General features: G+C 43.2%; 232 protein-coding genes, 9 pseudogenes and 2 riboswitches (2 of these 243 cut by a window edge). Of the genes and pseudogenes, 156 read left to right on the top strand and 85 right to left on the bottom strand.

Annotated features, from left to right (window positions below; translation table 11 throughout):
- Positions 1-29, bottom strand: the start of a protein-coding gene (locus tag ACH33_RS20290; protein WP_250636707.1) for a site-specific integrase. 184 nt of this gene lie to the left of the window's left edge; only the first 29 of its 213 coding nucleotides appear in the window; its start codon is at positions 27-29; its stop codon lies beyond the left edge, outside the window.
- A gap of 108 nt (positions 30-137) precedes the next feature.
- Positions 138-533: a tyrosine-type recombinase/integrase gene (locus ACH33_RS20130; RefSeq protein WP_236781874.1), complete on the bottom strand. Its 396-nt coding sequence runs from the start codon at positions 531-533 to the stop codon at positions 138-140.
- Positions 534-990: 457 nt separating this feature from the next.
- Here ACH33_RS20130 and ACH33_RS11660 point away from each other — a divergent pair, with 457 nt between their 5' ends.
- The 4 genes from ACH33_RS11660 to ACH33_RS11645 all read left to right on the top strand — a co-directional run bounded on the left by ACH33_RS11660 (position 991) and on the right by ACH33_RS11645 (position 3,197).
- On the top strand, positions 991-1,506 hold the full coding sequence (locus ACH33_RS11660; RefSeq protein ID WP_057899177.1) for a helix-turn-helix domain-containing protein: 516 nt from the start codon (positions 991-993) through the stop codon (positions 1,504-1,506).
- A gap of 73 nt (positions 1,507-1,579) precedes the next feature.
- Complete coding sequence (locus ACH33_RS11655) at positions 1,580-1,816, top strand: hypothetical protein (protein WP_057899176.1); 237 nt, start codon at positions 1,580-1,582, stop codon at positions 1,814-1,816.
- Entirely contained in the window at positions 1,785-2,369 is a 585-nt protein-coding gene (locus ACH33_RS11650; RefSeq protein WP_236781873.1) for a hypothetical protein, read from the top strand. The genes ACH33_RS11655 and ACH33_RS11650 overlap by 32 nt, the downstream gene beginning before the upstream one ends.
- Before the next feature lie 342 nt (positions 2,370-2,711).
- Complete coding sequence (locus ACH33_RS11645; RefSeq protein ID WP_057899174.1) at positions 2,712-3,197, top strand: DinB family protein; 486 nt, start codon at positions 2,712-2,714, stop codon at positions 3,195-3,197.
- A gap of 244 nt (positions 3,198-3,441) precedes the next feature.
- On the opposite strand, the gene ACH33_RS20125 is transcribed toward ACH33_RS11645, so the two are convergent.
- Complete coding sequence (locus tag ACH33_RS20125; RefSeq protein ID WP_082706032.1) at positions 3,442-3,633, bottom strand: transposase; 192 nt, start codon at positions 3,631-3,633, stop codon at positions 3,442-3,444.
- 335 nt (positions 3,634-3,968) lie between these two features.
- Between ACH33_RS20125 and ACH33_RS11640 the strand changes: the two genes are divergently transcribed.
- From ACH33_RS11640 to ACH33_RS20375, 11 genes and pseudogenes are all read left to right on the top strand, one after another.
- Positions 3,969-4,418, top strand: a complete 450-nt coding sequence (locus ACH33_RS11640) for an ArpU family phage packaging/lysis transcriptional regulator (protein ID WP_057899173.1) — start codon at positions 3,969-3,971, stop codon at positions 4,416-4,418.
- 16 nt (positions 4,419-4,434) lie between these two features.
- Complete coding sequence (locus ACH33_RS19405; protein WP_156424072.1) at positions 4,435-4,593, top strand: hypothetical protein; 159 nt, start codon at positions 4,435-4,437, stop codon at positions 4,591-4,593.
- A 90-nt stretch (positions 4,594-4,683) separates the two neighbouring features.
- Positions 4,684-6,501, top strand: a pseudogene (locus ACH33_RS11635) (APC family permease).
- Between the two features lie 661 nt (positions 6,502-7,162).
- On the top strand, positions 7,163-7,972 hold the full coding sequence (locus ACH33_RS11630) for a DUF2935 domain-containing protein (protein ID WP_057899172.1): 810 nt from the start codon (positions 7,163-7,165) through the stop codon (positions 7,970-7,972).
- Between the two features lie 485 nt (positions 7,973-8,457).
- Positions 8,458-8,682, top strand: a complete 225-nt coding sequence (locus ACH33_RS11625; protein ID WP_057899171.1) for a type II toxin-antitoxin system HicA family toxin — start codon at positions 8,458-8,460, stop codon at positions 8,680-8,682.
- 45 nt (positions 8,683-8,727) lie between these two features.
- The gene (locus ACH33_RS11620; protein WP_057899170.1) at positions 8,728-9,081 is read left to right on the top strand and encodes a type II toxin-antitoxin system HicB family antitoxin; all 354 of its coding nucleotides are present in this window, start codon (positions 8,728-8,730) and stop codon (positions 9,079-9,081) included.
- A gap of 54 nt (positions 9,082-9,135) precedes the next feature.
- Positions 9,136-9,369 (top strand): ParB N-terminal domain-containing protein, encoded by a 234-nt coding sequence (locus ACH33_RS20495; protein WP_322787676.1) that lies wholly within the window; start codon positions 9,136-9,138, stop codon positions 9,367-9,369.
- Positions 9,257-10,015: a DNA methyltransferase gene (locus tag ACH33_RS20490; RefSeq protein ID WP_327851088.1), complete on the top strand. Its 759-nt coding sequence runs from the start codon at positions 9,257-9,259 to the stop codon at positions 10,013-10,015. Before ACH33_RS20495 ends, ACH33_RS20490 begins: the two co-directional genes overlap by 113 nt.
- A gap of 27 nt (positions 10,016-10,042) precedes the next feature.
- Positions 10,043-10,432 (top strand): DNA methyltransferase, encoded by a 390-nt coding sequence (locus ACH33_RS20485; RefSeq protein ID WP_335338940.1) that lies wholly within the window; start codon positions 10,043-10,045, stop codon positions 10,430-10,432.
- 147 nt (positions 10,433-10,579) lie between these two features.
- Positions 10,580-10,816, top strand: coding sequence for a hypothetical protein (locus tag ACH33_RS11610; RefSeq protein ID WP_057899169.1), 237 nt, complete (start codon positions 10,580-10,582; stop codon positions 10,814-10,816).
- A gap of 45 nt (positions 10,817-10,861) precedes the next feature.
- Positions 10,862-10,945 (top strand): annotated as a pseudogene (locus ACH33_RS20375) (phage terminase small subunit-related protein); the annotation flags it as partial.
- 9 nt (positions 10,946-10,954) lie between these two features.
- Here the strand turns inward: ACH33_RS20375 and ACH33_RS20120 are convergent.
- Positions 10,955-11,104, bottom strand: coding sequence for a hypothetical protein (locus ACH33_RS20120; protein ID WP_236781872.1), 150 nt, complete (start codon positions 11,102-11,104; stop codon positions 10,955-10,957).
- Between the two features lie 241 nt (positions 11,105-11,345).
- Here ACH33_RS20120 and ACH33_RS11605 point away from each other — a divergent pair, with 241 nt between their 5' ends.
- The 14 genes and pseudogenes from ACH33_RS11605 (at position 11,346) to ACH33_RS19400 (ending at position 26,238) form a co-directional block, all read left to right on the top strand.
- Positions 11,346-12,536 (top strand): IS701 family transposase, encoded by a 1,191-nt coding sequence (locus ACH33_RS11605; protein WP_057899168.1) that lies wholly within the window; start codon positions 11,346-11,348, stop codon positions 12,534-12,536.
- Positions 12,537-12,722: 186 nt separating this feature from the next.
- Entirely contained in the window at positions 12,723-14,042 is a 1,320-nt protein-coding gene (locus ACH33_RS11600; protein WP_057899167.1) for a circularly permuted type 2 ATP-grasp protein, read from the top strand.
- A 48-nt stretch (positions 14,043-14,090) separates the two neighbouring features.
- On the top strand, positions 14,091-14,972 hold the full coding sequence (locus ACH33_RS11595) for an ATP-grasp domain-containing protein (RefSeq protein ID WP_057899166.1): 882 nt from the start codon (positions 14,091-14,093) through the stop codon (positions 14,970-14,972).
- Between the two features lie 211 nt (positions 14,973-15,183).
- On the top strand, positions 15,184-15,927 hold the full coding sequence (locus ACH33_RS11590; protein ID WP_057899165.1) for an iron-containing redox enzyme family protein: 744 nt from the start codon (positions 15,184-15,186) through the stop codon (positions 15,925-15,927).
- Positions 15,928-16,065: 138 nt separating this feature from the next.
- Positions 16,066-17,097, top strand: a complete 1,032-nt coding sequence (locus ACH33_RS11585) for a beta/alpha barrel domain-containing protein (RefSeq protein ID WP_057899164.1) — start codon at positions 16,066-16,068, stop codon at positions 17,095-17,097.
- Positions 17,094-18,140: a C45 family autoproteolytic acyltransferase/hydrolase gene (locus ACH33_RS11580; protein WP_057899163.1), complete on the top strand. Its 1,047-nt coding sequence runs from the start codon at positions 17,094-17,096 to the stop codon at positions 18,138-18,140. The genes ACH33_RS11585 and ACH33_RS11580 overlap by 4 nt, the downstream gene beginning before the upstream one ends.
- A 42-nt stretch (positions 18,141-18,182) precedes the next feature.
- Positions 18,183-19,100 carry a branched-chain amino acid transaminase gene (locus ACH33_RS11575; RefSeq protein ID WP_057899162.1) on the top strand — a complete coding sequence of 306 codons (918 nt, stop codon included), beginning with the start codon at positions 18,183-18,185 and terminating at the stop codon, positions 19,098-19,100.
- Positions 19,101-19,105: 5 nt separating this feature from the next.
- Positions 19,106-20,494, top strand: coding sequence for a circularly permuted type 2 ATP-grasp protein (locus ACH33_RS11570; protein ID WP_057899161.1), 1,389 nt, complete (start codon positions 19,106-19,108; stop codon positions 20,492-20,494).
- On the top strand, positions 20,475-21,299 hold the full coding sequence (locus ACH33_RS11565; protein ID WP_057899160.1) for a PhzF family phenazine biosynthesis protein: 825 nt from the start codon (positions 20,475-20,477) through the stop codon (positions 21,297-21,299). The genes ACH33_RS11570 and ACH33_RS11565 overlap by 20 nt, the downstream gene beginning before the upstream one ends.
- Positions 21,300-21,330: 31 nt before the next feature.
- Positions 21,331-21,993: an RraA family protein gene (locus ACH33_RS11560; RefSeq protein ID WP_057899159.1), complete on the top strand. Its 663-nt coding sequence runs from the start codon at positions 21,331-21,333 to the stop codon at positions 21,991-21,993.
- Between the two features lie 22 nt (positions 21,994-22,015).
- Positions 22,016-23,221: an ATP-grasp domain-containing protein gene (locus ACH33_RS11555; protein ID WP_057899158.1), complete on the top strand. Its 1,206-nt coding sequence runs from the start codon at positions 22,016-22,018 to the stop codon at positions 23,219-23,221.
- Positions 23,214-24,485: an MFS transporter gene (locus tag ACH33_RS11550; RefSeq protein WP_057899157.1), complete on the top strand. Its 1,272-nt coding sequence runs from the start codon at positions 23,214-23,216 to the stop codon at positions 24,483-24,485. The genes ACH33_RS11555 and ACH33_RS11550 overlap by 8 nt, the downstream gene beginning before the upstream one ends.
- A 139-nt stretch (positions 24,486-24,624) precedes the next feature.
- Positions 24,625-25,988 (top strand): annotated as a pseudogene (locus ACH33_RS11545) (transposase).
- Positions 25,989-26,064: 76 nt separating this feature from the next.
- Positions 26,065-26,238: a hypothetical protein gene (locus tag ACH33_RS19400; protein WP_156424071.1), complete on the top strand. Its 174-nt coding sequence runs from the start codon at positions 26,065-26,067 to the stop codon at positions 26,236-26,238.
- A 646-nt stretch (positions 26,239-26,884) separates the two neighbouring features.
- Here ACH33_RS19400 and ACH33_RS19395 read toward each other — a convergent pair.
- Both ACH33_RS19395 and ACH33_RS11540 read right to left on the bottom strand, forming a co-directional pair.
- Positions 26,885-27,046, bottom strand: a complete 162-nt coding sequence (locus ACH33_RS19395) for a hypothetical protein (RefSeq protein ID WP_156424070.1) — start codon at positions 27,044-27,046, stop codon at positions 26,885-26,887.
- Positions 27,047-27,475: 429 nt separating this feature from the next.
- The gene (locus ACH33_RS11540; RefSeq protein ID WP_057899156.1) at positions 27,476-28,285 is read right to left on the bottom strand and encodes an alpha/beta fold hydrolase; all 810 of its coding nucleotides are present in this window, start codon (positions 28,283-28,285) and stop codon (positions 27,476-27,478) included.
- Positions 28,286-28,922: 637 nt separating this feature from the next.
- Between ACH33_RS11540 and ACH33_RS11535 the strand changes: the two genes are divergently transcribed.
- Positions 28,923-29,153: a hypothetical protein gene (locus tag ACH33_RS11535; RefSeq protein ID WP_057899155.1), complete on the top strand. Its 231-nt coding sequence runs from the start codon at positions 28,923-28,925 to the stop codon at positions 29,151-29,153.
- 72 nt (positions 29,154-29,225) lie between these two features.
- On the opposite strand, the gene ACH33_RS11530 is transcribed toward ACH33_RS11535, so the two are convergent.
- On the bottom strand, positions 29,226-29,546 hold the full coding sequence (locus tag ACH33_RS11530; RefSeq protein ID WP_162265033.1) for a Uma2 family endonuclease: 321 nt from the start codon (positions 29,544-29,546) through the stop codon (positions 29,226-29,228).
- Between the two features lie 237 nt (positions 29,547-29,783).
- On the opposite strand from ACH33_RS11530, the gene ACH33_RS11525 reads away from it, so the two are divergent.
- Together ACH33_RS11525 and ACH33_RS11520 are read left to right on the top strand one after the other, a co-directional pair.
- Positions 29,784-30,821 carry a copper amine oxidase N-terminal domain-containing protein gene (locus tag ACH33_RS11525; RefSeq protein WP_057899153.1) on the top strand — a complete coding sequence of 346 codons (1,038 nt, stop codon included), beginning with the start codon at positions 29,784-29,786 and terminating at the stop codon, positions 30,819-30,821.
- Between the two features lie 542 nt (positions 30,822-31,363).
- Complete coding sequence (locus ACH33_RS11520) at positions 31,364-33,082, top strand: DUF4855 domain-containing protein (RefSeq protein ID WP_082706028.1); 1,719 nt, start codon at positions 31,364-31,366, stop codon at positions 33,080-33,082.
- 24 nt (positions 33,083-33,106) lie between these two features.
- On the opposite strand, the gene ACH33_RS11515 is transcribed toward ACH33_RS11520, so the two are convergent.
- Positions 33,107-34,171, bottom strand: coding sequence for an S-layer homology domain-containing protein (locus tag ACH33_RS11515; RefSeq protein ID WP_057899151.1), 1,065 nt, complete (start codon positions 34,169-34,171; stop codon positions 33,107-33,109).
- A 352-nt stretch (positions 34,172-34,523) separates the two neighbouring features.
- Positions 34,524-34,616, top strand: a riboswitch (cyclic di-GMP riboswitch).
- Positions 34,617-34,723: 107 nt separating this feature from the next.
- On the opposite strand from ACH33_RS11515, the gene ACH33_RS18765 reads away from it, so the two are divergent.
- Together ACH33_RS18765 and ACH33_RS11510 are read left to right on the top strand one after the other, a co-directional pair.
- Positions 34,724-34,891: a transposase gene (locus ACH33_RS18765; protein WP_082706026.1), complete on the top strand. Its 168-nt coding sequence runs from the start codon at positions 34,724-34,726 to the stop codon at positions 34,889-34,891.
- A gap of 226 nt (positions 34,892-35,117) precedes the next feature.
- Positions 35,118-35,330 (top strand): hypothetical protein, encoded by a 213-nt coding sequence (locus tag ACH33_RS11510; protein WP_057899150.1) that lies wholly within the window; start codon positions 35,118-35,120, stop codon positions 35,328-35,330.
- A gap of 91 nt (positions 35,331-35,421) precedes the next feature.
- Here ACH33_RS11510 and ACH33_RS11505 read toward each other — a convergent pair whose 3' ends face one another.
- Positions 35,422-36,477 carry an acyltransferase family protein gene (locus tag ACH33_RS11505; RefSeq protein ID WP_057899149.1) on the bottom strand — a complete coding sequence of 352 codons (1,056 nt, stop codon included), beginning with the start codon at positions 36,475-36,477 and terminating at the stop codon, positions 35,422-35,424.
- Between the two features lie 165 nt (positions 36,478-36,642).
- Here ACH33_RS11505 and ACH33_RS19390 point away from each other — a divergent pair, with 165 nt between their 5' ends.
- Positions 36,643-36,819, top strand: coding sequence for a hypothetical protein (locus ACH33_RS19390; RefSeq protein WP_156424069.1), 177 nt, complete (start codon positions 36,643-36,645; stop codon positions 36,817-36,819).
- Positions 36,820-37,409: 590 nt separating this feature from the next.
- Positions 37,410-39,245: a glutamine--fructose-6-phosphate transaminase (isomerizing) gene (glmS, locus tag ACH33_RS11500; protein WP_057899148.1), complete on the top strand. Its 1,836-nt coding sequence runs from the start codon at positions 37,410-37,412 to the stop codon at positions 39,243-39,245.
- Positions 39,246-39,640: 395 nt separating this feature from the next.
- Here glmS and hcp read toward each other — a convergent pair whose 3' ends face one another.
- The 3 genes from hcp to ACH33_RS18760 all read right to left on the bottom strand — a co-directional run bounded on the left by hcp (position 39,641) and on the right by ACH33_RS18760 (position 41,990).
- Positions 39,641-40,927: a hydroxylamine reductase gene (gene hcp, locus ACH33_RS11495; RefSeq protein WP_057899147.1), complete on the bottom strand. Its 1,287-nt coding sequence runs from the start codon at positions 40,925-40,927 to the stop codon at positions 39,641-39,643.
- A 718-nt stretch (positions 40,928-41,645) separates the two neighbouring features.
- Positions 41,646-41,804, bottom strand: coding sequence for a hypothetical protein (locus ACH33_RS11490; protein ID WP_156424068.1), 159 nt, complete (start codon positions 41,802-41,804; stop codon positions 41,646-41,648).
- Positions 41,805-41,897: 93 nt separating this feature from the next.
- Complete coding sequence (locus tag ACH33_RS18760; RefSeq protein ID WP_082706025.1) at positions 41,898-41,990, bottom strand: transposase; 93 nt, start codon at positions 41,988-41,990, stop codon at positions 41,898-41,900.
- Positions 41,991-42,290: 300 nt separating this feature from the next.
- On the opposite strand from ACH33_RS18760, the gene ACH33_RS11485 reads away from it, so the two are divergent.
- A complete protein-coding gene (locus tag ACH33_RS11485) occupies positions 42,291-43,394 on the top strand; it encodes an RNA-guided endonuclease InsQ/TnpB family protein (protein WP_236781871.1) in 1,104 nt (367 codons plus the stop codon).
- Between the two features lie 251 nt (positions 43,395-43,645).
- On the opposite strand, the gene hmpA is transcribed toward ACH33_RS11485, so the two are convergent.
- Complete coding sequence (gene hmpA / locus ACH33_RS11480; RefSeq protein ID WP_057899145.1) at positions 43,646-44,881, bottom strand: NO-inducible flavohemoprotein; 1,236 nt, start codon at positions 44,879-44,881, stop codon at positions 43,646-43,648.
- A 605-nt stretch (positions 44,882-45,486) separates the two neighbouring features.
- Between hmpA and ACH33_RS11475 the strand changes: the two genes are divergently transcribed.
- The 3 genes from ACH33_RS11475 (at position 45,487) to ACH33_RS19385 (ending at position 47,478) form a co-directional block, all read left to right on the top strand.
- Positions 45,487-45,720: a hypothetical protein gene (locus ACH33_RS11475; protein WP_057899144.1), complete on the top strand. Its 234-nt coding sequence runs from the start codon at positions 45,487-45,489 to the stop codon at positions 45,718-45,720.
- A 117-nt stretch (positions 45,721-45,837) separates the two neighbouring features.
- Positions 45,838-46,878 (top strand): zinc-dependent alcohol dehydrogenase family protein, encoded by a 1,041-nt coding sequence (locus tag ACH33_RS11470; RefSeq protein WP_057899143.1) that lies wholly within the window; start codon positions 45,838-45,840, stop codon positions 46,876-46,878.
- A 444-nt stretch (positions 46,879-47,322) separates the two neighbouring features.
- Positions 47,323-47,478, top strand: a complete 156-nt coding sequence (locus tag ACH33_RS19385; protein ID WP_156424067.1) for a hypothetical protein — start codon at positions 47,323-47,325, stop codon at positions 47,476-47,478.
- A gap of 416 nt (positions 47,479-47,894) precedes the next feature.
- Here the strand turns inward: ACH33_RS19385 and cyoE are convergent, their stop codons facing one another.
- A complete protein-coding gene (gene cyoE / locus ACH33_RS11465; protein ID WP_057899142.1) occupies positions 47,895-48,812 on the bottom strand; it encodes a heme o synthase in 918 nt (305 codons plus the stop codon).
- A 198-nt stretch (positions 48,813-49,010) separates the two neighbouring features.
- Between cyoE and ACH33_RS11460 the strand changes: the two genes are divergently transcribed.
- The gene (locus ACH33_RS11460) at positions 49,011-49,625 is read left to right on the top strand and encodes a TetR/AcrR family transcriptional regulator (protein ID WP_057899141.1); all 615 of its coding nucleotides are present in this window, start codon (positions 49,011-49,013) and stop codon (positions 49,623-49,625) included.
- Positions 49,626-49,739: 114 nt separating this feature from the next.
- On the opposite strand, the gene ACH33_RS11455 is transcribed toward ACH33_RS11460, so the two are convergent.
- Both ACH33_RS11455 and ACH33_RS11450 read right to left on the bottom strand, forming a co-directional pair.
- Positions 49,740-50,444, bottom strand: a complete 705-nt coding sequence (locus ACH33_RS11455; RefSeq protein WP_257721608.1) for a thioesterase II family protein — start codon at positions 50,442-50,444, stop codon at positions 49,740-49,742.
- Position 50,445: 1 nt separating this feature from the next.
- Positions 50,446-51,135, bottom strand: a complete 690-nt coding sequence (locus ACH33_RS11450) for a 4'-phosphopantetheinyl transferase family protein (protein ID WP_057899139.1) — start codon at positions 51,133-51,135, stop codon at positions 50,446-50,448.
- Positions 51,136-51,632: 497 nt separating this feature from the next.
- Between ACH33_RS11450 and ACH33_RS11445 the strand changes: the two genes are divergently transcribed.
- From ACH33_RS11445 to ACH33_RS11385, 14 genes and pseudogenes are all read left to right on the top strand, one after another.
- Complete coding sequence (locus ACH33_RS11445) at positions 51,633-52,283, top strand: class I adenylate-forming enzyme family protein (RefSeq protein WP_057899138.1); 651 nt, start codon at positions 51,633-51,635, stop codon at positions 52,281-52,283.
- Positions 52,258-52,671 (top strand): annotated as a pseudogene (locus tag ACH33_RS11440) (AMP-binding protein); the annotation flags it as partial. The gene ACH33_RS11445 and the pseudogene ACH33_RS11440, both read left to right, overlap by 26 nt.
- Positions 52,613-53,215, top strand: coding sequence for a thioesterase domain-containing protein (locus ACH33_RS11435; protein ID WP_082706023.1), 603 nt, complete (start codon positions 52,613-52,615; stop codon positions 53,213-53,215). The pseudogene ACH33_RS11440 and the gene ACH33_RS11435, both read left to right, overlap by 59 nt.
- Before the next feature lie 946 nt (positions 53,216-54,161).
- On the top strand, positions 54,162-54,938 hold the full coding sequence (locus ACH33_RS11430) for a HipA family kinase (RefSeq protein WP_057899135.1): 777 nt from the start codon (positions 54,162-54,164) through the stop codon (positions 54,936-54,938).
- 309 nt (positions 54,939-55,247) lie between these two features.
- Entirely contained in the window at positions 55,248-55,529 is a 282-nt protein-coding gene (locus ACH33_RS11425) for a heterocycloanthracin/sonorensin family bacteriocin (RefSeq protein WP_082706022.1), read from the top strand.
- A 181-nt stretch (positions 55,530-55,710) separates the two neighbouring features.
- The gene (locus tag ACH33_RS11420) at positions 55,711-57,675 is read left to right on the top strand and encodes a putative thiazole-containing bacteriocin maturation protein (RefSeq protein ID WP_057899133.1); all 1,965 of its coding nucleotides are present in this window, start codon (positions 55,711-55,713) and stop codon (positions 57,673-57,675) included.
- The gene (locus ACH33_RS11415; RefSeq protein ID WP_057899132.1) at positions 57,672-59,615 is read left to right on the top strand and encodes a TOMM precursor leader peptide-binding protein; all 1,944 of its coding nucleotides are present in this window, start codon (positions 57,672-57,674) and stop codon (positions 59,613-59,615) included. The genes ACH33_RS11420 and ACH33_RS11415 overlap by 4 nt, the downstream gene beginning before the upstream one ends.
- A 33-nt stretch (positions 59,616-59,648) precedes the next feature.
- A complete protein-coding gene (locus tag ACH33_RS11410) occupies positions 59,649-61,229 on the top strand; it encodes a SagB family peptide dehydrogenase (RefSeq protein ID WP_057899131.1) in 1,581 nt (526 codons plus the stop codon).
- Between the two features lie 96 nt (positions 61,230-61,325).
- A complete protein-coding gene (locus ACH33_RS11405) occupies positions 61,326-61,904 on the top strand; it encodes a nucleotidyltransferase family protein (protein WP_057899130.1) in 579 nt (192 codons plus the stop codon).
- A gap of 206 nt (positions 61,905-62,110) precedes the next feature.
- On the top strand, positions 62,111-62,911 hold the full coding sequence (locus ACH33_RS11400; protein WP_236781869.1) for an EcsC family protein: 801 nt from the start codon (positions 62,111-62,113) through the stop codon (positions 62,909-62,911).
- 224 nt (positions 62,912-63,135) lie between these two features.
- The gene (locus ACH33_RS11395) at positions 63,136-64,758 is read left to right on the top strand and encodes a multicopper oxidase family protein (protein ID WP_082706021.1); all 1,623 of its coding nucleotides are present in this window, start codon (positions 63,136-63,138) and stop codon (positions 64,756-64,758) included.
- Positions 64,759-64,838: 80 nt separating this feature from the next.
- Entirely contained in the window at positions 64,839-64,973 is a 135-nt protein-coding gene (locus ACH33_RS19380) for an SHOCT domain-containing protein (RefSeq protein WP_139184963.1), read from the top strand.
- A gap of 1 nt (position 64,974) precedes the next feature.
- On the top strand, positions 64,975-65,679 hold the full coding sequence (locus ACH33_RS11390) for a response regulator transcription factor (protein WP_057899128.1): 705 nt from the start codon (positions 64,975-64,977) through the stop codon (positions 65,677-65,679).
- A gap of 2 nt (positions 65,680-65,681) precedes the next feature.
- Positions 65,682-67,076, top strand: coding sequence for a sensor histidine kinase (locus ACH33_RS11385; protein WP_162265031.1), 1,395 nt, complete (start codon positions 65,682-65,684; stop codon positions 67,074-67,076).
- A 298-nt stretch (positions 67,077-67,374) separates the two neighbouring features.
- Here ACH33_RS11385 and pdaA read toward each other — a convergent pair whose 3' ends face one another.
- From pdaA to ACH33_RS11365, 5 genes are all read right to left on the bottom strand, one after another.
- Positions 67,375-68,154: a delta-lactam-biosynthetic de-N-acetylase gene (pdaA, locus tag ACH33_RS11380; protein WP_057899126.1), complete on the bottom strand. Its 780-nt coding sequence runs from the start codon at positions 68,152-68,154 to the stop codon at positions 67,375-67,377.
- A gap of 168 nt (positions 68,155-68,322) precedes the next feature.
- Positions 68,323-68,448 carry a S8 family serine peptidase gene (locus ACH33_RS19375; protein WP_139184962.1) on the bottom strand — a complete coding sequence of 42 codons (126 nt, stop codon included), beginning with the start codon at positions 68,446-68,448 and terminating at the stop codon, positions 68,323-68,325.
- A gap of 31 nt (positions 68,449-68,479) precedes the next feature.
- Positions 68,480-70,084 (bottom strand): APC family permease, encoded by a 1,605-nt coding sequence (locus ACH33_RS11375; protein WP_057899125.1) that lies wholly within the window; start codon positions 70,082-70,084, stop codon positions 68,480-68,482.
- 127 nt (positions 70,085-70,211) lie between these two features.
- Positions 70,212-71,237, bottom strand: a complete 1,026-nt coding sequence (locus tag ACH33_RS11370; RefSeq protein WP_057899124.1) for a 4-hydroxyproline epimerase — start codon at positions 71,235-71,237, stop codon at positions 70,212-70,214.
- On the bottom strand, positions 71,234-72,418 hold the full coding sequence (locus ACH33_RS11365; protein WP_057899123.1) for an NAD(P)/FAD-dependent oxidoreductase: 1,185 nt from the start codon (positions 72,416-72,418) through the stop codon (positions 71,234-71,236). The genes ACH33_RS11370 and ACH33_RS11365 overlap by 4 nt, the downstream gene beginning before the upstream one ends.
- A gap of 175 nt (positions 72,419-72,593) precedes the next feature.
- Between ACH33_RS11365 and ACH33_RS11360 the strand changes: the two genes are divergently transcribed.
- From ACH33_RS11360 to ACH33_RS11345, 4 genes are all read left to right on the top strand, one after another.
- A complete protein-coding gene (locus ACH33_RS11360; RefSeq protein WP_057899122.1) occupies positions 72,594-74,297 on the top strand; it encodes a sigma-54 interaction domain-containing protein in 1,704 nt (567 codons plus the stop codon).
- Between the two features lie 78 nt (positions 74,298-74,375).
- Positions 74,376-74,648: a (2Fe-2S)-binding protein gene (locus tag ACH33_RS11355; RefSeq protein WP_057899121.1), complete on the top strand. Its 273-nt coding sequence runs from the start codon at positions 74,376-74,378 to the stop codon at positions 74,646-74,648.
- Entirely contained in the window at positions 74,645-74,989 is a 345-nt protein-coding gene (locus ACH33_RS11350; RefSeq protein ID WP_057899120.1) for a (2Fe-2S)-binding protein, read from the top strand. Before ACH33_RS11355 ends, ACH33_RS11350 begins: the two co-directional genes overlap by 4 nt.
- Entirely contained in the window at positions 74,986-76,188 is a 1,203-nt protein-coding gene (locus ACH33_RS11345) for an FAD-dependent oxidoreductase (RefSeq protein WP_057899119.1), read from the top strand. Before ACH33_RS11350 ends, ACH33_RS11345 begins: the two co-directional genes overlap by 4 nt.
- Before the next feature lie 109 nt (positions 76,189-76,297).
- On the opposite strand, the gene ACH33_RS11340 is transcribed toward ACH33_RS11345, so the two are convergent.
- Entirely contained in the window at positions 76,298-77,734 is a 1,437-nt protein-coding gene (locus ACH33_RS11340) for an aldehyde dehydrogenase family protein (protein WP_057900353.1), read from the bottom strand.
- Positions 77,735-77,863: 129 nt separating this feature from the next.
- Positions 77,864-78,745 (bottom strand): dihydrodipicolinate synthase family protein, encoded by an 882-nt coding sequence (locus tag ACH33_RS11335; RefSeq protein WP_057899118.1) that lies wholly within the window; start codon positions 78,743-78,745, stop codon positions 77,864-77,866.
- A gap of 376 nt (positions 78,746-79,121) precedes the next feature.
- On the opposite strand from ACH33_RS11335, the gene ACH33_RS20370 reads away from it, so the two are divergent.
- Complete coding sequence (locus tag ACH33_RS20370) at positions 79,122-79,256, top strand: hypothetical protein (protein WP_257721570.1); 135 nt, start codon at positions 79,122-79,124, stop codon at positions 79,254-79,256.
- A gap of 194 nt (positions 79,257-79,450) precedes the next feature.
- Here ACH33_RS20370 and ACH33_RS19370 read toward each other — a convergent pair whose 3' ends face one another.
- Positions 79,451-79,768: a hypothetical protein gene (locus ACH33_RS19370; protein WP_156424066.1), complete on the bottom strand. Its 318-nt coding sequence runs from the start codon at positions 79,766-79,768 to the stop codon at positions 79,451-79,453.
- A 474-nt stretch (positions 79,769-80,242) separates the two neighbouring features.
- Here ACH33_RS19370 and ACH33_RS11325 point away from each other — a divergent pair, with 474 nt between their 5' ends.
- The 17 genes from ACH33_RS11325 (at position 80,243) to ACH33_RS11240 (ending at position 98,388) form a co-directional block, all read left to right on the top strand.
- Complete coding sequence (locus tag ACH33_RS11325; RefSeq protein WP_408863342.1) at positions 80,243-81,013, top strand: transposase; 771 nt, start codon at positions 80,243-80,245, stop codon at positions 81,011-81,013.
- A gap of 363 nt (positions 81,014-81,376) precedes the next feature.
- Positions 81,377-81,649: a hypothetical protein gene (locus ACH33_RS11320; RefSeq protein ID WP_057899116.1), complete on the top strand. Its 273-nt coding sequence runs from the start codon at positions 81,377-81,379 to the stop codon at positions 81,647-81,649.
- Positions 81,650-82,874: 1,225 nt separating this feature from the next.
- Positions 82,875-83,591 carry a 7-carboxy-7-deazaguanine synthase QueE gene (locus ACH33_RS11315; protein ID WP_057899115.1) on the top strand — a complete coding sequence of 239 codons (717 nt, stop codon included), beginning with the start codon at positions 82,875-82,877 and terminating at the stop codon, positions 83,589-83,591.
- An 11-nt stretch (positions 83,592-83,602) separates the two neighbouring features.
- A complete protein-coding gene (gene queC, locus ACH33_RS11310) occupies positions 83,603-84,289 on the top strand; it encodes a 7-cyano-7-deazaguanine synthase QueC (RefSeq protein WP_057899114.1) in 687 nt (228 codons plus the stop codon).
- Positions 84,290-84,301: 12 nt separating this feature from the next.
- Positions 84,302-84,697, top strand: a complete 396-nt coding sequence (locus tag ACH33_RS11305) for a 6-pyruvoyl trahydropterin synthase family protein (RefSeq protein WP_057899113.1) — start codon at positions 84,302-84,304, stop codon at positions 84,695-84,697.
- A 1-nt stretch (position 84,698) separates the two neighbouring features.
- Entirely contained in the window at positions 84,699-85,268 is a 570-nt protein-coding gene (gene folE, locus ACH33_RS11300; RefSeq protein WP_057899112.1) for a GTP cyclohydrolase I FolE, read from the top strand.
- A gap of 19 nt (positions 85,269-85,287) precedes the next feature.
- Positions 85,288-85,785, top strand: a complete 498-nt coding sequence (gene queF / locus ACH33_RS11295) for a preQ(1) synthase (protein ID WP_175493610.1) — start codon at positions 85,288-85,290, stop codon at positions 85,783-85,785.
- 20 nt (positions 85,786-85,805) lie between these two features.
- Entirely contained in the window at positions 85,806-86,513 is a 708-nt protein-coding gene (locus tag ACH33_RS11290; protein ID WP_057899110.1) for an iron-containing redox enzyme family protein, read from the top strand.
- 71 nt (positions 86,514-86,584) lie between these two features.
- Complete coding sequence (locus ACH33_RS11285) at positions 86,585-87,790, top strand: ATP-grasp domain-containing protein (RefSeq protein WP_057899109.1); 1,206 nt, start codon at positions 86,585-86,587, stop codon at positions 87,788-87,790.
- Positions 87,780-89,174 carry an aspartate aminotransferase family protein gene (locus ACH33_RS11280; protein WP_057899108.1) on the top strand — a complete coding sequence of 465 codons (1,395 nt, stop codon included), beginning with the start codon at positions 87,780-87,782 and terminating at the stop codon, positions 89,172-89,174. The genes ACH33_RS11285 and ACH33_RS11280 overlap by 11 nt, the downstream gene beginning before the upstream one ends.
- 10 nt (positions 89,175-89,184) lie before the next feature.
- On the top strand, positions 89,185-90,123 hold the full coding sequence (locus ACH33_RS11275; protein WP_057899107.1) for an ATP-grasp domain-containing protein: 939 nt from the start codon (positions 89,185-89,187) through the stop codon (positions 90,121-90,123).
- Positions 90,120-91,322: an ATP-grasp domain-containing protein gene (locus ACH33_RS11270; protein ID WP_057899106.1), complete on the top strand. Its 1,203-nt coding sequence runs from the start codon at positions 90,120-90,122 to the stop codon at positions 91,320-91,322. The genes ACH33_RS11275 and ACH33_RS11270 overlap by 4 nt, the downstream gene beginning before the upstream one ends.
- 398 nt (positions 91,323-91,720) lie before the next feature.
- A complete protein-coding gene (locus tag ACH33_RS11265; protein ID WP_057899105.1) occupies positions 91,721-92,962 on the top strand; it encodes an MFS transporter in 1,242 nt (413 codons plus the stop codon).
- Between the two features lie 262 nt (positions 92,963-93,224).
- The gene (locus ACH33_RS11260; RefSeq protein ID WP_057899104.1) at positions 93,225-94,274 is read left to right on the top strand and encodes a class I SAM-dependent methyltransferase; all 1,050 of its coding nucleotides are present in this window, start codon (positions 93,225-93,227) and stop codon (positions 94,272-94,274) included.
- A 305-nt stretch (positions 94,275-94,579) separates the two neighbouring features.
- Positions 94,580-95,902 carry a PLP-dependent aminotransferase family protein gene (locus ACH33_RS11255; protein WP_057899103.1) on the top strand — a complete coding sequence of 441 codons (1,323 nt, stop codon included), beginning with the start codon at positions 94,580-94,582 and terminating at the stop codon, positions 95,900-95,902.
- 650 nt (positions 95,903-96,552) lie between these two features.
- On the top strand, positions 96,553-96,714 hold the full coding sequence (locus ACH33_RS19365) for a hypothetical protein (RefSeq protein WP_162265030.1): 162 nt from the start codon (positions 96,553-96,555) through the stop codon (positions 96,712-96,714).
- A 1,173-nt stretch (positions 96,715-97,887) separates the two neighbouring features.
- Positions 97,888-98,388 (top strand): hypothetical protein, encoded by a 501-nt coding sequence (locus ACH33_RS11240; protein WP_057899100.1) that lies wholly within the window; start codon positions 97,888-97,890, stop codon positions 98,386-98,388.
- Between the two features lie 27 nt (positions 98,389-98,415).
- On the opposite strand, the gene ACH33_RS11235 is transcribed toward ACH33_RS11240, so the two are convergent.
- From ACH33_RS11235 to ACH33_RS19355, 3 genes and pseudogenes are all read right to left on the bottom strand, one after another.
- Entirely contained in the window at positions 98,416-98,937 is a 522-nt protein-coding gene (locus ACH33_RS11235) for a hypothetical protein (RefSeq protein WP_057899099.1), read from the bottom strand.
- A gap of 765 nt (positions 98,938-99,702) precedes the next feature.
- Entirely contained in the window at positions 99,703-99,954 is a 252-nt protein-coding gene (locus tag ACH33_RS19360; protein WP_257721607.1) for a peptidoglycan-binding domain-containing protein, read from the bottom strand.
- Positions 99,955-99,957: 3 nt separating this feature from the next.
- Positions 99,958-100,392, bottom strand: a pseudogene (locus ACH33_RS19355) (L,D-transpeptidase); the annotation flags it as partial.
- A 402-nt stretch (positions 100,393-100,794) separates the two neighbouring features.
- Between ACH33_RS19355 and ACH33_RS11225 the strand changes: the two are divergent.
- The 4 genes from ACH33_RS11225 to ACH33_RS11205 all read left to right on the top strand — a co-directional run bounded on the left by ACH33_RS11225 (position 100,795) and on the right by ACH33_RS11205 (position 104,073).
- Entirely contained in the window at positions 100,795-101,751 is a 957-nt protein-coding gene (locus ACH33_RS11225; protein ID WP_257721569.1) for an IS91 family transposase, read from the top strand.
- Between the two features lie 462 nt (positions 101,752-102,213).
- Positions 102,214-102,576 carry a GyrI-like domain-containing protein gene (locus tag ACH33_RS11215; RefSeq protein WP_057899097.1) on the top strand — a complete coding sequence of 121 codons (363 nt, stop codon included), beginning with the start codon at positions 102,214-102,216 and terminating at the stop codon, positions 102,574-102,576.
- Positions 102,577-102,800: 224 nt separating this feature from the next.
- On the top strand, positions 102,801-103,529 hold the full coding sequence (locus ACH33_RS11210) for an MOSC domain-containing protein (protein ID WP_057899096.1): 729 nt from the start codon (positions 102,801-102,803) through the stop codon (positions 103,527-103,529).
- Positions 103,530-103,656: 127 nt separating this feature from the next.
- Entirely contained in the window at positions 103,657-104,073 is a 417-nt protein-coding gene (locus ACH33_RS11205; RefSeq protein ID WP_057899095.1) for a FixH family protein, read from the top strand.
- Between the two features lie 323 nt (positions 104,074-104,396).
- On the opposite strand, the gene ACH33_RS20580 is transcribed toward ACH33_RS11205, so the two are convergent.
- Positions 104,397-104,966, bottom strand: a complete 570-nt coding sequence (locus ACH33_RS20580; RefSeq protein WP_057899094.1) for a YkoP family protein — start codon at positions 104,964-104,966, stop codon at positions 104,397-104,399.
- Positions 104,967-105,095: 129 nt separating this feature from the next.
- Here ACH33_RS20580 and ACH33_RS11195 point away from each other — a divergent pair, with 129 nt between their 5' ends.
- Positions 105,096-106,196: an MGDG synthase family glycosyltransferase gene (locus tag ACH33_RS11195; protein WP_057899093.1), complete on the top strand. Its 1,101-nt coding sequence runs from the start codon at positions 105,096-105,098 to the stop codon at positions 106,194-106,196.
- 37 nt (positions 106,197-106,233) lie between these two features.
- Here ACH33_RS11195 and ACH33_RS11190 read toward each other — a convergent pair whose 3' ends face one another.
- A complete protein-coding gene (locus tag ACH33_RS11190) occupies positions 106,234-107,076 on the bottom strand; it encodes a metallophosphoesterase (RefSeq protein ID WP_057900352.1) in 843 nt (280 codons plus the stop codon).
- Between the two features lie 257 nt (positions 107,077-107,333).
- On the opposite strand from ACH33_RS11190, the gene ACH33_RS11185 reads away from it, so the two are divergent.
- Positions 107,334-108,506: a pyridoxal-phosphate-dependent aminotransferase family protein gene (locus ACH33_RS11185; RefSeq protein WP_057899092.1), complete on the top strand. Its 1,173-nt coding sequence runs from the start codon at positions 107,334-107,336 to the stop codon at positions 108,504-108,506.
- Positions 108,507-108,546: 40 nt separating this feature from the next.
- On the opposite strand, the gene ACH33_RS11180 is transcribed toward ACH33_RS11185, so the two are convergent.
- From ACH33_RS11180 to ACH33_RS11170, 3 genes are read right to left on the bottom strand one after another with little or no spacing between them, the layout of a single operon-like run.
- On the bottom strand, positions 108,547-109,350 hold the full coding sequence (locus ACH33_RS11180) for an ABC transporter ATP-binding protein (RefSeq protein ID WP_057899091.1): 804 nt from the start codon (positions 109,348-109,350) through the stop codon (positions 108,547-108,549).
- Between the two features lie 19 nt (positions 109,351-109,369).
- Complete coding sequence (locus ACH33_RS11175) at positions 109,370-110,407, bottom strand: FecCD family ABC transporter permease (RefSeq protein ID WP_057899090.1); 1,038 nt, start codon at positions 110,405-110,407, stop codon at positions 109,370-109,372.
- Positions 110,404-111,411 carry a FecCD family ABC transporter permease gene (locus ACH33_RS11170; RefSeq protein WP_057899089.1) on the bottom strand — a complete coding sequence of 336 codons (1,008 nt, stop codon included), beginning with the start codon at positions 111,409-111,411 and terminating at the stop codon, positions 110,404-110,406. Before ACH33_RS11170 ends, ACH33_RS11175 begins: the two co-directional genes overlap by 4 nt.
- Positions 111,412-111,723: 312 nt before the next feature.
- Between ACH33_RS11170 and ACH33_RS11160 the strand changes: the two genes are divergently transcribed.
- Positions 111,724-112,689 carry an ABC transporter substrate-binding protein gene (locus ACH33_RS11160; RefSeq protein ID WP_057900351.1) on the top strand — a complete coding sequence of 322 codons (966 nt, stop codon included), beginning with the start codon at positions 111,724-111,726 and terminating at the stop codon, positions 112,687-112,689.
- Positions 112,690-112,756: 67 nt separating this feature from the next.
- Here ACH33_RS11160 and ACH33_RS19350 read toward each other — a convergent pair whose 3' ends face one another.
- A complete protein-coding gene (locus ACH33_RS19350) occupies positions 112,757-112,921 on the bottom strand; it encodes a hypothetical protein (protein ID WP_156424063.1) in 165 nt (54 codons plus the stop codon).
- Between the two features lie 148 nt (positions 112,922-113,069).
- Between ACH33_RS19350 and ACH33_RS11155 the strand changes: the two genes are divergently transcribed.
- Both ACH33_RS11155 and ACH33_RS11150 read left to right on the top strand, forming a co-directional pair.
- Entirely contained in the window at positions 113,070-114,206 is a 1,137-nt protein-coding gene (locus ACH33_RS11155; RefSeq protein ID WP_057899087.1) for a UDP-N-acetylmuramoyl-tripeptide--D-alanyl-D-alanine ligase, read from the top strand.
- Positions 114,191-114,967 (top strand): D-alanyl-D-alanine carboxypeptidase family protein, encoded by a 777-nt coding sequence (locus ACH33_RS11150; protein ID WP_057899086.1) that lies wholly within the window; start codon positions 114,191-114,193, stop codon positions 114,965-114,967. Before ACH33_RS11155 ends, ACH33_RS11150 begins: the two co-directional genes overlap by 16 nt.
- Before the next feature lie 123 nt (positions 114,968-115,090).
- On the opposite strand, the gene ACH33_RS11145 is transcribed toward ACH33_RS11150, so the two are convergent.
- The 5 genes from ACH33_RS11145 to ACH33_RS11125 all read right to left on the bottom strand — a co-directional run bounded on the left by ACH33_RS11145 (position 115,091) and on the right by ACH33_RS11125 (position 120,852).
- Positions 115,091-116,563, bottom strand: coding sequence for a sigma-54 interaction domain-containing protein (locus ACH33_RS11145; RefSeq protein WP_057899085.1), 1,473 nt, complete (start codon positions 116,561-116,563; stop codon positions 115,091-115,093).
- A gap of 95 nt (positions 116,564-116,658) precedes the next feature.
- A complete protein-coding gene (gene yidD, locus ACH33_RS11140) occupies positions 116,659-116,931 on the bottom strand; it encodes a membrane protein insertion efficiency factor YidD (RefSeq protein WP_057899084.1) in 273 nt (90 codons plus the stop codon).
- A gap of 17 nt (positions 116,932-116,948) precedes the next feature.
- Complete coding sequence (locus ACH33_RS11135; RefSeq protein WP_057899083.1) at positions 116,949-118,037, bottom strand: CobW family GTP-binding protein; 1,089 nt, start codon at positions 118,035-118,037, stop codon at positions 116,949-116,951.
- Between the two features lie 272 nt (positions 118,038-118,309).
- A complete protein-coding gene (locus tag ACH33_RS11130; protein WP_057899082.1) occupies positions 118,310-119,749 on the bottom strand; it encodes an alanine/glycine:cation symporter family protein in 1,440 nt (479 codons plus the stop codon).
- A gap of 92 nt (positions 119,750-119,841) precedes the next feature.
- Positions 119,842-120,852: an asparaginase gene (locus ACH33_RS11125; RefSeq protein WP_057899081.1), complete on the bottom strand. Its 1,011-nt coding sequence runs from the start codon at positions 120,850-120,852 to the stop codon at positions 119,842-119,844.
- 256 nt (positions 120,853-121,108) lie between these two features.
- Here ACH33_RS11125 and ACH33_RS11120 point away from each other — a divergent pair, with 256 nt between their 5' ends.
- The 4 genes from ACH33_RS11120 to ACH33_RS11105 all read left to right on the top strand — a co-directional run bounded on the left by ACH33_RS11120 (position 121,109) and on the right by ACH33_RS11105 (position 123,825).
- A complete protein-coding gene (locus ACH33_RS11120; RefSeq protein WP_057899080.1) occupies positions 121,109-121,486 on the top strand; it encodes a helix-turn-helix domain-containing protein in 378 nt (125 codons plus the stop codon).
- Positions 121,487-121,608: 122 nt separating this feature from the next.
- Entirely contained in the window at positions 121,609-122,550 is a 942-nt protein-coding gene (locus ACH33_RS11115; protein WP_057900350.1) for a YqaJ viral recombinase family nuclease, read from the top strand.
- A 24-nt stretch (positions 122,551-122,574) separates the two neighbouring features.
- Positions 122,575-123,432 (top strand): recombination protein RecT, encoded by an 858-nt coding sequence (recT, locus tag ACH33_RS11110; RefSeq protein ID WP_057899079.1) that lies wholly within the window; start codon positions 122,575-122,577, stop codon positions 123,430-123,432.
- 51 nt (positions 123,433-123,483) lie between these two features.
- Entirely contained in the window at positions 123,484-123,825 is a 342-nt protein-coding gene (locus ACH33_RS11105) for a phage holin family protein (protein WP_057899078.1), read from the top strand.
- A 43-nt stretch (positions 123,826-123,868) separates the two neighbouring features.
- Here ACH33_RS11105 and ACH33_RS11100 read toward each other — a convergent pair whose 3' ends face one another.
- A complete protein-coding gene (locus ACH33_RS11100; RefSeq protein ID WP_057899077.1) occupies positions 123,869-124,066 on the bottom strand; it encodes a hypothetical protein in 198 nt (65 codons plus the stop codon).
- An 80-nt stretch (positions 124,067-124,146) separates the two neighbouring features.
- Positions 124,147-124,374 carry a small acid-soluble spore protein Tlp gene (gene tlp, locus ACH33_RS11095; protein WP_057899076.1) on the bottom strand — a complete coding sequence of 76 codons (228 nt, stop codon included), beginning with the start codon at positions 124,372-124,374 and terminating at the stop codon, positions 124,147-124,149.
- A 216-nt stretch (positions 124,375-124,590) separates the two neighbouring features.
- Here tlp and ACH33_RS11090 point away from each other — a divergent pair, with 216 nt between their 5' ends.
- Positions 124,591-125,133: a hypothetical protein gene (locus ACH33_RS11090; RefSeq protein WP_057899075.1), complete on the top strand. Its 543-nt coding sequence runs from the start codon at positions 124,591-124,593 to the stop codon at positions 125,131-125,133.
- Positions 125,134-125,147: 14 nt separating this feature from the next.
- On the opposite strand, the gene ACH33_RS11085 is transcribed toward ACH33_RS11090, so the two are convergent.
- On the bottom strand, positions 125,148-125,732 hold the full coding sequence (locus ACH33_RS11085) for a hypothetical protein (RefSeq protein WP_057899074.1): 585 nt from the start codon (positions 125,730-125,732) through the stop codon (positions 125,148-125,150).
- 15 nt (positions 125,733-125,747) lie between these two features.
- A complete protein-coding gene (locus ACH33_RS11080; protein ID WP_057899073.1) occupies positions 125,748-126,356 on the bottom strand; it encodes an undecaprenyl phosphate transporter UptA in 609 nt (202 codons plus the stop codon).
- A gap of 214 nt (positions 126,357-126,570) precedes the next feature.
- On the opposite strand from ACH33_RS11080, the gene ACH33_RS11075 reads away from it, so the two are divergent.
- Positions 126,571-127,335, top strand: coding sequence for a ClpP family protease (locus ACH33_RS11075; protein ID WP_057900349.1), 765 nt, complete (start codon positions 126,571-126,573; stop codon positions 127,333-127,335).
- Positions 127,332-127,565, top strand: coding sequence for a YlzJ-like family protein (locus ACH33_RS11070; RefSeq protein WP_057899072.1), 234 nt, complete (start codon positions 127,332-127,334; stop codon positions 127,563-127,565). The genes ACH33_RS11075 and ACH33_RS11070 overlap by 4 nt, the downstream gene beginning before the upstream one ends.
- An 81-nt stretch (positions 127,566-127,646) precedes the next feature.
- On the opposite strand, the gene ACH33_RS11065 is transcribed toward ACH33_RS11070, so the two are convergent.
- From ACH33_RS11065 to ACH33_RS11055, 3 genes are all read right to left on the bottom strand, one after another.
- A complete protein-coding gene (locus ACH33_RS11065) occupies positions 127,647-128,798 on the bottom strand; it encodes a site-specific integrase (protein WP_057899071.1) in 1,152 nt (383 codons plus the stop codon).
- A gap of 166 nt (positions 128,799-128,964) precedes the next feature.
- Positions 128,965-129,771: a BRO family protein gene (locus ACH33_RS11060; RefSeq protein ID WP_057899070.1), complete on the bottom strand. Its 807-nt coding sequence runs from the start codon at positions 129,769-129,771 to the stop codon at positions 128,965-128,967.
- A gap of 92 nt (positions 129,772-129,863) precedes the next feature.
- Positions 129,864-130,079, bottom strand: coding sequence for a helix-turn-helix domain-containing protein (locus ACH33_RS11055; RefSeq protein ID WP_057899069.1), 216 nt, complete (start codon positions 130,077-130,079; stop codon positions 129,864-129,866).
- Positions 130,080-130,239: 160 nt separating this feature from the next.
- Between ACH33_RS11055 and ACH33_RS11050 the strand changes: the two genes are divergently transcribed.
- The 3 genes from ACH33_RS11050 to ACH33_RS11040 all read left to right on the top strand — a co-directional run bounded on the left by ACH33_RS11050 (position 130,240) and on the right by ACH33_RS11040 (position 131,618).
- On the top strand, positions 130,240-130,755 hold the full coding sequence (locus tag ACH33_RS11050; protein WP_162265029.1) for a helix-turn-helix domain-containing protein: 516 nt from the start codon (positions 130,240-130,242) through the stop codon (positions 130,753-130,755).
- Positions 130,756-130,828: 73 nt separating this feature from the next.
- Positions 130,829-131,065: a hypothetical protein gene (locus ACH33_RS11045; RefSeq protein WP_057899067.1), complete on the top strand. Its 237-nt coding sequence runs from the start codon at positions 130,829-130,831 to the stop codon at positions 131,063-131,065.
- Positions 131,034-131,618, top strand: coding sequence for a hypothetical protein (locus tag ACH33_RS11040; protein WP_236781867.1), 585 nt, complete (start codon positions 131,034-131,036; stop codon positions 131,616-131,618). Before ACH33_RS11045 ends, ACH33_RS11040 begins: the two co-directional genes overlap by 32 nt.
- A 298-nt stretch (positions 131,619-131,916) precedes the next feature.
- Here the strand turns inward: ACH33_RS11040 and ACH33_RS11035 are convergent, their stop codons facing one another.
- The 4 genes and pseudogenes from ACH33_RS11035 to ACH33_RS11020 form a co-directional block, all read right to left on the bottom strand.
- Positions 131,917-132,135, bottom strand: coding sequence for a helix-turn-helix domain-containing protein (locus ACH33_RS11035; protein ID WP_002168434.1), 219 nt, complete (start codon positions 132,133-132,135; stop codon positions 131,917-131,919).
- A 10-nt stretch (positions 132,136-132,145) separates the two neighbouring features.
- On the bottom strand, positions 132,146-132,625 hold the full coding sequence (locus ACH33_RS11030) for a DUF2975 domain-containing protein (RefSeq protein ID WP_057899065.1): 480 nt from the start codon (positions 132,623-132,625) through the stop codon (positions 132,146-132,148).
- A gap of 29 nt (positions 132,626-132,654) precedes the next feature.
- Positions 132,655-133,138 (bottom strand): annotated as a pseudogene (locus ACH33_RS11025) (DUF2975 domain-containing protein).
- 247 nt (positions 133,139-133,385) lie between these two features.
- Positions 133,386-133,934 (bottom strand): hypothetical protein, encoded by a 549-nt coding sequence (locus tag ACH33_RS11020; RefSeq protein WP_057899064.1) that lies wholly within the window; start codon positions 133,932-133,934, stop codon positions 133,386-133,388.
- A 132-nt stretch (positions 133,935-134,066) separates the two neighbouring features.
- Between ACH33_RS11020 and ACH33_RS11015 the strand changes: the two genes are divergently transcribed.
- The 3 genes and pseudogenes from ACH33_RS11015 to ACH33_RS20570 all read left to right on the top strand — a co-directional run bounded on the left by ACH33_RS11015 (position 134,067) and on the right by ACH33_RS20570 (position 135,251).
- Positions 134,067-134,378, top strand: a complete 312-nt coding sequence (locus ACH33_RS11015; protein WP_057899063.1) for a transposase — start codon at positions 134,067-134,069, stop codon at positions 134,376-134,378.
- Between the two features lie 200 nt (positions 134,379-134,578).
- A pseudogene (locus ACH33_RS20575) lies at positions 134,579-134,716 on the top strand (transposase); the annotation flags it as partial.
- A gap of 145 nt (positions 134,717-134,861) precedes the next feature.
- Positions 134,862-135,251, top strand: a complete 390-nt coding sequence (locus tag ACH33_RS20570) for a CPBP family intramembrane glutamic endopeptidase (protein WP_442854482.1) — start codon at positions 134,862-134,864, stop codon at positions 135,249-135,251.
- Between the two features lie 296 nt (positions 135,252-135,547).
- Here ACH33_RS20570 and ACH33_RS11005 read toward each other — a convergent pair whose 3' ends face one another.
- The 7 genes from ACH33_RS11005 to ACH33_RS10975 form a co-directional block, all read right to left on the bottom strand.
- Complete coding sequence (locus ACH33_RS11005) at positions 135,548-137,698, bottom strand: YhgE/Pip domain-containing protein (protein WP_057899062.1); 2,151 nt, start codon at positions 137,696-137,698, stop codon at positions 135,548-135,550.
- An 85-nt stretch (positions 137,699-137,783) separates the two neighbouring features.
- Entirely contained in the window at positions 137,784-138,230 is a 447-nt protein-coding gene (locus ACH33_RS11000) for an aminoacyl-tRNA deacylase (protein ID WP_057899061.1), read from the bottom strand.
- A 292-nt stretch (positions 138,231-138,522) separates the two neighbouring features.
- Complete coding sequence (locus tag ACH33_RS10995) at positions 138,523-139,335, bottom strand: ABC transporter permease (protein ID WP_057899060.1); 813 nt, start codon at positions 139,333-139,335, stop codon at positions 138,523-138,525.
- A gap of 1 nt (position 139,336) precedes the next feature.
- On the bottom strand, positions 139,337-140,467 hold the full coding sequence (locus ACH33_RS10990) for an ABC transporter permease (RefSeq protein ID WP_057899059.1): 1,131 nt from the start codon (positions 140,465-140,467) through the stop codon (positions 139,337-139,339).
- A 3-nt stretch (positions 140,468-140,470) separates the two neighbouring features.
- Complete coding sequence (locus tag ACH33_RS10985; RefSeq protein ID WP_057899058.1) at positions 140,471-141,352, bottom strand: ABC transporter ATP-binding protein; 882 nt, start codon at positions 141,350-141,352, stop codon at positions 140,471-140,473.
- Positions 141,336-142,169 (bottom strand): hypothetical protein, encoded by an 834-nt coding sequence (locus tag ACH33_RS10980; protein ID WP_057899057.1) that lies wholly within the window; start codon positions 142,167-142,169, stop codon positions 141,336-141,338. The genes ACH33_RS10985 and ACH33_RS10980 overlap by 17 nt, the downstream gene beginning before the upstream one ends.
- A complete protein-coding gene (locus tag ACH33_RS10975) occupies positions 142,144-142,689 on the bottom strand; it encodes an RNA polymerase sigma factor (RefSeq protein WP_236781865.1) in 546 nt (181 codons plus the stop codon). The genes ACH33_RS10980 and ACH33_RS10975 overlap by 26 nt, the downstream gene beginning before the upstream one ends.
- Positions 142,690-142,925: 236 nt before the next feature.
- Between ACH33_RS10975 and ACH33_RS10970 the strand changes: the two genes are divergently transcribed.
- On the top strand, positions 142,926-145,562 hold the full coding sequence (locus ACH33_RS10970) for an FtsK/SpoIIIE family DNA translocase (RefSeq protein ID WP_082706015.1): 2,637 nt from the start codon (positions 142,926-142,928) through the stop codon (positions 145,560-145,562).
- Between the two features lie 184 nt (positions 145,563-145,746).
- The gene (cbpB, locus tag ACH33_RS10965; RefSeq protein WP_057899054.1) at positions 145,747-146,190 is read left to right on the top strand and encodes a cyclic-di-AMP-binding protein CbpB; all 444 of its coding nucleotides are present in this window, start codon (positions 145,747-145,749) and stop codon (positions 146,188-146,190) included.
- Between the two features lie 137 nt (positions 146,191-146,327).
- On the opposite strand, the gene ACH33_RS19345 is transcribed toward cbpB, so the two are convergent.
- Both ACH33_RS19345 and ACH33_RS10960 read right to left on the bottom strand, forming a co-directional pair.
- Positions 146,328-146,486 (bottom strand): hypothetical protein, encoded by a 159-nt coding sequence (locus ACH33_RS19345; protein WP_156424059.1) that lies wholly within the window; start codon positions 146,484-146,486, stop codon positions 146,328-146,330.
- A gap of 160 nt (positions 146,487-146,646) precedes the next feature.
- Positions 146,647-147,243, bottom strand: a complete 597-nt coding sequence (locus ACH33_RS10960) for an ECF transporter S component (RefSeq protein ID WP_057899053.1) — start codon at positions 147,241-147,243, stop codon at positions 146,647-146,649.
- A gap of 7 nt (positions 147,244-147,250) precedes the next feature.
- A riboswitch (FMN riboswitch) is annotated at positions 147,251-147,399 on the bottom strand.
- Between the two features lie 259 nt (positions 147,400-147,658).
- Here ACH33_RS10960 and ACH33_RS19680 point away from each other — a divergent pair.
- The 3 genes from ACH33_RS19680 (at position 147,659) to ACH33_RS10945 (ending at position 149,992) form a co-directional block, all read left to right on the top strand.
- A complete protein-coding gene (locus ACH33_RS19680; RefSeq protein WP_057899052.1) occupies positions 147,659-148,117 on the top strand; it encodes a hypothetical protein in 459 nt (152 codons plus the stop codon).
- Positions 148,110-148,739 carry a DNA-3-methyladenine glycosylase family protein gene (locus tag ACH33_RS10950; RefSeq protein WP_057899051.1) on the top strand — a complete coding sequence of 210 codons (630 nt, stop codon included), beginning with the start codon at positions 148,110-148,112 and terminating at the stop codon, positions 148,737-148,739. Before ACH33_RS19680 ends, ACH33_RS10950 begins: the two co-directional genes overlap by 8 nt.
- Before the next feature lie 155 nt (positions 148,740-148,894).
- Positions 148,895-149,992, top strand: coding sequence for a YheC/YheD family endospore coat-associated protein (locus ACH33_RS10945; RefSeq protein ID WP_082706013.1), 1,098 nt, complete (start codon positions 148,895-148,897; stop codon positions 149,990-149,992).
- Positions 149,993-150,049: 57 nt separating this feature from the next.
- On the opposite strand, the gene ACH33_RS10940 is transcribed toward ACH33_RS10945, so the two are convergent.
- The gene (locus tag ACH33_RS10940) at positions 150,050-150,499 is read right to left on the bottom strand and encodes a GerMN domain-containing protein (RefSeq protein WP_162265027.1); all 450 of its coding nucleotides are present in this window, start codon (positions 150,497-150,499) and stop codon (positions 150,050-150,052) included.
- A gap of 486 nt (positions 150,500-150,985) precedes the next feature.
- Here ACH33_RS10940 and ACH33_RS10935 point away from each other — a divergent pair, with 486 nt between their 5' ends.
- From ACH33_RS10935 to ACH33_RS19340, 5 genes are all read left to right on the top strand, one after another.
- Complete coding sequence (locus ACH33_RS10935; RefSeq protein WP_057899048.1) at positions 150,986-151,657, top strand: LytTR family DNA-binding domain-containing protein; 672 nt, start codon at positions 150,986-150,988, stop codon at positions 151,655-151,657.
- Between the two features lie 211 nt (positions 151,658-151,868).
- Positions 151,869-153,404: a succinyl-CoA:acetate CoA-transferase ScpC gene (locus tag ACH33_RS10930; RefSeq protein WP_204244836.1), complete on the top strand. Its 1,536-nt coding sequence runs from the start codon at positions 151,869-151,871 to the stop codon at positions 153,402-153,404.
- A 497-nt stretch (positions 153,405-153,901) separates the two neighbouring features.
- On the top strand, positions 153,902-156,031 hold the full coding sequence (locus tag ACH33_RS10925) for an ATP-dependent helicase (protein ID WP_057899047.1): 2,130 nt from the start codon (positions 153,902-153,904) through the stop codon (positions 156,029-156,031).
- The gene (locus ACH33_RS10920) at positions 156,028-156,885 is read left to right on the top strand and encodes a CvfB family protein (protein ID WP_057899046.1); all 858 of its coding nucleotides are present in this window, start codon (positions 156,028-156,030) and stop codon (positions 156,883-156,885) included. The genes ACH33_RS10925 and ACH33_RS10920 overlap by 4 nt, the downstream gene beginning before the upstream one ends.
- Positions 156,886-157,038: 153 nt before the next feature.
- On the top strand, positions 157,039-157,215 hold the full coding sequence (locus tag ACH33_RS19340) for a hypothetical protein (RefSeq protein ID WP_156424058.1): 177 nt from the start codon (positions 157,039-157,041) through the stop codon (positions 157,213-157,215).
- On the opposite strand, the gene ACH33_RS19335 is transcribed toward ACH33_RS19340, so the two are convergent.
- The gene (locus tag ACH33_RS19335; RefSeq protein WP_156424057.1) at positions 157,212-157,553 is read right to left on the bottom strand and encodes a hypothetical protein; all 342 of its coding nucleotides are present in this window, start codon (positions 157,551-157,553) and stop codon (positions 157,212-157,214) included. The two genes, ACH33_RS19340 and ACH33_RS19335, sit on opposite strands and share 4 nt — an antisense overlap.
- 7 nt (positions 157,554-157,560) lie before the next feature.
- On the opposite strand from ACH33_RS19335, the gene ACH33_RS20115 reads away from it, so the two are divergent.
- Positions 157,561-158,067: an SEC-C metal-binding domain-containing protein gene (locus tag ACH33_RS20115; RefSeq protein WP_236781864.1), complete on the top strand. Its 507-nt coding sequence runs from the start codon at positions 157,561-157,563 to the stop codon at positions 158,065-158,067.
- A gap of 107 nt (positions 158,068-158,174) precedes the next feature.
- On the opposite strand, the gene ACH33_RS10910 is transcribed toward ACH33_RS20115, so the two are convergent.
- Both ACH33_RS10910 and ACH33_RS10905 read right to left on the bottom strand, forming a co-directional pair.
- On the bottom strand, positions 158,175-158,345 hold the full coding sequence (locus ACH33_RS10910; protein ID WP_236781863.1) for a hypothetical protein: 171 nt from the start codon (positions 158,343-158,345) through the stop codon (positions 158,175-158,177).
- Between the two features lie 247 nt (positions 158,346-158,592).
- Positions 158,593-158,784 carry a hypothetical protein gene (locus tag ACH33_RS10905; protein ID WP_057899044.1) on the bottom strand — a complete coding sequence of 64 codons (192 nt, stop codon included), beginning with the start codon at positions 158,782-158,784 and terminating at the stop codon, positions 158,593-158,595.
- A gap of 239 nt (positions 158,785-159,023) precedes the next feature.
- Between ACH33_RS10905 and ACH33_RS10900 the strand changes: the two genes are divergently transcribed.
- From ACH33_RS10900 to ACH33_RS10885, 4 genes are all read left to right on the top strand, one after another.
- Positions 159,024-161,429, top strand: coding sequence for a 3-hydroxyacyl-CoA dehydrogenase/enoyl-CoA hydratase family protein (locus tag ACH33_RS10900; protein ID WP_057899043.1), 2,406 nt, complete (start codon positions 159,024-159,026; stop codon positions 161,427-161,429).
- A 17-nt stretch (positions 161,430-161,446) separates the two neighbouring features.
- Positions 161,447-162,631, top strand: coding sequence for an acetyl-CoA C-acetyltransferase (locus tag ACH33_RS10895; RefSeq protein ID WP_057899042.1), 1,185 nt, complete (start codon positions 161,447-161,449; stop codon positions 162,629-162,631).
- Between the two features lie 54 nt (positions 162,632-162,685).
- Positions 162,686-164,482, top strand: coding sequence for an acyl-CoA dehydrogenase FadE (locus ACH33_RS10890; RefSeq protein WP_057899041.1), 1,797 nt, complete (start codon positions 162,686-162,688; stop codon positions 164,480-164,482).
- A gap of 200 nt (positions 164,483-164,682) precedes the next feature.
- Positions 164,683-166,200, top strand: coding sequence for a long-chain-fatty-acid--CoA ligase (locus tag ACH33_RS10885; RefSeq protein ID WP_057899040.1), 1,518 nt, complete (start codon positions 164,683-164,685; stop codon positions 166,198-166,200).
- Positions 166,201-166,541: 341 nt separating this feature from the next.
- Here ACH33_RS10885 and ACH33_RS10880 read toward each other — a convergent pair whose 3' ends face one another.
- Complete coding sequence (locus tag ACH33_RS10880) at positions 166,542-166,763, bottom strand: hypothetical protein (protein WP_057899039.1); 222 nt, start codon at positions 166,761-166,763, stop codon at positions 166,542-166,544.
- A gap of 116 nt (positions 166,764-166,879) precedes the next feature.
- Here ACH33_RS10880 and nth point away from each other — a divergent pair, with 116 nt between their 5' ends.
- From nth to ACH33_RS10860, 4 genes are all read left to right on the top strand, one after another.
- Positions 166,880-167,530 carry an endonuclease III gene (nth, locus tag ACH33_RS10875; RefSeq protein WP_057899038.1) on the top strand — a complete coding sequence of 217 codons (651 nt, stop codon included), beginning with the start codon at positions 166,880-166,882 and terminating at the stop codon, positions 167,528-167,530.
- Between the two features lie 657 nt (positions 167,531-168,187).
- On the top strand, positions 168,188-170,002 hold the full coding sequence (gene pepF, locus ACH33_RS10870) for an oligoendopeptidase F (RefSeq protein WP_057900346.1): 1,815 nt from the start codon (positions 168,188-168,190) through the stop codon (positions 170,000-170,002).
- Between the two features lie 236 nt (positions 170,003-170,238).
- Positions 170,239-171,864, top strand: coding sequence for an N-acetylmuramoyl-L-alanine amidase (locus ACH33_RS10865; protein WP_057899037.1), 1,626 nt, complete (start codon positions 170,239-170,241; stop codon positions 171,862-171,864).
- 108 nt (positions 171,865-171,972) lie between these two features.
- Entirely contained in the window at positions 171,973-172,848 is an 876-nt protein-coding gene (locus ACH33_RS10860; RefSeq protein ID WP_057899036.1) for a YitT family protein, read from the top strand.
- A gap of 63 nt (positions 172,849-172,911) precedes the next feature.
- On the opposite strand, the gene ACH33_RS10855 is transcribed toward ACH33_RS10860, so the two are convergent.
- A complete protein-coding gene (locus tag ACH33_RS10855) occupies positions 172,912-173,565 on the bottom strand; it encodes a phosphatase PAP2 family protein (RefSeq protein ID WP_057899035.1) in 654 nt (217 codons plus the stop codon).
- Positions 173,566-173,861: 296 nt separating this feature from the next.
- Between ACH33_RS10855 and ACH33_RS10850 the strand changes: the two genes are divergently transcribed.
- Positions 173,862-174,986 carry a phosphodiester glycosidase family protein gene (locus ACH33_RS10850; protein WP_057899034.1) on the top strand — a complete coding sequence of 375 codons (1,125 nt, stop codon included), beginning with the start codon at positions 173,862-173,864 and terminating at the stop codon, positions 174,984-174,986.
- 83 nt (positions 174,987-175,069) lie between these two features.
- On the opposite strand, the pseudogene ACH33_RS10845 reads toward ACH33_RS10850, so the two are convergent.
- The 4 genes and pseudogenes from ACH33_RS10845 to ACH33_RS19320 all read right to left on the bottom strand — a co-directional run.
- Positions 175,070-175,501, bottom strand: a pseudogene (locus tag ACH33_RS10845) (glycosyl hydrolase family 18 protein); the annotation flags it as partial.
- Between the two features lie 80 nt (positions 175,502-175,581).
- Positions 175,582-177,051, bottom strand: coding sequence for a recombinase family protein (locus ACH33_RS10840; RefSeq protein WP_057899032.1), 1,470 nt, complete (start codon positions 177,049-177,051; stop codon positions 175,582-175,584).
- Between the two features lie 895 nt (positions 177,052-177,946).
- Entirely contained in the window at positions 177,947-178,204 is a 258-nt protein-coding gene (locus tag ACH33_RS19325) for a hypothetical protein (protein ID WP_057899031.1), read from the bottom strand.
- Positions 178,205-178,210: 6 nt separating this feature from the next.
- Positions 178,211-178,510 (bottom strand): helix-turn-helix domain-containing protein, encoded by a 300-nt coding sequence (locus ACH33_RS19320; protein WP_091259901.1) that lies wholly within the window; start codon positions 178,508-178,510, stop codon positions 178,211-178,213.
- Positions 178,511-178,651: 141 nt separating this feature from the next.
- On the opposite strand from ACH33_RS19320, the gene ACH33_RS10825 reads away from it, so the two are divergent.
- The 9 genes and pseudogenes from ACH33_RS10825 (at position 178,652) to ACH33_RS10805 (ending at position 182,092) form a co-directional block, all read left to right on the top strand.
- Positions 178,652-178,858, top strand: a complete 207-nt coding sequence (locus ACH33_RS10825; RefSeq protein ID WP_057899030.1) for a helix-turn-helix domain-containing protein — start codon at positions 178,652-178,654, stop codon at positions 178,856-178,858.
- A 4-nt stretch (positions 178,859-178,862) separates the two neighbouring features.
- Entirely contained in the window at positions 178,863-179,009 is a 147-nt protein-coding gene (locus ACH33_RS19315; protein ID WP_156424054.1) for a hypothetical protein, read from the top strand.
- A gap of 69 nt (positions 179,010-179,078) precedes the next feature.
- Positions 179,079-179,252: a hypothetical protein gene (locus ACH33_RS19310; protein WP_156424053.1), complete on the top strand. Its 174-nt coding sequence runs from the start codon at positions 179,079-179,081 to the stop codon at positions 179,250-179,252.
- A 55-nt stretch (positions 179,253-179,307) separates the two neighbouring features.
- Positions 179,308-179,484, top strand: coding sequence for a hypothetical protein (locus ACH33_RS19305; RefSeq protein ID WP_156424052.1), 177 nt, complete (start codon positions 179,308-179,310; stop codon positions 179,482-179,484).
- Between the two features lie 43 nt (positions 179,485-179,527).
- Complete coding sequence (locus tag ACH33_RS20365) at positions 179,528-179,653, top strand: hypothetical protein (protein ID WP_257721568.1); 126 nt, start codon at positions 179,528-179,530, stop codon at positions 179,651-179,653.
- Between the two features lie 12 nt (positions 179,654-179,665).
- Positions 179,666-179,977 carry a hypothetical protein gene (locus ACH33_RS10820; RefSeq protein ID WP_057899029.1) on the top strand — a complete coding sequence of 104 codons (312 nt, stop codon included), beginning with the start codon at positions 179,666-179,668 and terminating at the stop codon, positions 179,975-179,977.
- A gap of 343 nt (positions 179,978-180,320) precedes the next feature.
- Positions 180,321-180,518, top strand: a complete 198-nt coding sequence (locus tag ACH33_RS10815; protein WP_057899028.1) for a hypothetical protein — start codon at positions 180,321-180,323, stop codon at positions 180,516-180,518.
- Positions 180,519-180,664: 146 nt separating this feature from the next.
- A pseudogene (locus ACH33_RS10810) lies at positions 180,665-181,284 on the top strand (recombinase RecT); the annotation flags it as partial.
- A 229-nt stretch (positions 181,285-181,513) separates the two neighbouring features.
- A complete protein-coding gene (locus ACH33_RS10805; RefSeq protein WP_057899027.1) occupies positions 181,514-182,092 on the top strand; it encodes an OmpA family protein in 579 nt (192 codons plus the stop codon).
- Positions 182,093-182,446: 354 nt separating this feature from the next.
- Here the strand turns inward: ACH33_RS10805 and ACH33_RS10800 are convergent, their stop codons facing one another.
- Complete coding sequence (locus ACH33_RS10800) at positions 182,447-182,641, bottom strand: hypothetical protein (protein ID WP_057899026.1); 195 nt, start codon at positions 182,639-182,641, stop codon at positions 182,447-182,449.
- 107 nt (positions 182,642-182,748) lie between these two features.
- On the opposite strand from ACH33_RS10800, the gene ACH33_RS10795 reads away from it, so the two are divergent.
- A complete protein-coding gene (locus ACH33_RS10795) occupies positions 182,749-182,994 on the top strand; it encodes a hypothetical protein (RefSeq protein ID WP_057899025.1) in 246 nt (81 codons plus the stop codon).
- Between the two features lie 91 nt (positions 182,995-183,085).
- Here ACH33_RS10795 and ACH33_RS10790 read toward each other — a convergent pair whose 3' ends face one another.
- Positions 183,086-183,442, bottom strand: coding sequence for a group I truncated hemoglobin (locus tag ACH33_RS10790; RefSeq protein ID WP_057899024.1), 357 nt, complete (start codon positions 183,440-183,442; stop codon positions 183,086-183,088).
- Positions 183,443-183,782: 340 nt separating this feature from the next.
- On the opposite strand from ACH33_RS10790, the gene rarD reads away from it, so the two are divergent.
- Positions 183,783-184,739 (top strand): EamA family transporter RarD, encoded by a 957-nt coding sequence (rarD, locus tag ACH33_RS10785; protein WP_057899023.1) that lies wholly within the window; start codon positions 183,783-183,785, stop codon positions 184,737-184,739.
- Positions 184,740-185,074: 335 nt separating this feature from the next.
- Here rarD and ACH33_RS10780 read toward each other — a convergent pair whose 3' ends face one another.
- Positions 185,075-185,995, bottom strand: a complete 921-nt coding sequence (locus ACH33_RS10780; protein ID WP_057899022.1) for a LysM peptidoglycan-binding domain-containing protein — start codon at positions 185,993-185,995, stop codon at positions 185,075-185,077.
- Between the two features lie 59 nt (positions 185,996-186,054).
- Here ACH33_RS10780 and ACH33_RS10775 point away from each other — a divergent pair, with 59 nt between their 5' ends.
- Together ACH33_RS10775 and ACH33_RS10770 are read left to right on the top strand one after the other, a co-directional pair.
- On the top strand, positions 186,055-186,834 hold the full coding sequence (locus ACH33_RS10775) for an alpha/beta hydrolase family protein (RefSeq protein WP_057899021.1): 780 nt from the start codon (positions 186,055-186,057) through the stop codon (positions 186,832-186,834).
- Positions 186,835-186,979: 145 nt separating this feature from the next.
- Positions 186,980-187,237: a GlsB/YeaQ/YmgE family stress response membrane protein gene (locus tag ACH33_RS10770; protein ID WP_057899020.1), complete on the top strand. Its 258-nt coding sequence runs from the start codon at positions 186,980-186,982 to the stop codon at positions 187,235-187,237.
- Between the two features lie 69 nt (positions 187,238-187,306).
- Here ACH33_RS10770 and ACH33_RS10765 read toward each other — a convergent pair whose 3' ends face one another.
- Both ACH33_RS10765 and ACH33_RS10760 read right to left on the bottom strand, forming a co-directional pair.
- On the bottom strand, positions 187,307-188,266 hold the full coding sequence (locus ACH33_RS10765) for an MBL fold metallo-hydrolase (RefSeq protein ID WP_062731156.1): 960 nt from the start codon (positions 188,264-188,266) through the stop codon (positions 187,307-187,309).
- A 167-nt stretch (positions 188,267-188,433) separates the two neighbouring features.
- Positions 188,434-189,420: a type I phosphomannose isomerase catalytic subunit gene (locus tag ACH33_RS10760; protein WP_057899018.1), complete on the bottom strand. Its 987-nt coding sequence runs from the start codon at positions 189,418-189,420 to the stop codon at positions 188,434-188,436.
- A gap of 640 nt (positions 189,421-190,060) precedes the next feature.
- Between ACH33_RS10760 and ACH33_RS10755 the strand changes: the two genes are divergently transcribed.
- From ACH33_RS10755 to ACH33_RS10735, 5 genes are all read left to right on the top strand, one after another.
- A complete protein-coding gene (locus tag ACH33_RS10755) occupies positions 190,061-191,104 on the top strand; it encodes a nucleotidyltransferase family protein (RefSeq protein WP_057899017.1) in 1,044 nt (347 codons plus the stop codon).
- Complete coding sequence (locus ACH33_RS10750) at positions 191,101-192,315, top strand: glycosyltransferase family 4 protein (RefSeq protein WP_057899016.1); 1,215 nt, start codon at positions 191,101-191,103, stop codon at positions 192,313-192,315. Before ACH33_RS10755 ends, ACH33_RS10750 begins: the two co-directional genes overlap by 4 nt.
- Positions 192,296-193,414 (top strand): hypothetical protein, encoded by a 1,119-nt coding sequence (locus ACH33_RS10745; protein ID WP_057899015.1) that lies wholly within the window; start codon positions 192,296-192,298, stop codon positions 193,412-193,414. Before ACH33_RS10750 ends, ACH33_RS10745 begins: the two co-directional genes overlap by 20 nt.
- Positions 193,398-194,816 carry a phosphomannomutase/phosphoglucomutase gene (locus tag ACH33_RS10740; RefSeq protein WP_057899014.1) on the top strand — a complete coding sequence of 473 codons (1,419 nt, stop codon included), beginning with the start codon at positions 193,398-193,400 and terminating at the stop codon, positions 194,814-194,816. Before ACH33_RS10745 ends, ACH33_RS10740 begins: the two co-directional genes overlap by 17 nt.
- Before the next feature lie 307 nt (positions 194,817-195,123).
- Positions 195,124-196,044, top strand: coding sequence for an ROK family protein (locus ACH33_RS10735; RefSeq protein WP_236781862.1), 921 nt, complete (start codon positions 195,124-195,126; stop codon positions 196,042-196,044).
- A gap of 98 nt (positions 196,045-196,142) precedes the next feature.
- Here ACH33_RS10735 and ACH33_RS10730 read toward each other — a convergent pair whose 3' ends face one another.
- Genes ACH33_RS10730 through ACH33_RS10720 form a run of 3 tightly spaced genes read right to left on the bottom strand, consistent with a single transcriptional unit; the run spans position 196,143 to position 200,450 of the window.
- Positions 196,143-197,594, bottom strand: coding sequence for a sigma-54-dependent transcriptional regulator (locus tag ACH33_RS10730; RefSeq protein ID WP_057899013.1), 1,452 nt, complete (start codon positions 197,592-197,594; stop codon positions 196,143-196,145).
- 14 nt (positions 197,595-197,608) lie between these two features.
- On the bottom strand, positions 197,609-199,288 hold the full coding sequence (locus ACH33_RS10725) for a GAF domain-containing sensor histidine kinase (protein ID WP_335338939.1): 1,680 nt from the start codon (positions 199,286-199,288) through the stop codon (positions 197,609-197,611).
- A gap of 13 nt (positions 199,289-199,301) precedes the next feature.
- Complete coding sequence (locus ACH33_RS10720; RefSeq protein ID WP_057899012.1) at positions 199,302-200,450, bottom strand: iron-containing alcohol dehydrogenase; 1,149 nt, start codon at positions 200,448-200,450, stop codon at positions 199,302-199,304.
- Between the two features lie 321 nt (positions 200,451-200,771).
- Here ACH33_RS10720 and ACH33_RS10710 point away from each other — a divergent pair, with 321 nt between their 5' ends.
- Positions 200,772-201,929 carry an iron-containing alcohol dehydrogenase gene (locus ACH33_RS10710; RefSeq protein ID WP_057899010.1) on the top strand — a complete coding sequence of 386 codons (1,158 nt, stop codon included), beginning with the start codon at positions 200,772-200,774 and terminating at the stop codon, positions 201,927-201,929.
- A 110-nt stretch (positions 201,930-202,039) separates the two neighbouring features.
- On the opposite strand, the gene ACH33_RS10705 is transcribed toward ACH33_RS10710, so the two are convergent.
- Entirely contained in the window at positions 202,040-203,629 is a 1,590-nt protein-coding gene (locus tag ACH33_RS10705; protein WP_175493545.1) for a sigma-54 interaction domain-containing protein, read from the bottom strand.
- A gap of 208 nt (positions 203,630-203,837) precedes the next feature.
- Between ACH33_RS10705 and ACH33_RS10700 the strand changes: the two genes are divergently transcribed.
- From ACH33_RS10700 to ACH33_RS10655, 10 genes are all read left to right on the top strand, one after another.
- Positions 203,838-204,749, top strand: a complete 912-nt coding sequence (locus ACH33_RS10700) for a proline dehydrogenase family protein (RefSeq protein WP_057900342.1) — start codon at positions 203,838-203,840, stop codon at positions 204,747-204,749.
- Positions 204,750-204,950: 201 nt separating this feature from the next.
- Positions 204,951-205,442, top strand: coding sequence for a hypothetical protein (locus tag ACH33_RS10695; RefSeq protein WP_057899009.1), 492 nt, complete (start codon positions 204,951-204,953; stop codon positions 205,440-205,442).
- A gap of 392 nt (positions 205,443-205,834) precedes the next feature.
- Complete coding sequence (gene thiM / locus ACH33_RS10690) at positions 205,835-206,635, top strand: hydroxyethylthiazole kinase (protein WP_057899008.1); 801 nt, start codon at positions 205,835-205,837, stop codon at positions 206,633-206,635.
- Between the two features lie 27 nt (positions 206,636-206,662).
- Positions 206,663-207,313 (top strand): thiamine phosphate synthase, encoded by a 651-nt coding sequence (thiE, locus tag ACH33_RS10685; protein WP_057899007.1) that lies wholly within the window; start codon positions 206,663-206,665, stop codon positions 207,311-207,313.
- 194 nt (positions 207,314-207,507) lie between these two features.
- Positions 207,508-209,490: a DNA gyrase/topoisomerase IV subunit B gene (locus ACH33_RS10680; protein WP_175493543.1), complete on the top strand. Its 1,983-nt coding sequence runs from the start codon at positions 207,508-207,510 to the stop codon at positions 209,488-209,490.
- Between the two features lie 7 nt (positions 209,491-209,497).
- Entirely contained in the window at positions 209,498-211,993 is a 2,496-nt protein-coding gene (gene parC, locus ACH33_RS10675) for a DNA topoisomerase IV subunit A (protein WP_082706007.1), read from the top strand.
- A gap of 150 nt (positions 211,994-212,143) precedes the next feature.
- On the top strand, positions 212,144-212,542 hold the full coding sequence (locus tag ACH33_RS10670; RefSeq protein WP_057899006.1) for a S1 RNA-binding domain-containing protein: 399 nt from the start codon (positions 212,144-212,146) through the stop codon (positions 212,540-212,542).
- Positions 212,543-212,644: 102 nt separating this feature from the next.
- Entirely contained in the window at positions 212,645-213,559 is a 915-nt protein-coding gene (gene pyrB, locus ACH33_RS10665; RefSeq protein ID WP_408863343.1) for an aspartate carbamoyltransferase, read from the top strand.
- Positions 213,560-213,637: 78 nt separating this feature from the next.
- Entirely contained in the window at positions 213,638-215,533 is a 1,896-nt protein-coding gene (gene pepF / locus ACH33_RS10660; protein WP_162265026.1) for an oligoendopeptidase F, read from the top strand.
- 128 nt (positions 215,534-215,661) lie between these two features.
- Positions 215,662-215,922, top strand: a complete 261-nt coding sequence (locus tag ACH33_RS10655) for a hypothetical protein (RefSeq protein ID WP_057899004.1) — start codon at positions 215,662-215,664, stop codon at positions 215,920-215,922.
- Positions 215,923-216,006: 84 nt separating this feature from the next.
- On the opposite strand, the gene leuD is transcribed toward ACH33_RS10655, so the two are convergent.
- Both leuD and leuC read right to left on the bottom strand, forming a co-directional pair.
- Complete coding sequence (gene leuD / locus ACH33_RS10650) at positions 216,007-216,615, bottom strand: 3-isopropylmalate dehydratase small subunit (RefSeq protein WP_057899003.1); 609 nt, start codon at positions 216,613-216,615, stop codon at positions 216,007-216,009.
- Positions 216,602-218,041: a 3-isopropylmalate dehydratase large subunit gene (leuC, locus tag ACH33_RS10645; protein ID WP_057899002.1), complete on the bottom strand. Its 1,440-nt coding sequence runs from the start codon at positions 218,039-218,041 to the stop codon at positions 216,602-216,604. Before leuC ends, leuD begins: the two co-directional genes overlap by 14 nt.
- A gap of 143 nt (positions 218,042-218,184) precedes the next feature.
- Between leuC and ACH33_RS10640 the strand changes: the two genes are divergently transcribed.
- Positions 218,185-219,093: a LysR family transcriptional regulator gene (locus ACH33_RS10640; protein ID WP_057899001.1), complete on the top strand. Its 909-nt coding sequence runs from the start codon at positions 218,185-218,187 to the stop codon at positions 219,091-219,093.
- Here ACH33_RS10640 and ACH33_RS10635 read toward each other — a convergent pair.
- Positions 219,059-220,132 carry a CapA family protein gene (locus ACH33_RS10635; RefSeq protein ID WP_162265025.1) on the bottom strand — a complete coding sequence of 358 codons (1,074 nt, stop codon included), beginning with the start codon at positions 220,130-220,132 and terminating at the stop codon, positions 219,059-219,061. The genes ACH33_RS10640 and ACH33_RS10635 overlap by 35 nt on opposite strands.
- A 163-nt stretch (positions 220,133-220,295) precedes the next feature.
- Here ACH33_RS10635 and ACH33_RS10630 point away from each other — a divergent pair, with 163 nt between their 5' ends.
- Positions 220,296-220,712 (top strand): hypothetical protein, encoded by a 417-nt coding sequence (locus ACH33_RS10630; RefSeq protein WP_057898999.1) that lies wholly within the window; start codon positions 220,296-220,298, stop codon positions 220,710-220,712.
- A 63-nt stretch (positions 220,713-220,775) separates the two neighbouring features.
- Here the strand turns inward: ACH33_RS10630 and ACH33_RS10625 are convergent, their stop codons facing one another.
- Positions 220,776-220,994, bottom strand: coding sequence for a hypothetical protein (locus ACH33_RS10625; protein WP_057898998.1), 219 nt, complete (start codon positions 220,992-220,994; stop codon positions 220,776-220,778).
- A 334-nt stretch (positions 220,995-221,328) separates the two neighbouring features.
- Between ACH33_RS10625 and ACH33_RS10620 the strand changes: the two genes are divergently transcribed.
- Positions 221,329-221,574, top strand: a complete 246-nt coding sequence (locus tag ACH33_RS10620) for an AbrB/MazE/SpoVT family DNA-binding domain-containing protein (RefSeq protein ID WP_057900339.1) — start codon at positions 221,329-221,331, stop codon at positions 221,572-221,574.
- A 50-nt stretch (positions 221,575-221,624) separates the two neighbouring features.
- Here ACH33_RS10620 and ACH33_RS10615 read toward each other — a convergent pair whose 3' ends face one another.
- The gene (locus ACH33_RS10615) at positions 221,625-222,230 is read right to left on the bottom strand and encodes a hypothetical protein (protein ID WP_057898997.1); all 606 of its coding nucleotides are present in this window, start codon (positions 222,228-222,230) and stop codon (positions 221,625-221,627) included.
- Between the two features lie 76 nt (positions 222,231-222,306).
- Complete coding sequence (locus ACH33_RS10610; protein WP_057898996.1) at positions 222,307-223,044, bottom strand: BMQ_0737 family morphogenetic spore coat protein; 738 nt, start codon at positions 223,042-223,044, stop codon at positions 222,307-222,309.
- Between the two features lie 213 nt (positions 223,045-223,257).
- Between ACH33_RS10610 and ACH33_RS10605 the strand changes: the two genes are divergently transcribed.
- The 4 genes from ACH33_RS10605 (at position 223,258) to ACH33_RS10585 (ending at position 229,103) form a co-directional block, all read left to right on the top strand.
- On the top strand, positions 223,258-227,175 hold the full coding sequence (locus ACH33_RS10605; RefSeq protein ID WP_057898995.1) for a hypothetical protein: 3,918 nt from the start codon (positions 223,258-223,260) through the stop codon (positions 227,173-227,175).
- Positions 227,175-227,597 carry a M67 family metallopeptidase gene (locus ACH33_RS10600; protein ID WP_057898994.1) on the top strand — a complete coding sequence of 141 codons (423 nt, stop codon included), beginning with the start codon at positions 227,175-227,177 and terminating at the stop codon, positions 227,595-227,597. The genes ACH33_RS10605 and ACH33_RS10600 overlap by 1 nt, the downstream gene beginning before the upstream one ends.
- Before the next feature lie 127 nt (positions 227,598-227,724).
- Complete coding sequence (locus tag ACH33_RS10595; RefSeq protein ID WP_057898993.1) at positions 227,725-227,907, top strand: hypothetical protein; 183 nt, start codon at positions 227,725-227,727, stop codon at positions 227,905-227,907.
- A gap of 704 nt (positions 227,908-228,611) precedes the next feature.
- Positions 228,612-229,103 carry a hypothetical protein gene (locus tag ACH33_RS10585; RefSeq protein WP_139184894.1) on the top strand — a complete coding sequence of 164 codons (492 nt, stop codon included), beginning with the start codon at positions 228,612-228,614 and terminating at the stop codon, positions 229,101-229,103.
- A gap of 154 nt (positions 229,104-229,257) precedes the next feature.
- Here ACH33_RS10585 and ACH33_RS10580 read toward each other — a convergent pair whose 3' ends face one another.
- Entirely contained in the window at positions 229,258-229,611 is a 354-nt protein-coding gene (locus ACH33_RS10580) for a hypothetical protein (RefSeq protein WP_057898990.1), read from the bottom strand.
- Positions 229,612-229,808: 197 nt separating this feature from the next.
- Positions 229,809-230,147 (bottom strand): DUF1360 domain-containing protein, encoded by a 339-nt coding sequence (locus ACH33_RS10575; protein WP_057898989.1) that lies wholly within the window; start codon positions 230,145-230,147, stop codon positions 229,809-229,811.
- A gap of 218 nt (positions 230,148-230,365) precedes the next feature.
- On the opposite strand from ACH33_RS10575, the gene ACH33_RS10570 reads away from it, so the two are divergent.
- Positions 230,366-230,686, top strand: the 5' portion of a protein-coding gene (locus ACH33_RS10570; RefSeq protein WP_057898988.1) for a tetratricopeptide repeat-containing glycosyltransferase family 2 protein. Its footprint extends 1,284 nt past the window's final position; 321 of the gene's 1,605 nt are visible here — the first part of the coding sequence; it begins with the start codon at positions 230,366-230,368; its stop codon lies beyond the right edge, outside the window.

Raw genomic sequence — 230,686 nt, 5'->3', positions numbered from 1 at the left:
ATAGCCTCTTCAAGTGTCCATACTTGCATTTCTTTTCTCTTGCGGCGCGGGCGATCTACATTGGTCATAATATTATTTTTAAGCAGCCCCCATTTTACCGCAGTATTAAAAGAATTTGTGAGAATGCTGTGGATATATTAAACAAATTCTTCTGAAATTCCCTCATCTAATAAAGAACTATAAAACTTCATAACTTGCACTGGCTTAATATCTATTAACTTTTTGTTTCCAAACGCAGGGATAAGGCGACTTTGAATTGCGCTTTTATATCCAGTATAAGTGGTTGCTCGTAAAGTGGGTTTAGCAACTGTTTTTAACCATTCCTGAATAAAGTCTTTAAAAGCAATTTTGCTTTCTTTGAAGTATTTTCCATTCTCAATTTGCGCAATCATTTCAGCACAGGCTTTTTCTGCTTCTTTTTTTGTCTTGTAGCCTGAAAACCACTTTTGTTTTCTTTTTCCTGTTTTCTCATCTCGTCCGATGTCAAGAATAAAAGTCCATTTGCTTCCACGTTTAACAAAATGCCCTTTCATTGTGCTTCACCTTCTTTTTCCGTTATCATACAAGATCCGTAAGATGAATAATGAGGAAAAAGAGCTTTGTCTCTTTCTGCATGTGAGATGTGGCAGACTGGCACAATTACATGGAGCCGCTTTTTAATCTGTCACAATCGTAATAGGGTAGGGAATGATTATAACGGCCCTACCTTTGAAATTCTTCTATGTAGTCATCAGATAACAAGGTCAGAGTAGACTCGTTCCATTTAATTTGATACCCACTGTGGCCATTTCGCACAAACGGAAATTCTTCACCGTACTCTTTTGAATCATTTGAATCACCTCGATAAACAAAATATCATGTTAATAAACAATAGTCTGTTTACTTTTGTTTCATATTGTACATAATGATAAAAATTTGGTCAATGACAAAATGAACAACATATTGTTTATTATGAAGTGTATATGGTATTTTAAATACGAGGTGTTATTCATGATAAAGTGTAATTTAGCTGTTTTAATGGCAGAGAGAGGACTAAAAATCGCCGATATTGCCAGTGGAACGGGGATGTCCCGAACGACAATCAGCTCCCTGATGAACCACAATGCGAAAGGAATTCAGTACGACACGTTTAATACACTGTGCGAATTCCTCAAAGTGTCACCGGGGGAACTGTTCATCTACGAGCCATTTAAATTTAGCTTCGAGGTAAAAGAAGTAGAGGAGAGGGAGAACGACTTCCTGTTTAAACTGGATGCGGACATTACATACAAAAAGCAGGTGTTACAGGAAGTGATACCGGCCCGTGTGATCCTCGACATGGATGAAAAAGACGAGCTCTGTTATGTTGGGATTGAAGTCAACTATTCCGAGGAAATGACGCAGCTGATCGCCCCGATTCCTCGCATGTTCCATAAGGATATGGAGGAGGAAATCAAAGAGACGATTACGGAGAAGCTGGCTCAGACGTACTCTTTTGCAGAGGATATCGTCGTTACATTGAAGTAGCAGGAGGGTAAATGTTTGGAGAGAAAGGTATAATGAAACCAAGGGGGTATAGGAACAGAGTAGGAGGAAGAGTATGCGTGAATTTAACATAGACGAGTTCTTTAAAGAAATCGATGAAAAGCAACAAGAGGTAAATGAACGGGCCTATAAATTATTTCGCGGGAATGGGCGTAAGACACGGGTCCGACCACGAGACAAAGATGAACAGCGTTGTTTGGATATAATTTGCCGGGAAAAATGGATGCGAGCTGTTGAAGAAGGAAAGGTTCGCTATATCAATGACAGGGAGATGGATTATTTTGTCGATTGAATCGTATCGGGCAGAAGTATATGGATTGAAGGGAAAGCCTAAAACAGAAAAAATGCTCCTGTTCTCGGCAATTTTGACAGAGATACTAGAGTCTTTGAATGTAGAGCCCATCATCGTAGGTGGATTCTCTGTTGAGCTCTACACCCGGAATAGTTATTTAACAGAGGACATTGATTTTGTATTGAACGGTCGAGATAAAGCGAACCAGGTACTATTAGATCTTGGATTTGAAAAACAGGGAAAGGACTGGTATCACAAGGAAGTTGGGTTGATTGTAGAGATACCGGATAACTGGTTAGACGGTGATTACAGCCGGGTTACAAAGCTCAATATCGGGAATGGACGCTATGTTAAAGTAATCGGGATTGAAGATATTATTTGTGATCGGTTGCGTGCTTGTAAGTTTTGGCGTTCCCAAAGTGATTGCGAGTGGGCATTCCGTTTGTATTATGCCCATAGAGAGCGGATCGACATGAAGTATCTGAAGCAGAAAGCAACAAAGGACGGAACGTATGAAATTGTGGAAGAGTGGATAGAAAAAAATAATGAGTAAATCGTAAACCAGAGTAGGAATAGAAAGATTTCTGCGGAGCAAAAACAATGCTTGCGAAGCCTGTTGTAGTGTTTTGGCAATAAAAAGGGGTGGATTTCAAGGAGTCCCCCCTTTTTATATTCTAAAAATTAGCAGTATCTCAATCGCGAAAGATAACGTCCAGGTTGAATTTTTTGTAATGATTTCATGAGAAAAGGGAGTAGGCTTTGGGAAGTTTATTCCCTTTTGTTGAACTAACGTGCAGTTATCTTTAACAAAACCGTTTAAAAAAAGGATTTCACAACATGAATCACGAAATATGGATGTACTTGTAATCAAAAATTTTAAAAAAGGGTGGTATTTATGATTCGTGATGTGGAGGAATTTGTAAAGTTTTTAGATGGATTACGAAAGCGTACCATGCAGTATGTTAAGGTTGTACCGAATTCTATCTTAGAATGGAAACCAGCTGAAGATAAATTTTCAACGGGAGATTTGCTTCGACATCTAGGTTCCTCTCAACTCATGTTCTTAAATGTATTTGAGCATGGAAAATGGATCTATCCAGGCCATGAAAGTAGTAAAGGGGAAAAGATAGAGGAAATTGTTCATTACCTAGAAGTGTGTCATGCAAGGTTAACGGAGGGTTTATTAACTTTAGGAAATGATCTATTGGCAAAAAAGGTTCCAACCCTACATGGACATGAGGTAAGCTCCTGGAGGATCATGATGGCATTGGCGGAACATGAGATGCATCATCGTGGTCAATTATCAACATATCTTCAGATGAATGGAATAGAACCACCTCAAATTTTCGGTCTAAAAATCGAACAAGTTGAAAAAGGTTAATATAAATTATTTATATTGGTTTAGTTTCTCCAAACATGGGTTAAAGAAAAATAAATTTGATACAAATGATTTGTCAAAATTGCCAGGAAGAGATGCAAAATCTGAAGTAGGTATATGAAAAGCTACCAAGTAAGTAACCAGGTAGCTTTTTTTAATTTGGTTTGCTGGAGTTGCCTCAAGATATATTTTTTATATTGTATCTTATTTCCTATTTTTGTATTCTATATACATTCCAATTGACAGTTTAACAGCCAATACGACCAATACGACGTAGTACTCGTTCTGGACAAGATTGTGTAAAGTCTAAAAATCGCTGAACCGCCTGTTCAATCTCCGATTGATTTTTGTGAAACACGTTTGAAATGACACTATCTTTAAGCCAGCGCCAAAGCTTTTCAATTGGATTTAGATTGGGTGAATACGGCGGCAAAAACAATAAGTAGAGTCTCTATAAAAAGAAGGAAGCAAGAGGATATATGGTGGAGTCTTGCTTCCTTGGTTAGAAGGTGATAGGTGAAGAGAGCACCTGTCAGCACTTTTTCATGTACGCAAATAGTATGCCAATGTAACAAAAAAGACGAATTCCTTTGAATCTGTGTATTCTCATGAAATGTTGCATAAATAAGGAAATTTTTCAATGTATAATTGCATAGAAAAATTCCTTTTTGCATTGAAGATAAACAAACACCCCTCCCGGTCGCCACAACCGGAGAGGGGTCCCTGCTTCTGATAACTGTAAGAATATTTTACCACAGAGCAGGGGGAGTAGCTATGCAAATGTCATTTTTGCCTAAAATCGACTGGAAGGCTACACAGAAGCGTGTAGAGGAAGCTTTGGAGACGGCACGTATTTATCGCCAAATTGGTTTTGTTCGCCGTGAAATCGGGATGACGCCTGCTTATGAAGCTTGGTATCACGGTGCGACAAACAAGACAAGTGACCAGGTGGCTGAGTGCGCGACGTGGAATGCGGACGAGGAAGAAAGGATTCGGCAATTGACGGAGCGCGTAGAATGGGCGGTAAGTCGGTTGTCCAAGAAGGAAGAAGAGATTATTCGGAAGCGATATCTGGAAGATGAGAGCTTTGATTATATTGTGGCTGGAGAGGTAGGACTGAGCGAACGGACGTATACCAGGGTGAAGGCTCGGGCGTTTTATAAGTTGGCATTTATGCTGAAGCTGGAAGTGCTGGCTGAAGATCCGGGCCCTGTTCCGGCATGAGTGAGGAAATTAAACAATGGAAAACCAACGAGAGAGGCGGTTCCGAAAAGGAATTGCCTTTTGTATTTTTAGAAGATATCCGATAGCTTGGTTTATGGAAACAGGAATATTTAAAGTTAAAAATAATTATTCAGATAATCATGCTTTTTCTTTATTTTATAAAGGTGTAGTATAAAAGGATTATATTTCTTGAAAAATGTAATTTTTGTGTTTTTCCTATGCTGAGCGGGAAAGAATATAAAAAAGTATTAGAAGGAGAAAAAGCATGGTAACCAAATTAAAACGATTTTTAATTGGACGACCGATGAAGACAGATGAACTTACAGAAGAAAAATTAAGTAAATTAAAAGCGCTGGCTGTTCTTTCTTCCGATGCTTTATCTTCTGTTGCATACGGAACAGAACAAATTCTTTTAGTGTTAATTACCGTTGGTGCAGCAGCGTTATGGTATTCCATCCCGATTTCATTTGCTGTTCTTGGTCTGTTAACAGTACTAATTTTGTCTTATCGCCAAACCATTTATGCTTATCCAACAGGCGGTGGTGCGTATATTGTAGCTAAAGACAACTTGGGCACTTCCGTTGGCCTAGTTGCTGGTGGATCTTTGCTGGTAGATTACATCTTAACCGTAGCAGTGAGCTCCTCAGCTGGTACAGATGCTATTACATCAGCTTTTCCAACATTTCATGAGCATCGTGTTATGATTGCGCTATTAATGATTTTAACGTTAACGATTTTAAATTTACGCGGGATTACAGAATCTGCAACCATACTAATGTATCCCGTTTATTTGTTTGTTTTCGCTGTTTTTCTTCTAATTATCGGTGGTGGGTATCAATGGATGACAGGGAATGTGCATGCTCAGGCTCCCGCTTATGGAGTAGCCGTTCCAGGGATTACCTTATTCCTGCTGTTAAAAGCGTTTAGTTCAGGCTGTTCTGCTTTAACAGGGGTAGAAGCGGTATCAAATGCGATTCCTAATTTTAGAGACCCAGCCCCTAGAAATGCGGCAAGAACTCTGATCATGATGGGAGTTATCCTTGGCATTATGTTCATTGGTATTAGCCTTCTGGCTTATGTATACGGCATTGCTTCTAAAGCAGATGAAACAGTCGTATCCCAGATCGCATCAGCCGTATTTGGACGAGGAATTATTTATTAGTTTATTCAGGCTGTAACATCACTGATTTTATTCCTCGCTGCAAACACTGCATTCGCAGCATTTCCATTACTTTCCTTTATGCTATCAAAAGACAGATTTTTACCGAATATGTTTATGGTTCGAGGAGATCGTCTTGGTTTTTCAAATGGAATCATTTTCTTAGGTATCTTTTCAGCACTCTTGATTATTGTTTCTGAAGGAGATACAGAAAATCTAATCCCTCTTTACGCGATAGGGGTGTTCGTTCCCTTTACCTTATCTCAAACAGGGATGATGAAACGATGGATTATGAAAAAGCCAGCGGGATGGCTTCTCCCTTTTGTTATTAATACGGTTGGGATGCTGACTACGCTTACAATTACCCTTATTTTCTTGATTACAAAATTCTCGCAAGTATGGATGATTTTCTTGTTCCTTCCTGCTGTTATCTTTGCTTTTAAGAAAGTAAACCAGCATTATCGCGACCTTGCGGAACAATTACGCATTGATCTTTCTACAGATAAGCCGGAGAAAAAGGGAAGCGTGATTGTGATTCCTGTAGCGGGTATTACGCAGGTTGTTCGAAATACCATCAGCTACGCTCAATCACTGTCAGATGATATCGTAGCCGTTTATGTTGGATTTGATGAAGAAGAAATTAAAAAAATGGAGGAGAAGTGGGAAGAGTGGAATCCGGGTGTACGTCTTATTACCTTGCGTTCCCGCTATCGCAGTATTGTGCGCCCCTTATCTAAATTTATTGATACGGTGGAATGGAAAACTTCAGCCACCGATCATGTAACGGTTATGATTCCACAATTTATTACGAAGCGTTGGTGGCATAATTTGCTGCATAACCAGACGAGTTTATTGCTACGTGCTTATTTATTTGCACGACAAGACGTTAAGATAACGACTGTTCCTTATCGATTAAAAAAATAAGGTTGAATGCCTAACGATTAAAGTAGTCGTTCTCTGAAGAGGAACGGCTTTATGTTCGTCTGCATGCTGCTTTAATGTAGTGCTAAGGCTTGAGGATCGTTTTTTTATTATCGCGTCAAACTGTATCACCAAGTATTGGTGGAACAGTATTAATAATTGTTGCAGTTCTTATTTGGAAATGGGCTGTATGGATGGATAATCAATACGCAAAGAGAAATAAGTCATAAAGTGTTATTAATGCTTTTTAATTGTAAAAAAGTTTGGCGTGAAGATGGCGTAATTTTGGCCAGATATTGGCGCGCCGTTTTGAGATAGGGGTAGTATGATGATAGTATCAGAAGATAAGCGAAGGGGCCGTTCCGAGGGGAGCGGTCCTTTTTTGGTTGCATAAAAAAAGAGAGACACACGAAGTAACACGAACGTAAGGTGAAGAGGGTGTACCGTACACAAGAGCGCGGAAATTAAAGCATGAGGTCATAAAAAATCTAGCTTGGATTATCTATGATGAGCAAAAGAAAGGAATAGGTGCTCTCTTCATGAGAACGCCTTTTTTAAGTTCGATAACTTGGTTTATGTCTATTTAACAAATAAATGTAGGTTGTTACCCATTGGAACATTTATGCATATGTTATTCTGAAAGTTTATTTTAGGAGGCTTGTTCATGTCCAATGGATTTGTTGCTCGCTCGTTAGATGAGGTTCGTTTCTGGTCCCGTATTATGAAAGAACACTCGTTGTTTATTACATTGGGCCTTCGATGTGAAGATACTCAGCTTATAAATGAAGCACAACAATTTTTTCGTATCTTCGAACAAATTGAGAGCCAATCACACGCTTTTACTTTGAATACAGATCCTCGACAGATTGCGCAATTTAATGCAGAGGTTTATAATGCTGTCTCCCATATTTGGGCTTATAAAAGAAAACTTCTTGGTCTTATTTTACATTGCAAGTTGCCTGGAGCTAATTTATTTCCTTTACTTATTGATCATATAAGTAGAGAAGCAAATTACTTTAGAAATAGGTTGTCAGAGTTAAATCAAGGTCAATTGGAGCCAATACCCGATGCCATTATCGATGAAAACGTATTTTTCTTGCGTATTATGGCCGATCATGCGAAATTTATTGGTCATCTTCTGGACCCGTCAGAACGAAAACTCGTAGAGCAGGCTCAGGAATTCAGTCATGATTTTGATCAATTATTATTTCAAGCAATTGATTTGGATTCTATGCGTCCACAATCACAAACGTCCCCTCTTCTTAGTCAGTTTCTTGACCAAAACAGAGTATCTGTAAAATCACTTCGTGATTTTAAAAAGACGGCTCGTGATTTAATTGAGGCATGCCGTATTAAAAGTATTATTCACCCGTTACTGGCTGATCACGTATTCCGTGAAGCGGAGAGATTTCTGGAGATTATCGATATGTTTGAAAGGGCACTAACAGGAAAAAAATCTGTTAGTAAATGCTAAAAACGTCCGACAATGCCCACTTTGTAAACTAGGATAGCCGCTCCAATTGAGAAGTGGCTTTTTCTTTTGCGTAACGTTACAACCGAGCCAGTGAAACGCAAGCGCACATGTAACGCTTCATTGGTTGGCTTGTAACGTTAAAACTTTGCGTTACAATTGCAGGAAAATAGTCCTTCTTTTACAATAATATTTTGGGTGTTTAAAATCTATTATGCAAGAAAAACACAACTTGCTTTCTTAAAAGGAATATTGGAGCACTGTATTCAGGAAAAAGAGCAGTTCTCTCAGAAATTAAAAGAAAAGCCGGAGTTAAGAAATTTCTAACTAGAAAGAAGTTCGGTGAGAAATATCCGTTTGGCGATTTATCCTTTTATTATGTAGTGAAGACCAAAAGTAACTTTTTATTTTGCTGAATATGGAAAACTTAACAAAATCCTCTTGATATATGATACTAAATATGATACTATAATATCAGGAGGTGAAACATGGCAAGGATAGATAAAATCCTCGAAAAAATGAAAAACCGCCCTAACGGAATATGGTTCGAGGAAATTGCCATCGTGCTTGAATATTACGGATACATACAAGTGAGAAGCAAAGGGTCTCACCATCACTTCCGAAATCAAGCAGGCGATGTAATCACAATCCCAAAGCAAAATCCCGTTAAGGCGGTGTACGTAAAAAACGTACTAAAAAGGATGGGGGAGTGACGGCTCCCCTTCCTTCAAAATATATTCTATCCTTGTAAAGAATAAATGGCAAATAAAGACGTTTCTTATTACATGAGCTTACCCTATACCATTCAGATTCAACATATAAATGATGAAAGCGGTCAGTATTATTATGCGACTGTGCTTGAATTGGATGGTTGTCAAAGTGATGGGCAAACGGTAGAAGAAGCACATAAAAACATTCGGGAAGCAATGGAAGGTTGGTTTGAGACTAAATTAGAGTTTGGCGACCCAATTCCAGAACCGATAACCGATGATGATTACAGTGGAAAATTCGTCGTGCGTGTTCCTAAAAGTTTACATCGGCAGTTAGCACAAATGGCAGCAAAAGAAGGAATATCGTTAAATCAATACGTACTTTACAAATTAAGCCGTTAAGTCACTCTCCGGAGTGGCTTTTTCTTTACCCTAAAACGGAGGTGGGTGATAGAAATGGAAATACGAAAGGTACCTGTCAGCAACATCAATTCAGCGCCGTACAACCCGCGTGTGGATTTACGGCCCGGAGATCCGGAATACGAGAAGCTAAAGCGTTCCATTGCGGAGTTTGGATATGTCGAGCCGCTTGTTTGGAACGGAACGTACCGGGAATCTTGTAGACGGCCACCAGCGATTAAAAATTTTACTGGAACAAGGCCATACGGAAATCGAAGTATCCGTGGTTAACCTGGACGAAGTACGCGAGAAGGCGCTGAACATCGCACTGAATAAAATTAGTGGACGATGGGATGAAGAGAAGCTGGCTATCTTGCTCCAGGAGTTGGCTGAGAGTGAAAGTAGTATCGAGCTGACCGGCTTTGATGGTGAGGAACTGGAAGACCTTATCTCTGCTTTACCTGCTGACACAGAGCCGGGTGAGCCCGTCGTCGATGATGAATATGACGTGCAGGTTGCGCTCGATGCTATCAAAGAGCCGGAAACAAGGCATGGGGATATATGGCGCTTGGGCAGGCATTTGCTTGTCTGTGGTGATGCTGCACGCTTAGAAGATGTACAGCGTCTTATGCAGGGTAAAAAAGCAAATCTGGTAGTTACAGACCCGCCGTATAACGTAGCTGTGGAAAGTGATTCAGAACGTCTGGCTGCAGACAGTCGTGATTCTATTTTAAATGACAACATGTCCGATGAGGATTTTGTTGTGTTCTTAAATCAGATATTTGCAAACTACGCCGCGATCATGAAACCGAACGCGGCGATTTACATTTTTCACCCATCTTCTTATCAGCGAGAGTTTGAGAATGCGATGAATGCCGCTGGAATCGTGACCCGTTCACAGTGCATTTGGGTGAAGAACGCGCCGACGTTTGGCTGAGCGCAGTACCGGTATAAGCATGAGCCAGTGTTTTATGCACACATCAAAGGGAAAGCTCCGGCATGGTATGGCGATCGAAAGCAGACGACAGTGTGGAAAGCAGGATTGCCTGTCGAAATTCCACAACCAGAAACCGTATGGGAAGTATCGCGTGGCGATGTGACGAAATATGTCCATCCGACACAGAAACCATTGGATTTGCTGGCGATTCCGATTGGCAACAGCAGCAAGAAAGAGGATATTGTTGTTGATTTCTTTGGTGGCAGCGGTTCAACGCTGATGACGTGTGAACAGATGGGACGTGAATGTCGGACGCTTGAATTGGACCCGGTATTTTGTGATGTGATTAAGCAGCGATTCTATGAAGCAACTGGTATTGAGCCTGTTCTTGTTTCTCGTATTGATGAAGTGGCATAACCGTAGAAAAAGCAAAGGAGGACGCTGCGAACGCCCTCCTGATAAGATGCCGGGTATACCCCCGACAAGGATAGCAGAACACCGTGGCCACGGAAGGGAAAGCTGCTATCCTGTTTCCATTTTACATGGAACTCGGGGGTATGTTCAATGAAAAATACGAACGAATATTCTTATTTTGGTAATAAGGAAAATGTACTGCTGCAGCACGAAATAGAGACGATGGAAAACATTATGGAGTCGAAGTCAAAGTATCGAAAAATCATTCATGCTGGCATTGCACGCTGGGTGAAAGTCTTTCAGGAAGGCCGGATTAAAATTAAAACGGTGGATGATTTGAAGAAGCTGATTGAAATCGACTTAGATCTTCAGCGAGATGACGTATAAAAACAAACTCAACTCAAACCAGATTATGGAGGTGGGTGGAATGTAGTGGGACGAGAAAGAAATCCGAATCGCAGAAAAGCATTTGAAATGTGGAAAGAGAGCAGTGGAACTTTAAGTTTAAAGGACATTGCTGCTGCTTTAGTTTTCGGGAATATATACCGTAATGACAAATATATCGCGGAGATAAAACACCATATTAAGAAATTCAGCGCCTTCTGGTATTGAAATTTTCTTTAGCACCTTTTTCTCTTTGTCATCTAGCAGATATTTAAAACTTAAATTAAGCATATATTATCCTCCTAATAAAATATATGGCTACCTTCTTTTGCGCTCCATTTTATACAATTCTTATTGACTTTGCTGGCAAATCCCAAATGTTATATCTTTTTATGTTGTGCATAATAAAATAACTGTAGTTGCCCAAAAACACTTACACAAATTTACAATTGAATAGAAAAGAGACATATCTCTTCACCCTGTGTAAAAATAGAAGTACCACCAACCACTTTTACGCAAAGGAGAAGACTATATGCCTCTTACGTATAGGGTAGCACATCAACAGGAAATCAACAATATTTTACGTACCTGGCGTTTCCCACTTTATTTTTCTAAGCCGGTAATGAACCATATGGTTCATTTTCTCGATGGTGTGATGACCAGAGGTTTTTCTGGAACGTTAACCGATATCCATCGTGAAAGCTGCCATTCACAAGACCGACGGACACTGAGCCATTTTCTTACTCATGGGAAGTGGAATGAGCAGCATTTGATGCGTATAATTCAGCAACAATCATGGGAGAGCATCAAGAGGGAAGCGAAACATACACAAGAGCCGATTTTCGTTATTATCGATGATACGGTCTGTAGAAAGACAAAGCCCTCGTCACAGGCATTGTCCCCTATGCAAGGAACAGATTTTCACTATTCCCATACCGAAGGTAAGTCAGTATGGGGGCATGCAGTAGTTCAGGAATTCATTCGATGTGGTGAAAAAGCATTCCCTTATGCGTTTAGCCGATACGAATCAGAGCAAAACAGCAAAATTGATATTGCATGTGAACTGCTTTCTATGGTGCCAAAAAGTTCTTTTTCTACTTATGTTCTTATGGATACATGGTATCCTGCTCAATCTGTACTCGAAACCTGCGCTTTATCTGGATTTCACGTCATTAGCGGTATAAAAACCAATCGTATTATTTATCCATATGGTATTCGGCAGTCAATAAAGGAATTTGCCTCGCACATCCATAAAGAAGATACCGACCTTGTGACCGTCGGTCACGCTTCTTATCACGTCTATCGTTATGAAGGCAAGCTAAATTTCATTGAAAATGCTGTGGTACTACTGTGTTGGGATGCGACCCAGCCAATGACTCTCCAAACTATGCGGGCATTCTTAAGTACAGACGTTTCCTTATCTAATGAGCAAATTCTAACGTACTACAGTAAACGTTGGGCGATTGAGACTTATTTTCGTACCATGAAAAGCAACTTTTCCTTTAACGGTTATCAAATACGTAGTACCGTTGCAATTAAGCGGTTTTGGACATTGCTTTCTTTTACAGCCATGTTCTGCAGTGTAACAGGACACGGTGATATCTTAACAGGACTACGAAGTTGGCAAAACAAAAAGACAGAGAGTTGGATCGAATTTGTTTACTATGAAGCAAAGGCAGGAACGCAGCTGGATTTGATAAAAAATCAGTTACAAGCTGCCTAGGAGAACCTTCGGTTCTTTCTACATGGTAAATTTTGTATCAAATTTTGGGCAAGTCTAGTCATTTATTAACAAATTATTTATTTCATTTTTTACCTTGGAATATTATACTAATTTTGAAATTTATATATTTTTCTATTTTTAATAGAATTTTCTATCTAGAATTCTCTGAGAAAGATTGGTGAAACAATGCCAGAGACCAATTTATTCACTAATGAATTTCAAAAAAATAAAGAACAAAGTATTTCTGATATACGTTCGTTTCTAAGAAAAGCTAAAGATATGCAAGTTGTTAAATCGACTACTCGGATAATTACTACTCCTCCAGTTCTTAAAGAAGAGAATCGAATTGAATTGGAATATGTATTAAAAAAATTATTAGAGATTATCTTAACAATTCCAGATCGTATCTTTGGTGGGGATCTGGAGCAGATGGGGAGATTTTTAGGTTATCAGCCTAAAGAAATTCGAAAAATTCTGGATGGTACTATTCGCTTTGAAGATAAAGTGTTGTCACGTGGAGATTTATATCAAACGCCAGATGGTTGGAAGCTACTTGAATTGAATTTAGGTAGTAATGTTGGTGGCATGACGATGGCTTGGTTAAATCGTTTGATGCAGGAAACACCGTTTTATAATGAGTTGATAAAATCAAATGATTTGAAATATTTTGATCCATTGATATTTTGGGTTAATACGATTCGTGGCATGTTGCAGATAAATAGTAATTCACTTACTCTTGCTATGGTTGAAAGTGAAAAGGTTTTAAGTAGTTATTCTCATACATTGCAGTTAATGGCAAAAGAACTACAGGACCATACCGGTATTCAGTCGTTTGTTTGTTCGCAACGTGATTTAGAGGAAGGAACTGATGGTCTATATTTTAATGGTCGGAAGATAGATGTAGTATACCGATTATTTGACTTGGGCGATGTGGAAGCAGCGCCCGAGGAATATTGGCACATTTTCGAGGCATTAAGGGCAAAGCGGGTTCAAATGCCAATGGGGCTAGAATACAAAATACTAGGGAATAAAATTCTCTTTGCTATGATGTCAGACCCTCAGTATGAACCCTATTTTTCAAATGAAGAGCTATACATAATACATCGATACATTCCTTGGACGCGGTTGTTTGAAGAAAAGCTAATATCTTTTGCATTGCACAATCAAAGATCTCTAGTTATTAAGCCAGCAGATGGATATGGTGGAATAGGGGTTCTTTGTGGATGGGAACATCGAGAAGAGGATTGGAGGAACACTCTATATTCACTACTTAAAAGAAAAGAGAAATATATCATTCAGGAAAAAGTGACACCCTCAACTAGTGAAGTGTACTGTTCAACACCTGAGGGAGAAATAATCTCTCAAGAAGTACAACTTCTTTGGGGAGCCTATTTATTTGACAAAAGATTTGCTGGTGGTATCCTGCGGGCGAAGCCAATAGGGGGAGGTTCTGTAATTAATTTACACAATGGTGCCGCTATTGGGCCGATATTTATACACGGATGAATTGGAAAAGATACTTTTTCGTTTTTGCCTTGAAAGGAGGATTGAGCTATGGCAGTTCTAATTCTTTGCCGAGAAGAAACTAGTGATGTAATAGAACTGAATCGGGAACTGAAAAAACGTGGATACGAAGTTATCGTATCTACTCCTCAGGATATTTTAGTTCGTTCCTGTGGCGGAGAGAATCAGTTTCTTTACCGAAATGAACCTTTACGAATCTCCTGTGTTTTGGGCTGGGTATCTCTTCAGCAACGGGAATATGGTATGTGGTTACTAAAAGCGTTTGAAATAGCCGGTATTCCTGTGATTAACGACACCGATGTATTGACTATAGGCCAAAACAAGTTTCTCAATTCAATACTGCTAAACCATCACAACATTCCACATATCCCAACTTTTCTAGTGGGGAATATGGATCAACTGGATGAAGTAATCAATCAGCTACATTTCCCTTTAGTATTGAAGCCGATTATTGGTGCTAAAGGACAAATGGTAATACGTGTTGATGATGAGAACGCCTTGCGTAATATTGCTCCTTTTTATATGCAGGGAAATAAACCTTTATATGTACAAGCTCATATAAATAAACCAGGTCGCGATATCCGAGTTCGTGTTATTGACTACAAAGCAGAGTATGCATTTTATCGATACTCGGATAAGGGGACATTCTTAACAAACTTGTCGGTGGGAGGCAATTGGGAAGAATGCCCATTAGAATCTGACTTATCTGAACTTGCTGAAAAGTGCAGTAGAGTATTTAATGCTTCAGTAGCAGGCGTTGATATTGTGGAAGATGAACAAGGAAACTATCTGGTTATCGAAGTAAATACCACGCCTGCGATTACATATCCACGTGATGAAACTGTTTTACTAGTCGCAGATTTGATAGAGAGAGTTCTACAAAAAAATGTTACTTCTTCTGATAGTACTTAATACTATTGAAGAGTTACATGAATCAATTTCATAACTCGGAGCCTTAGAGCCCCAAGGGTTTCAGGAGCTTAAAAAAGTAGCACCTCCCCAAGTTTTACTTACAAACATGTGTTAAAAGCTCGATAATCCCTGTAAAAACGCAGTTTTTAATGCGTAATTATGAAATTGATTCACATAAAAAATTTTTTTCATAAAAAGGAGATTGATAAGAATGTTGTTGTCACCAGAAGCATTAATTCAAAAGTTGAAAGACATTGTGTATGAAAACCGTAAGATCACTCATCCGTTATACCAAACAATTATGAAAGGTGAAGCGACACCTCTTTTGCTCAAAAATTTTGTTTTACACCGTTATCATATTAAGAGTTTTTGGACTCGTAATATTTCCGCGATCCATTCCAAATGCCCAGATGTTGAAGCTCGTATTCATCTTGCAGAAAACATTTATGAAGAAGAAACAGGTAAGATTTCTGGAACCGAGCGCCATCTTGACTTGTTCGTGAAATTTGGTGAACAGTTTGGATTGACCTGGGATGAGATTAATAATTTAGAAATCCTTCCAGAGAGTCAAGCCGTAATTGATTGGAACAACACTGTGTGTGGACCTAATCATCATTTCTTGGAAGCTGTTTCGGCCTTAATCATTTATATGGAGGGTCAACCACCAGTGGAATGGGAAGGTCGTACAATGAACCATGCGATGAACTATTTCTATAACGTTAACGAAGCGGGTAGATCTTACTTTAATATCCATAGCAGCGATCAAATGGAGATAGAGGAAGATCATGCTGAAATTGGATACGAACTAATACGTAAATATGCGACAACAGAGGAATTACAACAAAAGGTAATTGATGCATTGTATAAATCGATTGACGTACGTATGAAACACTTTAGCGCTATTCTTCGGGTAACGAACGAACAAGCTGTTCAAAAGGGAATAGCAACTATCTAGAAAACAAAAAAGAAAAAATTCACTCAATGCGGATTCTTTCATTAATTGTGGTTGTTTACTCGGCTTCCACGGAAATGGAATCCGCATTTTTCAAAGTGTTGATGCTAGGGCCTATAAATAATGTGGAGGACATTATTAATGGTTAAGTTATTAGATGTGACATTGAGAGATGGTGGGTATACAAATTCGTTTCAATTCGAACAGCAAGTAGCAATTGACATAGTTGATTCTTTACATCAAGCGGGTATCGACTATATAGAGATCGGATATAGAAATGGCCCGGAAGAAGGACCAACAAAATTGGGGTTATCAGCAAGAGTAAACCGTGATTATATACACGCGATACGCACCCATGTGCCTGGTGCAAAGATTGTGGTTATGCTCCACCCACACAATATTTCAGAACAAGACCTTTTAGAACTTAAGGAATTCAATATTAATGTGGTTCGGATTTGTATTCGCTCGGATAACTTGCAAAACGGACTTTCGGTTATTAGATCGGCTAAACAGCAAGGTTTATTTGTCAGTGCAAATTTTGTCAGGGTGACCTATTTATCCCCATTACAGATTCGAGAATGGATGCTGCAAGCTGAAGCTGCAGGAGCTGATTGGGTGTATTTTGCTGATTCGAATGGCCATATGGTTCCAGATCAAGTTAAAGAGTATGCTGAAATCTTTAAAAAAGTTCTCCAGATCCCAGTAGGATTCCATGCCCATCATAACTTGTCATTAGGATTAACAAACACATTGGCGGCGATCGAAAGTGGTATCGATATTATTGATGCCTCTTTGCGCGGACTGGGAAAAGGGGCCGGTAACTTACCCACAGAGGTTTATGTCTCTTACTTAGAACGGATGAACATTAAACATAATTACGATTTGGTAAGTATCCTAAAAACAGCAGAATATTTGGAAAATAATGTGATGCATCGTCCTATGTATCTAACTACTCGTGATCTGATGTTTGGTATGGCGAACTTCTCAAATGATTTTATCAATCCGGTAATGCATGAAGCTGCTACTCAAGATGTATCTTGGCAACAGCTTACACTGAATCTAAGTAAAAGAAAGCCCATAAAGCCGGTTTTTGAGGAAATTAAAGCTGTTGTTGCTGACATAAAGTCTCTAGATAAAATTTTGGCTCCAACTTTAGAGGAGCGATCCTTATGAGTAAGTATTTTCAGGTAGTGACAGTTTCAGGTTCTCCTTATGAAAGAGGATACCAACATGGACAAGTTTTTGGGGAACAAATCCGTTCTTTTCTAGCAGACAATGTGGCAAGGATTAACATTGTCCGGAAGGATAAAATTTCATTAGAACAGGCCCTATCAATGGTTGATGGTTATATTTCGTTTATTGAACGTGACGTCCCAGATATAGCAGAGGAAATCCGTGGGTTAGCTGAGGGAGCCCAGATTACATATCGAGAGGCAATGTTACTGCAGGTAAGGCGTGAATTAATCTCTCGGGGCTTAGAATGTAGCGCTCTGGGATATGTAGATCAAGAGGAGGGTGCTATTATCGCTCAGAATGTTGATTTACCAGGAAACCTGACTGAACTTGGTATTATCCTAAAAATCAAAAGCTCGGTACCAGGTGAACCTAGTATCATGATGTATACCCATATCGGACTATTGGGTTATCTTGGAGTGAATAGTTATGGGATAGGAATTGGCTTAAATATGGTGTTAGCACCAGGTTGGCGAGAAGGTGTCCCTCCTTATCTATTAATTCGTCATCTCTTACATCAACGTAATTTAAAAGATTGTTTAAGAGAGATTCGCAGGATTCGTCGTACCTCATCACGTAATTTGTTACTCTCAGATGGTCATCGTGTTCTAGATATCGAAATGACAGTAGAAGATGAGCGGTTCATTGAACAACAACTAATTGTTCATACAAATCATTATCTCAATAATGAATTTCGTCAAATTGATCAGATTTCACCAAGCACATCGACTTTCCTACGGCTTGAACGCATGCATAGTTTAGCAGCACATTATGATAATAAGCCTTCCCTTCAACAAATACAAGAATTGCTAAAAGACCATACTAATTATCCCAGAAGTATCTGTGCTCATGGTCAAGGGGATTATAGCCGAGGGGAAACGGTTGCCTCTGTTATTCTTTACCCTAAAAAAGGGGTTATGTATGCAGCGAAAGGTTATCCTTGTGAAAACCAGTTTTATCGTTATTTGCTATTTGAAGAATGAGTTCTATTTTTCACAGTTTCCACCGTTGGGAGATGAAATAATATGAAAGAAACGTATATATCGTTGAATGGACGAATTACCCCCTACGAAGAAGCGAAAATCCATGTATCTTCTGTAGCGATGAAATATGGGGCTTCAGTATTTGAAGGAATTCGTGGCTATTGGAATGAAGAACAAAAGGAATTGTACTTATTTGCTTTAGAGCAACATTTAAAACGTTTGCTTGATTCTATGAATTTAATGGGAATGGAGCATGATTATTCAGTAGATAAACTTATTTTTCAAGTTGAAGAGATTGTAAAAGCGAATCAATTAAAACAAGATTGTTACATTCGGGTCGCTGCTTCAATTGAGGCAGATGGTCCTCTTGACACCCGAGGTCCTGTCCTACTAAATATCGCGGCTTTCCCACAGGGGCGTAAACCAATCCAAACAGGAATTAAGGTTTCAATTAGCTCTTGGACTCGCCTTTCGGATAACATGATGCCTCCACGTATCAAGTGTGTGGCTAATTATCAAAACGGAAGAATCGCTTTACTCCTGGCTAAAACCGACGGATATGACAACACTATATTATTAAACCAAAATGGCAAAGTAGCAGAAGCTCCAACAGCTGCAGTCTTTCTCGTAAAGAACGGAGTACTTACTACACCTGTTGTTACAGATGGTATTCTTGAAAGTATTACTCGTCGTTTCTTGATTGAGGTGGCCCGTGAATTGAATATTCCAATTATAGAACGCCAAATTGATCGTTCTGAATGTTACTTAGCGGATGAGGCTTTTCTTTGCGGGACAGGTGCCGAAATATTGCCGATTCGCTCAATTGACCATTATTTGATTGGAGACGGTAAAGATGGAATTATTACTCAACGATTAAAGAACTTTTACTTTGATGTAGTGTATGGAAAAAAGCCAAAATACAGTCATTTATTATTCCCAATTTATAACTCAAAAGGATGATTTCTATGATAGATTTACTTTTTGAAGAACAATATAAACAAACTATTGAAAATAATCGTCATAACTTGCCTCAAGAAATTGCATCCGTTGTAGATAGATGTGATTCTGAGGGGTTTGTGTTTCGGAATAAGCCATTTCCTTTGTACCCTCGAATTAGTATTCTTCCTGTCGAGGTCCGTAATGAAATTCAAAAAGAAGCAGAAAAAATGATTGATATTCTTGAAAAGGTGATCGAACTATACGCTAATGATCAACGCACTCGTGAATTTTTTATGCTAGGTGAGCAGGCTCAAGAGCTTGTTAAAATTGATCCGGGTTACAAACGAAAAATTCAAATCTCGCGCTTTGATACTTATTTAGTTCCAGGTAAAGATGTGTTTAAAATTTTAGAAAATAACACGGATTGCCCAGCCGGAGTAATTTTTACAGGTCGAATATTAGAAGTAATGAAGCGGATTTCTGTCTTAGATGCTTATTTGCGGAAACTTCCACCGTTAAGAAAAGAAGGAATTGATACCACGGATGCATTTATTCGGCAATTACTCGATACCTACCAAGAGTTTAGACCCGGATCAGAAATGCCATCCGTTGCAATCTTGCAAGTAAGAGGGAAGGAAAGTAAAGAAGTTGGAGAAATGGTAAAACAGTTTGCTTTATTAGGCATAGAGGCAATAATTGCAGACCCGCGGGATCTACAGTATAGAAGGGGTAAGCTATACTCGGGTGATTTAGCGGTAGATCTTGTCTGGAATAAGATTAATACAGCCGACTTTATTCCACTGCTCGATGAAGCAGAAAGAATAAAGAATTATTTAAATGCATGTAAGGATCAAGCAATTTGTCAGGTGAATTCATTTCAAGCACGTTTTATTACTGAAAGTAAACTATGTATGGCTTATCTTTCAACTCCTTCCTTTAGTCATTACTTCACGGAAGAAGAACGGAACGTAATCTCGAAACATATCCCTTGGGCCCGAAAATTGGAGGATGGATCTGTAGAGTACAGGGGTAAACAAATTGAATTGAAACAGTTAGCCTTGGAAGAGCAAGAAAGATTTGTTATCAAAACAGCTTATGATATTCGGGGTGAAGGTGTATTAATTGGTTGCTCTACACCCTCAGACCGTTGGAAAGAAATTTTAGAGGAATGTTGGAACAAGCCATTCATTTTGCAGGAATTTATACCGGCACCGGAAATCGAGGTGCCAGTTGACGATTGTCGGTCATTTAGTAAGAAAAAATTTAGTACGGATCTTTTTATGTTTGGTGGAAAGTTCCAAGGATTTGGCTCCAAAATTAGTGATGAATTTAAAGTGAATATTTTTCAAAATGGAAGCAAACAGGTAATTCTATCGTTGGCCGAAGGGGATCGAAATGGAAAGTCAACTATTTAAGGTATTTACTCAAGACCCTAAACATGGGAATTCAGCAGCCGTAATTTTGGCAGAAGAATTATCTGAAAAAGAAATGCAATCATTGGCGACTCAAATAAACACAGTAATAACAGTGTTTGTGTTACCCTCTCACTTGGCTGATGCTAGGTTCCGTTTTTTTTCTATTTCTTCTGAATTACCCTTTTGTGGGCATGGGATTTTAGCAGCAGCTGATTACTACATGAAGGTCACAGGCCACCAACAGATAAAAGTGGAAACTCAAGCCTCGGTGGTTACTATTTCGCGAAATTCAAAGGGGACCATCCACTTTGAAACTACAGGGGTATCAATTATCGATTGCTCATTTGATCAAAAAGAGGTATTAAGTTTTTTAGGAATTAATGAAGATTTGATACACAAGGACTTACCTTTTTGTATTGCTTCGATTGGGAGCCCTAAATTGTTTGTCCCTATAAAAAAACTGGTGACCGTCCAGTCTATCACCCCTGATTTCGAAGCGATAAGTGAGTGGAGTTCAAAGATGAAAGTGAACGGGGTTTATGTTTATACCTTTGAAACACAACATAGTGATTCATCGCTTCACGCTCGAAGCTTTAATCCTTTGTTTGGAGTCAAGGAAGACGCAGCTACCGGGGTAGCAGCGGGTGCTTTGGCTGGTGTACTAGTCCAGGCGGGATATTTTCATTCAACTCTTATTGTAGAGCAGGGGTATAACTTGGGACAGGAAAGTAAAATTTTTGTGGAAGTAGGGGATGTTATTAAGCTAGGTGGATTTGTGACGCAAATTGGGAAAGTAGAGGTATAACAAAAAAGGAAGAACAAAGGGGAGATTTGACATGGAAAATAAAGTTGATTTTTTTGAACAATTAAGAAAATTACCTACATCCTGTATTTCAGATGCCCTAGATATGCTTGGGATCAATGGTGGGTGTGAATTAATTCGCCCGCTCACCCAAGGTATGGCGCTAGTCGGACCAGCGTTTACATTACAATATGAACAGGTAAAGGAAGGTGAAAAGGCTCCGGCAGGTGAATTTATCGATGAAGTACCAGCCGGTAGTGTAGTTGTTATTGCCAATGGCGGTCGTTATTGTACGGTCTGGGGTGATCTTCTTACTATTGCTGCAAAACAAAAGGGAATAAAGGGAACGGTGATTGATGGCTGCTGTAGAGATGCTACAAGTATTATTCAAATGAACTACCCGATATTTACAAAGGGCACCTATATGAAGTCCGGAAAGAATCGAGTAAAACTAGTCGGAAAACAAATTCCGGTTCGTATTGGTAATACGATTGTTCATCCAGGGGATGTAATATGCGCAGATGATTCAGGAGTAATTGTTATTCCACAAGAGGTACTACCGGAAGTTGTTGAAAAGGCTCTAGCAGTCGAAATAATGGAGCAACAAATCATCCGTGACTTAAGAGAGGGGATTTCTATGAAGGACGCTAGGGAAAGGCACAATTACAATAATTTTGCTTTGCTACTTAATAAGTAATACATCTTGGGGGAGAAATGGAATGGCTATCTTGATTTTTAATCGTAGTAAATCTTTTCATTTTAAGGAGTGGTTGAGTGATCTTAATGAGGAACTTGTATTGTTTACTCAAGTAAGTCGGTCGGATTTGGATAACTATAATCATGTAGAAATGATTGAATCCTTTGATCAAAACGGATGGACAGAAATCCGTGCTATTGAACTCCATAAAAACTTTAATTTTCATACTATCATCGGTCATTCCGAATATGATTTGATTCGTGCAGCACGGTTACGGGAAAAATTTTGTATCAGAGGACAAAGGGTTGAAAGTGCACTTGCCTTTCGAAACAAAGTACTAATGAAACAGTTGGCAGCTAAAGGAGGAGTAGAAGTACCTACTTTTCGATCAGTTAACTCCTCGATTGACCTTTTTGAATTCATCGAAGAGAACGGATTCCCTATTGTTATCAAACCAATTGATGGTGGAGGTTCTCGTCATACTCAAGTTTTATATAATTTCGATGAGATGAAATTAATTCTTCAACAAGGACTACCGACAAATTTAATGGTAGAGAAGTTTGTATCTGGCGAAATGTACCATGTCGACGGTATAATGCGGAACGGGGAAATTTTATTTTCATGCGCTTCCCGTTATATAAATGGATGTTTAGCCTTTACTAAAGGAGCAAGTTTAGGCAGTGTTATACTTGACAAAAAAAGCAGAATAAGCAATCGATTGCATCAAGCCTTGAGTACTGTTCTTGCTTCATTACCGGGAGCTCCAATTTTGGCATTTCATGCAGAGTTTTTCCATACTGATGATGATCGATTACTCTTGTGTGAGATTGCCAGTAGAACGGGCGGAGGACGGATAATCGATACAATTAGGGAGGTATTTGGTATTGATTTAAATCGTTTATGGATTCGTCTCCAATGTGGACTTGATGAAACTCCACAATTAACTCAGAAAGCAGATCAATTAGCAGGTTTTCTAATTGTCCCACCAAAAAACGGAAAATTGTTACACTTGCCAAAAGTGGTACCATTCGAATGGGTAGTCGACTATACTTCGTCTGTTCAACCGGGCCAAACTCTTCAGAACGCAGCTTCAAGTGTTGATAGTATTGCGACCTTAATTGTAAAGGGAACGACCGAAAAGATGGTTGAGTCCAGATTGAATCAATTGAACGAATGGTATATGAACGAACTAGTATGGGAAGAGGAATGGGGGGGTAGGATTGGTTAAAGAACACAATGAGAAATTGTTTACCAGAACATTCTCCCTCTATCTAGCTTCGACCATTATCAATTTTTTGGGGACAGGTATGCATGGTATTGCATTACCATGGCTATTGTTGGAGATGACAAAGAGCCCCTTATCAATCGGGATACTCCTCTGTATCCGAGCATTACCAGGCATATTCTTAGCCCCATATGCAGGCTATGTCGCAGATTGTATGGATCGACGTATCAATTGTTTTCTGATGAATCTTTTACAAGGCATTGTAGTTTTTGTTACAGTGGGTCTTGGCTATTATGGCCTTCTCAATCAGTTTTATATTTATAGCATGGCGCTACTTATTTCTATTGGCAACACTTTCTTCTTTCCAGGGATTCGTGCCTATATTCAGGAAGTCGTGGGAAAAGCTAATCTACTACGTGCCAATTCTTTGACTGAATCATTAACACAGGCTGGAATGCTCATAGGAACTGGTACAGCCGGTCTCGTTATTAGTTCTTTTGGTACGATGACTGCTCTTTTTATTGATGGATGTACCTTTCTAGTGTCTGCTATTTGTATTATTTTGATGAATAAAACTAAGGCTTCTTTTTCAGTAAAGCCCCAGAAGTTTGCCATTTTAAAAACACAGTTCGAGGTTCTAAAGTATGTTAAAACTAAGTTCATACTATTTGTTACAATCTTGTTATTATTAGTGCCAACCTTCTGTGTACAAGTTAACAATGTTCTAGTTGGGGCTTTTACAATGGATTTACTGAAGTTAGATGCATCCGCTTATGGACTTATTAACCTATGCTACGCAATTGGTGCAATGCTCTCAGGGTTTATACTAGCTTCTTTAACTAAAAAAAGAGTAAACGACAAATATTTTATTTTCGTTTCTATACTTGCTCTTGGATTATTCGAAGGTTTATTCGGTTCTAGTCAGAATCTATCAACTGCTATGCTTATAACGTTTATAATCGGATCTTGTGTTGTAATTACACGAACCTGGTTAAATACAAAAGTTATGAGCATAACTGATAATGAGTACGCGGGCAGGATTCAAAGCACGATTGGTTTCCTAACTTCAGTAATGCTTCTTGTCTCCGGATTAGTGGTTGGAGGGATAGCGAAAAACGTTGGTTATAATTTAGTTTTCTATTTACTAGGTACTTTCGTAGTTCTAATTGCTTTTATCTCTTTGTTTTATTACTCGAGACAGGAGAACGCAACTACTACGAGTAATACCAGTGAAGCTACCGTTAAGGCAAAAGTAAACGAAATGTAATTTCAACATAATTGAATCAATTTCATAACTCAAAGCCCTTGAACCGTAAGGTTCAATAGACATGAAAAAAAGGAGTACCTCCCAAAATCTCGAATAGAGTAGTTGCTCAGACAACTCAATGAGAAAGGTTAGTCTCCTCATGTACTCTATTCGCCAAGGACATTTATTTTCCCTGCAAGACTTATTAGATTTAGAACCTACTGAGCGCTACACAGCAATTTTTGAAGGCATCAATATTATGCCTCTGCTTAAAATTGTGTCTAAAAAAGTATGTGAAGGTGCGCCTCAATCGCTTAATATTATCCAGCGATGATTTATTCCCTGTTTGCTCGTATTCTAGAAGGTATTCCAACCATTAAACTTCTTGTTCGTCGCTTGAAAACCGATGTTCTTTTTCGTTTGGATTGCGGATTTTCTTTTTCTGATCGAGTACCATCTGAAGCTTCTTTTTCCCGTTTGATTCGAAGAATTAAATCCTCCAATGTGCTCGATGAAATAAATCATGCCCTTGTTTTACAAGCTGTTGAAGAAGGCTTCATTGATGGCAACCACATTGCAATTGACGCTACCCATGTAGAAGCGCGAGACCAAGCTCCACAAAAAGAAGAAGTTGAACAACAACCCGTCAAAGAGCCGAAAAAACGGGGGCGTAAGAAAAAAGAAGCCTATGAAGCATGGAAAAAAGAACAAGAAGAAATCGAAAATCATCTTCCTCTTTTTGAACAGAAAATCGAAAAACAATTGGACTACACCTTCGGTGAACTCCAAAAAGAAATGCCAAACGCTCCTCGGTGGGGAATTAAGAAGAACTCCGAAAATAAAAATGTTTTCTGGTATGGCTACAAACTCCATCTAGCTGTAGAAACCAAAAGCCAGTATCTTTTAGCTCACTTGCTTTCGTCAGGAAACATGAATGATGCTAAAGCTGCTATTCCCCTGTTAAAAGGAGTGGCTGAGCGTTTTCCTTTTCTCAACATCACGAAAGTGATGGCGGATGCTGGATATGACTACAATCCGATTTATGAGCAGATTTATCGCATGAAAGCGGACGGTATCATTGCTTATAATAAGCGGAATGAAGCGCCACCTATCGGTGTCGACAAGTATTTTGCACCGACATGTGTTCGTGAACACTCCTATCGATATGACAGTTATGATGCAAAATATGAAACACTCAAGTATACAAGACCAAAGGAATGCAAAGGTTGTCCGTTAGCTGACGACACGCTGTGCCAAAAGGTCATTAAAATCAAAAAGACAATAGACTTACGCCGTTATCCTGCCCCTGCACGCGGAAGTAGAGCATGGAAAAAGCTTTATAAGGAACGTACTTCTGTGGAGCGAGTCAATGCCTACTTAAAAGAATATTTTCAGCTTAATAATGTCCGATACCGTTCTGGAGAGTTGGCAAAAGTTCATGTCGATTTGCTGTGTCTATTGTTTAATGCTTCTAAATTAGCTGTAGATCGTATTAATACCAAATTAAACGATAAAGCTGCTTAGTAGGACACGACCTCCGGTCGTTAAAAAAAATTAAATACGGAAATTCTGCAGGTATTGAAGTTTTTAGAAAGCAATTATGAAATTGATTCACATATCTAAAGTCGATGAAAAAGGCGGAATACTCCTTCCAGACGAACTAGCGAAAAGCATCCATAGCGGACTGTTGAACGTTCGGGTGGAAGAGGGAAAGCTCTTGGCGAAGGAGCCAGCACCAGACTATACCCTTACCTGGATACCGGAGAAAAAATAATCCGGTCATGAGCCGGACATTTTCATTATTATCCATATGTAGAAAGGGGTTATGCAATGTAATTTTATCAAGAGCTATGTTTGTATGATAATTTTTAGATCATTAGCGAAATATAGCAAGAGGTAAACGTTTTTTGATGCTAACAAAAATGCTAACATTTTTGCTAACGAACTTATTTTACTTGGTTCTTCTCAACGTATAAAAACTGCATATTGTGCAGAAATAATATAGTTATTTACCTATATTTTCTCTGTTTTTCTATGTTATTTATCAAAATTGAAAAGAGTCATGTAAACATATCTGTAGTGAATAAATAAAGAGGGGATGCAGAAAATCCAGTATTATCAAGGATTTTCTGCTTTTTTTCTTTTGGGGATTTGCTCTTAAAATCTTTGATTGCCCACATTTTAACCACCTTTAGTTTGTTAAAGTGTTTTTTTAGCTAATTTCATAGCGTTATCAAAACGTTGGGAAGCCTTTTTCTGCTTGTCCAGAACAAGTACTACGTCGTATTGGCTGTTAAACTGTCAATTGGAATGTATATAAATCAACCTTATAAGCTCCTATTGGTTTACCATCTTCGTAAATAATAGTGGTACGATTATATTTTATTTTTTTTATATTATACCCTTGATTTTTCGCATCCTTAATCAATCGCTAGATTTGCGTATGTTTGCAGTGTTTGCTGATCGTTCTTCATTGCATCACGAACTGATTTTTCGGGCAGTTCTCCCTTCTGTGTACAAGAAACCGCTAATAGTGCTAGAATCGTTAGTACAATTATTTTTGTTACATGGAAACTTTTCATCTGCTATACCTTCTTTCTTTTATTTTCAAGTTATAAGATAAAAATGAACAACTAGGTGATGCCGCAAGGACTCTCATTATGTATGTTTTCATGTAAAATAGGTTTGTAGCTTATCTATGAGGGGGAGAAACAACCTTATAACTGGCTTGACAAATCATCGCTGCAGCCATCTTATTAAACAAGCTGAAATTTCACAATCAAAATTCAAGAAAATGATAAAAGAAACCCCGCTGTCCGGTAGCTCGGATGACGGGGCAAAGCATAACCTAGAGATTTAGGCTAGTGGTTCTTTTTATTTGCATTTGCCAACAAACACTTTTGGGAAGTAGTATTTATTGGAGCAGGTATTTCAAAGCGCTTTTTGGTAAACTTTCCAGATTGGACAAGTCTATTGGAGGAATTTTGGGAGAGGTTAGGTTTTCAAAACTTTTATCCGATAAATTGTGTCAATTGTTTATTAAATTTATCACGCTCTTCCCACATCAATCCGTGACCACTGTTTTCAAACGGCACAAGCTTAGAGTTTTTAATTCCCTTATTCTGTGCTACAGCAAGTGGAAATAAGCACACTTTGTCATGCACACCATGAAGGATTAAAGTAGGAACGTTTATTTTTCCTAGATCAAAAAACAAGCTTTCGTCTCTAAGAGAGGCGAGAACTGCTGCCGTAGACCAACCTGCTGCCTGTAGTCCCAATTGGAAGAACCAATTTGAGAAAGGCCTGGTTATATGCTGGAAGAAAAACATACTTCCAAATTCTTCTAACATTTTTGGTCGATCATTATACGTTTCCTGAATGAGTTTATTTACATCTTGCTTGGGTAATCCATATGGAAAATCAGGACGTTGAGTTAGGCTAGGAGCTGCCGCGCCGAATAAAGCAAGTTTGGATACCCCCCACCCTTTATGACGAGCCATATATCGAACGGCGATCGCTCCTCCCACGGAGTGTCCCGCGAGTGTGAAATTTTGTAATTTAAGTATGTCTACCACAGTTCGCACATCGTCTGCCAATCGATCATACGAGTAGTCTCCCCAAGGTTTATCTGATTTACCGAACCCTCTGATGTCCACTCCGATACACCGATATCCCATTGCGGGAAATATATTAAACTGATATTCAAACAGTTTATGATTTGCTGGCCAACCATGTATAAATAAGATTGGCTTCCCACCTCTTGGGTTAACATCTTCTACATAAATTTTTACGTCTGGTTCTACTCTAACATAGTATCCCACGCCGATTCCCCCAATTAGTAAATCTCGTCAGAAACACGTTATTCATTTGGACTTAAAAGGGTGAATGACCGATCCGTTTTTTAAACTGATGCTGCCCGATCAGTTGAATAAGGAAGAATGCTAAGATTAACATCGTGTTTAACAGGGCTTTTTTACACTGTCAACCACAAGGGGATAATATCACAAGGTCGGGGTTTTTGTCTGACCACGTACTTATTTTATTTTCTGCAACTAACTAAAACTGATTTCCGTTTAGATAAAATAAGATTTACTGAACTTTATTTTTCTTATTTTTTGCGTTGTTCATTAAAATTGAAAAGAGTCGTGTAAATGCATCTGTAAGGAACACGAAAGAAGGAAAATTGTAGTTACATTGAAATAGCAGGGGAGAAAAGACTTTAGTAGAATTCAGTGTTAATATCTAATAGTAGCAAAAGCGTGAGCTTCTTTTGCTTTGCTATGTCCTATAATCGTCAGAATGTAAACAAGCTGTTCCTAAATGAGAACAGCTTTATTTTTGTTTTTTCCTTATTTTAACATGATAAATAATAAGAGAGAAAAATAATTTTTAAAAAGTGGCTCAAAATACCTTTCTCAAACGTTTCTATTATTAGAGAAATGTGAAAGGGTGGTAAGGATGATTCCAGAATTTCGTAAGCCATATCAAAACGGAGAGTTGCGGATTGGAAAAGCGACCTGGAATGAAGAGGATCGCTCGGTTAAGTGGGCGTATCGAAGCAGAAATGGGGGGATTTCTCCACGCAGCCCAGAGGTGCCGATAGATGTGCTTTGTGAAATGATGGTGTTTGCTCTAGAAAATGGAGAGATTTCTAAGGAGCAAAAACAACGTTTGCGAAGCTTGTTGTAGTGTTTCAACAATAAAAAGGGGTGGACTCCTTGAAGTCCCCCCTCTTTTTATATCCCAAAAATTAGAGGTATCTCAATCGCGGAAGATAACGTCCAGATGGATGGTGAATTCCTCAAAAATGCCGACTTTGACTTCATCCTCTTTTCCGAATGAGCCAGCCAGTTCGTATTTTCCGTTATCGTTCAGTATGAATACATCAAGTGTTTCATTCGCGGGGGCAACAATCCAGTATTCCCGTACGCCTGCATGCTCATATAACTTGTACTTCAGCCATTTGTCATATTTAGCTGTAGCTTGTGAAAGAATCTCAACAATCAAATCGGGTGTTTCTTTGCATCCTCTCTCGTCCAGCTTTTCCGGATTGCATACAATGGTCATGTCAGGTTGCACCACATTTCAATTTTCAATGAGCCATCTGTATAAGGTAAGTATAGCAAATGTCGGACGAGAATCCTGTCCTTGTTCGAAGCCGATTCATCCCCCACTTTTCCTACGTTTACAAGAGGGGGTCTTCTTGGCTGATAGGATAAAAGTGTTATTACGATATGAAATTGCATACTTAAATGGGGAGGCTACCGTTTATATAATTGAAACAATCTACATCTATAGAGAAAACAGGAGGATAAGATAATGAAACGAACACTCGGACTATGCCTGACCGGTTGTTTATTGTTAGGAGGAGCAGGGGCTGCATTTGCACAAGCGGAAAATCCACATGCAATATCGAATATGAACATCGCTCAAGATTATTCTGGAAATGGACTAAAATACATGATGATTGTAAATGGTCAACCATTACAGGATCGCTCTATTTATACTTCTGGGGACGAACTTATGATACCGTTGCGTCCTGTCGCGGAAGCATTGGGATATAAAGTGACGTGGAATAATGAAAGTCAAAAAATTGAATTATCTAAAGCACATGGTTGGTTCTTCTTAAAAATTGGAGAAGATCAATACAACTTTGCAAAGATGCTGATAAAGCTTGGAAAAGCACCTGAATTAAAAAATGGAAAAACATACGTACCGTTACGTTTTGTAGAAGAAGTTTTAAAACTAAATGTAGTGATAGATGAAACAGGCAATATTACCATTTCAGAATCCGGAGAAATAGCAAATCATATACAAGAAACAGCCGGAATTGTAACAGAAGTAAACGATGGTAACCATGGTAATACCTTGCTTTATGTTATGGGAAAAGCAAATACGAAAAATGGGTATAACTCGATTGCATTACATGTCGATGAAAAAACCGAAATTATTGACGGTTTAACTTCGAAGATATTGAAACCAGAGGATATAAAAGCAAATGCGAAAGTCCAGGCATTTTATGACTCAAGATTAACCAAGAGTCTTCCACCTCAAGGGCATGCCAAGCGTATTGTTGTATTAAATCAGACAGGAAAGGTTTCTGGTACAATTAAGGAAGTACGGCCAAGTAAAGATAGCATTCAGGTACATATAGACGGAGAGTCAGATCAAAACATTGCAAATGATGTTGTATTGAATATCACTTCTGAAACGAATGTGGTATCTAAAGACGGAAAAGTACTATCTCCTGATCAATTGAAAACGGGAAATGAAGTGATCGCTTATTATGGTCCTGTCATGACTCTTAGTCTCCCACCAATGGGTAAGGCTGATACTATCATCATGAACATGAACTAGAATTCTCTCTTTAAAATTAAGGAAGCATATGAAGAATTCTTGTCTGTTATGATAAGAACATACTCGACAGCTTGAGATGGTCAAGAACAGTTTTCAAAGAAAAAATGAGGGTGTCCTAAAAGTGATGGGGCCCCCTTTTGTGTTGCTATATATATGCATATACGAAACAATAAGTAATCTATCTATAATATTGTATTATTTTTGTACTCAAATAACCTTTTGAGAAAGTTGCGTTAATAGGAATATATGTTATTCAATTTCAAAGGCGGTATTTCGAGCGTTAAGTGTTAAATTATGCGGGTCTACTTTGCTAGCATGAATAATAGAAGGACCAATCGGGCAATATCCGTCTTGTCTTTATAGATCCGTCCTCTGACAACAAAAGCGGAAAAGCGATCGTAGGCTTCTGAATCCCCAGATGTTTTGCGAGCGCTGTTTTTACCGGCGCGGTGCGGGAAAAATCATTTCTTTACATATGAAGCGGATACAAGTACAAGAAGAAATATTGTGGAAAAGTGTGGATAAAATGGAGAAGCAGAGGTATGATAAAAAGGGCAAAAGATTATACAGACAAGGGGAGAAAAAGAAAAATGGTTGTCCGAATACGAAGTACAATTCTGGCAGGAGTGACCTGTATGTTGCTCGCTTGGCTCGCTTTCGCGACGCAAATTCAGGCTGCTGACGCATCCGGGCCGTCCGGTGAACTGTACTTTCTGGAACCGACTCCGTATTATAACGCGCCGCAGGATGTGCAGGCAGCTGGACAAATCCCGCAGCATGAAATGCCGGAGCCGGTTCTTGAACAACAGGGGCAATGGTTCAAAATTCACTATGAGAAACGAGATGTATGGGTAAAGCAATCCGACAAGCTGTATGTCCGAGTTCTTCCGGTAAAAACAGGAGAGGATCAGACCCCTAACCGCAAATATATGTTCCTTCATCATCCGCTATCCGTTTATCAGCAGCCGGATGCCCGTTCCAAGCGGCTTATGTATATTCATCCACAGCGGATTCAGGTGCTTAAGCAAAACGGAGGCTGGTACCAAATCCGCACGGATGCGGGGCCAGGCTGGCTATATGCATCGGCAGATTATGTGACCGAAGTCATCGGTGTACGCAAGATCAACGTCACCTCTCCCGTACAATTGTACCCGTATCCAGATACATTCTGGAAGCCGATAGGCACATTGGACAACGTGCCTTATGAAACAATTGCGTATGCGAACGCGGGTCGCTGGTACAAAATTGAACAAAACGGCCGTTTTGTGTGGTTGCATGCCAAGGATGGGCAGGTTCAGCCTGCCAAAGCCTCATATCCTGCCCGCAAAACGGAGGCGAACGGATATGTTGGCAACACGATTTTTATGACCGAAGCCAAACATACAAAAGTCGGTGATTTATTTAAGCGCATGGTGGTCGAATGGCACGGAAAACCGCACTGGCTCTTTGACACGTTTATTATTCGTCCAGTCGGCAAGGAACAGCGTGGCTATAGCTTTGAAACGTTCGATACGACGAAAGGGAATCCATCTGAGACGCTTACTAAGTATGTAGAAGAAATTTTCGCGCCTGGCAAAGAGGTAGATTTGCTGGAGAAGGCAACGTTGAAAGCGCGTGCTTATATGGAAGATTCTACATACCGTACAAATGTTATCATCGGTTTGCCGAACCCGATAGGAACGGTGCATCCGGTGCAGCGCACCGCGCTGGTGGAAGGGTATATGGATCGGATCATTGCTCAGTGGAACGCAAAAAATCCACAAGCGCTGCGGCTTGTGGGCTTTTATTGGACGAATGAAATCGTTCCTGATTCAGACCGTGAGTTTGTGAAAGAAATCGGCACAATCGTGCGCAAGAAGGGATATAAATTTTATTGGGCGCCATATTTCCAGGCAGCAGGTGCCGAACAATGGAGAACGCTCGGATTTGACTTCGCCTGGATGCAGCCGAACCATTACTTCAGCAAAGACAATTTCACAGGCATGGATATGCTAGGAGAGACAAATACGATTGCTCGGCAAACAGGAGCCGGTACGATGCTGGAGTGGAACTGGAAGCTGCTTGAGGATCCGAAATACGTGCGAGCATTAAACGAGTATCTTGACCTAGGTCGCCTTGTGGGTGCGGAACACCCAAGCGTGTTTGTATACGATGGGGAAGGAGCGATCGATGCCTTTTTCCATGATGGGAATTCACAAAAACTTGGCTATGTGAAAGAAAAGCTACTTGCCTACCTTTTATCACCGTCACAAGAAGAATAAAAAGAAAGAGGGCGATGGGCCCTCTTATTTTTTTACGTGTTTTTGGATCACAATGTTGTTGATTTCAATTGTTTGTGAAGCTGTGTCATAGTACATATCCCCGACAATCGTACCTTGATCTTTGGCCATAAGCATAACGCTCCAATCGGCGCTTGCTGGAAATTCCAGATAAGCAGGTACGTTTGACCGGGCATTTCCGGCAATTTCTCCGCTGTACCATTTGTCTGAAGCAACATGATAAATAAGCGTTTGATGTTCCGAAAGGGAAGGCAGGTAGATGCGCAATGTCCCGTCATGCGTCACTTCTATTTTTTGAAACGTTTCATATAAACGTTTTGCCCAGAAATTGATCGCATTGTAATCTCGAATTTGGCCCCGCTTGGGAAGGATAGCATTTTGTGCTTTGTGCAAGTTTGCGACTACTGTTTCAGGGCTGCTGCTAATGAAACGGGTGACAGCAGGATTGTAAGACGGTTGTTCCGGCATTTTTTGCATGGTGGATGCGATGCCAGTGTCGTGGGCCATTTTTAGAAATTGAACCGCTTCCACTCGGCTGACTTTTTGGGAACTTCCGTATCCTGCGATGGTTGATTCACCATCCATGCCTTTCGTAATGCCGTGCTCATACATGTAAGCGATAGCGCCTTCGTCATCGTAATGGTGGCCGCCGGCAGCGGAGAAAAGGCGCGCAACTTGGATACGTGTCAGCGCGTCAGCGCGTTTGGCCGGATCGTTTATGCCTGCTGCCGGAAGATTATATTCACGCGCGAGCGCGTATACTTCCTCTGTTGTTCCTGTTCCCAGCTTGTCCCGCGTGTCAGGGAATAGGCGCATCATCATCGTAAGAAACTCAGCTTCTGTAATCACTTCGCCGGGATTAAAGGTTTCGGTCTGCTTTTCATTCAGTATTCCGGCCTGTGCCGCCCAGGGAAGGGTTCCATTTTTCCAGGCCCAATGGTCGCGCGGCACGTCGGTAAATATACCAGATGCGTCCAGCGCGTAGGCCGGAGGCGCGGAAGCAGCCATGATACCAGCTGCGAGAATAAGTGCGGTGGTTTTTAGCTTTATCTTGTTTGTTTGCGTTGTCATCTTCTCTTCTCCCTTTCTATGTACTAAATATGTTGCATTCATATATTAGGCTCTTCATATATTCCAATGTTTGTTTCAACCTTATTTTCCTCCACTTTCTATATATTTTACCTTATATTTGGCCCTACACCAAAACATGTTTTGCAAAGAGCAATTATGTCATATGTGTGGATGAAAAAAAATATGAGAGAAAATATTCATTTCCTCTCCTTGCAATTCTATCTTTTTTATGCATACTTTGGACTATAAGGCCTATAATATTAATTTTTTTTAACATTATAGCTATGATAATCGACAAATACTGATAAATTTGTTATAGTAATAAATGACTGTAAAGTTATATAAATGCATGCTTCGATAATGGCAAACCCACTGAAAAGTGGGGACGCAAAGCCACGGGCCTACCGTTTATGCTGGCATAAACCATGGCAGCCGGGTTGCCGAAAAGCTGGGGTTATAAATAAATGAATAGGCATATAACCACGGCTGTTTCGCGCACGAAAGAGCCCTTTTTTATTTTCTTTTCAAAAAAACACAAAAAGGAGACGAAAGATGAAACGACAATATTCTATCCAATTCAAACATCAAGTAGTGAAAGAGGCTTTAGAGGTAGAAAGTTTAAGTATAGTCGCGCGTAGACATCGCTTAAACTCCCGCATCATTTATCGCTGGGTTCGCGAATTTAAGGAAGGAAAATATTCACTGGCGCAAAATAAATAGCGGATAAACACGCACGTTGTCTTTTGGCTTTTTGAAAAAATGGACTCCAATGGTATTATCTGAATTTTTAGTTCTATTCATTATTTTTTGCTTATATGATAAAAAGTTCTCTCAAGGGGGAGAACTTTTTATTTTCTGTTGTTTAAAGTATTAAAATACTACGTATTAATAAAAACACGGATGGTTCTTATGTGATTCGGGTACAGTAAAAACGGAGGTGATAGCCGTGGCCATTGGACTTACGAACAAGCAAATCGCGGAACGGCTTTCCGCCGCTTTTACGATCGAAGAAATGAAAGAAGCTGTGCAGGCATTAATGGTGGAGAACAATCGTCTCATTGAACGGCAGTTGCACACAATGTTTCAGGAATATTTAACAGAAAACCATTACGAAATAGACGATGGGATAGAAGACGGGATGCAAATTAGATTTCATTAAAAACGGCGAATGCCCTGCTTTGGGTGTAGAATGTACGACAAAACAAATCCTCCTGCAATTTTCCAGGAGGATTTGTTTTGTGGCGCATCGTCTATCCATCAAGTTTCCTCGCACCAATTGCATTTGTGGCTTTTTTTTGTTTTTGGCTTGTCAGCCAGCTGAAACCGCGGTTTACCAATTGGGCACAAATCGCCGACACAGCGAATGTAACTGCATAGATGCTCAGCATATACAGCGCGGATATAGCTTTGTGATGAAAAATCCATTCAATGGTAAAGTTCGTTTCCATAAACTTGTTAGCGTATATAATAAATGCTGGATGTAGTAAATAGATATAGAATGTTAAACCTTTCTGAAAGCGCAGGTGCAACGCATCCACAATATAATGCAATATCGCCGCGCTGGAGACGAGCAGCGCAAATGTTGCTAAGACAAATATTAGATGGTTAGCTGTATATAGTTTAGATGACATAACGAAAAAGTACATAGTAAATCCGGATAGAACCAATAATCCAATAAGAACAATTTTATGCTTTTCCATAAACATAAACATCGGTTTACGATACCAGTACAGTAAGTGTCCTAAATACAATGTAAAAATCCAAGTCGGTAAAAAATGACGTATACCTAGACCAAACCAGCCATGTGCAATTATATGAATATACATATATTGTATGACAAAGAAAAGGGTGATAACCAACAGAATGTTTTTCTTCATAATTAAGCGGCGGAAAAGATAAGCGAATACATAATACTGGCAAAGCATAAAAATAAAGTACAGGTGCCCTGCGGTTTGACCGGTCAAAACATCCTGCCAGTCTTTTTCGTTTGTCGGTATGCCCTTTTTCATAATAATAAAGTACAGCACACTGGCAAACAGAAAAGGAAAATAGATGTATTTTAGCTTTCCTTTAAAAAAGCGTGTGCCTGAAAATTTTTTTCCATCCAGACTGTGTGCAGTAAAAAAACCAGTAATAATTGCTAAAATCACTGTCCCGTAACGGCTAATCTGGTTCAAAGTTGTCTCCCAGAATGTCCACTCAATGTAATCGTCGACATCCGCAGTGTAATGACCGGCAAGTACAAGAAATGAAGAAAGCAGTTGCATCAAAAACAGTGAAGAGAAAAGTCTTTTATCTGAATACATAAAAATTCCTCCGGATTTTAAGTGCTCTACGCTTATCTATGCTCAGATTATACAAACATTTTATGTTAAGTCAATAAAAAATTCATAAAAGATGGAAAATTATACAATTATACAATGAGAATAATGGCAGGAGGAAAGGACAAGCTATAGAAGGAGGTGGCTATTATGTCCAAAAGAGTGAAATACAATATAACGTTGGATCATAAGCGACAACAAAGCAATCAAGCGACGCCTGGAAAACAGGATAGCGAATTTGCTAGCTATACCGATACTCAGGCGGTACGTCTCGATAAACGGCAGCCAGGCGGTGAGTCGCAAAGCAAATATCCGCGCCATGAATAAAAATGTAAGCTTCAGCTTTATCGGAGCTTTTTGCTGAAAAAGTCATTTTTTGTCGTTAAAAAGGTGGCAAGATCATAGTTTGATCATAATTTTGTAACTCATCTTTAATATGTAGTTTTTACAATATAGATGCATACTTCTTTTGAGAAAGCTATATATTTTGGTTGATATATTGACATTTGTATTGTGGGTTATCCCCTTGGCTTTTCCTTCGAACCGTAAAAGAATACGTATGTATCAATTCTAATGTATATGGCCATATACGGTAGCTGCTTAAGTCATAAATCAAAGGAGGTCGCTGCTGTATGGATTACAATGTTATCGTCATGAGCGGAATGGTGTTTTTGATCGTATGTTTATTGCTTGGAGCGGTTCCCGCCCTATTTTTCTATTTACGAAAAAAGAATGTGAATATATAGGCTTTGACTCCAAAAAATGCGCCTGTTCTTTTCACTTCGGGCGCTTTTTTCGTTCACACATCCTTAGTTTTTATGTGAGAATTCTTGACATAAGTAGTTTCATTCGCTAGATTCAGTGTTTTGAATCCGGTATAATGGAAAGACGAGGCACAAAGGAAAGGATGGAAACGTATGAGTGGCATTGTGGGTTTTTTGGGAAACCGGAGTGCTGTGCCGATTTTGCTGGATTGCTTGGATACGCTCGATTATCGAGGATATGATTCAGCAGGTATTGCGATTTCCAACCAGCAGCATGTCGAGATTCGGAAAACGGTGGGCCGGGTTAAAGATTTGCGCGCGCATTTGCTGCGTGAGCCCGTTATGCACGGTACGATTGGCATCGGCCATACGCGCTGGGCGACGCATGGCAAACCTTCGGAAGCGAACTCCCATCCTTTGACCGGCTGCGATCGCCGTTTCGTGGTCGTACATAACGGTATTATCGAGAACTATCCGCAAGTAAGGCGCTCTCTTATGGCACAGGGGCATACATTTAAAACAGAAACGGACACAGAAGTAATTCCACATTTGCTGGAAGAATACGATACAGGTGACCTAGAGGAGACGGTACGGAAAGTGTTACCTATGCTGAAGGGTTCGTTTGCGCTTGCCATTATGTCCGAAGCGCAGCCGGATACCATTATCGCTGTCTCTCAGGATAATCCGCTCGTGCTCGGAGTGGGCAGGAAGGAAGCGTTTTTGGCTTCGGATATTCCCGCCCTATTGCCGTACACAAGGGAGATTTATCCAATTAAAAACGGAGAAATTGCGATTTTGACACCGGGCAAAGCGACGGTAAAGCGGCTGGACGGAACAGAAGTGACGCCGCACTATTCGCTGGCGGACGAAACGGTTTATGATGTGCTGTTGCACGATTACAAACATTATATGATGAAGGAGATTTTCGATCAGCCGAAAGCATTGGAGGATATGCTGACGGGACGGTTGACGCCGGAAGGGGTGGATCTCCCGGAGCTTGCACAAATATGGACAGTGGAAAAGCTGAAAAATTTGCGTAAAGTTGATATTGTAGCGAGCGGGACATCCAATCATGCGGGAGTTATCGGCAAAAAAGCGCTGGAGCAGTTGCTTGATTTGCCGGTGGAAGTGTCTTATTCATCCGAATTTATCCATGAGCACGGGACGCTTGACGAGCGGAATCTGGTGATTTTGTTGAGTCAGTCAGGTGAGACTGCGGACACGTTATCAGCATTGCGCGAAGCGAAGAAGCATGGTTGCTCGACGCTGGCGATTACAAATACTGCTGGTAGTACGCTCTCTCGGAAGGCAGATTGTACGTTGCTGACGAAAGCGGGGCCGGAGTTTGCGGTCGCATCTACGAAAGCATATACATCACAAATCACGGCGCTTATTCTTTTGGCGATTTGGATGGCGCAAAGGATGGGAAGCGCTAGAAAAGAAGAGGTTTCGGAACTGCTTCAGGCGCTGGAACGCTTGCCGGGTGACGTTGATTCGACGCTCATTATGACGCATGATGCGATTGATCAGTTTGCCCAGCTGACGTATGATCAGGAGCATCTATTTTTAATCGGACGCGGATTGGATTATGTGTTGGCACTGGAAGGAGCGTTGAAATTGCAGGAAGTGGCTTACATTCACGCGGACGCATACGCGGCGGGCGAGATGAAGCATGGAACGATGGCGCTGATTACGCCGGGCGTGCCTGTGATCGCGTTAGCGACACAGGCGCGTGTGTTTGATAAGACGGTGAGCAATATTAAGGAAGTAAAGGCACGGGACGCGTTTGTGGTCGGGATTACAACAGTAGGTGACGATGTGCTCGCAGATGAGGTAGATGAGGTGATGTACATTCCGTCCACGCATTCGTTGTTGTTGCCGATTCTGGCGGCGATTCCGCTGCAACTTCTCGCATACTACGCCGGCACGGTACGTGGTCATGATGTCGACCGCCCTCGGAACCTGGCCAAGAGTTTGACGGTGGAATAGAAGGCAATTAGGGTTATTTGAACTTATGGTTTTGATGTTGTTTGACATTAAAGTCGGTAACCTAACATTAAAGATGGTAACCAATAAAACTCTTTAGTAAGCCAATCACTTAACTTTTTGTATAGGTTGTGCTTAGATAGGGATTTGCAACTAAAAGTTCACCAACAAACGTCGTGTGTGGTTTCGCATACGGCGTTTGTGAAGTGTTGCTCGTAGGAAAAATAATTGAGATGTAGCGGCATAGCATAACTTCGTCTTGATAACTGGGTTCATATGACCATTTACAAATAAGTTTCAACTATTCCGAGTTAACAGAAAGAAAAGAGTGCACCATGGTATTGTAGAAAGACCGATCTCTTAATCGTCGGATATGGTGCACAGTCATTACGTTCAATTCATTCTAGCATTTCAGCCAAATCTTCTTGAGGGTCCCCAATTAACTTTAGATTAAATGTTTTTTGCAAGAAGTTTAATACACCTGGTGTTAAAAATTCCGGAGCCTTCGGACCAATTCGTATATCTGTTATTCCTAAGCTAAATAATCCAAGTAATATGGCAATTGCTTTCTGCTCAAACCAAGACAATACAATACTGACTGGCAACTCGTTGATTTCACATTGGAAAGCGTCAGCCAACGCGCGCGCAATTTTTACAGTGGAAATGGAGTTATTGCATTGCCCCAGATCAATATATCTTGGGATACCTGTATTTCCTACTGTTCCAAAATCAATATCGTTAAAACGAAATTTCCCGCAGGAAGTAGTTAAAATGACAGAATCATTAGGAAGCAACGTAGCTAATTCCCGATAATAATTACCACCCCGTCCGGGAGCATCACAACCGGCGATCACAAAAAATCTCTGAATCTTGCCTTCTTTTACTGCCGAAATAATTTCCGGTGCCAAACCGATCACCGTTTCGTGGTGATAGCCGGTGACCAGTTTCTGATCCGAGTCGATATTTGCCGATGGCAAATGCAAAGCTTTTTCGATGATAGGAGTGAAATCGTTATTTTCAATTTTCGTAACGCCTTCCAGCCCTGCTACTTCATAGGAGAAGAATCGGTCAGAGTAGGTTCCTTTAATCGGCATAACGCAATTGGTTGTTGCCAATATGGCACCAGGGAATTCTTCAAACAATTTTCGTTGATCATACCATGCCTTTCCGATGTTTCCCTTTAAATGAGGATATTTTTTCAATTCAGGATACCCGTGGGCAGGCAACATCTCCGAGTGAGTATAAATATTGATTCCTTTGCCTTCCGTTTGTTTCAGCAATTCTTCTAAGGCAAGTAAATTATGACCGGTTACGACAATACATTTTCCTTCGATTTTATTTTGCGTTACAGTAATCGGTTGAGGTATACCAAATCGTTCTGTATGTGCACGATCCAACAATTCCATCACTTTGATCGCTGCCGAACCAACTTTCATGGCCATATCAATATGTTCTTGCAAATTAAAATTCACATTTGTTAAGGTAAAGTACAGAGCTTCATGGGTAATAGCATCAACTTCGGGATCTGTATAACCCAATTCCCTTGCATGTGTTGCATAAGCAGCAATTCCTTTGAGGGCAAATATAATCGTATCTTGTATGCTTGCTAGATCTTCATTTTTCCCACATACGCCGACTACTTTACAACCGCCAATCGCTGTTTGCTCACATTGATAACAAAACACGGATATTGCCTCCTTACTATTTTAATTCTTTTGGATTTAATTTCTTTTGTGTAATCTTTGTGTCTGTTTCCATTATACTTAAGAAATCATTTGTTCAGATGTGATAAGCATCACACTTTGTGATCTATTTCACAAACTAGACAAAATTTCAGGATCTCGTTATTTACTTTATGAAAGTACAGGTAAATCCTCTCAAAATCTAACATGAAAGAACAACAGGTGTAGTTAGGTGATACCTTTCTCCTTCAATTTTCCGGGATTGGTTACAAGTATAAATTCACGAAAAGGTAAATTGTTACCACTAGGAGCAAGATATGCAGCTTTAATTAGTTCCCCCTGAAAAAGTCAGTCTTCGAAACATTAGGAATTTCTTTAAAAGTGATTAGTTACTCATTTTGAGGATATTTATGGAGAGATGTGGAGGTTCTTGATGCTTTTTGATGGGTTAACTTGTCTTTTTCGTTCGATCTCATTAGCGATCTGTGAGAGACGATGAAGATTGTAGGCGAAAATGGCATAGTCTACTCAAGCTCGGGTCCTCTCTTTTTTTGAGAGGAGGGGCTGTCTTAAAAGTCATAAATGATGATTGAGGCTCACCTCTTTTTTGTCTGCATATCCTATTTATTGGAAAGTGAGTTGTGATGTTCGTATGGATTAGTCTGCTTTTGCATTCTGCAGCTTACAGAGGGCTACTTTTTTCAAGAGATTGTAGGCGACGCTAATCAGCGCTTCCGTATCCGGAGTCGACGATGATGTTGGCTGGAAGCGTGTCAAGTCGTTGTTTCGTTTTCTCCAAATGTTCGATCATGCACCACGTATCGGTTCGATCTTGGTGGACGCTGTAACCGACAATAAATTGATCCTCTAGCATCATCAAGATTGCTTGAAATATTTCTTCAATCAAGCCTTTCATTCGTTCGGAGCGAAAACGGTTAATCGTACGGAAATCTGGCGTTTGACGTGCGCTGATTCACATGAATGGAATCTGTTCACGAACGGCTTTGGCGATTTGACGGGACGAGTAGATTTTTTGCGTGTAGGCGTAGATGATAATTTTCGTCATCGTTTTGGGGTGGTAGCTGTGGCGACCGCCGCCTAGATAATATTTTGTGAAGAGGGCATTATCGAGTTGATCGATCGCATCATTGGCTTACACGAACGACGTGACGAGGAGAAATGAGTTCTTCAATATCCATTGGTAAAAAGAATTGATTCATGATATATATAATTTTTAACATAACACGCGAGAAGTCCCCTTCCTCCACGCCTCCGGCGTAGGTGGGGGATGAATCGTGCTTCTTTTTCCCTTCTATTCGTTGTATACTAGGAATGTACGTTCGTATTGAGAAAGAAGGTAATTCGAATGATTCGAACCGCAAAAGTCGCTTTTACCGCATCCCGCTCTACCATAGATGCCCTGTTTGCCTTACATCGCTTCTCGGCAGAGGTGTGGAATACGTGCTTGGCTGAAGCGAAAGTCTACTACCAGCAAACCGGGCAGTGGATCGGTAAAACCGAACTACAAAAACGCTTGAAGCGTCGTTTTCCAATGCACAGCCAGAGCATACAAGCTGTGTGCCACAAATATCTTTGGGCACGAGATAGCGCACATCAGGCCCGAAAGGAAGGGCACACGAACGTCCGCTATCCATATAAGCAAAAGAAGTATTTCAACACAAAGTGGGCGGCGGACGGTTTTACCATTCATCCCAACGGACGCATTTCGTTGCGTCGCGGCATCTGGGAAGGCAAGCGTCAAGCACCGAACCCGCCGGGTTCGCATACATGCGCCATTGACCCGGGTGAAATTCATACGCTTGCGGCCGTCGCAACAACTGGAGACAGTCTCATTGTGACCGGACGAAAAATCCGAAGCATTCACCGCCTGCGTAACAAGAAGCTTGCAGAGCTTCAGCGAAAAATGAGCAAGTGCCAGAAATACAGCCGTCAGTGGAAGCGGTACAATCGAGCCAAACAATATCTTCTTTCTAAAAGTAAACGCCAGTTACAGGATGCCTTGCACAAAACGACGAAACAGTTTGTCGAATGGGTGGTCGCCCAGCAAGTGAACGAAGTCTACCTTGGAGACGTCGAAGGCGTCCAGCGAAAGAAGAAAAAGAAACGTTCTCGCTGCCACAATCAGCGAATGAGCCAGTGGCAGGTTGGGAAAGTAAAGAAGTACCCAACGTACAAACTGAAGGCGAAAGGCATCATGCTCCACAAGCGCGAGGAACGCTATACATCGCAAACCTGTCCGGTTTGCGGGGCGAAAAAGAACGTGCGTGGTGCGGCTATACCCAACATCGGGACATTCACGGTGCGGCGAATCTACTGTCCAAAGTGTTGTATGAAAACCGGATTCAGTCCTTGCCGTTTGAAATTCAGAAACCCACGTATCTACGGATCGCCTAAGCGAGAAGTAGTAGATGGTTTGTTCCGCCCCACGCCCGTAAGGGTGTGTTGCTGAATGATTCCCCTCGCAGACGGCACGTGTCTGTGAGATCAGCGACAACCCGCTGATCGCCTGTTCTATCGAGGTGGACAGTTCAGAAACCCCCACTTCAACCTATGGTAAGTGGGGGAGGTTCATACATAAGAGACATTCCTTTCTTGGTAATTGTTGGGTGGTACTTGCATTTTACTAAAAAGGCGTCTTTTTTTTACGAAAAAAAAACGGGGCATCCCGATTACTTTTGGGACAGCCCCTCTGAAGTATTATTACTTCAGAACAGATCGATCCGACAATTCCCCTTTCGGACCGAAGAATTCGAAGTGGATCGCTTCCTCAGCTACTCCCCATTGTTTTAAAGCACCATAAATCGTCTTCATAAAAGGTATGGGACCACAGAAATAAAAGTCTGCGCGAGGGCTCGGCACGATGGTTTGAAGCCATTCCAAATCAATATAGCCTTCTTTATCGTAATTGCGGGCCGCCCTGTCTTCTTCCGTTGGTTTTTCATAACATACAAAAGAGCGTACATTTCCCCGTTCAGTCGCCAAGCGAGTAACATGCTCTCTCATCGCGTGAACTGTACTGTTGATCGCAGCGTGAATGAACGTGACTTCACGTTCAGGCTGTACTTCGGCAAGCGTATTCAACATACTGATCATAGGTGTTAAACCAACACCGCCGCTGATTAGCACAATAGGCAGCTCTTTTTCCATATCCAGTACAAAATCACCAGCAGGTACACTGATTTGCAAAACGTCCCCTTCTTGCACATGTTTGTGCAGGTAAGTGGAGACAATCCCTGCCGGCTTGTCTGCACTTTCATCCTCACGTTTAACACTTATTCGGTAATAATCTTTACCCGGTGAATCCGATAAACTATATTGACGGATATGCGTGTATTTTTCTCCTGGGATACCTATTTTCACGCTGATATACTGCCCGGGTAGAAAGGAAGCGATCGCCTGGCCATCTTCCGGTTTTAAATAGAAAGATGTGATCACATCGCTCTCCTTTACTTTTTTAACCACAATGAATTTTCTGAAGCCTGCCCAACCCCCTTCTTGTCGTTCTGCCTGCTGGTACATTTCCGCTTCCACGCTGATGAATACATCGGCAATGGCTTGATAAGCTTCCTTCCATGCTTGGATAATTTCATCAGTTGCGGCATTTCCAAGCACATCTTTAATGGCTATCAGTAAGTACTTACCCACAATTGGATAATGCTCAGGCTTAACGCCTAAGCTTATGTGTTTGTGAGCAATTTGTATAACGGCTGGCAAGATCGCCTCAAGATTGTCGATATTCGCCGCAGCCGCATAAACCGCATTTGCAAGCGCTGTTTGCTGTCTTCCTTGTTTTTGGTTTGCATGGTTAAAAATATTCAGCAACTCTGGGTGATTTGTGAGCATCGACTCGTAAAAACGGGTTGTGATCGCTTTACCGTGATCTTCTAAAACAGGTACGGTAGATTTGATAATCTCGATCGTTTTTGGACTCAACATTTTGGCTCCTCCTCTTAGTCACTTAGTTGACTTGTTTTCCAATAGAATCCTTGCAAATTCATTATAGAGCAGGGGAATCATCCGGACAGTGATATAAATCACAACCAGATATACGTGGCAGCGTTGCCAAACTCATTGTGTGCCCAGAGCGGGTCCATGTTGGACTCGTGCAAGCTGATGAGGACTAGCCGGTGAAAGTCCGGTCCGGATAATCGCCAGGGAGCCTGGTAGCAGACGGCCGGTACTCAGGGGAAACGACGGGTATCGAAGCGCCGTGTCAAAAGCCCCTTTGGGGGAGCAACCGGTCGGTCTGTAGCATCAAGCGAATCCTGCCGCCGCGTGATGGCAGCCCCAAATAGGGAACAAGCGAGGGCCGAATCGAGAGTGTCACGGTGAAGGCCATCATCGGAACTGGGGAAGATACCTAACCTTGACCAACAGGAAACGGAGACCGTATAACTGGTGAGCCCCGGGAAGTCGGTTCTCCGCCAGGAGGGTGGAGGATGTATTGGAAGAACACGGTGTAACATCAAATGCTTATGGAAATGATGAGCATGAAGTATAGTGTGAAAAACATTGGGAAAGCTGATTATTGAACTCACATTATGAAGTATGAACAAGCTAGGGCACAAGAAGGCGGTTGGGAAGGTTTTCGGGAATTTGTAGTGGTTAAAAAGGTAAAAGAAATTGACGTGCTCACTTCATTCTTTAAATCCTGCGGACGGAAAAGCAATCGCTCAATTTCAACCTGGGCAATCCTTAACCTTAAAGGCAAAAATACTAGGCGAAAAATATACACATATTCGCCACTACAGTTGAGTACATTGGATGAGGATTAGGGAAAGAGGAAGGGGGCTTTTTCCTTCTTACTGGGGTACCACCACATCGCCTCGGCGTATCAAAATCCAGGACGACAATCTACTTCAATAGTGCATAAACTTAGGAGGTATATGTTTATGAAAGCGCTTATATTCCGTGAACCAGGAAAGTTCGAGTGGGTAGAGAAGGACAAGCCGACGATTCAGAAACCGACGGATGCAATCGTAAAAATCACCAAAACGACGATTTGCGGCACGGATTTGCATATATTAGGCGGTGATGTACCGGCGGTAACCGACGGTCGAACCCTGGGACACGAAGGTGTCGGAATCGTAGAAGAAGTAGGCACGGGTGTAAACAATTTCAGGCCCGGAGATAGAGTGCTGATTTCTTGTGTCACTTCCTGTGGAAGATGCGATTATTGCAAAAAAGCGATGTACGCTCACTGTGAAGACGGTGGTTGGATTTTAGGGCACCTGATCGATGGTACTCAGGCGGAATACGTTCGTATCCCTTATGCTGATACGAGTATGTATCATATTCCCCCGGGAAGCGATGAGGAAGCACTTGTCATGTTGAGCGATATTTTGCCGACGAGTTTAGAAATTGGGGTGATTTACGGCGGCGTTCAGCCGGGGGATGTGGTCGCTATCGTCGGGGCCGGGCCGGTCGGGATGTCAGCACTCATGACAGCGCAACTTTATTCGCCGGCGGAGATCATCATGGTCGACCTTGACGATAATCGCTTGGAGCAGTCCAAAAAGTTCGGGGCCACCAAGACAGTTAACAGCTCAGAGGGAAATGCGGTTGAGCAGGTGATGGAATTAACGGATGGAAAGGGCGTTGATGTAGCGATTGAGGCCGTCGGGTTCCCGGTGACCTTTGACATCTGTCAGCAAATCCTGAAGCCTGGCGGACGGCTGGCCAACGTTGGTGTACACGGCAAGCCTGTCGATCTACGCTTGGAACAATTGTGGCTTCGCAATGTCAAGATCACGACTGGGCTGGTTAGCACGAGCATGACACCGATGTTGTTAAAGACAGTGCAGTCTGGAAAGATCAAACCAAAACAATTGATCACTCACCGCTTTCCGCTGGACCAGATCATGCAGGCGTACGAGGTGTTTAGAAATGCTGCCAGAGAAAAAGCGATGAAAGTGATTTTATACAACGATTGAATCTCTTTGAAAGGAACGGCTCAAACCGTTCCTTTGCTCGTTGTGTGCCCGGCATGGGTGTCATCTATAGGGTTCAAGTCCCGAATGATGAAGGCAGTTGTAGTCATTAGCTTAAGACAGGGGTGTCGACCGCGAGGTCGAATCTGAAGGAAGTCGGCGGCAAACCTACGACCTGAGGAACACGAACCTCATATGAGGCCAGTGCTCGCTGGATGAGTCTGCAATACACAAGACAAAGTCCTAACTGCCGAAGACAAGTAAAGGTAAATGAGGCAAGTAGATGGAGAGAAAGATGGCACTGTTACCCGGGGAGGTCTGTCTGATACGCCGAGTGTTCTTGGTAACCTCATCCGCCTTACTGTTCCATCTCATTGATTCTGTTCGGGGTCTTATATTATGTTATTATGTGCTTGGGCTTAGCTTAATTCTCATACGTTACCTCCAGTGGAATCGGGGGCGCTTGGCGGACGATTGGGCCAATACAAGGCGTTTATCATGCTCGGCATGTTGCATATGAAGGTACATTATCGCCAGTTGAGCGATTTCATGCCTTTATATCAGCCTATCAAACACAACGACCTTTTGAAGCAAGCGAACTAGCTGTTTTTGATGATTTATTAGCGATTATAAGAGCGTTTCGCTTTGACCGTATTGAAGACGGAATTGCGTTAAAAAATGCATTCGACAGTAATCAATTTATGTCTGAAATGATTTGTTGTAATGCTTTTAGTAATGTGTTAGTTTGTGACACGGAGGACACCTCGTTTATGCAATGAATTGTATGGGGATACAGCCTATTGTATACGAACGTGTCCTCTTTGGCTGAAATTAGTGCCAAAATACATGAGGTTCCCCGTTATGGCCCAAGGCAGTTCACAGCCAAAACCATTGCCTTATGGGTATTGCTCTATCGTAGAGAAGGATTTCACGATCTAAAACCAAAAGGGCGATCAGATCGGGGACGCTCACGTACAATCATTCAACATCAGCAGTAGACACTTACATGATAGCATATATTACAATTTGAAAATAATGCCTATAAGAGAATAGATAATTACAGTTGAAAATAAGACTGTCATATGAAGTAGGGAATAAATAAACATTGATTTAGCCCATTTCTCTGAATCCATCTTTTTATAACCGAAAATACTTAAGATAAGCCATATAACACTTAAAAGGAGGGCTACTAACATAAGACCGAGACTTAAAGACCCAAAAAGAAAACTTATTGCAATTAAAATGATTAAATAAATATTGGTTTGTATATATGTTCTTTTAACACCTTTGACTACTGGAAGCATAGGAACCTTCGCAGCTTTATACTCATTGTGCTTGCGAATAGCTATGGCATAGAAATGAGGCATTTGCCAGATAATTGTAATCACAAAAAGACCAAGAATAGCAGGATGTGTGACGTCTGGATAAATAGCCGCCCATCCTATTAGAGGTGGCATTGCTCCAGAAATACTTCCAATCTCCGTATTATAAATTGTTCTTCTCTTACTCCACATCGTATAAGGGACAATATAAAAAAACAAACCTAGAAACCCTAGGAATGCTGCTAGAGGAGTTGCTAATGAAAGAGCTACGATTCCGAAGATAGACATAAAGATACCAAGCCATAATACTGTTTTAGGCTTTATTTCTCCTGTCACAGTTGGTCTGTTTTTCGTTCTCTCCATAATAGAATCTATATCTCGATCATATAAGTTGTTAAAAGCTCCAGCTGCACCCATTACTAAAATCGAACCAATCAAAGCAAATATCATTTCCGGCAATTTCTCAAACAGGCTAATCTGATATGTATATAATGCCAATGTTAATCCAGCAAACATCGGAATCAGGTTTGATTTAATAATCCCGATTTTAATAGTTTGCGCCAAAATTTTTGACAAAGTCTGTTTCTTCGTTGTAAGTTTTTTTTCCTTTCGCATTATTCGCTTCTTCCCTTCTTCCCCTCTTCCCCTTTTACTGATTATCTATAATTGTCATAATCCAATTTAGAGTGACATTATTGATGGTTACTTCCGAATTAGAAATACAAAATAAACTTTACATACTTATTAGAATTTATATACTATATGGTATGTTAATGCTATATGGTATGATTGTCAAGAGAGGGAGGAAGAAGAATGGTCAGACGAAGATTAACTCAAGAGGAGCGAAAAAAGGAAACACGGCAATTACTTTTAGAATCAGCTGTTGAGGTCTTTGCTCAATTAGGCTTTCATGGGGCTTCTGTTGATAAAATTGCAGAATATGCTGGATTTAGTAAAGGGGCAGTTTATGCACATTTTCATTCCAAAGAAGAGCTCTTCCTAGCCATATTGGAACAACAAATGAAGTTACATGTGGACAACATCCATCAAGTAATAGACCAACAGCATTCATTTTCACATTTTATTGAAACAATGGATGAATATTTCCTTTCAGTTAGGCAGGAAAATCGAACATGGAACATGCTTAACATGGAATTTCTTCTTTATGCGATGCGTGAAGAATCGGTGCGTCATAAATGGTCTAACATGATAATTGAATCAGTTGAAAAAATTTCAAAGGCCATTGAGAAATTGATGTCGAAAGAGAATTATGAGTCTACTCTAACTCCGAATGAAATGGCATGGACTATTCTTTCGTTAGAAAATGGCATTGCTGTATTATATTATATTAGTGAAGGTCGTATGCCTCATAATTTATATGGAAATGCACTGCAACATATGCTTTTGCCTACTCGTCAGGAAGATTAGAAAATATTCCAATCATAACAGGTGTAAGTATATTAGTTATATTAATCACAAAAAACCTAATCCTCAAATCGTTGCAGTGACTAGGCTGAGAATTTCGTAATGAATTTTGCGTGTTTATTTTTTGTTTTCATCTTCAAACATTAAGTTTTTATAAATAATATCTTTTAACAACTCCGTATGATTATGCAAAAAAAAGTGATTTCCTTTTAGTTCATAAAATTCAACCTCTTTTTCAGCCATTTCTCTCCAAATATTATTATAGTTTTGGGTAAGCTTATCATCAGAACCCAGGATAATTGTCAGTCCACAATCTATTTTTTTACTTTTATATTCATATTTGTATTCTTCAACAATTCTAAAGTCATTTCTTAATATAGGAAAAAAGAAATTTAGTACATCTTTATGTTTTAGCAAATCGCTTGGTATTCCCCCAAGTTCAACAACTTGCTCTAAAAACGTATCATTATCTAAGTGGGATATCTTAATACTTTTTCTTAACATTGGCGGATTAATTCCACTCAAGAAAAGGTGTTCAGGTGCTTCAGTTTGACTATTTTTAAGCTTGTAATATAATTCATAGGCTATATAAGCCCCCATACTGTGTCCAAATATAGCGTATTTTTCATTACCCTTGCTTAATTTAATTAATTCATACATATCATCAACCGCTTCAACGATATCAGTATAACTATTTTCATTAAATCTTGTACCACGTCCTTTATATTTTAACGGTATAAATTCAATTTTATGTGTATTTTTCAGCCAATCCCTAAAAACTGTTTTTGAAGATCCAGCATATTCTAAGCAAAAAAATTTAATTTCAATTACCTCCTAATAATAAAGTATCTAATTCTACTTGATTGTATTCATGAAATTCAAAATCTCCAATCTCCTTCGTTGAGCATATGGACATATGATAATTATCATGAATGATCTCACTGTGAAAGTAAAACATTGTATTATTACCTTCGTGGTATAAATGAATCTTATTGTTTTTAAATGAAAAATAAAATGAATTTAGAGGTGAGTGCAGTCCGCTACCTCTTGCTTTTAAGTAACTTTCCTTTAAAGTCCATATTCTAAAAAAATTTTCCTTGACATTAGAGGCACTACTTATGTAGTTATACTCTTGTTTTGTAAAAAATCTCATTGCCAGTTCTTCATAGTCTAAGTCAATATACTCCTGGATATCAATACCAACATTTTCATTTGATATAGCAATCGCAATAAATTCACCAGAATGAGATATATTAAACGACAGCCCCTTGCTTGAAAGTAGGTAGGGCTTTCCATATTTTTCGTATGCAAGTTCAATATCCGTTAAATCACGGCTAAGTTCGCGTGAGATAAGATATTTTAAGAATAAGTGACTCAGAAGTGAGCGAATTTTATCACTTTCATTTAAAAACCTAGAGATTTTCTTCTTTGTTTCTCTATTTAACAATGGGTATAAACTCTGGTAATCATTGAGATTACGAGAGCCATCTATACGAATTAGATGTACTTGCATTGATAAGCTCTCCCTAATATTAAGTTATCAATAATAAATGACCTGGCAAGTGAAATATGCAGTACTAATGAACTGTATATTTCTGAGCTTTTAGCGATTTTAAAAAGCACTATGGCAATTAGGGGATTAATTCTCTTAATAATAATTCTATTACGAATATAAATATTTATGTTGATATATTATTGGTAATTGTTACTATTATATTGTGATATTTTCCTTGGGTTTATTTGGTATTTTAACATCCTTTAAAGAGAAATACAAGAAATAGGAGTTTCAATAACTCTCAACTTACCGTGAGGATTAAGAGAGTCAGCGTCTATCGTCTTACCTTGGACTTTAACTATTTCTTTATCTCCCAATACCGTATCAATAAAAAGTAAAGCAAGCCCATTTTTATGGCAATTTGATCGTAACGAAGATTACTTTTGACTGTATATTTACGGTTATGCTACCTGCTAAGAAACAGAATATCAATTTGGAGGAAGTGGATTTCACTTATGTTATTTGAACGTATCAAAAAAATATCAGAGACAAATCCTGACTCTCCAGCGATATTAACTGAACAAGAGTTAATTTCTTATCAAGATTTTTTATTAGAAGTAGAAAAACTTGCAAACCATTTTAAAAAATGTGGTTTGACTCAAGAAACACCACTAGCTATTGTACTTGGAAAAAATGAAGTGATTTGGACAGCTGTAGTTGCCGCGAGTTACTTGAATGTGCCCGTCATGTTAGTAGATCCTAATTTAAAAGAAGCAGAAATGAACCAAATTATGAAAATGTATCAGACTTGTTTTGAGTTGCGGGAAACGAATGGTTCAGTAGCAGGGGAATATAAAGGAGATGTTATTCAGAAATTAAACTGTTTTGGTAATGAGTTTTTATTAATAAACAGTGGAATGACTGCAAATTGTTGGAATGAATACATAGGTTCAACAGAAGATCACAGTTACATCGTTCTGCTAACTTCCGGTTCTACTAAAGTGCCATCTGCAGTAGTTAAAACTGTGAAGAGTATCGTAGGAGATGGGGAACGAATCGGACACTCGCTTGGTATCGTTCCGTCAGATCGAGTACTTTGTGCAGCTCCCGTTTATCATGCATTTGGGTTGATATGCGGCTGTTTTGCAACTTTCTTATTATATTGACATAACTAAATGTGACACCGTGATGCAACTATCTAGTTATGCTTTTGATGGAGCAACATTTGATATTTTCGGAGCATTATTAAATGGGGCAAAAATAATAATTGTTCCTAAAGAAACGATGTTAAACGTCCGCCAGTTAGCTGATTTAATCGAAAAACAACGTATTTCAGTTATGTTTATTACAACAGCATTTTTTAATGTTCTCGTTGATATTGATATAAGTTGTTTAAAACATGTTCGGAAAATTTTATTTGGCGGAGAGCAAGTTTCAGTTAAACATGTTCGCAAAGCATTTCAATATCTTGGATCTAACAAAATAAAGCACGTATATGGTCCAACAGAGAGCACGGTATTTGCAACATGTTATGACGTTAATGAAATGCAAGAATGATCATGACGAGATGCTAAATGAGTACGTAGACCAAATCACGAATATACAGAGTGAGGGTCCATATGTACTTTTTGGATATTCTGGAGGGGGGAATTTAGCGTTTGAAGTGGCTAAAACAATGGAACAAAGAGGTATGCAGGTATCTGACATTATCATGTTAGATACTACACCTTGGAACAAAGAAGTTCAGGAAATAGCATCCACAATACTTGCAGAGGCTGCTAATTTGGCACATTTAGATGCTCTAGAATGGACGGCTACTCCATATGCGCAAAATAAACGTACTAAGTTTCTGATGTACATGGAGAATTTAACAAACTCAGGATTAGTAGAAGCTAATATTCATAATATAGTTGTTGACACCGTAACGAGGTTACTTAAGAAAAAGTGGATAAATACCACATCTAAAGCATATATTGAATATAATGGAATCGGAACACATGATGAGCTACTAAATCCTGAATATATTCAAGAAAACGTAGAGATTATCAAACAAATTTTGAACAAGATTAAAGATAAAGCTTTTGAGGAGATGGTATAATTTTTGTTTAAATGGGGCTGACTCCATAGTCATCAAGTTAAGGTTCAAAAACTTTTAGTTTTTGAACCTTTTATCTATTCTTTATCTATATAAATTTGCTTTGAGATTTTAACGTTTCAAAAACCGATACACAATACATGGAGGGGCCTATCTCCTTCATGTATTGTGTATTTTCTTTTACATCTTGATGAACTAAATCGGAAACTGTAACAAATTTGCACCCCTGTTTCGAAAGAATATCCAGTGTTTTTTCCAACGCTTTTACGGGTTGCGTTTGATTGACTTCAGAATCATGCAGTAATATGAATCCGTCCGATAATTCCGATTATGTAAAAGCCCACTTTTGGGTGTGTAAAAGTGGGGGGAGGAGCAATAAGATGGGTTTTGTGAGATAATCTGTAAGATTTACTTGTTATCACTTATCCTTAAAGGGTTTCCTATTCCTCCATAATGAGTGAGTCGATTCTTCATTCCTATCTCGTATTAGTTGTCACAAATTGAGCATGAAATAACCACCAGAATGATAAAGAGAACAAGAATCACTCCCAATTCTCGTCTTTCTGTTCCAAAGAATCCCATTTTCTCACCTCCTTTTCATGTGACATCTAATTCCATGCTATGTGAAAAGGTAAGGACAAGTGTTAGGTTATAGCCTTAATTAAAGATTTTAGGTTTTTTGCTTGCAAATTTTTAAGCTATGAATAAGCTGAAAAACAAGAGTTTGCTTACTGTTGGTGAAGCTGGCATTCTCTCAGATGGTCGTGTAGTAACTTCAAGAGTTTGGTTTATGAATCCTATTATTTTCTGTTATGCTAATAAAGAAAATGGTGTTGTGTTTTTACGTGTCTATCGATACTCGTATAAATTTGTTCCCTTTTAGAATCTACCTAAATATAAATAGTATAAAATAACCCTACAAAGAAGGAAGAGGAGCAACGAGACGATTGTGGAGAACTGGGAAATCGTAAAGAAATTATCCAGCCGAAAGAAATTAGGAACGGTTTGGTTGGTTCGCAGAAGCAAAAGTGGACAGACTGAAACAGGGTATTTTAAATTTTCAAACCCACAAAATGAAAGGTACATTGGTCCTCTCGCAGGAAATGAACTGCTTGCTTACCATCTGGCTTCAAGGCTGCACCTACCGATTGCCCGCGTAGAAGCAGCAAAGATTAAAGGGCAGCTCGGTGTAGTATCGCTAGCACGCCCTGAGCCTAAATTATATAAATGGGATCAATTAACTAGACATATCTACCATAATATTCCGAGGTTTATTCTTCGCCCTGAAAGACTGCTCAAAATGTTTGTTTTTGATATTTGGATTTGCAACATCGACCGACATGGGGGAAATTTGCTTGCTTACCCTGTAGGGGAAAAATATGATTTCTATCTTATTGACCATGGTCTGTCTCTGCTTGGTGCTGTGCAATGGCAGGGATTTTCCTGGGATCATCCACACTGGGACAGGGTAGTGGGTTACAATCGAAATTACGTAAGAGGCTTAAGCAAATATATTCGTAGTTATGAGCAGCTGAAGCCTTACGTAAAAGTGATACAGCATATACCTTACCAGGAGTTAGAAAAATCTGTTGATTCGATTCCACTGACTATGCTTTCCCATGAAAATAAAAGAACCGTAAAGCAGCTGCTGCTCTCACGTCAGAAGAAGCTGCATACCATTGTGCAGCAGTGGATAAAAGATTACAAAAGACCCCCGGAACCGTAATTTCCGGGGGTCTCTGTTTGGTGCGCCCGGCATGGGCGTCATCTATAGGGTTCAAGTCCCGAATGGCGAAGGCAGTTGTAGCCATTAGCTTATGATAAGGGTGTCGACCGTGACAAGGGCGAGGCTCTGTAAAAATAGGTATTTAAATCAGTAACAATAGCCCAGCATAGTTCATATTTTGTTGAGGGGAGTAATTCGAAGTATTTGGTGGATTCACCCGTTACGCAGTTGTTCTTTGTTTTGTCCTCTTTTCGAGTTGCTGGTTCGCTGCCGGCACAATTATCAATTTAATAAACGGAGGTTGTAAAAATGGATGATTTCAAAGATGAACTCCAGGAGCTGAATGTTGATCATTTCGAGGCAGGCCAACTGGTTTCTTATGATAATCAAAGCCAGTACTATGTTGATCAGTCTCGACAATGTTCTAATTGTTTTCATTGTACCCGTTGCTTTAATTGCTCTCGTTGTTCTAATTGCTTCAATTGTTTTCGTTGTTTTAATTGCTTTCATTGTACCCGTTGTTTTAATTGCTTTCATTGTACCCGTTGTTTTAATTGCTCAAACTGTTCCCGTTGTGGCGGTGGCCGTTGAGCCCATTGTTTCTAGTTTCTTAACGGAAACCGTGGTTGCATAAGGAGAAGAGCCCCTGCATAAGTTGCTGCAGGGGCTCTTTTCTACAAGAGTAGACATAAGGGACAAATAGCAGTACATAAGATTATGGTGAAGGTGATGGTGCAGAACTTGAGAACAGATCATGGTAAGGAGGAGTGTAATGACAAATTTGCCCCCTTCTACGCGCCTGAAAGTGAAAAGGGACACATTTTTTCTCCCTGATCCAAACGGTGGTGTGTATTTTCGGAACAACGTAAGCTCGTTCCGTATGAAAGGCAGTACGATCGACCAGTGGATTGAAAAACTGATGCCCATGTTCAACGGGGAGCACACGTTGGAGGATTTGACAGACGGATTGCCGGACCAATATCGAGGTCGGGTATATGAAATCGCAGAAATTCTGTACCAAAACGGCTTTGTTCGGGATGTGAGCCAAGACCGTCCGCATCAATTGACGGAGCAGGTTCTCAAAAAGTATGCTTCTCAAATTGAGTTTTTAGACAGTTTTGTCGATTCCGGTGCATACCGTTTTCAAACCTATCGTCAGGCCAAAGTGTTGGCGGTTGGCTCTGGTCCTTTTTTTGTCTCGTTGGTTTCTGCGTTGCTCGAATCCGGATTGCCCAAGTTCCACGTGCTGATCATGGACTCGGTGCCGACCAATCGGCTGCGGTTGGTGGAGCTGGTGGCACATGCCCGCAAAACGGACCCTGAGGTGGCGGTAGAGGAGGTCACCTTGCAGAAGGGGGGGATGAGTTCTTGGCGGGAGGCTGTGCAGCCGTTTGATTCGATTTTGTATGTGTCGCAGGAGAGTAATGTAGAGGAACTGCGGGTTCTTCATGCGATTTGTAGGAAGGAGAAGAAGGTGTTACTCCCCGCCATATGTCTGCAGCAGATGGGTATGGCGGGCCCACTGGTGCATCCAGACTCTGAGGGATGCTGGGAGTCGGCGTGGCGCCGCGTCCACCAATCCGCGCTTTGCAAGGACCAGGGGCTGCACGCCTTCTCCTCCACAGCGGGAGCGATGTTGGCGAATGTGCTCGTGTTTGAATTGTTCAAAAAGGTGACGGGAGTGACGAAATCGGAACAGACGAATCAATTCTTCCTGCTTGATCTGGAGACGTTAGAAGGAAACTGGCATTCGTTCCTGCCCCATCCGCTGGTGACCGGACGTGTGTCAGCTGAATGGGTTCAAGATTTTGATCTTCTTCTTGAACGGAGCTCGAGTAGAAGAGAGCCGAGCGGATTACTTCCTTACTTCAGCCAGTTGACATCGGCGGAATCAGGAATTTTCCATATTTGGGAGGAGGGAGATTTGAAGCAGATTCCGTTGGCCCAGTGCCGAGTTCAGGCAGTTGATCCGCTGTCGGAGGGGCCGGCTGAGCTATTGCCAGACATTGTCTGTGCAGATCTGACGCATGAGGAGGCGCGGCGGGAAGCGGGGCTGGCCGGGATTGAAGCGTATGTGTCGCGAATGGTCGGTCTGCTCGTTACGACGCTTTCCTTACATCAGGAAGTAGAGGATAGTATGGTAGAATCGCAGGAATTTGTCGGTGTCGGAGTGGGGGAAACGGTTGCGGAAGGTGTTTGCCGCGGTTTGCAAAGATGTTTGGCCGAAGAGTTGGGCAAGCAACAGGCCAATCTGAAACCTTCTGTCTTTCGAGTGCAGTTGGGTACGGTAGAAGATGAACGTTGCCGGTTTTATTTGCAGGCACTGACCACAATGCAGGGAGCACCGATGATCGGCTTGGGAGAGGAAGTGCGCGGCTTCCCTGTGGTATGGGTCGGTACGAGCGGTCGCTGGTATGGCAGTGTAGGTTTGAATATAACAATGGCGTTACGGAAGGCGCTGCAACAGGCGCTTATGAAGGCACAAAACCAAGCGACTTGTCCTACGACACACGCGTTAGAGGTTTCATCTGTGCTCCTGGAAGAAAAAGCATCGCTAAGTCTTGTGATTCCCGCATGTGAAGAGACGACACAATCGGAGGTTCTACAGTCCTCCTTGCAGGTCTTGAAACGAAACCGCACGCGGCTCTTGATCTTTGATCTGGCGCTGGAACCGTTTTTGAAAGAGGAATTGGCAGGGGTGTTTGGCGTGCTGCTGCGAGAGGAGGAATCCCGATGAGCGCTTTCGTGGCAGTTGTCGGAGAAGGGCTGTTGGCGGAGCACGTGTACGGAGAACTGTCCGCTCAATACCAGGTCGTTCGTCAGACAGATTTCGAGGCAGGAGTACCGGAAGCGACGGAGTTGGCTCTGGTGTTGCACGATGCCTGGCATCCTTCCGTTCATCAAAAGGCGGAAGAAGTGCTGCGACCAATCGGCATCCCCTGGCTGCGAGGCTTCGTTTCATTTGGCGAAGGCATAGTCGGACCGCTGGTTCGCCCGGGTACGCCAGGGTGTTCCAGGTGTGCCGACAGGCGACGACTCATGGCAGGACACGACCGTAAGGAGATGTGGGAGCTGCAACAGAGGCTGGCGGCGCACGGGGGAGTGCCATGTGACGCGTGGGCATCGCGCACAGGACTTTTGCAGGTAGCTCACCTGCTCGGGGCCGAGGCACAGAGGGTGCTGCAGGGCAGCCAGGCTTATTCGGAAGGACGGGTGTTTTTGATCAACCTGAAAACGCTGAAGAACTCATGCCACTTCTTTCTGCCTGACCCGTTGTGTCCGGTTTGTGGCCGATTACCCGACGATTCATTGATCGCGGCCCGAATTTCACTCCAACCAAGTCCTAAGATCAGCACCGACAGTTATCGCTGCCGTTCGATGGATGACCTGAATAAAGTTTTGGTCAAAGACTATCTGGATTACCGGATGGGCCTTTTGAATGGTAAAATGTATGACCTTATGTCGCCGTTTGCCGATGTAAGTGTAAATCTGCCGTTGTTCGCGGGAGACGAGGGAACAGCAGGTCGGACTCATTCCTATGCGGTAAGCGAGTTGACTGCCATTTTGGAGGGATTGGAGCGATACTGCGGCCTGTCACCTCATGGCAAACGAACGGTAATTCATGACAGTTACCGCAATCTGGAAGATCAAGCACTCAACCCCCTTAAGGTCGGGGTGCACGCGAAGGAACAGTATGCGCGGCCCGGTTTTCCATTTCAACCGTTTCATCCTGATCGCCCAATGGATTGGGTATGGGGCTATTCGTTTTTACAAGAACGTCCAATTTTGGTTCCGGAGCGGCTCGCCTATTACGGCTTGGGTTGTGGGCATGGCTTTGTCTATGAAACTTCCAATGGATGCGCGTTAGGCGGAAGTTTGGAGGAGGCCATTTTCTACGGCATTATGGAAGTGGTCGAGCGCGATTCGTTCCTGATGACTTGGTACGCGCAGCTGCCTCTCCCACGCATTGACCCTTATTCTGCTAATGACCAAGAATTGCAGTTGATGGTCGACCGTTTGCGGGCGGTGGCGGGATATGATGTGTATTTGTTTAACGCGACGATGGAGCACGGGATTCCAAGCGTTTGGGCGTTGGCGAAAAACAGAAAACAAAAGGGAGTGAATCTCATTTGTGCGGCCGGAGCTCATCTGGACCCGGTACGGGCGACGAAAGGTGCGATTCACGAGTTGGCCGGACTGATGCTAACGCTTGACGAGAAATTTGAGATGAACAAGGAGGAGTATGTGCGGATGCTCCACGATCCGTCCCTGGTGCAGCAGATGGAGGACCATTCCATGCTGTACAGTTTGCCGCAAGCGCAGGAGCGCCTGCAATTTTTGCTGGATGAAAATCGTCCATTGCGAACGTTTGACGAGGAATTCAAGTGGAAGGCGAGGCATGCAGACCTGACCGATGATCTGCAGGACATTCTTCAGGTGTTTCGCCAATTGAACCTCGATGTAATTGTGGTGGACCAGACGACACCGGAAATCATACGAAATGGACTGTATTGCGTGAAAGTGCTGATTCCGGGAATGTTACCGATGACATTCGGATATCACTTTACTCGTGTGATAGGGCTGGAGAGGGTGCTCCGGGTACCGGTAGAACTCGGGTATGCGAAGCAACCGCTGACGCTTGAACAGCTCAATCCACATCCGCATCCGTTTCCATAAGCCATGACGAGGATAACTAGGGGGGAGAGAAGGATGAGTCTGGAGGCATTTCTTCACAACCTACATTTTGACATTGACAAGGCAAGGCCACCGGACTTAGAGGTGGACTGGGAAGACGCACCGCTTGCGTATAAGCTCTACCGTGGCTTACCTGTGATTCCATTGTCTTCGGAAGTACCGCTCACGCTCGAAGGACGGGAAGCACCCGCGAAGCCTGATCTTCGCGGAATCGGTCATTTTCTTTGGTACGTATTCGGGCTTACTCAATTCTGCCAGTCAGTCTTTGCCTCGAATTCCACGGAACAAGCGGTAAGCCTAATGCAGTCGTACCGGCGGTTTGTTCCCTCCGGTGGAGCATTATATCCAAACGAATTATACGTGTATTTGAATCTGGAAGATTTGCCTGCCGGGGTGTACCATTATGATGTGGCACACCACCGCTTGGTGTTGTTGCGAGAAGGCGATTTTGATTCATATCTAGCCCGGGCTCTTGGCAATCGCTGTGACATGTCTGCTTGTTTTGGTACTGTTTTTGTGTCGACGATGTTTTGGAAAAATTTCTTTAAATACAATAACTTTGCCTATCGTCTGCAAGGACTGGATGCTGGCGTGCTGATCGGGCAGCTGCTGGAAGTGGCAAAACGGTTTGGCTTCGCATCGGGAGTATACTTCCAATTTCTTGATCGGGCCATCAACCATCTGCTTGGGCTATCTGAACAGGAGGAGAGTGTATATGCGGTTATTCCACTGTCGATGGAGCCGGCGATCACTTGGTTTTCTAATAGGAATAGCATAGACGGGATTGTCTCTGCCACCGAATTGTGCCGAGAGTTGACAGCGGTTCAGCATGATCACTATGTCAGGTCACGAAGGATCACGGAGTATCCGATGCTGATCAAGATGAACGAAGCGTCCCTGATGGAATCATCGCGAATGTTTCGGCAGATCGAGGGGAAGAAGAACGTTATTTGTGAGGGCCAGGCGGTGGCGCTGCCCCATGTGAAGCGGTTGTCGTATGATCTGGCGTCGGTCTGCCGAAAGCGATATTCACCGGATATAGATTTTGTTTTGGGCAAGGTAAGTCAACCGCAGTTAGCCGCTCTGCTGCAAGAGGCGGTGGCTTCCTTTTCGTATCGAAATGATTTGGATGGAGTACATGAGGGACTTAAGTCCCGTGTCTCACTGTATGGTTGTTTGTATAGCGTTGAAGGTATTTCGGATGGTGCATATTATTATGACAGTGCTGCCCATGCGCTACAGCGGGTACGTCTCGGAGATCATCGGTTCTGGCTACAGCACGGAATGGCTGCGGACAATGTAAATCTGTTTCAAGTACCGCTCTGCCTACACGTGGCAGGAGACAAGGATCACCTCAAAACGGTACTGGGATACAGAGGATATCGTATCCAACAAATGGAAGCGGGCATGCTCGTGCAGCGATTACTGTTGGCGGCGTCCGCCATTGGGATGGGAGGACACCCGCTCCTCGGATTTGATGCGAATTTGTGTGATGAGATCTACAAGATGGATTCACAAGGAAAAACCAGCCTGATTCAAATTCCGGTCGGTCCCTATCGTCATCGTCCCAGGTTGGCGGGAAGTTTGCATGGCTAAGGGAGGCAAGAGTGAGATGTTGGAATCAAAAAAATAACGATAAATATTATTTTCCTATCATTGTTTATATAATTAAGAAGGATAGAGGTTTATGTAATGAACAACATTCAAAGTGAACAGGATATAATTGAATTAATTAAAAACGACCAATTGATGATGGAGATTCTTACCCTTGTTAAGGATTTACGTTTGCCTGACTGTTGGGTTTGTGCAGGATTTATCCGTTCAAAAGTTTGGGACGTTCTGCATGGATTTAAAGTAGCGACTCCATTAGAAGATGTTGATGTCGTTTATTTCGATTCAAAGAACATAGATAGTAGTACAGAAAAGAAATTTGAAGAAAAACTTAGGCATATGAATCCGAATATTAATTGGTCAGTAAAGAACCAGGCAAGGATGAATATAAGAAATAACGACAGCCCTTATAAATCTTCAGAAGACGCTATTTCTAAATTTCCAGAAACAGCAACAGCGGTTGGTGTTCAATTAGACAGTGAAAATAATGTTATTTTGACTTGTCCATGTGGCATAGAAGACCTTATTAACTTGATTGTTAGACCTACTGAACATTTTATTCGAAACGCTGATACTAAAGCTGAGATTTATGAAGAACGATTACAAAAAAAGAACTGGCAAGAGAAATGGTATAAGTTAAATATCATTCACATGCTTTAGTTACATAATGAAAGATGGTGTTGAAAAACTCTATTTCAGCGATTATTAGTTTTGCAACACCATCTAAAGAATTTGCAACCTTATATCAAGTTTTGCGTATAAAGAAGACGAAGACAATGGTAACCATAACGTTTTACTGTATGGTTTAATTATATTTTCACTGGGGTGAAATGGTTCTGAATAAGGTAGAAACAAAAGAGTATTTGATGCAAGAGCTAAAACAAGTGGAGACGTGGGAAAATGAGCAGAAGGATTTGTGGTTCTGGGAAAAGTTAGGTCGACTTCCTTTTGTTCTTTTGGATAAGATTACCCCAAAGTTGATTCGGGACAAAATTGGACAGGCCATTGATGAAGTGGGAAGTTATATTCAAACAGGTGGGCAATATTTAATTAGCGAAAAGCAAACGCTGGAGCGATTGCAAACATTCGCTTCACAGGATTTCGATGCTCTTTTAACAATTTCGGGTGTAGCTCATTATCCGTTAGAGGTTATGGACAAGGCTGCCGAGGAGATTGGCAAATCGCGTACGAACATGGCGATAGTACAGGGAGCTACCACGGGAATTGGCGGTCTGTTTACCCTGGCAATTGATATCCCGGCTTTGCTTGGCCTTTCGCTGAAAGTGTTACAGGAGATCGCCATTTGCTATGGCTATGACCCGAAAGAGAAACAAGAACGCATTTTTATCATTAAGTGTATGCAGTTTGTTTCCTCAGATATTGTAGGAAAGAAGGCCATCATTGAAGAGTTAGGTGCGTTTGGTCAAGAAGGAAAGGACAGAGAAGTTATTGCTCAGCTTCAGGGATGGCAAGAAACGGCCATGAATTATATTGATAATTTTGGCTGGAAAAAACTTTTTCAATTGATTCCAATCGTTGGCGTAGTGTTTGGCGCTTATATCAACAAGAGTACGGTTGAAGAAGTCGCGGAAGCCGGAAGAATGCTGTATCGAAAGCGGCGAATTGTAGAGAAGCTTAAACAGGTTACAGAAAATTCTGTCTTATAAAACGCGATTTCATTTGAATAATTTTTTACGAAAAATAAGGAAAAAGGGAAGGCCCGAAGTTTTTGCTAGAAACGGCATACTCGGGTCTGTTTTTATGAGAGAGGATATCTGTCGTGGAAGGTATATGTGCCTAAATTTAAATAAAGGTTCTTCACAGTTTCTTCACACCTGTTCTTTATATTTATAAAAAAGTGAAGAGAAACAATAGAAAGGGAAGAGGCAAAATGAAAAAGACATTACTTTTTGCTGGTATTGCCACAGGTGCCTTTCTTCTGACCGCCTGCGGCCAGATGGAGAAAAACTCAGCAACCGAGCCACCAGTGAAAGCAGAGAATAAAGAAACGAAACAATCAGCAACCCAAATTGCAAATCAGGCGAATCGGGTGATTGTAGATTTAGTAGCAAAAGAGTCGCGACAAGAAATGAAGCCGGGGATTACATTGCCGGTTTGGACATACGGAGGGAAGGTTCCAGGTCAGGAAATTCGGGTAAAGCAGGGGCAAGAAGTAGTCGTTAACTTGAAAAATGAGTTGTCCGAAAATGTAACCATTCACTGGCATGGCTATCCGGTACCTTTTGAAATGGATGGTGTGCCGGGGATGTCGCAAAATTCCATTAAACCTGGAGAGTCCTTTACGTACAAGTTTACGGCAACTGTTCCGGGAACGTATTGGTATCATTCTCATAAAAATAGCGCAGAACAGGTGGATAGAGGATTGTATGGTGCGTTTATTGTAGAAAAGAAAGATGAACTGAAGACGGATAAAGATTATACGCTGATTCTTGATGAATGGGAAACAGCAGCGGCAAACCAAAAAAGTTCTAAACAAGGAATGGACCATTCTAACATGAATATAGACAGTATGTCCGGTCAAAATAATAACAATGGCAACAATCAATGGATGCATGGAATGGATCATTCGAAAATGGGTACTATGAATATGTCCGATAACATGAAAAACAGCAAGGGCCAATCCATGCATATGATGGATCACATGGCTTCTTATGACTTATTTACAGTTAATGGAAAGTCTAGTTCGTTTATTGAACCGTTGGTCGCAAAAACAGGAGAAGTGGTGCGGCTACGTTTTATTAATGCCGGATACCAGCTTCGTTTGATGGATTTCGGTAATGTTCCATATCGAATCGTAACAACCGATGGACAAGATATTCAACAGCCTCTAGAAGTGAAAGGTAAGTTGCTCCCAATTGGACCAGGTGAGAGATATGATGTGGTACTGACTATTCCATCTTCCAGCTTTGAAATTTTAGATTGTACCAAGCGTCCGGCAGCAAAAGATGTAAAAATCATGGTACAAAATCAAGATAACAAGAGCGTTGCGCAAACCGGCAAGGTAACAACGGAGCTGCTTGATATTACAACGTACGGTAAAGCGACAGCTAAAACAGAGCGAAGAAAATATGATAAAGAATTTAAAATGGTTTTTGAGGATGTTATGGATCATAGCTCTGATATGGGAATGAAATATACAATCAATGGCAAGTCTTTCCCGGATACGGAAAAATTAATTGTGAAAAAAGGCGAATATGTGAAAGTGACGTATGAAAATAAAGGGCAAGCGAACCATCCAATGCATTTGCATGGCCACTTCGTCAGAGTGCTGTCCAAGAACGGGAAACCGGTAAGCGGCTCGCCGCTGATAAAAGATACGTTAAACGTCAAACCTGGTGAGACGTATGAAGTAGAATTTGTGGCTGACAATCCGGGGAATTGGATGTTTCATTGCCACGACCTGCACCATGCAAGCACGGGCATGATGACAACGGTTGAGTATGAAGGATATAAGAATCCTGTAAAAGTAGATCGTAACGATCTGTCAGAATAAGCTGATGGTAGCGAAGGAGATGTCGGTGTCTCCTTCGTTCTTTGTTTATATTTTTTAGGTTAAGATAGCTAAAAGGCTGTATGGAGTCTTTGGCGGAAGGAAAAAGTTCAATTGAGCATGCCATTCATATTGCCGGAGAGCGGTTTGCTAAAGGTGAGATTTCGGAAAAAGAATATGAACGAATTCTGAACAGGCTCAGAGAGGATGAGAAGTAGGATGAAAGAAGAAAAAGTTATTTTAATTGTTGACGACGAACAACCGATGCGTCGGCTTCTCTCGCTGTATTTACGCCAATCAGGCTATGCGACTCACGAAGTATCCTCAGGAGAAGAGGCGCTAGCTGCCGTTCGGAGCAATAGATACGGGCTTATTCTGCTTGATATCATGATGCCCGGTATGTCAGGGTGGGAGGTGTGCGAAAGCGTGAGGGAAATCTCGAATGTTCCTGTTATTATGTTGACCGCGCGAGATGAAACGAGAGATAAAGTGAAAGGGTTGGGTTTAGGTGCAGATGACTATATTACAAAGCCTTTTGAAAAAGAAGAATTGTTAGCAAGAGTACAGGCTTTGTTACGGCGAAGTGAAAGATATCATCCTGAAGATGGGAATTATCGAAATAAAAACCTGCTGATTCATGGTGGTATTACGTTGGACAGTGAAAAGCGTGAAGTATGGTATAACCAACAAATGCTTTCATTAACCAGAAAAGAGTACGAATTACTCTACATATTGATGAAACACCCGGGTCAAGTATTTAGCAGGGAACATTTACTTGCTCTCATATGGACAAATCAAGATGTCGAGGATTATCGTACAGTAGATACTCATGTGAAAAATTTGCGGGAGAAGTTGCGGGCAGCGGGAGCGCCTGCCCATGATATTATCAAAACAGTATGGGGAATCGGGTACAAAGCGCAATGAACATGCAAGCACTAGTACAATTTATTCGTAATCGTGTATCAATTAAGCTTGGCCTTTTATTATTGTTTGTTTTTTTGCTTATTCTTTTTTCGTTGGGCAACATTTTATATTCTCTTTTCCTAACTTTCTATCTTTCGCATGTAAATGAGGAATTAGTACAACGTGCGAACAGTCATGCGAATGTATTAAGCGATCATTTCGAACCAACCACAATTCAGCATGTTGTTCGTATGGAGAAGGGTTCAAGAAACATGGTTGTCATTCTTGATCAAAAAAAACAGGTTATCGCCAGCTCAAGTCCAATTACTTCTTTGCATCGGGAGTATCTTAAGGCAAGTGAAAATAAGCAAGAAGGAGAAACATCGATAGAAAAAGATTGGAATACAAAACCTTTTCTTGTTTCTTATTCACCTGTTTTACAGAATAGGGAAGTGGCTGGAACTGTTGTTATGTTTAGTCCCACAGCGCCGATTCGTGAAGCAGTCAATATTTTGCAGCAAATGCTAGTGATTAGCGGCATCATTACCGTTTTTGTCGTTGCGGGAATTTTATTTATCATTTCTCGTATGCTCGTTCGTCCCCTCTTGGAAATGAAAAAAGCAACAGGTGAAATTGCGCAGGGGAACTATGCTACCAGATTGCCTGTTAGAGGTGGTGATGAAGTCGCACAATTGGCTGCATCCATTAATCATATGTCAGATCGCATTCGCTTTTATCAAAAGCAGCGTAATGAGTTTTTAGCGGATGTTAGCCATGAATTGCGCACTCCGCTTACATATCTTAAAGGGTATTCGGAAATCCTGGCTCATTCACAACGAGAGGGAGAGAATGCCGAATATGCAAAAATTATTTATGAACAAAGCAACCGATTGCAGCGGCTTGTCCAAGATTTATTCGATTTGGCACGGATGGAACAAGGTGATTTTTCCTTCCGCATGGAGCGTTTCTCGCTTGAAGATGCAGTTACAGACGCTTTGTCATTAGTCGAAGTTTCCGTAGAGGAGAAGGGGCTTCGACTTGAGTACCGACCTTTCAGCACTTCTTTGTATGTAGAAGGAGATAGGCAGCGAATCGGTCAAGTCTTGCTGAATGTATTAGAAAACGCACGAAGATATACACCTTCGGGAGGTATCATTTTTGTTAGAATGAAGCGTAATGAACATTACGGGATTGTAGAGATTGAAGATACTGGGCCTGGTATTCCAGAAGAAGATATACCGTATATAATGGAAAGATTATACAGGGTGGAAAAATCTCGTTCTCAAGTGACAGGTGGAGCCGGTTTGGGACTAGCTATCAGTAAAGAAATTATCGAAAAGCATAAAGGAACATTGCAGGTTAAAAGCGTCGAAGGAGAAGGCACGACCTTTGTTATTAAGCTACCATTGTATAATTGACACTCCACACGGTTTCTAAGCCATCACATGAAGGGATTACCGAGCAACACCGCCCTTCATCCCACGATGAAAACCGCAGGAAAAGAGAAGAGCGACAAAATAGGGGCCAAACCAAGCTCTTTTTTCCTTTTCCCGGCAACGTTTCAGACAAAACGGGATACGGTATCAACTGTCTCCCTCACTGAATGGCCCAGATGTTTTTCTGCCGCGTTCTGTCTGAAGCAGAGAGTGGCATTTTTTTGGTTGCCACGAGGAAAAGACGAGGTGCAAGGTTTGGCCCTTATTTTGGCTCGAACGATTATCTTCTTTTCGTGCGTATTTGTTCAAGACTTTTAAATTCATACCCTTTTTTTCGTACGTCATCGATAATTTTTTCCAGAGCTTCTGCATTATCCTTAGAAACCGAATGAAGCAAAATGACCGCACCCGGATGAAGTTGAACCATGAAATTATCGTATGCGTATTTCCAGCCCCTTTGCGCCTTGGTATCCCAATCTTTATAGGCAAGAGACCAAAAGACATTTGTGTACCCGAGCTGTTTGCTTACTGCCAGCGTCCGTTCGCTAAAAATCCCTCTCGGTGGACGCAAAAAGGAAACCTCTTTTTGTCCGGTCATTCGGATTACCTCTTCTTTTACTTTTTCCAGTTCTTCTTTCATCCTGCTGTTTGAAATTTTGGTCATATCCGGATGACTCCAGGAATGATTCCCGATGATATGCCCTTCCTTCACCATTCGTTGTAATAATTCGGGCTGGCTTTTGACATAATGTCCAGTAACAAAAAAAGTCGCCGGGACTTTTTTCTCCTTCAGCGTATCTAAAATTTGCGCTGTGTAGCCATTCTCATAACCATTGTCAAAGGTGAGGTAAAGCTCTTTTTTGGTCGTATCCCCCAAAAAGATAGCTTCATGCTTTGCCAAAAGTTCCTTAAACCCCTCTTCGTCAATGGAGGGAAGCTGACCGTTTTTACTTTTTTTAAAGCCGAAGTGATACGGAGTATCCTGATAACTTCCTGTTGCATAAAGCGGTAATAAGGAAACGAACAGGACGAAAACAGTAAGGATGGTTAAACGCTTCATTGATGCACTCACTCCTCGGTATGCGTAGCTTTTTATAAAGATATTTTCCCAACAAGACGGAAACATTATGTACATTTGTTTGGAAACCTTTTGCAATGCGTACCATTTCTTCATTTTTCTCTGTAGTCACTCATGATATTCTTTTCTACGCTTCAGCCGTGCGGAGTGTCAATTTCTTGTAGCTAGGTGTAAAGCAATAAGGCCGGAAATGTGGGGAGCAGCCATTGAAGTTCCATCTAGTGTCTTGAATTGCTTACCGAGCCAGGTAGAAAGAAGATTGGCGCCCCCCGCCATTACCGACCGATGCTACCATGATAATTCCTTTTTAACCGACGAGATGTTCATGAATTGGATTGGATTCGTTTGTTTCAACTTCATCATCATCAAATATTGCTTTTGGCAGGCTAGTATACGTTCCCCAATAGTAAGAGATTAAAGAAAGTATGGCAACGAAAATGATATCCCAAGGATGTTTAAGGACACCGATACCTCCGAATAATCCGAGATAGGAAGCAATCATCATCGTTGCGTAATAAAATACGAGCCACCATGAGGATTTTATTTGTTGTGTGAAACTTACTTTCTCAGTAGGAACCCATTTTTTAAAGAATAAATAAACGATAAACATAACGATTTGAGAACCGAGTAACCAGGAAATCGTTTTCCAACCAGACCAGTATACGATTAATGAAGCAATAATAAATGAAAGTGGACATAAAATAGCCATTCCTTTTAATCGAAATGGACGGGGCAGATCCGGTGCGTTGTGTCGGAAAGCTGCCGCAGAGATTGGAGCAAATGCATAGCTTAATACTAACGCCGCTGAAACAACACTGATTAAAGACTCCCATGACGGAAAGGGAAGAGTCCAGAAGACTGATAAAATAAATGATAACCAAACAGCAGGACGAGGAATTCCTGATTTTTGTTCGACTTTTGTAAATACTTTGAATAATGTTCCGCTACGGGCCCATCCATATACAACACGTGGAGTTGTAGACATATAGATATTACCCGTTCCACTCGGGGAGATGATCGCATCAGAAACGATAAAAAATACGAGCCAATTTAGTCCAAGAACCGCAGCAATATCTTTAAATGGGAGACTAAACTGTTTGTCAATTCCTGCCCATCCATTTTCCAGCATATTCGTTGGTATGCTTCCGAGAAATGCTACCTGTAAGAGAACATATACAATTGTGGACAGAACGACGGACAATATTAAGGCGATTGGAATCGTTCGCTGCGGATTTTTAGCTTCACTTGCAACCGAAACAATGGGTGTTAACCCTAGATATGCAAAAATAACCCCACCTACAGAAATAGCAGATTCTATTCCGAATATTCCGGATGGTGCAAATCCACCTACAGAAAAATTAGCTGGTTTTAAGTGAGATAATAAAACAATGATAGTTATCGTTGGTACGAAGAATTTAAAAATGGTTATAATTGTGTTCGACTGAGCAAAAGTACGTATACTCCAATAATTCAAGATGAAAAAAAGACAAAGTAAACAAAATTGAAATAACCATCCAGATAACGTTGGCAGCGTAGATTCTTCTTGAGTTAAGCTTGGCCACCATGCGGTAGCATATTGGCGAGCTGCTTCTACCTCAATGGCAATAAGACTTGAATAAGCAATTAATGTTATAGAGCCAAGGAGATATCCCATAAGTGGACCATGGGAATAAACAGGATAACGAACGACACCTCCTGCACGTGGGACGGAAGCGCCGAGTTCACAGTAAACGAATCCTAATAGCAGAACGGCTATACCTCCCATAACCCATGATAATATACCAGCTGGTCCTGCAATGGCAGAAACGTGGCTAGCAGCAAAGAGCCACCCTGAACCAAATATAGCTCCAAATCCTATCCAAGTAAGATCAGACAGTGAAAGTTCTCTCTTAAACTTCCCTTGATTTGACATGTAACCTCACCCCTCTGTTTAATAAACATAGTTACTATCGTTGTGATTGTTTTTCATCAGCTGGATGGAATGTTTAAATCCAGCTGATGTGGAAAAGTAGATAGATTGGCAGGAATGGTAAAAAGGATTAATGATTGATTGGCATAGGTGGTATGAGTAAAAATCCTTCCTTTAGCGGGTCATCTTCGTTGTAGATGAATGTATGCATCCCTGTTATCCAAGCTGAGCCAGTAATTTCAGGTATGACTGCTTCAAATTCTTTTACTTTTGTAATATCGACTATCTTCGCTTTGAAAAGGCTTCCAATAATGCTTTCATGAACAAAGAGCTCGTTCTTTTTGATTTCGTTTCGTGCATACAATGTAGCAAGTTTTGCCGAGGTACCTGTTCCGCAAGGAGAGCGATCAATTCCTCCCGGCGGTACAACGACTGTATTTTTGCAATGTGCTTCTTCCTTGGTAGGATCCGTATAGAACTCAATATGTGTTAATCCTTTAATAAACGAGTGCTCGGGGTGGACGACGTCAGTTATTTGATTGATTGTGTCGCGAATTTTAACGGCGGTATCGATAATTTTTGCAGCATTGCTTGCTACAAGTTCTAATCCAATTTTTCGTGCATCGACAATACCATAAAAATTTCCTCCATAGGCGATATCGCAGTAAACCTCTCCAATGTTTTCTACATTAACATGTATGCTTTTTAACAGAAAAGATGGAATATTATGGAATGTTACTTCTTTCGCTTGACCATGTTCTACTTTAATCTTGACTTTTACCAGACCAGCTGGCGTATCTAAACTTAGATCGGTATAAGGTTCCTTAACTGGTATCAGACCAGCTTCAACTAGTGCTGTACAAAAACCAATGGTATCATGCCCGCACATCGGCAAATAGCCGCCTGTTTCGATATAGATTACACCTACATCCGCTTTAGGATGGCAGGGTTCCATAAGCAAAGCACCTGACATTACGTCATGCCCCCTTGGTTCAAACATAAGGAACTTTCGAATCCAATCATATTCTTCTTTCATGTGCAGCATTTTCTCAGCCATTGTTTTTCCTTCTAATTTTGGAAGACCACTAATAACTGTTCTTGTAGGATTTCCTCCGGTATGAGTATCAATAGTATGGAAGATTTTTTGGAATTTCATGAATGTACAACTCCTTTGACTTTAAAGCGATCGTATCTTAATGGTTCGATAGGAATTGTTGTATGTGATTTCTCTTTGATTAGTTCATCAATTAGTTTTCCCGTAATAGCGGCTAAACTGATTCCATCGCCTTCATGGCCAGCAGCAATATAAAATCCAGGAACCTCGTCAACGTGAGAAATAATAGGTAGATGATCGTTTGTCCATGGGCGCAGACCAGCATACGTTCGAATGACTAACATGTCCGCCATTTTAGGATAGAACCGAATGGCACGGCGTGCTATGCATTTAATAACATCAATATTTACAGTTGTATTCATTCCCACAAATTCTCTACTACTTCCAATCAAAAAATTTTGGCTCTCTGTTGGTTCAAATACTAAAGCCACGCCATATTTTTCAGTTGGCGGATCTACTTTTCTTTGGCCTCCAAACTTAGATATAAGATAACCGAATTCCATAACTTTTCTAAGGCCAACAGGTTGTTGCCTTGATGCAACAATAATATGACCTTTTCTAGGTTTAATTGGAATAGGAATGTCGAGCATCTTTCCAATCATGGGAGCCCATATCCCAGCAGCATTCACGACTTTTTTTGCTGTAAATAATCCGCTGGATGTTTCGATTTTAAAATCCCCCGTAGTTGATTTTTTAATGGAATGAACCTCAGTATGGGTGTAAATGTTAGCTCCCTTTTTCTTTGCTCCCTCTGCTAATGCAAATGAAAACAGGTAAGGGTTAACGGTTGAATCTGTTTCGCATTCCAGCCCTCCTAATAAATCATCAGCAAAAAAAGGGGATTCCTGTCTAATATCACTGCGATCTAACATTTTAAAGGGAAGCCCCGCTTCTTTTTGGCGTGCTACCCATTTTTCTGCAGCAATCATTTCCTCTTCAGTTTCACATACTAAAATACTGCCCGGTGCCCTATATTCAAAGTGATGTTCCAATTCTTTGCTTAATTCATTCACTAATTTCTGACTAGCTAGAGACATTTGACTATCGAATCCCGGGTCTTTATCGATCGCTAGTATGTTTCCATCACATCTGGACGATGTTCCGCTTGCTAATTCGTTTTTTTCTAATACCGCCACACTCATTCCTGATTTCGATACATAATAAGCGATAGCACTTCCAATAATCCCTCCTCCTATAATGATTACGTCAAAGTTTTTTTTCAATATGTTCCCTCCTTTCCGATGTTTCTAGTAATATTTTAGTAAGCAAGAATCATGCCAATAACAAACGCTTTTAATTGATTCTGAATTGACAAAATATTTTTACATGAATAATATAATTATGTAAAATTTTTTAGAATGTGTAAAAAATATTATACGTTATGTAGGAGGGATACACATGAATTTTAAATTTCCTAGTTTAAAGGAAATCACGAATAAACACGTTATTGTTTTTAAATCTGAAACTGAAATTTCAAGGTCTTTTAATGCTGATGCAGCTTTTCTTATAGATAAGGATATCTTTTATATCACTGATTTTGAGCCTTTAAAGTTATCGAAGAGCAGGATGGTGGATTGTGATACACCCATTGAAGAGGTGATAAAGTATGTGAAAAAATACCGGTATTTATTAGTGAAAAATAAAGAGGGAGAACCGATTGGTTTTGTTGATTCTGTAATCATGTGTGAGTGTTTATTAAATTCGTATAAGTACTTGCATGCTTTTTTTGAAACGGTACTAGAAACGATGGATGCGTCGTGTACGGTGATCGATAAAAATGAAATAGTATGTGCCTGGACAGAAGAAGCGGAGAAAATTTTTTCTGTTTCGAGGAAAGATATCATCGGTAAGCCTATTACAGATTTCTTTGAACCTAATATGCTAGAAATATTAAAAACGTTAAAGCAAGGAAGAAAACTTCATCGTCATCGACATCAACCAAGGCCTGATTTGTTTGTGCTGATTAATTCCAATCCTGTTTATTTAGAGGGAAAGATAATAGGTGCAGTAGTATCTGAAACAGATATTACAAGTCAAGTACGTCTAAACCAGGAATTATTTAATATTTCCGCGGAGGTTCATCGGTTAGAGCAGGAGGTTGCGAGGTTAAGACCTTCAAAGGATTCATTTAGCCTTATAAAAGGGAGAAGTAGAACCATTCGAAAAACGATTGAAATGGCGAAAAAGATTAGTTCAGCTAAATCAACTGTTTTGATATTAGGGGAAAGCGGCGTTGGAAAGGAGTTATTCTCCAAAGCAATTCACGATGCTCGTGAAGCACCAGACGCCCCATTTATCCCTATAAATTGTGGAGCCATTCCAGCATCCTTGTTTGAAAGTGAGCTATTTGGTTATGAAAAGGGGGCTTTTTCAGGGGCAGATCAAAGAGGAAAAAAGGGGAAAATAGAATTAGCAAAAGGCGGAACCTTATTTTTAGATGAAATTGGTGAAATGCCTATCGAAATGCAAGTTAAGCTTTTACGCGTGTTGCAGGAAAAGAAATTCTATCGAATAGGTGGGACAAAGGAAATAGATGCAGATTTCAGAGTCATTGCTGCTACAAATAAAAACCTGGAGGAGATGATTAAAGAAGGAAAATTTAGAGAAGATTTGTTTTATCGTTTAAACGTTATAAGTATTCATATTCCGCCTTTGAGGGAAAGAAAAGAAGACATCATTGAACTGATTCATTATTTTTTGTATGAGTTCTCCATTAGATATAACAGGCCCATTCATGGTATCTCCCAAGATGTAATGAATGAATTATTCAACTATAGCTGGCCTGGGAATATACGTGAACTTAGAAATGTTATTGAACGTTTAGTAGTGCTTGCGACAGACGGAATTATAAAAAAAGACGATTTGCCTTTTGTACATCAAGTTGATACTCGCAGTACAAATATTGATAACTTGTTTGAAGTTCCCCATGCTGATACTGATAAAATTTTATCGCTGAAAGAAGAATTAGAGATTTGTGAGAAAAAAATTATTGAACGGGTGCTCCAAATGGAAAATGGAAATAAGCAAGCGTGCGCGAAGAGGCTGGGTGTTACGCGAGCGACATTATACAATCGAATGAAGAAACTTGGCATTACACTGTAATTCTCCTCGTTTGTTGGCATGTTTTTTGCTCGTTATGTAAATAGAAAAACCTATAACCATTGAATGAGGAGGAAAGACATGAAGACCTCAACAGATTTTATTGTATGTCGATGTGAGGAAGTAACTTATCAAAGTATAGTTGAAACAATAAAAAAATATAAATGCTCATCAAGAGAATTAAAATTGAGAACCCGTGCAGGTATGGGATTTTGCGGGGGAAGAACATGTCGCTATTTTATCGATAGGATTGTTGCTGATTATGGAGAAAATGCGGTCACTCACAATATGCCACTGAAATATCAGGCTCCGGTAAGACCTGTTACATTTGGACTGTTAGGTGATTTAAAATGAACAATCGTATTATTGATCACCCAGTTTTAGGTGAAATGAAGATCGGCAAGAAAGTGCCATTTCATTTCAATGGTCAGTATTATGAGGCATACGAAGGAGAAACGATTGCAGCTGCGCTTTTGGCCAACAATATTCGGACGTTGCGTGTGCATGAAGAAAGTGGTACAGCTAGAGGGATTTATTGTAATATTGGGCATTGCTTTGAGTGCCGAGTGACTGTAAATGGTTGTCATCATGTAAGGGCTTGCATAACTATAGTGGAAGAAAACATGGATATTCATAGCGGAAAAACACAACCAACTCCAATTAAAGATTTATTTAAAGGAGAAAATAACGTATGAGTGAATTAGTCATTATTGGAGCTGGGCCGGCAGGACTGGCTGCGTCAATTGCTGCAAGGGAATGTGGTCTTAAGGTAACATTAATTGATGAATTTATAAAACCCGGGGGAAGATTATTAGGGCAGCTATATCAGGAAAGGGATGGAACATGGTGGAACGGTATTAAAGAAACGGATAAATTAGTTGCTCAAGCAGAAAAGCTCGGAGTAGAAATTACATGTGGGATTTCTGTTTATCATTTGAATAAACATGAACACGGGTGGCTTGTTCACACCAATCATGGAAGTATGCAAGCCCCATATGTTTTGCTAGCAACAGGTGCAGCAGAATATCATGTCCCAATGCCAGGATGGACTTTGCCTGGAGTCATGTCAGTAGGAGCCGCACAAGTAATGACGAATGTTCATCGTGTAAAAGTCGGAAAGAAGGGAATGATTATTGGAGCGAATATTCTTTCCTTTGCGATTATGCATGAATTGCAACTTGCTGATCTTAATATTGCGTGTATGGTGTTACCACCAAAGAATGAGATATCAAAGAGCGCTGCAAAGCCAATGGAAGTCATGAAGAGTTTATTGAGAGCATCCCACTTAGCTCCATCACCTATATTAAGATTCGGAAGTCGCTTACTGATAAATGAATCATTGTGTAAGCTAGCCCTTCGTTTTCTTCCGAAAAAAGGAATGAGTGTATGGGGAATACCGATTCATTTACGGAAGGCAGCTATTGAAATAGTCGGCAATCAGCAAGTAGAAGGAGTAAAAGTAGTTGATATTACGATGGATGGAGAACCCATCAAGGGAACGGAAGAAATAGTACAGGTGGATTTTGTTTGCATATCTGGTGGATTATATCCATTAGCTGAATTGGCTGCAGTAGCGGGATGTCCATTTCACTATATTCCTGAACTTGGAGGACATATCCCACAACATAATGAACGAATGGAAACACCTCTAAAAGGCCTTTATGTTGCAGGGAATATTACAGGAATCGAGGGAGCCAAAGTTGCAATAGCACAGGGATTTGTAGCTGGTTATTCGATAGCAGAGCACACCGGGGCATCGAGAGAAACTGCAAAACGTAAATTGGAAGAAGCAATGAAAAACGTAAAAGACATTCGTGAAAAAGCAATCATCCAGTTCTATCCTAATGTCAAAGAAAATAGAGACAAATTGTACGGTGCATATCAATGTATTTAGTTGAAAAAATGGATGACATCACATGATGAGTTTTGTGAGTCATCCATTATTTTATCGTAATTAAAAATCACCCAATGATGTAATGTCACTGGGTGATTTATATATACGTTTAAAAATGATATTTAATGGCGCAAGTTTTGATTTGGGAGTAAAAATCAAGCGCTGATTGACCTTGCTCTCTTGAATGAGAACTGGATTGTTTCATTCCGCCGAATGGTGCTTGATATTCCACACCAGCTGTTTCTTGGTTTACTCTTACCATTCCAGCTTCCGCTTCTTCTAGGAAACGATGAGCTTTTGATAAATCAGTGGTAAAAATAGAAGCGCTTAATCCATACACAGTTTCGTTGCACAACTGAATCGCTTCATCGTAGTTTTTAGCTACTAGCACCGTTGTTACGGGACCGAATATTTCTTCTTGTACTAACTTATGTTGTGTATCTACTCCTGCCACTACCAATGGTTGAATAAAATAACCTTCATTATCACTTTCGATCGATCCTTGTGCGATAATTTCTGCTTCCTCCTCAGCCATTTTTACGTAAGAAGAGACCGTTTCATATTGATGTTTAGATGCAACAGGGCCGAGATATGAATCTGGAAGCAACGGATCTTTAGCTTTTAATAAAGATACTGCTTCATTGAATGATTTCATAAAGATCGGATAAACACTTTCCTCAACAATGATACGGCTGGTTGCTGTACATTTTTGTCCGGCTGAACGGAAGGCACCACTTAATATCATAGGAATCGTTTTTTCGATATTGGCATCATGAAGGATAACAGCAGCATTTTTACCGCCCATTTCTGTCTGATATTTAATGTTTCGTTTAGCACAAATGGAAGCGACTTGCTTTCCAATCGTGGATGAACCGGTAAAACTAACAGCGTGAATATCTGTAGTTTCGAGAAGGGTGTTTCCCACTTCTTTTCCTTTTCCAACGATAAGATTTAAAACTCCGCTTGGAAGGTTTGCCTGCTGGAATATCTCTGTTAACTTAATAGCAGATAGTGTAGCATTCTCCGCTGGTTTCCATATCACTGAATTTCCACAAATAAGTGCAGGGGCAATTTTCCAAATAGGAATAGCTACTGGAAAGTTCCATGGTGTAATAATTCCCACTACTCCTAACGGAACACGTTTTGAAAATTGTATAACATGTTTATCGCTTGAAGGGATTATATCGCCATTTGAGCGTGTACCTTCTGCGGCATAATAACGCAACAAGTGAATGCCACGTACGACCTCACCTCGCATTTCACCAATTGGTTTTCCCATTTCCCTACTTGCGAGTACTGCTAGTTCTTCAAGGCTATTTTCTAATGCCTCTGCCATCTTGTATAGATAATTCCCTCGCTCAATTCCTGTCATCTTAGACCATATTTTGAATCCTTCTTTTGCTGACTTTTCCGCTTCAAGTAAATGTTTGGCGGAAGAATAGCAAAGGATGCCAACTTCTTCTTGGAGGTTCGAAGGGCTATATACGATCGTTTCCTTTCCGTCAATAGATACCCATTCTCCACCTATAAAGTTTTTGGATTCAATTAATGATTTTGTTTTCATAACCGTACCTCCCGCTCAATGTTTGTATGCATTCCTATTGTTATTTACGACAATTTTAATTTTTTAGAAATCGGAAAGGATAAGGAAGACTCCTTACCCTTTCTCTTACAATTAATGTTTAATTTTTTCTACTGCTCTCTCAAAGTCTCTCCTTACATTTTCATATTCTTCTTGATGTAAAGGAAGTCTAGGTGGGCGTGCAGGACCAACGGGTTGTTCAGCTAACTCCATCATATACTTAATGTATTGAACCAATTGGGGACTAGCGTCATAATGAAATAGAGGAAGAAGACGACGATAAAGTTTCAATGCTTCGTCTATTTTTCCATTTTTGGCTAAATTGAATAATTGAACTCCCTCTTTAGGTAATGCGTTAGGAACACCGGCAATCCACCCTGTTGCTCCTATCATTGGACCTTCTAACGATAAATCATCGACGCCTACCATGACTTCCAAATCTGTTCTATCTAGAATATCATGCATGCGACGGATATCACCTGAAAACTCTTTTACAGCAACCACATTTTCAAATTTGGCAATCTCTTCGAGCAAATCAGGGGTTAAATCTGTTGGGTAATCTCTAGGATTGTTATAAGCAACAATAGGCATACCGACTTTATTAATAGCTTCATAATGGGCGATAATCTCGTTTCGTAAAGGTTTATAGTTAATAGGTGGAAGCACCATAACACCTTCAGCTCCAGAGTCTTTTGCATATTCAACCCATTTTATGACTTGTTGCGTAGATGGAGCAGCGGAACCAACAACAACCGGTACACGTCCCCGAGAAGCTTCAATGACAGTTTGTACTACTTTTGCTCTTTCTTCAGGAGTAAACGTAGCATATTCACCGAGTGATCCTGTAGGAACCAGTCCTTGTACGCCTTCTTGTATGAGCCAATCACATAGCTCATACAATCTTTTATAATCGACTTCAAAATCAGTAGTAAATGGAGTGACAAGAGCAACATAAACTCCTTCAAATCTTGCCATTTGAAATTCCCCTTTCCATTTAATTTTTTATTCATTATCTTGTTATCGCAAAATCCATACCAATGTTTTTTGATAATTATGTAAATTTTTTTATACATAATGCGTTTTTGTATGTATAAAAAAGTTTACAATGTATAAAATTTTATAAGTTGGCTGTTACCACATATTCTGAGGAAACACCCGAGCCAATCAAAACCATTCCCAAAGCGATTTTTCTCATTGCTCTAGTAGATGGAGTTATTTTCGGCTCTTACTTCACACAACCTGTCTTTCCTGATGTGTCTTTCTTTAAAAATCCCGATGCGACTGTGTCGGAAATTGCCTTGTTCGCTGGTAGAAAGGTATTTCAGCGCAAAATGAGCAAGTGCCAGAAAGTATGGGTAACAATGCGACCATTATCCGGATCGAGCCACCTGCAGTTATTTTGTACGAGCAAATTGATATCGTTCTTGACGCGATTGAGAAAAGTCTCGGTATGATAGCTCAAGAAAAAGTAACGTTTTGTCAATAAAGTGAAAATCCCCGAATTCGGGGATTTTCAGTTTGTAGACAAAGTCTAACTTCGTTGTCGATGAGTGTACTATCATGAATGCTATCGAAATTCCTTTATTCTAAAATTAAGAACAAAAGCGATAGTGTTCTCCGTATGGTTCATAGTAATGCTACTACCAAGGCAAATACTGATGACCTTTCTACTCAGGATATTTATTCTTGCTGCTCACGATGCCATTGCTGTCCATGATGCCACTGCTGTCCATGATGCCACTGCTGTCCAGGGTGCCATTGCTGTCCAGGATGCCATTGCTGTCCAGGATGCCATTGCTGTCCAGGATGCCATTGCTGTCCAGGATGCCATTGCTGTCCAGGGTGCCACTGCTGTCCAGGGTGCCATTGCTGTCCATGATGCCACTGCTGTCCAGGGTGCCATTGCTGTCCATGATGCCATTGCTGTCCAGGGTGCCATTGCTGTCCATGATGCCACTGCTGTCCATGATGCCATTGCTGCTGTCTATCTTCAGTCATATTCTTCCCTCCAAGGTATTAGTCTATTTCCTGTATTTAAGATATGTGGTCTGAAAGGAAGAGTGAGAAGAATAAAAGCCCAAAATGCAGTCTCGGAAATTTGGATATGACTTCATATTCGTGAAGAGTGAGAAGAATAAAAGCCCAAAATATCCCCCGTTTGTACCTGTTAAATGAATTGGAAAAATTTGTTTCTATAACCGAGATTATAGGACATAGCAAAGCGAAAGAAATTCACATTTTTGCTACTAACCGGATATCAATAATGAGTCTAGCAGAGCCAAAAGAAAAGAGAGAGAACTAAAATAAAACCATAAAAATATTATGTATACTAAAAGTGCGGATATCCATTTTTGGAGTTGAGTCCATATAATTGTGTAAAAACAGTCTCTTTAAAATTAAGAGAGCCATTTCAAATACCCTCGGTTAGAATGAAGTTGACCAGAAAACATTCCAGGAGAGGGGATTTTGAAAATGGCTCAATACCAGATTACTGTAGATTCGCAGCTTTTGCAGCAACTTTTTCTCGGAAATTCGCAGGATTCGGGGGTGGCCAAGCTGCTGGAATCGGTATTGAATCAGGTGTTGCAAGCCCAGGCTACGGAACAACTGTCTGCGGAACCGTACGAACGTACAGATGAACGCCAAGGTTATCGAAACGGTACATATCCTCATCAACTGACGACGCGGGTGGGAACGATCACCCTTCGGGTGCCACGGATTCGAAATGGAAAGTTCTCGACAGAAATGTTTGCCCGCTATCAGCGAAGTGAACAAGCCTTGGTTTTAGCCCTCATGGAGATGGTGGTGAATGGGGTATCAACTCGAAAAATTGCCCAAATCACGGAGGAACTGTGTGGAACCGAGTTCTCTAAGTCAACTGTTTCCGAACTGTGTATTCGAACCCATTTTCAAGGGGTGACGTGGCAACGGTGTCAGACTCATTTTATGCGAAATATCCTCGATGCCACGCCCAAGCAGCTGCAAGAGGAGTTGTATCCCCGTGTTCGTGCGATTTTGGATGCTCCTGATCTTGAGACCGCACGGTTGTTGTTGCAACAAACGGTGGAAACGTATGAGGCCAAAGCTTCAAAGGCGATTTCCGTTTTAGAGAATGGTTTTGATGATGCCACAGCCGTTCTTCTACTCCCTGAAAAGTACCGCAAACGACTTCGGACAACAAATGGCATGGAGCGACTCAACGAAGAAATTCGCCGACGGGAGTGTCATTCGCATTTTTCCTAACCGTGAATCTGTTATTCGCCTGATCGGGGCTTTGCTTATGGAGATAGACGAAAAATGGGCAAGCGGCAAAAAATATCTCGATATGGCAGAGTATTTGGAATGGCGAGAAACTCAGGCAACAAAAGCGATGTCTAAAGTGACTCGCATTGGCTAATTTATTTCTCTAACCGAGGGGAATTTACACACAAATCTGGACTTGATCAACATATGTCTGTGAATCATGCAACCGACAATTAGTAGGGACTACAACACATCTCTTAACAATGAACGTGGAGGATTAGAAATCCTGGATTTTGCATAAAACACAGTACCCTCGGACAGAGGGAAAAGAAACGCCTGTGAAGATCGTTGGTTGCGAGGTCGATGAAACAGGAATCCACGGGGCTTGCCCAGTGTGAGATTACCAACCAAGAAAATGAACCTAATAAAAGGATTGAATTTATTGCCTTTTGCTTTGAGGGGGAATACGGTTTGAGCCTTAGTGTAAGCCTGATAATGGTGAAGTGTGACATTCGCCCAATGATTCCGAACTGTTTGCCATTTTATTGGGTTACTCATAATGAACAAGAGGCAACATGGGATGAGTTTCAGTTTGTGAGAAGAATCTCACATTCAAAGCTGTCGCCCATTATATGAACTGGACAGTGATCTACGATCCGGAAATGGTTCTGTTTGCTTCCGATGAGGAAAGTGCGTACATTTCTGAGAGTTACGATGTATGTTCAATAATTATCCAGGGCACATCTGGTACGTATGACTTTCATAACTGCTCAGAATGGACAAAGACTCGTAACTTTTTATCAGTTGATGGTGCGATTGTAGAGGACATGGGAGAATGTCTAACTGTGGAAAATTACATCACCCCTGTGACCTTTCCGAGGAGGCACTATTATCTATATTGCAGGGACTGGGAGTTGATTTTGATAAGCTCATACGGGAGCAGAGATTCATCCTCAAGGAGATGGCCTAACTGCACATAGATGATCAAGCACCCGTAAACTCTAACCGTCACCTGTTCAAGAAAAATAAAGTATTAGCCCCCCTTTAAGGAAGGAGAAGGGGGGCTAAAGAAAAAGGTGTGGAACGCGGATTGTTTCTGCATTTTTTACAAAAATCCGATTATTTCTACAATTACAAAAGAAAAGTGTCGAAATAAAATTATTTTCAAACCATCTATATATTGGTATATTTTGTAGTAGATCGAAAAACAAGGAAATTAATTAGTATTTTGTGTCGTTGTCATGATTTTTGTGTTAGTGGTAGTAGAGTATTCTTCGGCTATTTTTATTGGGGAAGCGCTGACTCATTTATGCATGTTATTCGTTTTTGTATCAGGAAGAATTGTAACAAAAAGTACGACCCAAGACCCTTTCTATTGGAGGGATCTAACGTGGTCTAGGTGTAAACGAAGAAGATCATTGAGTAATTCTTAGTTTCTTCATTGGTGGTAAAGTCGTATATTCAGCGTACGTTGGCTCATACCATTTTGTTTCATTCAAACAAATAGCTTCTTATTACCACTCATGCAGCACGTTAGTAGTGTCGGAAGAGCTGAATTAAAAAGTCATCATTACGGTCGCACACAATTAATCGATTCTTGTCGTACCCGTATCTAAAAGGAGCGCTGATAACAATAATATTTATTGCTTTTAATGTTTTCTGTACAAGTTCATAAAAGTTCTGCAGATCTTCCTTCATGATGAGCAGGTAGGGCTACTGTCACACAAAAATCCATATTTAGTAAAATGTAAGGATATATTACATATTTGTATTTCTCCATATTGTATGTTTCGAACTAATTAACATAAGTCATTCAATATTTAGAGTCTTAATATCTAGTATTTTAAGGATTTGATCAAATATGTTAGGAACGAGCGGCATTCAATACGATATGAAAATACCCATGGTTGAAATTTTTCAAACAGTTGAAGGGGAGGGAACTAGAGCAGGATTCCCCACGACATTTGTAAGAGTATTTAATTGTAATCTTAGATGTACCTGGTGTGACACAAAGTATAGTTATGCACCTTACAAACCTGAATTTACAGCTACGATAGGAGAAATCGTAGAGCAAGTTAAAAGATTTCCGAATAAACATATTTGTTTAACGGGTGGAGAACCTCTGATACATGGGGAAAGATCGTTGATGCTTTTAAAAGCATTAGCGGAGATCGATTATATAGAGGATATTCACATTGAGACAAATGGCGCGATTAACATTAGTGAGGTTTGTAGATTTCGAGAAAGTCACCCAAATTTCAAGAAGAAGATACGCTTCATCTTAGATTACAAACTACCAAGTAGTGGTGAAATGAAAAAGATGATTTTAGAAAACTTTGATTATTCGCAAGATAATGACGAGGTTAAATTTGTAATTAGCGATTCTAATGATTTTGAGGTGGCTACAAGGATTTTAAAGAAGTTGTATAAAAAAGGAACAGTTCTATTTAGCCCTGTATGGGAAACTATGCCACCTGATAAATTGGTAAATCTCGTGTTATCAAATCAATTGGTAAATGTTAAGGTTAGTCTTCAACTACACAAAATTATTTGGGACCCTAATAAAAGAGGGGTATAGGAGGTATGAAAATGAAGAAAGCAGTTGTTATATTAAGCGGTGGGTTGGATAGTGCAACCTGTATGGGAATTGCAAAAGATGAAGGGTACGAATTGTATCCAATTACTTTCCATTACGGTCAAAGACATTCACGTGAGGTTGAAAGTGCTATTAAAATGTCTGAATATTATGATACAAGGAGTCATAAAGTAATTAATTTAGATTGGTTAAGGCAAATAGGGGGAAGTTCCTTGACAGATATAAGCTTGGATGTTCCAACTTCAGGGTTAACAGACGAAATTCCAAATACTTATGTCCCTGCACGTAATTTGATTTTCATAGCATTGGCAACAGCATATGCGGAAGTAATTTCAGCATCAGCTTTATTTCTCGGTGTCAATTCATTAGATTACAGCGGTTATCCGGATTGTCGTCCAGAATTTATTCAATCGATGTCAAAAACAATCAATCTAGCGACCAAAAATGGAGTAACTGGAATGAATATCAAAATAGAAACTCCATTAATTAATATGACAAAAGCTGAGATTATCAAAAAAGGACTTGAGTTGGGCGTTCCTTACCATCTAACAACATCTTGTTATCAAGGTAAAGAACTAGCTTGTGCGAGATGTGATAGCTGTCGTTTACGTATTAAAGGATTCCAAGAAAATAAGATCATAGATCCCATTGACTATGAAAAATCTATTGTTTGGAATTAAAGGAGAAATTTCATGAAACAAAAATACCATCTCGTTAAACATTTCTGGATTGCTTGTGCACATCGTGTACCAAATGCTGGTAAGTGTGATAGAATTCACGGACATAATTATAAAGTTACTTTTTGTATCGAAGGATCAAAGTTAGATGATAAAGGAATGTTAATAGATTTTCGTGATGTTAAGCACTCGATTGAGGATAAATACGATCATTATTTATTAAATGATTTCCCAGAATTCGATGTTGACCAAGGTGGATCTGCACCGTCTACTGAAAAAGTTGCAGAAGTATTTTATTCAATCATAAAAGATCTCTGTTTAATGAAAATAAATCAACCCAAAGTAAAGTGGGTTGAAGTACAGGAAACCAATGAAGTCTTTGTAAGATACAGCGAGGAGTTGGAAAATTAAAATGAACCACACAGTACTCAATGTAGATTTAGAAGAAAATATTAAATTAATTCTTCAATACATTGGAGAAATTCCAGAAAGAGAGGGCTTAATTGAAACTCCTAAAAGAGTCATAAAGATGTATGATGAAATTTTTAAAGGTTATAAAGAAGATCCTAGTTCGTATTTGCGAAAAACGTTTAAAGAGGATCACAGGGAGTTAGTATTGGTAAAAGATATTTCATTTTACTCTCATTGTGAGCATCACATGGTACCTTTTTTTGGGGTTGCTCATATTGCCTACATACCTAACGGTTTTGTGGTTGGATTAAGTAAAATTGCAAGGATGCTGGAAGCTTATGACAGGAGGCTTCAATTACAAGAAAGGTTAACATTTCAAGTTGCTAAAACCATGTTTGAGGTGCTTAATCCTTTAGGAGTTATGGTAGTGATAGAAGCAGAACATTTTTGTATGACTATAAGAGGAGTTCAGAAACCAGGTGCAAAAAACGTAACAACGGAGACTCTTGGTATTTTTACTGAAGATAATGAGTTAGTTCATAAGGTCTTAGACCTTATAAAAACTAAATAATGTTTTATGAAAAGGAGTGATTAAATTGCGAGATATTCACACTGAAACAGAAATCACGCTATTGGGAAATCAAAACGTCGAATATCCAAGTAATTATTGCCCTGATTTGTTGGAGAGTTTTGAAAATCTTCACCCAGATGTTGACTATTTCGTCAAATTTAACTGTCCAGAATTCACCAGTCTTTGCCCAATAACTAAGCAACCAGACTTTGCAACGATTCATATTAGTTATGTACCAGATAAAAGGCTAGTAGAAAGTAAGTCTTTAAAATTGTATTTATTTAGTTTTCGAAATCATGGGGACTTTCATGAAGATTGTGTTAATAAAATAATGAAAGATCTCATTAATCTGTTGGAACCAAAATATATTGAAGTCTGGGGTAAATTCCTTCCTCGTGGCGGGATAAGTATTGACCCTTATGTAAACTGGGGTAAAGAAGGTACTCGTTGGAAACAAGTAGCGGAACATAGACTGTTTAATCATGATTTAAATCCAGAAAAAATTACAAATCGATAAATTAACGGAGGTTGAGTTCGATGAATGTAAACACTGTATCTAATGCCTATCTTATACTTGAAAACGAAATTGCAAAAATGTTTGATGAACAAGTCATAAATGGACCTTTCTATTCTGCATTTAGTCAACGTAAACTGACCGATGAACAGATTGCAAAGTTTAGTATTCAATATGGTCATCACAGATGTTATTTCCATCAACTATTGGGTGCAACAATAGCATGTGCTCCTCCATGCGATAAATGGTGGGCACCAATTGTTGAAAATTTATATGATGAATGCGGCAGGGGTGTAGCAGGTATGGGTCATGGTGAACTCTATAATACTTATTTGAAGAGTGTGATCCCTGATGTTGAGTTAACCGCATTTGGTACACCTGCTATACCAGCTGAGGATTTTATTTTTGAATACAACCGTTTGGCTTTAGACTTTTATAAGAATGCAACTTACCTTGAAGCCTTCGGATATATGGGGCCAGGTAACGAATTATTAACCATTCCCATGTATAAAAGTATTTTAATAGGTCTTGAAGAAAGAGGATATGACTTAAATTTCTGGAAGATCCATATTGAGGAAGTCGAAGAAGAGCATTATGGTTCTATTAGAAATCTTTTAAGTTCTTATGAAGATGAAGAAAGTTTGAAACAAATTGAAAATGGCGCAAAAACTTCTATAGAACATATGAAATGGTTCTATAACGAATTCTATGACTATCTGTTTCTAAAATAGTTTCAACTGTTTTTTTAGGCTAAATTCAAGTAAAGTACATTAATTAAATTACCAGGTAGAAGGAGCTAATCATGACATATCTCGTTCTTAGTTATGCTCATCAAGCGGAGATGCCATACCATGAATGGCTTCCGGAGATAAAAGACCAACTCATTCTATTTGTGAATGGTGAAATTTCAAATTCGTTTAATCGACAACAATATTCATCAATTTTTTCTTTTAAAAATTATAGCAATAATGGGAATGTCGAAAGAGAAGCTATTCTTTTAAACGAGAGACACCATATCAAGCGAATACTGGCTCTTGACGAATTGGATTTGATTCGAGCGGCACAGCTTCGTGAACTCTTTGGTATTGAGGGACAGAGTGTAGAGAGCGCCGTTACTTATCGAGATAAATTAATTATGAAACAGTATATGAGAAAAAAAGGAATACCTGTTCCGGATTTTAGGTTAATAAATTCACCGCTCGACTTATTGTCATTTGTCAAGGAACATAACTATCCCGTTATCGTAAAACCTCGTGATCTTGTCGCTTCAATCGGAGTTTCAATAATCCGTGATTCTACTGAATTAGAGGAATGGCTTACACATCATTTTCGACCTAATATGTTGGCTGAGAAATATATTGAGGGAAAATTATATCACATTGATGGATTGGTAAACGATGGAGAAATAAAACTTTGTTGGCCATCCACTTACCACACACTTAATCGATATTGGTTAGATACCGACTTTCATTCGAGTCATATGTTGGAGCAAGAAAACCCAGTTTTTCAACGATTGGTAAATCTCACAAGTAAGGTTATTGGATTGATGCCTTCTCCAAAGACGTTTACTTTCCATTTAGAAGTATTTGAAAAGCCAAATGGCGAATTGCTCATCTGTGAAATAGCAAGTCGTACCGGATGGGCACGTGTTAATAAGACAATTGAATACACTTTAGGAGTAAATTTAAATTGCTCTGTTTTACGTCTACAATGTGACCTTCCTGCTAATACACAACCGTCTTTACGTAAGCTTGGAGGGTGGATCTTATGTAAACCTCAAGCTGGTGAATTGGTATATGTTCCATCTGAAGTACCTTTTGATTTTGTAGTTGAGTACCAAGTCACAGGAAAGCCTGGAATGGTTTACAACGGAGCTAAAAGCTGTGTTGATTCCATTGCCAACATGATTGTTATGGCGAATACAGAAGTAGAGTTACGTGACAATATAAGTAAAGCCCAGCAGTGGTTTGTTGAAAATACAAAATGGAGGTACCTAGATGAGATCTAACACAAATCATGGGCTGCCTGTTATTAAAACAACAATTCCTGGGCCCAAATCGCAACAACTCCTTAGCAAACTTCGGGAATTAGAAGCACCCAACTTGACAAATACAGATAATGAAATAACGATTGTTTGGGAAAGAACAACAGGCGCGAACATAATTGATGTAGATGGAAATCAATACATTGACATGGCTGCCGGTTTGAATGTTGCAAACATCGGACATACTCATCCCGCTGTTCAGGCTGCTGTTAGCAAGCAGATTGAGGAAATGTTGCAAGGAATGGGTGATTTCCATGCAAACATAAGAAAAATCGAGTTTATGGAATTTATTCAAAAAATTATACCTATTCCAAATGCTAAAATGATCGTGTCGGTTAATGGATCGGATGCAGTTGACAGTGCCCTAAAAACCGCAAATCTAGCAACAGGAAAGAGTGGTTATATTGCGTTTTATGGAGCGTATCACGGGATGGGGGCAAAAAGTATTGAAGTAACAGCACGTCATCATTTCCGAAGACCTTTTAAAAATGAAACAAAGAAATCGACTGCATTTGCACCCTATCCTTACTGTTATCGGTGTCCTTATGGTGAACAAGTTGATACCTGCAAGCTTACTTGTTTAAAAACAGTTCAGGATATGATTGAAAATACTGCCTCAGGAGTAGAAGATGTGGCGGCCGTTATTATTGAACCAATTCAGGGACGAGGAGGAGTGGTAGTTGCTTCACAGAAGTTTCTTCAAGGTTTGCGTGAAATCTGTGATCGTAACAATGTGTTATTAATTTTTGATGAGATACTAACAGGCTTCGGACGTACAGGTAAGATGTTCTCCTTCCTTCATAGCGGAGTGATACCAGACATTATGACCATCGGGAAAGGGCTTTCTTCTGGTTATCCAATATCCGTTTGTGCAGCTAAACAGGAAGTAATGGACAAAGCGTGGGGACAGTATAATGGAGAGCCCATTCATACTAGTACGTTCCAAGGAAACCCGTTGGGATCAGTAATTGCCATGGCATCCATAAAAGAGTTGCTAAATTCAAACTTAGTTGAAAAGAGTCACTATGATGGATTGTATCTACAAAAGGAGTTAAGAAATCGAATCGGTGCTCACCCTAATGTCGGTGATATACGTGGAAATGGCTTGATGGTAGGGATTGAGCTAGTCAAGGATCGAGATACCAAAGAAGCAGCACCAGAACTCTGCTGGGAAATTATACGCAGGGCTATGAAAAAGGGTGTACTTCTATTGAATGGTGGTCACCAAGTCAATGTATTGTGCTTAACTCCTCCACTTTGCATTACGAATGAGCAGTTAAATTTTGTTATTAATACACTTGAGACGATACTCAATGAATTGAAAGTCGAGCTTTATCAACAAAATTAGGAGGCTCTTTATGGATTTTGTTTTTTTTAGCAAGAGACCTTTTGCTTGGGCTGAAAACAAACTTGTTGAGGAAATATCAAAGCTAGGATACAAGGCAGAGGTCTGGGATTGGGATCAAGTTGAAGTAGTAGCAGCTCCTTTCGAATTTTTTTATCAAGGAATTAAGAGAGAACTTCCTAAGGTGGCTATGTTTGAATCAAGAATTCGTTCAAGATATACATTAGGAGATCGGTTATATCTGTTTGATGCACTTGAATTACTAGAACAGCAAGGAATGACAATTTTAAACTCACCACAGGCGGTACGAAAAGCGAGTAACAAGGTATATGCGGCAAACGTACTTCAACGGGCCGGCATCCGTGTTCCTTCAACACGGATGGTCAGTTCGGTAGACCAAGTCGGTAGTTGTTTAAAAGAGTGGAAAGATATTATCCTTAAACCCCTTTCCGGACATGCATCGATTGATATCAAGCGCTTAATTTTAAACGAATTTCGGTACGGGGATGAAATTGCTGATGTTTTAAGTATTTTTCAAGAGATTGAGGTATGGCATCTTATCCAAAACTATAAAGTTCTATGCGCACAGCAATATGTTTCTAATCCTGGATATGACCTACGCATTAATGTAGTTGGAGACAAAGTAGTTTCCATTTGGGCCCTCGATTGTTTTCCAAATACTTGGCGAACTAAGGATATAAATGAAGGTAAGAAATTACGGAAATATGAATTAACAAAAGAACTAGAAGATATTGCATTAAGTGCGGTTAGTGCGTTAGGTCTCGATTATGCTCCAATTGATTTGATTGAGGGACCTGATGGGCCTATAATCATTGAAGTTAATTCTGCTCTGTCAATCTGGCCAGGGCATGAAAAAAGTGGATTCACCATCGATCCAGAGGGTAGTGTGAAATATTATGTTCAAATGATTGAGGATCGGATTAAATCATGAACACGCTTGTTATCGTAGCACCTCCTGTTTACCAAAAATACGTTAACGCAGCTGCACTTTTATGTCCTGAAATAATCTGGATTGGACCTGACGTAATCGAATTAGATAATAAGCGAGAAAATGTTATTTGTTTTGAAGCTAATGCCCGTGTATATGAGGAATTACATCAGGTTTTCAGACAGGTAATTGAACAATATCCAGTTGAACAGATCGAAACGCCCTATGAGTTTTATATAGAAAATGTGGCTTACCTTCGTGAAGTATTCCAGATTCCTGGATCAACGGTTGCTCAAATTGTTCCCACTCGTTACAAAGACGTAATGAAAGACTGCTTTGTACAACATGATGTACCATGCGCCAAACACAAGAAAATTAGCAACCTTGTCGATCTTACGGAGTTTGTTCAATTACATGGGTATCCGATGATTTTCAAACCTTTAAATAATGCTGGCTCTCGAAATGTCTTTCGGATAACCTCAGAAGAAGAAGCGGTTGAAAAAGCAAAATATTTTCTCGATGTTTTAGAAGAGCCATTCCTTGCTGAAGAGTTTATTGATATCCAGCAAGAAGGAAGCTATGACGTAGTAATCGTTGGAGGAAAGGTTGTTTTTGGAACCATTTCTGTTTACGAACCACTTGTTTTGGAAACAGCTGCTCGCCCGGGAGGTCAACGGATCTATATTCGTCATGACTTGCCAAAGGAATTGGATCAGGCGATCAGAATATATGGTCAAAAAGCAATTGAGGCCCTGAACATTACCCACTCTTTCGCTCATATTGAGTACATGATTGATCGCAAAGGACGCTTATTAATTGGAGAAGTGGGAGCGCGTATACCCGGTGCTCAAATTCCCTTACTAATGGGATTATCACAGGGTATATCTATGGAACAAGTATGGGCTGAACATCTTATCTACCGAAGCTGTCAGCATGAATTGAACAGAACATGGCATACTGGAATTCTTTTTATAAATGCTGAAACAGATCAACCGATCCAAAAATTAGAAAACCTCGATCTGATATTACAACTTTACGGTGAGGCTATCGTATACCAGCAGTTACCTTCTATTGGTCAATTACCAAAATTGCACAGACTCAATATGGATGACACTGACGCGTTTATAATAGTAAAAGATAGAAGTTCTAAACGAGTAAAGGAAATCTTAGATGATATTTCTCAGTTATTAAAAATAACTTAAAAAAATTTTTGTTAAAATTCCAGCCGTAATATTTTCAAGTATCAAATAATGACAAGTTGAATGGGAGTTCGTAATAGAAAGATTTTGTGACAAACATCGCAAAGTAAGGGGACTACACAAGAGAAAATACCATGGAATTAATTTGAATGTATTCTTGTCAATACTTTAGAATCAAAAAGCCTATTGGGGAGCGAGTGTCCGTTCGCCCCCTATCATTTTCTATCCGGATCCATATGATTCCAAAAATGGTGGTTTTGACATTGTTAAGTTGTTTCATGAATATTTATGATTTTTATATTGATTTTACAAACAAAAACTGACTGCTAAGTTTAGGATTCCGCATCGCTTATTTTAGAGAAGCAGTTGCTAAATTAACTTGAGAAAGGAATGTAGCAAAGTTGAAACCTCGTTCACTCTTCACCAATCCAACCTTCTTAGCTCTTTGGATTGGCCAGGCAGTTTCTGAATTAGGAGGGGCTTTAGGGGCGTTTTGTAACTCCCTAATTCTATATAATCTCACGGGCTCGAAAATAGAGATGGGTACGCTCTGGCTTATTTACTTTATTCCTTCACTCCTGATACAACTTGTAATTGGACCTTTTATAGATATCTGGAGTAGGAAAAAAATTATGGTTTTCTCTCAGTTGTCTCGTGGCCTTGTGTTTTTGGTTCCGATTTTCATGTTGTTATTCGACGAGATCCATGTTTGGAATCTCTTTGTTGTTCAATTTGTTCTCGGAATTATTCAACCTCTTTATGTGCCAGCAAGTTTAGCAATCTCACCTACCCTATTTAAAAAAAATGAATTAACTAATGTAAATGCATATATAGATGGTACCGTACGACTAATGAGTATTCTTGCACCAACTCTAGGTGGTATCATCTCCGTTGTGATCGGTGTTACAAATACACTCTATATCGTTTGTTTATGCTTTTTATTGAGTGCTACTTCTTTACTTTGGGTGCATGAGAAAAGTTCGGAAAACATACAAGTGAGATTAGCCTGGTTTAAAGAGTTAAAAGGCGGTATTTCCTATTTTCTCAATCAAAAGCATCTAGTTTGGCTAGGATTTTTTGCAGCATTCATTCAATTTGCTGTAGGCGTTACGATGGTTTTGAATGTTCCTTTTGTTACGGATGATTTAGCCGGGAGCTCTTTCGAATTAGGATTATTTCTGTCCGGTTTTCCAGCAGGGTATCTAGTAGGTAGTTTCTTTGTTCCGCGTATAAAAATATCAGAAAATAGACGCCGCTTTATGTTGGGAGCTATTGCTATTGGTGGACTTTCTTTTGTTCTACTTAGTTTTGTTTATGAAATATGGCAAGCTGTTGTACTTGAGATTATTGCTGGAATGTCAACTCCATTTTTTAACGTACATAGTACAAGCATATATCAGCGCAGTGTTCCGAATGAGATGCTTGGGAAGGTTTTTTCAGTTCGATTATTAATAATCCGAAGTGTAATGCCATTAGGAGTATATTTTGGAGGGCATTTTTCTGAGGGATATAGTGTTCGATTAAGTTACTTATCAATTGGCTGCTTGGTGTTTATTGCTGCCGTTATCGGCATTCTTCTCCCATATTTCAAATTTCTTGAGGAAGATACAGTAAACACTACTCTAGATGAAAAATTCGGTTGAATCATGAATTATTCGAAGATGTTGTCCTTAAAATTAATCTCTAAGCTAAGAGGACAATTCGGGATTTAAAAATCCTGTTAATACCTAACATCTGTTCTATAACAATCGCTTTTTAGCGTTCTTCGAGATGGAAAGATGTATTTTCAATTACAAAGAAAGTTTTTTATAGAATAGACGTGTCACTTTAATTTTAAATTTATACTCATAAAAAAGTTTTAGTAGAAATTAATTCACTTATAAAATATTTAGGCAGGTGAATACCATGGATGTTAAAGTTCTTAATACTTCTGCTAATGAGCAAAAGCTTTGGAAACAACTTGCTCGTTTAAAAGAAATCTCTCCTTCTTTGGCTAATTGTGTAGATCTAGAACGAATCAAACGAGTTGCGACAGATATCCACTTTTATGCAGAGAACAATTCCGATTTTGAATCTCAAAAGGAAGGAGGACGTGGAGATGTGTATCGATTAGCGCAGCGTATCCCGGTTGTACGAGCGATTGGTATTCTTAATTTATTTCGTTTAGTTGCTTCAGAAGAAAACCTTGAGAATTTATTACCCAACGATCTTATACTGGATGCTCTTGGTGGGGATGGTGTTTTAGTAAGAGCTTTAAAGCAATTACTTCCTGAATCGTCTATCCCTAATATATTGACGAGCGATTTGTCTGAAGAAATGATAAGAGGTGCAGTAGAGTACGGGATTCCTGCATTATGGCAACCAGCTCAACAATTACTTTTAAAGGACAGAAGCATGGATGGTGTTATTTTAGCATATGGTACGCATCATATTCCTAGAGCCCAGCGATTGATAGTTTGCAAGGAAGGGTTCCGAGTATTAAAGTATGGTGGACGTTTTGTTCTTCATGATTTTGAAGAAGGTTCTCCAGTAGCAAGATGGTTTAAAGAGATAGTTGACCGATATTCTTACACTGGACACGATGTACCGCATTTTACTAGGGAAGAGATTGCAAGTTATCTTATTGAAGCTGAATTTAGATCAGTTAATGTCCACTATGTTTATGACCCATTCATAATAAGCGGTAAATCTGAACCCGAGTTACGAAAAAATCTATCGAGATATCTTATGGAAATGTATGGGCTTTATCGCCTAAAAGAGCAAATGAATGAGGAAAATGCCCTAAATTTTATCTACGAACGAGCTAAAGAAATTTTTCAATATGATTACGAAAAGGTAGGACTTGATAAAGATTTTGGGGTTTCTAAAATTGCAGTATACGAACAGTCTGGAAAATTGAAAATAGAAATGCCGCGTTTAGCGATTGTTGGGGTTGGAATAAAACTATCTACTTAGATTTACTTCTTTAATATTTATGCTTTCTGTTATTTGTAGACAATTTTTAAATAGTGAAGGTAAGAATAAACTTTTTAGTAACGAGAATTGTGATGACAAGACATCAAGGACAGCCTCACCTGTATTGGTTGACTATCTTACGAGCCTCTACTTGGTTGGAACTTGCATAAATTGTGTTATCAATAAATAGCAGAGGATTTAAAGTGATTGTATAATTTTGGAAGATATTAAAGTGTAGGGGATTAAATATTAACTATGGTATCTTGAGATGAGTTATTAAAAAAACTTCAAATGGAGGATCCCCCATGAATATCTATGAAATTGTAGACATGTTACGTGAGTGTGAGAGTAATAAGTACAAGACAATAAATCTAGTACCGAGTGAAAATGAAGCAACTACGCTTTCTAGGTTGCCACTCCTGTTAGATCTTTATAATCGCTATTTTTTTAATGACAAACAAAAATGGAACGAGTGGTTTTTTCGAGGAGCTCAAGAGGTTCATCGACTTGAAACAGAAGTAGCAATCCCATTATTGCAGGAACTAGGAAAAGCACAGTATGTAAATCTTCGTCCTCTATCCGGTTTAAATTGCGGCTTAATTGTATTGAAAGCACTAGGTGGTGGCATTGGAGCAAATATTTTAACTGTCTCGCCAGAACAAGGTGGGCACTTTGCAACTAAAGATCTTGCGGAAAGTCTAGGCTTAAAAGTGAATTTTATGACTGGACCGGATGAACACAGTATTGACTTTGATTTATTAAAAACTCAATTACTGGAAAGAGATGTCCATCTTGTATATGTGGATCAATCAAACTGCCTCTTTCCAATTGATCTAGAAAAACTCGTGCAGTCAGTAAAGGAGACATCTCCCAAAACAATCATTCATGTCGATGTAAGCCATTGGCTTGGTTTGATTTTTGGTAATGTAATGAAAAACCCCCTAGTACTGGGGATTGACTCTTTCGGAGGGTCTACTCATAAAACTTTTCCAGGTCCTCAAAAGGCAGTATTTTTTACAAATAATTTAGAAATTGAGCAAAAGTTCAAAGAGGTTCAATCTTATATAGTAAGTAGCCATCATTTTGGAGCTGTAGCAAGTTTAGCTATCTCTTTGCTAGAATTTAAAAATTGTGGTGGTTTTGATTACGCACACCGAATTGTAGGTAACGCAAAGACTTTGGCTAATGAGTTATATCATCTTGGATACGATGTTAAGGGAAAAGAACGTGGTTACACTATCGGACATCAAATATGGCTGAGTACTGATAATACTGGCATTTCTTCTTATGAGGCTAGTGAAAGACTTTACAAAGTTGGGATACGAGTAAATGTATATAATTCCCTTCCAAGCTTCCGTGGTAAATTAGCTTTACGACTTGGAGTTAACGAAATAACGCGTCATGGTGCACATGCTGAAGATATGGTTGAACTAGCTTCTGTTATGGATGATGCAATTCGTGAGCGATTATCTGTTAGCGAGTTACAAAGAAGAGTGAAAAATATTCGTACAAGGTATATAAATAGCTACGGATATTCAATGGATGACAGAAAGTTGCGTGAATTATGTATACAAACGTTTTTATCAAGTATAGAAGGAGTCAATTGTGCCGAACATTCAACGTGGTGAAATCCTCCACATGACGTTCTTATAAAGCCCAATAATTGTTTTTTGAGTAATTACCCCTTATCTTGTTAAGCTGGTATCAGAAGAACAGAGGGGGGGATTTTTTTCTAAGGCAGTCAAATTGACATGCAGGATTTTCCTTTCCTCGAGGATTTTTTTGTCACCTATTGATACCGGAGAAAACCTCTTATTTCCGATCAGAAATCCAAGTGTGCCCACATTGTCATACGAAACTGAACCGAATTCACATCGCATGGAAAAAGAAAATCTATACCCTATCCGCTGGAGAAAGAGCTGACACTAGTCGCTGTTTACCTGCCTGACGGCAAAACGTTGACAAGTACCGTGAGATCCAATCGAAAGCCCAAAAATCTGATGTTGGCATTGGGTCGATCGAAAACTATGCCCAAGAAGATGGTTTCCATGCTGAAGTTGTGAAGAAAAACGAGCCGGGATCGGGTAAAAGTACGACATCGACACCTAAACCGAAACTGCAGCTACAACCACAACAAACAAATCGAGCAGACGGTTGAGCAGAACATGAACGATGTTTTCTATCCGAACTGTAGTAAAGTGCAGCACCATCGTATAGAGGGGAGCCCGGATAGGGCGGAAGCGATCCGGTACCGGGCGTTGGATCGCGAGGTGATGGGATGAGGAGTTTGCGGAGGTTTACGGTAGGGAACGTAAATCGGACCAAGATCATATCGGCTACTTCCGGGGGAGCAAGCATGCCGGCGACGAGAAAGAGTGGGTGGACGAGCGGCAGCGCTAAGCCAATGCCGGATAAACGGGGCAAGTGGCAGCCGGATTGAGATTGAACGGAAAAACCGTTCTGACGCCGTTTCCCGGATATACTGGAGGCTGAGGACGGGATCGCTCCCTCTAAAATGGCTTGATCGCGTCTGAGCCGCAGCGGTTAATTATTAACAGGTTCGCGGCGCAGGCGGCAGCTGGTTATTTGAATGAACGGTTTGGGGAGAGAGCCTTGTCTATACACGTAAGGTTCTTCAACGCGAAGAACATGTATATGCGTGGAGAAAGGATTCAAGAAGGACGAGAGTGTCCAGACATGGGCACTCTTCTTTTATGTTTTTGTAAGGAAAACGTAGTACTATTTGGTTACTGTTTCGGTTCACCTGACTGTAACTCGTCGGTGCCGATGTTTGGCTGTAGGGGTAAGAATTGCACAAAAAAATATTGGCGATATCAAATTACCAATCAAGATGACTCGATTCATATCTTCTCCTTTCAGCCGATTTCTCATCCCATGCTACTGATATGCCCGGACGCAGGACAAAATAAAAAAAGACTTCCTAATCTTAGAGGTTGAAAAATCTTGGTTTCCTGTGCCTAATGAAATACTCATGACAGGCTGTATTTACTTACAAATTCCTTCAGGGTCAAAAGCTCAATCTTTTGGATGAGTCATTTCCCCTCTTCATCTGTGACGTACTCATGGAGTTTTGTCAAACTTCGGTCATTGGATATGACTACTTTTGCACCTCCGCATATCACATATTCGATGAACATAGCATCGTCTGAGTCAAAAACACCATGAGAGCTAACAACGGGTTCAATCTCTTCGGTTCTAAGTAAATGAAAGGCTGCAAACCCGATTATACGAAAACCAGGAAGGACGATAGGTATACATGACAGAGGTTGTGGCGGACGGTGTTTGTTTCCTTGAAAAAGCAGAGGATACTCGTACGGGCAAGCAGCAACCAAGCCATTGCCCCTAGAGATCCATTTGCCGATCCGTTTACTTGCTCAAGAAAACTGATCGATATTACAACTGACAATTTGCCGTTCTAGTGAATTGGTCATCGCAGAGAAAGGAGATTCCATGAATAACTATCTGGACTGAAGGTTCCATCTTTACCTAAATCCGGTAAAGAATACGTTTCACTGCTTTCGCTGCCAGGAAAAAGGGGGCGTGGCCAAATTCATCGGTCTTCTGGAGGGAAAAGGCGAACAACAAGTGATCGATGAATACAAGGCCAAAACACGAAGCCGCCCGAAGGAAAAAGCGGAAGAAAAAGACATGGGAAGATCATCCTGCGATGAAGCTTTCCGCACACCAATGGAAACTGATGGGCTTTCTCGGGAAGATCGACGGGAAAATGTTTCACACCAACCCGAATTATGCACGCGCGGTTCTTCAGTGGGCATGGCGGGAGTGGCAACTATTCACGTCTGAGAAATCGAAGGAAGCGTTCCATGTCCTTCTGATTGGCAAATACCTGGCGAATGAAAAAGCAGCGGAGGATTTCGTCAGGAAAACCGAGAAAGATACCGGCATTGAAAGTCTTTGGGAGCGCGCCGTGAAGATGCATCAGCTCCCCAAGGATTTGTGGGCGGAATGGGCCAAACGAGCTGATGTCATCGTTCGCGAACTTGTAGAAGCAATTCGGAACGAAGAGAAAGCGGCGGATTTGGAAGGGACCATTCAGCGAGAGTTGCAAAAGATGAAGGAGAGAACGGCGTGACCTGGAAATGGAGTTATATCCGACTCTTCAAATATGACACCTGCCCCCACGCGTACTATTTCCGGCATGAATGCGACGTCCCCCCCAGCCGCGGGGAGCGCCCCATGTACTGCGATAGCTGTAATTGTAGTGGAGAGGCACAGGAAATGCGCTGCCTGTCAGATTCAGTCGCTGATGATGCTGGAAAAGAGCTGCCAGCTCTGAAATAATTTCCACGTTTTTTTCGCGTGAATAGTAATGCCAGAGTCCGATCCGAATATCATCTTCAGTATAGCCGAATCCACTGAGGTAGCTGGCCATCGTATATACGACGTCTAAATCGTTTGCTGCATCGGCTTTGCCGACTCTGTTCCCGTCTTTGCCTATTCCGCCAAAAAAAGCAATGCTTGATGGATTAGTGTCTTCAGAATTGGGGTTTAGCAATCCGTTCCATATCTCCGGCGCAAATACAATACCGGTTTTATGCGACGAAGTATGGGAAAAGGATGTGTCTGCTTTTTTCTTTGAATTTTTGTGGATGTTCCGCTCATATTGATCAATAGCCGCCATAAAGTATCATGGAATTCCGGTGATGGCCTGCATATGTTCAAACAACAATTGTCTTTCCCGGGCTGATGCTTCTGTCTCCGATGCTCCGGGAGACGCAGCCTGGACGGAGAAAGGGGGGCAGAGAAGGCTCAGGATAAGGATGAGAAACAGTACTTTGTATGATATGGCATCCTCCCGTCATAAATAGTCTTGGCTTTAGTGTGTGTAGCGAAGCAGATTTTATAATAACACTCAGTGTCAGGGGACAGGTGGGTTCTTTACTCCGGGCAAGATGTGGGTCACATCAGAGCGGCGTTATGACTCCGCTTTTCCTCTTACGAATACCTGGGCTACGCTGTGCATGATCCCAAGCTAATCTTTACGAAGCTTACAAACCTTCACTTTCGGTCACCGCAAGCTGTACCGTAAGGTACAGCCTTACCCATCTTCTCCTAGCAGTATTCCGGATGATGCACTCATCCTCTGTTTCCGCATTTCCCTTATGCAACCAACCCCTCCATTGCTAGAGACGCTGTTTCGGGCAGAGATAGCCTTTGCGACTAGGCTAGCAGCATACCAGCAAATGAGACCGGTGTTGCACTGTATATAAGAAAGCGACTTGCTTGTCGCACCATAACGGAGATTATAGAACACAAAAAAGCAGCTACCTGGACAAAACCCGATCAGCTGTTTTAATTTACATTTACATTAGTTAGGATCTGCATAAGGACAGCCCGTTTGGAAAAGGAACGGCTGCTTTTGCTTATACCGCAGCTCTAAAACTTATCATTCAATAATGCCTAAGTACAGCAAATCGGTCTCATGAATTTGTTTCGTTACAGGCAAGTTACTCTGTTTTTGAAATTGAGTCACGGCTTGTTCTGTACTCCGATCAAAAATGCCGTGACATGTACCATGATAAAAGCCGGCAGCCCGAAGATGATTCTGGACAAGTTGAACTAGCGTGCCACGCGAACCGCGTACCAGGACGTGATAGGTCAAATCTTTATGACCGGTAATCGGCCCTTCTACGATCACTATTGTTCCGACCGGCACCTTTTCATACAGTTCCTCGATATCCCGATTTCGCATACGAAAACAGCCATGGCTTACATTTTGACCGATCAGATGAGGTTTGTTCGTGCCATGTATTCCATATTTTCCTCATGGTACGTTTAATCCGAGCCAGCAGCTTCCAAACCCGCCGCCCCATCCCGTACTCTTTGAAACAATACGAAAGGTCCCTACGGGGGAAGGTGTATCTCGGGTACCGGGAGCCACTTTGAACGTCTTGATTGCTTTCCCCCCTTCAAGAAGCTGAAGATCCTGGTGCCACAGGTTGATACGGATTTCGTAAGAGGCTTTCTGTTCATTTGAAGAATAAGCGGTTAGGGTACATAGAATGAGAACAAAAACAGAAACAACAATCCAGATGATTCCCAGTTTTATAAATTTATGCAAAAAAACTCTTAACATTTTCATAAAACCTACCTCTTTTCATGCTGAAATCACATGCATGCTACCCGATTGTTTTCGTCGATAATTAAATTTTTTTCAATAAAGGCGTGAATAAAGCCGAGCATTCCATGCAGTGAACGGTTTTTTTCTTATCGTTTTCCCATCATGCGTGCTGTATTCGTACTAAAATCGTTAAACTCCCATCTTAAACTAATCGGTTCCTGTCGCCTATCATAGCCAGGAATTAATTTTGTTTGTCATAAGGCCATTTTTTTGACTCTTCTTAATAAACAACATTTCTGATGGCCAGGGCAAAGGGCTACTGCTTTTCTTATCGTATAAGAAAGTATATGTTGCTTTAAAGTGGAAAAGTGGGACCGGAAGGTCCCTTTCTTTTTGGATTCATTGTAAGATGAAGGTATGGAGACAAATATTTTGAAACGTATTTTTTTTGATGAGCGTCAACACTGGAAGCGATTTGTTGAAAAGTATGGAAATCGTATACGTCCAAATGTGATTAAAGAAATTGAAAAATTTCGTACATGTGGTACATCTGAGAATGGCTTTAAACTCTTTGTATGTGAAGGGTGTCATCATGTTCGGAAAATGACTTTTCGTTGCAAGGGAAGATTTTGTACAAGTTGCTCCAATGGGGAAACCGAGGAGTGGGGACGCTTATTGGCAGAAGATATGTTTCAAGTATGTCATCGACATGTTATTTTTACGATAGATGAAGGATTACGGAATATCTTTTTACAGCATCGTGAGATGCTAAAACCTTTCATGGATGAAGCAGTTAAACTGGTGCAGGGCTGGTTTAAAAAGAAGTTTAGAGTAACACCTGGTATTATTGCTGGCTTACATACGTTTGGTTCCCGCCTTAATTTTAATCCCCATGTGCATATGCTCGTTACCATGAGAGGTATGAAAGAAAATGGAGAATGGAAGGTATATAATTATATTCCGTTTTCCATGTTGAGAAAGCAGTGGCAAGTGGTTGTCTTAAAACTTATTCGCCGTACAGTAAGTGAGATAGAAAAGAAAAAGATTCAACCTTTGCTACAAAAAGCGTATTCGGCAAATGCCGAGGGTTTTTATGTATATGCTCCTAAACAGAAAGGAAATGTAAAGGAGCAGTTGAAGTATATCGGACGTTATATTCGTCGTCCTGCGATTGCTTTACATCGTATTGAGGAGTATGACGGCGAATTAAAAGTAAGATACGCTGTCGATGACATGGCAAGGAGATATCTAACGAGGGAGATTGAACATGGCAAAGTCAAAGAAGAAAAAACACAAGAAGCAAGGCGTAATCACCGTATCTCGATTTCTTCGAGCGAAAAACAAGGTCAATTACGTCTGTTTGGTGTGCAATGAAACAGAAGGAATTCCGTATGATACGGTCCGCTCTTTTGATGCGATGGATGATGGGGACCTTACGGTCCCTCCCCAGTTTAGTTGTGAAAAGTGTGGGGGGGAAATGTACCCTGAATATTACGAGGGAGTACATGGTCAAATTTATAGGCTTGAAGATGTTAAGAAGTAAAAAGGACCGGGCGCATGCCCGGTTTTTCTCATTAACGTAAGCGAAATTATTGAAAATAGATAATCAATCATGGCGAAAATTTTTAATTTTTATAACGGATAATCTATAATGAAAGTTTTTGAAATGATATTTTATTCTACACTTATGATTACTTAATTACATTAGGCACCAGACTTTTTAGCATGTTCAAGTTATCTTGCTTTCTTTTTATCGTTTCATCGCGGAGTTCTATACCATTTTCAGGGATAGGATCAGGGAAGAAGGACTGAAGATCATCTATATTTAAATTAAGCTTGGAATTCTTATTAAATCATCACAATGTAAAAATTGTTTCTCCTATTGCGGTTTATTATTCTTCTGACGACAGTGAAAATGATGTAAATATTGAAGTTGCAGTGCCTGTTATGGGTAATCTGCCTGAATCAGAAAGAATCAAGATCAGGAAATTAAAAGCGGTCAAGAGGATGGCTTGTGTTATCCATAAAGGTAATAATGATAAATTAGCTGATGCTTACACGGCTATTCAGAAGTGGATGGAAATGAACGGATATGAAATTGCAGGACCTAGTAGAGAAGTACACCTTGAGGGATACTGGTCAACGTCTAATGAAGATAAACACGTTACTGAAATCCAAATTCCTGTTGTAAAATCATAATACTAAGCGTAATATTTATTTTTAATACGTCCGATAATACGTAAAATGTAAAACTAAAGCAGCTGATCCGGTTCATCCAGATCAACTGTTTTGCTGTGTCCGATAACTTGGTTTATGTAAGAAGAGCGTTTTGCAAATCGCTCGATAGTAGTAATTCTTACAATTAAATGAAAAATTTTGATAAGATTATATTTAGAAAAAATGTTGTTGAAAGGATAATAAAGATGCTGATTGGGGAAATTAAAGAAATTATTCGCCATCCCGTGAAGTCATTTCGGGGGGAAAGCGTACGGAAGACAACGATCCAGCCTTATGGGTTGTATGGGGATCGCAGTCATGCTTTTTTGGATGGAACGAGACCCGGCCAATTTTTGACAGCCACGCAGCTTCCGGCGATGATTGGCTATCAGGCGGAATTTATCGGGCAAGAGAGTCTGGAGAAGTTTCCACAGGTTAAGATTACATCGCCCAGCGGAAAAACGTATTTTTGGGGAGATGAAGCATTAACGAAAGAATTGGAGGAGAAGTCAGGCAGAAGCATTTCAACGATACAGTATTCTCCAGACCATATTCCATTGGGAGCGATTGAAGAAGAGAATGTTTTGCTTGCTACGGACGCTTCGCTTGCCAAACTTGAGGAATTATGGGGAGATAAAGTGGATCACAGACGTTTTCGACCTAATATTCTTATCGCCATGTACGAAAATATTCCATTTGCAGAAGACCATTGGTTCGGGAAGCGAATGATGATGGGGGAAGCGGAGCTGGAAATAAAGCGGCATTGTGAACGGTGCATGATGATCACGATTAACCCCGATACGTGCGCGTTTGATCCTTCTCTGTTAAAAACGGTAGTTCGGGAGCGGAACAATTATTTCGGAGTCTACGCTTCTGTGATTAAGACGGGTGAAATCAAGGTCGGAGATAAGATTTATTTATGGCAATCATATTAGCAGTAGAGTCAGGAACGATATGAATAGCGGATGGAGCATAGAGAACATCGAGAAATAAGTAGACAGATGCATTTTGTATATCAATATCGTTATATATGCTGGAAAGGGTGAATGTAGGAAAGTGAGAATGTCGAAAGTTTTGTTTGGTTTTATGCTTTTGTTAATTGTATGGGGGGGAATCGGGTGTGGCCAGAATAGCACGCCAGAGGAAAGGCAGAAGCCGGTACCAGTAGAGGTTTCGCTTACGATTATGCCCGAAAGCGTGAAAGAAAAACAACCGGTGAAGATTTCCGCTCGAATCACGCAGAAGCAACGACCGGTCAATGATGCGGAAGATGTTAAATTTGAAATCGGACAAGAAAATCAAGAAAAGAAACAGATGATTGCCGCCAAGAAAACGGGAGACGGGGTCTACTCGATTACATATACGTTTGATAAAGCAGGACAATACTACATTATGTATCATGTCAATGCTGGAGGCATGCACAATATGAATAAAGTGCCGGTGAATGTACAACCGATGTCCGGTGCTGTACAGCGCTAATCAAACTAAATGTATAGTTTTTCAACAATTGAAATAAGTGAATGCATGAATATAAAAAAGTCTTTAAAGGAGCGGGGGTTTAGCCTCTTTCTTTCCTTCAAAAGACTTTTTTTGTTTTTAGGGCCATGAAATGTATGAATACCCACTCATAAGTTGCCCATCGAAGCCCGTTGTTTGTAGCAAATGGCTCATTCGTGTAGCGCAATGCGAGTACAATGACAGAAGAAAATAAGGATACAAAAGAAGAGATCAACCACAGCCAGGGAGTCGCGCTTTTCTTTCGTATCCGCTGCGAACGACCTACAGCTTGGTGTTATTATCTATTATGTGGGTAAGTCCTGTGCTTGTAAATATTTATTAAATATTTGTTCCTTTGACATCAGAAGGAACTTAGGAACTGGATTTTTTTGTCTAAAAACTCCTTTTTTATCCGGATGGCATAAAATAAACATTGGCTTCATATATAATTGCTTCATATTTCGATAATAGCGGTTTTGAATATCCTTTACCTCGAATCCTAGGCGACTTACCCCGCGGGATAGCATGGTAATGCCAATGATGCCTTTAATGTTGTCTCTCTGTGGGTGTTTAAAAATAAAATGGGCCAGCTCGGGCAGCGAGGATTGCACACGATGATAAACATACAGGGCTCGTTTTGTGTCGTTTAGAATGTTTTTCATCTCGTCCATAAGCAAACAATTATGGAGATGTATTTTCAGAAGAAGATCGTTGGGACATATACGTGTTCCATCCGAAAGAGTGAGATGTTGCCCGTGATAACGAATAAGCTTGACGCGGAAAATGTTTTTTTCTTTTCTGTTTACATATTCTAATTGAGAACACGAAAAATAAAATTTGTCTATAAATGACCAGAGTTGAATCCACGTTCCCAATGCAGATGCCTCCTTTCATGCTGGTGTAACAGATGATGAGACAATTTTTTTCTTATTAATGCGTAGCAACGAGAGTAAGTATGCATCACAATTTTTTCCCAATGAATATAAAGGAGTCTGATACTAAGCATGAAAAAAGTTCTTTTTTTTCCATTATTGCAACTTCCTTCAGGTCACCATCAAGTCGCCGATGCCCTTATGCGCTCATTGGAAAAAAGAGCGGAGGGAATCTCGTGCCGAAAAATCGATTTTTTGTGGTATGCGAACAGACACTTAGAAAAAATAGTGACCGGTATATATATGAGGTGGATTTATTACGCGCCGCAGACGTATAAATGGACGTATCAGCATTGCGCCTGTTCGGCAAGCGGCATAAAAAATTACCAATTAGCATGGTATGAAAGACTATTTCAGGACAAAATGGAACAATTGCTTCGTGAAGAAAAACCGGATTTGTTGGTTTGTACCCATGCTTTTCCTTCTTTTTTAATAAGCAGGCTGAAAGAACAGGGGAAAATCTTTACGCCTGCCATTAATGTGTATACTGACTTTTTTATTAACGAAATTTGGGGACGTCGAGGAATTGACTTCCATTTTGTCCCTGCTAGTTCACTAAAGAACGAACTCATGGGAAAGTACAATATACCTGAGGAACGAATTCACATAACCGGTATTCCAGTAGATGAGCAGTTTCACACGACCGATAGGAAATTTCCTGTATCTCCGCCTTACAAAATATTGATATCAGGAGGAAGTAACGGACTGGGCGACATTCTTTCTCTATTGCAAAAAATGAAGCATGCTACCGAGTTTCGCTATTTTATTCTTTGTGGCCATAATAAAGAGCTTTTCCATGAGATTGCTTCTTGGAAAATGGAACATATTCAACCGCTTTCCTTTATTTCATCGAGAAAGCAGATGAATGATTGGTACGAACAAGTGGACGCTATCATTACTAAGCCAGGAGGCGTAACGATAAGCGAAGCTTTGTGGAAGAAACTTCCCATCTTCGTCCATTCCGTTTTGCCCGGTCAGGAAGAAGTGAACCTGCATTACTTGGAATCACAAAAATTGGTATACAGACTTTTATCCCATTCGCCGTATGAAACACAAATACTAAACGTTTTGCAGAACGAAGAAGAACGAAGCAATTGGATGAAAACAATTGAACGCTATCATCAAGATAAGGAAGGAATGGCCTGGGAGAAAATAAAGGAACTAGTGGAATAAAAAGAAGTCCCCAAACGATTCACACGTTTAGAGACTTTTAGCTGGCACGTGTTATTTTTTCGCTTTCTTTTCCTTTAAGCGTATGGAGCGTAATTTCCGGACGGCAACCTGTACGAATATTCACCCCGGTTTGCCCTAATCCTTCGCTGATGTAGTAAGGTTTCCCGTTTCGGTAATGCAGGCCCTTGATAATCTTCATTCTAGCCAACTTCCCCATTTTTACCAAGTGGTAAGGTTTCGGCCAGTGGATTTGGCCGCCATGGAAATGGCCGGAGAGAAGGTAATCGTAAGGCACATCATCCATATGAAGCACGACATTCGGATCATGGGTTAATACAAGATTGATGCCTGTTTTAACCCCTTCATACGATTTGGCAATGTTGCTTCGACGGGTGCTGAAATCATCAATGCCGATGATGTTAAGCACAGTATCACCCAGTTGTAGGACTCTGTTTTCATTTTGCAGAACAATGCAACCATGGCTCTCCAGCGTTTTGCGGAAGAGTTCAAGATGGTGCTTGTACAGCAGATAGTCATGGTTGCCAAAGACAACGTAAATGCCGAGAGGCGCATTGAGTTGTTTCAGCACCTTAATGTATTCCATGAACGGCTGGATATTTTTCTGACGCTCAAGCTGATCCCCGGTCAGGGCAATAAGATCTATATTTAAATCTTTTACTTTTTCATACAGAGTTTGAGGTGTGATCGAAAGATTTTCAAGATGCATGTCGGAAAGGTGCAGAATATTTATTTCTTTATTCTGCGGCAAGTCCAGTGGAATCTCTACTTTTTGCACTTGTACATCGAATGTGTTGCGGTATGCACGGCGGATTCCAAAAAACAAGCCTAGTAAGAGGATAAGGGTAATGATAAGCATGATAATCCTCCTTTCTCGTTTTTCAATCACGTAATTTATATAATAAAGGGAATCGACCCGAATGAAAATGATGAAATATTGGATAAAGACCCTATAGCTAGCATTGAACATGAGGAACGAGCGGCCGCTTGAAAGAATTTTCAAGCGGGCTTTGTCGATTTTATTGTTGAAATTGTTTGATGTTTTTGAATGGAAGGGATAAACTATTTTTAGAAGCGAACCCCCCTTTTTTCCATCATACATAGGAAAGGATGAGAGAGATGTATAAAGAATTAAATCCGCCAAGCCGTATTTTAATGGGGCCGGGGCCGAGCGATGTTCATCCGCGCGTACTGAAGGCGATGGCAATGCCGCTTGTCGGTCATTTGGACCCGTCTTTTCTACAAATTATGAATGAAACGATGGAGCTAATCAGAATGGTTTTTGAAACAAAGAATGAGCTTACGCTCTCGATGTCGGGCACTGGTAGCGCTGGGATGGAGACGGTGTTTGTAAATATACTGGAGCCGGGCGATAAGGTTATCATCGGCGTCAATGGCCTTTTTGGCGAGCGGATGACGGATGTAGCGGAACGTTGTGGTGCTGAAGTCATCAGAGTGGAGGCACCGTGGGGCGAGATCATCCAGCCAGAGCAAATAAAAGCAGCGCTTGAAAAGCATGCTGGTGTTAAGGCAGTAGCGGTCGTGCATGCCGAGACATCGACCGGCGCCCTTCAGCCATTGTTCGAAATTTCGCGACTTGTGCACGAACACGATGCCCTCTTTATTGTGGACGCGGTAACGTCGCTCGGTGGAATCAAAGTGGGGATAGATGAAAACGAAGTAGACGCGTGCTACAGCGGAACGCAAAAATGCTTAAGCGCGCCGCCGGGCCTTTCACCGGTAACGTTCAGCAAACGGGCGCAGGAAGCGCTGGCGAAACGTACGTCCAAGGTGCAAAGCTGGTATCTTGATCTATCCATGCTTCAAAATTACTGGGGACAGGAGCGTTTCTACCATCATACAGCTCCGATTAGCATGAATTACGCCCTGCGCGAAGCGCTGCGTTTGGTAGCGGAGGAAGGGCTGGAACAGACGTGGGAGCGACATTGGAAATTCGGGAAGGCGCTTCAGGCCGGTTTAGAAGCGATGGGATTGTCGTTGCATGTGGCAGAAGAATACCGCTTGCCGCAGCTTACGTCTGTGCGCATCCCGGAAGGTATTGATGAAGCGGCAGTGCGTAAGCAGTTGCTGGAACAGTTCGGCATTGAGATTGGCGGCGGATTGGGAGCACTCAAAGGAAAAGTATGGCGCATCGGTTTGATGGGCTATTCTTGTCAGCCGCGCAATGTTCTTCTCTTCCTATCGGCACTTGCACAAGTGTTGGAGCAGCACGGGTACAAAACCAGTTCGAACGAAAGTTGTGCGGCCATGCTCGAAACGATATACGGCTGAGAACAAACCTCCGCTATGTTGGCGGAGGTTTGTTTTTTTATTAGCCAGCATTTCGCTTTCGTTCATGCTTACTGTACGGAATGCACATCGGCGTTCCGTAAATTGGGTCTTTAATAATGCGGCAGTCAAGATTAAAGACCGCCCGTACCAAATCTTCCGTCATCACCGACTCAGGAGCACCCTCGGCGTATACGGTCTGGTTTTGCACTGCGACGATATGGTCAGCATACCGGCAGGCAAGGTTTAAATCGTGAAGCACCATAACAACTGTCCGTTTTTCGTTCCGGTTTAATTCAGCAAGAATATCAAGCACTTCTAGTTGGTGCGTCATATCAAGATATGTGGTCGGCTCGTCAAGCAGCAGTGTATGCGTTCCTTGAGCAAGCACCATCGCGATCCATGCCCGCTGACGCTGGCCGCCGGAAAGGGAATCTACCGGCTGTTCAGCGAGCTCGCTCATTTGTGTTGCATCTAACGCCCAGGTTACCATTTTTTCGTCTTCTTCTGACCACTGGCGCAGCCAGCTTTGGTACGGATATCGGCCTTGTTTCACCAATTGCAGGACAGTGAGTCCTTCGGGAGCTGCCGTTGATTGCGGCAAAATGGCAAGACGCCGTGCTACTTCCTTTGTGGATAAACGGGAAATGCTGTGGCCGTCCAGCAATACAGACCCGGATTTCGGTTTCAATAAGCGCGCCAGAGAGCGGAGCAGGGTGGATTTTCCACAGCCGTTGCTTCCGATAAATACCGTCACTTTTCCTTCTGGTATCGTCATGTTTAATTCATTAATAATAATCCGTTCCCCGTATGCGAGCGTAAGATTTTCCGTTTCCAGCGTTTTCATTATCATACCATCCCCTTTTTCAGTGATTCCGGTATTTATAAAGCAAATATATGAAAAACGGAGTGCCGATGGCCGATGTAAAAATACCGACCGGCAAATCGAGCGGCGAGAATGCGGTACGGGCGATTAAATCGGCGCCTGTAACCATGAACGCTCCCACCGATGCAGCCACAGGAAGCAGCCCGCCGAAAGAAGAGCCGACCAGTTTACGGGCAATATGCGGGGCAAGTAGCGCGACAAATCCGATCGCCCCACCGATGGCGATCGCCGCGCCTGCCAGCGTCGCACAAACGGCCAGCAGGATGAAGCGGTCTCGCTCTAGCCTTTGTCCTACTCCGGTGGCAATGTCGTCGCCAAGCTGCTGTACGTTCACGCTTCTGCTCAAGAAGAAAGCGCACGGAATGAGAACGATCGCCCATGGCAAAAGGCTAAGCACATCTTTCCAGTTTGAGCCATACACGCTTCCCGCAAGCCAGACCATTGCTTCACTTGTCAAATAGATCGGACTAATGACAAGTAACAGCTTAGTGCAAGCGGCCATCGCCGCCTGAATGCCGACACCGATGAGTACCAGCCGGAACGGACTGATACCTTTGCGCCAAGCCAGCATATAAATCAAAAGCGTCATGACTATCGCGCCCACCATTGCGGAGAGCGGAAGCCATGCGATGCTTGCTGTTGGAAACAGAATAATAAAACTAACCGCTGTAACGGAAGCGCCGCCCGTAATCCCCACCAAGTCAGGGGAGGCCAGCGGATTGCGTACAATACCTTGGAGGATAGCCCCGGAAACGGCGAGGCAAGCTCCAACCAGAACCGACGCTAATGCTCGTGGTAGACGAAACGTTTGAATAATAAGCGCATGTTCGCTCGAACCAATGCCCAACAGCGTTTTTACCACATCAGCGGGTGGAATGAAAAAATCTCCCATGCCAACGCTTAGAAGGAGCACCACAAGCGTAAGCAGGAAAAATAAAAGACTAAAGAAAAGTGAGCGCTTGTCAAGCAAAAAAGAAACAGGAAACTTTTGACCACGGATAGGAACATAATTTTTCATACGCGAACCCCCTTTCGGGCCACATAAATGAAGAATGGCACGCCCAGGAGAGCTGTAATGACTCCGATGGGAAGTTCTTTAGGCATGGCAACGAACCGTGCCAGAATATCCGCAATCAGCAGCAAAATCGCGCCCAACTGCGCGCTGTACAGCACCATCCAGCGCGTATCGATTCCGACGAGAAAGCGGGCGATGTGTGGAATAATCAGGCCGACAAAACTGATAGGCCCGGCTGCGGCAATGGAACTTCCAGCCAGCATGACAAGCAGAATTCCCATTATAGCCTTAACGAGCGCTGTCCGCTGTCCGACTCCTTTTGCCACATCTTCGCCGAGCATGAGTGTATTGATAGGTTTCGCGATAAGCAGCGAACCGATGATTGCTACTATCATATACGGCAACACGGAAACAAGCACATCGAGTTTGCGCCCGGCTACCGAACCTTCCAGCCAGAACAGCACTTCTTCGATTGCCGATTCTCGAAATAGTAGAACGCCTTGCGTAAGCGAAGAACAGAGTGCGTATATAGCGGCGCCTGCGAGGGTCAATTTCAAGGGCGTAGCGCCGTCCCGGCCGAGAGATCCAAGAAAATATACGAACAGTCCGCTTGCCGCGGCTCCAAAAAAGCCGACCCATGTAAGAGAGGCAAGCGTACTGAAAGAAAAGAATGCCACAGCGATTACAATAAACAAAGAAGCGCCGGCGTTAATGCCGAGAATTCCCACGTCTGCGAGCGGATTACGCGTCAAAGCTTGGATTAGCACCCCGGAGATGCCAAGGCAAGTGCCAACCGCCAGCGCGATAAAGGCGCGGGGAACTCGCACTTCCTTAATTACAATATGTTCGTTTGTTCCATTAAAATGGGTATAGGCATCGACCACCGTTTTCCAATTTGTATCGATCACTCCAAACACAATGCTTGTATACATAGCCATGACTATGCAGACAAACCCGATGATTAGCCCGAAAATTTTTAGTGGGGGAGTTGTTAGTATTCCTTTCATGTTGCCATCCTACTTTCCTTCCGATTGCATAGAGCCAGGAAAACTTGCAAAGCTGTGCACCGCCCGCAGCGACGCAAAGCGTCCGTTTTTGCTACATCAGCAGCAAAAGGACAAGCGGGTACAGCACGCGAGTTTTTCTATCTGCGATAAAGTTTACGAAGATTCTATATCTATGTCAATGATTTTGAAATTCATTATCAAAATTAATGATTGACACAGAAAGAGAAAATGGATATGATTATAGCCGTTAATGATAATCATTTTCATAAATCTTGTACAACGCGGTAGAGAAAGAGGGAGTTGTTGGTGAGCATGTTTAAGGGAAAAAGGAAGGGCTTTTCATTCATTCTCTTGCTCGTTTTCATGCTGGTAGTTGCCGGCTGTGGCGGACAGCAAACCGCTTCAGAGAAAACGGATGAGGCGGGCAAAAAACAAAACACGCGCACGGTAAAACACGCGATGGGAGAAACGCAAGTTCCGGAGAAGCCGGAAAGGGTTGTTGTGTTGACGAATGAAGGAACGGAAGCTGTGCTTGCGCTCGGTATGAAACCGGTGGGTGCGGTGAAGTCTTGGACAGGTGATCCATTCTACAAACATATTGCAAAAGAAATGGAAGGCGTGACTGTGCTCGGCGAAGAAAAGCAGCCGAACTTGGAGAAAATCGCGGCGCTGAAGCCGGATATTATTCTCGGAAACAAGATGCGTCACGAAAAAATTTATCAACAATTATCCGCGATTGCACCTACCGTATTTTCGGAAACGCTGCGCGGAGAGTGGAAGGACAACTTTAAGCTATACGCGGATGCGTTGAACAAAAAAGCGGAAGGCGATAAAGTATTAGCGGATTGGGAGAAGCGCATTGCCGATTTCAAACAAAAAGCGGGCGATAAATTATCGACCAAGGTTTCCCTGGTTCGTTTCATGCCGGGAAAAATCCGTATCTACTATAAGGACACGTTTGCTGGAATTATCTTGCAGGAACTGGGTGTTGCCCGTCCAGCTTCCCAGGATAAAGATGCTTTTGCAGATGATGTAACGAAAGAACGCATCCCGGACATGGACGGGGATATCATGTTCTACTACACGTATGAGACAGGGAACGGAGAAGCTTCAAAAGCCGAAAAAGAATGGACAAACGATCCGCTGTGGAAAAATTTGAGCGTTGTGAAAAAACACAAAGCGTACAAAGTGGACGACGTCATTTGGAATACAGCTGGAGGCGTAAAAGCAGCCAACTTAATGCTGGATGATTTGGAAAAATATTTTGGTATAAAATAAAAAATAGAAAAGTCCTTTGAAGTCGCTTGACTTTAAAGGACTTTTTTGTTTTTTCTCCATATCGGGCCTAATAAGGATTGTGATGTTCGCTGGATAGGAACGGCTCATGTACGAGGCTATACGTTTTTTCTTTTCTTCCTTCCTCCCCCTTTTCAACAGGCTTGGCAAAATTAATATATGCCATGAGAAAAGCAACGATGATAGCAACAATGGCCCACCACATATATGTCACCTCGCTTCTTCCTTTCTTATTTATCAGTTTACTGTCATTTTAAAATAAAATGAATAAAAACTCAGTCTGTGCCTCCTGCTCTTTTTCTTTATCTGCTGCATACATTGTGTTGAATAGGTTCGTAGCATAGGAAAAGGAGGAGGTTTTCTTGCCCAAAACATTAATATTGACTAAGCCGATCATTGCGGTGACCGGCAGTGCGGGGAAAACGACGACGAAAGAAATGATCGCGTCCGTATTGAGACGCAGGTGGCGTATTTTTGCGTCATACCGCAGCTTTAACCAGCATACGTGTTCCGCGCGCAACGCGAAGCGCATTCGCCCGTTTCACCGGGCGGCCGTTTTGGAGTTTGGCATGGGCGCACGCGGCCAAATCAAAAAACATTGCAAGTTTATTCAACCAAATATGGGAGTGATTACGAATGTGGGCACGGCGCATATCGGGAATGTGGGCGGTAACGTGGAGGGGATTGCGAAAGCGAAATCGGAATTAATTAAGCATATGAAGCAGACCGGCTACCTGGTACTCAATGCGGACGACCCGAATTCAAAGCTGCTGGAGACAGAGGGGTTCCAGGGGACGATTGTGAGGATAGGCATAAAGAATGAAGCCGATTTTCGGGCGAAAAATGTTGGCTATGAAACTGATGGAATGAGCTTTGACGTTTTGCTGGACGGCCAGGTGCATACGTTTTATATTCCGATTTACGGTGAGCACAACGTATACAACGCGCTGAATGCGATTGCTATTGCAAGTCGCCTCGGTTTTACACCCGAGGAGATGAAAACGGGCCTCCGTTATTATAAGCGGACGCCACGAAGGTTAAATATTTTTCGTTATACGGGCAACATTACGCTCATTGACGACTCGTGCAGCGCAAATCCAAATGCCGTCCGGGCGGCCCTTGATGTGCTGAAAAAAGTAAGCGGAGAGACGAAAGTTGCCGTATTGGGTACGATGCTCGCGATGGGGAAATATTCGACGAAAGCGCATATGGAGGTTGGGCGCTATGTTGCCAGCACAGGCGTGGATTATTTGTATACGTACGGAAAAAGAGCACGCCATATTGCTTTGGCCGCGATTCAGGCCGGGTTCTCCAAAGAGCGGGTGAAAATGTTCGAGTCTGAACAATTGCTGCGCAAAAGCATTGTTGCCTGCCTTAAACCGAACACAACGATTCTTATCAAAGCTTCCCACAAGATCGGCTTGGAGAAAACGGTTGATTATATTAAGAAACAGGCCCGGCTTAAGGGGTTGAAGCAACTGTCATGGAAAGGTCGTTGAAAGACGCGTTTTTCCTTACTGCCAAAGCCGCCTGCCTGTTGGACGCGAGAACAGGTCGGATCTTGTTGCAGAAAAATGCCTATGAATCGCTTCCACCTGCCAGCATGACAAAAATGATGACGGCGTTGCTTGTGCTGGAAGAGGTGAAGAAAGGCCGCATTTCTTTGAAGGATCAGGTGAAGATTAGCCGCAGGGCAGCCAGTATGCGAGGCTCTTCCATGCGTTTATGTGCCGGAGAGAAGATGGCGGTGCGGATGCTGTTGGCAGGGCTTATGGTCGCTTCAGGCAATGATGCGGCAGTGGCGCTTGCAGAATATACGTTCGGAAGCGTGCCGGCGTTTGTCAGGCGGATGAACGAGCGGGCGGCGGAGCTTGGCCTTGAAAACACCTATTTTGTTAATCCACATGGGTTGTCCGCTTCCGGGCATTGTGCAAGCGCTTATGATATGTGTCTGATTGCGCGGGAGCTGGTGCAATATGAAGAAATTTTTCGCTACACATCCCGCAAGCGTATTGTGGTGAGAAGGAAGAACAAAGGCAACATTTTGTTGCGTAATACCAATACGCTGGTTGGCGCTTATCCCGGGGTTGACGGGCTGAAAACAGGATACACACCAAGGGCGAAATATTGTTTGTGCGCAACGTTCGTATCCGGAGGAAAACGGTATATCGCTGTCGTCATGGGTCTTTTAACAAAACGCAAACGAAACGAAGAAGCTGCCCGTTTGCTTGCGTATGCGGCTGCCATTGTTTCCGCTTAATAAACCCAGATGTTTTGCGGACAGATGCTGTATTATTGCAAAAAGTTAATGAAAAGCACAGAAAGAAGAGACGGATTCGTCAATGATCTGAGCAGGCATACGTCCGCAAGTTCTTTCATACGTTTAATCGCGCAGCGTAAAACCCATTCCGTACTTCCGCATCCGGTATTGCAAGCTTTGTCGGCTGATTCCGAGTTCTTTGGCGGCGCGGGAAATGTTATTGTTGTTTTTTTGGATAACGGCACGGATATATTTTTTTTCGAAGGCCGCAAGTTGGCTTTTCAAATCTGACGGCACATCAGGAAAGATGTTGTGCGGATGGTCTGCCGGTTTTGGCGCCAGCGGATGCGTGGACATATGCTCACCCGGCTCTGGACGGGCCGTATCTTCGCGCGTGATATGCAATAATTTGCGCCGGATGTGGTGCGGCAGATGCTCCATTGTAATTTCGTGTTCATCCGTAATAAAATTCATCGTTCCTTCGATGGCGTGTTCAAGCTCACGTACATTGCCCGGCCAACCGTACTCCTGAAACGCCTGCAAAACTTCCGGATGGACGCGCTCGACGTTCATATCGAACAAACGGTTGTATTTCTGGATAAAATGGCGCGTTAAAATTTCAATGTCTTGTTTTCGGTCGCGTAGCGGCGGAATGAACAGCGTTACGACGCCAAGGCGGTAATATAAGTCTTTGCGTAGGCGATTCCCTGCGATCGCATCGATCGGATCTTCATTCATTGTGGCGATAATGCGCACATCAATTTCCGTATCTTTTGTGTCGCCGATCCGGCGGATTTTTTTCTCTTGCAGTGCGCGTAGAAGCTTCGCCTGCAAAGGAGGGCTCATTGAGTTGATTTCATCAAGCAAAATGGTTCCGCCTCGCGCCTGTTCGAACAACCCGGGCCGTTCAATGGCGCCTGTGAACGCACCGCGCCTCGTACCGAACAGAAGGCCTTCGATAAGATGCTCCGGCAGGGCGGCGCAGTTTTGCGAAATAAACGGGCCAGATGCGCGGGCGCTGTCGTTATGCAAGCTTTGGGCGAACAGTTCTTTCCCGGTTCCTGTTTCACCGACGATAAGTACCGATGAAGAAGTGCGCGCCGCGCGTCGGGCCACCTCGATGACTTCTTGAATGGCCTCGCTTTCCCCGATAATGTTTTCGAAAACATAACGCGTATCTTTCTCTTTCAAGAAGTTCTCTCGCAGCATATGCTCTACGCGGGTAATGTCGTTAGCTACTTCAAGCGCGGCGATAGTACGTCCGTTTTCGGTAATAGGAAATGTATTGTTAATAGTCGTAATTTGTTTACCTTTAGCGTTAAAGTACGTTTGTTTAACGTTTTGTGTTGTTTCGCCCTGATGCAGCGCCCGCAGCAGCGTGCTTTCCTGTTCTTCGGTGAAGGTGAATATGTCAAGCAGGCGTTTGCCTAACACCGTCTCTTTATTCATCGCCTCGATTTCGGACATTTTTTCATTGTAAATGATTGAGATGCCGTCTTCATCAATAACATGAATACCTTCATTGAGCCGGTTTAAAATGAATTCGTAAATTTTAATTTTTTGTTCCAGTTTTTCCTTTTCCGACAACGCTCCCATGATTGCACTCCATTTTTCGTTAATTTTTTACTTGCCATAAAATTAATCATGAACATGCAAAAAAATCAAGCACTTCTGAATCAGAAATGAAGCATTTACCTTTTATGTTTTTTCCATTTTCTGTGCCTTGTTTCCCCGGCTTGTTCTTTTTTCTTTTTCTCCGGCACAGGATCGATACCTCCGGGATGGAACGGATGACATTTCACCAACCGTTTGATTGTCAGCCAGCCCCCTTTGAGCGCACCAAAGCGTTGAATGGCTTCAAGCCCATAATGGGAACATGAAGGATAGAAGCGGCAGGAAGGGGGAAGCAGTGGAGAAATGAAACGCTGGTATGCCCGGATGAGCAAAATAAGAACGGTTTTCATACAATCATCCTGTTCATTCATAATGATGGTTGTTGCACGGTCGCTTCCAGGCATATTTCTTTCCACTTCTGCCGCATTTCTTCCATCGGCAGGTCAATGCCGATAAGTATGAGATAGCATTCGCCTGTATTCTCTACCGCTTCCCATTCCGTTCGCTTCGCCGCATACTGCATCAGATATATACCCGTTTTGCTTTCGACGGTCAGATACCCTTTGGCCCGCAGTAGGCGGGGGTGATACGATTTTAGGAAACGTTCCAGCTTTTTCTGCTGAACCGTCCCGGTAGCTGGCAGTGTGAATGTTTGCACACGGGAGTACGAGCCGTTTGCATCTTCTTGTTCATGGCGATGAGCGTGGAGATGGACATGTGCATGTTCGCTGTGTTTCTGCCCTTTTTCATAATGATGTCCGGATTCATGTGCGGCGACTTCGAGGTCTGCTAGGTCTTGGACAGACAAATCCGCTGTGTTTATTGGCTCTTGCCTTTCAATTATGTCAAACACAGGAGCGAGATCGATATCGCTGTATGTTGTAAACAAAATGGGAGAGCAGTCGTTTTGTTTGCGCAGCGCTTTTAGCAATTTGTTTTTATGATTTTCTTTCATACCTTCCGTCTTGTTGACAATAATCATATCCGCGACTTTCACTTGGCGTTTGACCGTACGGACAAGCTGGCGGTCAATTTCGAAGATGCTTGTGTATTCCAGGTAATAATAGGAATCGATTGTAGTTAGAATCGAGTGAAAACGAACTTTTTCTTTCAATTGCGGTTCTACAAGCAGATCCACTACTTCTTCTGGATTAGCCACGCCGGTCAGTTCGACAAAAATAACATCTGGCCGCTTGTGCAGCAGTTTTTCCATACTTTCTACCACTTCGCTTTTTTTGCTACAGCAGATACAGCCGTCAAGCAGTTTTTCGAGCACCTGATTTTCTTGCATAGTAGCGTTGATTAGGCGTCCATCTACATCAATTGTGCCGAGTTCGTTCATCAGTACGGCAGGTTGCAGATTCCGTCCGGTTGCTTCATGTAGCAGACGAAGCAACAGCGTTGTTTTTCCGCTGCCCAGAAATCCGCTTAATATGATGACAGGAATGCGGGTCATATACTTCCTCCTTGATATGAATGTTTCGCCGCGGGTTTGACCGATACATTTAGGTGATGATACTAATTTGATGATAGCATGTTTTTTTAAAAAGGGGATTCATCTCCCGTCTTTATTGCTTTGAACCGGTGGCTCGCTTTGTAACAGGAGAAACCAGCAAGGTCGATGTATTTATCATAGGCAATGAAAAAAACGACGTTCCTCCTTTTTACGTGAAGGGGAGAAACGTCGTAATTTATCATTATCATAGCTATCTCTATCGAGCAGCTGAATTACATTACGTTCGCATCTTGTTTTGCTTTGCTATCTGTTTCGCTTTCCGGCCAGCATTCTACGTTTTTTAATCCGCCAATACTACTGGTATAGAACACCGGATTTTGGCCCTGCTTTTTTTGTTTCGTATAATCCTGCAACGCGGCAAACGCAATCTTACCCAGCAGAGCAATTGCAATGAGGTTCGTTATTGCCATAAGCGCCATGAACAGGTCAGCCATATCCCATACAACAGCTACTCTCTCTACGGAACCATACATCACCATCGCCACAACAGCGAGGCGGTAAATCAATAGCCAGGTTTTATTTGTATCAATAAACTCAATATTCGTTTGTCCATAATAATAGTTACCGACAATTGAGCTAAACGCAAACAGGAATACTGCAATCGCAATAAAGCTTCCTGCCCAGGAACCAATGTGGGAGCTAAGCGCAGTCTGAACGATCGCGATTCCTTCGAGCCCTTCTTGCTTATAGGCATCAGACAGCAATACGATAAAGGCACTTGAACTACAAACCAATAATGTATCGACAAATACACCAAGCGCTTGAATCAGACCTTGTTTAACCGGGTGTGTTACGTCAGCCGTTGCCGCAGCGTTCGGCGCACTACCCATACCCGCTTCGTTAGAGAACAAGCCGCGCTTAATTCCCTGCATGAGGGCGGCCCCCATTCCTCCACCTGCTACCTGCTCCAGGCCAAATGCCCCTTTGAAAATTGTCATAAATACGTCAGGCATAACAGGAAGATTTGTGATTACAATGTATAAAGCCAATAATACATAACCGCCAGCCATCACTGGAACCATCCATTCAGCTACTTTAACAATCCGTTTGAGACCACCAAAGATAATAAATGCTGTAAGCGCTGAAAGTGCAAGACCCATCATCGTGCGATCCAGCCCATACGCGGTTTGCAGGGAAAGCGTAATTGTATTTGCCTGAACGGAGTTAAATACAAGGCCAAAACATAATGTAATCAGAATCGCAAACAAAACACCCATCCAGCGTTGATTAAGCGCCTTTTCCATATAATATGCCGGGCCACCGCGGAACCCGTTTTTGTCCTTTACTTTGTAAATTTGTGCCAGTGTTGCCTCAACGAAAGCAGAAGCAGAACCGATAAGTGCAATCAGCCACATCCAAAATACTGCACCAGGTCCCCCGATAGAGATTGCGAGTGCAACCCCGGCAAGGTTACCTGTTCCTACGCGCGAGGCGGTGCTGATGCAGAAGGCGCCAAAGGAAGATACAGAGTCCTTCTTTTTGGAATCACCTACTCCATCACCAAGCAAGCGAATCATTTCACCAACCATTCTAAACTGCACAAATTTCGTTCTAAAAGTAAAATAAAGGCCAAGAACAATCAGCATAGCAATTAAAACATAAGACCATAAAATATTATTACTTATTGCAATAAAATTCTCTAAGATAGTCATTATTTCAAACACTCCTTTCTATGTTGTTATAACTTTATTTATTTTACAGCACAACGATAACGCTTACAAAAGAACTATTTTGGCAATGCTCGCTACTCTTCTTCTATTTCGCTTTTCACCAACATATCGTCCGAGATAGGGGTCTCCATCATTCGTTTTACTTCTGTTAAATCGTTTGTTTTTCCAAGCACCCACATTAACTTCGGAACAATAGCTTCCGTGTTCATATCATGAGAATGAATAATCATATTTTGGGCAACCTTTCGTCCTACTTCATACAACGTAAGGTGCTCCCCTTCTTCTATGCATTGAGTGGTAATTACAACCGCTATTCCTGCATCAATCAGCTCTTTAATTTTAGGAAGAAGATTACGCTCTTGGTGCGGAATTCCCCCATTTCCGAAACTCTCTATAATAATTCCTTTATAAAGATGCTTAATCGCATCAAATAATTCCGGCTGCATCCCAGGATACAACTTTAAAAGCAACACATCCGGACATAATGATGTATCAATGGTGAAAGGACGTTTTGATACGGCAGATACATTCATGTTATATGTAATATCAGTATCGTTAATGTAAGCAACGTAAGGGAAATTAATACTTTCGAACGCATCATAGCTTTGCGTTCTCATTTTTACAGCGCGTGTTCCTTTAATGACTCTACCATCAAAAACGACAAATACTCCAGCAACGTCTTCGCAGGCAAAACGAACCGCATCGATAAAGTTTTTCTTCGCATCCGTTTTCTTAAAATAAATTGGCACTTGTGAGCCTGTAAGAACCACTGGTTTCCCCAAATTTTGCAGCATATAGGAAAGCGCAGCGGCCGTATAGCCCATCGTATCTGTTCCATGAGTAATTACGAAGCCATCATAATCTGCATAATGTTCATGGATAGCTTCGGCAATTTTTGCCCAATATTCAGGCTGCATGTTTGTGCTATCAATGTTCATTACTGTTTTGCTTTCGAGGTGATAGCCGCCTTGTTCCTCGGGTAAATAGCGCAAAAGTTCATCAGCTGAAATACCGGGAGTTAACCCCTCTTTCCCCTCCACTGAAGCAATGGTTCCTCCTGTGGCAAGAAGTAGCAATTTTTTCAAGTACAGCACCTCTCTTTTATGCAAATGTAGTCAGTAGCAAGAAATAAGAGCTTTTTTTACGCGATTTCTATTGTTCTCGTAACACCGTCATGATAGTACGCGTATCGAGAATAATACATTTTAATTATAATAATTTTCATAAATGTGACAAGCATTTTTACGCGAATCGCGTACATTTATTTATAATAAATATTGTTACCGCTTTCTTAAATTGTAATTAATGAAAGACAAAGAGAAGGGAAAAGGGGAAACATCGATGAATTTATACCGACTCTATGAACTCAGAAAAAGAAAAAAGTGGTCGCTGCAATATATAGCGGATCAGCTCGGAATCGCGAAAAGCACGTACGCCGGATATGAATCAGGATACCGCCAGCCTTCATTGGATGCCATTAAGAAGATCGCGGACGTAATGGAGACGTCTGTGGACTATTTGCTGAACCGAATCGATAACCCGGACTTTCAGGCAGTTAAAAAGAGAAAAGAAACAGAAAAGTGGATTGAGTTAACGGATGAACGGATGGCATCGGAAGTGAAATTGACGATAGATGGCCGGACGCTTTCAGATGAAGAAAAAAAGCAGTTTATTGCTTTTGTTCGGGCCAGACGGCAGATGGAAAATGAATACAGGTGAGCAGTAAAAAATGGTTGGGCATGCTTGTCTTTTTTACGATAGGGAAGACGGGACGGTTTTTCTTAAGAGAAAATGGAGAAAGTAAAGACATAAAGCAAACGGCGTGCTGTGAAGGAGGAAACATGCAGGCAATACGACTGGTCAATACGAACGAGCTGTCACACCGGGAATGGCTCGCTTGGCGCAGGCGGGGAATTACAGGCAGCGATGTCGGAGCGATTTGTGGCGTAGACCCTTACAGATCGGCCCTTGCTGTATATTTGGAAAAAACAGGGCAGATGGCTGAAAGCGAGGATACGGAAGCCATGCATTTCGGACGTATGATGGAAGAGGTCGTCGCGGAGGAATTCTCCCGCAGGACAGGCTATAAGTTGCAGCGGCGCAATGCAATTCTTCAGCATCCGGAGAAGGAGTGGGTTATCGGCAATATTGATCGCTTGATTATTGACGCGGAACGCGGCAACGGCGTGCTGGAAATCAAAACGGCTTCCGAATACGCACGCAAAGAGTGGGAGGACGGTAATGTGCCGGAAGCGTACCAGCTACAGCTTCAGTGGTATTTATATATTACCGGTCTTACATGGGGGGCGTTTGCAGTACTTATCGGCGGCAATACTTTCCGGCATCAAGTTGTGGCGCGCGATGATGAACTGATTGCGCTCAGCTTCCGAATTTGTGAACATTTCTGGCATCATCACGTGCTGGCAGGTGTTCCACCGCTTTCGGACGGAAGCGAAGCGACCGCTGCATTGCTTGCCAATATATACCCGGAAGGTGAGGTAGACAGCACGCTTATACTTCCGGATGAAGCGGAAGAGCTTATTGCCCAGTGGGAAAAAGCGGAGCGTGATATACAGGAAGCCGCACAGCGCAAACAAGAGGCCGAGAACCGGCTAAAGGCGCTTATCGGTCGCCATGAAACCGGCCTCACATCCGCGCATCGTGTTACATGGAAGAATGTGTCCCGCCGCACGCTTGATATAAAGGCGCTGAAAGAGCAACGCCCAGACATTTATGAACAATTCGCCCGGCCAGCCGTATCCCGGCGCTTCATTATTACATAGATGAAGGAACAGGAGGAGTTTGAGATGGCAGACGATTTAAAAAGCAAACTGGAAGCAAAGGCGAGAGAAACCGGAAGTTCTCCGCCGACACCGGCGCAAACGATCGGCGCGTATTTGAAAAAGATGGAACCAGAAGTGAAACGTGTGCTTCCGAAACATATGGATGTAGATAGATTGTTACGAATTGCCCTGACGACGATCCGCACAAACCCACAGCTTTTGGAATGCACCATTCCATCGCTTCTTGGAGCTGTAATGCAGGCGGCTCAGCTTGGCCTGGAACCAGGGCTTTTGGGTCAGTGCTATATCGTTCCGTACGGGCGCGAAGCAACATTTATTATCGGATATAAGGGAATGATTGACCTTGCACGTCGCTCAGGTAACATTAAGAACATTTATGCTCACGAAGTGTATGAAAACGACGAGTTTGAATACGAATACGGCCTCTATCCATCATTAAAGCATAAACCGGCAATGAACAGTCGCGGGGAATTTATCGGCGTGTATGCGGTTGTTCATTTTACGGACGGCGGATACCAATTTGAATTTATGTCTAAGGAAGAAATCGACAAACGCAGGTTACGTTCCCGTTCCTATAAAAGCGGGCCGTGGGTAACCGATTATGAAGAAATGGCGAAAAAAACCGTAATTCGTCATATGTTCAAATATTTGCCGCTAAGTGTGGAAATTATGCGTGGGGCGGCACAGGATGAAACGGTTCGTTCGGATATCACCGAAGAACCGGTGAGCGTGTACAGCCGGCCGTTTGAGGCACAAGTTGTATCCGCGGAAGATCTTCCATCAGAGTCAGCGGAGGAAGAGGAGGAACGAAGCGGAAACGAGAAAGAAATAGAAGAAGGGAATCAGAAACAGGAGAAGTAGCAGGAGAGTGAGAATAAAGAATGTAAATATGAAAAGGAAGGAGGGGAAGAAATGCGGTGGCTTTGGCACTGGGTGCTTTCGGCTGTTTCGCTTTTGATCGTGGCGTGGTTATTTGACGCGATCTGGTTCGATAGTGTCGGTTCCGCGTTTGTTGCTGCGATCGTGCTCGGTTTAGTCAATGCGATTTTACGGCCGATTTTGCAATTGTTGGCGTTGCCAGTGACGGTTCTTACGCTCGGTTTATTTGCGCTTGTTATTAACGCGCTGTTGTTCATATTGACTAGCAAGCTTGTCCCCGGATTTCATGTGGAGAGCTTTTTTTCCGCATTCTTTGGCTCGATTGTATTGGCGATTGTCAGCAGCATTATGTATGGATTGTTCGAGAAAAAGTAACAAAGAAAACGCCCTACCGGGAACAGGCAGGGCGTTTTGTATTTTAGGCGACCAGAATGCTGAGCGCTTTAATAATTTGTTCGCTTTCTTCTTTCGTTAATTCTGCGCCGTTGTATTTTACTTGTCCGCTGTGCAACAGTTCTAGCAGGTTGAAAGAAGGATCCCACTCAAACTGATCGTCGAATAGCTCGGTTAATTCGATCGTCTTACCAGCTTTCAGCGCTTCTTGCACCGTTTTCATGATATTGCTTCACTTCCTGTTTTCCGTTTTTCTTCAAGCACACGATTTATATAATATGCGAACAAAAAAGATTTGTCCACTTATTCGTAACGATTTTCTTGTGCGCGTGCTTCGTCCTGGATTTCGTTCCGCATTCCTTCAATGCTTGCTCTACGGCGTTCGTTTTTCTCGCGGATTTGTTGTCGTTGTTCTTCTGTCAAATGCGTGTTGCTCATCGTTTCTTCCGCAGCCTCGATGTTGCCGATTGTATTTTGTATCATTTCTTGCAGCTTTCGCACATTATCTTTACGATTGTCAGGTTTTGCCATGCAAACGACTCCTCCTCAAATAGTAAGTGGATGAATGCAGCTGCATTCCAAAACGTATTGTGTGATAAAAATAGCATTTTTATTCGGTGGAATAAGAAAGGCTTTGCATGGAAGCTGGCCAATGACGTCTGCGGTTGGTTCATGGTACAATTTATATAAATGGAGCAGTAAGCGTGCAATAGCTAAAAACGGCGTGAAGGCGGGAGCATGACACGTATGAATAAAAAAGTAACGCCATTTAAGAAATGGCGTAGGCAAAACAAACCGCAAAATCGCACATGGCTTACGTTTATCCAAGTGGTAGGGCTGGCTTCCGCGCTGGTGCTGCTTTATAATGGGGCCGCGAGCCTTATTCGATTGAATGTCTCCTATTTGGAAAATACGTTGATCCCTTCGCAAAAAATCAGCACGATCGGCACTCCTCAGGCGAAAGCGTTTGCCATAGACTTTAGCAGGAAATGGCTGCTTGCTTCCGATATGAATGAGGAAATGCACAAGAAGTTTGCGCCTTCCCTTGTAGGAAAGAAAATGACGTGGCCGCATGCGGAACGCGTAGAACAGCTTCAAGTTACGCGTGTTGCGCCTACAGGCCAATATGAGGGAAGAGTAGAAGTGAGGGCTATTGCTATTTTTGCCGGAACGCGGGAGCGGATTGTCATTGAACTGCCGATCCGGTATGACATCCATGAAAAGCTATATCAAGTAACCGCTTATCCCGTACTAAAAAGACAGCCCGGAGCCTTGTCAGGAAAAGAATAAGGCTCCGGGTTGCATTAGTTTGTACGGATCTTTACATGAAGTTTTGCTGTTTTTTCAATCACTTGCTTCGCTTTAACATCAAGCGCATGCATTTCTTTTTCCGCTTCTTTAAGAAGGGATGCGTTCTTTGTACGCAGACCTTTCTCCGCTTTTTTCATCACAGGAACGTATCGGCTCATGGCGCTATACATTTCTTGATGGAAATCCTGTATTTCTTGATACGCGGGAACTTGCATCTCTTGCAAATCCTTGAGTTTTGCTTCATAAGCCGAAATGGCCGAGTGAACTTTGGCCCGTGTTTGTTGTTCCGTAAGTTTCTGTTCGCTGAGCGCAGCGAAAGCCTTGAGCAAAGCGGCGCGCTCTGCATGAAGCTGTTCGGTGTGGGAAGCGAGGGACGCGAAGTAGCGGTCCAGTTCTTCTTTAGTGTTTGTGATTTTTTCTTTTCGCTTTTGCTCTTGCTTTTCCGCGATTTTAGCCGATAACTCGTTGTCGGTAGGTAGATTTTCCTTAGTTGTACAGCCTGTTAGCAAAAGAAGGGCTGCCGTTGCGACAAGTCCTGCACTTCGGACAAATCGTTCTCCCTTTTTTTGTTTTTCCATGCCATTCCCCCTTTATTAGCTAAAGAAACGGGAAGCTTTTTTCTTTTTGCATATACTGATCAGCACATACAGAACAAGGCATGCAGCTGCGATCCAGATAATGGGTTCGATGAATGGTTTGGCGGCTTCATTTATGTCCTCCCAGCGTGCGCCCAATTGCATCCCTAAATATATAAAAAGGATAGACCACGGAATAACTGCCAGCGTGGTATATAGTGTAAATTTCGCAAGCGGCATTCGCGCAATGCCCGCGGGAATGGAGATCGCATGCCGGACAACCGGAATAAAGCGCGCCGTAAAAATCACACCTACACCATAGCGATTGAACCACTCCTCCGCTTTATCGATTTCTTTTTCGCGGATTAACAAATATTTCCCGTACTTTTTAAGAAACGGACGTCCGCCGTAATAGCCCATCCAGTATAAAAAAAGCTGAGCAATGGTTCCGCCGATGGTACCAGCGATGACTGCTCCCCAGAATGTAATTTTTTCTTGCGAGACGAGAAACCCGCCATAAGAAAGTACGATTTCGCTTGGAATGACTTCCAGCATTAAGCCAATCGCAATCCCGAAATAGCCCAAATCGCTAAGAAAGATTAATATTGACCGAATAAACTCTTCCATGACTCCTCCTATCTTTTGGTCAGCTTACCGTTTTCCTCTTTACCATTGTACAGGCAAGGCTGCTCCCTTCACAAGGCAAAGCTTGCTGCATGGCGAATGATTCCGTAAAAAGAACCATCTTTAATTCGTGGAAAGCTTTCATGCATGCTTTCTTTTATCACAATTCATACTATGGATACCAAGGAACAAGGAGGAAGAAGACGTGCGAGAGCAAATGAACGAGTTACAACCACAGCCGCTTCCGGAAAAACCGAAGGAAGCTCCTGCCGCTCCCCCACCGGTAGATCCGCGCAAAGCAACAACCGAACTGATTCAGCAATTCGGACAGACGAATGTGCCTTCCGTGCCGGATAGCAACATTTATTGTCTGCCGATTATTGGGCAAATTGAAGGGCATATTCAATTGCCGCCGCAGAACAAGACAACAAAATATGAACATCTCATTCCACAGCTAGTGGCCGCAGAGCAAAATCCGAATATTGAAGGAGTGTTAGTCATTTTAAATACTGTAGGGGGAGACGTGGAAGCAGGACTTGCGATTGCGGAGATGATCGCGTCGATGTCCAAGCCGACCGTATCGCTTGTACTTGGCGGCGGACATAGCATCGGTGTGCCGATCGCTGTTGCGACCGATTATTCGTTTATCGCGGAGACAGCTACGATGACGATTCATCCTGTACGTTTAACCGGGCTTGTAATAGGAGTCGCGGAAAGTTTTGAATATCTTGAAAGAATGCAAGATCGCGTCGTGAAATTTGTTGTGCATCATTCTAATATCAAGGAAGAGAAATTTCGTGAGTTAATGCTCAAAGTTGGTGAATTAAGCCGCGATGTCGGCACAAATGTAGTTGGTACAAAAGCGGTGGAATTCGGCTTGATCGATGAAATTGGCGGCCTGGGCGATGCGATGCGGGAACTGAAAAGGCGCATTGAAGAGCGCCGTTCGGCCGAGACGAAAACGGAGCAGGTGATGCAATGATTATTTACTCGGCTTTGCCTCTCGAATTGATTTTTCAAAATGAAGATAACGTCGCGTATGAGAATATGGAAATTCAGGTGAACGGTGTAACGATGCTTGTACAGCCGTGTGGAATAAACGAAGCGCGTATCGTACGACTTATCAGTCCTAATCCTTACGACTACATGAACCCGGCGTATGCGCCCGGGCAAAAAATTTATTTTCGCCCAGAGTTTTCAAACCGTGAATAAAAGCCTTGATATTATTGCATTTAAAAGGAATGTAGGTAGTCGGAAAATATAAATTGACCACATTTTGACCACTTTTGTGTTTTATATTGATTTTTTAGATGTATTTTTAAGTGCATCATCAAAGTTTTTAGCAAGATTATCCTGCATGATAGGGAGTACATGTGAGTATGTTGTAAGTGTGACGGTAATATTTCCATGGCCTAATCTTTCTGATACAACCTTTGGATTTTCGCCTAGCTGCAGCAAGATGGTAGCATGGGTATGTCTTAAGTCATGGAAACGTATTTTTTGCACTCCAGCATGCTCGCATGCTCTTTTGAAATCATGATCTGCTTCAGAAGGTGTAATCATACCGCCATCAAAATCTGAGGCAACCAGATCTAAATCTTGATAAGCAGCACCAAGTTGTAATCGCCATGCTTTTTGTTTAATTTTTTGCGCTTTTAAGGCTTGAAGAGCAAAGTCCGGGAGTTTGATTGTACGAATAGATTGTGCAGTTTTTGGTTCCTGGAAAAAGAGTTTCCCAGGCGTTTTAGCTAGCGTTCTCTGAACACGAATATATCCGTTTTCTAAATCGCAATCTTTCCACTGTATGGCCAGTATTTCTCCTTTACGCATACCGGAGTAAATAGCTAAAACGTAAATAATGTAAAATGGCTCATATCGCTTATCCCTTTTTGATATAGCATGTAGAAATTGATTAATCTCGTCCAAACTCCAAGTTTTCAATTGCTTTTTTTGAATACGCGGTAAAGATACAGAGGAGGCGGCGTTCTCCTGTATTAATCCCCAGTTTTTTGCTTGGCGTAATGATTTACTAATAATGGCATGGTAAGAATGGATAGAGGCAGGAGAAAAGCCTTCGCTTAGCTTCTGAGAATAAAATTTTTGTATGTGCATAGGTTTTATATCTTTCAGCTTCATTTGTCCGAGAGCGGGTAAGATATGTTTTTTAACTTTATACATTTGATTAGTAAATCCAGAAGGGCGCATGGCATGACGTGCTACGTTGTTCATGTAATTTAATAAATATTCTCCGTAAGCTTCTTTGCTTTCGACTACATATTGTCTATTTTCAACTTGTGCAATCATTTCAGCACATGCCTTTTCAGCTTCTTTTTTCGTCTTAAACCCTGATACAGTTTTCTGTTTCCGTTTGCCTGTCTCCGGGTCACGCCCAATATCCACGGTAAATGACCATTTGCTTCCTCTCTTACGAAAGTATCCTTTCATACGAAGTACACCTTCCTTTTTCGTTATCATACAAGATCCGTAAAGATGAATAATGGGGAAAAAGTGCTTTGTCTCTTTCTGCATGCGAGATGTGGCAGACTGGCACAATTACATGGAGCATCTTTTTAATCTGTCACAATCGTAATAGGGTAGGGGATGATTGACCCTACCTTTGAAATTCTTCTATGTAGTCATCAGATAACATGGTCAGAATAGACTCGTTCCATTTAATTTGATACCCACTGTGGCCATTTCGCACAAACGGAAATTCTTCGCCGTACTCTTTTCCTTCCTGGGTTAAGCGCCAGTTTTTCCGTCCTTTGGTGTCTATTTGTTGTTCTTGTAGCCCAAGCTGAGCTAATCGCTTGTTTAATTTGATGGTGGACATTCCTACTTTCTTTGCTACTTCTCCAGCTGTTAGATATCCGGTATCATGCTCTGCGGCCGGGATTAGTTTTCTATAGTTATCTAGTGGACGACCGATTTCTTTCTCAGCTTCATTGATTGCAGCTGCATATGCAATGCCGGGTTTAATGCCGGTTGATTCAGCAAGGATTTTGGCAAAGCGGATGTGCTGTTCAGCGGCTTCTACCCATGGTTCAAGTTTAGTCTCTGTTATGTTACCATCAATGACTTGTCCCAATGTTTCAATGGCCCATACTTGAAAATCGATGATTAATTGCTTTTTTGTTTCGTCTTTAATACGGTGATAATCTAGTTTCATTAGCAATCCCAGAACTCCGCCTCTCGATAAACAAATGGTTTCTTGAGAACCACCAGGGGAGGTCATTATGACCCTACCTTTGAAATGTTTAAAAACCTCGTTATTTCTGTCAATAATATTACGAAGTGACTTTCTATCATATTCGATGGCATCTGCAATGTCATTCAGCGGAACCATAACTTCTTTCGAACGTCGAACAATACGTATAGGCTTATTCTTGAACTGCTCCAGTAAAATTACGTTACTCATCTTTTTCCCTCCAAATCTTATTGAAGAATTGAAATTAACCAAAAATTGTTATCCTTTTAAGGGGGAACAATCATTGGATAGATGTTATAGTACTATTTCCTTTCCGTTTTTGTATGTACCAGCAGCTCCCCAACGCCAACCCCGAACATCTCACACAAGGCATCCATCGTATCGAACTGAATCCCTTTTCCCCTGCTGTAGTAGACCGTGGTCAACGTTGTCCTGGACAAGCCTGTCTGTCTTACAACTTCAGCTAAAGTTCTCACCCCATGCTTAGCCATCAGAACTGGTAAGTTCGATTGAATCACTTGAATCACCTCGGTAAACAAAATATCATTGCAATAAACAATAGTCTGTTTACTTTTGTTTCATATTGTACATAATGATAAAAATTTGGTCAATGACAAAATGAACAACATATTGTTTATTATGAAGTGTATATGGTATTTTAAATACGAGGTGTTATGTATGATAAAGTGTAATTTAGCTGTTTTAATGGCAGAGAGAGGACTAAAAATCGCCGATATTGCCAGTGGAACGGGGATGTCCCGAACGACAATCAGCTCCCTGATGAACCACAATGCGAAAGGAATTCAGTACGACACGTTTAATACACTGTGCGAATTCCTCAAAGTGTCACCGGGGGAACTGTTCATCTACGAGCCATTCAAATTTGGCTTCGAGGTAAAAGAAGTAGAGGAGAGGGAGAACGACTTCCTGTTTAAACTGGATGCGGATATTGCGTACAAAAAGCAGGTGTTACAGGAAGTACTGCCGGCCAGTGTGATCCTGGACGTGGATGAAAAGGACGAGCTTTGTTATGTTGGGATTGAAGTAAACTATTCCGAGGAAATGACGCAGCTGATCGCCCCGATTCCTCGCATGTTCCATAAGGATATGGAAGAGGAAATTAAAGAGGCGATTATGGAGAAGCTGGCTCAGACATACTCTTTTGCAGAGGATATCGTAGTTACATTGAAGTAGCAGGAGGGTAAATTTTTTTAGAGAAAGGTACAATGAAACCAGGGAGGTATAGGAACAGAATAGGAGGAAGAGTATGCGTGAATTCAACATAGACGAATTCTTTAAAGAAATCGATGAAAAGCAACAAGAGGTAAATGAACGGGCCTATAAATTATTTCGCGGGAAGGGGCGTAAGGCACGAGTTCGACCACGAGACGAAGATGAAAAGCGCTGTTTGGATATAATTTGCCGGGAAAAATGGATGCGAGCTGTTGAAGAAGGAAAGGTTCGCTATATCAATGACAGGGAGATGGATTATTTTGTCGATTGAATCGTATCGGGCAGAAGTATATGGATTAAAGGGAAAGCCTAAAACAGAAAAAATGCTCCTGTTCTCGGCAATTTTGACAGAGATACTAGAGTCTTTGAATGTAGAGCCCATCATCGTAGGTGGATTCTCTGTTGAGCTCTACACCCGGAATAGTTATTTAACAGAGGACATTGATTTTGTATTGAACGGTCGAGATAAAGCGAACCAGGTATTATTAGATCTTGGATTTGAAAAGCAGGGAAAAGACTGGTATCACAAAGAAGTTGGGTTGATTGTAGAGATACCAGATAACTGGTTAGATGGTGATTACAGCCGGGTTACAAAGCTCAATATCGGGAATGGACGCTATGTTAAAGTAATCGGGATTGAAGATATTATTTGTGATCGGTTGCGTGCTTGTAAGTTTTGGCGTTCCCAGAGTGATTGTGAGTGGGCATTCCGCTTGTATTATGCTCATAGAGAGCGAATCGACATGAAGTATTTGAAGCAGAAAGCGACAAAAGACGGAACGTATGAAATCGTGGAAAAGTGGATAGAAAAAAATAATGAGTAAATCGTAAACCAGAGTAGGAATAGAAAGATTTCTGCGGAGCAAAAACAATGCTTGCGAAGCCTGTTGTAGTGTTTCGGTAATAAAAAGGGTGGATTTCAAGGAGTTAACGGGTTCCCTTTTGAGGTGCAAACATTGCAAATCACATCACATTTTTTGTCACTAATATCAATATAATTCTCAATGGAATTCTCTAATTAAATAACATCAATAAACGCAGAGAAGGGATAGCAATTAAGCTATCCCTTCATTTTAATTTCACTACCTAATCCTGTTGGTTGAAGAAATTTGTTGTCTGTTATTATTGAGTGTATTCGTCGCTTTTGTACTCCAAAATATCACCTGGCTGACAATCCAAAGTCTTACATATCGCTTCTAATGTTGAAAAACGAACCGCTTTTGCTTTCCCATTTTTCAGAATGGAAAGATTCGCCATAGTAATTCCAACCCTCTCCGAAAGCTCCGTTACGCTCATTTTTCGTTTTGCTAACATCACATCAATATTAATAATAATTGCCATATCCTCCACCTCAGACCGTCAAATCATTTTCTGATTTTATGTTAATCGCTTCTTGCAAAAGCCTTTGGAGAACAGCAGCAAAAACTGCGATAACCAACGAAGCAAAAGGAATGACCATTCCAACAAATATGAGACCTGGGGCATCGTCTTTATCTGCCACGAGATAATAGAGCGGCAAACCTAAGACATGCAAACTACAGATGGAAATGGCGCAGTATTTGATTCTCATTAAAGTTCGAACAGACAATTCAGAGAAAGCAATGTTCTTGTCAATATAACTTAACAGTTTAAAAGCTTGATAAAGGGCGAAGTAAAAAGGTAATGCCCCTCCATATAAAAGGATGAAAATGATATGTTTTATGGAATGAACCCCTAAGAAATCCGCTACCGCATCTGCCAGTTCAGGAACCAGAAATATGCACAAAACGAGAACCGGAATTCCAATGAAAATAACAGCTATCTTCAAAAATAATGTGGTTGCAATCTTCATAAAAAACACCTCTCGTATATTTCAAAATGTTAATTGTTTTTTGGCTGTGAATCCAAGACATTCTTTATAGGTTTTTGAAGTACGTCCACAATGGCTGCGATGATACTTGTTGCCAAGATGCCCATTAGACCTAGAGATATTGGACCTGCTGCATCATCACCTGTGAATTGAGCACGCACCCTTAAATAAACTATTGCTAACAAAATGAAGAAAATGACAGTAAAAGTGCATTTTTTTATTACCTTCAAAGATTGAAGAGATAACTCAGAGAAAGCATTGTTCTTTTCGATATAGGTTAAAAAGTTTAAATACTTGATACAACGCCACAGAAAACGTAATACATATTCCATATGCACATACCAAAAGTGGATATAGCGAATAATCACCCGGACGCTCTATAGCATCTCTTCTGGCTGCTTCAGGCAACAAAAATATACACACGGCAAGCACTGCAATTCCAGCCAGAAAAATAATTATCTTTAAGAAAGTGGTTGAACCTCGTTTAACATTCATTTAAAACACCTCACTTATTTAATGACAACATGATTTTATCATATGATTTATCGTTTTACGATAAATTCGTATTGTTTTTTATTATATTATTATTGTTATTGAAATATCCTTTTAATTTTAAACAAAAATAAAAAGCATTTCTCATTACAAAGAAATGCTCTTACTTTAAAATGTTAAATTTACAACTTGTTCAACAAAACTTCCAAATAGTTTAATAAAGTAAATCAACAACGAAAGATATCAGAACCTACTTAAAATAAATAATATCCTTCATCGTAAATTGTTTATCGGCAATCCCCAATCTTTGAGCTGGTGTAGCCTTCACTTTATCCCATGAATTGTATGACAAACAGAAGTTGTAGAAAGTACGAAGGATAGTTAAAGCGTATTGAGCATACTTCGGATTAAAATTTGCATAGATATAACTTTTTCCTTCGCCTCTCGCAGTAACCAAAGGGCGCTCTAAAATAGATAATCTCCTCCGAATTTGTTGCATGAATGCGCTTGTTGCTTTGTCATTTACCTTAACCAACATGTTCGCCACATGTTCAATTTCATAAGATGATAAATCCGTAGTACAATCAACAAACCGCTTTCCTTGGTCAATTGAGGGAAGGGGATGTTCAATAGGCTTCTTAGCCCATTTTCGATACTCGCTGCCGTCTTTCTTCACCATCTCATAAAAATCATGATAGCGAAGGATAGATATCAACTTTGCAACGGCTAACTTTGTGATAGAGGATTCATCACCTGAACCGCCTCCACCCCATGATTTCAATTCTTCCCTTGCATCCACATATTCTCGATAAGCATCTTTACGGCTCTTATTTCGGTCAATTTTAGAAAGGAACTCTTTAGCCCCCTAGAGAAGTTGGACACTAAGGGTGTATTTTGATTACACTTATAGTGACAGAGGGGGAAGACATCAATGACAAGAAGAAAGTATTCGATTGATTTCAAAAAACAAGTGGTGAAAGAAGCGAAAGAGACCGGTAATTTAGCAGCCGTTGCCCGCCGTTATGAGTTATCTGCTAACATGGTGGGGCGCTGGAAGCGAGAGTTCGAGAGCGGAAAACATGGAGAAATTGATTTCTCTATGGTTCCGGTCCTTGATGCCGAAGAAGTTGTGAAAGAAAACGAACAACTTAAACGGTTACTTGGCGAACAAGCATTAGAACTTGCGATTTTACGTGATTTGATAAAAAAGAAAACCCCTCACTTGCTGAAAAACTTGAAGTAGCGGAACGCTATATTCAGCAGGGCTATCCAAAACGGCTAGTCTTGCGTTTTGCCCGGATTCCACGCTCCACGTATTACTACCATCGAAAACGAAAAGGGCAGAACGTGGAACCAGTGAAAAGTGAGGGACGAGCCATACCGGGCTATTCCCTAAAGCAGGACGGCACAAAAGTGTCCGATGAACAGATCAAAGAATGGTTGATGGAAGGCATGGAAGGCGAAGCCTATGCCTATGGGTACCGTAAACTGACCGTCTTTTTACGTCGGACATACGGGCTTTGTATCAACAAGAAAAAAGTGGACCGATTATGCAAGGAGATGGATATTCTACGGCCACAGCGCCAAAAACGGGATTCGTACTCGAAAAAGCTGGCACGAAACCGCATTATTACCGGCTCGAATCAATTGTTTGAAACGGACATTAAATACGGGTATATCGCTGGAGAAAACCGCTTCTTTTTCATCCAGTCCGTTCTGGACGTATATGACCGTTCGGTCATTGCGTATCATATGGGTCTGTCCTGTGAGGCAAAGGATGCGAGTCGTACGATACAACAGGCATTATTTAAACGGCAATTATTTGGAACAGATACGCTTCCCGTTCTTCGTTCCGATAACCGAAGAAATAATTTTTCGCGGCTTGATTTACAAGTATCTTTGCAGAAAGTATGGGTTTGGAATAGCAACGATAGGTTCAGCTCTTATTTTTACAATGGCTCATTTTTTTGTACCGATGCTCTGGGCGGCGTTATTTATAATGGGCTGTTGTCTAGCTTATCTTTTTAAAACGTATCAAAGTATATTCGCTCCATTGTCATTTCATATACTTACAAATAGCATCAATATCATTGCTTTATCCTGGATATTATTTTAAAAGCCGTTCCGGGTTATGGAACGGCTTCTTTCGTTTACATTTTGATTATTATCGGACATTCAAATAAAAACAGGGGAATAGTGGAAAACTTTACTTTAGTTTTTCGTTAATGATTCAAGTGCATTGATAATAGCTGACTGCTTTTGTTTTTGTAGATTCATTCAATCGTTCAGTAAAGAAATTCTTTCCTCCCTTGCGGATGTCAAACGAGCCGGAGCGTTTCGGAAACCTCATGCGCACATCCTTATAGCTTGATAGATAACCCGAGAAGAAAAGTCCCAAACTAAGCCAGAACGCTAGTGTATCAGTTTGCTTTCCTTTGCCTTTTCGACAAACCTCGCGGAGGAACGGTTGAGGAAGTCTTTCAAAGCGACCCCTATGACAAGCGCGATAGCGACATAAACCGCCATCATCAGTAAGTCCTTCCCGATAATATCCCAGAGGATTCCACCTACAGCCTCCCTCATCATGCTGATCGCGTATGTAAACGGCAGATAAGGATGGATCGCCTGGAAAAACGGCGGGGTTACCTGAATCGGGAACGTACCGCCAGAGCCAGCAAGCTGAAGGACCAAAAGCACGATTGCCATTGCTTTGCCGACGTTGCCAAATACGGATACAAGCGTATACACGATCAACATGAAAACAGAGCTGAGCAGCATACCGAACAGGACAAACCAAAGCTTATCCACCACATAGGTTCCAAGCAGAAAGATATCTCCCAGTGTGACCATGAGAGATTGCAAGACAGCCAACGTCATAAATGTAAGATAGCGACCAAAATAGATCTGGTAGCTTTTGTAATTGGCATCATGGTGATGCACTTCCACCGTTAGCAGGGAGACTAACAGTAGCGCACCGACCCAGAGCGATAGGGTTGTAAAAAACGGTGACATGGCCGAACCATAGTTGGGAATCGGGAATAGCTTGTTTTCCTTCAGCACGACCGGTTCGGCAAAAAACTCACTCGTTTTTTTCGCATTATTTATGAGTAGGTTAATAAGTTGGTCCAGTGTGCCTTCCTTTTCCATGGTGCGTATCCAATCTGCCAGGCCTTTGATCCTGGCCTCGATTGCAGGGAGATTTTTTTGTATCGCTGACAGCTCCTGGTTGCCGATGGTCAAGCCTTGTGCCGCGTCATGCAGGAGTCGCTGCACATCCGGAATGCTTTTGTTTGCCTCCACCAGCACAGCATAAGCACGCTGGGTGGCTTTTTTCGTGTTTTCCACCGCCTGAAGGATACGTGGTTGTATTTCGCTGTCGTACCGCTGTAGAATATCATCAAGGATGACGGAGGTCTTCCTGGAAAGCTGATCCAAATGGTTGATTAGCTGGGCCGCAGGTTTTTCTCCCTGGTCAATGGCTGATGTGATTGTGTTTACCGTTGCCAATTGCTGCTGGAGGTGGTTACGAATCTGCTTCAGCTTTCCGGTAAAGATGGAAAGGCGATTTCCGCCCGCAAGGTTATCCAGCCGGTCGAATAGCGCGATGATATGCTCCGTGACAGCGATGCCGGTCGACAGGCGTCGGGAAGCTTGATTCAGGGCTGCTTTCACCACGGCAGGCTCGATCTTGGTATCTTGTAGAATATCGGTCAACTGTTCCATAGCCATGGCCGTTTGCTGGAGCAGGAAGAGATCTTGCTTGATCGTCGGGGAGAGCGCATCGAGAGCCTCTGTTGTCCGGTCGAGAAATTTCTTAAATTTTTGGGTGACATCCATGCCGTCCTGAGTCAACTCTGCCACAATAGGCAGATTGGTTTGGGCTTTTCGGACGATACCGTTCGCCTTGTTAATGTCTTCCAGAGCGATATTCACCGTTTGATTGATTGTGGGAAACATGGCCTCCATCTTGAAGATCAGATTTCTCATTTTTTCGATCATGGGCCGCTGTACTTCCAATTCGAGGCCAATTTCATTAAAGATTCGGAAGATGGTACCGTTTGCCGTTTTGATAAAATTGCGGCTGATTTCATCGACGATTCCGCTGGCGCCTTTGGCGGTAATCTTCGGGGCGATCGCATTGATTTTCTCGTTGACACTGTAGACCAGCTCCGCCTTTTGCGGGTTGTCTGTCAAGACGGTGCCAATCTTCGCAGAGAAGTCGGCGGGAATGACGATGCTGGCATAATAATCGCCGTGTAGAACTCCCCGCATGGCCTCCTGTTCGTTTACAAATGTCCAGCCGATTTTGTGGTTTTCCTTCAACGAGGCGATGACTTCATTCCCGATGTTGATGGGGGTGCCGCGCAGGATTGTTCCTTTGTCATTATTGGTGACGGCTACCGTGAGACCGCCTGTCTGCGAATAGGGATCCCAGGAAGCCTTAATATTGAACCAGGCGTACAGGGAGGGTAAAAAAACGAGCCCAAGTATGATGATGGTGGCGACCCAATTGCTCACGATATTTTTGATGTCGCGGAAATAAAGCAATCCGATCTGTTTCATAGCCAGCTCCTGTTGTTTTTTTTAGTATTGCATCGTTTCGCTTTGGCATACGGAAGCTATTTATCCTGAAATTCTTTAGTTCCCCTTATTCAATGAAAGCAATAGCTTGATTTAGCTTTTCCAAAGCGTTCGGGCTAATTTTCAATGTTGAATGCGGTTCTCCCGTTCCTCCGTAAATAAATGGATAACGAAAAAGCTTACTATCTACTATACAGGGTAAAGACAGGCCTACTAACGGAAGGCTGCCAACAGTGTATCCAGTGATCTGTTGGACTTCTTTTGGGTGTGCCAGTTTTAGTTGATTACATTCCAGAATTTCTGACACTTTTTCCAAGTTTACATGCCCGCGATCTCCTGAGATTATCATCGCAAAATACCCTTTTTCTGACTTGAGAACCAATGTAGGTGCAGTCTGACCTATTTCAATTCTGAAATAATCAGCACCTTCTTGTGCTGTATGAATGGGGTTTTCATGATGAATGATTTCAAATTGAACGCCATTTTCTTGTAAAATCGTTTTTAAATGCTCCATGCTTCCTCTAAACTCCTTACGTTTACTTATATGGATATATTTGGATTACAAAAAATATAATGGAACCTGTACGGATAAATCCTTTTTTTAGCCTGCCTGCCCTTCTGAATATCATGAAGCTTGATGATTCATAGTTTATTGGATAGGGGAGACCCTAAACATCCTTAGAAGCTTGTCTTAGCATATAGCAAAAATTATAAAATTAAGAAAGAAATTTTGCAAAAAAATGAATAAGGTTGTTTGTGTCCAGGCAATAAGGGGGAATCCGGTCGCAACTTTATTATAAGAGAGACTATCTTACTTGGCGTGTTTTAAAACAACGGTAAATTGCACCAACGAAGATGATGGTAAGTGCCAAAATATAGGCATAAAAAATTGGATAAGGGAGTGGAATGGTAATTTCGCTCCAATTCACTGTTCGTTGACTATCAAATATGTTTTCAACTCTCATGAATTCGGTCATGGATGCATTTTTTATGATCCAGATAATGGAAAAATGTGAGATGTTCCGGATGAAAAAGGGGGTAGCAAAAACTACACCCGCAACAAAAAATACAACCAAATATGATCGATTGATTACAGAAAGCCAGAGAACAAAGAGGCCAAATGCCACACATCCCAGCCAGTTTGTCGCAATCTGAATCATGCAGTATTGCCAGATACTTATAGCGTACGGTGACGATGAGTATTTCTGCAGACTCTGAATGGGCAAATTCCATCCTATGTCTCCGACCATGAGGATGTTAAAGGTTATGTTCAAAATCCAAAATCCAAGTACCAATACCGTGATGAATGATAGGGAGGCGAGGATTTTGGCTGTTACCAATTTGTTCCTTCCATATTTGGAACTCAGGATGATGGAATCAGTTTTCAATTGGTACTCTTGCGAAAAGGAAGTGGATAACGCAAGTAAAATGAGTATTCCCTCAAAGATCGACCCTGAAGAGTAAGAGAAATCAGCAATTCGATCCCACGCCATCATCGAGTGCCATGTATAATAAGTATGAGTGGTGAACAGATATATGCTGGCGAATAATCCGATCATCAGCCATACGATTTTATTGTTCCATATCTTGTATAATTCTTGCCAGATCAGTATACCCAATTTATATCACCTGCCGCTTTTTGATGCTGAACATAAGGAGAAGTAAAGAAATAAATCCATAAGTCAGCATGATGATTAAGAGGTACCAACCATACTGTAAAGGAAATCCGAAAAAGTTAAGAAAATGATAGTTGTCGAGATGGTTAAGCTTGATGAAGTCCGTGAAACGGAGAATGTCAAGCAAGAGTTTTACCGGCATAACCAGTGGAATGTTTGCCATTTCGATGACGACGGGAAATATCAGCACAACACCGCCAATAAAAGCCGGTACAATTGATAATTTTGTCCGTGAAGATAATAGTAAGACAAATATTCCTAAAATAATACAACCTAACGTTGCATAAAGCTGTTGCTTGAGATAAAATGCCCAAATTGGCCCATCAAAACCGGTTGAACTAAATAAATCTAACAATGTAACCAAAGGTTGATTCCAGCCACTTAACCCGTAACAATACCCGTTAAGGGAGAAAACCACACATGCTAACAAGGCATTGATTACAGTACAAAACACTGCCGCCGCCGCAATTTTGGCCAACACAATTTTCCTGCGGCCATATCGACTGCTGAAAATCAGGCTGTCCATTCTGGTGGAATACTCATGGCTAAATACATTGGACAATCCTAAAATCGTGAGCGCCCCGACAAAAAAGTAGCCGACCTCATTCATATATTGAATGATGTTTTTCCAGCCATTAAGGTAATAGACGGATTTAGGGTACTCTACTTTTTTCCACACTTCGATTTCTTTAAGCTCCGCTTTTTGTAAGGCACTTACGTTCTCTTTTCCCTTCAGCCTTTCTACTTTTTTCGCTGATTCTTTTAGGAACTGTTCATATTGCTCTTTCAGATTCACAGCGTTAACAATATCCGTAGCAACAGAATTTTGAGCGATCAAATCTTCATTCATGGGCTGCTTCCTTGGCGGGGCCTCCAGAACCTGACGGGCCCAGGCTATTTTTTCTTCAGTTATGTTTCCACCGAATTGTTCATAAAACAGTTTCTTTTTCTTCTCGAGCGCAACATTAAGAGCGCCGAAAAAGTGCAAGCAGTAAAATAATATGAACACGCTCAAAGCAATATAGACTACTTTTTGAGAAAAGATTTTGTATAGTTCATATTTGATCAATTGCATAGATTAGTCCTCCGTGTCGCCTGATATTTCCCCGAAATAGCACAGATAGATATCTTCGAGTCTGGGTGTTTGCAAAACAGCAGTGGGCGCAGGTGCTGTATCGGAGATGACCCTGGCCTCTATCTCCTGCCCTTTTCGTAGGACATTCCCCACGGTGTAATGTTGCTCAAGTTTATGGAGCTCGATTGCAGGTACGGTGACATGCCAAACTTTCCCATTTAGTTCATTTAGAATACTCTGCGGGCTTTCCTGTTTTAGCAACTGCCCGTTTTTTAAAATCAGCACTTCTTTCGCGATGTACTCGATGTCAGAAATAATGTGTGTGGAAAGAAGGACAATACGGTCGCCGGATATTTCCGATAAAAGGTTACGGAATCGCACTCGTTCCTTTGGATCAAGCCCTGCGGTAGGTTCGTCCAAAATTAAGAATTTTGGATCGTTGAGCAGAGCCTGAGCGATTCCTAGCCTTCTTTTCATGCCACCTGAAAACGTACCGATTTTTTTGTGCTTCTCCTTGGTGAGATTGACCAAATGCAGGAGTTCGTCGATTTTTCGATCCGCATCATGACGGTTCAATCCTTTGAGTGCAGCGACATACTGCAAGAGGCGATAGGCTGTGAAATAGCTGTAAAACCCGCAATCTTGAGGAAGATAGCCGATTAACGCTCGGTATAAGTCATCCAACTGTTTAATATCTTCACCATCAGCCATTATGCGCCCGCTCGAAGGTTTCAACACATCAGCCAGCATCCGCATCAGTGTGGTTTTGCCGGCTCCGTTAGGGCCGATTAGACCGTAAACGCCTGAGGTTAATTCGGCAGAAACGTCGTTGATCGCGACTTTATCTTTGTACATTTTACTTACGTGGTCAATTGTGACTTTCAAGCAAAACATTCCTTTCAAAATACATATTGGTCGTTGTAAGCAGTTTTTTGATTTGAATCGCAGTACATGCTGTGCCGATGACAATCAGCATAAGATAAAAAAACGTATCAAGCACCAGCAATTTGTCAATGAGAGCAGGTGACAAGAGAAAAACCATACACAGGCTCACCCAAATTGACACCATTGCCATAACGGAGGTGCCCCCTCTCAAACGGATCGCGATCATCAGCGAAAGCCCGCAAACGAGGGTAAAGGGAGTAAGCCAAAAAAGGGTAATTTTATACATCTGAACCGAATCTGACATCAAGGAAAACAAGATCGAGCATACAAAGTTGATAAAAATGTTATAGACACCGATAACAAAAAGCTTGGATAGAATGACGCTAATCGCGTTATACCGACAAGACATTTCCAACTCCAGCATTCGCTCATCCCGTCCTCTAAAGACTTCGATTAGTCCGAGCATGAAAGGTGTAGGTGAGAGGGCAAGTAGCATCATGTAGGGATTCGACATCGCACTCAACCATGTGAATAATGCCCCCGCTACATATAAGGCAATGCTAGTGAGCCAATAAATCGGACGGATAACCGAGATTTCAGAGAAAGCGAACCAAATGATTCGGCTGAATCGGCACAAGAACCCCGACTTTTTCCGCGCCCGAATACGCATCTGGGTTCTGACTGTCTCTATTGTTGAATTGATTTCGTTTTGATCTGGGAATTTAACTTCAAATTTGTTTAAATTAGCTATGATTTGCTGCAGATCAGCATGTGACACATCCTCAGGAAATTCAGTATTGGCTTTGCTTTTTTTCATCGTTTTTGTCCCTTTCCAAAATCGATTTTAGTTTGGATAATCCCTGCATGATCCGGGATTTTACGGTAGATTCACTGCTGGACGTAATGCTCGCAATATCTTTGATTTTTAGATCATGATAAAATCTGAGCACAATCGCTTCTCGCTGATAGGCAGGAAGTTTCATTACGGCGTTACGGATATATTCACTTTCCACTTTGTGCTGGATCAAATCGATAACGTGTTCATTTTTCTCGGAGATCTTATCTGTCCAGGTGAATGAAGCTTGTCCCAGTTTATACCCCTGGCTTTTGTAATGGTCCCGGCACGTGTTTAGAGCGATTTTAATCAGCCAGTGTTTAAAACTTCCCTCCGTAGAAAAGGTGTCTATGTTTTTGATCATTTTAATAAATGTTTCTTGCGTTAAATCATAGCAGAGATGATATTCGCCTACATTTCGATAGATATAAACAAAGACCATTTTGTAATATCGATTTATAAGCACTTCCATCGAGCTCTCGATGCCCTTGCGTATTTCCATGATGAGTTGCTCATCGCTTTGCAATCGTCTCACCTCACTTCATTTAATATAACGAAAGAAATAGAAAAAAAGATTTAAAGACATAATTTTTTGAGCTTGGACTTGGAGGCCGTCATGAGAATAGCGACGTTATGAATCAGTAACTTCCGAGGGATGAGGCTGCGGCAAAAATCGCTCTTTTTCCCTATATATCGACAGAATACCCATCATGACCGCTCGTATGTTCTTGTGTTATAATGACCATACGAACGCAAGGGCAGGCAAAAAGGCAACCGCAGCCAGGGGTTGGTTCGGCTGCCTTTTTGCCTGTGTGGCTGATACATAATTCCGAGGTGGTGAAGCCGGTGGCGAAGAAAAAGAAAAGCGCGAAAGAAGCTGGAGGTAGGAAGCGAGATACGCGGACGTTTCTCCGCTACGAATTATATGGGCTTGTTATAATTGCCTTCTCGCTTTTGGCGCTGCTTACATTCTCCAACACGAGCTGGTTTGGACGTTATTTTGCTTGGATTTTTCGCATTGTGGCCGGTTCCTGGGATTTTATGCTGCCGCTTATGGGCATCGGTATCGGCGTGTATGTAATGGCGAAGCAAAAATGGCCCTATTTGCTGGCTCAACGTTGGATTGGCGTATTTCTTCTGTTTTTTTCCCTTCTTGTCTGGAATCATATGCTTTTATTTGACGAGTTGACCGCCGGAGGAAAATTTGCGGGACAGTCCGTTTTATCGGTGACGTGGGAACAGCTGCTGCAGGAAAAAAGACAGGTGGAAGCAGGGAAACCGTCCACAACTGATGTAGGTGGAGGATTGCTTGGCGCTATTGGCTATGCCTTCTTTTCAGCGGCGGCTGGTTCGGCAGGTACTTCTCTTATTGTTGTTTTCATGGTGCTTATCGGCATGATGCTGGCTTTTCAAATTTCGTATGTGCGTTTATTTCAGGCGGTGCGTCGTATGCTTGTCGCGGGAGGAGCGCGGATGAAAGCTGCGGGCCAGGATGCTCTTGTGCTGTTGAGCGAGCGGAGGGAGCAGCGGCTGCGGGAGCAGGCGGAGCGTAAGGCATATGAAGAAAGTCTAACGGAAGAAGACATGCAGACCGAGGAAAAGGCGGAAAGGAAACCGAGTTTTATCGCTCGTTGGTTCGGAAACCGGAACATTGCTTTAACGTCGGATGAGACGGGTGGCGAAGAGTTGCGGCACCATATGGCGGAAAGAGCAGCGGCGGTTCCAAAGGCGGGCGTTTTTTTGAGTGATGCGCCGGAGCCGAAGCAGGCAGAAGAAATCGTCGTTCATGATTTTGCTGAAAACGTGTATCGGCAGGAAGAACATGCGCTGGAGCCTGAATCTGAAGTGAAAACAGAGGGCGCACAAATCAAAGTAAAATTGCACGGGCGCCAAAAAAGAGAGAGCAAGGAGCCGCTGGAAGCTCCTTCGGATTTGCCGCTCGCTTTTGAAGGGGAAGACGATCACCCATCATACCGGTTGCCGACGCCCGAGTTGCTGGATCGTCCGAAAGGGGCAAAGCCCGGCGGAGTGACAAAGAACGTGCAGAGCAATGTACACAAGCTCATCACAACGCTTGAAAGCTTTGGCGTTCAGGCGAAAGTGCTGGAAGTTCAGCGTGGGCCGACAGTTACGCGTTACGAAATCCAGCCAGCCATTGGGGTTAAAGTAAGTAAAATTGTCGGGCTGGCAGACGACATTGCCCTAGCGCTTGCTGCGCGCGGAATCCGGATGGAAGCGCCTATTCCCGGAAAGTCTGCCATCGGTATCGAGGTGCCGAATGATGAAGTGGCACTTGTTACGTTGCGTGAAGTGCTGGAGAGCCGTGAGTACCAAGAATCTCTAGATAAGCTAAGCATTGCGCTCGGGCGTGATATTTCCGGACAGCCGATCATTGCCAATTTGGCGCGCATGCCGCACTTGCTTGTGGCCGGCGCGACAGGCAGCGGGAAATCGGTTTGCATTAACGGAATCATTATGAGTATTTTATGCAAAGCAAAACCGAGCGAAGTGAAATTAATGATGATTGACCCAAAAATGGTAGAATTAAATGTATACAATGGAATTCCGCATTTATTATCACCGGTTGTCACCGATCCGCGTCGCGCTTCGATGGCGCTGAAAAAAGTTGTACAGGAGATGGAGCGGCGGTATGAATTGTTTGCTAAGTCAGGCACACGTGATTTGGAGCGGTACAACGAGTTAGCGCGGCAGGAAGGGGTGGCACCGCTTCCGCTTATCGTAGTTATCGTGGACGAGCTGGCGGACTTGATGATGGTGGCGCCGGGAGACGTGGAAGACGCGATTTGTCGCCTGGCGCAAATGGCCCGTGCGGCCGGTATTCACTTGATTATTGCTACTCAACGGCCGTCCGTTGATGTGATTACTGGAGTCATTAAAGCAAATATTCCGTCGCGCATCGCGTTCGGTGTGTCTTCAATGGCCGATTCCCGAACGATTTTGGATATGGGAGGAGCAGAAAAGCTGCTTGGACGCGGTGATATGCTGTATTTGCCGATGGGCGCATCCAAGCCGGTGCGTATTCAAGGAGCATTTGTTAGCGATCATGAAGTAGAGAAAGTCGTCACGTTTGTCAAAAGTCAACAGGAGGCGCGCTATCATCCGGAGATGATGCCAGGTGAAGAGGAAACAGCAGCCGTGGGGAAACCGGAAGATGAACTGTATGAGCAGGCGGTAGAACTTGTGCGCGAAGCGCAGACGGCTTCCGTCTCGCTTTTACAGCGCAGGCTTCGCATCGGTTATACGCGTGCAGCGCGGCTTGTCGATATGATGGAAGCGCGCGGCATTGTTGGTCCTTATGAGGGTAGCAAACCGCGCGAAGTGTTAATTTCGCGGAACGATTCCCAAATTTCCTGAGAAAAAGGTCAAAAACGGTAGGAAGAAACGGATAGGATAGTGGCCCGAGCGGTTTGCGCCGCTCGGCGCGCACGTCCCGTGTGGAATGGGCGGCGCAGACATATGGGAACTATATGTATAGAAAACGTTTTCATGATAGAATTAGAATATAAAGTAATTTTCATGATAAGAAAGCGGTGGATGTATGGGGAAAATGGTAAAAAGCGTATCGTTGGATATCGCGATTAAAGATTTGATGATTCCAGGTAATAAAGTAGCGATTGTACAGGAAGGCAACACGTTGGAGCACGCCCTGCTCGTTTTGACAAAATCGGGTTATTCTGCCATTCCAGTATTGGGTCGGGAGTATAAGCTTAAAGGACTTATCAGCATGTCACTTATTCTGGATTCCATTCTTGGGATTGAAAAGATTGAATATGATAAACTGGGCGAGCGGAAAGTGGAAGAAGTCATGAACAAAAAAGTGGCGTGGATGAAGGAGGATGGCAGCTTTTTCCGCGGCTTGGAACTCTCTATTAATCATCCGTTCTTGTGCATTGTTGATGAGGACGGGGTGTTTGTTGGAATTTTAACCCGCAAATCAATTTTGGCCCATGTTCATAAGTATTTAAAATACGGTATAAAATGAGACAGGCTACGTAAATGCCTGTCTTTTTAAGTGGATAAGAAACATAATGATTGACTATTCAATTTGGTTTCGTTCGCTGAAAAGTAACATAAGTACAGGGAGAGGTGGTTACAAATGCCGAAACGTCAAAAATGATATTAGTTAAGTATGTATGATAATTTGATGGAAAGTTGCCCGTTTTCGATCCCAATATATTCGAGTTTTTCAAATGTAGCGTTAGGGTAAGAGTGTTGCAAGGTTTTCATCGTTTGGCACATTTCATCCGCAGAATTAACCAAAATTTCAATACGGTTCATGAATCGTCACCTCGTTCTTTTTCTTTGTCATATGTATTCGTGCAATATTTGCGGTTTTAAGGGGGGACTAAAATTTTTTTGCTAAAACAAAAAAGCTTCCGCCGTACAGCGAAAGCTTTCTTTGTGTTTTATTGTTTATATAAAACTGAATGGCTCCATATTACTCGCCGCTTTGTATCACCGGACGAAGACGGCTGTAAATTGGATACGCGATGACCGCTTCTGCTATCCCTTTAATCAGGTTAAACGGTAAGATCGCGTAAACGATAAGCGTCCAGAGGCTGGTAATGCTGCTGTTCGCCTGTTGTGACCAGCCGATAATGTCGGAAACTGACATGCCCATCACGTAGGCAAAGGCCGGAATAAAAATAAAATAGTTGGCAACCGACATAATAAACGCCATCGCCATCGTACCCGCGGTCATCCCCAACCAGAAATTTACTTTGCTCTGCCGTAGCATGCGCATTAGCCACACAGAAACAACAACGAATGTGCTACCGGCAATGAAGTTGGACAATTCGCCGACTGCCATGCCGCCTTGAGTTGTCAAGAGAAAATGCAACACATTCTTAATAAATTCGACCGCCATTCCGGCGAGTGGGCCAAATAGAATGGCACCGATAAGCGCGGGAATTTCGCTTACACCGATCTTGAGAAAAGCTGGAAACATCGGCAGCGGGACTTCCACAAACATTAGTAGAAATCCGATGGTGGACAGCAATGACAAAAACGCTGTCTTTCGTACTTTTCTTTTCATTATTCAATTCTCCCTTCTCCCATCCAGACTATACTGTCGGTCACGGAATTTCACCGGGTCAGCCGGATGCTCGCCATTTTGCATCCGGGTCGCGGACTGAGGAGAATTGGCTCCATCACCGCCGGTCGGGAATTTCACCCTGTCCTGAAGGTTTGTTTGTGTTACAAACTTCACAATCTATTTAGAAATATGTCACGAAAATATATGGAAGTCAATATCCATTGTTTTTCATGAGGAGAAATAATAAATAACAAACAATTGTGACTGCTTATAACGTCCTGCCTTTCATCTTTTACTTCGAAACCATGTCATAAAATTAAAGCGCTTTTATATAGCGCAATTTGCTGTACAATATAGGCAAGAAGAATTCAACTTAAGCGAATGAAAGAAGAAGTGAGGAAAAGGGGAGAAAAAGATGATTTTTGGGATTTCATATGCGGAATGGATCGGCTATATTGTTGTAGTTGTGCTTGTAATTGTATTCGGTTTGCCAAATGCGTGGGTAAAACGCTTGGAAAAATACTATTCCAGTGACCATTTGCATCGTGCTGTTTCGCCCGATGAGGTAAATGCTGTCATTTTGCGCGATTCGGATGGGAATGAAAGAGCGCTAGAAAGTGGAGAACGGGAGCGGATTATTGATTTATTTAATGCTGCTAAACCGGTACAAAAAATAGAGTCGCTGGCGAATACCCAACAAGGGCCTTTGCTGCGCATGGTGCGGACGGATGGAAATTCGCTTGTCATTGCGCCGTATCGCAATGATTTTGTTGTTAGCTGTTTTGACGCAAAAAAAAATGACCGACCGATTACATATTGGGCAAAGCAGGATGCGCTTACGGAATTCTTACATAGGGGGGCGGGAAATGATTGAAAATACAAATGAACAAGCGTTTGCTGAAGGAGTAAAGCGTCTGGCGGAAAAAGACCCGATTATCGGCCGTTTAATCGATGCATATGGCCGGTACCCATGGAAAACGCGGACTGACTATTTTGCGATACTGTGTGAATCTATTGTATCACAGCAGCTTTCCGTCAAAGCGGCGGCGGCTATTGCAGCGAAAGTTCGCGCGTATTTTAGCGGGGAGTGGGCGCCGCAACCCATCCTTGCTGCGGGTGAAGAAGAGTTACGCGCCTGCGGTCTATCTTATTTAAAAATTAGATATTTAAAGGATTTAGCTGCGTTTTTTGCTGACGGAAGATTGAAAGAAGAAGAATTCCCCACTTTGTCGAACGAGGAAGTTGTTCGTCGCCTTGTCCAAGTGAAAGGGATTGGTGTGTGGACGGCGCAAATGTTTTTGCTTTTTGGGCTCGGGCGTCTTAATGTGTTTCCGGTAGATGACTTGGGAATTAAAAAAGCCATCCAGTTCAACTACGACCTTCCCGCGCTGCCTGATAAAAAACAAATGATTGAAATCGGAGCCAAGTGGACGCCGTATGAATCGATCGCTTGCCTTTATTTGTGGCGCAGCCTGAATAACAAGCCGGAATTATAGCCAGACAACGAATAATTCAGCATTTCACTACTCTATAGTAGTAATGGCGTTGTCCCTAAACGTTAACCTTTATGTTTTGATGCTTGCAAGCGGAAAGTACGCACCCTCCTTTTTGCTATCTCATATTTTATAGAGGAAGGCAGACAAGGAGGCTCATGATGAAAGTTTCGTATGTAGGCATATTGCTTAATCAAACGATATACAGAGGTATTCTGAGCGGGCGGACGCAAACTGAAGTGCTCGCCTTTTATGAAGAGGGCGCTCGCATGCATGGCCTGAAACCTTGCTATATTCACCTTGGAGATTTGTACCCGGATCGGTCGACCGTTCCTGCGTACATAGAGCGAGAAGGAAAATATCAGCGTGTCGTTGTGCCTGTACCGCGCGTCATTCACAACCGGGCGCTTTTGTTTTCGGCATATGCCAGACGTAAATTGAGCCGGTTGATGGAAAACGGGATATTTGTATTTAATCGTTGGAATCGCTATAGCAAATTGTATATCCATTCGTTGCTATGGACCGATCCTTCCATACGCCCACATTTGGCGCATACGATCAGCGGAACGCCGAAAAATTTACGCCATATGATGCAGAGGTACGATGCGCTGTTCGTTAAGCCAAACAGCGGCAGCATTGGAGCGGGCATTATGCAGATTGTGCGAAAAAAGAATAGATTCTGCTTATCGTATGTCATGCGGAAAGATGGCCGAAAGGTATGGCGTCATACATTTTTTTCTAAGAAGTTGCCGACCGTACTGATACGACGGATTCAAGCACGCGGATTTCATATTCAGGAACAGTTGCCGTTGGCTACGTTTCAGGGCCGGCCGTTTGATTTGCGCGTTTCTGTCCAAAAAGATGTGTCTGGGGACTGGCAGGTCACGGGAATGGTTGGTAAAGTAGCGCCGCCTGGCCATTTTTTAAGCAATGTAGGGCAAGGAGGTAAGGTATATCGGCTCCCGGTTTTGCTTTCGGCATATCCAGCGCTGGATACACAAATAATAGAGCAGGAAGTATCGGAGTTTGCGCTTCGCGTGGTACGCCGGCTGGAAGAAGCGATTCCGGGCCTTGCCGATGTGGGGCTTGATATTGGCATTACGAAGGAAGGAAAGCCTCTGTTTATTGAATGCAATGGTCGGGATCAGCGCTATGCGTTTCGCAATGCGCGAATGATAAAAGAATGGAAGGCGACGTATGCCAATCCGATGGGATACGCGAAGTATGTGCTTGAAAAAATAAAAAACGAAAAATGAAAAAGGCAGCACCATATGGTACTGCCTTTTCCTGTGAAGCAAAAGCCAGAAGTTGCCTTACTTCATTTCTTTTAGTTGGTCAAGGTTCAATGGCTCAATCGGTGTTGTCGTATCCATATGACCAAGTATGGTTTCCACTTCTTTACCGTCGATGAGCACTTTCATGTTTTTATAGCCGAACTGGCTGAGGATGGTAGCCATCTCTTCCAGCAAGAATTGTTCGCCGCTGGAACCAAGATTAGCCTGTTTAATTTCCTGGGAAAGACTAACGACTGCTGTATCTCCTTCCTTTTTCAGGGACTGGATTTTTACGTTTTTAGGCATGAGCGTTACAAGATTTTTATTTTGCGGACCATTTTGCCACGCTTTTAGGGCAATGGTCGGCAAGTTTGTTTCTTTTTTATATTTGATGACGCGAGGTTCTTTGTATTGCTCCATTAGATTGGCGTCGCTAAACACCAACATCACTTCTTTTTCTTTAATCTCTTCGTCATTTTTTTTATCCATATCATTGTTTTGCGAAGCAGATTGCTCGTTTGACTGCCCAACGGATGGAGATGGCTGGTTGTCGCTGTTATTCTTATGTTGTTGTCCAGCTGGAGAATTTGGGTTGTTTGGATTCTGGGAAGCCCCGTTGCTTGGTGCAGAAGAGGTACATCCCGTAAGGCCTAGTATAACAATAAATATGATGAAAAAAAGTGTGCGAGGTAGACGCATATATATCCTTCCCTTCTGTCTAAAAATAATTTAGTTTTTATTCTTACATAAATAGGTTACTATATAAAACCTGCGTAAGTCCTAATCTCTCTTTTTTATAGCTAAACTTTCCTTTGTTTCTATGAAGAAATATACACCCAAAGTGTTGACAAAGGCATTAGTTTTTAACAGGGTTTGCCTTATATAAGTTAGACGTATGACAGGTGAAAACGATGCGTTTCTTTATTCATTTTTATGCTAAAATAAGCATCGAATGAGAGTGTGGGAGATGACAGAATGGAAACCTCAGCGATGCTTTCGATTGTCAAGGCAATCAGCGACGTGTTTCCGAAGGAAGCGTCCATTGCAATTGCTGACACATCTAAATTTATTTATTATCAGCCCAGCAGGGCGATCGATTTGAAAATTAAACCAGGTGATGAAGTGAAGGAAGGAACGCTGACGCGCAAAGCGCTGATGCGGAAGAAAAAAATCGAGCAGTATCTTGAAAACAGCGTGTTTGGTGTTCCGTATTACGCGATGAGCACCCCGATTTTGAAAGAAGGGGATGCGGAAGGATGTATCACGGCGATTTTCCCGCCGGGAGCCGGGCTGGTGCAAGCGAAGTGGCCGCGTTATCACTTTCTTATCGGTAAAGGAGAAGATCGTTGGGTGCCGATTCCTCTCTATGATATTCATTTTATCGAATCTGAAAAAGGCAAGACGTATTTATATACGGAACGTGGCATGTATCTTAATAAGCATAGTCTGGTCGAGCTAGAGCATATGTTGCCGCAGGATCGTTTTGTGCGTTGCCATCGCGCGTATATGGTTAACGTATATTCGATCGATGAAATTCATCCAGATTTTCACTCTACATTCATGCTTATTATGAATGATCCGGCACGTACTCGCGTTCCGGTTAGCCAGAAATACGCAAGTTCGTTCCGGCGCTTGCTCGGATTTTAGAGAAGAGACCGTCTCTTCTCTTTTTTTTTTTGCGCAAAATATAAAACGTTTTCAAAAAGCAAGATTATGAAAGGGTTTTATCCTTTTATTTTCTGTTTTATCGTTAAAATTTCTTCTTTATCACCTTTATAAGGTGAGGAAAGACAATACGTGCTATTGTTTAAATTATAAATTGTTAAAATAATAACGTTTTCATAAAGGGGCGGTAATCATGCTGGAAAAACGTTTACGCAATAAAACACTGCAACAACGCTTGGTCACCCCACAGGAAGCGGCAACCTGGATTCAAAACGGAATGACCGTAGGACTTAGCGGATTTACGCAGGCGGGCGATGCGAAAGCCGTCCCGCGCGCGCTTGTAGAACGGGTAAAGAAAAGCGGCGAATCCTTTAAAATTAATGTATATACCGGCGCTTCCATCGGTTCGGAAGTAGATGGTGTTATGGCTGAGGCTGGTATTATTCATCGCCGTCTTCCGTTTCAGGCTGAGAAGCGAATGAGAAGCAAAATCAATAGTGGAGAGTTGCTATATATTGATCAGCACTTATCCCATACGGCGGAACAGGTGCGCGCGGGCGCGCTGGGCGCTATCGATATCGCAATTGTGGAAGCGGTTGCGGTGACAGAGGAAGGGTATATTGTGCCTACGACTTCTGTCGGCAATTCCTGTATTTTTGTGGAGAAGGCGAAGGAAGTGATTGTTGAATTGAATCTGGCGCAGCCACTGGCCCTTGAGGGTGTTCATGATTTGTATGATGTCGGGCCGCAGGGCAAGCGCCAGCCGATTCCGCTGACCGGTGTTGACCAGCGCCTTGGCACGCAGGCAATACCGGTGCCGCTGGAAAAAATCAGGGGAATTGTTATTACAGACGAGCTGGATACAACTTCGCCTATTGTGCAGCCGGATGAAGAGACTGCCGTTATGGCGGAACACCTTATCGCATTTTTGCGGGGTGAAGTGAAAGCAGGCCGTCTTCCAAAGACACTGGCGCCGTTGCAATCTGGTATTGGTTCCGTGGCAAATGCGGTATTTCATGGATTCCTTACTTCCGAATTTACGGATTTGGAGGTATATTCGGAAGTATTGCAGGATGCGGTATTTGATCTGCTGGACGCAGGAAAAATTCGCTTTGCGTCTGGCTGTTCGATTACGCTTTCGCCGCAGAAAACGAAGCAGGTGTTGCCTAATTTTGAAAAATACAAAGAGCGTCTAGTGCTGCGTCCGCAGGAAATTTCCAACCATCCGGAGATTATTCGCCGTCTCGGTCTGATTGCGATTAATACGGCACTGGAAGTGGATATCTATGGAAATGTGAATTCAACTCATGTGATGGGGACGAATATGATGAACGGTATCGGTGGTTCAGGAGATTTTGCGCGCAATGCCCGCCTTGGCATTTTTGTCACAAAATCGGTGGCAAAAGGTGGCACTATTTCAAGTATCGTGCCGTTTGTATCTCACGTTGACCACACGGAGCACGATGTCGATATTATCGTAACCGAGCAGGGGATCGCCGATCTGCGCGGACTTTCCCCGCGCGAACGCGCACGTCTCATTATTGAAAACTGTGCGCATCCTGATTATCGTCCCCAGCTTCGTGCCTATTTTGAAGAAGCGTGCCAGCGTGGGGGACAAACGCCGCATGTACTGGAAAAAGCCTTCTCTTGGCATATCCGCTATCAGAAAGAAGGCACGATGCTGGAGGAGAAAAGTGAAGAAACAGCGGTGGAAGTTGGCATAAAATAAAAAATATACAAAAAATGTTAAAAACGGAGTGGAGAGTTTACGATATAAAGAAGAGCAACCTTGGGCTGAAATGACCCCTGTCAAGCAGACAGGGGTCATTTCAGCCCAAGGTTGCTCTTTATTTAGTATTTGTACGTCTGAATAGCTGTCTCATGTATACGTAGATATGGGAACAGAGTTTCCAAAGCGTCGAACAACGCACAGGAACCATTATGTGAGGTTTTTCTTTTTTCTCGATGTCCATCTCTCCTTTATCTAAAATTTGCGAAATCTTTATTGCTTGTTTCTTTGACATTTCCTCCTATTCCATTCCCTTATGCGGTAAGTATGTCACATGAAGGAAGCGCTTTCTTTATTATTTTATAAAGATATAGAAGCTACTTGGTATTTATCGCCTTTTTACAGTTTCATTATTTTTGGGTTTTTTCTTTTCTTTTTGCTTTGATTTCCTGTATAGTGGAAAAGGAGTTACGCATAATGGGAGTTTGATTTATATTATGAATCAACAAGATGAGATGTGTGAGATGGGGAACCTGCCCCGTGGGATAAGTGCGGCCTGCGCCATCCCGCAGGCAGAGACGACAGATGGACTGACCTCTGAACAAGTGGTTGCGGACGGGGAGCCAGATGCGTTTTTTTTTCGTGCGCTTGAAAGAATCGGCATCCGGCTCAATGAACCACAGATTCAGGCAGTTCGCGCCGTAGATGGGCCAGTGCTGATTAATGCGGGTGCCGGAAGCGGAAAAACGACCGTGCTGACATGTCGTACCGCCTATTTGTTGCTTGTCAAGCGAGTTCCACCGCAAAACATTGTGCTTGTCACGTTTACCCGCCATGCTGCCCGGCAGATGAAGGAACGGCTTGCGACGATTCCGGGCGTAACCCTGGCAATGGTGAAGCAGATGATTACCGGCACTTTCCACTCGCTGGCACGAACAATTTACTTCCATAAACTGGATGTTCCACCCCGCATCATGAGTGAGAAACAGAAAGAATTTCTCATCGAACAGATTACGAAAGAGTTGGCTACGGGCGAGCAGTATGAACCGGAGACGTTGCTTGCTTTATTGGCGTATTTAAAAAACAATTTGTTGTTGGTAGGCGGTACATGGGCGGTGGAAGAAGTGGAAGGACTTAAGGATGACGCACGTCGCGTGCTTGAGCGTTATGAAGCATACAAGCGTGATAACCATCTGATTGATTATGAAGATTTAATCACTGGCTGCATTGAAACGTTGCGTGCCCATCCGAATTATTTAACCGCATTGCGCCGCCGCATGGCGTATATCATGGTAGATGAATATCAGGATACGAATATTGCACAATATGAAATGATTCGCATGTTGGCGAAGCAGTCCAATTTGTGCGTTGTCGGCGACCCGGATCAGGCCATTTATGGTTTTCGCGGCGCTGAGCCATCCATTATTTTGCGTTTCCCGGACGAATATTCGGATTGTACGCGTATCACGCTTGATATTAATTATCGTTCTCCCGCAGGCGTGGTTGGCCTTGGCAATGAAATTATTCGTCACAACAGGCGCCGCTTTGAGAAACAATTGAAAGTGTTGCCTACCGGGACAGGCCTGCCGATTTATTTTGCCGCGCGTTCGGTGGAAAAGGAAGCGGAGCAGGTGCTTATGCTGATTGAAAAGCTTGTTTCGTCTGGGGAGTATGAATACAGTGATATTGCCGTGCTATATCGTACGAATAGCACAGCGCGTACACTGTATGAAAAGTTGCTTTTAAGCAACATTCCATTTACGACGTATCGGGACGATCCAACGTTTTATGAGTTGTCTACCATTCGGCCTGTGCTTGATTTTATGCGCCTTTCGCTTGATCCGTACAATGAGACAGCACTTGAGGGCATTTTGCCTTGTCTTTATATTAGCAAGGCACGTTATATGAAAGAGATTCAGGTCATTGCAATCCAGCGCGGCGTGTCTTATCTTGAAGCGTTGCGGTACCTTGAAGCGCTTCCTTTGTTCCAGCGCAGGCGGTTAAATGAACAGGTGGACTGGTTGAAAAGTATCGCCAAGTTGAATCCATTGCAAGCAGTGCGGGAAGTTCGCAGCGAAGCCGGAGGAGGATACGACAAATTTCTTGGGAGTGAGCAGAACGGCGCGATTACATATCATAAAGAACTGTTGCGCGACGATCTGTATGAATTGGAGGAAGCAGTTAAACCGTTTGCGACGGTAGCAGATTTTCTCGCCTATGTGGATACGGTGATCGCGCGTAAGGAAACGCGGCGCCAACAAAGTGAATCCGGGTTGGGGCTTACGCTGCAAACGATTCATGCCGCCAAGGGGCTGGAATATCCGGTTGTGATTTTGCTTGGAGCCATCGACGGAGTGCTTCCACACAGCATTGCGGTCGATCCGGATGAGAAGCCGGATTTTTGGCTGCATAAGAAAAACGGGGAAAGAACAGAAGAAGCGATGGAAGAAGAAAGGCGGCTGATGTATGTGGCTGTGACGCGAGCAAAGCGAGAACTGTATATTAGTTCACCACGGTATTTTCGCGGCAAACCTGCCACGCTTTCGCCTTTTCTGCTGGAGGCGTTTCGAGCGGCGTCAAAGGCTGTGGTCACATACGTAACAGATGAAGGAGGAAACAAACAGTGAAAGTGGAAGCGGGAACGATTGTTACAGCAAGAGTGGAACGACGGGCATCGTTCGGCTATTTTTTATCAGTGGATGGACAAGATGTGCTGCTTCACGAGAGGGAAGCGGAGAAGGAATGGGAAGTTGGAGCCGAGGTGGAGGTGTTCTTGTACCATGACCATCAAGATCGGTTAGCGGCAACCCGGTGCAAACCGTATATAGTGCTTGGCGAATTTGGTTGGCTGGAAGTAAAAGATGCTTCCCGGATCGGCGTATTTTTGGATAACGGGATACAGAAAGAATTGCTTTTGCCGGCGGATCAACTTCCGGTGGCAAAAAGCAGATGGCCTCGCCCTGGCGACCGGGTGTATGTTCAATTAGAACATGACAGACAGGGGAGGATGTTGGCCGTACTGGGCCGGGAAGAAGACCTAGCGCAAGTTGCCGAACCGGCGACCAGAGACTTAGCAAATAAAGATATTACCGGTTACATATATAAAACGATTGCGATTGGCGCATTTTTGTTGACGGAAGGTCAGCATCTAGCATTTATCCATAAGGATGAAGCAGATGAACCGCTGCGCCTTGGCCAGCGGGTGAGCGGACGCGTTGCAAAAGTGCGGGATGATGGCCGCCTGAACATAACGACGAGGCGACGCAAGGAAGTAAGCTATAGCCAAGATGCGGAGATGATTTACGGCTATTTAAAAGAACGAGGAGGACGGATGCCGTATACGGATAAAACCGCCCCGGATGTTATTAAGATGAAATTCGGCATTAGCAAAGCCGCTTTTAAACGTGCGCTTGGTAAGCTCATGAAGGAAAGGCGTGCGTACCAGGAGGACGGGTGGACAATTTTAACGGAGCAAAAGTAAGAGATAGCACCGGACGCGAAAAGGGTCCGGTGTATTTTTTCTTATTTTTACGCACATTTTTACAAAATTGGTTTTAAAATTGGGTGTTCAGGGTATAATATATAAATTATTACTATTTATTTGTAAATGTAAAACATAAAGGAGAGTGGGTTTATGTACTACGTGGTATATGAGACGATTTCTTTGTTTGGTTCCGCGAATGTCAAACATGCGGAAGCATTTAAAACGCTAGAAGAAGCGCGTATATTTGCAAAAGAAATCGCCCAAAAAGGCTCTCCGGGAGTGCGCATTGCGCAAGAAATGAATACAGAGGAAAAGTGGGCAAACTAGCGGACTTGTGTGCCGGGCGAAACGGGCGAAACGATCTCGCTCAGATCTTCGTAAGCAGAATAAAGCATGTTGTTGTTTGCTGTTAATTGCAAGAGTCGGGATAAGGCAGAGAAAAAAATGGGCGAAAAATCCCCACCACGCAGGCGGGGGTTTTTATTTTTGTGGTTAAAAATAAATAATTTAGATAATTTATAATTGTTTTTCTTTGTTTTGTTTTCTTTTCCTTTAGGACAAGAGTTAGTAAAATAATAAGATATGGTCAGTATTTGAAGTAGAGTAGGGGTGATTCTTATTCGTACATACAAAGAGATGACCAGCGGAGAAAAGCGCAGCCTCACGCTCTCGATGAAAAAGTACGCCGACGTTTTCCTTGATAAACATAAAGGTGATTTTTCTGGCTTTACGAGCGAAGCAGACGTGATTGATACATTTTATAGTGAATGGCTGAAAGATTCATTGGAATCGCACTATGCGTGGTGCTCGGAAAAGAACGAGAACGCCGCTGGGTATACATCAAAAGGATATCATGAACAAGAAGGATTTGCTGATGAAGCGAAAGCGAAAATTCGCGACATTCTGGCGGAAAAAGTCGATGTAGCAAACATGGATAAAAACTTGCAGGCAGTGAAGATGAAGCCGGAACCGCCAGCCACAGCACAAGCGCAGAGGGGAAAGGCGGAGTTTGCCACAGAGCAAAAAGCGGCACCGCGCAAAAGCAAGCGCAAAAAAACGACGAAGTTAGGGCGCAATGATTTGTGTCCATGCGGTAGCGGCAAGAAATACAAGAAATGCTGTCTTGAAAAAGGAATTGAATATACGTATATCAAAGGAAAATTCGTTACAGTTTCGTAAGGCTACGGAGCGTAAAATAGAAAAACTCGCCCTGCGCGTTTGGGCGAGTTTTTCTTATTTCTAGAACAATAGGCTGAATTTCTTGTTATTGTCTTAGATTTTGTGAATTAGGTACGCTCTTTTTGTCTTTGTTTCAAAAAGGCGTTTCCTATAAGCAACACAATCGTCCAGACGAACGTGGCAAGTAAGGAAGTAGCGATCCAGCTTGGCGTACCGAGCGCATAATACATTGCCAGATGAGCTGCAAAAATTACGACGATCCAAACAAACAGATTCACAGGCCGCACCTCTCTTTCCAAAGTTTCAGTCCTATTGTTTCCAGAAGGGTACAAAAAAAAACTCTTTTCCGTTCGCACATATACAAATTTGGAACGAGCATATGAGCCGAAAGTATTTCGCCATGTTTTGTGCCGTTTGCGTCCTGTCTGTGGGTTTGCATGAATACACAAAAGAGTCTCCATAGCCATCAAGGTAAGAACATAATGGCTATGGAGACAGCCCTTTTTTTATTATTTCTTGCTTTGTTTATGCCGGCAACAGGGTCGGTTCAAGATAATAGAGCACAACGGTAACAACGGCGAGCACAAGTCCCCACACGGTCAGGCTGAATTGGCGCTGGTTGCCTTTTTCCGGTTGAGGCAGAAGGCCGAGAATAATAAGAATAAAGGACATAAGAGCCGCGATCGACAAAAATAGGATAAGAACATGTCCGGTCATGCTTGAACTCCTTTCACGCTTTTTATAGTAGCTACTATATTAACTATACCGGGAGCGCGGCTTATCTGTCAAAAATATACTATCGAAAAAGAATGTATTTTTTGAAAAAAATAGGGTGGAATTTTTTTGAATCGTATACTACAATAATAATCAGAAGATTTATTATTAATATAATCTTTTTATTTCTGGATATATGAATGAATATTCATTCAATACATAACGAAAAGGGAGGCTATACGATGGAAAGGAGCATTCAAAAAGCCGCAGTGCTTGGAGCAGGTGTCATGGGTGCTGCGATCGCCGCACACTTGGCGAATGCAGGTATTCAAACCTATCTGTTGGATATTGTGCCAACCAAGCTTACAGATCAGGAAGAGAAGAAAGGGCTTACGCTGGAACATCCTGCGGTGCGTAATCGGATTGCGATTGAAGCCAAAGAACGATTGCTGAAAGCGAAGCCTGCTCCGTTGTTTGTTAAGCGGAATGGCGAATGGATAATTCCAGGCAATTTGGAAGATGACCTGTTCCGCCTAAAAGAGATGGATTGGATTGTCGAAGCGGTTGTAGAGAATCTTGATATTAAGCAAAAGCTGTGGGAAAAGGTGGAGCAAAACTGGACAGAGGGGACAATTGTCAGTTCGAATACATCAGGCGTATCCATTAATAAGATGATCGAAGGACGGAGCGAAGCGTTCCGCCGTCATTTTCTAGGTACGCATTTCTTTAACCCGCCGCGCTATATGAAGCTCTTGGAAATCATTCCAGGCAACGATACGGATGAGAATGTGCTCTCTTTCATGAAACGTTTCGGGGAGCGTGTGCTCGGCAAGGGCGTTGTGGTGGCGAAAGACACGCCGAACTTTATTGCCAATCGCATCGGTACGTATGGCCTTTTGATCACGTTTGAAGAGATGAAAAAGGAAGGTTTTAGTGTGGAAGAGGTGGACGCGATGACCGGTACGGTAATTGGACGTCCGAAGAGCGCTACCTTTCGCACGCTTGATATGGTCGGGATTGACACATTTGTTCATGTAGCGGCCAACGTGCATAAGAATGTAGCGGATGAACAGGAAAAAGCGGCATTTGTCGTGCCGGAGACCATGAGCAAAATGGTGGAAAAACGCTGGCTGGGCGACAAGACAGGTCAGGGCTTCTACCAGAAGAAAAAAACGGAGTCTGGTCGTGAAATATTGTCTCTTAATTACCGTGAGTTTACTTATACGCCGATGAAGAAGGTCAAGCTTGCCGCCATTGAGCAGGCGAAAGCGGCGGGCGGGCTGGAGAAGCGTTTGAAAACGCTTGTATATAGCCCTTCCAAAGAAGGTCGGTTTGTCTGGAACGTGCTGAAAAAAGTGCTGCTTTATTCCGCAGCGAAACTTCCGGAAATCGCGGACGATATCGTCAGCGTGGATCGCGCGATGAGGTGGGGATTTAACTGGGAACTTGGCCCGTTTGAGACATGGGACGCCATCGGAGTTCAAGAATCGGTGGCGCGGATGAAGCAAGAAGGTGAAATCATCCCGCACTGGGTAGAAGAGATGCTCGCCAAAGGAAAGACTTCGTTCTATGAGAAAGAAAATGGTGTGGCGTATTACCATACGCTGACTGGTGAGTTGAAAGAAGAAGAACGGGCGCGCGAATGGCTGAGGCTTGTTGAATACAAGAAAAAAGCGAAACCGATTCTGTCGAATCCGGGAGCGAGTCTCATCGATATTGGAGATGAAGTAGCCTGCCTCGAATTTCATTCGCCGAACAACGCCATCGGTTTTGACATCATCGAGATGTTGTATAAATCGTTGGCTGAGGTTGAAAAAAATTACCGCGGGATGGTCATCGGTAATGAAGCGAAAAATTTTTGCGTCGGCGCGAACCTGATGATGGTGTTGATGGAAGCGCAGGATGATAACTGGGATGACATTAATTATCTTATTCACCGCTTTCAGCAGGCATCGCTGGCGATCAAGTATTCCAGGAAGCCGATCGTGGCGGCTCCGTTCGGCATGACGCTGGGCGGTGGTGTCGAAGTGTGCTTGCCGGCTGACAAAATTCAGGCAGCAGCGGAAGTTTATATGGGGCTCGTCGAAGTCGGAGTTGGCCTTATTCCGGGCGGCGGAGGCACAAAGGAAACGCTGATACGTGCTACGAAAGCGGCGGAGGAGGTTGATCCGAAAGCCGATTTGCAGCCGTTTGTCAACAAAGCGTTTGAAACGATCGCGCTGGCGAAGGTGTCTACCAGCGCGGAAGAAGCGCGTGAGCTCGGTTTCCTGCGCCGTGGCGATGCCGTTTCCATGAATCGCGATCATCTGTTGTATGATGCCAAACAAGCCGTGCTGGCGCTTGATATGGCAGGATACACGCCACCGCGCCAGGAAAAGATTCGCGTCGTCGGTGCCGATGGAAAGGCGGTGCTTGAGCTTGCCGCTTACACGATGCGCCAGGGTGGCTATATCAGCGACCACGATATGAAAATTGCGAGTAAACTGGCGCATGTGCTAGCGGGTGGCGACGTGAATCGGAATACGTACGTGACGGAGCAATATTTGCTCGATCTTGAGCGCGAAGCATTTTTAAGCCTGTGCGGTGAGCCGAAAAGCCAGGAAAGAATGCACCATATGCTTGTAAAGGGAAAACCACTGCGCAATTAGGGAGGGGGAAAGAAAAAATGAGAGAAGCGGTCATTGTATCAGCTGTGCGGACGGCCGTCGGCAAAGCGCCGAAGGGAACGCTTAAAAACACGCGTCCGGAAGACTTAGGTGCGGCGGTGATAAAAGAGGCGGTACGTCGCGCCCCCGGTCTCGAACCGGGGATGATTGACGACGTAGTTATTGGTTGCGCGATGCCGGAAGGGGAGCAGGGCTTAAATATCGCTCGCATTATTTCCGTGTATGCTGGTTTGCCGACCACGGTTCCGGCGTTCACGATTAATCGTTTTTGCTCTTCCGGTCTGCAATCGATTGCTATCGCGGCAGAGAAAATTATGTGTGGCTTTGCCGATGTGGTGATTGCAGGCGGGGTGGAAAGCATGAGTCACGTTCCGATGACAGGCTACAAGTTGGCGCCGCACCCGGAAATCGTGGAGAAATATCCGGAGATTTACATCAGCATGGGCCATACGGCGGAAAATGTGGCCGAGCGGTTCGGCATTAGCCGTGAAGAGCAGGATCGGTTCGCAGTAGCAAGCCACGCCAAGGCCGCAGCTGCGATTAGAGAAGGTAAGTTTAAAGATGAAATCATTCCTTTAACGGTAAGGGAAAAGCAATTGGATGCCAAAGGTAAACTTCAATTGCGCGAGTTCATTTTTGACACGGACGAGGGCGTGCGGCCGGATACGAATATGGAAGCGCTAGCCCGCTTGCGCTCCCCGTTCCGCATCGGTGGCAGCGTCACGGCAGGGAACGCATCTCAGACGAGCGACGGTGCGGCGGCGGTGATCGTCATGTCGAGGGAGAAAGCGGAAGAACTTGAGCTTAAGCCGATGGCGGTTTTCCGTTCTTTTGCTGTTGGTGGTGTAGATCCGGAAATTATGGGCGTCGGTCCGATCACCGCGATTCCGAAAGCATTGAAGCTGGCTGGTATTACGCAGGATCAGGTTGATTTGTTTGAAATCAACGAAGCGTTTGCGTCCCAAGCAATCCAGGTCATCCGCCATTTAAACATTGATGAGAGCAAAGTGAATGTGAACGGTGGCGCTATCGCGCTCGGTCATCCGCTGGGATGCTCGGGCACGAAATTAACTGTGACTATGCTTTATGAAGCTGCGCGTAGAAATGCGAAGTATGGCGTTGTTTCGATGTGCATCGGCGGAGGTATGGGTGCGGCTGGCGTTTTTGAATTTGTGAAGCAATAGAAGTTGAATAGATCAAATCAGATTTATATAGATTTATATTGGGAGGTTTTAGATATGAGCATACAGGAAACGATGCCGAAAGGCGGGCAGTTTATTCTGGAAGAAGCAGATTTTCAAACGATATTTACGCCGGAGGATTTCAATGAAGAACAGCGAATGATTGCGCGCATGACGCGCGATTTTATCGAGGGTGAAGTGGTGCCAAAAGCGGAAGAAATCGAAAAGTTGAATTATGAGCTAACGGTAAAGTTGCTGCGTCAGACTGGAGAGCTTGGCTTGCTCGGCGCGGACATTCCGGAAGTGTACGGCGGGGCCGCGCTTGATAAAATCAGCTCTAGCCTGATTGGCGAAAACATGGTGCGCGGCGGCTCGTTCTCGCTGAGTCACGGCGCTCATGTCGGCATCGGTACGTTGCCGATCGTATTCTTCGGTACGCCCGAGCAAAAAGCGAAATATTTGCCATCGCTCGCGACAGGAGAAAAAATCGCGGCCTATTGCTTGACTGAGCCGTCCTCTGGTTCCGATGCGCTTTCCGCCAAGACAACGGCGGTGCTTAATCAAGCGGGCACTCATTACATTTTGAACGGAACAAAGCAGTTTATTACGAATGCTGGTTTTGCGGATATTTTTATCGTTTATGCGAAAGTGGACGGCGAGAAATTTACCGCATTTATTGTGGAAAAAGATTTTCTCGGCGTCAGCACCGGTCCGGAAGAGAAAAAAATGGGCATCAAAGGCTCATCTACTCGTCCCCTTATTCTTGATAATGTAGAAGTGCCGATAGAGAACGTGCTTGGCGAAATCGGTAAGGGACACAAAATTGCGTTTAATATTCTCAATATTGGCCGCTATAAGCTCGGCATTGGTGCGGTTGGCGCATCCAAATGGGCGATTGAGCTTGCGGCTCAGTATGCGAAGGAACGCAAGCAGTTTAAAACGGAGCTTGCGAACTTCCCGCTTATTCAAAACAAGCTGGCCGATATGGCCATTCGCACATATGTAAATGAAAGCATCACGTACCGAACCGGCGGCTATCTGGAGGCAGCCACTCAGTATTTGAATCTTGAAAACTATATTTTTGACGAAGCGGCCAAAGCGATTGAGGAACACGCCATCGAATACTCTATCGTTAAAGTATTCGGTTCTGAAGCGCTCGATTTCGTGGCGGACGAAGGTGTGCAAATTCACGGCGGATATGGTTATATTTCTGAATACAAAATTGAGCAAATTTACCGTGATTCCCGCATTAATCGCATTTTTGAAGGAACGAACGAAGTCAATCGCCTGCTTATTCCGGGAACTCTCTTAAAACGTGCGATGCAGGGCCGTTTACCGCTTATGGAAAAATTGCAGACGCTGCAAAAAGAACTGACTGGATACATTCCATCGATGGATCTTTCCGAGTCAACGGAACTTTTAGAAACAGAAAGCAAAATGCTGGAGTCCGTAAAAAAGCTGTTTTTGATGGTGGGTGGCGCCGCCGTGCAAAAATATATGCAAAAAATCGAACAGGAACAAGAAATTCTTGAAAACTTGTCCAACATGATGATTACGATTTATGCGCTCGAGTCAGCGCTCTTGCGCGCGAAGAAGACGGCCGCACGTAAAGGAGAAGCTGCTGCGCAAATGCAGATTGACATGACACGTGCCTATTTTCAGGAAGTGTGGGGCGATCTTGATAAATGGGCCAAAGAAGCGCTGGCGGCGATAAGCGAAGGCGATACGCTCCGCACGCAGCTTTCCATTGTCAAAAAGTTAATGCGTATGCAACCGATGAATACCTTCGCATTAAAACGTAGCATTGCTAAACGCATTCTGGAAGCAGGTCAATATACCACAGGTGTAAAGTAAGAAACAGGGCTGGTTGATAGATTCCATTATTCCCCATAAAAAGTAGGGGGAAAGCTGGAGGCTGGAAACGGAAAGAAAAAGGTGTACACCTTTTTCTTTCTCCTGCTCCTGCTTTTTCTCTCTTATTTTTCTATTTGGTCTTGCGGTTGGAAGGACGTGTTGGTTCTTGGTAGAAATTAAGGGATAAGGGGTGTACAGAAATGACGTTGGTGGACAATATTGAACGCAGCGCGCGGGAACATGCAAACCGGACGGCATATATGTTTCAGGGAATGCAGGCAACTTACGACGAACTGTATCGGCAAGCTAGGAACGTGGCAGGTTATCTTTCAAAAAAAGGAGTGGGGAAAGGCGATCATGTGGCATTGCTTTTAGGAAATTCTCCTCACTTTTTAATTTCTTATTACGGTATATTGCTGACGGGTGCAGCGGTTGTGCCGATCAATCCGATTTATACCTGGAAAGAAATTTTGTATATTTTGCATGACAGTCGGGCCAAGGTAGCGATAGCGATTGCGTCTTTATTGCCCACGTTTGAGAAGGTGAAACAGACGCTACCGAATTTGCAGGAAGTTGTGTTAGTAGGCGGCGAATCGGAGCACGAGTGGACGTCTGCATTTGAAAAAATGATAGCGCATTCAAGTGAAGGATGGCGACGGCCGGACATTACGGAAGACGATCTTGCGGTTATTCTTTATACGTCAGGCACGACCGGCCAACCGAAGGGAGCCATGCTTACGCAGCGCAACATGGCATCCAATGCTGATGCGCTCGCCAAGTATCTTGGTGTGACGGCGAATGACCGATTTGTAACGGTGCTGCCGATGTTTCACGTGTTTTGCATGACGGTGTGCATGAATGGGCCGGTGGCGCTTGGCGCGACAATGATAATTTTGCCGAAATTCAGTCCGGTAGAGGTCGCCGCAACCATCCGGGAACAGCAGGCTACTGTTTTTGCTGGCGTTCCAACGATGTATAATTTTATTATGCAGACGCCTTCCATTGTTCCAGACGATCTAGCGTCGCTCCGCTTCTGCATTTCCGGAGGCGCGTCGCTGCCTGTGGCGTTGCTGCACAGTTTTGAGAAGAAATTCAGCAAGGTAATTTCTGAAGGATACGGGTTATCGGAAGCGGCGCCAGCGACGGCGTTTAATCCGGTACACGGCGTGCGTAAGCCCGGTTCTATTGGCGTGAATATTCCAGGCGTAGAAAACAAAATCGTCGATGCGGAAGGTGTAGAAGTGGAGCGTGGCCAGGTGGGTGAATTGATTGTTCGTGGACCGAATGTAATGAAGGGGTATTTGAATATGCCGGAAGAAACAGCGCGTACCATTAGAGACGGTTGGCTGTACACCGGAGATATAGCATATATGGATGAAGACGGCTACATTTTTATTGTCGATCGGAAAAAAGACATGATTATTGTGGGCGGCTACAATGTATATCCACGGGAAGTGGAAGAAGTGCTGTACGAACATCCGAAAGTGGTGGAAGCTGCGGTCATTGGCGTGCCGGACGAAAAGCTCGGTGAAACGCCACAAGCCTATGTAGTGGTAAGAGATGGTTCGCTAACTGAAGAAGAGCTTAAGACACATTGTCGCAAGTTCCTTGCCAAATACAAAATACCGGACAAAATCATCTTCATTGACGAACTTCCAAAGAATACAACAGGTAAAATTTTGCGCCGCGCATTGCGCGACAAAGTATTGAACCAATAAAGCTCAACACTAAAGCATGTTCTTAACAGGATGCATCACATCGTACGTGTTGATAAATCAAAATGCAGGATAAAACATCCGTCTTTTCTTCCAGTGCTTACGTTATTTTTCTGCCAAAGAGGGTCTTCTATCTGCACCTTTTCACCGAAAGCGGGATTTGCAAAGCATTTGAGTAAAGTCAATGGTAGAGACAGTCTAAGGTCGCTGTTTCGCTTTTGTGCGTTTCAGTATCGGGCAGAAAGATAAAAAAGGTGCGATGGAAGAAATGGCGGATGCTTCCCCTCCTTTTTCCCTGGCAAGCACAGAGCTTGGTGTAGACCCAGCAAACAAGGTCGTCTGTATTATATGTCTTTGAGTTTGGCGATAATGTCTGCGGCGTTTTTGTATTTATCGGGTGTAAAGTGCTTTTCAGCCCAGTCGATAAGTTCAGGACGGCCATTAAGCACGTATGTATCTTCGCCCCATTCTGTGGAAATTTCCCGCACAACAATTCGTGCGCCCTCCACTTCCGCTGTAATCATATTCCACTTGTCCTCTTTATAAACCACGTGCTTTTTTGTCATTTCCGTCTCATACCTTTCTTCATTTTACGTATACTCATTTCAGTGTATCCATTGACTGGACAAATTGCAACTGCTACCCTAGTGTCGTACAAATTTTATGTAAAAGGTGAATGCTGTTGATTACGAAAACTCAAATGCGTCGCATTCTTGACACATTTGCTGAGATGTTTCCAGACGCTCATTGCGAATTAAACCACACAAATCCGTTTGAATTGACGATTGCCGTCGTTTTGTCGGCACAGTGCACAGATGCGCTTGTTAATAAAGTCACGCCTCACTTGTTCGCGAAATACAAAACGCCGGAAGACTATTTGTCTGTGCCGCTTGAAGAGTTGGAACAGGACATTCGCAGCATCGGATTATACCGCAACAAAGCGAAAAACATTCAAAAGCTGTGTCGCATGCTGATAGAAGAGTATGATTGTGAAGTGCCGCAAGATCGTGACGAACTGATGAAATTGCCGGGAGTTGGCCGGAAAACCGCGAACGTGGTTGCTTCCACCGCGTTCGGTGTGCCGGCGATTGCGGTCGATACGCATGTGGAGCGTGTTTCAAAGCGGCTTGGCATTGCGCGCTGGAAAGATACTCCGTTGCAGGTGGAAGAAGCGCTAATGAAAAAAGTACCGCGCGAGGAATGGTCTATCACCCATCACCGGATGATTTTCTTTGGAAGATATCATTGCAAGGCTGTTAATCCGCAGTGTGAAATTTGTCCGCTGCTGGATATATGCAGGGAAGGAAAGAAAAGGATGAAAACAAAATTGTGAAATTAATTAAAAAATATTGATAATTGAGTGGCAGTGGGATATAATTTAAATATAATTAACCCGGTGTCGCTCAGTGAAAGTTTGCCCTTTCACCTACAGTGATGCTATACTCTTACACATTTTTTAAAAACTGAGGGATCGACTGAACCCTGGGCATGAACCAGGGAGGACAAAGCGAGACCGGCCAGTTATATCGCAGCTGATTTTACGCTTACGATATGACTGGCCTTTTTGTTATCTGCCTTGTTTTCTCATTAAATAATGATTCAAATAACACTATGTAAGAAAGGGGAATGTCTGATGCATTTCATGGATGTATGTATTTCTTGCGGTAGAGAGCTGGCTTCCTGGGAGAAAAATCGTGTCGAATGTTTGGATTGCCGGGAAATTGCTTGTGAGACATATAGCGATGATCATAGCATAGACGGAAACATCGAAGATTACACTGCCTGATTTTCCGTAAGGAAGAGCGGCCGGTTGCGACAGACCGGCCGCTTCGTCGTTTAGGCGCGGTGAATAACTCCGAAGACTAACATATATACAAATATGGTAAAGTATAATAAGAAGCAGGAATTCTTTTCCCACCATACGAAATGATAAAAAGAAGAAGGAATATAAGCCAACGAAAGGGGGAAGCGGTTGTTGCCGCACCAGACAATGGAACAAACTTCACAAAAAACGATCCCGAAGCGTTCAGAAATAAAGCCTGAATTTAAGTGGAAATTGGAAAGCATTTTTCCGACAGATGAGGCTTGGGAACAAGAGTATAAAAAAGTCCAGGAACTGATTGAAAAAATTGAAACGTACCAGGGAAAGCTCTCCGAAGCTCCCAGTGTAATCGCTGAATGCATGAAAACGTACGAAGAGCTTGGACTTGCCATGGAACGGGTCTATGTATATGCGCGCATGCGCCGTGATGAAGACAATACGAACACGAAATATCAGGCCCTGACCGATCGCGCATCTTCACTCAGCATTCGTGTTTCAAGCGCTGTGTCATTCCTCGTGCCAGAAATTTTAAGCATGCCGGACGAAAAATTGGACAGCTACATAGCAGATGAGCGGCTTTCAAAATACCGTTTTTATCTGAATGAAATCAAACGGCAAAAGGAGCATGTTTTAAGCGCGCAGGAAGAACAAGTCATCGCCCAAGTTGGCGAGCTTGCGCAGGCGCCGCAAACGATTTTCGGCATGATTAACAATGCTGACATGGTGTTTCCAAACATTAAGAATGAGAACGGGGAAGAGGTGCAACTTACGCATGGGCGCTATATTCATTTCATGGAGAGTTACGATCGCCGCGTGCGGCAAGATGCCTTCAAAGCGATGTACGATACGTACCGTAAGCAGAAAAACACGCTCGCCGCAACATTGAATGCTAGCGTCAAAAAAGACGTGTTTTATGCGCGCATTCGCAAATATCCATCAGCGCTGGCGGCTGCGCTTGATAGCGATAACATCCCGGTAGAAGTGTATACCAATCTGATTCAGGCGGTGCGCGACAATCTGCCGGCCATGCATCGATACGTTTCGTTGCGCAAGAAATTGCTTGGTGTTGACGAACTGCATATGTATGACTTGTATGTGCCGATGGTGAAAGAAGTGAAGATGAACATTCCGTATGAAGAAGCGGTTCGCCTTGTCAAAGAAGGGTTGGCGCCGCTCGGCGACGATTACCGTCGTGTGCTGGACGAAGCGTTCTCCTCTGGGTGGATTGATGTATACGAAAACGAAGGAAAAACGAGTGGCGCATATTCGTGGGGCGCGTATGGCACGCACCCGTTTGTGCTTATGAATTATCAGAACAACGTCAACAATTTGTTTACGTTGGCGCATGAAATGGGTCATGCTCTTCATAGTTATTACAGTGATAAACATCAGCCCTATCTGGATGCGCAGTACAAAATTTTTGTGGCGGAAGTCGCATCTACGCTTAATGAATCGTTGCTTATGGATTATATGTTGAAAACTACGGAAGACCCACGCCAAAAAATGTATCTTGTAAATTATTATCTTGAACAGTTTCGTGGAACCGTGTACCGCCAGACAATGTTTGCTGAATTCGAGAAAACGATTCACGAAAGGGTGGAAGCAGGAGAGCCGCTAACGCCGGACACGTTGTGTGGCCTCTATTACGACTTGAACGTTGATTACTATGGCCCGGATATGGTTGTAGATGAGGACATTAATATGGAATGGGCACGTATTCCGCATTTCTACAACGAGTTCTATGTATACCAGTACGCGACCGGATTTTCGGCGGCCACGGCGCTGTCACAGCAAATTTTGCATGAAGGAGCGCCGGCGGTAGAAAGGTATCTTACATTCTTGAAGAGCGGCGGCTCCGATTATCCGATTGAATTGCTGCGTAAGGCGGGAGTCGATATGGCGTCGCCGAAACCTGTTGTTGAGGCGCTTAAAGTATTTGCGCGCCTGCTAGACGAGATGGAAGAATTAGCTACATACGTGTAAGCCTGCATCCCCGCAGATTGCGGGGATATTTTTTTGAAAAGCGCAGGATACAAGATAACGCCTCGTTCCCTTGTAATAATTGGTTAGCTATGAAAAATGGTCCTATTGTAGGAAAACCATTCATGTTTTTTTGCGTCTAAACTATTGGCTGAGCTTGTTCCAAGAAAAGTGCGGACGTTCCATCGGAAAGGAGATGTGTCACTGGCAACTTAGAGAAGGTAAGGGAGCGAGAAAGAATGAGAAAAATAAGATGGCTGCTTTGGATATTTTTATTGTTGGCTGGCTGGGTGGTGCCCGCGGCAGTGCAGGCAGCTTCGGCGATGACGCTTGTCGTCAATGGAAAAGAGGTCAAGCCTGACGTTCCTCCGCAAATCATCAACAAACGTACGATGGTTCCGATTTATTTTGCGGGGGAGGCGTACGGTGCCAAGGTAGAGTGGGACAGACAAACAGGTACGGTAACGATTGATAATCGGGCTGGAAAAGTAATTAGGATGCAACCTGGCAAAAAAACCGCCTACGTAAATGGGAAGGCAATGACACTTGAAGTAGCGCCTATGATTGTCAAAGACCGCGCCTTTTTGCCGCTGCGCCAGATCGGTGAGTGGCTAGGAGCGACCGTTGGGTGGGACGCCGCGTCCAATACGGTGATTATCAATAACAAGAAAACGATCGCCGTAAACGGCAATCCCTTGACGCAGGCGCCTGTTTACCAACTGCCTTACGGTCACTTTGTCAAGGTAAATGATGTGGCGAAGCCGCTTGGTTACGAGGTAAAAACAGAGGCAAAGAAAGTGATTCTTGAGCAAGGAGCAGAGAAGTACACGATCGGGCAGGCTTCGGCTGCACAGTCGAACGGATACCGCCTGATTGACGGTACCTTTGCTGTTACTCCAGAATTTCTTTCACAAGTAATTGGAGCAAAAGCCGATTGGAACGAAGAAAAAACCGCATGCACATTGGACAAGCTACAATACATTACGGGTATTTCCCGGACGGATGATGGCATCAGCATCGAATCAGAAGGGAAGATGACGTACAGCCATTTTACGTTGTCCAATCCGTACCGTATTGTCATCGACTTTAATCATGCGCGGCTAAAGGAAGGGTTTGATGCGTTTGTAACTTCAGCGAAAGTGGAAAGTGTACGCTATAGCCAGTATAGCCTGTCTCCGGACAGGGTGCGCGTTGTTGTACAGTTGTTCGAGCCGCATAACTATGAGATTATCGCAAGCGAAGGCGTAACGAAAGTTGTGCTGAAAGAAGCCAAGCCGACGCCGCCTCCTACGCCTGCTCCGCAGCCGGACAAACCGGACGCAGCGAAACCGTTTGTCATTGTGCTGGATCCGGGACATGGTGGGAAAGATTCCGGTGCCATAGGAACAGCGGGAAATCCGGAAAAGTCGCTCGTACTGTCAATCGCCAAGGCAACGGAAGCGAGCTTGAAGCAGCACAAAAATTTTAAAGTTGTGATGACACGTTCTGGCGATACGTATCCAACGTTGCAGGAGCGCGTTCAGCTAGCAAATAACCTGAAAGCGGATGTATTTCTATCGTTCCACGCGAATTCGGCTACCTCGAGCGCAAATGGAACAGAAACGTATTACAGAACGCCGCAGAGCAAAGAATTTGCTTCGATTGTTCACAAGCATTTGATCGAAGCAACGGAATTTTATAATCGCGGGTTGCGTACGGCGAACTTTTATGTTATCAAGAATACAAACATGCCGTCCGCGCTCGTTGAAGTTGGGTTTTTGACCAATGCCGCGGAAAACAAAAAAATGCTTGAGCCCGAGTTTCAGAAGCGCGTAGGGGAAGCATTGGCAGCCGCTATTATCGAGTATTACAACAAGCATCATTAAAATATTATAAAAAGAAAGGCTTTTTTCAAGATAAAGAAGGGCCTTTCTTTTTTTTGTCTAATTTTCTAAGATGAGAAAAAACACATGTGGAAGGAGCAATGGACATAGATGGTATGGCAGCGTATTCGCTCTTTTTTATTTATCGCGTTAGGAAGCTTTTTATATTCCATTGCAGTAAATTTGTTTTTTGTTACTAACAAGCTGGCGCAGGGCGGTGTAACGGGGATTTCCCTGTTATTACACTACACAGTTCATACGCCTGTTGGTTTGTTGATCATTTTAATCAATATTCCTATCTTCATTCTTGGGTACATTGTGCTTGGCAAAGGTTTTTTGCTGCGGAGTGCATATGGGATGCTTATGACCTCCATTTTAATTGATGTGACATCGTCGTGGCAGGTGCCGCCGCTACAGAATGTGATTTTGGCACCGTTGTACGGGGGAATTATTGCGGGCACTGGGCTTGGGTTGATTTTCCGCGTGGGCGGTACGTCCGGCGGAGGCGATATTATTGCGCGCGTCCTACAGCATAAATTCAAGCGAATTGATTTAGGGAAATTTTTGTTTGGCATTGATTTTACGATTATTGCTATTTCCGGAGTCGTTGTTGGTGTTGAGCGGGCGATGTTGACCGTTGTGGCTGTATACGTCAGCGCGCGTGTGGTCGATCTGCTTTTGTCCGGCTTTCAGAAACAGCGCAGTGTCATTATTATTTCGAATAAGCCGGAAGAGATTACGCAAGAAATTCATAAACAGTTGGTGCGCGGGGTGACCATGTTGCATTCCATGGGCGGATACTCGCGCCGTGAAGGAGAAGTATTGCTGGTGGTTGTGCAGTTGTATGAGATGGACAAATTGCGCCAGATCATTGAAAAGATAGACAATCGCGCGTTTATCCTTGCGTTTGAGGCGAAAGAAGTACAGGGAGAAGGATTTAGCTTTCCCTCCCCTGCACGCAGGCATATCCAGACGCCAAACCAGTAGGCATAGAAAGCAGAAAGACAGACAAAAAAGAGCGGACGCGACGGTTTCACTCTTTTTTGTTTTTTATAATTGTTTTTCTCTTGGTTCCAGGGTGGAAGGTGTTTCGGTCGGAATATTTTTGGGTATTATTTCATCAGCTGACAAAATGTATCGACGGGCGCCAGGGATCCGGGATAAAAGCTTATGGGCGATAGCCATAATCGGCAGTTTCATTGTAAGCTTGCCAACAGCGATGCCGATAATGGCACCTACAATAATGTCGAGTGGATAATGCACTCCAACATATATCCGCGAATAGGACATAATGACTGCGCACGGTAGCGTCCAGACGATGGATTTCGGAAATAACCGGTACAGGATATACATCGAAACAAAAGAGGACACTGCGTGACCGGACGGAAACGAAGACGAAACCGGCAAATGGATGAGATGATTGATATGTTCCTCTGCCATCGGTGGCCTGGGCCGTGCGACTATAAATTTTATAATGTTTTCCACTACGCCGCCAATTCCAATTCCGGTAAATAGTGTGGCTGCCGGACGAATTCCGCCGACACGGCGGCGATTGAGCAACAGAATGAGAACAATAAGAAACCAGAAGAGCCCTTTGTCACTGATGCGGGTGGCGAAAATCATGAACCAGTCAAGCGAAGGAATATTCAACCGGACATTAATCCAGTAGAACAACTGCTGGTCAAGGGAAAGAATAGATTCCATATATACCACCTGTATTTTGGTAATAAGGTTTATGAAACATAACACATATCTAAAACGTTGTTGTTAATGGTAGTTATTTTATATGATGCTTGAATGCGATGCAAGCTTTTGCTTCTAGAACAGAGCGTATCCGCTTTAAAAAATAGAATTCAGTCAAAATTATATAGCCTAGGGCGCTTGTTTTTGCGTGAAAATGAGATAAGATATAGATTGGCAGACAGTATAATCATGGCAGAATATAAAGAGAGAAAGGGAGACGAAGCGTGTTATTTCCTACTCCAAAAAGGATGGAGCAAATGAACCAGAACGAAATGTCTGCGACCACAGTAGCACCACTATCTTTGAATGAGAAGCCGACGCGGCACTGGCTTCGTGCGGTGGCATGGGTGTTATGGATATTCTTTGCGATTCTCTCTCTCGCGCTTGGATGGTTTTACTTTACGCCGCAAGGCACAAAAGTACGGGAGATTGTCGCAGAAGCGGTATATACATCGAAACAGACAAAGTATACATGGCTGCTTGTAGGATCAAGCGGTGTGGAGAAGATTAAGGAAAATTTTCGTAGGCAGGCGGCAGCGAACCATCTTGTGAAGCAGGACATGAGTTTGGTAAAGGTAGCTTCCCCAAATCCTTCCCACCGGATCACGCCTTCTTCGCTTATCCATGTGGAAGATATCCGGGGGGAGACGTATGTTGGAAAAATTATGTATATTAAAGATCCGCGCTATATTCATGTTGTAGCCAGCCATAGTCCGGGAGGAGAGAAAGTCAGCAACATGGCGACGCGCGAGAACGCGCTGGCCGCGATCAATGGCGGCGGATTCTTTTTGACGGATCGGATGGAAGATATGACAGGGCCGGAGTTTGAAGGTGTAGAGAGAATTATGCACCCGCTTGGCATCGTGGTGAGCAAAGGTAAGAAAGTGATTGGTGATGAAAAAGCAAAACACGACATTGTTGGATTTACAAAAGATGGCGTGCTGATTAGCGGTCGTTACACGTATGATGAGATGAAAAAGCTGGGCGTGCAGGAAGCGGTGAGTTTTCTGCCGCGCCTGATTGTAAACGGAAAACCGATGATTACGGAAGGCGATGGTGGCTGGGGAGTGGCGCCCCGCACAGCAATCGCGCAGAAAGCGGACGGCACTGTCATGTTCCTCGTCATTGATGGGCGGGCGATTCACAGCTTTGGTGCAACATTGAAGGATGTGCAAGAAGAACTCCTGAAACGCGGTGCCGTTAACGCGGTGAATTTGGATGGCGGTTCCTCGTCCAGTATGTATTATCGGGGGAAAATTATTACTAACCCTTCCGGCATGGTTGGAGAAAAGCCGATGCCGAACGCGTTTATTGTATCTAACCCCGTGCTTGAGAATGGCGGAAGCGTGGCTTATCAAGCGCGAAAAGAAAAGTATTCGTAAGATAAAAGGTTGGAAAGCAATTATGATATAGGCACTGAAAAACTCGCGAGGGATTGGCCCGCGAGTTTTTCTTATGAAGGTCTTTACAACTTTCTAATCACAAACATATCTTCGAGCACCAGCCAGTTTTGCGGGAATTCGTTGCCGAGCACCCAATAGCTGACGCCGCGCAGGCCGAAGCGGCTTACAAGTTTATAGCGTGCTTGTATGCTGCGCGCGTCTTCGAACCAGACGATATGGTTTCTGCCGCGGGTATCACGGTAACGGAAGAATGGAGCTTGCGCTTTTTGGTCATACTGAATGGCGGCGTTGTTCGCGAGTGCGATTTCTAGCGCTTGTTGCGGGCTAACACTGCGCGCCCAGCCCCCTCCTGGCATATACGGTAGCGTCCAGTCGTAGCCATATAAATTCACGCCCATCATAATTTTTTTCGGTGGAATTTGCGATACGGCAAACCGGAGTACTTTTTCAACTTCGCCAATCGGTGAAACGGGAAGTGGCGGGCCTCTGCTCCATAACATAGGCATTTCTAGCTCTGTGTTAGGTGAACTATCCACCACTTAGTTATCGCTTGAAGTGGGGGCTTCTTGACTGTTCAGTTAAATTCCAGTTGCACAATCTGTACTTTCTTATTCTTGCGGTTTTTGCGCTGTTCATCGGGTAAGTCTACAACCATTCGCTTCACAAGTAAGTATACCATATGCTTTTTCTCTTCTGGACTGGCATATGGCCATAAGCGCCTGGTGTTCGTAATAATCTCAATCAATTCTTCCTGAGATAGTGACTTTTTTTGAACGGTGTAGGATTCAAATTTCTTCTTGATGTTGGATTCTTGCTCGCGTAGCTCCCCGATCCTCTCACGTAATTCTTCAATTTCGATTAATCCTTCAGAGAATGCAATTTGTAGTCGCTTACGTCGTTCATTCATTTTCTTTAATTCAGCTTCTAGCCGATCATGTTCGGAGCGTTCTTTTTTGTGTGATGATTTTCGAGTTGTTTTGGCAACAGTCGAATAGGAGTCGGTGATTTCATCTAACTTCTCTGCAAATGCCTCTTCAACAAGGTAGTCGGTTAGAGCGGGACAGTCGCATTTTTTGAACTTTACGTTCTGACATAAATATTGCCGAATCGTATATCCACTTTTTTTACGAATCGTATGACCTACCATAGAGCTTCCACATCGAGCGCAGCGGAGAAGCCCGGAGAAAACATACGTTGAGGCAATCTGACGGGGATGCATCGGGCGTTTTCGTTGCATGATGAGCTGGGCATGTTCGAATGTTTCTTTTTCGATGATAGCCGGATAGACCCCTTCAAGTAAAATCCAGTCTTCGGGAGCATTTAGTTTAGCACCATTTCCGTATTCTTTGTAATTCCACCGCAGAGCGCCGTAATAGGCAGGGTTGTTTAAAATATCAAAAATTGCTGTGCGTTTGAACTCATTTCCTTTTTTTGTTCGATAGCCTAGTTGATTGCATTCTACAGCAATGGAAGCCATACCAGCCCCTTGCAGGTAACGGTCATAGATAAAGCGCACAACAGAAGCTTCTTTTTCGTTTATAACAAGCTTTTGGTCAACCAGTTCAAATCCAAATGGGGGAGGGCCACCAGGACGACGTTCTTGGCGCACCATTTGCTCCATACCGAAGCGCACTCTCTCGGCCAGGTTCTCTCTTTCCCATTGGGCTAACGCAGCTACAAGAGTCAAAAATAAACGTCCTATGGCACTTGTTGTATCGTATACCTCGGTGGCTGACTTAAACTTTACCTCATATTTTTCAAATTCCTGAAGCAGCTTATAGAGATCGAGTACAGATCGGGTAAGACGATCAAGTCGGTAGACAAGAACGATATCCACTTTCTTGTTCCTGATATCCCTCATCATGCGTTGCAGCTCCGGGCGGTTTGTGTCCTTTGCTGATACACCTTCTTCGATGTAATGGTCGAATATGTCCCAGTTCTGTGATTGAACGTATTGAGTCAGCCGTTCCTTCTGAGCCGGTATTGAGAATCCTTCTTTGGCTTGTTCATCTGTCGAGACCCTTATATATAGCGCTGTACGCAATGCTATCCCTCCTGTGAATATTGTGGATAAACTTGCTAATAACAGGAATATATGTTCTATTTTATGACGAAAAAGAGAGCCTGAGGGTGGCTTATCCCCCGGCAATAACTTCGGCTGATTCCCCTTCATTATCAAACATTTCAACAGATCCGCCGTTTTGAACTTCTATGCTGGATTCTTTTTGAACATATGAAAACACGTCATAAGAATAGACCATAGAAATAGTAATAATGTAAATGAGAATAGTGCTAACCAAAAATCTTTAAATATGGGCTAGGAAGCGGCCAATAATGAGCCCCATATAATCAAATGTAACGGAATTATAGATTTGATTCCTTTTTGTTTATTCCGATACCAAAGATATGCACCATATATAGCTGCTCCGAATCCACCTATCCAAAGAATGTTCTTTAATATCCAAACAACCAATTCACCTGATGTTCAATCCCCATATGTAAACCCCGCCAGAAATGTTTTATTTTTCCATCCCAAAGGTGTAAATAAAAACGACTTCTTAATAAAAAGCAAGGGAAGTCGCCATCAATTCTAGCTGTTAATTATTCTGTTTTTCTAAATTATCAAGGCGAATATTGAGTTTTTTAGAAAATACCTTGCTGAAAAAGAGTTATCAGAGAGTGATTTTGCAACAGTAATCGGGGGAGCGCATCGTACCGTAAATCGCATACTTAATGGTAAGCATAATCCTGGTAGCAAGTTTATTGTCTGTGTCCTAAGAAATTGTGAAAATATAACCTTTGAACAGGCATTTTCTTATACATTTTCATTACCAAAAGGTAATAAAAACAACTCTAAATCAGCCTGAAAGAAGGTGAGAGCATGAACATCGAGCAGCATCTTGCTGAACTAGGGAAGGAAGTCACCAAATAGATGATAGCTACTTGATACGCTTGAGTTCGCGCAGTTCGGTTTCTTGTTCCAGGGAGCGAAGAGCAAGCGATTCAAGGATTTTATCTTGGCGTTCTTGCCCTTCAATAAGGCGAGCAAGTAAATCATCGTGTTTTTGTAGTGTCTCTTTTAGTTCTGTTACATCACCTTGTATGTGCGCTACATCCATCTTAAGTTGTTCGAGCGTGGCGCTTTGTACGTCCAAACGTTCGATAATTTTGTTCAGTAAAACTTTTGTTTCATCCATAAGAGATCATCCTTTCAAAGTTTGTAGAAATGTGGTTAACGCTTTCCGTTCCTTTGGTGTGAGTTTCTTGGCAGTCTCGATGAGTTGCAGGAGGTCGGGGGGCAGGTTGGGGGTATATCCAAAAAATTCCCCCAACGTTACATCCAGTGCTTCGCAAATTGATGTCAGCTTATCAATAGATGGTGTGGTTCTGCCTTTTTCTATATCGCTTAAATAAGGTTGTGAAATATGAGCTTTTTTTGCAAGTTCAACTACCTTCATACCTTTTAAAGTTCGTAAGTCTTTAACTCTTTGTCCAATATCCAAAATAATCACCCACCTATCATTATATAGCTGACAACTATATAAAAACAGAAAAACTGAATAAAAAATATCGTAAATAACTATCTTTTTTCTTTTTATATCGCTGAAAACGATATAATAGAAAGTGAAAAGAGGCTGACAGCGATGAAGAAAGTCAGAATGGTGAGAAACAGCAAAGACATGACTCAAAATGAACTTGCTGATAAAGCTGGAATCGCTCAAGCATACCTGAGTGAAATTGAAACTGGTAAAACCATTCCGTCAATACCAGTTTTAAGACGCATCGCCAAAGCTCTCGGCATAATGGTCGCCGAACTGCTGGATGATGAAACAAACAGCCTAAGGAGGTGAAACCTTGAAAACGACTGAGCAACGTCTCGCTGAGCTGGAAGCTCGAGTTGAGAAGTTGGAAGCCGCTATCGGAAGAACTCAAACTTGCCAAAATCCTAGTTCTTCCGAATACCATAATTCGACAGGGAGAGAGGAAAATCTTACAAATTAATAAGTTTAAATCACAGGGCAGTCCTCGTTGTCCTACACCATATCTTTAAGCAAGAAGGGAGGGGAGGATATGAAGCAATCCAAGACGATCATCATTTTCAACACACCTCCAGAAGAACTTTTTAAGCAGTACTTTGACTATCTTGCAAACTCGGGTATCCCCGAGCGTGTATTGGCAGCTGAAGCAGAAGAAAGAGCCAAACAGCAAGAGAAGTCCAAGCCCACTACGCCTACTACCGGGTGAATCCCGGAATTTTTCTTCGGGACAAGCCTTTAAACGAAGGAAAGGAGGTCAGTGCATGAACCACCAAGCCGAAGAACTTCGCAAAGAAAGCGAAGAAATCAGTCGCGGCATCGATCGGGTTTTTGCACAGCGCACGCCGGAGCAAAAGCAACAAGAGCTGGCACGACTGATCGAAGCTGCTCATCGACTACTGGGAAACGCCCGGCGGGTGAAAGGTGGTGAAAGGAGATAGTTGGCTTCTACTTTTATTATCCTATCGAAAGGGGGGGGGAGCCATGTACCGAGAGTGTAGAAATTGCGCCGGACTTAGCATCGAGGTTGCATCTGAAGAAATCGGAGTGGCGCCACGGACGCTTAATAGCACAAATGGAGACGGTAGAAGAATGGGGGCAGGAAGTTAGGAGGGTGTTGCGATGAGCTGGAATATACGTATACAGGAAGTGCTAGAACGGACGGCTGACTACGATATGAGCTTGATGGATGCCGAACAAAACGAAGCCTATCAACATCGTCTGGAACTGAATCGAATCAAACTAGAAATGCAAGAAGCCAAGAAAGAAGCTGATGAGTTCTTGAAGTTGGCTGAGGCATATAAAGCAGCAGGGGAAGAGAAAGGATATCTAGCAGCATGGTCATATCACAAATTGAATCTGCGGCGCTATCATGATTTGTCACTTTATTACATGAAAAAAGCTGCCGAGTGCGGGAACACTCAAACAGCTTAGCAGAAATGGTCACAAAAATCATAACACACGTTCGTGTGTACGGCAAGCTCGGGCTTGCTGTAGGGGCCGGGAATTCCACCTCTTAACCACATCTTTTCTCTCTGCCTGGCTCCTACAGCACTTCCGAAAGGAGGGATGAGCTATGAAGTAAAGACATAAGCCCTTTGCCTTCCAACCTTTACTATCTTACAGGGCGATGCCCTGACTTTTTAGCCCATAGGACAAGCCTACAGTCGGTGTAAGTTCGACAGGGGGCCACCACAACAAGAACTACATAGGCGCAGCTAAAGGGCTGCAACGCCAGTGTAGGGGTAGGGGCGCTGGCACGAAAGGGGGTTAGAATATGACGAACTTAGACAGGTTTTCTCAAGGTCTTCCAGACCCAAAAGAAGCGCGAGTCGTTGGTGAATGCATCACTTGCGGCGGTGGAGTCTATGAAGAAGAACTGGTTTGGGGGACAGATGAAGGTTTGTTGCATGACAGACGCGATTGCATCAGGGAGTACATTGCTGATTTTGCAATCCAAAAGGTTGCAGGGTAATCAAAAATGACCTGCGGCAACAGGTCATAATCACTTTGATAATCGGTTACTTAAATCTTATCACGAACGCTCTTTGAAAATCAAATAGGAGGCAAAACGATGCAAGCAAATACTCGTCGCCGAATGGAAAACCATAATACATCACATCCATTATCAATTTATATAACAGTGAAACATCATTGCAAAAATGCGAATCGATGAGCATTGTTTCTTCTGCAATCGTTGCTGCTACATTGGATTTGCCGATTGACAAAAATTTAGGGTATGCCTGGATTATCCCTTACGGAAACAAAGCACAATTTCATCTGGGGTACAAAGGATACATTCAATTGGCCTTGCGGTCTGCTCAATATCGGTATATCAATGTGACTCCCTCTACGAAGGTGAACTTAAAAAGTGGAATCCTCTTACTGAAGAAATCGACATTGATTTTGAATCACGAGCCTCGGATGTCGTAATCGGATATGCAGCTTATTTCGAACTGTTAAACGGATTTAGAAAAACCGTCTACTGGACGAAAGAACAGGTTGAAAAGCATAGGAAAAGATTCAGTAAATCGGATTTTGGGTGGAAAAACGATTGGGATGCTATGGCCATGAAAACTGTGCTTAAATCCCTTTTGTCTAAGTGGGGCATCTTATCTGTCGAAATGCAGAAGGCTGTTGTAGAAGATAAGGATGAGCGTGAGCTAAAGGACGTTACTAGCGAGTCACATGCCGACATGATAGAAGTCGAAGGGATGACAGTAGGTGGAGTCTTAATCTAATAACCAAAAAAGCGTAGCCAATAGTTACGCTTTTTTCTTTGGTAGAAAACATATGGAGGTGTGTAAGTTGTATCGATTTTATTTTGGAACCTTATCCGTATTACTAAAAACCATATTAAATTAAATGGCCAATAGTAACACATTAGATAAAAAAGGAATAAAAAGTAACTTTTTATCTTTTATTTGTTATTATTAAGGAAACTTCTATTAGCAAAGGGAGGAGTAAAAAGTGTTAAACCATAAAAATGTAATGTTTTTATTTTTACTTTCTTTTTTGTTGCTTTCTGCATGTGCGGAAAAGGAGCAACAAACATCTGTACCAGAAATAAATGCTCCTAAACTAGAAGCTCCTAAACTAGAAGCCCCTAAACTAGAAGTTCCTAAACTAGAAGCCCCTAAGTTTGATGTACCAAAATTAAAGGCACCTGATCTCTCTGTAACATCTGATAATAAACAAATTAAAATTCGAATTCCTGATACCGTTCTCTTTGACTTTGATAAGAGTGAATTAAAGCCATCAGCAAAAGTTGTATTAAATGAGATAGGTGAAGTTTTTAAAAAGTACGAAGGAGCAAAAATAGAAATAAATGGGCATACTGATAACATAGGTGAGGAGGCATATAATAAATCACTTTCTGAACGAAGGGCAAAAGAGGTTAGCAATTATTTAAAGGAAACCTATGAAGAAGAGAACCTTCATATAAGAACAAAAGGGTATGGCGAAAGCCAACCCATTGCGCCTAATGATACTGAAGAAAACCGGCAAAAAAATCGACGTGTTGAAATTGTTATTGAGCCTAAAATGTAACAAAATAAATTACGGTAAGCATATATACAGCTTAAAGCCTGATAATAAATCACTACATAATTTCGAGTATTTAAAAAGGAATTATCATTATATATAGGGAAAAAACTGCTACAGTCAATGTAGCTGCCGGGGCAGAGTTGTTATCGTATAAATATCTTGAGAATAGAGGGTTTGCAAAATTAGAAAGAGTAAAGGATAGCGAAAAATACAAACTGGTTATTCTACCTGTAGGAATTTAATTTCTAAAACAACATGAAGAATAAATGTGCATAATTGCGAAAAGGCATCGGATAATTCCGGTGCTTTTTGTTTTATCTTAGAGATAAAACGCATAAAAAAGAGGGGCTGCCACCCCTATGCTTCCTGCGCGATATTCGTTTCTATGTAGCAATACGGACAGCGTTTAAAAGGATTATATCCTACTGACCAATCGTCCACGTCCGTATCAACGTGGTGATTGTCTCGCATTTTCTCGATGTTGCACTTGGATGTAATATTTGCGCTGACATGAACCTCTCTCTTGTAGACATTCACGATATACGTAGCCAAAGTATCACCTCCTGCTACATTCTTCGATAAGGAGTGAGGAAAAAGCTAGCGCGTACGGTATTCAGCCAGATAGCGCAGGAGAAACCAGTCCGTATCATCATCCATACATGATTCCCGTAGCGAAAGCAGACAAAATCATCGCCCTCATCCAAGCAGAATGGAAAGAGAAGGATGAACAAATGAAGCAATATCAGAAAATGTGGCAAGAAGAAAACGCGAAGCCGGACAAGTGTCAGCAGAAGCTGGACGAGTACCACAGAGCAGCAGAGGCGCTGCGTAAGGATATGAAAGAGCTTGGTGAGCTGGCTGACGAGGTGAGGAAGGCGTCAGGTAGGAAGACCGTGAATAGCTGACCATATCGAGCATTTTCTCGAAATGTTTGCGAAAATACCCTACTACCCTTTATTGGGTGGTAGGGCTTTGTATTTATAAAAGAATGAGATACTATTTATATATAATATCTTCTCGTAAGGTTTCCACCTTTTCTAATGCTTGGGCTATATCATCTTCATCAACACCAAAATGTGCAAGAGCATCACGAAGATGTCTAACGATAGCATCGAAGTGAGCAGGCTGTATATTCATTCCTTCGTGCACCTTTGCCATAGACCCACCAGTGTATTGATTGGGTCCGCCTAATGCGAAGCTAATAAACTTCGTTTGATGTCGGCGCTGCTTTTCCATGTCCGTGTTTTTGAAAAAATGGTTCACGGTATCATCTGCTAAAACTAAATCATAGAAGTAGTCCACCACTTTAGCAATTGTCTCTTCGCCGCCAAGCCTTTCGTATAATGTGCTCATATGAACCTCCCTTTGGATAAAACAGTCAATATATATATTTTCACGAAACGGTCTGAATCATTCACTGAATCGAGAATTTCAATTTGAAGAAAAACGACTTATCTGAATTTAACTTTTTTCATGTTTACATATGCAAAGTTATGGGATACATAATTTCTTTCCTATGCGTAACTGTAAGAATATCAAGTAAGTACCAACATCCTCCACATAGGAGCCATACCTGATGAAGTTGCAAACGGCCTTTATATTTCTATTTGTAAATTTTTACTTTATTGTTCTATAATGAAAAGATAAGATTGTACCAGGAGGAATGAAATAAAATACAGGGAGGGGGAATATAATGAAACATGAGGAAGAAGAGAGAGAAAAAGCGGCCGGTGTCGCCTACATCGTTATTGCATATGTTGTGTGGGGATTGTTGCCGCTTTATTGGAAGTATCTTGATGATATTCCTGCTTTTGAGATTTTGGCGCATCGAATTTTCTGGTCTTTCGTATTTGTCGTCTTTCTTTTGTTTTTCTATCGGCGCTGGAATGTATTTGCAACTGCGTTTAAGAACAGAAATAACCTTCTGTTTGCTTTTTTCAGTTCCGTTTTAATTAGCGCGAACTGGTTTGTTTATATATGGGGGGTTAACAACGGGCATGTAGTTGAAGCAAGTCTGGGATATTATATTAATCCGTTGCTTAATGTGGTGCTCGGTGTGCTGGTGCTGCGCGAACGCCTGACAGGATGGCAGATAACTGCGCTGGCGCTCGCGAGCGTTGGTGTGGCGATTTTGACGGTGCAGCACGGCAGAATTCCATGGATTGCTGTCGCGCTGGCGACTACCTTTGCGCTGTATGGCCTTGTGAAGAAAAAGGCGCAGACGGAGGCGCTGGTTGGTCTAGTCCTTGAAACCGCCTTTATGGCTCCGCTTGCGCTTATGTATATTCTGTTGCTGGAAACGCGGGGAAGCGGAGCGCTTGGATATGGTTCCAGCCTTACGCTGCTGATGTTGGTTGGCACGGGCGTTGTGACGGCGCTGCCGCTGCTTTGGTTTGCCAAGGGTGCGCGTGTCGTGCCGCTGTCAACGATCGGCTTTATTCAATATGTATCGCCTACGATTAGCTTGTTAATTGGGGTGTTTGTGTTTAAAGAAGCTTTTACTTTTGTTCATTTGGTCAGTTTTTCGCTGATTTGGAGCGCGCTTCTGTTGTATTCCTTGTCGTACACGAATGTGTTGTCCCCGCTTTCCCGCTATCGAAAGCCGGGTTCGTATTCCGGGCAATTGCGCGAAAAAAAACACTTTCACTAATGATGTGAAAGTGTTTTTTCGCGCGTTTATTTTTTACAAATAATGAGCAAAATCTTTTCATTACTTCACATAAGAAAAAGGCCGTCCCCTCTTTGTGCTCGCATACAGTAAAGCAGGGAGGGAGCGGTATAATGTGGATAAAAGATGAAAAAAGTGTACTCGGCGAGTAGGCGGTATGGGAGTTTTTTGAATTTTTGCTACGGACCGGATTGCCGCAGCGCGTCGCCGCTGCGAAGCAAGAGGAGCGGAGGGAGGAAGGAGATGGAGAAAAGGAGAAATAAGCGTAAAATTTATGTAGGGTGGTATAGGATGTGGACGTAAGATCGTTCCATTTTTTATTTATGAATGCTTATGCGACGGAGTGGGCCTCCACTCCATCCCCATTCATATGTCATAATGATCACGAAATCGACGATGCGGCCGTGGGCGGCGTAATCATGTGCACCATGCCATTCGCCTGTTTTGAGATCGGACGATTTCGGGGCGAGCGCGGTGGACACGAGCAGGCCGTTGTTATGCATAAACGCGGTCAGGCGTTCTAGAAACGCATTGTATAAATTTCGTTGCTCTGGATAAATCCGTTCGAAGTTCACGTTGATGGCGCGGTAGCCTTTTTCCTTCGCGACCCGCAGCACGTTGTTAAATAGGCGGTTTTCCAGTGTGCGATTGGTAAAAATGGCGCTTGTAATCTCTGCTCTGAAGTTTCCCTCTGCAAAGTTCGTAATGACCATCATCGGCGCCACATTATTTTGCAGCGCAGCTTGGATTACGGACGTGTCGTTTATCGGCTCCAGCGAAGCGTCGGACCTTACATGATAGCTAAAAACGGACAGATATGTAAGGTGCGGCGCTGTTTGCCGGACAATCGGGACGTCACGGTTCGGAGCACGCGGCTCAATGTAGCCATTTGTTCCGATTGTTCCGTATTTTTTGCTTACGGAAGGGATAAGCAACACTTGACCAGGCGTGAGAACGTAGGGCGGCGGCAGCGGATTGAGCGTCAGCAGCGCGTCTACGCTGACCCCATAGCGGTTGGCGATGGACCAGAGCGAGTCGCCGGGCCTAACCGTATGTCGTCTGACCCTGGTTGGAATGACAAGCGTCTGGCCGACGACGAGACGATCTGGTGTTCTCCACTCATTAACGAGCGCAATTTCCGCCGGATCGACGCCGTATGCTTGGCCGATAGACCAGAGCGAGTCGCCTGGTTTTACAACATAAATATCCAGAAAGCATCCACTCCTTATTTTTTTCATGATATATTATTCGGCAACAGCCTATTTGGCGCCATTTTTTAGCAGAAGGAGGGATTTTTATGTTGATTTCCCGCATCGCTCTGCCTTCGTCCTTGCCCGATGTAAGCGTCTACCACATTCTGTACAAGTCGGGTGATGCGGTTGTGGCCGGATATTTAGCCCGCCCAAAGGCGCCTGACATATATCCGGGGCTTGTATACTGTCGTGGAGGAATTCGCCGGGTCGGTATGGTACAAATCACATGGATTGAGCATATGGCAGCTTGCGGCTTTGTCGTATGCGCCCCTTCTTATCGCGGGAATGAGGGCGGGGAAGGACATGATGAATTCGGCGGCGCGGACCGCGAGGATGTGTATGGCGCGTTTGATTTGCTTGCACATTTGTCGTGGGTGGACAAAAAGCGCCTCGCGGTTATCGGTTTTTCCCGGGGCGCGATGGGCGCGTTTCTCGCCGCGGCGGAGATGAACTTTGTGCGTGCCGTCGTTTCCTGGGGAGGGGTGGTCGATTTGCATCTTACATACGAAGAGCGCGCAGATTTACGCCGGATGCTCAGACGAGTGGTCGGTCATCCGGTTAAGGACGCGCGCGCCTATATGGAACGTTCAGCGCTGTACCGGGCTGAAGACATCACATGTCCTGTCCTTTTTATTCAGGGAGGAAAAGACGAACAGGTAAGTCCCCGTCATGCGCGCTACATGATAGAACGGCTTGAGCGCCTCGGCAAGCCGTTTACGGCTTGGTATTATCCGCAGTATGGGCACCACTTTCCAAAGGCAGCTCATTATGGAACGATCAGTGAGGCATGCCATTGGCTGAAAGACGTATTGTCGGTCCCATGAAGGGATTACCGAATGAAAAAAATGATAAAATTTTTGAGATTTAGAAATAATATGTTTTCCACTATATGTATGTTACGATTTTAAGATCTAGGTGAATACTAACGATACCACGGTAGAAAGCTATAGGAAAAAGGAGGACACACATATGGCATTTCTCTGGTCTTTGATTGTAGGCGGGATTATCGGCTGGTTGGCAAGCCTAATTGCCGGACGTGACATCCCGGGGGGAGTTATCGGTAACATTATCGCGGGTTTTGTCGGCGCCTGGATTGGTTCAGCGCTGTTTGGTAACTGGGGGCCGGTTATTGGCGGGTTTGCGATCATTCCGGCGGTTATCGGCGCAATTATCGTGGCGTTTGTAGTTAGCTTTATTTTGCGCAGCATGGGTCGCGCTACGAAATAAACAGCTGCGCCAAGAGAAAAACAAAAGAGCCTGCATCCGAAAATTTGGATGCGGGCTTTTCTCATCTGCTTACTTTTGGGAGCGTACTTTGGTCTCCATATAATGGAACATACCTTTTGCGTTCATCTGGATATCGAACTCGAATGTTTTTAGAATTGGATCGTTTTCCGGTACGCCCATTTTGACTAATTCGTTATGGAAGTAGCGGCGTAAACGCTCAGCCACATGCTCCCAGGTCGCATGTTCCGCATATGCCTCTTCGGCGATGCGGGCATACATATTTGTCCGTTCGATATTTTCCGCAATGATGCGTTGCGCGTCCGCATGACGGCCATAATGAGTCATATATATTTGTTCTACATCCAGGTTGGCGAAGCGGCGCAACGTGGCGCTCATTGCTTCCGGGTCAAATTGTGTGGGCGACGAGCTTGGCGTATAGAAGTCAACACCGAATGTTTCTTTTAACCAAGGAAAGCTGATGCCGATGGCGTCACCGCTGAACAATCCTTTACTTACCGGATCGTACACTACAAAATGGTGGTATGCATGCCCCGGACTGTCATAAAATACGAGCGTACGATTATCGTCGATGGCAAGCTCCATTCCGTCTTCCGCGATCATCATTCGCTCTTTTGCAATAGGTATGATCGGGGTAAACAGGCGGTCAAAATCGTCGCCATACACTTGTTTCGCGCCTGCAATTAATTTCGCAGGGTTCATCATATGTTTCGCGCCGCGCGGGTGAACCACCAGCTTGGCGTTTGGCAGTTTTTCGAGCAATAGTCCGGCTCCTCCCGCATGGTCAAGATGAATATGCGTTACGATAACGTATGTAATTTGTGCGGGGGCCACACCCAGCTCTTCAAGCGCGGCGAGCACACGTGGAACGGAAACGCTTGCGCCCATTTCTACGACCGTTTTTTGCTCGCTGTCAATAAAGTAGCCGGTTGAACGACCTTGCTGCATGCGATCCACAAGTTCAATCTGGTATATATTGTCACCGAGATTTACAATATGATTTGTTTTCACTACCATATCTCCTATCATTTTGATTTTTCTAAATTTACTTTATTATAACATAAAGAGCTTGTATATAAGCAAAGTTGAAATGATCACCACAGCGACATTCGGCCTGGAAGTGGTCGTGGTGCGCGAAGGTAAATAATGAGGATACGAAGATGGTAGCCGTGGATAACTTAATAGAATGTTCTGAGAAGAGATAATTGTTCCTTTGTGTGGATGTGATAGCCGTTACACGTACTCGGAATCAAAATCGTGTCGCCGCGTCTTAGTTCCAAATTCTCGCTGTTCGTATCGGTTTCGAGCACACCGCTTCCTTCCGCCACGATCAGTATGTCTGGATTCCCTTTTTTTCCGAGTGATAGGTCACATCCCCCATTTTTAATCAAAAGTTTCTCGATCGAAAAATAAGGGCATGTCAGTAGATGTTCATGTTTCATAGTAGATGTCTTCGAGATAAAAAAGCGCTCCTGGTTCGATTGTGTTGCCAGCGGATTGGAGTTATCGTAAATCATCACATCTGCCGCTTTATCAATATGTAGCTCTCGGCTTTTTCCGTTTTTGTCCACGCGCTCCCAATCGTATACACGATATGTAATATCAGACGTTTGTTGAATTTCGATCAAAATGGTTCCGGATAGTAAAGCATGAAGAGTTTGCGCAGGGACGAAAATCAGCTCGTCTTTTGTAATCTCTTTCGTTTGCAAAAAATAGGGAACTTGTTTCTCTGCAATAGCCCGTAGATATTCTTCCTTATTCTTGAACGTATGACCGTACACGATTTTCGCATTCGGTTTATGTTCCAGGATGTACCATGCCTCGGTTTTTCCAAAGTCACTTTCGACTTCCTTCGCGTAGCAATCGTTCGGATGGATTTGGACGGATAAATCTTCACGGGCCTCAATGAATTTAATAAGCAGGGGAAAACGATCCTGTGGAGAATGGCCTAAATAGTCCTGGGGAAATTCTTCCGTTAATTGAACGAGTGTTTTTCCGGAAAGAGGTCCGTTCATGACAACGCTCATTGCATTGGGATGACTGGATAACACCCAGTATTCCCCAATAGGCTTTGAAGTGCGTACATCAAACCACTCTTTTAATTGGTTTCCACCCCAAATTCGTTCTTGTGGAATAGGAAAGAACTTGACAGGATATGCCTTCATGTTTCATCACCCTACCGATGGATTTTTGAAAAATTCAACAGTCAGGATTAGAAAGATGAAGCAAAACAGCCTAATGCGAGCATTAAGGCGGTTTTTCCTACCATGTATTGGAATTTAGGAGAGGAAAGGTATTTATATTTTTATATCTAGTATGTTTATTCAATCAATTCAACAACGAAAAAAGAAAATGAAGCACAAATAAGGCTTATTTTTTGCAAAAAAAATGGATTTGTTTCTTTTTTCTCTTGCTGACATGCAAAAAAAATGAATCGTATTCAATGGAAAACTAAGCAGGCGTAAACAAGAAAAAAATTTATATTTCAAGAAAAAAATAAATGATTTTGCAAGGAATCGACAGAAAATAGTCAAACATTAACATTGATCGCCGTTGTAAAGAATACGAATGATTTTTATATTATTGTTAGCAGCCGTTTTATATGAGTGCTAATAAGTTGCGTGAGAGAAAATTTCATAAACAGTGGTAAGGTTTTCTCTTTGTTCTCGTTTGAACGTACATACTTTATTGTTAGATTCCCATTGTTGCTAAATTTATCAGATGAACCAGCTTCCATGTAAAGTCTTTCTTCTTGCATTTTCTGCTATTTTTAAACTTTATAACATTATGTAGGAGATGATGTAGATGAAAGCATTGCTGTTGGCTGGCGGATTGGGAACGCGTCTAAGACCGTTGACGGAGAATTTGCCGAAACCGATGGCGCTGATCGGAAATCGGCCGTGGTTAGAGCATCTCATACTGCATTTGAAGAGCGAAGGAATTGCTGATTTTGTGATCGCGGTGAAGCACTATCCAGAGATGATTCGTGATTATTTAGGTGACGGAACTTCATTAGGTGTGCGCATTCAATACGCAGTCGAAGAAACGTTGCTTGGTACGGCGGGCGCGATCAAAAATGCACAGGAGTTTTTGGATGATCGTTTCCTTGTTGTGAATGCCGATATTGTTCATCAAGTGGCTATCCAGCCTTTGCTGGATTTTCATCTGGAGCACGGAGGAGCGGTCACGATCGGATTGACTGAGGTTAAAGATCCTTCGCAGTACGGCGTGGTCGAGCAGGATCCGTTTGGGCAAATTGTCCGTTTTGTGGAGAAACCGAGTAAAGAAGAGGCTCCTTCCAACCGCATCAATGCTGGTATTTATGTAATGGAAAAAACGGTGTTGGAGTGGATTCCGAAAGGGGAAGAGGTATCGATCGAAAGAGAGACGTTTCCGCTATTGATCGAAAAGGGAATGAGAGTCTACGGTAAAGTCATTGATGGTTATTGGCTCGATATGGGAACGAAAGAACGCTACCGTAAGGTTCACTGGGACCTATTGGAGCGAAAGTTCAGGCTTCCTTTGGGAGGAAAGGAAGAAGAAAATGGCATCTGGATCGGTGAAAATACGAAAATTGGGTCAGGGGTGTTGTTTGTTCCGCCGGTGCTTATTGGAAATCGTGTGAAAATTGGTGATCGCAGCGTGATCGGGCCTTATGCGGTCATAGGGGACCACTGTGAAATCGGGCAAAACGTCCGCTGCTCGGAAACGATTATGTGGAACAGATGCAGGGTTCACAATGCTACACAGTTGAAGAACTGCATTTTTGGCTACGACCTGGAGTTAGGTTCCAAGCATATTCTTTATGAGGCCGTAATGAATCGATGGGCAGGTGGATTACAAGGATGAACGGTATAGCCTATGTAAGTACGTATATTCCAAAAAGATGCGGTCTGGCAACGTATACCCACCATCTAAGGCAAAACGTGAAGGCGGCAAAAGGATGGAAAGGGTTAGATCCGGTTATCGTTATGATCGGATCTAAGGAACAATCGATGTACCAAGAGCCTGATCCAGCTCTTTGGCCTTTGTTGCGTGATAAAAAAGAAGCGTATACCAAAATGGCCAGAAAAATTAACAACAGTCATGTTTCGCTCGTCTCGCTGCAGCATGAATTCGGTATTTTCGGCGGTCATGCGGGCGAGTATATTCTTGAATTTATTGAAAACGTAAAGAAGCCGCTCGTTACTACTTTTCATACGGTTTTTCAAAAGCCGGAAGAACCCTATCGTTCCATTCAACAAGTGATCGCGCAAAGAAGCGACCGTATTGTCGTAATGAATCGAAAGGCGATTCCATATTTAGTGGACGCTTTTTCGATACCGGAAGACAAAATTGTTTTTATTCCACATGGCACTCCGGTTCCGGAACCCGAAAAAAGGGAGCAGTTCAGGGAGCAACTGCAATGGACAGGCCGAAAGGTTTTGCTTACGTTCGGACTTCTAAGCAGGGGAAAAGGAATTGAAATGCTCCTGCACACATTATCAATGGTTGTAAAAGTGGTGCCTGATATACTGTATGTCATTGTTGGTCAAACACATCCTGAGGTAAAGAAACGGGAAGGCGAATCGTATCGGCAAGAGTTGCAGGAACTGATCCGCGAAAAAGGGTTAGAGCAACACGTGCTGATGATCGATCGGTATGTAGCGGAAGAGGACTTGGTGAAGTATATAACGGCATGCGATCTCTATGTCACTCCTTATCCGGGAATGCAGCAGATTACGAGCGGAACGCTCGCCTATGCCGTAGGATTGGGACGACCTGTAGTGACAACTCCTTACACGTATGCGCAAGACCTGTTACGAGGTTATGAAGAATTGTTGGTTCCGTACAAAGATTACACCGCCTGGGCGCAAAAACTGATCCGGCTTCTTTCCAATCCAGACGAATTAAGACAATGGGAAAAAAGGATGGAGCAAATCGGGCGAACGATGCACTGGCCGCATGTGGGAGCGGAATACGCCCGCCTTTTTGCCCGGGTCGCGCAAACGGCTCAGACGCTTTCACCTCGGGGAGAAGGGCAAAGAGAGGTGAAAGAAATTGTATCCTTATACAGTTAGTTTTCGCCATCTGGAACGGATGACGGATGACACGGGGCTGTTGGAGCATAGCTTAGGAATGATTCCCCGGCGCAAAGAGGGGTATACAACCGACGATAATGCGAGGGCGTTGTGGGTTTGTCTCGAGTGGCTTCATTATTATTCGTTAATCCCCAACGAGTCGCAAAAAGAAAAGCTTTTTCATCTTATTGACCGGTACCTGGCTTTCCTGTTATGGGCACAGCGTGAGGACGGCCATTTTCATAATAACTTCGCATATGATCGGACACCGGAACCAGAACGTCCTTCCGACGATTGTCTTGGGCGAGCACTTTGGGCAAGTGCGATTACGATCGTCAAATTAAGGCATGATCAAGAGCGCTTGCTTGCAGCTGAACAGATATTCGATAAAGGAATGGAACCATGCGCCCAGATGGCTTATCCCCGTGGATGGGCTTATGCGCTCGCAGCATGCAGCTTACTGGCAGGTAATCTCACCAAAATTAAGGAAACGCTGGAGCGCTGGGGGGCGGGAATGGAATCCGTTTTACGCTCCCGTGTAAGACTTTTTGAAAATAAATTAACGGAACTTTATCGCTGTCACGCCCGGGCTGGATGGCATTGGTTTGAACCGGTGATGACCTACAGTAATGGTGCTTTTCCGTGGGCGATGCTTCATGCTTATAACGTCACGGAAAAACAGGAAACACGCCAGATTGCCAAAGAAAGCCTTGATTTTTTGATTGAGAAAATGACCGCGCCTCAGGGGTGGATCAGACCCATTGGGAACAGGGGCTGGTGTACGGAAGAGACGAGAAGCAAGTGGGATCAACAGCCGATCGAAGTGATGAAATTGGCGCTGGCCTCAGCGCAGGCGTATCGGGTACTGGGAGATCTTATATATTGGGAAGTGCTTAACAAATGCCGTTCTTGGTTTTACGGAAATAATGACTGGCAAACGCCGCTGGTTAATTTCCAGGAAGGTAGCTGCCATGACGGTTTAACACCGAAAGGAATCAATGGAAATCAAGGTGCTGAATCGACGATCGCGTACTTGCTAACGGAGGCCAACTATTCCATTTTGAAATTGGAGGTTGAGGCAAATGTCTGTTGTGTCTGAGAATGCTGTGATGCCCGCTCACGTTTTTAGGGAATATGACATAAGAGGAAAAGCGGGAGCGGATATTGATCAGCGGTTCGCGTATCTGTTAGGCAGAGCTTTTGGCGACAAAGTGAAAAAAAGAGGAGTAAGTCAGGCCGTAGTTGCAAGGGATAACCGAACGTCTTCACCGGAATTGCATCGTGCTTTAATTAGTGGGCTTCATCGGTCAGGTTGCGAAGTGATTGATGTTGGTGAAGTGACGACCCCGATGTTTTACTACGCGTTGGAACATTTTAATATATCGTGCGGGGTAATTATCACCGCAAGTCATAATCCGGGGGACGAAAACGGATTTAAAATTGCGATGGATAAGACTACCATTTACGGAAGTGCCATTCAACAATTGAAGACGGTGATGAAGGAGCTTAACGCTTCGGAAGCGATACCGGATTCATTTGATTGGGATAAGAATTTGTTGAAACCACGCGATATTGAAACCCCTTATTTGCATATGCTGCGGGAAAAAATCAAGCTGGGGCCGAGAAAATTGAAAGTGGTTGCTGACTGTGGAAACGGAACCCCGTCGCCTTTTGTGCCGAAGGCGTTAAAGGCTTGGGGATGCGACGTCATACCGTTATATTGTGAATCTGACCCGAGCTTTCCGAATCATCATCCCGATCCGGTCGACCCGAAAAATTTGCAGGATTTAATTTCTAAAGTAAAGGAAGAACAGGCGGATCTCGGTATCGCTTTTGACGGCGATGGTGACCGCCTTGGAGTGGTGGATGAGAAAGGACACATATTATGGGGCGATCAGCTCATGATTTTGTTTTGGCGTGAAATTTTGCCGAAGTATCCTGGATGCGAAGCGCTGGTGGAAGTTAAATGTTCCCAGGGGCTGGTTGAGGAGATCGAGCGGTTGGGAGGGAAGCCGGTCTTTCACCGGACGGGACACTCCCATATTAAAGCGACGATGAAAAGAATCAACACGCCTTTTACCGGAGAAATGTCGGGACACTTGTTTTTCCGTGACGAGTACTACGGTTTTGACGACGCACTTTATGCGGCGGGAAGATTGTTACGCATTCTGTCGCACAGCGAGCGTCGTTTGTCTGATTTATTTTCGGATGTGCCCCAATATTTTTCTACCCCTGAAACGAGAGTCCCATGTGAGGAAGGGCAAAAGCAGCCGGTACTGGAGCAGGTCAAACGGCATTTCAGCGGGAAGCATGATATTATTGATGTCGACGGAGTAAGGGTTTTATTCGGAGACGGCTGGGGATTGATACGAAGTTCCAACACTCAACCGATTTTGGTGTTGCGAGCGGAAGCCGAATCAGAACAGGGTTTGAAGCGGATCAAGAAAAAAATGGAAAAGGCGCTTCATGCGGCATGTTCTGACCTTTTTATTTCTTGGTGACAGGCATAAACTGATCAAACATGAAAAAGGAGTCCTACCTTTTGATAAATCCTGTGAGCTTTAAGGGAGGACTCCTTTTTTGTTAGCAGGCCAAGTTGATTTTGTTGGATAGGCGGAAGGATTGATTTATTTTAACGGCACTTGATATTTATATTTATATTATGAGATGGTGGATTCCAAGCTTGGGATCGCTATGTTTAATGCTATGTATAGAATAAATGTACATATTTTTTATTTATATCAGCGTTTTCGGCTTTCGGGTCGTGAGATTTCTAGAATTGGAACTTTGGTACAAGGGGGTATGGAGGTGAAAGTGAAACCTTTCGCTGTTGGAGTAGATATCGGAGGAACGAAAGTGGCGATTGGAATCATCGATGCCAAGGGCTGTGTTGCCGCATCGACGATAATTCCAACGAATGTATCGATCCTTGCGACGGAAATGGTTGCACAAATTGCAGAACACATTTTACGCCTGCTTGATAAGAAGGGAATAACAATGGAACAAGTTGCAGGAATTGGCATCGGTGCCCCGGGACCTTTAGACGCAAAACAGGGTAAGTTGATTTGCCCGGTGAATTTGCCGTCTTGGGACGATTTTTGCGTAGTTGAAGAACTAAAGCGAAAAAATTCGGTTCCGGTCCTGCTTCAGAATGACGCAAATTGTGCCGCTCTTGCCGAAAATTGGGCAGGTAATGCCCAAGGGTGCGAGCATTTTATCTATTTGACCATTAGCACCGGAATTGGGGCCGGTGTAGTTATCGATAAAAAATTGGTTTCCGGCTATCGCGGGAATGCGGGCGAGGTCGGCCATATCGTGATTGATCCGGCACAGGGAAGATGCGCTTGCGGACAGAAAGGCTGCTTTGAGTGGGTTGCATCAGGAACAGCGATTGCCAGGCGCGCGTCCGAGGTGATGGGAACGAAGCTTACGACAAAAGAGGTGTTTGCCCTTTACCGAAAGAACGAACCTCGGATCGTACCTCTAATCGAGGAAACATTTACATATATTGGCATGGGATGCGTCGCTTTAATTAATTTGTTTGATCTGGAGAGGATCGTGATCGGCGGCGGTGTAGCGGAAGTGCGATCCTCTATTTGCAGCGGTTCGAAAGTATGTGAGAAACCATACGCTAAACCCGGCGGCACGCAATACTCCGATCGTTCCAGCGCTGTTGAAAAAAGATGCGGGAATGATCGGCGCAGCCGCTTTGATACATGTAAACTTTGAAAAATGAGGAAGGCTCCGTCATTTTTTCGCGAAAGTAGGTGGGTCGGCGTGCGGCCTGGCCGTTTGGCTTCGTCATGGAAAACGGACGCGCGGGTACATTACTTTCCTTTTTCATTCAGTAAATAGCGCAGGGTGCGGACGCTAATATTTAATAGACGGGCAGCCTTTTTCTGATTGCCCAGTGTTTCACGTAGCGCTTTCGTGACAAAGGCTTTTTCAATTATTCGTTCCAGTTCTTTTATGCGTTTCATAATCGATGGGAAATCGATGTGCTCTATGCTGCTTTGCCATTGTGCAAGCAGCTCTTGTTTCCATGATTCAAGATAGTCTTCAAATGGCAGAAGCGCTTGTCCTTCGTTCCTGGGAGAAGGGGAGGAAGTTTGAGATATACGGACTGGCTTAACGATGGAAGCAGGTAAATAATCGGGAGTAATTCTTGACGTTTCTCCATCTGCCAGCGTAAGTGCGCGTGCTACCACATTGGATAGTTCTCTTATATTTCCAGGCCAGTCATACTCTTGCATCAGAGCCAGTGTTTCAGAGACGAAGAACATTTCGCCGGTTTTGTGTCGTTTGGCAAGGTATTGCACGAGATATGGAATATCTTCTCTTCGTTCGCGCAACGGCGGAATAGAAAGCTTGACTACATTCAAGCGGTAGAGTAAGTCCTCACGGAATTTTCCCTGCCTGACCGCTTCATGCAAATTGACATGAGAAGCGGCAATAATGCGTGCGTCCGTATGACGGTGCTGTTCGCTTCCGATCCGCATAAATTCCCTTGTCTCTAAGACACGCAACAGTTTAACCTGAATGGAAGGGGAAGCATCGCCAATTTCGTCGAAAAATAACGTGCCTTTGCTGGCGATCTCAAATAATCCTTTGCGTGTTTGGGTGGCGCCGGTAAAAGCGCCCTTTTCATGGCCAAACAATTCGCTTTCCAGCAATGTTTCCGTAAACGCTCCGCAGTTGACCCCGATAAAAGGTTGTTGCTGTCGTGCGCTGGCGTGATGAAGAAAGCGGGCAAGCACTTCTTTTCCTGTACCGGTTTCTCCTTCGATCAATACGGTAATATTTTTGCGCGCAATTTTGTAGGCGAGGGATAGCAAATGATGCATCTCGGTACTTTGACCGACAATAAATCCGGTTTGTTCGGCCAGGCGCAGCATTTCCGTTTGTCGCTGATTCACAGGAGAGGTGAAGAGACTGTGAATCAGCCTTTCTAGTTCATCAATATCATCGAACGGCTTCTCGATATAATCTTCCGCACCGAGTCGGATGGCTTCAAGCGCTGATTTTACCGTACCGTAACCGGTCATAATGATAACTCTGCACCCGGGCATTTTTTCCTTGATGGCTTTTAAAATATCGAGTCCGTTCGTATCTGGCAGCTTTAAGTCGACAAGAGCGGCCTGATATGGTTCGCCGGCGAGCGCTGCCATAACTTCATATGCATTGCTAGCAAATGAAAGATGGATATCTTTCCTGTGCAGTAGATAGGAAAAAAACGTTTGTACCTGTGTTTCATCGTCAACAATTAGCATTCGATTCATATCATTTCTCCTTATCATTGTTCGTTTCTTTCATACAGAGCCGGAAGAATAAGGGTAAAGCAACTTCCATGTCCAGCTTTGCTTTCCATTTCGATGGTTCCGCCGTGCGCCCGGGCGATACCAAGGCTGACGGAAAGACCGAGTCCTGTGCCTTGTTGCGCTTCCTTCGTTGTAAAGAAAGGGTGAAAAATCTCGTCTTTGTTTTCTTCTGCGATTCCGCAGCCGTTATCCCTGATGTGCAGGCATATAAACCGTTTGTCTTTTTGAACGGTTTGGATAGCGATGTTTTTTTGTTTTTTCCCGTTTGCGTTGACGGCATCTTTTGCATTGAGCAATAGATTGAGAATGATTTGCTCGATTTGCTGGATGCTTCCTTCTATAAGCGGTAAGTCCGTCTGGAGTTGTACGGTAAGCGAAATATTGCTGCGCTCAATTTGATAACGAACAAGGCTGAGCACCTGATTGACCGCGTCATTTAATGAGCATTCATAAAACATGTAATCTTCTTGGCGGGAAAACGTAAGAAGATTTTGAATAATGTTTTTGCATCGTTTACCGCAAATAAGAATATCGTGCAGCAATTGATTCTTGCGTGTTCCATTTTCACTTTCCCGCAATAGAAGTTGCGTATTTCCAAGAATGGCTGTGAGGGGGTTATTTAATTCGTGTGCAACACCAGCTGCCATTTCGCCGATTGCCGCCAATTTCCCGGATTGGATTAGCTGTGCTTCGATGTGTAGCTTTTTTGTTACATCTTTTATGTAAAGAATCGCTCCGTACATCTCGTTCTCTTCATTCAGAACCGGATAAGCAAATACATCACAAATGCGTTTGCCGACAAGCTGAAGTTGTTGATAGGCGGTTTGCCTCGTACGGTAGCATTCGCTTAACGGGCAAAGCGTCCATGTATGAGTCGGGGGACGAAATAATTCGTCGTATTTTTTTCCATAAATTTTGGTTTCGGGAATGCGGAGAAATTCACAAACTGCTTGATTGAAACGAAGAATACGATAATCCATGTCTACATATAATAGCAAGTCCTTCACGGCACTGAACGTTCGTTCCCATTCCCGCTTGCTTTGTAGCACCTCGTTATAGAGCCGCGAATTTTCGATGCAAACCGCTAGTTGGTCGGCCAGTTGCTGTAGAAATGTTAAATCGGAATGATTATATGTATCAGAAGATGTACCGCCAAGGTTGAGCGCGCCGATAGGACGATTTTTGCTGAATAAAGGAACAGCAAGCATTTGCACGATATTTACATTTGACAAGATTCGTTCTTCTGCATAAAGCCCTTGTTGATCCAGAGAAGGGGTGACAGTATGTAACAGCACTTTTTTTTCATGAATGGCTTTCCAGCATAATGAATCGTCCGGGGTTAATAGGGTGCCTGGTGGAATGACCACATGGTTCTGTGGATAGGCGTTGCTTAGGATAAGGCTACCGTTTTCAAACATAGAAAGGGATAGGTAGTCAAAGGAAAAGATATTTTTCAGCTTGTCCATGACATTTTTCAGCATATCGTCTATGGACATATCTACATTGAAACTTTTTACAACCTGATTAATAATTTCAAGTTGCATATTCTTCTTTTTAATTTTGCGCAGGTTCTTTTTTAATTCGGTGTAGTAGTTGCGTTTGGAAGAACGGGCGCCTGTAAGCAGCTCGATAATATCTCGCTTGTTTTCCATCATATATAACCGCCTCCTATAAAGCTTTCCGAAAGATCATTTCCAGTTCATGAATGCCGATGTCACGGGGATTGGTAACCAGGCACACGTCTTCGCTGGCCGCCTGGCTCATTGGCAGGATTAAGTCCTCAGTAAATCCGATATCAGAAAGACGTTGCGGGATGCCGATGTCTGAAGCGAGTTGCTTAACATGGTAGACCGCACGTTTCGCGGCTTCGGCCGCCGTCATATCGGTAATGTTTTGTCCCATCAAAGCGGCGATTTGTCCGAACCGCTCGGGAGCGGCCAAGAAGTTATATTCCATTACATAGGGCAAAAGAATCGCGTTTAGCTTGCCGTGCGGAAGATCGAGATACCCGCCTACCGCATGAGCCATAGCATGGACGGCGCCGAGAATCGCATTTGAAAAGGCGAGCCCCGCTTGCAGGCTGGCCATCGCCATGGCCGCTTTTGCTTCCTCGTTTGTGCGTGAAGCGGTGGAAGCTCGCAAATGCTTAGACACGAGTGAGATGGCGTTTTTAGCTTGTACATCCGTTAGCGGAGTAGCCGCCACGCTGACAAATGCTTCGATGGCATGAGTGAGTACATCCATTCCCGTTTCTGCCGTTAATTCCGCATCCTTTGTAACCAGCGTTTGTGGATCGGTAATCGCGATGTCCGGTACAAGTGACTTGGAAACAATGGTCATCTTGATTTTACGGGAAGAATCCACAATGACGGAAAACTGGGAAACTTCCGAGCCAGAACCCGCAGTCGTTGGAATCATCAGAAGCGGTGGGAGAGGTCGTTTGATTTTATCGGCTCCTTCATATTCATGAATGATCCCGCCATTCGTAGCAAGAATCGCGATCGCCTTGGCCGCATCCATTGCGCTGCCGCCTCCGATGCCAAGGACGGCATCACATTCGCTGAACTGGTAGCGCTGTACACCTTTTTCGATTTCATAGTCTTTCGGATTGGATGTAATATCATAGAATAGCTCATAGGCTAATCCGCTCGCCTGGCATACTTTGATAATCTTTTCGACCCAACCGGCAGCCATGACGCCTTCATCGCTAACAATGAATACCTTATTGGCTCCGATCCTTCGACAGCATTCTCCTGTCTGATGCAAGGAGCCTCGCCCGAAGAGAATTTCCGGTGCAGCGAATTTAGAAATGTGCATGTGTCGCCCTCATTTCGGAGATTTGATACATTGTAACAAAAAATTGGCTAAAAGCGCCGAATTCTTGCTCTTTTTTCCCGCGATTTTTTGCTTCTGAAAGCGGAAGCGCATAGAAAACGCTTATGAAATATATTTTTTGTCTATTTATACTAATCGGAAAATTTGGCATAATCTTTGCGTTAGATGAATAGTGGAAGCGAAACAGCAGGGAGGGAACTTCCGCCTTCCTTCTTTTTCTTTCCTTCATAAGTAGAATTATAGCAACGGTGCAACGAAAAAGAAAATATTTTCATGTAAAGAATTTGAAAGGAGAGAAGAAAAATGGAAAATCAAGTGTTTGGATTTTACATGCCGGCTGTGAATATAATGGGGATTGGCGCGGCAAAGGAAATCGGGGAACGTATGAAATCATACGGCAAAAAGAAAGCGCTTATCGTCACAGATGCAGGGCTTTATCAATTTGGCGTAGCCGATCAAATGGCTGCCTATGTGGAAGAAGCGGGTTTACAAGCTGCGATTTTTCCCGGAGCGGAACCAAATCCGACGGATAAAAATGTAGAAGCTGGTCTTGCCATGTACCGTGAAGAACATTGCGATTGTATCATTTCACTGGGCGGGGGAAGTTCACACGATTGCGCGAAAGGGATTGGTTTGGTCGCCGCTAATGGCGGAAGGATTCATGATTATGAAGGAGTGGATCGTTCCCAATCGCCAATGGTGCCCTTGTTTGCGGTAAACACGACTTCCGGTACGGCCAGTGAAATGACCCGCTTTTGCATCATTACCGATACATCGCGCTCGGTAAAAATGGCAATTGTAGACAAGCATGTAACGCCAACGATCTCCATTAATGACCCGATGCTGACAGTAAAAAAGCCGCCTGCTTTGACCGCGGCAACTGGGATGGATGCATTGACGCATGCGGTAGAAGCCTATGTTTCAACCGCCGCCACCCCGATTACAGACGCATGTGCGCTTCAGGCGATTCGCCTGATTAGCCGGAATTTGCGCGTAGCCGTAGCAAACGGCGAAAACCTACAGGCGCGCGAAAATATGTCGTACGCGCAGTTTTTGGCAGGCATGGCCTTCAATAACGCTTCACTTGGGTATGTGCACGCGATTGCGCATCAGTTTGGCGGTGTGTATAACTTGCCGCACGGCGTATGCAATGCGATTCTCTTGCCGCATGTCGAGCGTTTCAACTTAATTTCCCGAGCCGAGCGATTTGCCGATATCGCTGAAGCCATGGGTGAAAACATCAGCGGCCTGTCGATGCGGGAAGCGGCGGAAAAAGCAATTGAAGCGATTGAGACGCTGGCGCGCGATGTAGGCATTCCGAGAGGATTTGCCGAACTGGGTGCTAAGGAGGAAGATATCGAGCTGTTGGCCGTGAATGCGATGAAAGACGCGTGCGCATTGACCAACCCGCGCAAAGCAACGCTGGAAGATATAAAAGAAATCATTCGCGCCGCATTTTAACATGGGACAGGTCGTGCACCTTGTCCCTTCCACACAGAAGTAAAACCGCCTCCTTGCTGTTCTTTTCTGCTTACGCAAACAGGAGAAGAGCAAGGGGGCATGATAGGACGCTATTCGATCTGGATATTGTATTTCTTCATTCTGTTGTACAATGTTACACGCGAGATGCCAAGTAACTGAGCCGCAGCCGACTTGTTGCCGTATGTTGTCCGGAGCGCTTCCACCAGCTCCTCGTATTCATTTCGTCCTGTTATTTTGCGAGGAAGAGAAGCTTGAGGAACCAGTGGTGTCTGGGAGGGGAGAAACCCTTCGGGAAGATGCTCCGGCTCTATCCGTTTTTGATCCGTTAAAATAACAAGGCGCTCCATCAGATTGCGTAGCTGTCGGATGTTTCCTGGCCACGCGTATTCCAGCAGCAATACGATCGTTTTCGGTGCCAACTCTGGAAACGGTTTGCCATATTTGACTGCAAACTCCTTCAAAAACAGCTGTGCCAGTTCCGGAATATCCTCTTTTCGTTCGCGCAGCGGGGGGATAGCCACGGATATAACATTCAGTCGATAGAACAGATCCTGGCGGAACTGTCCCGCTTCCACCATTTCCTCAAGGTTGCGGTTGGTTGCGGCTACAATACGTACATTGGTCGGAATCGGTTTATGTCCTCCTACACGGTAAAACTGCCGTTCTTGCAGAACACGTAGCAGTTTCACTTGTTGATCAAGCGGAAGTTCACCGATTTCGTCAAGAAACAGCGTGCCTCCAGCAGCCATATCGATCTTTCCTTTTTTCCCTTCGTGAACCGCGCCGGTGAAGGCGCCTTTTTCATAGCCAAACAGTTCACTTTCAAACAGGGCAGCCGGAATTGCGCCACAGTTCAGCGCAACAAATGGCCCCTCTTTCCGCGGGCTTGCGCGGTGTACCGCTTCAGCAAACAATTCTTTTCCGACACCGGATTCTCCGGTGATTAACAGGGTTGCGTCAGTATGGGCCACTTTTCGGGCCAGTTCGATTGCGTGTGTGATCGCTGTGCTGCGCCCTTTAATCTTATAGAACGGATCTTCCTGCTGTTCGGCGTATCGTTCGGTTTCCAAATTGTGCAGGTGGGCAGTCGTGCTGGAAAGCTGGTCATGCAGGCGCACCACATCGCTGATGTCCTTTTCTGCAGAAATGCCGCCGATAATGCGTCCAGAAAGTATTACCGGAGATGTATTGATAAGTACGTGTGCTCCTTCGCGTGGCTGATTGTAATGACGGGAGATGGAAGAACCGTCACGAATGCTTTTGAGCAACATGATCGCGTCTTTTTTAAAATGGCGGGTAATGTGGTGGTGCAGAATGTCCTCCGACGGGATGCGATACATTGCTTCCGCCTGTTTGTTCCAGCCGATCACGTTTCCTTCCGCGTCGACAATAGTCAGCGAATCATCAACCGTATGCAGCACTCCTTCATAGAACGCGAAGCATTCGCGCAGTGCGCGGGAAAGCGCTTGTACCAGCGTTTCCGCCGAAATATATCCGACCGTTTCCCCGGCTTCGGAGATGACGTCGACATCGATGGCGTCCGGCTTGTCTGAAATTAAGTCGAACAGGCGAAGTGTTTCTTTAGCCCGAACGGAAGCGAAACGTTTGGGCAAAGTGGAAAGCGGTTGCATAAGATTATGAAGGAGCGGGTTATAAAAAGAAAAGGGATATTTTTTCATTTGTAATCACCTAGTTCATTATAATTAACAAAGTTGTATAAAATATGGACGGAAAAACCGGGATGATTTACAAAAATGTAAAGGTGGTAACAATATCATTATACAATTAAAAGAAATGAATGTACAATTTTTGGCGCATGGATGGCAGGAGAGAAGCGATCCTGGGGATACGGGAAAGACGTAGGACAGGAAGGTGAAAGATATGATCATCGAGACGGCTATGAAAAAATTTTTTCTATTTCTGTCGCAAAACAGGACGCTGAATCGGGCGGCGAAAAAGTGGGGCCTTCGCTTCGGCGCGCACCGTTTTGTAGCAGGAGAAACGATTCGTGAAGCGATCAACAAGGTAAGAGAATTGAATAAGCAGGGGCTCGTATGCACGCTTGACCATCTCGGCGAGTTTGTCTCGAGCCGAGAAGAGGCGGTGGAAGCAGCTGATTATTGTATTCGTACTCTTGATGCGATTCACGCGGCAAGAGTCAAAAGCAATCTTTCGCTAAAGCTGACTCAGCTTGGACTTGATATTGACAGAGACTTGTGCCGCGTCAATATGCAACGTATTTTGGAAAGGGCGAAGAAATACGGAAATTTTGTAAGGATCGATATGGAAGATTACAGTCATTGTCAGATAACGCTTGACTTGTTGCGTGAATTGCGCCGGGAATACAGCAATGTGGGGACCGTAATTCAGGCTTATTTATACCGGGCGGAAAAAGATGTGGAAACGCTGCGTGGTGTGCCGCTCCGGCTCGTTAAAGGTGCGTATAAAGAATCACCTGAGGTGACGTATCCGGACAAGAAAGACGTGGATGAAAATTATAAGCGTATCATTAAAGCGCATCTTTTGAGTGGAAGCCATACGGCAGTGGCCACTCACGACGATAAAATTATTGAATTTACAAAGCAGCTTGTTGCAAGGTATAACATTCCACGGCACAGATTTGAATTTCAGATGCTGTACGGCATCCGTCCCCAGTCACAACTTGAACTGGTGCGCCAGGGCTATACGATGCGTGTTTATGTACCGTATGGCAATGACTGGTATGGATATTTTATGCGTCGTCTGGCCGAGCGCCCGGCTAACGTAGCCTTTGTGTTGAAAGGAATGCTGGTAAAATAATAGGGCAAAAGACTCTTTGTGTTTTCCTATCCACTTGTCTTCTACGATGAGAAACGAATGAATTTTATGGCAAAAGTCTTGAATATTTATATAAAGAGGAGGGAATAAATCATTCTAAATAACTATATTGTAGATAGATATATGCTGTTTTAGTGCTCATTTTCGTAGTATTATAATAACAGGAAAATGAGGTGGACGAATATGGGCACAGAAAATGGATGCACGATTCATAAAAAAAAGAGCAAAAAAATTAGTGATTCAGTATTCACTTTCCTTTTTGGAGATTTAGTAGAGTCGGAAAAGATTAAGTTGTATATGGATGAAGTGACACAGCGTGTTTACGAAGAGAAGATGGAGCCGGATGAACTCAGAAAGAGCTTGTCGGAATTGACTGATCGTTATGTTATGGATGAAATGAATCCGGCTGACCAAGCGAGTGTGATTCGTTATATTAGCGCGTTTGCCAAAATAGAAAATAACGTAAAGGCCAATCTTCGTATCATGAGATTTAGAGAAAGGCATCGAGGGCTAGAACAGGAAGAATTGAATGAAGCGATACGGAAAATCATTTGCCAGTATCAAGGGACACAGAAGGTAATGAACGAATGGGTTAGACAGTATGCCGCCCAGAGGGGGCTTAGACCGGAATGGGTGGCGACGCCGGACTTAGAGTGGATCGACAAGGAAGAGTAACGGGGGCGCATTAAAATATGTGGCCCCTAAGTTGTGCTACATAACTATAAAAAAAAGAGCCTGGAAGAAGGCTCAATTGAAAAGAGGTGTGCCCATATGCTCCTAAGCTCGGGTAAGAGGCAGTGGGACAAGACTATGCTTAGTTTTAGAATACACGCAGAATACGAATTTTGTATCATCATTTTGTTAAGATTGTGTTAAAAATTGTCCCGGCTAAATGGCCGGGACCAAAGAGAATGGGGCTGCCACAGAATGTGGCATGATTTTGGAGATCAATCCACTCATTATACTACTATAGGTATGTAAGTATTTTGTTTTGTTAGCATTAAGATTATATTAAGATTGGCACAAGTTTTTTTCATGTCCGACTAAGATAAAAAGGAGGAAATGTTATGCTTGGACAGGAGGCTGCAGCTTTGCTTTTGAAGCTGCGTGAAAAAAAACCGCTTGTACATAATATAACAAACGTAGTGGTAACAAATTTTACGGCTAATGGGTTATTGGCGCTTGGCGTTTCCCCGGTGATGGCGTACGCTCCTGAAGAAGTAGCTGATATGGCGAAGATTGCGGGTGCCCTTGTGCTGAACATGGGCACGCTCACGAGGGAAACGGTAGAGGCAATGTTGATCGCCGGAAAATCGGCCAATAAGCACGGGGTTCCGGTTGTGTTTGATCCGGTCGGAGCCGGGGCGACGCCATTTCGGACGGAAATGGCGCGTCGTATTGTCAACGAACTTGATATTGCCATTATTCGCGGCAATGCAGCGGAGATTGCCAATGTAATCGGCGAGTCATGGGAGATTAAAGGTGTGGATGCCGGAGAGAAAGGCGGAGATACGGAAGAACTTGCCAGAAAGGCGACGAAAGCGCTGGGCACGGTTGTTGCGATTACCGGTAAAACGGACGTGGTGGCCGGGCCTGACAAGCTGTATATGATTCGTAACGGAGACGAGATGTTGACCCGGGTTACTGGCACCGGGTGCTTGCTTACTTCCATTCTTGGGGCTTATGCCGCCGTAGAACAAGATTTCGTGTTCGCGGCAGCCGCGGGACTTGCGAGCTACGGTGTCGCTGCGGAACTGGCGCGACAAATTGTATCTGCCCCGGGTTCGTACCAGATTGCACTTCTTGATGCGCTGTACAATCTCGAAGAAGCACAAATTATCGAAATGGCAGATATTACAGAAAAATAAACAAACAAAAGAAAAGAGAGGATAGCAATGAACCCAGAAGCATGGCAGGAACGTTTGGGCGTCTATCTTGTGCTTGGCATCGATAACGCGGGAGGACGTAGCGCGCTGGAAACCGTCCGCCTGGCTATCGAGGGCGGTGTCGATGTTGTGCAATTACGCGAGAAAAAAGCCCCTCTCCGGCGGGTATTGGAAGTGGGGCGGAAAATGCGGGAACTATGCCGTGAGCACGATGTGCTATTTGTTGTCAATGACAGGGTAGATGTAGCGATGTTGCTGGACGCGGACGGAGTGCATGTCGGACAGGATGACCTTCCAGCGGGTGAGGCGCGTAAACTGATTGGTGACCATATGTTTATCGGTGTTTCGGCGTCTTCGGTGGCAGAAGCGCGCTGGGCAATTGAGCAAGGAGCCGATTATCTAGGAGTCGGCGCGATTTACGCAACCGGTAGCAAAGCGGATGCAGGCGATCCAGTAACGCCAGCGTTGATCGGGGAAATTCGCAAGTTTTCGGCTTTGCCGATCGTGGGGATTGGTGGCATTACTGCTGAAAATTGCGCAGAAGTTATGGAACAGGGGGCAAATGGCGTGGCCGTCATTTCAGCGATCGTCGGGCAGCCGGACCCGAAACAGGCGACCGTTCGCCTGAAGCAGGCGGTAGCCCCGTTTATCGGAAAATAAACAGACATGGAGCGGAAGCTGTATCCGCTCCGTTTTTCTTTCTCTTTTAAAAATTCTGCACACAAACAAACGTTCTTGTTCTTTGGAGTTTTGTGTATAATAGAAGAGGAAACGAACGGCAGCTAAATTGGAGAATATTGCTTTTCGCTATAAAAACAAGTACATTGTAATGAAAGAAACAGGAGGGGATAGATTTGAGTCATCCAAGCGTATCACTGAATGTAACAGCATATAGCGATGATGATATTCGTGTCCTCAAAGGTTTGACCGCTGTTCGCGTCAGACCTGGGATGTATATCGGTTCAACCGGCAGCCGCGGCTTGCACCATCTTATCTGGGAAATTATCGATAACTCCAAAGACGAGGTGTTGGCCGGTTATTGCGATACCATTAAAATTACGATTCATCCGGATAAAAGCATTAGTATCGAAGACAATGGCCGCGGAATCCCGACCGGGATGAATAAAGACGAAGGCATTCCGACGCCTACTGTCGTCTTTACCGTTCTCCATGCCGGGGGTAAGTTCGGCGGCGGAGAAGGATACAAGAAGTCAGGCGGACTACATGGCGTGGGAGCCAGCGTCGTGAACGCGCTTTCCGAATGGCTTGAGGTAGAAATTTACCGTGACGGCCATATCTACCGCCAACGTTTTGAATATGTGGAGGGAGCGGACGGAGATTTTAAAGCCGGTCATCCTGTGACCGACCTTGAAATCGTCGGCACGACGCGAAAAACTGGAACAAAGGTCACATTTCTTCCAGATAAGCGTATCTTTGGCGACATTAACATCCAGTATAACATTTTGCGCGAGAGGCTGCGCGACAATGCATTTTTGTTAAAGGGCGTCACCATTCATCTGCACGATATGCGCCCGGGTGCGCCTGGGAAGGAGACGTTTCACTTTGACGAAGGCATTAAAGCGTTCATTGAATATTTAAATGATGGAAAAAATACGCTGCACGATATCGTATATTTTGAAGGCGAAAAGGACGGAATTGAAATTGAACTCGCTTTTCAATATAACGATAACACGTCGGAAAACCTGCTTTCCTATGTCAATACGATTCCGACCATCGATGAAGGAACGCATGTGTCCGGTTTCCGCAATGCGTTTACGAAAGTGTGCAACGAATACGCGCGTAAGAACGCGCTTTTGAAGAAAAATGACAAAAACCTGACCGGGAATGATTACCGGGAAGGGTTGATGGCGGTGCTCAGCATTCGGATGGACGATCCGCAGTTTGAAAGCCAGACAAAAGACAAGCTGGGCAGCGAGGAAGCTCGGTCTGCGGTCGAAGCGTTTGTCAGTGAGAAAATGAGCTTCTTCCTTGAAGAGAATCCAGATATCGCCCGCTTGATTATTGAGCGGGCCATTGAGTCACGTCGCATTAAAGAAGAAATTAAGAAGGCGGCGGAAGCGTTGCGGGGTTCCGGAAAGAAAGGCAAAAAGAAGGGCAAGCGAACCATAAGTGACAAGTACACGCCACCGAGCAAAAAAGACCCTGCGCGCAATGAATTGTTTATCGTTGAGGGTGACTCGGCGGGCGGTTCTGCCATTAATGGTCGCGACCGCAGTTTTCAGGCAGTGCTGAGTTTGCGCGGGAAACCGATTAACGTGGAAAAGAAGAAAATTTATGAAGTCATTGGCCCGAACGGGAATGAAGAAATCAACACGATTGTCGAAGTTCTTGGCACGGGGATCGGTGATGAGTTCAATGCCAACGATTGCGCGTTTGACAAAATTATTATTATGACGGATGCCGATTATGACGGCGCGCATATTCAGATTTTACTGCTAACGCTGTTCTACCGTTACTTCCCTGAACTTATCAAACGCGGCAAAGTATTTATTGCGCAACCTCCGCTGTACAAGGTGTACAAGCAGGGAAAGAAAGGGCAGGAAATCATCTATGCCTGGACGGACGAAGAGCGAATTGTTGCGCAGAAGAAAATGGGCAGCCAGGCAGAAATTCAGCGCTACAAAGGGCTTGGCGAGATGAACGCAGAACAGTTGTGGGACACGACGATGAATCCTGCTACACGCAAGCTGATTCAGGTGGATTTGGAAGAAGCGTCAGAAGCGGAGCGAATTGTCACTATTTTAATGGGCGATAAAGTACCGCCGCGCCGCGAGTGGATCGAAAACAACGTGAAGTTTGTAATGGAGGAGGAATAAAGAGCTAATGTCATTACCGCATGAAGAGTATTTACAGATGAGCGTGCGGGATGTATATCGCTCCAGGTTCAGCGATTATGCCCGCTATATCATTTTATCGCGGGCCATCCCGGATGTGCGGGATGGCTTAAAGCCTGTGCAACGCCGAGTATTGTATTCAATGTACAAAGAAAAAAACACACCAGATCGTCCGTATCGCAAGTCGGCGAAGACGGTTGGTGACGTTATGGGAAACTATCACCCGCACGGTGATTCATCCATCTATGAGACGATGGTGAATCTGGTTCAGCCGCACAAAATGCGCGAACCGCTCATTGACGGGCATGGTCATTGGGGTACGGTAGATGGCGATACCGCCGCGGCGATGCGTTATACGGAAGCGCGTCTTATGCCGATCGCGATGGAAATGTTGCGTGATATTGAAAAGGATACGGTTGATTTTATTCCGAACTACGACAATACATCGAAAGAGCCGACCGTGCTGCCTGCGCGTTTTCCGAATTTGCTCGTAAACGGCGTGACCGGGATTTCCATCGGGTTTGCCACCGAAATTCCGACGCATAACCTGCGGGAAGTTATAAATGGGACGATTGCGCTGCTTCATAATCCGGACATTTCGCTCGATGAGTTGATGAAATATATTCCGGGCCCCGATTTGCCGGGCGGCGGCATTATCCAGGGTCGGGAAGAGATTAAAAAAGCGTATGAAACGGGAGCCGGTCGGATGATTATCCGCTCAAGGACCCATATGGAAAACGGCAAGCAAGGACGAAAGCTAATCGTGGTCGATGAGATTCCGTATACGGTGAAGAAAAAAGCGCTTGTCACGCAAATTGAAGAAGAAATTATTGAGAAAAACGTGGATGGCCTGCTTGAAGTACGGGACGAAACGGATCGCGAAGGCATGCGAATTGTGCTTGAGGTGCGCAAGGATGCTGATGTGGATGGCATTTTACACTATCTGTTCAAAAAGACAGATTTGCAGATTTCATACAGCTTCAATATGCTTGTGATCGCTGACGAGCGTCCCCAGCAACTCGGTTTGAAAGGCATTCTCGGCGCTTATATCGCACACCAGAAAGAAGTAATTACCCGCCGGACGACACATGATTTGGAGAAGGCGCGAAAACGTCTGCATATCGTAGAAGGAATCATTAAAGCGATTTCCATTCTGCGCCAGGTGATCGATACGATTATGGATTCGGACGGACGGGAAGACGCGCGAAATCGTTTGATGGCGAATTTTGCTTTCACGTATGAGCAAGCGGAGGCCATTCTTGATATTCGCTTGCATCAGTTAACACGCCTGGATATTAAAAGGTACGAGAAAGAAGAAAAAGATTTGAACAAGAAAATTTCCGCTCTGGAGGGAATCCTAAAGAGCGAGAAAAAACTGAACAAAGTGCTGGAAAAAGAACTGAGCGAAATCCGCGATAAATACGGCGATGATCGCCGGACGACGCTCGAAGATGAAATTGAAAACCTAGAAGTTGATATTTCTGTTACCGTGCCGGCAGAGGAAGTGATCGTTACGATTACCGAGGAGCAGTACATTAAACGGACGTCGCTGCGTTCGTTTAACAGTTCCGGTGCTTCTATCGAAACGGCTGGCGTCAAAGAAAGCGACACGATACGCTATTTTTTCAGGACAAATACAATCCACCACCTGCTTTTATTTACGAATGATGGATATTTCTATCAGATTCCGGTTCACGAAATTCCAGATGGCCGCTGGAAAGACATTGGCACCAGCTTGGTCAATGTCTTGCCCCTTAGCAAAGAGCAGAAAATTGTGGCCGCATACAAAGTAGATTCACTGGATCGTGTAGCGGATGAATCGTTCGCATTTGTGACCGAAGGCGGTATGATTAAGCGGACAAAAGGAGAAGAATACAGCAAAACCCAGAAAAAGCGCGGCATTGTCGCGGTGAAGCTAAAAGACGATGATAAGATTGAAACAGTGCATATGTGTGGCGAGGAAGATGAGTTCCTGCTTGTGTCTTCCGGTGGTATGGCGATTCGGTTTCCTGTGGCTGAGGTGCCGCTGACTGGACGAAATACGGCAGGTGTGCGTGGCATGAAGCTTGAGGAAGGTGAGCGTGTCGTGGCTTCTTTCGTAGTGAAGCCAGAAGCGGAAGATGTGTTACAAATCATCACAAAAGAAGGGGTCATCAAGCGCACTTTCGTCACCCAGTTTACCACGCAGGGCCGGAGCGGTAAGGGCGTGCTCGTAATTCGGCGCCGCAAAGTGCAGCCGCATGAGGTGAAAGTTGCGTTCCTTGAAGGAGAGATGAAGCACGGTCTACTGGGTCGCACGGATAAAGGCCGTGAAGTACGGATCGACTGGGAGGCGTACTGCAAGCATTTATCAGTAAACGATCAGGGTTCTGTCGGACGCACCATGGTACAGCTTGATCCTGGCGAAGAAGTAGCGTCTATTTTGTTTACAGCGCGCGCGGAGGAAAAACAAGCCGGAGAAGGTGTGGACAGTTGCTCCGAGTAAGCAAAGGAGTACCTTTTTGGTAAACTGGAAATACTGTAATAGAAAAATGACGCATGATGACTTGTATTTTGCTGGCCGCAAAGTTCTTTATTATTCTTTTTGTTTCATGTATAGTAAACGTATAGTAAATTCTTTTAGGGGGAACATTTTTTGAGTAACATCGCTGTCGGCAATATTTTGGAAGGTACCGTTGTAGGAGTTCAATCTTTTGGCGCTTTTGTTAATCTCGGAGAGAACAAGCAGGGACTCGTCCATATTTCACAAATTGCTTCTTCTTATGTCGAGGATATTAACCAATTTGTCAAAGTAGGAGACAAAGTGACTGTAAAAGTGCTGGAGATTAAAAACGACGGTAAAATCTCGTTAACTATGAGGATCAATGAAGAAAAGAAGGATGACCGTCGCGCTTTTAAGAAGCGGGATGAGAACCGCAGTCAAGGCGGACGTCAGAACAGCTCGAAAGAAGATTTTGAAGCCATGATGAAACGCTGGCTGAAAACGAGCGAGGACAAGATGGGCGACCTGGGCAAGCGTGAAAAACGGCGCTGAACGGGACCTTACCACTCTTTTAGTAGATTCAACCACTCTGATTTTCGTCAGAGTGGTTTTCTATGCACTCATATACATATGAAAGGAGAAACCATCGTGTTACTGTACCATGTATTAGGAGCAAAGCAATTTACCCGTCCGGAATTGGACGAGATTTTTGTAAAAACCAAAGAAATGGAACGGGTGGTGGCGGAAGGTGGAAGCGATCGCTACAGCAATAAAGTGATGACGACACTTTTCTTTGAGCCGAGCACCCGGACGCGCCTGTCGTTTGAGTCGGCAATGTCCCGTCTTGGCGGCAAGGTAATCGGAACAGAAAATGCGGCTCAATTTTCGTCCACCATTAAGGGGGAAACATTGGAAGACACTATTCGTGTCGTATCCAGCTACAGCGATGTTATCGTTATTCGCCATACGGATATTGGAGCGGCTGAACGCGCTGCTGCGGTGGCGACCGTACCGATTATTAACGCAGGAGACGGCGCGGGGGAACACCCGACGCAGTCGCTTTTGGATTTGTACACGATTAAAAAAGAACTCGGCCGTCTGGATGATCTGCATATCGTCATGATCGGAGATTTGGCGAACGGACGTACGGTTCATTCCTTGTCTTATTTGCTTGCCAATTATAACAAGATTCACATTTCGTTCACCGCTCCGGAAAACGTACAAATTCCCACATATGTGAAAAAATATCTGGATGAAAAAAGGGTTTCGTACGAAGAAGAACACGATTTGGAGAAAGTGGCAAAAACGGCAGATGTGCTCTATCAGACCCGCATCCAAAAAGAGCGTTTTACGTCGCTTGACGAGTATGAGAAAGCCTGCGGCAAGTATATCATTGATAATGCCTTGCTCTCGGTGATGAAAAAAGATAGCATCGTACTGCATCCACTGCCGCGTGCTGGTGAGATTGCGGTCGAGGTGGATCATGACCCGCGCGCCGCGTACTTCCGTCAGGCGGAAAACGGCCTGTTCGTCCGCATGGCGCTCATTGACAAGTGTTTCTCTATGTAGAAGAAGAAAATTACATATTTCCCTCTTTCTTTGCAAAAAATTAGGAAGAAAATGCAGAGAAGGAGGCGGATGGGGGCAATGCGCAAAAAGTTGCTGATTCCGTTCGCAGGTATGGCAGTTGGTGTATGGCTGATTGTGGGCAGCGGGGGACTCGGGGTTCCCACATTCCGCACAGCGGAGAGAGCAACTCCCCCTACCTTGCACGAGCGCCCCGCTATTGCGGATACATGGGACCTTACAAGGTTGTACGCTTCATCAGATGCTTGGCAAAAAGATATTCAATCGATTGTGAGAGAGGCTGCGCTTATCGCTTCTTATAAAGGAAAATTAGATCATGCACATCATTTATATGAGGCGCTTTCGAAGCAAGAAGAAGCATCCCGTAAGCTAGAAAAGGCATATGTATATGCCCAACTACAATTCGATACGCATACTACCGATTCAATCGCACAGCAAAGATTGCATGAAGCGCGGCGGACGGCGCAAAAGCTGACGCTCGCCACTTCATTTATTGGCCCGGAGCTCGCAAGGCTTGATGACAAAAAGCTGGAACGGATGTACCATGCAGAAAAAAAGCTGGTCAAATATAGGCGCTATATTAGTGAGTTACGCAAAGAACGAGGCCATATTTTATCCGAGAAAGAAGAAAAATTGCTTGCGTTGACCGGGGAAGCGATGGGGACAGCCGCTCAGGCTTACCGGTTTTTGCTTGATACGGATCTTGCGTTTCCTTCCATCAAAGATGAAAAAGGAAAAAGCGTGCCGTTGACCCGCGAACGTTACGTTTCTTTCATGACTTCCCCGAAGCAAGCCGTGCGCCGCCGTGCGTTTGAAGCGGTCTATGGCACATACGCGCAATATGGGAACACGTTCGCTTCATTGCTTGCAGGAGAAGTAAGAAGGAATGTCGTATATGCGCAGGCGCGGCGTTATCCGTCTGCCCGTTACGCCGCGTTGCACGCATCCGACATTCCGGAAAGTATATATGATCAATTAATTTCAACCGTGCGCCATCGCATTCATTTGCTGCATCGTTATACGGCGCTACGAAAAAAAATGCTGGGGCTTTCAGCGCTGCATAAGTATGATTTATATGTTCCTTTCATTCGAGGAAAAAAGCGGGAGTACACGCTTAGCGAAGCGAAAACGATGGTGCGGGAAGGACTTGCGCCGCTTGGCGCAGAGTATCAGCAGAAGCTGGAGGAAGCATTTAGAAACCGCTGGATGGACGTCTACAGCCGCACAGGAAAAACGGGCGGCGCCTACCAGACTGCGGTGTACGGGTATCCGCCGTACGTACTTTTAAATTACAACGGAAGGCTGGATGATGTGCTGACGATGGCGCACGAAATGGGACATGCCATGCATTCGTATTACGCCAATAAGACACAAAACTATTTGAACGCAAATTATGATATTTTTGTGGCGGAAGTCGCATCGACAGTCAACGAATCGCTGCTTTTGCGCCGCTGGATTGAAGAGGCCAAGGATAAAAAAGAACGGGCCATGTTGTTAAACCGCTACCTGGACACGTTTCAAGGGACGCTGTTTGCCCAGACGATGTTCGCCGAATTTGAACGCGATATATATCAGGCGGCGGAGAAGGGAGAAGCGTTGACAGCCGATGATTTGGTGCGACGTTATCGGAAGCTGGTGGCCGAGTATTACGGGCCGGCGCTTACGCTAGATCCGAATGTTGGCTATGAGTGGGCGCGTGTGCCGCATTTTTATAAAAATTTCTATGTGTACCAATATGCGACCGGTTTTTCGGCAGCGACCGCGCTCGCGGATAGGCTTTTGCACGGCGGCCCAGAAAAGCGGGAACAATACCTCGCATTCCTGAAAGCGGGCGGCTCGGCACCGCCGCTTGATGTACTTAGAAAAGCCGGGGTTGATTTGCGGAACCCTGAAGTTATTTCACGGGCGCTTGATGTGTTTGAACAAGCATTGAACGAATTGGAGAAATTGGCGTAAGAAGTGTAAGAGAAGCGGATGAGCTGGGCTGGGAGCCTATTTTGTGCAAAAAGAGGGGCATTCGCTTTGCATGATCATAGTGTAGTAGCATATGAAGACTACATTAAGAATGAATGTGGAGGCTCATTATGGAAAACAAACAACCCGCTTTTACCTATGAACAGCATTCATTTCCGTACACTGAATATGTGTATCCTGTGTCATATCCGCACCACTATGGTTATGTACAGGATGAGCGCGGCTCGATCTGGCCCATTATTCCGTTTTTGTTCCTAACCCCGTTCCTTTTTGGACACAGTAAAAAGTATGTGCCGTATCCATATCCGGCACCGTATCCGTACCCCGCTCCGTATCCGACACCATATCCATATCCGTTTGCACCGTATTAAAAAGTAGCTGAAGAATAAGGAGACAGAAACCAGAAAAACTTGCGAGACATTTGTTCACAAGTTTTTCCGGCTTTTTTTAATGATTTATTGCGCGATTTTGTAATAGCTTGGATAATTTTTTTCATATTCGGCGATTTTGTCTTCATGTATCAGAGTGATGCCAATATCGTCCAAACCTTTGAGCAGGCACTCGCGGCGGTATGCATCCACACTGAACGCAATTTCAAGGCCCTGCTCATCTGTAATCTTATTGTTTTCCAAATCGACGGTCAGCTTATAGCCTTCGGTTTCTGTTATGTTGCGGAACAGCCTGTCCACCGTCTCTTCCGGCAGTACAATCGGCAAAATGCCGTTTTTAAAGCAGTTGTTATGGAAGATGTCCGCAAAAGACGGTGCAATAATTACTTTAAAACCGTAATCGAGCAAAGCCCACGGCGCGTGCTCACGAGATGAGCCGCATCCGAAGTTGTTGCGCGCAAGCAAGATGTGCGCTCCTTTGTAGCGCGGCTTATTTAATTCGAAATTCGGATTCGGGTTGTTGTTTTCGTCAAAGCGCCATTCATAGAACAGGAACTGGCCGAAACCGGTGCGTTCAATGCGCTTCAAGAATTGTTTCGGGATAATTGCGTCTGTATCGACATTGACACGGTCGAGCGGAGCAACCACGCTTGTAATCTTTTTAAACGGTTCCATGTGCTTTTTCCTCCTTTGCTTTTACTTCCCAGTTGCGGACGTCGACGAAATGGCCGGCGATTGCGGCTGCCGCTGCCATTTCCGGGCTTACGAGGTGAGTGCGTCCACCGCGGCCTTGGCGTCCTTCAAAATTGCGGTTTGAAGTGGAAGCGCAGCGTTCGCCGGGAGCGAGTACATCCGGGTTCATCGCTAGGCACATGCTACAGCCCGGCTCGCGCCATTCAAAACCAGCTTCAATGAAGATTTTATCCAGCCCTTCTTTTTCCGCCTGCTCCTTTACCATCCCGGAACCTGGTACAACCATCGCCTGCACATGCGGCGCAACTTTGTAGCCGTTGGCGATTTTCGCTGCGGCGCGCAAGTCTTCGATGCGTCCGTTCGTACAGGAACCAATGAACACGCGGTCGATCTGGATTTTAGTCATCGGCGTGTGTGGCTCGAGGCCCATGTATTCCAGCGCTTTTTGTGCCGCTTTGCGCTCATTTTCCGTCGCAAAATCTTCTGGCGCCGGAACTACGCCGGTAATGCCGATTCCCATGCCCGGGCTTGTGCCCCATGTAACCTGCGGTTCGATGGTGGATGCGTCGATGACTACGCGACGGTCGTATTCCGCGCCCTCATCGGTCACGAGCTTCCTCCAGGCTTCTACCGCCTTATCCCATTCTTCGCCTTTTGGCGCGAACTGGCGTCCTTTTAAATATTCAAATGTCGTCTCGTCCGGCGCGATCAGCCCTGCGCGTGCGCCTGCTTCAATTGACATATTGCAGACGGTCATTCTCTCTTCCATGGACAGTTTTTTGATAGCTTCGCCCGTATATTCAATGACGTATCCGGTGGCAAAATCTGTGCCCCACTTTGCGATAATAGCAAGAATCAAGTCTTTTGCCGTTACGCCGAGCGGGAGGTCGCCTTCCACATGCACTTCGAGCGTTTTTGGCTTTTTTTGCTGCAGGCATTGGGTCGCGAGCACATGCTCCACTTCGCTTGTACCGATACCAAAGGCGAGCGCGCCGAAGGCTCCGTGAGTAGATGTATGGCTATCTCCGCATACGATCGTTTTGCCCGGGTGCGTCAAGCCGAGTTCCGGGCCCATGACGTGAACAACGCCCTGCTCTTTGCTGTCAAGGTCAAACAGCGTGATGCCAAATTCTTTGCAGTTTTGCTGCAACGTTTCAATTTGCTGACGGGAAATTGGATCTTCGATCGGAAGGGAGCGGTTTGTTGTTGGCACGTTGTGGTCGACGGTCGCAAACGTTAAATCCGGACGCCGCACTTTACGGCCCGCGAGACGCAATCCTTCAAACGCCTGCGGAGATGTTACTTCATGCACAAGATGCAGGTCGATGTATAGCAGACTGGGTTTGTTTTCTTCCGCGTGGATGACGTGATTGTCCCAGATTTTTTCAAACATTGTGCGTGGTTTCATTCGTCTCTCCCCTTTTTCTGTAATTGTTTATTACTTTTTTGAATCTTTATATAAGTTTTAGCATAGAAAACTGAAAAGTTCAAAGATATAATATTTATAAAATGTATAGGTTTTTCCTATAAAAATGAAGAAGGAAGATTTGAATGGAATTTAGACAATTGCTGTATGCTGTGACGATCGCGGAAGAAAAAAGTTTTTCAAAAGCGGCGGAAAAGTTGCATTTAGCGCAACCATCGCTTAGCCAGCAAATCGCCAAGTTGGAGAAGGAATTGGATGTTATTTTATTTGAGCGTTCAAGTTCGACCCGCCTGACCGATGCAGGAGAGCGTTTTTATGAATCGGCGACGAGAATTCTTGATGCGGTGGAGCAATTGAAAAAAGAGATGCAGGATATGGTGGAATTGGAAAAAGGGACGCTTACGGTCGGTAGTCTGCCCATTACGGGAGCACACATTTTGCCGCTCGTACTTCCCGTGTTTAAAAGAAAGTATCCTGGCATCCAGGTGCGTTTGGTTGAAGAACCGACCCTTGTGTTGGAGCAATTGACGGCCCGCGGCACAACGGAAATGAGCCTGCTTTCACTGCCGATACAGGAGCCGAATCTTGAGTGGGAGCCGATATTGGAAGAAGAAATTTGTCTAGCTGTGCCACCTGATCATCCGCTTTCCCGGAGAAAGGAAGTAGAGATTCGCGAACTAAATGCTGAAGCGTTTATTATGCTGAAAAAGGGCCAGGGGTTTCGCACCCTGGCCGCCAAATGGTGTGAAGAAGCGGGATTCGTTCCGCAAGTTGTATTTGAAAGCAGCAACATTGAAACCGTACAGTCGCTTGTGGCCGCAGGAATGGGGATTGCCTTTGTCCCCAGAATGATCACGCGTTTCTCGAAAGAGGAGATGCTGCCCGTGTATGTATCGTTGCGTGATCCGACGCCGCGGCGCACGCTTGTTATAGCATATCGCCGCGGCCGTTACCGCTCGCGCGCGAGCCGTGCGTTTTTGTCTACCGTCAAAGAGGTGCTTAGGGAGATGGAACAATCGTTCCGTCGCTTTTAACTGTCGCTTTAGGTGAGATGCGGTCTATGAAGTTCAGAAAGCTTGCTTTTTCCGCTCCCGTCATCAGGCGTGGCCGTCCGTTTATGATGTGAGCTGGAACAAGATTTGCCTGTATGCGCTTGCCGTTGAGTGCCACTTCGAGAATCGCCGTCTGGTTACAGAGGTCCATTTTGCTTTTTGTGAAGACAAAATTGCCGAGCGAGTAGGCAATTAGCTTCCCTTTGTACCATTCCACCGGTTGCATGATGTGGGAGTGATGACCGACAACAAGGTCCGCTCCTGCATCCACCAATTTATGCCCCATTTCTGTCTGATATGCTTCAGGTACGGTCATGCGTTCTTTGCCCCAGTGGATAAAAACGATAACCATATCGGCATTTTTTCTTGCTTCCCGGACTTTGCTGTACATACCTTTTGGATTGTACGCGCTGGCAAGTCCCGGCTTGTTCGCGCCAGCCATCCAGCTTGTGGAAGGTAACACACGGCTATAGTTTAAGAATGCGATTGTTTTGCCGCGCTTTGTTATGTAGTGGATTTGCGTCGCTTCTGTAAGATTTTTACCCGCTCCCATGGGGATGAGCTTCGCTTTTTGCAGGTGCTTAATGGTATCGAGGAGCGAATCTTGACCGAAATCCATCGTATGATTATTTGCGAGTCCAACAAGATCATAGCCGCTATCAGCCATTGCCTGGGCCATGCGCGGGTCGGAGCGGAATGTGAATTGTTTATTTTGCGCTGCTCCTCTGGTTGTCAGTGTCGTTTCTAAATTGCCGACCGCAATATCTGCTCGCGCCAGTATAGGCTTCACGTCGGTGAACGGATAGCTTGTTCCGTTCTTTTTAATTTGTTTAGCTACCGTACCGGTGAACTGTAAGTCTCCTGTAAATGCCAGTGTCACGCGGTCAAGGCTCGTAATCATCACATCGGCGTTTTTGGTTTTGGCGTCAGCTATTACGTTCATTAAACCGCCCGCAAGGAGCCCGAGGGCAAGGATGCCTGCCGCAAGCCAAGCGAAGCGGTATTTTCGGTATGTTTTCATGCTATGTTTTTCCTCTCCCTTAGACATGTTCCTTTTATTTCCTTTCTATCCTTATAACATCATATCACACCTATGTTGAATGAAAAGATTATCTTTCAAAAAAATACCTTTGCGCATTCTTGGGCCCATAGTAAAATGAAAAGAAAAGAGAGGGTGGAAACCGTTGTTCTACGTTGTTTTGACTTTCCATCTGCTGGCGATCACGGCCAAGCTTGCCGTGCTGTTCTTGATTCCACGGCTGCGAAGCGTGGAGCAAACCCGGCGTTTTCTCGCCACATATCGGAAGTTGGACTGCGCGGCCGACGTAGTGCTCTGGAGTACGGGCATTGCGTTTTTCTTCGTTACTTCGTTTCAATATTTAATGCAGATGTGGCTGATTGTGTCCATGCTTTTATATATGTTTGTTTTCTATATGATGAAGCGGTTTCTTATGCGTGGTTTGGTAGAAGTAGCAAACAGTCGCAAAATTTATGCCGAGAAAGAATTGAAAACGCTTCGTTTTCAGAACCTGTGTGTCGGACTTTTTTCCATATTTTTAATGGGCTGTATCGCGTTTATGATGATGAACAAACCGTTCTAAATACGGTTGAAAAAAGAAAAAGCAGGGATGGGAAATTGCCTATCCCTGCTTTCATTTATGCCGTTAGTTAACCCATTCGGCCACGGTTTGCTTCGCTTCTTCCAGTTCGCTTTCATGCACATAGATAGCGGCCCTTTTTTCCACAAATGTCCGGATTCCTTTCTCTTCCAGACGTCGTTGCATAGCTCGTAACCGGAAGTCGTTGCGGTCAAGGAACACAACAACCCATCCTTCTTCCGGTTTTGCTGTACTGCTGAACATTCTGCGCAGTTTCTTCAACATGTTAAGATTCACCACCTTAGGATGCCTAAGTTTGTATAGTATGATCTTCGAAGCGTGGGTGGTTTTTTTGACCGGGGAAACGAGCGGAGCCGTTTGTCTTTCATGCCTGTACACAATCTATACAAATACGTATTGTCATCATGCCATGTGCAGGCGCAAAGGGCAATACGCGAAAAGTCCCGGAAACTATAAGATACAGCAATGCAAGTAAAAGGGACTATTGCCAATTCCATGCAATATTTGCACTGTTAATTAATTGTAGACTTGATAAAATTTAAGGTAAGAAAACAGTCAGCTATTTAAAGATAAAGCATAGGAGGGCATAAAAATGGCAATGAAAGCAACCGGTGTAGTTCGGAAAGTAGATGAGTTGGGACGTGTCGTGATTCCGATTGAGTTGCGTCGCAATTTGGGTATCGCCGAAAAGGATGGGCTGGAGATTTTCGTTGATGAAGAAAAAATTATTTTGAAGCGGTACGCTCCGGCCTGCATTTTTTGCGATTCGGCAGAAAATATCACAAGCTACCGTGGACGCAACATTTGCAAGAGCTGTCTGACGAATTTAAAAGAAATGGAGTAAAAAAACAGTCGGCCTTATATAGGGCCGACGTTCTTTTTTCTTTTCTCTATTTAAAAATTAATCACGATATTATTTAGCGCCGCTACTCCTTCGTATTGCTCCTTGAAATAGGCGAACCCTTTCACAATGATGGAATTTCCTTCAGGTGGTTTCGTAAGATGCAATGTAAAATTGGCAAAGACCAAGCGGTTGCCAGCCATCAATTCGTTGCAGAAGAGCGGAGTTAGCCAGTACTCCCCGTTGTTTTTTCCCTGTTCACTCTCGTTCTCTTGAATGTACTGCCATTCATTTGAAGAGGACGATTCAATCAAAAAGGATGTCTGCTTTTTCGTTTTTCTGATCTTTCCGCTCAGTGTTCCCGCTGGAGCGGGCGAAATCCGGATGCAAATGATCGGCGCATGTAGCGTCGCGTTTCCCGTATTTTTCACAATGAAGTCGCCCATAACAAGCACATTGTTTTCTTCATCTTCATCTGGCAAAATGACCGAGTAATTAAAAAAAGCCGCACTTTCTATCCTGCCCCCGTCGCTTGTTGCTCGCTCCTGGTTATCGTTTGGCTTCTGAATAGGCTTAGTCAATTCTTTTTCAATTAAAGCGGTGTAACGTGAAAGTTCAGCACAGTAAGATAGGATGGTTTGCGTATGGTTCTTGTCCATTCTATTCTCCTTTTTCTAAAAAAGTAATGTAGACAAGAAGAGAGGATTTCTCTCCTTGTCTGAGAAAGAATGCCGATTAACCTGGAAAAACAGTAGGGCATTGCGGCGGGAACGGGCGCGGTGGGCATTCGAATGGCAATTCTGGACGTGGCTGGCAGAAGTCGGCCAAAATTTCGAGCTTAACCATCGCTTCCATTTGAATGTCCTGGCACATGTTGATGGAAATATCGAGCTGGAATTCGTCGGTTCCATTTGTGCCGGTGCAAGGGAAGAAAATGAGCTGCGCATCGCATTCAAAATCAGTAATATGGCACTGTAGGAATGTTCCCGGAGGTGCGCACAGGAAAAACTTCTCTGCTACTTGGAACGGTTTTGTTACACAGCAGATAATTGGTTTCTCACATACGGTTGGCAGCACCTTTAAAACAACGGTGACGAATCCTTTTTTCAGCACTTTCACTTTTTGCAGTGTAACTACTTCGCCTGTAGGCAGCGTAACCTGCACATCTTGACGACCACCCGGCTGCGTGATTTCAACGCAGCAAATCGATCCTTCATCTAACGGATCAAGCGGTTTTCCGAACTCGTCGGATAAAAAGCATTCGACGGTTCCGAATTTTGCAACATCTTGGGTGGTTATTCCTGTGGGTAATGTGCAACCAGGGAAAACCTCAGTAAGAAGACCGCGCTGGCTAATGAGTGGAACGTCGACTTGGCGGGTTACCCAGTCAAACACTTTAGGCACTTTGATACATACAGTTTCTTGTTGTGCGCCTTGAATTGCTTCAGGGTTAAATTCATGGTTTATATGCATGCATAACCATCCTTTCTGAAGTATTGGTGGGGATTGGAACTACTTTATTTTATGGAGAGGGCTCGGAGGCAGTTCTAGGCATTCGCGGAATTTTTTACGATAGGTAAAAAAGAAAAAAATCGTTTAGCATTTTTCACGACGACTTCACCTATATCTAGACGGATGCATAAAAATAGAGAGACACAAGGGACATATATCAAGAAGAGGTGATTGATGATGAAAGATGGTTCGATCGTCCGGTTCGAATCAAGTGATTCGAGCCAATTGCAGTTAAAACAAAAGCTAATTAATTTACAATCTGAGCTTTCGCGCTATAAAGTCATTCTCTCGCGCTATAAAGCGGAGCTTTCTCGTTATAAAACAAGAGTCAAACAGTATAAGAATAGTGGAAATCTTAGCCAGATACAGGAAGAACTGAAGAACAAAATTTTATCACTGCAGGATGAACTGGAAGCACAGAACAGGCGTTTGCACGAATTGAGCGAAGAAAGAAGGCATCATATGGAGGAGAAGGAGCAGCTTTTACAGACAATAGAAAAGCTAGCGTGCGAAGTGGATGTCTTGGAAGGCAAGGTTGCGCAATATGAGAACGATAAAAAGGATTGGCAAAAGCGCGTCAAAAAAATGGAAACAGAAGCGAAGACCCTTCAGACACAGCTGTACGAGCAGGAGCAAAGATATAAAAAAGAATGGGAAAATCGGCTTGTGAAAAGAGAACAACAGATTGCGCAGCTCCAAACGCAGCTTGAGGAAAGAACTGAGGAAAATGAAAAGCAGAATCAGCGAGCACAGCAGCGCATGGAGGAGCTTGAATGCCAGCTAGAAGAAATGCAGACATGCCTGTACAAAAAACAGCAACATATTGAACAATTAGAATGGCAAGCGGCACAGTATGAGGCGGAGAAAGCGGAACTTAAGCAGCGTATGGTTGAATTTGAAGCGCAGCTTCAGCAGGCACAGCAGCAGGTTGCGGATGTGAAAGGAGAGAATGAATTAGCGTTGCGGCAGCAAATCGCGCGCTGCGAAGAAGAACTGAAAAAAGCGCAGGTACATGTAGAGGAACGAGATCGGCAGATTAAGGAACTTACATGGCAGCTAGAACAGCAAGCGGCACAGTATGAAGCAGAGAAAGGACAGTTGCAACAGCAAATCGCGCATTATGAAGCAGATTCGAAAAAAATGCAATGGCATGCAGAAGAACGCGATCGGCAAATCGAGGAACTTAAACAACAGCTAAAACAGAAACGAACGCAATATAAAGCGGAGAAAGCGGAGCTTGAGCAGCGTATGGTTGAACTTGAAGCACAGCTACAGCAGTCGCGGCAGAAACATACGAAAGAGAGAGAAGAGCATGAAAACGTGTTGCGACAGCAAATGGCGCATTATGAAGAAGAACTGGAAAAAGCACAACGGCATGCAGAAGAGCGCGAACGGCAGATTGAAGCGTTTAAACGGCAACTGGAACAGAAATTGGCGCAATATGAAGCGGAAAAAATGGAGCTTGAGCAGCGCGCCGCTGAGCTTGAGGCACAGCTTCAGCAAGTGCGCGAGAAGCGCGCGAACGAGAGAGAAGAAGAAGAAATAAGGCGGCTGCAACAGCAAATCGCGCACTATGAAGAAGAGTTGAAAAAAGCGCAGGTACATGTAGAGGAACGAGATCAGCAAATTGAGGCATTTAGATTGCAATTGGAACAGAAACTGGCACAGTATGGAGCAGAGAAAGCGCAAATTCAGGAGCGTATTCGTTATCTTGAAGAGGAAGTGAAATACGCCGAATCGTGTTTGTTGGAAAAAGAGCAGTTAATTGATGAACAAACACAGCAGCATATTAATGAATTAGAACAAGAATTGTTGCTGGCGCAGGAATATTTAATGGAAAAGGATCAATTAATCGAAGAGCTTAAGCTTCAGTTTGCACAAAAAGTTGAGCGGTATGACGCAAAGGAAAAGGAAGCGGAAGCGATACAAGCCATAAATGATGCATGGCAGCATGAACAATTCGCGGCACAATTACAGCAGCATATTCATGCGCTGGAGGAAGAGGTCAAGCAAGCGCAGGAACAATTGAGCAATAAAGAACAGGAATTTGATAAGTTAAACAGCCGGCTTGAAAAGAGAATTGCTGAACACGAGATAGAAAAAAGGCAATTGAGAGAAGAAATCGAGCGGTTGAAGCGACAGATTAAACGAATGGATGATGAGGTAACGCAAGTCCGGACAGAAATAGAAGAGAAAGAGCAACTTATTGCTAGATTGAAGCAGCGGGAAACCCGGCTGAAAAACGAAAAGGCGCAACTGGAACATCAGCTTGATGAGTACGAGGAAAAATCCAGCCGTGCGCAATTTGAACTTGATAAAAAGGATAAACAACTGCAACAATTGCAATCAAAGTTGGATGAAGAAGTGAAGCAGGCGCAGACACAATTATTTAATAAAGAACGGGAAATTCGTGATCTAAACGGTCAGCTTGAGAAGAGCATGGTAGAACATGAAACAGAGAAAAAGCAACTCGTGGAAGAAATCGAGCGGTTGAAGCGGCAAATTAAAAAGATGGATGATGAGGTAGCACAAGTTCGGACAGAAATAGAAGAGAAAGAGCAACTTATTGCTAGATTGAAGCAGCGGGAAACCCGGTTGAAAAACGAAAAAGCGCAACTGGAAAGCCAAATTGATGAATATGAAGGAAAAGCGAATTACGCACAAACGGAACTTAATAAAAAAGACAAACAATTGCATGATGAACTTCACAAAAAAGACAAACTGCTTCAACAATTAAGGGTACAGTTCAACGAAGAAATGAAGCAGATGCAGGAGGAGTTATTCAACAAAGATCAAGAAATTCGTGAGCTAAATAGCCGATTTGAGAAGAAAGTGGCGGAACATGAAACAGAGAGAAAGCGACTTGCGCAGGAAATTGAACAGCTAAAGCAGCAGATGAAATTGACAAATGATACGGTAACGCAAGTTCGGATGGAAATGGAAGAGAAAGAGCGACTCATTACCAAGTTGAAGCAGAAAGAAAACTGGCTAAAAAACGAAAAAGCGCAACTGGAAAGCCAAATTGATGAATACGAAGGAAAAGCGAATCACGTCCAAACAGAACTTGATAAAAAAGACAAACAGCTGCATGAACTGCAACAGCAACTGGAGAAGCAGGCGATGCAATATGAAGCTGAGAAAAAGGAACTGGAAAATCATATTGCCCAGCTTAAGGAAGATACAGAAGAGGCACACACTCGTATGGTCGAGAAGGAACAGAAGATTGGGGAGTTAGAAAAACAGGTGGTCGAGTTAACGGCGCTTCCGCAAAAAGAGGCAACACCTGCACCGGAAACAGTGGCCGTAAAGAAGCCGTGGTTTATGCGAATTTTCGAGGAACAGAAGGCGTTTGCCAGGCCAAACCCGTCAGTTATGATGCGGGTTACTGATATGAAGAGAGGACAGATCAACGCAGGAGGAACGTTTAAAAGGTTGCAGCAGATGGCGGCACATGGACAGACGAAGCCTGCCGAAAGCAATAGAACCTTTAACATGCAGCAGATGGCAGCACATGGACAGACGAAGCCTGCCGAAAGCAATAGAACCTTTAACATGCAGCAGATGGCGGTGCATGGACAGATGAAGCCTGCCGAAAGCAATAGAACCTTTAACATGCAGCAGATGGCGGTGCATGGACAGATGAAGCCGGCCGAAAGCGAAGAAACCTTTAATATGCAGCAAATGGCGGCGCATGGACAGATGAAGCCTGCCGAAAGCGAAGAAGTCTTGAATATGCAGCAAATGGCGGTACATGGACAGACGAAGCCGGCTGAAAGTGAAGAAGCCTTGAATATGCAGCAAATGGAAGCGCATGGACAGACCAAGCTGGCCAAAAGTAAAGGGACATTCAAAATGCTGCAATCGCTGGCCACAAACGGACAGATGAAGCCTACTTCCGAAAGTAAAGGAACCTTTAACTCATTTTCTTCTTTCCAGGTATCGGAAGAAGGGGGGCAGCTTTACAATATACATGAACCGAACAGAGCTTTTGCTGAAGATGAAAATACGAGAATAGAGATGTTCACGGAAAATACAGGAGATAGAGTAGAACCTGCAAAAAAAAATGTGATGTTCGGAAAAGAGGAGGAATAATGTTTCCCGCTCCATTTCACCTGCACGAAGCAACATATGAAGAGATGATTGCTTATTGTAAACAGAAGCTTCCGAACGAAGCGTGCGGACTCATTTCTGGTCCGATAGGGGCTGAGATTGGTCTTACGCTCTGGAAACTTTCAAATGAAGCAAAGAAGCCAGATCGCTTTTTATTATCGAAGCCGGCTGTAGCGGAAGTATTGGAGAAGATGAAACAGCAGGGAGAACAATTAACAGGAATTTTTCATTCGCATCCCACAACGGAAGCGTACCCTTCCGTAACGGATATCGCCTACAACCCTTATCCGGAGGTGGCTTACATCATTGTATCGCTAGCAGCTCCGTCTCCGGTTGTACGTTGCTTTACAATGAAAAATAATGAAGTGCGGTCGCTTGAGCTTGTGTTTTTCAGAAGCGATTAAAAAACAGGGTAAGGAGGTTTTCTATTTCATGTAAGAAAGCCTCTTTTTTTACTCTATCACACCATTTTGTGCAGTAAGCATATTGTGTTAATAGGATGGTACATGCTAGTAGAAAGGAGTGGTTAGCATGAACAACCCTAAGTATCGGGTAAGCCCGGGACTTTATCCGAATAAAACCAACAGCAAAAGTACAATCCTAAAGCAGGGAGACAACATATGGGGAAGTTATGGATTTTCACAACAAGCTCGGAATAAAGCGAAAAAAGGCGGATGCGCTTGTGGCGGAGCCAAGGTGGTAAAAAGGAAATAGAGATAACAAAGTGAGAAGCGGAAATCAGACGCTAGGCGCCTGCCTGCTTCTCACTTCTTTTGTTCCTTTTTATCTGAAAATTTTCCTATCACGGTACAAATGTCGGAACATACATGAAGAGATAGATATTATAGAAAGGATATCGATATACCAAATGTTATGAATATAGAAAATAGATAATTTCCCTACGACAGACGCGGAGGCATTTACATACTAGAATAATAGAATATAGTAATCTATCCTTTCGAAGACACTGGTGGGGAACAGAATCGGAGATAAGGAAGATGGATAGGAAGGCTCTTCAGTATCTTGCCGGGGAGCTTTCTTTCGTTTTGAATGAAGGGCTCATTTCCCTCTTTTCTATGCCCCTATTCTTTTGTCAGTCGTGCGAATGTTGGAACATGGAGGATGATGAGCGATTTGCTTGTTGCGTAATTTACGGGAGTCAAGGAGATGATAGACTTTTTTATATGCTGTCTTGCTATAAACGCATTTTGATTTTATAAAATGTGTGAATTCATCAGGGTAAGCGTGGAGTCAATGAGATATGCATGTATATAGAATATAGTAAATGAAAAAAGGAGATGATTATATTGGCTTGTAGTTTTTGTTTAAATTCGTGCTGTCCAGGTTGCCGTCCTGCTAATCCAGTGATCTTTTGCCCGCCTTCATGTCCGCCCCCTGTACGGGGAGAGGAATGTAATTTGCTTTGTGAATTACAAGTAAGCGAAAGCGTGCCGGTTACGCCCCCCCCTACTACCCAACAGCCCATTACTTCGGTGACGATCACAACTGACCAGGTGGGCGATCGGGTGTATTTGGAAGGAACGGTAGAATGGGCTCCGGCTGGCCTTACTACTTTACCGATCACGGTTCTCCCGTTGAGCATTAACTTGGGCGTCCCGGGAACGTTTAGAATCTGGCGGGATGCCATCGGACCGGCTGGCGTGAACGTTTTCGAAATTACGGATACAAGCTCGCTTCTAAACTTAACGCTTTCCGCTCTGGTTCTGCCTCTTACGGTTACCCTTGCGTTCAATCCGACAACGACGAGCTTCCACTTTGTCGATCAGAACGTGCCGCCGGGAACGCATACGTACTTCCTGACTGTAGATGTGCCGCCTACCTCCAGCGGAATTACGACCTCCGCATTTGTCTTTACCGCTGAAGAGATTAACCCGAACCCACCCGTATAATAGGGAAAAAGCACAGAAGCTCTCTGTTAGCATACGCTGACAGAGAGCTTTGTGTTTTGTTGAAGGCGCTGGCGATGCCGTCTGATACGGACGGAAAAAGAGCGAGAAGGCAAACGCCTGCAAGTCGTTCTTACATAATAAGCCAGTCTGCCTGTTAGCCATGGGGAAGAGTCCGAATAAAATTTCTAAATTCATCTTCCAGCCCCTTTTTCGCAATAAAACATTTCATAAGCGAATATGCGCTGATGGTTCGTTGCATATCTTCCTGTTTTTGCTTTACTAATTCACAGGATTTCGTATACAATTCGCGCATTCGGCTGTATTTTTCCCGGTATTCAATCAATAATTTGCGCGACTCTATACATAAATCGAATAGTTCGCTGCACTGTTCATGGTATTCAAGCAGCAGCCGAGTCAGTGTTTCGTTGTGGTATTCTTTGTATTTTCTTCGTATTGTACCGCGTTCTTTTAATAAAGCAAAAGGGATCACTTTTTGTTCTCTGTCCACTTTTATCACCCCACTTTTTAACTATTGTATTATCGTGTTGTCCAGCCTGTCTCGGCTCTTATGGAGGATGAGGATGTATTTTTACTTTTGTGGGGAAAAGGGACATGAATAAAAATTGCCGGACATAAAGACCCGGCAGTTGCAGATGTCCATCAATGCTATCCATTCGTAAGATGGGGTTGAAGAAAGGATGAAGCTTATGTTTTTGACTCAATGAGGGCCGCCGCTCCCGCGATGGCGAGAATCACCAGGAAAATAAATGAGGCTGGCAAGAACCAGTATAACGTGACTACCAGCGCGGCGGACCAAATGCCGACGCACCAATAGCAACTTAAAAGTTTGCCGATTAAGCGACGCAGGCCTGTTCCCTTGATCTCAATGTGCTGGATGGTCTGGCCATCTACGTCTTCTTCATGCGTTATGGCTAAAAAAGGGGCTCGGATAAATGATGTGATTTCGTCAAATACAAGCAAGTGGGTAAGGCGGAAAGAAGCGAAAATGAGAATAACCAGATGAATCCATGAAAGTTCAGGCAAGCTGTCTCCTCCTTTTCTGAAATAAGTAGCTCTCCAGTCAATATTGTATTTTATGATATCCCCTTGTAGAAAATGAGAAAGCGAAATGCAGGTTCCCGTTCCTTTATGACTATTCCTCTTGCATTTTCTAGTCACATATCCAACCATTAGGAAATACGATAAAAAAGAGGAATCGTGTTGAGGTTGAGAAGAGGATAGAGAATGGGGGGAAGATGTGAATGGGTACCAAAAAAGCAAAAGTAAGCCTGTGTATGATTGTTAAGGATGAAGAACAGCATTTGCCTGCCTGCTTAGAGAGTGTGCAATCGCTTGTCGATGAAATCATTATCGTGGATACTGGCTCAACAGATCGAACCGTTGCGATTGCCAAAAAATATGGCGCTAAGGTGTTCCACAAACCTTGGGAAGACGATTTTTCTAAGGCGCGCAATGTTTCTTTGAAGAAAGCGACAGGAGATTGGATTCTACAGCTGGATGCGGATGAACGGCTCGAACAAGAAGACAGGAGGAAATTTCAGGCATTAATTCAATCAGGGACA

The organism is Aneurinibacillus sp. XH2, from assembly GCF_001439585.2.
Lineage (GTDB): Bacteria > Bacillota > Bacilli > Aneurinibacillales > Aneurinibacillaceae > Aneurinibacillus > Aneurinibacillus thermoaerophilus.
This window is presented reverse-complemented; position numbering and strand designations above follow the sequence as displayed.

Bases quoted from the DNA above. Each gene is read 5' to 3' on its own strand.
- ACH33_RS20130 (WP_236781874.1), bottom strand. From the start codon at position 533: ATGAAAGGGCATTTTGTTAAACGTGGAAGCAAATGGACTTTTATTCTT.
- ACH33_RS11660 (WP_057899177.1), top strand. From the start codon at position 991: ATGATAAAGTGTAATTTAGCTGTTTTAATGGCAGAGAGAGGACTAAAA.
- ACH33_RS11655 (WP_057899176.1), top strand. From the start codon at position 1,580: ATGCGTGAATTTAACATAGACGAGTTCTTTAAAGAAATCGATGAAAAG.
- ACH33_RS11650 (WP_236781873.1), top strand. From the start codon at position 1,785: ATGACAGGGAGATGGATTATTTTGTCGATTGAATCGTATCGGGCAGAA.
- ACH33_RS11645 (WP_057899174.1), top strand. From the start codon at position 2,712: ATGATTCGTGATGTGGAGGAATTTGTAAAGTTTTTAGATGGATTACGA.
- ACH33_RS11640 (WP_057899173.1), top strand. From the start codon at position 3,969: ATGCAAATGTCATTTTTGCCTAAAATCGACTGGAAGGCTACACAGAAG.
- ACH33_RS19405 (WP_156424072.1), top strand. From the start codon at position 4,435: ATGGAAAACCAACGAGAGAGGCGGTTCCGAAAAGGAATTGCCTTTTGT.
- ACH33_RS11630 (WP_057899172.1), top strand. From the start codon at position 7,163: ATGTCCAATGGATTTGTTGCTCGCTCGTTAGATGAGGTTCGTTTCTGG.
- ACH33_RS11625 (WP_057899171.1), top strand. From the start codon at position 8,458: ATGGCAAGGATAGATAAAATCCTCGAAAAAATGAAAAACCGCCCTAAC.
- ACH33_RS11620 (WP_057899170.1), top strand. From the start codon at position 8,728: ATGGCAAATAAAGACGTTTCTTATTACATGAGCTTACCCTATACCATT.
- ACH33_RS20495 (WP_322787676.1), top strand. From the start codon at position 9,136: ATGGAAATACGAAAGGTACCTGTCAGCAACATCAATTCAGCGCCGTAC.
- ACH33_RS20490 (WP_327851088.1), top strand. From the start codon at position 9,257: ATGTCGAGCCGCTTGTTTGGAACGGAACGTACCGGGAATCTTGTAGAC.
- ACH33_RS11610 (WP_057899169.1), top strand. From the start codon at position 10,580: ATGAAAAATACGAACGAATATTCTTATTTTGGTAATAAGGAAAATGTA.
- ACH33_RS20120 (WP_236781872.1), bottom strand. From the start codon at position 11,104: ATGCTTAATTTAAGTTTTAAATATCTGCTAGATGACAAAGAGAAAAAG.
- ACH33_RS11605 (WP_057899168.1), top strand. From the start codon at position 11,346: ATGCCTCTTACGTATAGGGTAGCACATCAACAGGAAATCAACAATATT.
- ACH33_RS11600 (WP_057899167.1), top strand. From the start codon at position 12,723: ATGCCAGAGACCAATTTATTCACTAATGAATTTCAAAAAAATAAAGAA.
- ACH33_RS11595 (WP_057899166.1), top strand. From the start codon at position 14,091: ATGGCAGTTCTAATTCTTTGCCGAGAAGAAACTAGTGATGTAATAGAA.
- ACH33_RS11590 (WP_057899165.1), top strand. From the start codon at position 15,184: ATGTTGTTGTCACCAGAAGCATTAATTCAAAAGTTGAAAGACATTGTG.
- ACH33_RS11585 (WP_057899164.1), top strand. From the start codon at position 16,066: ATGGTTAAGTTATTAGATGTGACATTGAGAGATGGTGGGTATACAAAT.
- ACH33_RS11580 (WP_057899163.1), top strand. From the start codon at position 17,094: ATGAGTAAGTATTTTCAGGTAGTGACAGTTTCAGGTTCTCCTTATGAA.
- ACH33_RS11575 (WP_057899162.1), top strand. From the start codon at position 18,183: ATGAAAGAAACGTATATATCGTTGAATGGACGAATTACCCCCTACGAA.
- ACH33_RS11570 (WP_057899161.1), top strand. From the start codon at position 19,106: ATGATAGATTTACTTTTTGAAGAACAATATAAACAAACTATTGAAAAT.
- ACH33_RS11565 (WP_057899160.1), top strand. From the start codon at position 20,475: ATGGAAAGTCAACTATTTAAGGTATTTACTCAAGACCCTAAACATGGG.
- ACH33_RS11560 (WP_057899159.1), top strand. From the start codon at position 21,331: ATGGAAAATAAAGTTGATTTTTTTGAACAATTAAGAAAATTACCTACA.
- ACH33_RS11555 (WP_057899158.1), top strand. From the start codon at position 22,016: ATGGCTATCTTGATTTTTAATCGTAGTAAATCTTTTCATTTTAAGGAG.
- ACH33_RS19400 (WP_156424071.1), top strand. From the start codon at position 26,065: ATGAAATTGATTCACATATCTAAAGTCGATGAAAAAGGCGGAATACTC.
- ACH33_RS19395 (WP_156424070.1), bottom strand. From the start codon at position 27,046: ATGAAAAGTTTCCATGTAACAAAAATAATTGTACTAACGATTCTAGCA.
- ACH33_RS11535 (WP_057899155.1), top strand. From the start codon at position 28,923: ATGATTCCAGAATTTCGTAAGCCATATCAAAACGGAGAGTTGCGGATT.
- ACH33_RS11525 (WP_057899153.1), top strand. From the start codon at position 29,784: ATGAAACGAACACTCGGACTATGCCTGACCGGTTGTTTATTGTTAGGA.
- ACH33_RS11520 (WP_082706028.1), top strand. From the start codon at position 31,364: ATGATAAAAAGGGCAAAAGATTATACAGACAAGGGGAGAAAAAGAAAA.
- ACH33_RS11515 (WP_057899151.1), bottom strand. From the start codon at position 34,171: ATGACAACGCAAACAAACAAGATAAAGCTAAAAACCACCGCACTTATT.
- ACH33_RS18765 (WP_082706026.1), top strand. From the start codon at position 34,724: ATGAAACGACAATATTCTATCCAATTCAAACATCAAGTAGTGAAAGAG.
- ACH33_RS11505 (WP_057899149.1), bottom strand. From the start codon at position 36,477: ATGTATTCAGATAAAAGACTTTTCTCTTCACTGTTTTTGATGCAACTG.
- ACH33_RS19390 (WP_156424069.1), top strand. From the start codon at position 36,643: ATGTCCAAAAGAGTGAAATACAATATAACGTTGGATCATAAGCGACAA.
- glmS (WP_057899148.1), top strand. From the start codon at position 37,410: ATGAGTGGCATTGTGGGTTTTTTGGGAAACCGGAGTGCTGTGCCGATT.
- ACH33_RS18760 (WP_082706025.1), bottom strand. From the start codon at position 41,990: ATGACGAAAATTATCATCTACGCCTACACGCAAAAAATCTACTCGTCC.
- ACH33_RS11485 (WP_236781871.1), top strand. From the start codon at position 42,291: ATGATTCGAACCGCAAAAGTCGCTTTTACCGCATCCCGCTCTACCATA.
- hmpA (WP_057899145.1), bottom strand. From the start codon at position 44,881: ATGTTGAGTCCAAAAACGATCGAGATTATCAAATCTACCGTACCTGTT.
- ACH33_RS11475 (WP_057899144.1), top strand. From the start codon at position 45,487: ATGAAGTATGAACAAGCTAGGGCACAAGAAGGCGGTTGGGAAGGTTTT.
- ACH33_RS11470 (WP_057899143.1), top strand. From the start codon at position 45,838: ATGAAAGCGCTTATATTCCGTGAACCAGGAAAGTTCGAGTGGGTAGAG.
- cyoE (WP_057899142.1), bottom strand. From the start codon at position 48,812: ATGCGAAAGGAAAAAAAACTTACAACGAAGAAACAGACTTTGTCAAAA.
- ACH33_RS11460 (WP_057899141.1), top strand. From the start codon at position 49,011: ATGGTCAGACGAAGATTAACTCAAGAGGAGCGAAAAAAGGAAACACGG.
- ACH33_RS11450 (WP_057899139.1), bottom strand. From the start codon at position 51,135: ATGCAAGTACATCTAATTCGTATAGATGGCTCTCGTAATCTCAATGAT.
- ACH33_RS11445 (WP_057899138.1), top strand. From the start codon at position 51,633: ATGTTATTTGAACGTATCAAAAAAATATCAGAGACAAATCCTGACTCT.
- ACH33_RS11435 (WP_082706023.1), top strand. From the start codon at position 52,613: ATGGTCCAACAGAGAGCACGGTATTTGCAACATGTTATGACGTTAATG.
- ACH33_RS11425 (WP_082706022.1), top strand. From the start codon at position 55,248: ATGGATGATTTCAAAGATGAACTCCAGGAGCTGAATGTTGATCATTTC.
- ACH33_RS11420 (WP_057899133.1), top strand. From the start codon at position 55,711: ATGACAAATTTGCCCCCTTCTACGCGCCTGAAAGTGAAAAGGGACACA.
- ACH33_RS11415 (WP_057899132.1), top strand. From the start codon at position 57,672: ATGAGCGCTTTCGTGGCAGTTGTCGGAGAAGGGCTGTTGGCGGAGCAC.
- ACH33_RS11410 (WP_057899131.1), top strand. From the start codon at position 59,649: ATGAGTCTGGAGGCATTTCTTCACAACCTACATTTTGACATTGACAAG.
- ACH33_RS11405 (WP_057899130.1), top strand. From the start codon at position 61,326: ATGAACAACATTCAAAGTGAACAGGATATAATTGAATTAATTAAAAAC.
- ACH33_RS11400 (WP_236781869.1), top strand. From the start codon at position 62,111: ATGCAAGAGCTAAAACAAGTGGAGACGTGGGAAAATGAGCAGAAGGAT.
- ACH33_RS11395 (WP_082706021.1), top strand. From the start codon at position 63,136: ATGAAAAAGACATTACTTTTTGCTGGTATTGCCACAGGTGCCTTTCTT.
- ACH33_RS19380 (WP_139184963.1), top strand. From the start codon at position 64,839: ATGGAGTCTTTGGCGGAAGGAAAAAGTTCAATTGAGCATGCCATTCAT.
- ACH33_RS11390 (WP_057899128.1), top strand. From the start codon at position 64,975: ATGAAAGAAGAAAAAGTTATTTTAATTGTTGACGACGAACAACCGATG.
- ACH33_RS11385 (WP_162265031.1), top strand. From the start codon at position 65,682: ATGCAAGCACTAGTACAATTTATTCGTAATCGTGTATCAATTAAGCTT.
- pdaA (WP_057899126.1), bottom strand. From the start codon at position 68,154: ATGAAGCGTTTAACCATCCTTACTGTTTTCGTCCTGTTCGTTTCCTTA.
- ACH33_RS19375 (WP_139184962.1), bottom strand. From the start codon at position 68,448: ATGGCGGGGGGCGCCAATCTTCTTTCTACCTGGCTCGGTAAGCAATTC.
- ACH33_RS11375 (WP_057899125.1), bottom strand. From the start codon at position 70,084: ATGTCAAATCAAGGGAAGTTTAAGAGAGAACTTTCACTGTCTGATCTT.
- ACH33_RS11370 (WP_057899124.1), bottom strand. From the start codon at position 71,237: ATGAAATTCCAAAAAATCTTCCATACTATTGATACTCATACCGGAGGA.
- ACH33_RS11360 (WP_057899122.1), top strand. From the start codon at position 72,594: ATGAATTTTAAATTTCCTAGTTTAAAGGAAATCACGAATAAACACGTT.
- ACH33_RS11355 (WP_057899121.1), top strand. From the start codon at position 74,376: ATGAAGACCTCAACAGATTTTATTGTATGTCGATGTGAGGAAGTAACT.
- ACH33_RS11350 (WP_057899120.1), top strand. From the start codon at position 74,645: ATGAACAATCGTATTATTGATCACCCAGTTTTAGGTGAAATGAAGATC.
- ACH33_RS11345 (WP_057899119.1), top strand. From the start codon at position 74,986: ATGAGTGAATTAGTCATTATTGGAGCTGGGCCGGCAGGACTGGCTGCG.
- ACH33_RS11335 (WP_057899118.1), bottom strand. From the start codon at position 78,745: ATGGCAAGATTTGAAGGAGTTTATGTTGCTCTTGTCACTCCATTTACT.
- ACH33_RS20370 (WP_257721570.1), top strand. From the start codon at position 79,122: ATGGGTAACAATGCGACCATTATCCGGATCGAGCCACCTGCAGTTATT.
- ACH33_RS19370 (WP_156424066.1), bottom strand. From the start codon at position 79,768: ATGACTGAAGATAGACAGCAGCAATGGCATCATGGACAGCAGTGGCAT.
- ACH33_RS11325 (WP_408863342.1), top strand. From the start codon at position 80,243: ATGGCTCAATACCAGATTACTGTAGATTCGCAGCTTTTGCAGCAACTT.
- ACH33_RS11320 (WP_057899116.1), top strand. From the start codon at position 81,377: ATGAAACAGGAATCCACGGGGCTTGCCCAGTGTGAGATTACCAACCAA.
- ACH33_RS11315 (WP_057899115.1), top strand. From the start codon at position 82,875: ATGTTAGGAACGAGCGGCATTCAATACGATATGAAAATACCCATGGTT.
- queC (WP_057899114.1), top strand. From the start codon at position 83,603: ATGAAGAAAGCAGTTGTTATATTAAGCGGTGGGTTGGATAGTGCAACC.
- ACH33_RS11305 (WP_057899113.1), top strand. From the start codon at position 84,302: ATGAAACAAAAATACCATCTCGTTAAACATTTCTGGATTGCTTGTGCA.
- folE (WP_057899112.1), top strand. From the start codon at position 84,699: ATGAACCACACAGTACTCAATGTAGATTTAGAAGAAAATATTAAATTA.
- ACH33_RS11290 (WP_057899110.1), top strand. From the start codon at position 85,806: ATGAATGTAAACACTGTATCTAATGCCTATCTTATACTTGAAAACGAA.
- ACH33_RS11285 (WP_057899109.1), top strand. From the start codon at position 86,585: ATGACATATCTCGTTCTTAGTTATGCTCATCAAGCGGAGATGCCATAC.
- ACH33_RS11280 (WP_057899108.1), top strand. From the start codon at position 87,780: ATGAGATCTAACACAAATCATGGGCTGCCTGTTATTAAAACAACAATT.
- ACH33_RS11275 (WP_057899107.1), top strand. From the start codon at position 89,185: ATGGATTTTGTTTTTTTTAGCAAGAGACCTTTTGCTTGGGCTGAAAAC.
- ACH33_RS11270 (WP_057899106.1), top strand. From the start codon at position 90,120: ATGAACACGCTTGTTATCGTAGCACCTCCTGTTTACCAAAAATACGTT.
- ACH33_RS11260 (WP_057899104.1), top strand. From the start codon at position 93,225: ATGGATGTTAAAGTTCTTAATACTTCTGCTAATGAGCAAAAGCTTTGG.
- ACH33_RS11255 (WP_057899103.1), top strand. From the start codon at position 94,580: ATGAATATCTATGAAATTGTAGACATGTTACGTGAGTGTGAGAGTAAT.
- ACH33_RS19365 (WP_162265030.1), top strand. From the start codon at position 96,553: ATGAGGAGTTTGCGGAGGTTTACGGTAGGGAACGTAAATCGGACCAAG.
- ACH33_RS11240 (WP_057899100.1), top strand. From the start codon at position 97,888: ATGAATACAAGGCCAAAACACGAAGCCGCCCGAAGGAAAAAGCGGAAG.
- ACH33_RS11235 (WP_057899099.1), bottom strand. From the start codon at position 98,937: ATGGCGGCTATTGATCAATATGAGCGGAACATCCACAAAAATTCAAAG.
- ACH33_RS11225 (WP_257721569.1), top strand. From the start codon at position 100,795: ATGGAGACAAATATTTTGAAACGTATTTTTTTTGATGAGCGTCAACAC.
- ACH33_RS11210 (WP_057899096.1), top strand. From the start codon at position 102,801: ATGCTGATTGGGGAAATTAAAGAAATTATTCGCCATCCCGTGAAGTCA.
- ACH33_RS11205 (WP_057899095.1), top strand. From the start codon at position 103,657: ATGTCGAAAGTTTTGTTTGGTTTTATGCTTTTGTTAATTGTATGGGGG.
- ACH33_RS11195 (WP_057899093.1), top strand. From the start codon at position 105,096: ATGAAAAAAGTTCTTTTTTTTCCATTATTGCAACTTCCTTCAGGTCAC.
- ACH33_RS11185 (WP_057899092.1), top strand. From the start codon at position 107,334: ATGTATAAAGAATTAAATCCGCCAAGCCGTATTTTAATGGGGCCGGGG.
- ACH33_RS11180 (WP_057899091.1), bottom strand. From the start codon at position 109,350: ATGAAAACGCTGGAAACGGAAAATCTTACGCTCGCATACGGGGAACGG.
- ACH33_RS11175 (WP_057899090.1), bottom strand. From the start codon at position 110,407: ATGAAAAATTATGTTCCTATCCGTGGTCAAAAGTTTCCTGTTTCTTTT.
- ACH33_RS11170 (WP_057899089.1), bottom strand. From the start codon at position 111,411: ATGAAAGGAATACTAACAACTCCCCCACTAAAAATTTTCGGGCTAATC.
- ACH33_RS11160 (WP_057900351.1), top strand. From the start codon at position 111,724: ATGTTTAAGGGAAAAAGGAAGGGCTTTTCATTCATTCTCTTGCTCGTT.
- ACH33_RS11150 (WP_057899086.1), top strand. From the start codon at position 114,191: ATGGAAAGGTCGTTGAAAGACGCGTTTTTCCTTACTGCCAAAGCCGCC.
- ACH33_RS11145 (WP_057899085.1), bottom strand. From the start codon at position 116,563: ATGGGAGCGTTGTCGGAAAAGGAAAAACTGGAACAAAAAATTAAAATT.
- yidD (WP_057899084.1), bottom strand. From the start codon at position 116,931: ATGAAAACCGTTCTTATTTTGCTCATCCGGGCATACCAGCGTTTCATT.
- ACH33_RS11135 (WP_057899083.1), bottom strand. From the start codon at position 118,037: ATGACCCGCATTCCTGTCATCATATTAAGCGGATTTCTGGGCAGCGGA.
- ACH33_RS11130 (WP_057899082.1), bottom strand. From the start codon at position 119,749: ATGACTATCTTAGAGAATTTTATTGCAATAAGTAATAATATTTTATGG.
- ACH33_RS11120 (WP_057899080.1), top strand. From the start codon at position 121,109: ATGAATTTATACCGACTCTATGAACTCAGAAAAAGAAAAAAGTGGTCG.
- ACH33_RS11115 (WP_057900350.1), top strand. From the start codon at position 121,609: ATGCAGGCAATACGACTGGTCAATACGAACGAGCTGTCACACCGGGAA.
- recT (WP_057899079.1), top strand. From the start codon at position 122,575: ATGGCAGACGATTTAAAAAGCAAACTGGAAGCAAAGGCGAGAGAAACC.
- ACH33_RS11105 (WP_057899078.1), top strand. From the start codon at position 123,484: ATGCGGTGGCTTTGGCACTGGGTGCTTTCGGCTGTTTCGCTTTTGATC.
- ACH33_RS11100 (WP_057899077.1), bottom strand. From the start codon at position 124,066: ATGAAAACGGTGCAAGAAGCGCTGAAAGCTGGTAAGACGATCGAATTA.
- tlp (WP_057899076.1), bottom strand. From the start codon at position 124,374: ATGGCAAAACCTGACAATCGTAAAGATAATGTGCGAAAGCTGCAAGAA.
- ACH33_RS11090 (WP_057899075.1), top strand. From the start codon at position 124,591: ATGAATAAAAAAGTAACGCCATTTAAGAAATGGCGTAGGCAAAACAAA.
- ACH33_RS11085 (WP_057899074.1), bottom strand. From the start codon at position 125,732: ATGGAAAAACAAAAAAAGGGAGAACGATTTGTCCGAAGTGCAGGACTT.
- ACH33_RS11080 (WP_057899073.1), bottom strand. From the start codon at position 126,356: ATGGAAGAGTTTATTCGGTCAATATTAATCTTTCTTAGCGATTTGGGC.
- ACH33_RS11075 (WP_057900349.1), top strand. From the start codon at position 126,571: ATGAACGAGTTACAACCACAGCCGCTTCCGGAAAAACCGAAGGAAGCT.
- ACH33_RS11070 (WP_057899072.1), top strand. From the start codon at position 127,332: ATGATTATTTACTCGGCTTTGCCTCTCGAATTGATTTTTCAAAATGAA.
- ACH33_RS11065 (WP_057899071.1), bottom strand. From the start codon at position 128,798: ATGAAAGGATACTTTCGTAAGAGAGGAAGCAAATGGTCATTTACCGTG.
- ACH33_RS11060 (WP_057899070.1), bottom strand. From the start codon at position 129,771: ATGAGTAACGTAATTTTACTGGAGCAGTTCAAGAATAAGCCTATACGT.
- ACH33_RS11050 (WP_162265029.1), top strand. From the start codon at position 130,240: ATGATAAAGTGTAATTTAGCTGTTTTAATGGCAGAGAGAGGACTAAAA.
- ACH33_RS11045 (WP_057899067.1), top strand. From the start codon at position 130,829: ATGCGTGAATTCAACATAGACGAATTCTTTAAAGAAATCGATGAAAAG.
- ACH33_RS11040 (WP_236781867.1), top strand. From the start codon at position 131,034: ATGACAGGGAGATGGATTATTTTGTCGATTGAATCGTATCGGGCAGAA.
- ACH33_RS11035 (WP_002168434.1), bottom strand. From the start codon at position 132,135: ATGGCAATTATTATTAATATTGATGTGATGTTAGCAAAACGAAAAATG.
- ACH33_RS11030 (WP_057899065.1), bottom strand. From the start codon at position 132,625: ATGAAGATTGCAACCACATTATTTTTGAAGATAGCTGTTATTTTCATT.
- ACH33_RS11015 (WP_057899063.1), top strand. From the start codon at position 134,067: ATGACAAGAAGAAAGTATTCGATTGATTTCAAAAAACAAGTGGTGAAA.
- ACH33_RS20570 (WP_442854482.1), top strand. From the start codon at position 134,862: ATGACCGTTCGGTCATTGCGTATCATATGGGTCTGTCCTGTGAGGCAA.
- ACH33_RS11005 (WP_057899062.1), bottom strand. From the start codon at position 137,698: ATGAAACAGATCGGATTGCTTTATTTCCGCGACATCAAAAATATCGTG.
- ACH33_RS11000 (WP_057899061.1), bottom strand. From the start codon at position 138,230: ATGGAGCATTTAAAAACGATTTTACAAGAAAATGGCGTTCAATTTGAA.
- ACH33_RS10990 (WP_057899059.1), bottom strand. From the start codon at position 140,467: ATGCAATTGATCAAATATGAACTATACAAAATCTTTTCTCAAAAAGTA.
- ACH33_RS10980 (WP_057899057.1), bottom strand. From the start codon at position 142,169: ATGAAAAAAAGCAAAGCCAATACTGAATTTCCTGAGGATGTGTCACAT.
- ACH33_RS10975 (WP_236781865.1), bottom strand. From the start codon at position 142,689: ATGGAAATACGCAAGGGCATCGAGAGCTCGATGGAAGTGCTTATAAAT.
- ACH33_RS10970 (WP_082706015.1), top strand. From the start codon at position 142,926: ATGACCATACGAACGCAAGGGCAGGCAAAAAGGCAACCGCAGCCAGGG.
- cbpB (WP_057899054.1), top strand. From the start codon at position 145,747: ATGGGGAAAATGGTAAAAAGCGTATCGTTGGATATCGCGATTAAAGAT.
- ACH33_RS19345 (WP_156424059.1), bottom strand. From the start codon at position 146,486: ATGAACCGTATTGAAATTTTGGTTAATTCTGCGGATGAAATGTGCCAA.
- ACH33_RS10960 (WP_057899053.1), bottom strand. From the start codon at position 147,243: ATGAAAAGAAAAGTACGAAAGACAGCGTTTTTGTCATTGCTGTCCACC.
- ACH33_RS19680 (WP_057899052.1), top strand. From the start codon at position 147,659: ATGATTTTTGGGATTTCATATGCGGAATGGATCGGCTATATTGTTGTA.
- ACH33_RS10950 (WP_057899051.1), top strand. From the start codon at position 148,110: ATGATTGAAAATACAAATGAACAAGCGTTTGCTGAAGGAGTAAAGCGT.
- ACH33_RS10945 (WP_082706013.1), top strand. From the start codon at position 148,895: ATGATGAAAGTTTCGTATGTAGGCATATTGCTTAATCAAACGATATAC.
- ACH33_RS10940 (WP_162265027.1), bottom strand. From the start codon at position 150,499: ATGGATAAAAAAAATGACGAAGAGATTAAAGAAAAAGAAGTGATGTTG.
- ACH33_RS10935 (WP_057899048.1), top strand. From the start codon at position 150,986: ATGGAAACCTCAGCGATGCTTTCGATTGTCAAGGCAATCAGCGACGTG.
- ACH33_RS10930 (WP_204244836.1), top strand. From the start codon at position 151,869: ATGCTGGAAAAACGTTTACGCAATAAAACACTGCAACAACGCTTGGTC.
- ACH33_RS10925 (WP_057899047.1), top strand. From the start codon at position 153,902: ATGAATCAACAAGATGAGATGTGTGAGATGGGGAACCTGCCCCGTGGG.
- ACH33_RS19340 (WP_156424058.1), top strand. From the start codon at position 157,039: ATGTACTACGTGGTATATGAGACGATTTCTTTGTTTGGTTCCGCGAAT.
- ACH33_RS20115 (WP_236781864.1), top strand. From the start codon at position 157,561: ATGAAAAAGTACGCCGACGTTTTCCTTGATAAACATAAAGGTGATTTT.
- ACH33_RS10905 (WP_057899044.1), bottom strand. From the start codon at position 158,784: ATGACCGGACATGTTCTTATCCTATTTTTGTCGATCGCGGCTCTTATG.
- ACH33_RS10900 (WP_057899043.1), top strand. From the start codon at position 159,024: ATGGAAAGGAGCATTCAAAAAGCCGCAGTGCTTGGAGCAGGTGTCATG.
- ACH33_RS10895 (WP_057899042.1), top strand. From the start codon at position 161,447: ATGAGAGAAGCGGTCATTGTATCAGCTGTGCGGACGGCCGTCGGCAAA.
- ACH33_RS10890 (WP_057899041.1), top strand. From the start codon at position 162,686: ATGAGCATACAGGAAACGATGCCGAAAGGCGGGCAGTTTATTCTGGAA.
- ACH33_RS10885 (WP_057899040.1), top strand. From the start codon at position 164,683: ATGACGTTGGTGGACAATATTGAACGCAGCGCGCGGGAACATGCAAAC.
- ACH33_RS10880 (WP_057899039.1), bottom strand. From the start codon at position 166,763: ATGACAAAAAAGCACGTGGTTTATAAAGAGGACAAGTGGAATATGATT.
- pepF (WP_057900346.1), top strand. From the start codon at position 168,188: ATGGAACAAACTTCACAAAAAACGATCCCGAAGCGTTCAGAAATAAAG.
- ACH33_RS10865 (WP_057899037.1), top strand. From the start codon at position 170,239: ATGAGAAAAATAAGATGGCTGCTTTGGATATTTTTATTGTTGGCTGGC.
- ACH33_RS10860 (WP_057899036.1), top strand. From the start codon at position 171,973: ATGGTATGGCAGCGTATTCGCTCTTTTTTATTTATCGCGTTAGGAAGC.
- ACH33_RS10855 (WP_057899035.1), bottom strand. From the start codon at position 173,565: ATGGAATCTATTCTTTCCCTTGACCAGCAGTTGTTCTACTGGATTAAT.
- ACH33_RS10850 (WP_057899034.1), top strand. From the start codon at position 173,862: ATGAACCAGAACGAAATGTCTGCGACCACAGTAGCACCACTATCTTTG.
- ACH33_RS19325 (WP_057899031.1), bottom strand. From the start codon at position 178,204: ATGGATGAAACAAAAGTTTTACTGAACAAAATTATCGAACGTTTGGAC.
- ACH33_RS10825 (WP_057899030.1), top strand. From the start codon at position 178,652: ATGAAGAAAGTCAGAATGGTGAGAAACAGCAAAGACATGACTCAAAAT.
- ACH33_RS19310 (WP_156424053.1), top strand. From the start codon at position 179,079: ATGAAGCAATCCAAGACGATCATCATTTTCAACACACCTCCAGAAGAA.
- ACH33_RS19305 (WP_156424052.1), top strand. From the start codon at position 179,308: ATGAACCACCAAGCCGAAGAACTTCGCAAAGAAAGCGAAGAAATCAGT.
- ACH33_RS20365 (WP_257721568.1), top strand. From the start codon at position 179,528: ATGTACCGAGAGTGTAGAAATTGCGCCGGACTTAGCATCGAGGTTGCA.
- ACH33_RS10820 (WP_057899029.1), top strand. From the start codon at position 179,666: ATGAGCTGGAATATACGTATACAGGAAGTGCTAGAACGGACGGCTGAC.
- ACH33_RS10815 (WP_057899028.1), top strand. From the start codon at position 180,321: ATGACGAACTTAGACAGGTTTTCTCAAGGTCTTCCAGACCCAAAAGAA.
- ACH33_RS10795 (WP_057899025.1), top strand. From the start codon at position 182,749: ATGATTCCCGTAGCGAAAGCAGACAAAATCATCGCCCTCATCCAAGCA.
- ACH33_RS10790 (WP_057899024.1), bottom strand. From the start codon at position 183,442: ATGAGCACATTATACGAAAGGCTTGGCGGCGAAGAGACAATTGCTAAA.
- rarD (WP_057899023.1), top strand. From the start codon at position 183,783: ATGAAACATGAGGAAGAAGAGAGAGAAAAAGCGGCCGGTGTCGCCTAC.
- ACH33_RS10780 (WP_057899022.1), bottom strand. From the start codon at position 185,995: ATGAAAAAAATAAGGAGTGGATGCTTTCTGGATATTTATGTTGTAAAA.
- ACH33_RS10775 (WP_057899021.1), top strand. From the start codon at position 186,055: ATGTTGATTTCCCGCATCGCTCTGCCTTCGTCCTTGCCCGATGTAAGC.
- ACH33_RS10770 (WP_057899020.1), top strand. From the start codon at position 186,980: ATGGCATTTCTCTGGTCTTTGATTGTAGGCGGGATTATCGGCTGGTTG.
- ACH33_RS10760 (WP_057899018.1), bottom strand. From the start codon at position 189,420: ATGAAGGCATATCCTGTCAAGTTCTTTCCTATTCCACAAGAACGAATT.
- ACH33_RS10755 (WP_057899017.1), top strand. From the start codon at position 190,061: ATGAAAGCATTGCTGTTGGCTGGCGGATTGGGAACGCGTCTAAGACCG.
- ACH33_RS10750 (WP_057899016.1), top strand. From the start codon at position 191,101: ATGAACGGTATAGCCTATGTAAGTACGTATATTCCAAAAAGATGCGGT.
- ACH33_RS10740 (WP_057899014.1), top strand. From the start codon at position 193,398: ATGTCTGTTGTGTCTGAGAATGCTGTGATGCCCGCTCACGTTTTTAGG.
- ACH33_RS10730 (WP_057899013.1), bottom strand. From the start codon at position 197,594: ATGAATCGAATGCTAATTGTTGACGATGAAACACAGGTACAAACGTTT.
- ACH33_RS10725 (WP_335338939.1), bottom strand. From the start codon at position 199,288: ATGATGGAAAACAAGCGAGATATTATCGAGCTGCTTACAGGCGCCCGT.
- ACH33_RS10720 (WP_057899012.1), bottom strand. From the start codon at position 200,450: ATGCACATTTCTAAATTCGCTGCACCGGAAATTCTCTTCGGGCGAGGC.
- ACH33_RS10710 (WP_057899010.1), top strand. From the start codon at position 200,772: ATGGAAAATCAAGTGTTTGGATTTTACATGCCGGCTGTGAATATAATG.
- ACH33_RS10705 (WP_175493545.1), bottom strand. From the start codon at position 203,629: ATGAAAAAATATCCCTTTTCTTTTTATAACCCGCTCCTTCATAATCTT.
- ACH33_RS10695 (WP_057899009.1), top strand. From the start codon at position 204,951: ATGGGCACAGAAAATGGATGCACGATTCATAAAAAAAAGAGCAAAAAA.
- thiM (WP_057899008.1), top strand. From the start codon at position 205,835: ATGCTTGGACAGGAGGCTGCAGCTTTGCTTTTGAAGCTGCGTGAAAAA.
- thiE (WP_057899007.1), top strand. From the start codon at position 206,663: ATGAACCCAGAAGCATGGCAGGAACGTTTGGGCGTCTATCTTGTGCTT.
- parC (WP_082706007.1), top strand. From the start codon at position 209,498: ATGTCATTACCGCATGAAGAGTATTTACAGATGAGCGTGCGGGATGTA.
- pepF (WP_162265026.1), top strand. From the start codon at position 213,638: ATGCGCAAAAAGTTGCTGATTCCGTTCGCAGGTATGGCAGTTGGTGTA.
- ACH33_RS10655 (WP_057899004.1), top strand. From the start codon at position 215,662: ATGGAAAACAAACAACCCGCTTTTACCTATGAACAGCATTCATTTCCG.
- leuD (WP_057899003.1), bottom strand. From the start codon at position 216,615: ATGGAACCGTTTAAAAAGATTACAAGCGTGGTTGCTCCGCTCGACCGT.
- leuC (WP_057899002.1), bottom strand. From the start codon at position 218,041: ATGAAACCACGCACAATGTTTGAAAAAATCTGGGACAATCACGTCATC.
- ACH33_RS10640 (WP_057899001.1), top strand. From the start codon at position 218,185: ATGGAATTTAGACAATTGCTGTATGCTGTGACGATCGCGGAAGAAAAA.
- ACH33_RS10635 (WP_162265025.1), bottom strand. From the start codon at position 220,132: ATGAAAACATACCGAAAATACCGCTTCGCTTGGCTTGCGGCAGGCATC.
- ACH33_RS10625 (WP_057898998.1), bottom strand. From the start codon at position 220,994: ATGTTGAAGAAACTGCGCAGAATGTTCAGCAGTACAGCAAAACCGGAA.
- ACH33_RS10620 (WP_057900339.1), top strand. From the start codon at position 221,329: ATGAAAGCAACCGGTGTAGTTCGGAAAGTAGATGAGTTGGGACGTGTC.
- ACH33_RS10615 (WP_057898997.1), bottom strand. From the start codon at position 222,230: ATGGACAAGAACCATACGCAAACCATCCTATCTTACTGTGCTGAACTT.
- ACH33_RS10610 (WP_057898996.1), bottom strand. From the start codon at position 223,044: ATGCATATAAACCATGAATTTAACCCTGAAGCAATTCAAGGCGCACAA.
- ACH33_RS10605 (WP_057898995.1), top strand. From the start codon at position 223,258: ATGATGAAAGATGGTTCGATCGTCCGGTTCGAATCAAGTGATTCGAGC.
- ACH33_RS10600 (WP_057898994.1), top strand. From the start codon at position 227,175: ATGTTTCCCGCTCCATTTCACCTGCACGAAGCAACATATGAAGAGATG.
- ACH33_RS10595 (WP_057898993.1), top strand. From the start codon at position 227,725: ATGAACAACCCTAAGTATCGGGTAAGCCCGGGACTTTATCCGAATAAA.